This is a genomic window from Nocardioides sp. WG-D5 (genome assembly GCF_054031175.1).
Genome location: NZ_CM132928.1, coordinates 5360401 through 5588920, shown reverse-complemented (window position 1 = coordinate 5588920; position 228520 = coordinate 5360401). Strand labels below are relative to the sequence as shown.

207 protein-coding genes (2 of these 207 running past the window's edge) are annotated in these 228520 nt (G+C 68.8%); 94 read left to right on the top strand and 113 right to left on the bottom strand.

Annotated elements, in window-relative coordinates:
• Positions 1-813, bottom strand: partial view of an alkene reductase gene (locus tag ACWZJV_RS26940; RefSeq protein ID WP_457179551.1) — the 5' portion only. 297 nt of this gene lie to the left of the window's left edge; 813 of the gene's 1110 nt are visible here — the first part of the coding sequence; the start codon lies at positions 811-813; its stop codon lies beyond the left edge, outside the window.
• A 125-nt stretch (positions 814-938) separates the two neighbouring features.
• Here ACWZJV_RS26940 and ACWZJV_RS26935 point away from each other — a divergent pair, with 125 nt between their 5' ends.
• The 3 genes from ACWZJV_RS26935 to ACWZJV_RS26925 all read left to right on the top strand — a co-directional run bounded on the left by ACWZJV_RS26935 (position 939) and on the right by ACWZJV_RS26925 (position 3966).
• Entirely contained in the window at positions 939-1289 is a 351-nt protein-coding gene (locus ACWZJV_RS26935; protein ID WP_457179550.1) for an ArsR/SmtB family transcription factor, read from the top strand.
• Between the two features lie 248 nt (positions 1290-1537).
• Positions 1538-2830 (top strand): MFS transporter, encoded by a 1293-nt coding sequence (locus tag ACWZJV_RS26930; protein WP_457179549.1) that lies wholly within the window; start codon positions 1538-1540, stop codon positions 2828-2830.
• Positions 2831-2931: 101 nt separating this feature from the next.
• Positions 2932-3966 carry an alpha/beta hydrolase fold domain-containing protein gene (locus ACWZJV_RS26925; RefSeq protein WP_457181997.1) on the top strand — a complete coding sequence of 345 codons (1035 nt, stop codon included), beginning with the start codon at positions 2932-2934 and terminating at the stop codon, positions 3964-3966.
• 229 nt (positions 3967-4195) lie between these two features.
• Here the strand turns inward: ACWZJV_RS26925 and ACWZJV_RS26920 are convergent, their stop codons facing one another.
• Positions 4196-4699, bottom strand: a complete 504-nt coding sequence (locus tag ACWZJV_RS26920; RefSeq protein WP_457179548.1) for a hypothetical protein — start codon at positions 4697-4699, stop codon at positions 4196-4198.
• Between the two features lie 579 nt (positions 4700-5278).
• On the opposite strand from ACWZJV_RS26920, the gene ACWZJV_RS26915 reads away from it, so the two are divergent.
• Entirely contained in the window at positions 5279-6001 is a 723-nt protein-coding gene (locus tag ACWZJV_RS26915) for an SDR family NAD(P)-dependent oxidoreductase (RefSeq protein ID WP_457179547.1), read from the top strand.
• Between the two features lie 38 nt (positions 6002-6039).
• Here ACWZJV_RS26915 and ACWZJV_RS26910 read toward each other — a convergent pair whose 3' ends face one another.
• Entirely contained in the window at positions 6040-6375 is a 336-nt protein-coding gene (locus tag ACWZJV_RS26910; protein ID WP_457179546.1) for a hypothetical protein, read from the bottom strand.
• A 19-nt stretch (positions 6376-6394) separates the two neighbouring features.
• Complete coding sequence (locus ACWZJV_RS26905) at positions 6395-7057, bottom strand: pyridoxamine 5'-phosphate oxidase family protein (RefSeq protein ID WP_457179545.1); 663 nt, start codon at positions 7055-7057, stop codon at positions 6395-6397.
• A 124-nt stretch (positions 7058-7181) separates the two neighbouring features.
• On the opposite strand from ACWZJV_RS26905, the gene pdxR reads away from it, so the two are divergent.
• Entirely contained in the window at positions 7182-8636 is a 1455-nt protein-coding gene (gene pdxR / locus ACWZJV_RS26900) for a MocR-like pyridoxine biosynthesis transcription factor PdxR (RefSeq protein ID WP_457179544.1), read from the top strand.
• A gap of 144 nt (positions 8637-8780) precedes the next feature.
• On the opposite strand, the gene ACWZJV_RS26895 is transcribed toward pdxR, so the two are convergent.
• The 7 genes from ACWZJV_RS26895 to ACWZJV_RS26865 all read right to left on the bottom strand — a co-directional run bounded on the left by ACWZJV_RS26895 (position 8781) and on the right by ACWZJV_RS26865 (position 17391).
• Positions 8781-9029, bottom strand: coding sequence for an amidase family protein (locus ACWZJV_RS26895; RefSeq protein ID WP_457179543.1), 249 nt, complete (start codon positions 9027-9029; stop codon positions 8781-8783).
• A gap of 20 nt (positions 9030-9049) precedes the next feature.
• Positions 9050-10192 (bottom strand): amidase, encoded by a 1143-nt coding sequence (locus ACWZJV_RS26890; protein WP_457179542.1) that lies wholly within the window; start codon positions 10190-10192, stop codon positions 9050-9052.
• A 26-nt stretch (positions 10193-10218) separates the two neighbouring features.
• The gene (locus ACWZJV_RS26885; RefSeq protein WP_457179541.1) at positions 10219-11430 is read right to left on the bottom strand and encodes an ABC transporter substrate-binding protein; all 1212 of its coding nucleotides are present in this window, start codon (positions 11428-11430) and stop codon (positions 10219-10221) included.
• A 209-nt stretch (positions 11431-11639) separates the two neighbouring features.
• Positions 11640-12515, bottom strand: coding sequence for a carbohydrate ABC transporter permease (locus ACWZJV_RS26880; RefSeq protein ID WP_457179540.1), 876 nt, complete (start codon positions 12513-12515; stop codon positions 11640-11642).
• 43 nt (positions 12516-12558) lie between these two features.
• Positions 12559-13419 carry a carbohydrate ABC transporter permease gene (locus ACWZJV_RS26875; RefSeq protein WP_457179539.1) on the bottom strand — a complete coding sequence of 287 codons (861 nt, stop codon included), beginning with the start codon at positions 13417-13419 and terminating at the stop codon, positions 12559-12561.
• Positions 13419-14783 carry an amidase gene (locus ACWZJV_RS26870; RefSeq protein WP_457179538.1) on the bottom strand — a complete coding sequence of 455 codons (1365 nt, stop codon included), beginning with the start codon at positions 14781-14783 and terminating at the stop codon, positions 13419-13421. Before ACWZJV_RS26870 ends, ACWZJV_RS26875 begins: the two co-directional genes overlap by 1 nt.
• A gap of 295 nt (positions 14784-15078) precedes the next feature.
• Positions 15079-17391: a hypothetical protein gene (locus tag ACWZJV_RS26865; protein WP_457179537.1), complete on the bottom strand. Its 2313-nt coding sequence runs from the start codon at positions 17389-17391 to the stop codon at positions 15079-15081.
• Between the two features lie 307 nt (positions 17392-17698).
• On the opposite strand from ACWZJV_RS26865, the gene ACWZJV_RS26860 reads away from it, so the two are divergent.
• The 3 genes from ACWZJV_RS26860 to ACWZJV_RS26850 are packed head-to-tail and all read left to right on the top strand — an operon-like array spanning position 17699 to position 22099.
• Entirely contained in the window at positions 17699-18838 is a 1140-nt protein-coding gene (locus ACWZJV_RS26860) for a serine hydrolase domain-containing protein (RefSeq protein ID WP_457179536.1), read from the top strand.
• On the top strand, positions 18835-19689 hold the full coding sequence (locus tag ACWZJV_RS26855) for a 3-hydroxyacyl-CoA dehydrogenase family protein (RefSeq protein WP_457179535.1): 855 nt from the start codon (positions 18835-18837) through the stop codon (positions 19687-19689). Before ACWZJV_RS26860 ends, ACWZJV_RS26855 begins: the two co-directional genes overlap by 4 nt.
• A gap of 1 nt (position 19690) precedes the next feature.
• Positions 19691-22099 (top strand): glycoside hydrolase family 3 N-terminal domain-containing protein, encoded by a 2409-nt coding sequence (locus tag ACWZJV_RS26850; protein WP_457179534.1) that lies wholly within the window; start codon positions 19691-19693, stop codon positions 22097-22099.
• A gap of 211 nt (positions 22100-22310) precedes the next feature.
• On the opposite strand, the gene ACWZJV_RS26845 is transcribed toward ACWZJV_RS26850, so the two are convergent.
• The 4 genes from ACWZJV_RS26845 to ACWZJV_RS26830 form a co-directional block, all read right to left on the bottom strand.
• Complete coding sequence (locus tag ACWZJV_RS26845) at positions 22311-24314, bottom strand: beta-galactosidase (RefSeq protein WP_457179533.1); 2004 nt, start codon at positions 24312-24314, stop codon at positions 22311-22313.
• 354 nt (positions 24315-24668) lie between these two features.
• Positions 24669-25943, bottom strand: coding sequence for an ABC transporter substrate-binding protein (locus ACWZJV_RS26840; RefSeq protein ID WP_457179532.1), 1275 nt, complete (start codon positions 25941-25943; stop codon positions 24669-24671).
• Between the two features lie 65 nt (positions 25944-26008).
• Positions 26009-26833 (bottom strand): carbohydrate ABC transporter permease, encoded by an 825-nt coding sequence (locus tag ACWZJV_RS26835; protein WP_457179531.1) that lies wholly within the window; start codon positions 26831-26833, stop codon positions 26009-26011.
• A complete protein-coding gene (locus ACWZJV_RS26830) occupies positions 26830-27777 on the bottom strand; it encodes a carbohydrate ABC transporter permease (protein WP_457179530.1) in 948 nt (315 codons plus the stop codon). The genes ACWZJV_RS26835 and ACWZJV_RS26830 overlap by 4 nt, the downstream gene beginning before the upstream one ends.
• A 606-nt stretch (positions 27778-28383) precedes the next feature.
• On the opposite strand from ACWZJV_RS26830, the gene ACWZJV_RS26825 reads away from it, so the two are divergent.
• Complete coding sequence (locus ACWZJV_RS26825) at positions 28384-28740, top strand: alpha/beta hydrolase-fold protein (protein ID WP_457179529.1); 357 nt, start codon at positions 28384-28386, stop codon at positions 28738-28740.
• Positions 28741-28987: 247 nt separating this feature from the next.
• Here ACWZJV_RS26825 and ACWZJV_RS26820 read toward each other — a convergent pair whose 3' ends face one another.
• Together ACWZJV_RS26820 and ACWZJV_RS26815 are read right to left on the bottom strand one after the other, a co-directional pair.
• On the bottom strand, positions 28988-29770 hold the full coding sequence (locus tag ACWZJV_RS26820; RefSeq protein WP_457179528.1) for an IclR family transcriptional regulator: 783 nt from the start codon (positions 29768-29770) through the stop codon (positions 28988-28990).
• The gene (locus ACWZJV_RS26815) at positions 29767-30912 is read right to left on the bottom strand and encodes a glycoside hydrolase family 43 protein (RefSeq protein ID WP_457179527.1); all 1146 of its coding nucleotides are present in this window, start codon (positions 30910-30912) and stop codon (positions 29767-29769) included. Before ACWZJV_RS26815 ends, ACWZJV_RS26820 begins: the two co-directional genes overlap by 4 nt.
• A gap of 106 nt (positions 30913-31018) precedes the next feature.
• Between ACWZJV_RS26815 and ACWZJV_RS26810 the strand changes: the two genes are divergently transcribed.
• Positions 31019-33976: a family 78 glycoside hydrolase catalytic domain gene (locus tag ACWZJV_RS26810; protein WP_457179526.1), complete on the top strand. Its 2958-nt coding sequence runs from the start codon at positions 31019-31021 to the stop codon at positions 33974-33976.
• Positions 33977-34125: 149 nt separating this feature from the next.
• Here ACWZJV_RS26810 and ACWZJV_RS26805 read toward each other — a convergent pair whose 3' ends face one another.
• On the bottom strand, positions 34126-35049 hold the full coding sequence (locus tag ACWZJV_RS26805) for a helix-turn-helix domain-containing protein (RefSeq protein ID WP_457179525.1): 924 nt from the start codon (positions 35047-35049) through the stop codon (positions 34126-34128).
• A gap of 221 nt (positions 35050-35270) precedes the next feature.
• On the opposite strand from ACWZJV_RS26805, the gene ACWZJV_RS26800 reads away from it, so the two are divergent.
• The gene (locus ACWZJV_RS26800; RefSeq protein ID WP_457179524.1) at positions 35271-36617 is read left to right on the top strand and encodes an aldehyde dehydrogenase family protein; all 1347 of its coding nucleotides are present in this window, start codon (positions 35271-35273) and stop codon (positions 36615-36617) included.
• Between the two features lie 79 nt (positions 36618-36696).
• On the opposite strand, the gene ACWZJV_RS26795 is transcribed toward ACWZJV_RS26800, so the two are convergent.
• The 5 genes from ACWZJV_RS26795 to ACWZJV_RS26775 all read right to left on the bottom strand — a co-directional run bounded on the left by ACWZJV_RS26795 (position 36697) and on the right by ACWZJV_RS26775 (position 46550).
• Complete coding sequence (locus ACWZJV_RS26795) at positions 36697-38442, bottom strand: DUF5605 domain-containing protein (RefSeq protein WP_457179523.1); 1746 nt, start codon at positions 38440-38442, stop codon at positions 36697-36699.
• 152 nt (positions 38443-38594) lie between these two features.
• Positions 38595-40670, bottom strand: a complete 2076-nt coding sequence (locus ACWZJV_RS26790) for a hypothetical protein (protein ID WP_457179522.1) — start codon at positions 40668-40670, stop codon at positions 38595-38597.
• 223 nt (positions 40671-40893) lie between these two features.
• Complete coding sequence (locus ACWZJV_RS26785; RefSeq protein WP_457179521.1) at positions 40894-41799, bottom strand: SMP-30/gluconolactonase/LRE family protein; 906 nt, start codon at positions 41797-41799, stop codon at positions 40894-40896.
• Between the two features lie 163 nt (positions 41800-41962).
• The gene (locus ACWZJV_RS26780) at positions 41963-44845 is read right to left on the bottom strand and encodes an FAD-binding and (Fe-S)-binding domain-containing protein (protein ID WP_457179520.1); all 2883 of its coding nucleotides are present in this window, start codon (positions 44843-44845) and stop codon (positions 41963-41965) included.
• Entirely contained in the window at positions 44832-46550 is a 1719-nt protein-coding gene (locus tag ACWZJV_RS26775; RefSeq protein WP_457179519.1) for an IlvD/Edd family dehydratase, read from the bottom strand. Before ACWZJV_RS26775 ends, ACWZJV_RS26780 begins: the two co-directional genes overlap by 14 nt.
• Positions 46551-46713: 163 nt before the next feature.
• Here ACWZJV_RS26775 and ACWZJV_RS26770 point away from each other — a divergent pair, with 163 nt between their 5' ends.
• Positions 46714-47529, top strand: coding sequence for a fumarylacetoacetate hydrolase family protein (locus ACWZJV_RS26770; RefSeq protein ID WP_457179518.1), 816 nt, complete (start codon positions 46714-46716; stop codon positions 47527-47529).
• Positions 47526-48548 carry a zinc-dependent alcohol dehydrogenase gene (locus ACWZJV_RS26765; protein WP_457181996.1) on the top strand — a complete coding sequence of 341 codons (1023 nt, stop codon included), beginning with the start codon at positions 47526-47528 and terminating at the stop codon, positions 48546-48548. The genes ACWZJV_RS26770 and ACWZJV_RS26765 overlap by 4 nt, the downstream gene beginning before the upstream one ends.
• A 112-nt stretch (positions 48549-48660) precedes the next feature.
• Here ACWZJV_RS26765 and ACWZJV_RS26760 read toward each other — a convergent pair whose 3' ends face one another.
• Positions 48661-49686: a LacI family DNA-binding transcriptional regulator gene (locus ACWZJV_RS26760; protein WP_457179517.1), complete on the bottom strand. Its 1026-nt coding sequence runs from the start codon at positions 49684-49686 to the stop codon at positions 48661-48663.
• Between the two features lie 590 nt (positions 49687-50276).
• Between ACWZJV_RS26760 and ACWZJV_RS26755 the strand changes: the two genes are divergently transcribed.
• The 5 genes from ACWZJV_RS26755 to ACWZJV_RS26735 all read left to right on the top strand — a co-directional run bounded on the left by ACWZJV_RS26755 (position 50277) and on the right by ACWZJV_RS26735 (position 60670).
• Positions 50277-51515: an IS256 family transposase gene (locus ACWZJV_RS26755; protein ID WP_457181995.1), complete on the top strand. Its 1239-nt coding sequence runs from the start codon at positions 50277-50279 to the stop codon at positions 51513-51515.
• 464 nt (positions 51516-51979) lie between these two features.
• Positions 51980-53386: a PD-(D/E)XK nuclease family protein gene (locus ACWZJV_RS26750; RefSeq protein ID WP_457179516.1), complete on the top strand. Its 1407-nt coding sequence runs from the start codon at positions 51980-51982 to the stop codon at positions 53384-53386.
• Complete coding sequence (locus tag ACWZJV_RS26745) at positions 53379-54488, top strand: restriction endonuclease-related protein (protein WP_457179515.1); 1110 nt, start codon at positions 53379-53381, stop codon at positions 54486-54488. The genes ACWZJV_RS26750 and ACWZJV_RS26745 overlap by 8 nt, the downstream gene beginning before the upstream one ends.
• On the top strand, positions 54481-57846 hold the full coding sequence (locus tag ACWZJV_RS26740; protein ID WP_457179514.1) for a pPIWI_RE_Z domain-containing protein: 3366 nt from the start codon (positions 54481-54483) through the stop codon (positions 57844-57846). The genes ACWZJV_RS26745 and ACWZJV_RS26740 overlap by 8 nt, the downstream gene beginning before the upstream one ends.
• Before the next feature lies 1 nt (position 57847).
• A complete protein-coding gene (locus ACWZJV_RS26735) occupies positions 57848-60670 on the top strand; it encodes a pPIWI_RE module domain-containing protein (protein ID WP_457179513.1) in 2823 nt (940 codons plus the stop codon).
• Between the two features lie 47 nt (positions 60671-60717).
• Here the strand turns inward: ACWZJV_RS26735 and ACWZJV_RS26730 are convergent, their stop codons facing one another.
• Both ACWZJV_RS26730 and ACWZJV_RS26725 read right to left on the bottom strand, forming a co-directional pair.
• The gene (locus ACWZJV_RS26730; protein WP_457179512.1) at positions 60718-61437 is read right to left on the bottom strand and encodes a M48 family metallopeptidase; all 720 of its coding nucleotides are present in this window, start codon (positions 61435-61437) and stop codon (positions 60718-60720) included.
• A complete protein-coding gene (locus ACWZJV_RS26725; protein WP_457179511.1) occupies positions 61424-62572 on the bottom strand; it encodes a hypothetical protein in 1149 nt (382 codons plus the stop codon). The genes ACWZJV_RS26730 and ACWZJV_RS26725 overlap by 14 nt, the downstream gene beginning before the upstream one ends.
• Positions 62573-62793: 221 nt before the next feature.
• On the opposite strand from ACWZJV_RS26725, the gene ACWZJV_RS26720 reads away from it, so the two are divergent.
• A complete protein-coding gene (locus tag ACWZJV_RS26720; RefSeq protein WP_457179510.1) occupies positions 62794-63117 on the top strand; it encodes a hypothetical protein in 324 nt (107 codons plus the stop codon).
• 311 nt (positions 63118-63428) lie between these two features.
• Complete coding sequence (locus tag ACWZJV_RS26715) at positions 63429-64427, top strand: hypothetical protein (RefSeq protein ID WP_457179509.1); 999 nt, start codon at positions 63429-63431, stop codon at positions 64425-64427.
• Between the two features lie 42 nt (positions 64428-64469).
• Here the strand turns inward: ACWZJV_RS26715 and ACWZJV_RS26710 are convergent, their stop codons facing one another.
• From ACWZJV_RS26710 to ACWZJV_RS26700, 3 genes are all read right to left on the bottom strand, one after another.
• On the bottom strand, positions 64470-64859 hold the full coding sequence (locus ACWZJV_RS26710; protein ID WP_457179508.1) for a hypothetical protein: 390 nt from the start codon (positions 64857-64859) through the stop codon (positions 64470-64472).
• 156 nt (positions 64860-65015) lie between these two features.
• Positions 65016-65618 (bottom strand): hypothetical protein, encoded by a 603-nt coding sequence (locus tag ACWZJV_RS26705; protein WP_457179507.1) that lies wholly within the window; start codon positions 65616-65618, stop codon positions 65016-65018.
• Between the two features lie 76 nt (positions 65619-65694).
• A complete protein-coding gene (locus tag ACWZJV_RS26700) occupies positions 65695-66744 on the bottom strand; it encodes a serine/threonine-protein kinase (RefSeq protein ID WP_457179506.1) in 1050 nt (349 codons plus the stop codon).
• Positions 66745-66768: 24 nt separating this feature from the next.
• On the opposite strand from ACWZJV_RS26700, the gene ACWZJV_RS26695 reads away from it, so the two are divergent.
• Entirely contained in the window at positions 66769-67227 is a 459-nt protein-coding gene (locus tag ACWZJV_RS26695; RefSeq protein WP_457179505.1) for a hypothetical protein, read from the top strand.
• Between the two features lie 373 nt (positions 67228-67600).
• Positions 67601-68125 (top strand): cysteine hydrolase family protein, encoded by a 525-nt coding sequence (locus tag ACWZJV_RS26690; RefSeq protein WP_457179504.1) that lies wholly within the window; start codon positions 67601-67603, stop codon positions 68123-68125.
• A gap of 99 nt (positions 68126-68224) precedes the next feature.
• Here the strand turns inward: ACWZJV_RS26690 and ACWZJV_RS26685 are convergent, their stop codons facing one another.
• Entirely contained in the window at positions 68225-69541 is a 1317-nt protein-coding gene (locus ACWZJV_RS26685; RefSeq protein WP_457179503.1) for a hypothetical protein, read from the bottom strand.
• A 413-nt stretch (positions 69542-69954) separates the two neighbouring features.
• On the opposite strand from ACWZJV_RS26685, the gene ACWZJV_RS26680 reads away from it, so the two are divergent.
• Complete coding sequence (locus ACWZJV_RS26680) at positions 69955-70263, top strand: hypothetical protein (protein ID WP_457179502.1); 309 nt, start codon at positions 69955-69957, stop codon at positions 70261-70263.
• Positions 70264-70444: 181 nt separating this feature from the next.
• On the top strand, positions 70445-70720 hold the full coding sequence (locus ACWZJV_RS26675; protein WP_457179501.1) for a helix-turn-helix domain-containing protein: 276 nt from the start codon (positions 70445-70447) through the stop codon (positions 70718-70720).
• Between the two features lie 7 nt (positions 70721-70727).
• On the opposite strand, the gene ACWZJV_RS26670 is transcribed toward ACWZJV_RS26675, so the two are convergent.
• Both ACWZJV_RS26670 and ACWZJV_RS26665 read right to left on the bottom strand, forming a co-directional pair.
• Positions 70728-72023 (bottom strand): tyrosine-type recombinase/integrase, encoded by a 1296-nt coding sequence (locus ACWZJV_RS26670; RefSeq protein WP_457179500.1) that lies wholly within the window; start codon positions 72021-72023, stop codon positions 70728-70730.
• A gap of 488 nt (positions 72024-72511) precedes the next feature.
• Positions 72512-72739 (bottom strand): hypothetical protein, encoded by a 228-nt coding sequence (locus ACWZJV_RS26665; RefSeq protein WP_457179499.1) that lies wholly within the window; start codon positions 72737-72739, stop codon positions 72512-72514.
• On the opposite strand from ACWZJV_RS26665, the gene ACWZJV_RS26660 reads away from it, so the two are divergent.
• The 4 genes from ACWZJV_RS26660 to ACWZJV_RS26645 all read left to right on the top strand — a co-directional run bounded on the left by ACWZJV_RS26660 (position 72738) and on the right by ACWZJV_RS26645 (position 78267).
• On the top strand, positions 72738-73412 hold the full coding sequence (locus tag ACWZJV_RS26660; protein WP_457179498.1) for a hypothetical protein: 675 nt from the start codon (positions 72738-72740) through the stop codon (positions 73410-73412). The two genes, ACWZJV_RS26665 and ACWZJV_RS26660, sit on opposite strands and share 2 nt — an antisense overlap.
• 168 nt (positions 73413-73580) lie before the next feature.
• Positions 73581-74240 (top strand): DUF6615 family protein, encoded by a 660-nt coding sequence (locus ACWZJV_RS26655; protein WP_457179497.1) that lies wholly within the window; start codon positions 73581-73583, stop codon positions 74238-74240.
• Between the two features lie 326 nt (positions 74241-74566).
• A complete protein-coding gene (locus ACWZJV_RS26650; RefSeq protein WP_457179496.1) occupies positions 74567-76597 on the top strand; it encodes an ATP-dependent nuclease in 2031 nt (676 codons plus the stop codon).
• Entirely contained in the window at positions 76594-78267 is a 1674-nt protein-coding gene (locus ACWZJV_RS26645) for a UvrD-helicase domain-containing protein (RefSeq protein ID WP_457179495.1), read from the top strand. The genes ACWZJV_RS26650 and ACWZJV_RS26645 overlap by 4 nt, the downstream gene beginning before the upstream one ends.
• Positions 78268-78558: 291 nt before the next feature.
• On the opposite strand, the gene adhP is transcribed toward ACWZJV_RS26645, so the two are convergent.
• Positions 78559-79575: an alcohol dehydrogenase AdhP gene (gene adhP / locus ACWZJV_RS26640; RefSeq protein WP_457179494.1), complete on the bottom strand. Its 1017-nt coding sequence runs from the start codon at positions 79573-79575 to the stop codon at positions 78559-78561.
• Between the two features lie 327 nt (positions 79576-79902).
• Here adhP and ACWZJV_RS26635 point away from each other — a divergent pair, with 327 nt between their 5' ends.
• Entirely contained in the window at positions 79903-80553 is a 651-nt protein-coding gene (locus ACWZJV_RS26635) for a TetR/AcrR family transcriptional regulator (protein WP_457179493.1), read from the top strand.
• Here ACWZJV_RS26635 and ACWZJV_RS26630 read toward each other — a convergent pair.
• A complete protein-coding gene (locus ACWZJV_RS26630; RefSeq protein WP_457179492.1) occupies positions 80550-81770 on the bottom strand; it encodes a sensor histidine kinase in 1221 nt (406 codons plus the stop codon). The two genes, ACWZJV_RS26635 and ACWZJV_RS26630, sit on opposite strands and share 4 nt — an antisense overlap.
• Positions 81767-82423: a response regulator transcription factor gene (locus ACWZJV_RS26625; protein ID WP_457179491.1), complete on the bottom strand. Its 657-nt coding sequence runs from the start codon at positions 82421-82423 to the stop codon at positions 81767-81769. Before ACWZJV_RS26625 ends, ACWZJV_RS26630 begins: the two co-directional genes overlap by 4 nt.
• 207 nt (positions 82424-82630) lie before the next feature.
• Between ACWZJV_RS26625 and ACWZJV_RS26620 the strand changes: the two genes are divergently transcribed.
• The 4 genes from ACWZJV_RS26620 to ACWZJV_RS26605 are packed head-to-tail and all read left to right on the top strand — an operon-like array spanning position 82631 to position 86238.
• Positions 82631-83185 carry a hypothetical protein gene (locus ACWZJV_RS26620; RefSeq protein WP_457179490.1) on the top strand — a complete coding sequence of 185 codons (555 nt, stop codon included), beginning with the start codon at positions 82631-82633 and terminating at the stop codon, positions 83183-83185.
• The gene (locus tag ACWZJV_RS26615; RefSeq protein ID WP_457179489.1) at positions 83182-84348 is read left to right on the top strand and encodes a peptidoglycan-binding protein; all 1167 of its coding nucleotides are present in this window, start codon (positions 83182-83184) and stop codon (positions 84346-84348) included. The genes ACWZJV_RS26620 and ACWZJV_RS26615 overlap by 4 nt, the downstream gene beginning before the upstream one ends.
• Before the next feature lie 4 nt (positions 84349-84352).
• On the top strand, positions 84353-85042 hold the full coding sequence (locus tag ACWZJV_RS26610; RefSeq protein WP_457181993.1) for an ABC transporter ATP-binding protein: 690 nt from the start codon (positions 84353-84355) through the stop codon (positions 85040-85042).
• On the top strand, positions 85039-86238 hold the full coding sequence (locus ACWZJV_RS26605; protein WP_457179488.1) for an ABC transporter permease: 1200 nt from the start codon (positions 85039-85041) through the stop codon (positions 86236-86238). Before ACWZJV_RS26610 ends, ACWZJV_RS26605 begins: the two co-directional genes overlap by 4 nt.
• A gap of 79 nt (positions 86239-86317) precedes the next feature.
• Here the strand turns inward: ACWZJV_RS26605 and ACWZJV_RS26600 are convergent, their stop codons facing one another.
• Positions 86318-87490 carry an acyl-CoA dehydrogenase family protein gene (locus ACWZJV_RS26600; protein WP_457179487.1) on the bottom strand — a complete coding sequence of 391 codons (1173 nt, stop codon included), beginning with the start codon at positions 87488-87490 and terminating at the stop codon, positions 86318-86320.
• Positions 87491-87515: 25 nt separating this feature from the next.
• On the bottom strand, positions 87516-88364 hold the full coding sequence (locus tag ACWZJV_RS26595) for a 3-hydroxybutyryl-CoA dehydrogenase (protein ID WP_008361310.1): 849 nt from the start codon (positions 88362-88364) through the stop codon (positions 87516-87518).
• A 106-nt stretch (positions 88365-88470) separates the two neighbouring features.
• Here ACWZJV_RS26595 and icmF point away from each other — a divergent pair, with 106 nt between their 5' ends.
• Positions 88471-91689, top strand: coding sequence for a fused isobutyryl-CoA mutase/GTPase IcmF (gene icmF / locus ACWZJV_RS26590; protein WP_457179486.1), 3219 nt, complete (start codon positions 88471-88473; stop codon positions 91687-91689).
• A 27-nt stretch (positions 91690-91716) separates the two neighbouring features.
• Here the strand turns inward: icmF and ACWZJV_RS26585 are convergent, their stop codons facing one another.
• The 8 genes from ACWZJV_RS26585 to ACWZJV_RS26550 form a co-directional block, all read right to left on the bottom strand.
• Entirely contained in the window at positions 91717-93408 is a 1692-nt protein-coding gene (locus ACWZJV_RS26585; protein WP_457179485.1) for an L-lactate permease, read from the bottom strand.
• Positions 93409-93477: 69 nt separating this feature from the next.
• On the bottom strand, positions 93478-94806 hold the full coding sequence (locus ACWZJV_RS26580; protein WP_457179484.1) for a (Fe-S)-binding protein: 1329 nt from the start codon (positions 94804-94806) through the stop codon (positions 93478-93480).
• A 4-nt stretch (positions 94807-94810) separates the two neighbouring features.
• A complete protein-coding gene (locus ACWZJV_RS26575) occupies positions 94811-95977 on the bottom strand; it encodes an FAD-binding oxidoreductase (RefSeq protein WP_457179483.1) in 1167 nt (388 codons plus the stop codon).
• A complete protein-coding gene (locus ACWZJV_RS26570) occupies positions 95977-97443 on the bottom strand; it encodes an FAD-linked oxidase C-terminal domain-containing protein (protein WP_457179482.1) in 1467 nt (488 codons plus the stop codon). The genes ACWZJV_RS26575 and ACWZJV_RS26570 overlap by 1 nt, the downstream gene beginning before the upstream one ends.
• 90 nt (positions 97444-97533) lie before the next feature.
• Entirely contained in the window at positions 97534-98967 is a 1434-nt protein-coding gene (gene aspA, locus ACWZJV_RS26565) for an aspartate ammonia-lyase (RefSeq protein WP_457179481.1), read from the bottom strand.
• Positions 98964-99968 carry an asparaginase gene (locus ACWZJV_RS26560; protein WP_457179480.1) on the bottom strand — a complete coding sequence of 335 codons (1005 nt, stop codon included), beginning with the start codon at positions 99966-99968 and terminating at the stop codon, positions 98964-98966. The genes aspA and ACWZJV_RS26560 overlap by 4 nt, the downstream gene beginning before the upstream one ends.
• The gene (locus tag ACWZJV_RS26555) at positions 99968-101395 is read right to left on the bottom strand and encodes an amino acid permease (protein WP_457179479.1); all 1428 of its coding nucleotides are present in this window, start codon (positions 101393-101395) and stop codon (positions 99968-99970) included. Before ACWZJV_RS26555 ends, ACWZJV_RS26560 begins: the two co-directional genes overlap by 1 nt.
• Complete coding sequence (locus tag ACWZJV_RS26550) at positions 101392-102114, bottom strand: FadR/GntR family transcriptional regulator (protein ID WP_457179478.1); 723 nt, start codon at positions 102112-102114, stop codon at positions 101392-101394. The genes ACWZJV_RS26555 and ACWZJV_RS26550 overlap by 4 nt, the downstream gene beginning before the upstream one ends.
• A 276-nt stretch (positions 102115-102390) precedes the next feature.
• On the opposite strand from ACWZJV_RS26550, the gene ACWZJV_RS26545 reads away from it, so the two are divergent.
• On the top strand, positions 102391-104019 hold the full coding sequence (locus ACWZJV_RS26545; RefSeq protein WP_457179477.1) for an ABC-F family ATP-binding cassette domain-containing protein: 1629 nt from the start codon (positions 102391-102393) through the stop codon (positions 104017-104019).
• Here the strand turns inward: ACWZJV_RS26545 and ACWZJV_RS26540 are convergent.
• From ACWZJV_RS26540 to ACWZJV_RS26485, 12 genes are all read right to left on the bottom strand, one after another.
• Positions 104008-105114, bottom strand: coding sequence for an MSMEG_0565 family glycosyltransferase (locus ACWZJV_RS26540; protein ID WP_457179476.1), 1107 nt, complete (start codon positions 105112-105114; stop codon positions 104008-104010). The genes ACWZJV_RS26545 and ACWZJV_RS26540 overlap by 12 nt on opposite strands.
• Positions 105111-105965: a carbon-nitrogen hydrolase family protein gene (locus ACWZJV_RS26535; protein ID WP_008361334.1), complete on the bottom strand. Its 855-nt coding sequence runs from the start codon at positions 105963-105965 to the stop codon at positions 105111-105113. Before ACWZJV_RS26535 ends, ACWZJV_RS26540 begins: the two co-directional genes overlap by 4 nt.
• A gap of 45 nt (positions 105966-106010) precedes the next feature.
• Positions 106011-107336, bottom strand: coding sequence for an MSMEG_0569 family flavin-dependent oxidoreductase (locus ACWZJV_RS26530; protein ID WP_457179475.1), 1326 nt, complete (start codon positions 107334-107336; stop codon positions 106011-106013).
• Entirely contained in the window at positions 107333-107650 is a 318-nt protein-coding gene (locus tag ACWZJV_RS26525) for an MSMEG_0570 family nitrogen starvation response protein (RefSeq protein ID WP_457179474.1), read from the bottom strand. The genes ACWZJV_RS26530 and ACWZJV_RS26525 overlap by 4 nt, the downstream gene beginning before the upstream one ends.
• Positions 107643-108557, bottom strand: coding sequence for a carbon-nitrogen hydrolase family protein (locus ACWZJV_RS26520; protein ID WP_457179473.1), 915 nt, complete (start codon positions 108555-108557; stop codon positions 107643-107645). Before ACWZJV_RS26520 ends, ACWZJV_RS26525 begins: the two co-directional genes overlap by 8 nt.
• Entirely contained in the window at positions 108554-109972 is a 1419-nt protein-coding gene (locus ACWZJV_RS26515; RefSeq protein WP_457179472.1) for an MSMEG_0567/sll0787 family protein, read from the bottom strand. The genes ACWZJV_RS26520 and ACWZJV_RS26515 overlap by 4 nt, the downstream gene beginning before the upstream one ends.
• Positions 109969-111048 carry an MSMEG_0568 family radical SAM protein gene (locus ACWZJV_RS26510; protein ID WP_196874375.1) on the bottom strand — a complete coding sequence of 360 codons (1080 nt, stop codon included), beginning with the start codon at positions 111046-111048 and terminating at the stop codon, positions 109969-109971. The genes ACWZJV_RS26515 and ACWZJV_RS26510 overlap by 4 nt, the downstream gene beginning before the upstream one ends.
• 10 nt (positions 111049-111058) lie before the next feature.
• Complete coding sequence (locus ACWZJV_RS26505) at positions 111059-111595, bottom strand: MSMEG_0572/Sll0783 family nitrogen starvation response protein (protein ID WP_008361338.1); 537 nt, start codon at positions 111593-111595, stop codon at positions 111059-111061.
• A gap of 88 nt (positions 111596-111683) precedes the next feature.
• On the bottom strand, positions 111684-112508 hold the full coding sequence (locus ACWZJV_RS26500; RefSeq protein WP_457179471.1) for an amidohydrolase family protein: 825 nt from the start codon (positions 112506-112508) through the stop codon (positions 111684-111686).
• Between the two features lie 103 nt (positions 112509-112611).
• Positions 112612-113271 (bottom strand): enoyl-CoA hydratase-related protein, encoded by a 660-nt coding sequence (locus tag ACWZJV_RS26495; RefSeq protein WP_457179470.1) that lies wholly within the window; start codon positions 113269-113271, stop codon positions 112612-112614.
• Between the two features lie 17 nt (positions 113272-113288).
• Positions 113289-114524, bottom strand: a complete 1236-nt coding sequence (locus ACWZJV_RS26490) for an NADH:flavin oxidoreductase/NADH oxidase family protein (protein WP_457179469.1) — start codon at positions 114522-114524, stop codon at positions 113289-113291.
• The gene (locus ACWZJV_RS26485; protein ID WP_457179468.1) at positions 114521-115180 is read right to left on the bottom strand and encodes a TetR/AcrR family transcriptional regulator; all 660 of its coding nucleotides are present in this window, start codon (positions 115178-115180) and stop codon (positions 114521-114523) included. Before ACWZJV_RS26485 ends, ACWZJV_RS26490 begins: the two co-directional genes overlap by 4 nt.
• Positions 115181-115298: 118 nt before the next feature.
• On the opposite strand from ACWZJV_RS26485, the gene ACWZJV_RS26480 reads away from it, so the two are divergent.
• Positions 115299-116039 carry a nucleotidyltransferase domain-containing protein gene (locus tag ACWZJV_RS26480; RefSeq protein ID WP_457179467.1) on the top strand — a complete coding sequence of 247 codons (741 nt, stop codon included), beginning with the start codon at positions 115299-115301 and terminating at the stop codon, positions 116037-116039.
• A gap of 3 nt (positions 116040-116042) precedes the next feature.
• Here the strand turns inward: ACWZJV_RS26480 and ACWZJV_RS26475 are convergent, their stop codons facing one another.
• Together ACWZJV_RS26475 and ACWZJV_RS26470 are read right to left on the bottom strand one after the other, a co-directional pair.
• Positions 116043-116585, bottom strand: coding sequence for a class E sortase (locus ACWZJV_RS26475; RefSeq protein WP_457179466.1), 543 nt, complete (start codon positions 116583-116585; stop codon positions 116043-116045).
• A 237-nt stretch (positions 116586-116822) separates the two neighbouring features.
• Positions 116823-117896 carry a class I SAM-dependent methyltransferase gene (locus ACWZJV_RS26470; protein ID WP_457179465.1) on the bottom strand — a complete coding sequence of 358 codons (1074 nt, stop codon included), beginning with the start codon at positions 117894-117896 and terminating at the stop codon, positions 116823-116825.
• A gap of 234 nt (positions 117897-118130) precedes the next feature.
• Between ACWZJV_RS26470 and ACWZJV_RS26465 the strand changes: the two genes are divergently transcribed.
• The gene (locus ACWZJV_RS26465; protein ID WP_457179464.1) at positions 118131-118268 is read left to right on the top strand and encodes a lariocidin/triculamin family lasso peptide core domain; all 138 of its coding nucleotides are present in this window, start codon (positions 118131-118133) and stop codon (positions 118266-118268) included.
• 302 nt (positions 118269-118570) lie between these two features.
• Positions 118571-119677, top strand: coding sequence for an asparagine synthase-related protein (locus ACWZJV_RS26460; RefSeq protein WP_457179463.1), 1107 nt, complete (start codon positions 118571-118573; stop codon positions 119675-119677).
• Here ACWZJV_RS26460 and ACWZJV_RS26455 read toward each other — a convergent pair.
• Together ACWZJV_RS26455 and ACWZJV_RS26450 are read right to left on the bottom strand one after the other, a co-directional pair.
• Entirely contained in the window at positions 119656-120522 is an 867-nt protein-coding gene (locus ACWZJV_RS26455; RefSeq protein WP_457181991.1) for a GNAT family N-acetyltransferase, read from the bottom strand. The genes ACWZJV_RS26460 and ACWZJV_RS26455 overlap by 22 nt on opposite strands.
• Positions 120523-120609: 87 nt before the next feature.
• Positions 120610-120822: a dodecin gene (locus ACWZJV_RS26450; RefSeq protein ID WP_008361354.1), complete on the bottom strand. Its 213-nt coding sequence runs from the start codon at positions 120820-120822 to the stop codon at positions 120610-120612.
• A 111-nt stretch (positions 120823-120933) separates the two neighbouring features.
• Between ACWZJV_RS26450 and zwf the strand changes: the two genes are divergently transcribed.
• Together zwf and ACWZJV_RS26440 are read left to right on the top strand one after the other, a co-directional pair.
• Positions 120934-122370, top strand: a complete 1437-nt coding sequence (zwf, locus tag ACWZJV_RS26445; RefSeq protein ID WP_457179462.1) for a glucose-6-phosphate dehydrogenase — start codon at positions 120934-120936, stop codon at positions 122368-122370.
• On the top strand, positions 122367-123359 hold the full coding sequence (locus tag ACWZJV_RS26440; protein WP_457179461.1) for a 5'-3' exonuclease: 993 nt from the start codon (positions 122367-122369) through the stop codon (positions 123357-123359). The genes zwf and ACWZJV_RS26440 overlap by 4 nt, the downstream gene beginning before the upstream one ends.
• Here the strand turns inward: ACWZJV_RS26440 and ACWZJV_RS26435 are convergent.
• The 3 genes from ACWZJV_RS26435 to ACWZJV_RS26425 all read right to left on the bottom strand — a co-directional run bounded on the left by ACWZJV_RS26435 (position 123356) and on the right by ACWZJV_RS26425 (position 126945).
• The gene (locus tag ACWZJV_RS26435; RefSeq protein WP_457179460.1) at positions 123356-124807 is read right to left on the bottom strand and encodes a hypothetical protein; all 1452 of its coding nucleotides are present in this window, start codon (positions 124805-124807) and stop codon (positions 123356-123358) included. The genes ACWZJV_RS26440 and ACWZJV_RS26435 overlap by 4 nt on opposite strands.
• Before the next feature lie 69 nt (positions 124808-124876).
• Positions 124877-125587, bottom strand: a complete 711-nt coding sequence (locus ACWZJV_RS26430; RefSeq protein WP_457179459.1) for a hypothetical protein — start codon at positions 125585-125587, stop codon at positions 124877-124879.
• Positions 125588-125709: 122 nt separating this feature from the next.
• A complete protein-coding gene (locus tag ACWZJV_RS26425; protein WP_457179458.1) occupies positions 125710-126945 on the bottom strand; it encodes a trans-sulfuration enzyme family protein in 1236 nt (411 codons plus the stop codon).
• Positions 126946-127050: 105 nt separating this feature from the next.
• Between ACWZJV_RS26425 and ACWZJV_RS26420 the strand changes: the two genes are divergently transcribed.
• Complete coding sequence (locus tag ACWZJV_RS26420) at positions 127051-127542, top strand: Lrp/AsnC family transcriptional regulator (protein ID WP_457179457.1); 492 nt, start codon at positions 127051-127053, stop codon at positions 127540-127542.
• Between the two features lie 11 nt (positions 127543-127553).
• Here ACWZJV_RS26420 and ACWZJV_RS26415 read toward each other — a convergent pair whose 3' ends face one another.
• Positions 127554-128354, bottom strand: a complete 801-nt coding sequence (locus ACWZJV_RS26415; protein WP_457179456.1) for an alpha/beta fold hydrolase — start codon at positions 128352-128354, stop codon at positions 127554-127556.
• A gap of 76 nt (positions 128355-128430) precedes the next feature.
• Between ACWZJV_RS26415 and ACWZJV_RS26410 the strand changes: the two genes are divergently transcribed.
• Positions 128431-129342 carry a helix-turn-helix domain-containing protein gene (locus tag ACWZJV_RS26410; RefSeq protein WP_457179455.1) on the top strand — a complete coding sequence of 304 codons (912 nt, stop codon included), beginning with the start codon at positions 128431-128433 and terminating at the stop codon, positions 129340-129342.
• Here ACWZJV_RS26410 and ACWZJV_RS26405 read toward each other — a convergent pair.
• Positions 129287-129685: a hypothetical protein gene (locus tag ACWZJV_RS26405; protein ID WP_457179454.1), complete on the bottom strand. Its 399-nt coding sequence runs from the start codon at positions 129683-129685 to the stop codon at positions 129287-129289. The genes ACWZJV_RS26410 and ACWZJV_RS26405 overlap by 56 nt on opposite strands.
• A gap of 141 nt (positions 129686-129826) precedes the next feature.
• Entirely contained in the window at positions 129827-130396 is a 570-nt protein-coding gene (locus ACWZJV_RS26400; RefSeq protein WP_457179453.1) for a hypothetical protein, read from the bottom strand.
• Positions 130397-130488: 92 nt separating this feature from the next.
• On the opposite strand from ACWZJV_RS26400, the gene ACWZJV_RS26395 reads away from it, so the two are divergent.
• The 3 genes from ACWZJV_RS26395 (at position 130489) to ACWZJV_RS26385 (ending at position 133032) form a co-directional block, all read left to right on the top strand.
• Positions 130489-131907, top strand: coding sequence for an MFS transporter (locus ACWZJV_RS26395; RefSeq protein WP_457179452.1), 1419 nt, complete (start codon positions 130489-130491; stop codon positions 131905-131907).
• Positions 131904-132389, top strand: a complete 486-nt coding sequence (locus ACWZJV_RS26390) for a hypothetical protein (RefSeq protein ID WP_457179451.1) — start codon at positions 131904-131906, stop codon at positions 132387-132389. The genes ACWZJV_RS26395 and ACWZJV_RS26390 overlap by 4 nt, the downstream gene beginning before the upstream one ends.
• A gap of 61 nt (positions 132390-132450) precedes the next feature.
• Positions 132451-133032 carry a TetR/AcrR family transcriptional regulator gene (locus tag ACWZJV_RS26385; RefSeq protein WP_457179450.1) on the top strand — a complete coding sequence of 194 codons (582 nt, stop codon included), beginning with the start codon at positions 132451-132453 and terminating at the stop codon, positions 133030-133032.
• 6 nt (positions 133033-133038) lie between these two features.
• On the opposite strand, the gene ACWZJV_RS26380 is transcribed toward ACWZJV_RS26385, so the two are convergent.
• Positions 133039-134307 carry an oxygenase MpaB family protein gene (locus tag ACWZJV_RS26380; RefSeq protein WP_457179449.1) on the bottom strand — a complete coding sequence of 423 codons (1269 nt, stop codon included), beginning with the start codon at positions 134305-134307 and terminating at the stop codon, positions 133039-133041.
• Between the two features lie 61 nt (positions 134308-134368).
• Here ACWZJV_RS26380 and ACWZJV_RS26375 point away from each other — a divergent pair, with 61 nt between their 5' ends.
• Positions 134369-134980 carry a TetR/AcrR family transcriptional regulator gene (locus ACWZJV_RS26375; protein ID WP_457179448.1) on the top strand — a complete coding sequence of 204 codons (612 nt, stop codon included), beginning with the start codon at positions 134369-134371 and terminating at the stop codon, positions 134978-134980.
• Here the strand turns inward: ACWZJV_RS26375 and ACWZJV_RS26370 are convergent.
• The 4 genes from ACWZJV_RS26370 to ACWZJV_RS26355 form a co-directional block, all read right to left on the bottom strand.
• Positions 134964-135239 carry a DUF1905 domain-containing protein gene (locus ACWZJV_RS26370; RefSeq protein WP_008361382.1) on the bottom strand — a complete coding sequence of 92 codons (276 nt, stop codon included), beginning with the start codon at positions 135237-135239 and terminating at the stop codon, positions 134964-134966. The two genes, ACWZJV_RS26375 and ACWZJV_RS26370, sit on opposite strands and share 17 nt — an antisense overlap.
• Positions 135236-135604, bottom strand: coding sequence for a VOC family protein (locus ACWZJV_RS26365; RefSeq protein WP_457179447.1), 369 nt, complete (start codon positions 135602-135604; stop codon positions 135236-135238). The genes ACWZJV_RS26370 and ACWZJV_RS26365 overlap by 4 nt, the downstream gene beginning before the upstream one ends.
• Positions 135605-135639: 35 nt before the next feature.
• The gene (locus ACWZJV_RS26360; RefSeq protein WP_457179446.1) at positions 135640-136398 is read right to left on the bottom strand and encodes an ArsR/SmtB family transcription factor; all 759 of its coding nucleotides are present in this window, start codon (positions 136396-136398) and stop codon (positions 135640-135642) included.
• 73 nt (positions 136399-136471) lie between these two features.
• Positions 136472-136963: a MarR family winged helix-turn-helix transcriptional regulator gene (locus tag ACWZJV_RS26355; protein WP_196874399.1), complete on the bottom strand. Its 492-nt coding sequence runs from the start codon at positions 136961-136963 to the stop codon at positions 136472-136474.
• 107 nt (positions 136964-137070) lie between these two features.
• On the opposite strand from ACWZJV_RS26355, the gene ACWZJV_RS26350 reads away from it, so the two are divergent.
• Genes ACWZJV_RS26350 through ACWZJV_RS26335 form a run of 4 tightly spaced genes read left to right on the top strand, consistent with a single transcriptional unit; the run spans position 137071 to position 139274 of the window.
• A complete protein-coding gene (locus ACWZJV_RS26350; RefSeq protein WP_457179445.1) occupies positions 137071-137646 on the top strand; it encodes an NADPH-dependent F420 reductase in 576 nt (191 codons plus the stop codon).
• A 25-nt stretch (positions 137647-137671) separates the two neighbouring features.
• A complete protein-coding gene (locus tag ACWZJV_RS26345) occupies positions 137672-138181 on the top strand; it encodes a VOC family protein (protein WP_196874401.1) in 510 nt (169 codons plus the stop codon).
• Positions 138178-138804, top strand: coding sequence for an alpha/beta hydrolase (locus tag ACWZJV_RS26340; RefSeq protein WP_457179444.1), 627 nt, complete (start codon positions 138178-138180; stop codon positions 138802-138804). The genes ACWZJV_RS26345 and ACWZJV_RS26340 overlap by 4 nt, the downstream gene beginning before the upstream one ends.
• 32 nt (positions 138805-138836) lie before the next feature.
• Positions 138837-139274 carry a DoxX family protein gene (locus ACWZJV_RS26335; RefSeq protein ID WP_196874402.1) on the top strand — a complete coding sequence of 146 codons (438 nt, stop codon included), beginning with the start codon at positions 138837-138839 and terminating at the stop codon, positions 139272-139274.
• Between the two features lie 114 nt (positions 139275-139388).
• Here ACWZJV_RS26335 and ACWZJV_RS26330 read toward each other — a convergent pair whose 3' ends face one another.
• Positions 139389-140348 (bottom strand): zinc-binding dehydrogenase, encoded by a 960-nt coding sequence (locus tag ACWZJV_RS26330; RefSeq protein ID WP_457179443.1) that lies wholly within the window; start codon positions 140346-140348, stop codon positions 139389-139391.
• Between the two features lie 81 nt (positions 140349-140429).
• Between ACWZJV_RS26330 and ACWZJV_RS26325 the strand changes: the two genes are divergently transcribed.
• The 6 genes from ACWZJV_RS26325 (at position 140430) to ACWZJV_RS26300 (ending at position 145861) form a co-directional block, all read left to right on the top strand.
• The gene (locus ACWZJV_RS26325) at positions 140430-141068 is read left to right on the top strand and encodes a TetR/AcrR family transcriptional regulator (RefSeq protein ID WP_457179442.1); all 639 of its coding nucleotides are present in this window, start codon (positions 140430-140432) and stop codon (positions 141066-141068) included.
• A 73-nt stretch (positions 141069-141141) separates the two neighbouring features.
• Positions 141142-141657: a GNAT family N-acetyltransferase gene (locus ACWZJV_RS26320; RefSeq protein WP_457179441.1), complete on the top strand. Its 516-nt coding sequence runs from the start codon at positions 141142-141144 to the stop codon at positions 141655-141657.
• A 76-nt stretch (positions 141658-141733) separates the two neighbouring features.
• Positions 141734-142963: a PucR family transcriptional regulator gene (locus tag ACWZJV_RS26315; protein ID WP_457179440.1), complete on the top strand. Its 1230-nt coding sequence runs from the start codon at positions 141734-141736 to the stop codon at positions 142961-142963.
• Positions 142964-143049: 86 nt separating this feature from the next.
• On the top strand, positions 143050-144465 hold the full coding sequence (locus tag ACWZJV_RS26310; RefSeq protein WP_457179439.1) for a fatty acid desaturase: 1416 nt from the start codon (positions 143050-143052) through the stop codon (positions 144463-144465).
• A complete protein-coding gene (locus ACWZJV_RS26305) occupies positions 144462-144656 on the top strand; it encodes a ferredoxin (RefSeq protein WP_008361402.1) in 195 nt (64 codons plus the stop codon). Before ACWZJV_RS26310 ends, ACWZJV_RS26305 begins: the two co-directional genes overlap by 4 nt.
• A 2-nt stretch (positions 144657-144658) precedes the next feature.
• Positions 144659-145861: an NAD(P)/FAD-dependent oxidoreductase gene (locus tag ACWZJV_RS26300; protein WP_457179438.1), complete on the top strand. Its 1203-nt coding sequence runs from the start codon at positions 144659-144661 to the stop codon at positions 145859-145861.
• On the opposite strand, the gene ACWZJV_RS26295 is transcribed toward ACWZJV_RS26300, so the two are convergent.
• The 8 genes from ACWZJV_RS26295 to ACWZJV_RS26260 form a co-directional block, all read right to left on the bottom strand.
• Positions 145813-146706 (bottom strand): universal stress protein, encoded by an 894-nt coding sequence (locus ACWZJV_RS26295; protein WP_457179437.1) that lies wholly within the window; start codon positions 146704-146706, stop codon positions 145813-145815. The two genes, ACWZJV_RS26300 and ACWZJV_RS26295, sit on opposite strands and share 49 nt — an antisense overlap.
• 38 nt (positions 146707-146744) lie before the next feature.
• Positions 146745-147161: a pyridoxamine 5'-phosphate oxidase family protein gene (locus tag ACWZJV_RS26290; protein ID WP_457179436.1), complete on the bottom strand. Its 417-nt coding sequence runs from the start codon at positions 147159-147161 to the stop codon at positions 146745-146747.
• A 14-nt stretch (positions 147162-147175) separates the two neighbouring features.
• Positions 147176-148150 carry a universal stress protein gene (locus tag ACWZJV_RS26285; RefSeq protein WP_457179435.1) on the bottom strand — a complete coding sequence of 325 codons (975 nt, stop codon included), beginning with the start codon at positions 148148-148150 and terminating at the stop codon, positions 147176-147178.
• Between the two features lie 74 nt (positions 148151-148224).
• The gene (gene ppsA / locus ACWZJV_RS26280) at positions 148225-150594 is read right to left on the bottom strand and encodes a phosphoenolpyruvate synthase (RefSeq protein WP_457179434.1); all 2370 of its coding nucleotides are present in this window, start codon (positions 150592-150594) and stop codon (positions 148225-148227) included.
• Positions 150595-150604: 10 nt separating this feature from the next.
• A complete protein-coding gene (locus tag ACWZJV_RS26275; protein WP_457179433.1) occupies positions 150605-151192 on the bottom strand; it encodes a hypothetical protein in 588 nt (195 codons plus the stop codon).
• 142 nt (positions 151193-151334) lie between these two features.
• Complete coding sequence (locus ACWZJV_RS26270; RefSeq protein WP_457179432.1) at positions 151335-152279, bottom strand: universal stress protein; 945 nt, start codon at positions 152277-152279, stop codon at positions 151335-151337.
• Positions 152280-152679: 400 nt separating this feature from the next.
• On the bottom strand, positions 152680-153531 hold the full coding sequence (locus tag ACWZJV_RS26265; protein WP_457179431.1) for a universal stress protein: 852 nt from the start codon (positions 153529-153531) through the stop codon (positions 152680-152682).
• 135 nt (positions 153532-153666) lie between these two features.
• Complete coding sequence (locus ACWZJV_RS26260) at positions 153667-154356, bottom strand: hypothetical protein (protein ID WP_457179430.1); 690 nt, start codon at positions 154354-154356, stop codon at positions 153667-153669.
• 149 nt (positions 154357-154505) lie between these two features.
• On the opposite strand from ACWZJV_RS26260, the gene ACWZJV_RS26255 reads away from it, so the two are divergent.
• Positions 154506-154781 carry an SHOCT domain-containing protein gene (locus tag ACWZJV_RS26255; protein ID WP_196874417.1) on the top strand — a complete coding sequence of 92 codons (276 nt, stop codon included), beginning with the start codon at positions 154506-154508 and terminating at the stop codon, positions 154779-154781.
• Between the two features lie 50 nt (positions 154782-154831).
• Complete coding sequence (locus tag ACWZJV_RS26250; protein WP_457179429.1) at positions 154832-155647, top strand: SDR family NAD(P)-dependent oxidoreductase; 816 nt, start codon at positions 154832-154834, stop codon at positions 155645-155647.
• Positions 155648-155659: 12 nt separating this feature from the next.
• Here ACWZJV_RS26250 and ACWZJV_RS26245 read toward each other — a convergent pair whose 3' ends face one another.
• The 6 genes from ACWZJV_RS26245 to ACWZJV_RS26220 form a co-directional block, all read right to left on the bottom strand.
• Positions 155660-156271, bottom strand: a complete 612-nt coding sequence (locus ACWZJV_RS26245; protein WP_457179428.1) for a hypothetical protein — start codon at positions 156269-156271, stop codon at positions 155660-155662.
• A 32-nt stretch (positions 156272-156303) separates the two neighbouring features.
• A complete protein-coding gene (locus ACWZJV_RS26240; RefSeq protein WP_457179427.1) occupies positions 156304-157254 on the bottom strand; it encodes a universal stress protein in 951 nt (316 codons plus the stop codon).
• A gap of 115 nt (positions 157255-157369) precedes the next feature.
• Positions 157370-159031: a SulP family inorganic anion transporter gene (locus ACWZJV_RS26235; protein WP_457179426.1), complete on the bottom strand. Its 1662-nt coding sequence runs from the start codon at positions 159029-159031 to the stop codon at positions 157370-157372.
• Between the two features lie 42 nt (positions 159032-159073).
• Positions 159074-160828, bottom strand: coding sequence for a GAF domain-containing sensor histidine kinase (locus ACWZJV_RS26230; RefSeq protein WP_008361415.1), 1755 nt, complete (start codon positions 160826-160828; stop codon positions 159074-159076).
• Between the two features lie 43 nt (positions 160829-160871).
• Entirely contained in the window at positions 160872-161540 is a 669-nt protein-coding gene (locus tag ACWZJV_RS26225; RefSeq protein ID WP_008361416.1) for a response regulator, read from the bottom strand.
• Positions 161541-161634: 94 nt separating this feature from the next.
• Positions 161635-162387 (bottom strand): DUF4389 domain-containing protein, encoded by a 753-nt coding sequence (locus tag ACWZJV_RS26220; RefSeq protein ID WP_457179425.1) that lies wholly within the window; start codon positions 162385-162387, stop codon positions 161635-161637.
• 152 nt (positions 162388-162539) lie between these two features.
• Here ACWZJV_RS26220 and ACWZJV_RS26215 point away from each other — a divergent pair, with 152 nt between their 5' ends.
• From ACWZJV_RS26215 to ACWZJV_RS26205, 3 genes are read left to right on the top strand one after another with little or no spacing between them, the layout of a single operon-like run.
• On the top strand, positions 162540-163067 hold the full coding sequence (locus ACWZJV_RS26215; RefSeq protein ID WP_231381211.1) for a flavodoxin domain-containing protein: 528 nt from the start codon (positions 162540-162542) through the stop codon (positions 163065-163067).
• A 1-nt stretch (position 163068) separates the two neighbouring features.
• On the top strand, positions 163069-164052 hold the full coding sequence (locus ACWZJV_RS26210; RefSeq protein ID WP_196874425.1) for an Acg family FMN-binding oxidoreductase: 984 nt from the start codon (positions 163069-163071) through the stop codon (positions 164050-164052).
• Between the two features lie 53 nt (positions 164053-164105).
• The gene (locus ACWZJV_RS26205; protein ID WP_457179424.1) at positions 164106-165077 is read left to right on the top strand and encodes a 1-phosphofructokinase family hexose kinase; all 972 of its coding nucleotides are present in this window, start codon (positions 164106-164108) and stop codon (positions 165075-165077) included.
• A 46-nt stretch (positions 165078-165123) separates the two neighbouring features.
• Here ACWZJV_RS26205 and ACWZJV_RS26200 read toward each other — a convergent pair whose 3' ends face one another.
• Genes ACWZJV_RS26200 through ACWZJV_RS26190 form a run of 3 tightly spaced genes read right to left on the bottom strand, consistent with a single transcriptional unit; the run spans position 165124 to position 169227 of the window.
• Entirely contained in the window at positions 165124-166119 is a 996-nt protein-coding gene (locus ACWZJV_RS26200) for a zinc-dependent alcohol dehydrogenase family protein (RefSeq protein ID WP_457179423.1), read from the bottom strand.
• Positions 166119-168323 carry an acetate--CoA ligase family protein gene (locus ACWZJV_RS26195; RefSeq protein WP_457179422.1) on the bottom strand — a complete coding sequence of 735 codons (2205 nt, stop codon included), beginning with the start codon at positions 168321-168323 and terminating at the stop codon, positions 166119-166121. The genes ACWZJV_RS26200 and ACWZJV_RS26195 overlap by 1 nt, the downstream gene beginning before the upstream one ends.
• A gap of 4 nt (positions 168324-168327) precedes the next feature.
• A complete protein-coding gene (locus ACWZJV_RS26190; RefSeq protein WP_457179421.1) occupies positions 168328-169227 on the bottom strand; it encodes a universal stress protein in 900 nt (299 codons plus the stop codon).
• A gap of 245 nt (positions 169228-169472) precedes the next feature.
• Here ACWZJV_RS26190 and ACWZJV_RS26185 point away from each other — a divergent pair, with 245 nt between their 5' ends.
• From ACWZJV_RS26185 to ACWZJV_RS26175, 3 genes are read left to right on the top strand one after another with little or no spacing between them, the layout of a single operon-like run.
• Positions 169473-170102, top strand: a complete 630-nt coding sequence (locus ACWZJV_RS26185) for a CBS domain-containing protein (protein ID WP_457179420.1) — start codon at positions 169473-169475, stop codon at positions 170100-170102.
• Complete coding sequence (locus ACWZJV_RS26180; RefSeq protein WP_457179419.1) at positions 170099-170302, top strand: hypothetical protein; 204 nt, start codon at positions 170099-170101, stop codon at positions 170300-170302. Before ACWZJV_RS26185 ends, ACWZJV_RS26180 begins: the two co-directional genes overlap by 4 nt.
• Positions 170299-171216 (top strand): universal stress protein, encoded by a 918-nt coding sequence (locus ACWZJV_RS26175; RefSeq protein WP_457179418.1) that lies wholly within the window; start codon positions 170299-170301, stop codon positions 171214-171216. Before ACWZJV_RS26180 ends, ACWZJV_RS26175 begins: the two co-directional genes overlap by 4 nt.
• Positions 171217-171228: 12 nt before the next feature.
• Here ACWZJV_RS26175 and ACWZJV_RS26170 read toward each other — a convergent pair whose 3' ends face one another.
• The 5 genes from ACWZJV_RS26170 to ACWZJV_RS26150 all read right to left on the bottom strand — a co-directional run bounded on the left by ACWZJV_RS26170 (position 171229) and on the right by ACWZJV_RS26150 (position 177280).
• Positions 171229-172098 carry a carbohydrate ABC transporter permease gene (locus ACWZJV_RS26170; protein ID WP_008361436.1) on the bottom strand — a complete coding sequence of 290 codons (870 nt, stop codon included), beginning with the start codon at positions 172096-172098 and terminating at the stop codon, positions 171229-171231.
• Positions 172098-173063, bottom strand: a complete 966-nt coding sequence (locus tag ACWZJV_RS26165; protein WP_457179417.1) for a carbohydrate ABC transporter permease — start codon at positions 173061-173063, stop codon at positions 172098-172100. Before ACWZJV_RS26165 ends, ACWZJV_RS26170 begins: the two co-directional genes overlap by 1 nt.
• Before the next feature lie 2 nt (positions 173064-173065).
• Positions 173066-174433: an ABC transporter substrate-binding protein gene (locus tag ACWZJV_RS26160; RefSeq protein WP_457179416.1), complete on the bottom strand. Its 1368-nt coding sequence runs from the start codon at positions 174431-174433 to the stop codon at positions 173066-173068.
• A gap of 31 nt (positions 174434-174464) precedes the next feature.
• The gene (locus ACWZJV_RS26155) at positions 174465-176144 is read right to left on the bottom strand and encodes a glycoside hydrolase family 13 protein (protein ID WP_457179415.1); all 1680 of its coding nucleotides are present in this window, start codon (positions 176142-176144) and stop codon (positions 174465-174467) included.
• Between the two features lie 116 nt (positions 176145-176260).
• Positions 176261-177280 (bottom strand): LacI family DNA-binding transcriptional regulator, encoded by a 1020-nt coding sequence (locus tag ACWZJV_RS26150; protein WP_196874456.1) that lies wholly within the window; start codon positions 177278-177280, stop codon positions 176261-176263.
• Between the two features lie 89 nt (positions 177281-177369).
• Between ACWZJV_RS26150 and ACWZJV_RS26145 the strand changes: the two genes are divergently transcribed.
• From ACWZJV_RS26145 to ACWZJV_RS26130, 4 genes are all read left to right on the top strand, one after another.
• Entirely contained in the window at positions 177370-178059 is a 690-nt protein-coding gene (locus tag ACWZJV_RS26145) for a FadR/GntR family transcriptional regulator (RefSeq protein WP_196874457.1), read from the top strand.
• The gene (locus tag ACWZJV_RS26140) at positions 178056-178817 is read left to right on the top strand and encodes a creatininase family protein (protein WP_196874458.1); all 762 of its coding nucleotides are present in this window, start codon (positions 178056-178058) and stop codon (positions 178815-178817) included. Before ACWZJV_RS26145 ends, ACWZJV_RS26140 begins: the two co-directional genes overlap by 4 nt.
• Before the next feature lie 106 nt (positions 178818-178923).
• Entirely contained in the window at positions 178924-179898 is a 975-nt protein-coding gene (locus ACWZJV_RS26135; RefSeq protein WP_457179414.1) for an alpha/beta hydrolase family esterase, read from the top strand.
• A gap of 5 nt (positions 179899-179903) precedes the next feature.
• Positions 179904-181445, top strand: coding sequence for an AbgT family transporter (locus ACWZJV_RS26130; protein ID WP_457179413.1), 1542 nt, complete (start codon positions 179904-179906; stop codon positions 181443-181445).
• A gap of 64 nt (positions 181446-181509) precedes the next feature.
• Here ACWZJV_RS26130 and ACWZJV_RS26125 read toward each other — a convergent pair whose 3' ends face one another.
• Positions 181510-182205, bottom strand: a complete 696-nt coding sequence (locus tag ACWZJV_RS26125; protein WP_457179412.1) for a type 1 glutamine amidotransferase domain-containing protein — start codon at positions 182203-182205, stop codon at positions 181510-181512.
• 94 nt (positions 182206-182299) lie between these two features.
• Between ACWZJV_RS26125 and ACWZJV_RS26120 the strand changes: the two genes are divergently transcribed.
• A complete protein-coding gene (locus tag ACWZJV_RS26120; protein ID WP_457179411.1) occupies positions 182300-183193 on the top strand; it encodes a LysR family transcriptional regulator in 894 nt (297 codons plus the stop codon).
• Between the two features lie 6 nt (positions 183194-183199).
• Here ACWZJV_RS26120 and ACWZJV_RS26115 read toward each other — a convergent pair whose 3' ends face one another.
• Entirely contained in the window at positions 183200-184558 is a 1359-nt protein-coding gene (locus ACWZJV_RS26115) for an FAD-binding oxidoreductase (protein ID WP_457179410.1), read from the bottom strand.
• On the bottom strand, positions 184555-185289 hold the full coding sequence (locus ACWZJV_RS26110) for an alpha/beta hydrolase (RefSeq protein WP_457179409.1): 735 nt from the start codon (positions 185287-185289) through the stop codon (positions 184555-184557). The genes ACWZJV_RS26115 and ACWZJV_RS26110 overlap by 4 nt, the downstream gene beginning before the upstream one ends.
• A 127-nt stretch (positions 185290-185416) precedes the next feature.
• Between ACWZJV_RS26110 and ACWZJV_RS26105 the strand changes: the two genes are divergently transcribed.
• The 10 genes from ACWZJV_RS26105 to ACWZJV_RS26060 all read left to right on the top strand — a co-directional run bounded on the left by ACWZJV_RS26105 (position 185417) and on the right by ACWZJV_RS26060 (position 198171).
• Positions 185417-186289, top strand: a complete 873-nt coding sequence (locus ACWZJV_RS26105; RefSeq protein WP_457179408.1) for a LysR family transcriptional regulator — start codon at positions 185417-185419, stop codon at positions 186287-186289.
• A 122-nt stretch (positions 186290-186411) separates the two neighbouring features.
• Complete coding sequence (locus ACWZJV_RS26100) at positions 186412-187656, top strand: LLM class flavin-dependent oxidoreductase (protein WP_457179407.1); 1245 nt, start codon at positions 186412-186414, stop codon at positions 187654-187656.
• Positions 187653-188852, top strand: coding sequence for an acyl-CoA dehydrogenase family protein (locus ACWZJV_RS26095; RefSeq protein ID WP_457179406.1), 1200 nt, complete (start codon positions 187653-187655; stop codon positions 188850-188852). The genes ACWZJV_RS26100 and ACWZJV_RS26095 overlap by 4 nt, the downstream gene beginning before the upstream one ends.
• Positions 188853-188887: 35 nt before the next feature.
• Complete coding sequence (locus ACWZJV_RS26090) at positions 188888-190531, top strand: ABC transporter substrate-binding protein (RefSeq protein WP_457179405.1); 1644 nt, start codon at positions 188888-188890, stop codon at positions 190529-190531.
• A 5-nt stretch (positions 190532-190536) separates the two neighbouring features.
• Positions 190537-191571, top strand: a complete 1035-nt coding sequence (locus tag ACWZJV_RS26085) for an ABC transporter permease (protein ID WP_457179404.1) — start codon at positions 190537-190539, stop codon at positions 191569-191571.
• Between the two features lie 2 nt (positions 191572-191573).
• A complete protein-coding gene (locus ACWZJV_RS26080) occupies positions 191574-192419 on the top strand; it encodes an ABC transporter permease (RefSeq protein ID WP_457179403.1) in 846 nt (281 codons plus the stop codon).
• A gap of 13 nt (positions 192420-192432) precedes the next feature.
• Positions 192433-194085, top strand: a complete 1653-nt coding sequence (locus tag ACWZJV_RS26075) for a dipeptide ABC transporter ATP-binding protein (RefSeq protein ID WP_457179402.1) — start codon at positions 192433-192435, stop codon at positions 194083-194085.
• On the top strand, positions 194082-196373 hold the full coding sequence (locus tag ACWZJV_RS26070) for a molybdopterin-dependent oxidoreductase (protein WP_457179401.1): 2292 nt from the start codon (positions 194082-194084) through the stop codon (positions 196371-196373). The genes ACWZJV_RS26075 and ACWZJV_RS26070 overlap by 4 nt, the downstream gene beginning before the upstream one ends.
• A 12-nt stretch (positions 196374-196385) precedes the next feature.
• On the top strand, positions 196386-197204 hold the full coding sequence (locus ACWZJV_RS26065; RefSeq protein ID WP_457179400.1) for a sulfurtransferase: 819 nt from the start codon (positions 196386-196388) through the stop codon (positions 197202-197204).
• Between the two features lie 85 nt (positions 197205-197289).
• Positions 197290-198171 carry an NAD(P)-dependent oxidoreductase gene (locus ACWZJV_RS26060; protein WP_457179399.1) on the top strand — a complete coding sequence of 294 codons (882 nt, stop codon included), beginning with the start codon at positions 197290-197292 and terminating at the stop codon, positions 198169-198171.
• Here the strand turns inward: ACWZJV_RS26060 and ACWZJV_RS26055 are convergent.
• Together ACWZJV_RS26055 and ACWZJV_RS26050 are read right to left on the bottom strand one after the other, a co-directional pair.
• Positions 198160-198576, bottom strand: coding sequence for a VOC family protein (locus ACWZJV_RS26055; protein ID WP_457179398.1), 417 nt, complete (start codon positions 198574-198576; stop codon positions 198160-198162). The two genes, ACWZJV_RS26060 and ACWZJV_RS26055, sit on opposite strands and share 12 nt — an antisense overlap.
• Positions 198577-198625: 49 nt before the next feature.
• Entirely contained in the window at positions 198626-199339 is a 714-nt protein-coding gene (locus ACWZJV_RS26050; RefSeq protein WP_231380300.1) for a TetR/AcrR family transcriptional regulator, read from the bottom strand.
• A gap of 355 nt (positions 199340-199694) precedes the next feature.
• Between ACWZJV_RS26050 and ACWZJV_RS26045 the strand changes: the two genes are divergently transcribed.
• From ACWZJV_RS26045 to nhaA, 4 genes are all read left to right on the top strand, one after another.
• The gene (locus tag ACWZJV_RS26045) at positions 199695-201107 is read left to right on the top strand and encodes a hypothetical protein (protein WP_457179397.1); all 1413 of its coding nucleotides are present in this window, start codon (positions 199695-199697) and stop codon (positions 201105-201107) included.
• Positions 201108-201337: 230 nt separating this feature from the next.
• Positions 201338-203593: an adenylate/guanylate cyclase domain-containing protein gene (locus tag ACWZJV_RS26040; RefSeq protein ID WP_457179396.1), complete on the top strand. Its 2256-nt coding sequence runs from the start codon at positions 201338-201340 to the stop codon at positions 203591-203593.
• Complete coding sequence (locus ACWZJV_RS26035; protein WP_457179395.1) at positions 203590-204999, top strand: mechanosensitive ion channel family protein; 1410 nt, start codon at positions 203590-203592, stop codon at positions 204997-204999. Before ACWZJV_RS26040 ends, ACWZJV_RS26035 begins: the two co-directional genes overlap by 4 nt.
• A 9-nt stretch (positions 205000-205008) precedes the next feature.
• Positions 205009-206892 (top strand): Na+/H+ antiporter NhaA, encoded by a 1884-nt coding sequence (gene nhaA, locus ACWZJV_RS26030; RefSeq protein WP_457179394.1) that lies wholly within the window; start codon positions 205009-205011, stop codon positions 206890-206892.
• On the opposite strand, the gene ACWZJV_RS26025 is transcribed toward nhaA, so the two are convergent.
• The gene (locus ACWZJV_RS26025; RefSeq protein ID WP_008361486.1) at positions 206889-207428 is read right to left on the bottom strand and encodes a DoxX family protein; all 540 of its coding nucleotides are present in this window, start codon (positions 207426-207428) and stop codon (positions 206889-206891) included. The two genes, nhaA and ACWZJV_RS26025, sit on opposite strands and share 4 nt — an antisense overlap.
• Before the next feature lie 91 nt (positions 207429-207519).
• Here ACWZJV_RS26025 and ACWZJV_RS26020 point away from each other — a divergent pair, with 91 nt between their 5' ends.
• A complete protein-coding gene (locus tag ACWZJV_RS26020; protein WP_457179393.1) occupies positions 207520-208386 on the top strand; it encodes a hypothetical protein in 867 nt (288 codons plus the stop codon).
• Here the strand turns inward: ACWZJV_RS26020 and ACWZJV_RS26015 are convergent.
• Positions 208370-208645: a hypothetical protein gene (locus tag ACWZJV_RS26015; RefSeq protein WP_457179392.1), complete on the bottom strand. Its 276-nt coding sequence runs from the start codon at positions 208643-208645 to the stop codon at positions 208370-208372. The two genes, ACWZJV_RS26020 and ACWZJV_RS26015, sit on opposite strands and share 17 nt — an antisense overlap.
• Complete coding sequence (locus tag ACWZJV_RS26010; RefSeq protein ID WP_457179391.1) at positions 208642-209286, bottom strand: TetR/AcrR family transcriptional regulator; 645 nt, start codon at positions 209284-209286, stop codon at positions 208642-208644. The genes ACWZJV_RS26015 and ACWZJV_RS26010 overlap by 4 nt, the downstream gene beginning before the upstream one ends.
• Positions 209287-209435: 149 nt before the next feature.
• Here ACWZJV_RS26010 and ACWZJV_RS26005 point away from each other — a divergent pair, with 149 nt between their 5' ends.
• Genes ACWZJV_RS26005 through ACWZJV_RS25995 form a run of 3 tightly spaced genes read left to right on the top strand, consistent with a single transcriptional unit; the run spans position 209436 to position 212903 of the window.
• Positions 209436-210218, top strand: coding sequence for an SDR family NAD(P)-dependent oxidoreductase (locus ACWZJV_RS26005; protein WP_457179390.1), 783 nt, complete (start codon positions 209436-209438; stop codon positions 210216-210218).
• 2 nt (positions 210219-210220) lie between these two features.
• A complete protein-coding gene (locus tag ACWZJV_RS26000) occupies positions 210221-211354 on the top strand; it encodes a DUF5938 domain-containing protein (RefSeq protein WP_008361492.1) in 1134 nt (377 codons plus the stop codon).
• A 10-nt stretch (positions 211355-211364) separates the two neighbouring features.
• On the top strand, positions 211365-212903 hold the full coding sequence (locus ACWZJV_RS25995; RefSeq protein WP_457179389.1) for an acyl-CoA synthetase: 1539 nt from the start codon (positions 211365-211367) through the stop codon (positions 212901-212903).
• A gap of 3 nt (positions 212904-212906) precedes the next feature.
• Here the strand turns inward: ACWZJV_RS25995 and ACWZJV_RS25990 are convergent, their stop codons facing one another.
• Genes ACWZJV_RS25990 through ACWZJV_RS25975 form a run of 4 tightly spaced genes read right to left on the bottom strand, consistent with a single transcriptional unit; the run spans position 212907 to position 216250 of the window.
• Entirely contained in the window at positions 212907-213416 is a 510-nt protein-coding gene (locus ACWZJV_RS25990) for a pyridoxamine 5'-phosphate oxidase family protein (protein WP_196874475.1), read from the bottom strand.
• Positions 213417-213465: 49 nt separating this feature from the next.
• A complete protein-coding gene (locus ACWZJV_RS25985; protein ID WP_457179388.1) occupies positions 213466-213855 on the bottom strand; it encodes an acyl-CoA thioesterase in 390 nt (129 codons plus the stop codon).
• Positions 213852-215054 carry a fumarylacetoacetase gene (gene fahA / locus ACWZJV_RS25980; RefSeq protein WP_457179387.1) on the bottom strand — a complete coding sequence of 401 codons (1203 nt, stop codon included), beginning with the start codon at positions 215052-215054 and terminating at the stop codon, positions 213852-213854. Before fahA ends, ACWZJV_RS25985 begins: the two co-directional genes overlap by 4 nt.
• Positions 215051-216250, bottom strand: coding sequence for a cupin domain-containing protein (locus tag ACWZJV_RS25975; protein ID WP_457179386.1), 1200 nt, complete (start codon positions 216248-216250; stop codon positions 215051-215053). Before ACWZJV_RS25975 ends, fahA begins: the two co-directional genes overlap by 4 nt.
• A gap of 106 nt (positions 216251-216356) precedes the next feature.
• On the opposite strand from ACWZJV_RS25975, the gene ACWZJV_RS25970 reads away from it, so the two are divergent.
• Positions 216357-216752, top strand: coding sequence for a hypothetical protein (locus tag ACWZJV_RS25970; RefSeq protein ID WP_196874477.1), 396 nt, complete (start codon positions 216357-216359; stop codon positions 216750-216752).
• 4 nt (positions 216753-216756) lie between these two features.
• Here the strand turns inward: ACWZJV_RS25970 and ACWZJV_RS25965 are convergent, their stop codons facing one another.
• Positions 216757-217110, bottom strand: a complete 354-nt coding sequence (locus ACWZJV_RS25965) for a type II toxin-antitoxin system PemK/MazF family toxin (protein WP_457179385.1) — start codon at positions 217108-217110, stop codon at positions 216757-216759.
• 101 nt (positions 217111-217211) lie between these two features.
• On the opposite strand from ACWZJV_RS25965, the gene ACWZJV_RS25960 reads away from it, so the two are divergent.
• The 4 genes from ACWZJV_RS25960 (at position 217212) to ACWZJV_RS25945 (ending at position 221048) form a co-directional block, all read left to right on the top strand.
• Positions 217212-217781 (top strand): Uma2 family endonuclease, encoded by a 570-nt coding sequence (locus tag ACWZJV_RS25960; protein WP_008361500.1) that lies wholly within the window; start codon positions 217212-217214, stop codon positions 217779-217781.
• Between the two features lie 84 nt (positions 217782-217865).
• The gene (locus ACWZJV_RS25955; protein ID WP_457179384.1) at positions 217866-219059 is read left to right on the top strand and encodes an NAD(P)/FAD-dependent oxidoreductase; all 1194 of its coding nucleotides are present in this window, start codon (positions 217866-217868) and stop codon (positions 219057-219059) included.
• 105 nt (positions 219060-219164) lie between these two features.
• Positions 219165-220022: a phosphatidylinositol-specific phospholipase C/glycerophosphodiester phosphodiesterase family protein gene (locus tag ACWZJV_RS25950; protein ID WP_457179383.1), complete on the top strand. Its 858-nt coding sequence runs from the start codon at positions 219165-219167 to the stop codon at positions 220020-220022.
• Positions 220023-220100: 78 nt separating this feature from the next.
• Positions 220101-221048: an RNA polymerase sigma-70 factor gene (locus ACWZJV_RS25945; protein WP_457179382.1), complete on the top strand. Its 948-nt coding sequence runs from the start codon at positions 220101-220103 to the stop codon at positions 221046-221048.
• Between the two features lie 145 nt (positions 221049-221193).
• Here ACWZJV_RS25945 and ACWZJV_RS25940 read toward each other — a convergent pair whose 3' ends face one another.
• From ACWZJV_RS25940 to ACWZJV_RS25930, 3 genes are all read right to left on the bottom strand, one after another.
• Positions 221194-222534 (bottom strand): MFS transporter, encoded by a 1341-nt coding sequence (locus ACWZJV_RS25940; protein ID WP_457179381.1) that lies wholly within the window; start codon positions 222532-222534, stop codon positions 221194-221196.
• Positions 222535-222608: 74 nt separating this feature from the next.
• Positions 222609-223469, bottom strand: coding sequence for a shikimate dehydrogenase (locus tag ACWZJV_RS25935; RefSeq protein ID WP_457179380.1), 861 nt, complete (start codon positions 223467-223469; stop codon positions 222609-222611).
• 132 nt (positions 223470-223601) lie between these two features.
• Complete coding sequence (locus ACWZJV_RS25930) at positions 223602-224225, bottom strand: TetR/AcrR family transcriptional regulator (protein WP_008361507.1); 624 nt, start codon at positions 224223-224225, stop codon at positions 223602-223604.
• 82 nt (positions 224226-224307) lie between these two features.
• On the opposite strand from ACWZJV_RS25930, the gene ACWZJV_RS25925 reads away from it, so the two are divergent.
• Positions 224308-226086 (top strand): bifunctional sugar phosphate isomerase/epimerase/4-hydroxyphenylpyruvate dioxygenase family protein, encoded by a 1779-nt coding sequence (locus ACWZJV_RS25925; protein WP_457179379.1) that lies wholly within the window; start codon positions 224308-224310, stop codon positions 226084-226086.
• 69 nt (positions 226087-226155) lie between these two features.
• On the opposite strand, the gene hppD is transcribed toward ACWZJV_RS25925, so the two are convergent.
• Positions 226156-227361 carry a 4-hydroxyphenylpyruvate dioxygenase gene (hppD, locus tag ACWZJV_RS25920; protein ID WP_008361511.1) on the bottom strand — a complete coding sequence of 402 codons (1206 nt, stop codon included), beginning with the start codon at positions 227359-227361 and terminating at the stop codon, positions 226156-226158.
• Between the two features lie 119 nt (positions 227362-227480).
• Here hppD and ACWZJV_RS25915 point away from each other — a divergent pair, with 119 nt between their 5' ends.
• Positions 227481-227951, top strand: coding sequence for an Lrp/AsnC family transcriptional regulator (locus tag ACWZJV_RS25915; protein WP_457179378.1), 471 nt, complete (start codon positions 227481-227483; stop codon positions 227949-227951).
• Positions 227952-227967: 16 nt separating this feature from the next.
• Here the strand turns inward: ACWZJV_RS25915 and ACWZJV_RS25910 are convergent, their stop codons facing one another.
• Positions 227968-228520, bottom strand: the 3' portion of a protein-coding gene (locus ACWZJV_RS25910) for a sensor histidine kinase (protein WP_457179377.1). The gene runs 533 nt beyond the window's last position; 553 of the gene's 1086 nt are visible here — the last part of the coding sequence; its start codon lies off the right edge, out of view; it ends in the stop codon at positions 227968-227970.

Genomic DNA, 228520 nt, shown 5'->3' with positions numbered 1-228520 from the left:
GTACGCCAGGCCCAACGGGCGCAGCTGGTCGACCAGGGTGCCATAGGTGGCCAAGACGTCCTCGCGGTCTGTCTCGAAGACGTCCCCGATACTGACCTCTGGCGAGATCCGCAGCCCGACCCGCTCCGCGCCGATGGCCCGGGCGACCGCCGTGACGACCTCGATGACGAAACGTGCGCGATTCTGCGGCGAGCCGCCGTATTCATCGGTGCGCTGGTTGGCCGCCGGGGAGAGGAACTCCTGGAGCAGGTAGCCGTTGGCGCCATGGAGCTCCACGCCATCCGCTCCCGCCTCGATGGCCCGGCAGGCGGCGGCGACGAAGTCCTCCAGGGTTGCCCGGATCTCTGCGGTGGTCATCGCTTCCGGTACGGGGTAGGGCTGCTCGCCCTTCTCAGTGAACGTCTTGTTGTCGATGGCGATCGCACTGGGGGCGAGGATACGGCGGCGGCCATTGATGTCAGGGTGGGTGGCGCGGCCGGCGTGCATGATCTGCAGGACGATGCGGCCACCCTCGGCGTGCACCGCCTCGAACACGCGCTCCCAGCCGGCCGCCTGCTCGTCCGTGGCGATGCCTGGTTCACCGACGTATCCCTGCGACGCGTGGTCGGGGTAGGTGCCCTCGGTGACGATCAGCCCGACGCTTGCTCGCTGCCGGTAGTACTCGACCATCAGGTCGCCGGGAATGCCGGCGGCACCGGCGCGGACCCTGGTCAGGGGTGCCATGACAATGCGGTTGGCGAGCTCGATTTTCCCGAGCGTGACTGGGGAGAAGAGGGGCTGGTCGGACGAGAGATCTGAAGTGTTGACGGGCATTGGTTTCCTTCGCAAAGCGGTCGTGGTCAAGAAGTCGTCAGTGACAGGACGAACTTCTTCCGGCCACTGACTCTAACGCATGTACGCATAAACGCGAACATACGGAGGGCGCGTACCATTCCCTCATGGCCAGTCGAACCTCGTCCCCGCTCATCCACCCCGACGCAGACGACTTCGACCTCTTCAAGATCATGAGCGCTCTGACAGACGAGACTCGGCTCACCATCGTTGTCACCCTCGCCGCCTCACCCGGCCTCGCCTGCGGTGGCTTCAACCGAGAAGTCACCGCGTCCGTACTCACCCGCCACTTTCGCGTCCTACGCGAAGCCGGCATCATCCGACAGCACGACGTCGGTACGCGCCGCACAAACACCCTTCGCAAGGAAGAACTGGACCAGCGATTCCCCGGCCTGATGGACCTCGTTCTCAAGGAGAGCATCGGCCGCGTGGAGCCGTACACGAACGTCGACAGCTGAGCGGTCCCCGCGCGCGACGAGAAGCGGGGGCGTCCGCGCGAGACCACGTCACTGGCGTCGAGCGCCCGCGCGACCTCGTCCTCGGCGATCTCCTGCGGACCCTTGAGCGCCGACGCAGTTCCATGAGATTGAGCAGGGTCGCAGACTTCGTGTAACGTTTCACGCCGAGCAGCGGTCCTGTCCCCCCGGGCCGATCGATCGACTCCGTCGACTGCCCTCCAGCAGGGGTATCAATTCCAGGGCCCCGCATGCGCCTCCTCCGCCGTAGCTTTTGGAACTCGCGTCAAACCCGTCCAGACCAGGATTCCGATGGTTCCGGCTATCGTCTTCCGTGGTCGACGCTCTTGGTTCTTGCCGCCGCGATGTTCGTATCCCAGACGATCGAGTACCTACCGGGCGGACTTCTACCGAATGTCGCAGACGACCTGGGCCAGCCCGTCGCCGCAGTCGGCCAGCTGGTGACCGCCTTCGCCGCAGCGGTCGTCCTCACCACGGCCCCGATGTCTGCACTCACCCGTCGGCTGCCTCGACGAGGACTCTTGCTGGGTTCGCTCGTCGCGATCACCCTGGCGACCCTGGCGACGGCCGCCGCCCCCACCTTTCCGCTGCTCGTGCTGGCGCGGGTCGCCGCCGGCGTCGCACACGGCACCTTTTGGACTGTGGCCGGCGCGTACGCCGCGTACCTCGTGCCACACCATCTACTCGGGCGCGCAATGGCCATCACGGGATTGGGGGGCTCTCTCGCCGGAATCCTAGGGGTCCCACTTGGAAACGCCCTCGGGCAATGGATGGGGTGGCGCACGGCGTGCGGGGCCGTGGCAGGACTGGGAGCGATCATTACGCTGGCTACCTGGCGTCTTCTGCCGCCCGTCAAACAGCCGGCAGCCGAACGCCCGGCACGTGGCACATGGAACGGCACCATGCCAGCGGTGATGCTGGCATGCGTCGTGCTACTCCTGGTCGTGCTCGGCCCTGCGATCTTCAGCACCTATTCCGTCCCTTGGCTCGAGGACGTCGCCGATCTGCCCCGCGGCGCCGTGCCGATCTACCTTCTGCTCGGTGGAGCAGCAGGCACGATCGGACTGATCGTGACCGGCGCATTGTTCGACCGACACCCACGGACGTCGTTCGCGGTCGCCGGTACCGTTTCTGTCGCCGCGATAGCCGGGATGGCGTTGGCCGGTGCGCTCGGTGCCCCGCTCGCGGTGATCGGCGTCTCGACGGTGTGGGCCGCAGCATATTCGTGCCTTCCTGCGATGCTGATGACCCGCGTCATGAAGGAAGCCGCTCCGAGTGCCCGGCCTCTCGCTGCCGCATTGCAGACCACCGCGATCAATGTCGCCCTTGCAGGCGGTGCCGCGACAGGCGGTGCGGCCCTCGGCGTCGTCGACTTGGCGGCGCTGCCGTGGGTCGCGGCGGTGGTTCTCGCCGTCGGCGTCGCCGTCCTTGTGATCGTCGACCTGATGCGGCGTCGCCGTGAATCGGCACCGCAGGCCTCCAGCGAACCGCCAGCAGCGACCTTGACGACGCCCCCCTTGTGATCGAAAGAGCTCCCAGACCAGCCGCATACTGGGGTGGCGCACCGAGGAGCGTGTTTCCAATGGTCGGAAGCTCATGCTGATATTTGGGAATCTGGCAGGATGTGTGTGGACCACCGCCAAGAGAGTCCCCGGCTCACCAGAGTCACATCGCGTGGCCGGGGGAATGCCCGAGGAGACTCCAAGTGCCGCTTGACCCCTTTCTCGCCGGGAAGGTACGCCTCCTCGACGATGTCGCACGGTCCTCGCAGGAGGGAGAGGCGTTGGACCGATTCCAGGAGTACTCCCGTGACCCAGCACCGTGGTCGACGCCCCATGGTGTGCGAGTCGAGCATGGCGAGGTCTCGGGCCCTCACGGTCCGGTGCCGTGTCGGATATATCTGCCCGCGACTACGACCGGCATCGGATTGGTGTGGGTCCATGGCGGTGGCTTCAGCTCGGGTGACCTCGACATGCCGGAGGCTCATGTGGTCTCCGCGGAACTGGCCGCTCGAGCGCGCGCCGTCGTCGTGAGCGTCGGCTACCGGCTCGCCACGGAGGGCGTCCGTTACCCGGTACCGATCGACGACGTAGCAGCCGCCTGGACCAGCGTCGCACACGGGAAGGAGCTCGCCTGCACGGACGGGATCGAGCGTCTTTGTCTCGGCGGGGCGAGCGCTGGCGCAGCCCTGGCACTGTCCACCGCGATGCGCGTGCGCGACGCCGGCGGATCCCTGCCCTCGGCATTGCTCCTGGCCTATCCCTTCGCACACTTTCCGAACCCGGCTCCGGAGCCCGCGCTCAGCGCGGAGCTCGCCGTTCTTCCGGAGTTGTTGCGCTTCTTCCCGACCCACGTGGAAGACATGGTTCTCAACTACGTCGGTCGGCTGACGGATCTTCCACCCGACGCTCTACCCGGCACGGCTCCGCTGCATGGCCTGCCACCCGTGCACATGGTGGCCTCGGAGTACGACGACCTGCGAAGTTCGGCCGAGCTGTTGCGCCGCCAGCTGGAGGAGGTCGACGTCGAGGTCGCGTCGTATCTCTCTCGCGGGATGCCCCACGGCCACCTCAACCGCACCCCGTCGATTCCAGAGGTGGACAGGTCGCTCGACTTCTTCGCCGCCGCCCTCCGCGCCGCCGGTCGACGCACGCATTGACGTGAGACGCCGCCGGCACGCGTGGCGAAGCCGATCCAGCGACCGCCACCGACATCGCGCCCTATAGACGACTGCCTCCAGCGCCAGTTGTGCTCCGACTCCCCCATCCGGCACCAGGACCGCCAGCGGCCGGCAGAAGGAAAGGTCGCGTACGCAGCCTTCTCGGACGTCCACGGACAGGTCATGGCCAAGAAGACGTACGACTTGTCTGCGACGTGCGGTAAGAAACTCAGCTGAGGAGCTCGAGTCGCAGCGTCGCCGACAGACGCGCGGCTGGTTCCAAACGGAGCGGCCCGCTCCCGTCAGCAGGCGGCCCAGAGGGGTGGGAGGCCGGTTCGATCCCGAAGCCATCGACATCGAGAAACCAGGGGAACCCCGAGGCCGCCCGACGCTCCTGCCAGACGTATGCATGCGGAAGGAGCTGCCGATCCCAGGAGAGGCGAAGCCGGCCTTCGAGCGAAGGGATGTTGAACTCGCTGACACCAATGCCCACCGCGACGTCGTCGAAGCCAGCCGATCCCTCCGGCACCAAAGGGATCGTCGCCGAGTCGACATCGATGCGCCCCGTCTCCCCCAGCAGCGTCGCGTCGAACACCGGGTGCTCGACCCAGCTGAACGACTCGGTCCGACGGCCCACGTTGGTGATCTCCTGCTTCACGACGATCCGGCGCGATTCAACGGACACGGTGCGCTTCAGCTCGAGACATGCAGTGCCCAGGCGCAGCGACGCCATGCACGATCGTCCGGTGCTCGACATGCTCCAGCGCCGACGCGCGGCTTCTCCGTGATATGGATGGCTCACACCTCCGACTACGCGAGCGTCCCCTGCGTGGGGAATCAAGACGTTCCAGCCATCGGCGAAACGGCGGCGCCAAGGAAGCTCCGACGCTTCCGCTTCTGGCAGAGGCGGCTCCGGGCTCCAGCGGGTCCGGAGGAGGAGGTCGCGACCCGAGGGCCGATGCACCACGGATCGGATCCTTGCGCCTACGTCCTCGATCTCGGCGCCAAGGACATCGCCGTCGATACGGTGAACCCAGCTCTTCATCGCTGACCCCATGCCAGACCCGCACGCGCAACAACGTCACCACCACCGAGCATGGCGGCCTGTTGTCGGCGAGCATTCGTAAGCGCCAGCCCAACGGCCTCGGCACTCGCGGCCGCCGCGTACGTCCTGCTCCTCATCGCATGGGCCATCGCGTCAAGGCGCCCATTGCAACGGGCGAGCACGCGCGGCGGGATCGTCCCACGATGCCAAGCCACGTCTCGGAGAGGGCCTCTTCATTTTCCATACTTCGGAAATATAGTCGAATCGTTGGAATACCGCTACCATGGCGGCACACCTCGACTTCAGGAGAACCACATGAAACGTGCCCTCGTGACTGGCGCCGCCAGCGGGCTGGGTGCCGCGACGGTGACCCGGCTGCGCGACGGCGGGGTCGACGTCGTCACTGTTGACCGGACCGGCACGGTCGACGAGCAGCTGGACGTCACCGATCACGAGGGCATCGCTGCCCTTCGCGCACGTATCGGCGTCGTCGATATCCTCATCAATTCGGCCGGGATCGTGGGCCCGAATGCCCCCCTCATCGATACCGATCTCGAGGAGTGGCGGAGAACGCTCGAGGTCAATGTCTTGGGCACCGTCGCAATGATGCGCGCGTTCGTCCCCGGAATGGTGGAGAAGGGATGGGGCCGAGTCGTCAATTTCGCCAGCATGGCAGGGAAGGACGGCAATCCGAACCTCAGCGCCTATTCCGCCTCGAAGGCGGCCGTCATCGCGCTCACGAAGTCCGCGGGCAAGGAACTGGCGACAACGGGGGTCATCGTCAACGCCATCGCCCCGGCAGTCATCTCGACACCGATGAACGAATCGACAGCCCCCGATGTCCTCGCGCACATCACCAGTCTCATTCCCATGCGCCGCACTGGCGCGCCCGGGGAAGTGGCCGAACTTGTCGCCTGGCTCGCCTCCGACAAGGTCTCCTTCTCCACCGGCGCCGTGTACGACATCAGCGGCGGTCGCGCGACGTACTGATCGATTCACGTTCCCAGGCGCAAGAGCCCCTGGTCCTGCTACGAGCCGACGTAGCGTTTACGGATGCTGAGTGCGTCGACGGTGTACAGCCGTCCTGAGGCATCCTCGACGACGATGACCGTGCCGGACGTCTCACTGCGGATCTCGGCGATCGTGACGCCCTCGTCGTCGACCTCGAAACGCTGGCTCCGGGGATCGTAGGAGCCGACATCGACCACGTCCCCAACGCCGTACGCCTTGGTAAAGTAGGAAGCGTCGACCTTGATCACCATCGCTCCGAGGCTCCCAGGCATCGTTGTTGCGTGCGGCCCGGACAGCGCCTGAAGCAGATCCACGACCATGAGGTCCTCGATAGGTCCGACCATGCCGATCACCAGACCCGATCGCAGCGGATCATGATCCGTTCAGGAGACGCAGCACCGACGGCGAGAGCGGTGTGTCTTCGGCGAGGCCGTCAGCCGGCTCGGGTTCGCCGTATGCCGAGTAGATGGGAACGACGCCGCGCCATAGGTTCGGGTCGAAGTCCTCACCCGGCTCGGGAGGGGTCGGGCCGCCATCGCGAACCTTGACCGTCCACCCGTCCTCCTCGATGTCCATCACCATCGCCTTGGTCGCGGCGAGGTGCTTGCGGGTGTGGTCAGGCACCTCAGCCGGCCGGCCAGGTGTGGTGACCTCTGTGAAGAGCGTCAGCGCGTCAGCGGCTTCGTCGGCCGGGAGGTCCCGCAGGTGCCCACGAACCACGGCCGACCGGAAGCGGGCGCTGGCGTTGAACATCGTGTGGGCGTAGATCCATCCGTCCATGTGGAAGACCGAGAGCGCCGCCGGTGCTCCTTCCGAGACGTGGCGCAACGCTCCGGCGCCGGTCGAGCCGTGCATCAGGAGGCGATCACCGTCCCGCGCGTACAACATAGGCACCACCCATGGCCAGCCGTCCACGACCGTCGACAGTGTGCCGACGTGGTGGCCTGCGTCGAGGATGGCGTCAAGGGCCTCTCGGGAGTCGAGTGCCCGCTCGGGAAGTCGATGGATGCGTCGGAGTGGATCTTCTCTTGTCACCCGTTCAATCTACGAAGATTCTGGCACATCTCTCAGACCAGAATGCGGTCAAACCGGCAATCCAGTTAGAGCTAGGTGGCGGTACGCTGCGCAGATCCCATCCTTTCCATACAGGAGGTGATCGGTGTCACGTCAATCGATAGCCAACGAGCTGGTTCTAGAGCTCGATGAACGCGAGCCCACTCTCACCCGGCGTCTGTCGAGCGCGCTCGTCGCGGCGATCGCCGACGGACGGCTCGCTGACGGCGACCCCCTTCCGTCGACCCGCGTCCTCGCTGCGGACCTAGGCCTTTCGCGGGCCGTTGTCGTCGCGTCGTACGAGGAACTGGTCGCGTCCGGCTTCCTGGTCGCACGCCATGGCTCCGCGACCAGGGTCGAAGCAGGTGCGCAGCGAGCGGCCTTGGCTGGAGCGTTCGCTACTCCGTCCGCAGAGACTCCTCGGAGCGAGCGGCAACCGATCACCCCTCCTCGGTTCGACGCCCTGCCTGGATATCCAGACACAACTCTCATCGACCAACGCGACTGGAGCCGTGCATGCCGGGCGGCGGCTGCCCGGGTCCGCTCGTGGGCCGATGACATGGCGGAGATCGACCGTGGCCGGACCCACCACTTCAATCCAGCCCTGCGGGCTGAGCTGGCCGACCATCTACGACGCCATCGGGGAATTCTCTGCGACCCCGAGGCGATCTTCATCTTCCCGGGTGTCAATGCGGCGCTGCGTCTCCTCACCGGCGTATTGATGCCTGATGGGGCGCGGATAGCATTCGAGGAGCCTGGATACGCCTCAGCGCGGAGGGCGCTGGTCGCCGCAGGTGCACGACCCGTTCCAGTCCCCGTGGACCGTGACGGCTTCATGCTGGAGCAGCTACCCGACGCGGCAGGGGCTTATGTCACGCCAGCCCACCAGTTCCCCTTGGGCGCGCGGCTCTCGGTCTCTCGGCGAGCGGACCTCTTAGCCTGGGCGAAAGCTCGTGACGCGCTCATCTTCGAAGACGACTACGACGGCGAGTTCCGCTACGACGTACCACCCATGGCTGCGCTGCGAGCCATGACCGATGCACCGGAACACGTCGTCTATCTGGGGACCGCGTCCAAGACGATCGCACGCGACTTGCGCCTTGCCTGGGCAATCGTCCCGGAACGGTTCATCGGCGTTGTCCGCGCGCATCTCTTCGACCAGGGCGACTCGGCGAGCGTGTTCTCCGCTGGGATCCTCGCGGAGTTCATGAGATCGGGTGGTCTTCGCCGTCAGATCACGTCGATCCAGCGCGTCTACGCCGATCGCCGACGAGCACTGAGCCAGGCGTGCGAGCGGCTGCGACCCGAGTTCGAAGTCATGGGTATCAACGCCGGCCTCCACCTCGTGCTCGCCGCCCGCTCGGAAACGTTTGACGACATGGCGGCGACCGAAGCACTCGCGGCCAGTGGTCTGGCCTGCGCTCCCCTGAGCTACTACTACGCGAGCCCGGCAGAGCCCGGTCAGCGGCGAGGCTTGGTCTGCGGATACTCCCGGCTCCTCCCTGCGCAAGCGCACCAGGCAGTGGACTTGATCGAGGAAGTCCTCGCGGACGGTGTGTGAGCACGACTCGGATCTGCCCAGCGATACGTAACGGCAGGGCCAAGTGCGTCACCCGACGATCGGCAGCTCCAGACGGCCGAGGATGTCCTCCGATGCCATCCGTCATTGCGATGTCCTCTCGTTCTTGGCTGCCGCAGGAAGCCGTCACAGCGCAGGCCGTATCCGGCCGGCTCCGATGGCGGTCTCAACACGGTGGCCGATGCTCAGCAGTTCAAAGTCCGAGCGCATCGGTCCGATGATCTGGAGCCCTACGGGCAGACCCTCACCCGTGAACGCTGCTGGAACGGACATCGCAGGGCAGCCGGTGGCGGAGATCATGGTGCACGAGCGCATCCACTCCAGATAGTCGGACATCGGATCGCCGTCCACGGTGTGGGGATAGGTCCAGTCCACGCTGAACGGGGGCACCTGGCTCACCGCTCCGACCAGGAGACGTCATGGGTCTCGAAGAAGGCTCGCATGCGGTGGAACAGCACCGTACGCAAGCGTTCAGCTCTCCCCACCTCCGTCCCGGTGAGTCGTCGCCCCTCCTCGATATTCCGCAGCGCGTCTTCGTTGAACGCGCTCGGATCCTTTTCCGCGATCTCCCCGTAGGACGCCGCCAGAATGACCCCGCGCATCACACGGAACACCTCATCGGCTTCACGGAGGTCCGGGGCCTCGTCCTGGACCTCAGCACCTAAGTCAATGAGCACTTGACGCACCGGTGCAAGCGCTGACCTCACCCGTGGGTCGAGCGGAACTTGCCCACCGAAGTCCGGGGCCCAGGCGATGCGTTTCCCTCGCAGGTCGCCGTTCAACCCGCCGAGGAAGGTCGACGGTGGCAACTCGTGGACCAGTGGACTCCGCCGGTCGGGACCACTGACCACGGACAGGACGTACGCGAGATCCTCCGTGGTGCGAGCCATGGGACCCTTGACGGACAGGGGGGACCATGCGTACGGGTCGGGCCACGAGGGCACCATCCCTGGGCTGGGCCGAAGCGCCACGACGTTGCAGAAAGACGCAGGATTGCGCAGCGATCCCCCGGTGTCGCTGCCGTCGGCAAGCGGCACGAGCCCGGCAGCCAGCGCCGCCGCCGATCCGCCGCTGCTGCCGCCCGCGCTCCTTGTGAGGTCGTAGGGGTTGCGTGTAGCACCGAACAAGGGGTTGTAGGTGTGGGAGCCGAGTCCCAGCTCGGGAAGGTTCGTCTTGCCGATGCTGATCGCCCCGGCGGCCCGAACGCGTTCGACAATCACGTGGTTCTGCTCCGGCACGTTGTCCGCGAACAGGGGGCTCCCCTGGGTCGTTCTCATCCCAGCGGTGGGGATGTTGTCCTTGTGTGCGATCGGTAGACCGTGAAGAGGGCCGACCTTCTGGCCGGCCGCCAGCCGCTCGTCCGCCATGCCTGCTTGCTCCATGGCCTGCTCCGCGGCCAGGGTCACGATCGCGTTCACCGCCGGGTTGACCTTCTCGATGCGGGACAGATGAGCAGCCATCACCTCTCTGGCCGACGTCTCGCGCGAGCGGAGCATCTCGGCGAGCTCGACGGCCGTCATTTCGATCAGGTCGTTCATTCGTTGTTGTCCACACTGTGCATTGGTCAGGAAGACGCGATGGCGCGGAGTTGCTCGGCAGCCTTGTGGACGGCGGCTTTGGAGGTCTCTCCGCCGATCGTGACCATCTGGAACATGTTCGGGATGATGTTCTCGCTGAACATGGCTTCCTTCTTCACGCCGTCCAGCGGCGGCTGAACCCACAGTCCGCCGGCGCGGTAGCCGTCGCCGAGCGCCATCTTGTCCAGGGTCTTGCGCGCCTCCGGATACTTCTTGAAGACCTTGGCGCCAACCCATGCTGGATCTTCGTAGATGGACTTCAGCGGAGGCTGCATGTTGAACGGTCCGGTGAGGAGGTAGCCGATGAACTCCTTCTTCACGAGCCAGCTGAGGAAGTCCATCGCCAGTTCGGCGCTTTCGGCGCTCTTCGGGATGAGCCAGTAGTTGACGTCGTACCCGCTGGCGGGGGTCATTCCTGCCTCCGGTGTGGGGAATGCCTCGAACACGAACTTGTCGGAGAGCTCCTGGGCGTCGTACTCGATGGTGTCAATGATGCGACCGGAGTAGGGCGCCATGCTCGTGGTGCCGGTGATGAAGGACTTGACGATGTCGCCGTAGTCGACGCTCTCCATGCCCTTGACGAAGTACGGCTGCAGCTCTTTCAGGAAGTCGAGGCAGTCGATGCACTTGGCCATCATCTCCGAGTCCTCGAGGATGACGTTCTCATCCTCGTCGAAGAACTCGACCCCGTTCGACCAGAGCAGCTCTGCTCCGACATCCGACGTGGCCGCTGTCGCGGAGATGGGCTGGGTGATGCCGGGCATCCCGGCGCCGTCTAGCTTGACGAGCAGGGTCTTGAGGTCGTCCCACGTCTTCGGGACGGCAACCCCGACTTCGGCCAGTCGGTCGCTGCGGTAGTACATACCGATGTTGTTGATGTTGTAGGGGAAGCCGTAGTAGTGGCCGTCGTCGAGGATCAGGCTCGACTCCATGAAGTTATCGATGCCACCCGCGGCGTCTTCCATCATGCTGTCGAACTGGGTGAGGAGGTCTGGTCCCAGATAGGTGACGTCCGAGTACGAGGCGGTCGACAGATCGAACGCGTCTCCGGCCTGTACCGACGAGAACAGTTGCCGGAGGTCGCCGATGGCTTTCTGCGACAGGGACACCGAGACTCCGGTCTGCTTCTTGTATCGCTCCACCGCGCCCTTGATGAAGTTCAGGATCGGCGGATCCGTCTCCTCGTTGAGGAACGTCATCGCGTTGGCGCCGGACCCGGAGCTGGATCCGCCGCATGCGGTCGTCATGGCCAAGCTCATTGCAGCGGTACTACCGAGAAATGCTCGCCGCGTGAGAGTAATGTTCTTCATCGATTTCCTCCGCGAAGTGTGTGAACAAGTTCCCAGACGCCTGTGGCCGGGCCGAGACTGAATCGTGTTACCGGGACGGCACGGTGGCTCTATGTGCTCTATCCCTTCGTGGCCCCCAGCGTGAGACCGCTGATGAAGTACCGGGTCGTCAAGGCGACCACGATCATGGCCGGGAGGCTGACGAGGACAGCGCCGGCCATGATCTCGCTCCACGAGGCATCGAACTTCCCGTACAACGACGAGAGCCCGACCGGCAGGGTCTTCAGGTTTTCCGAGCGGATGGCCGTCAGTGGAAGGACGTAGTCGGTCCAGGCGCTGATGAACGTGAAGATGGCGACGGTGAGGATGCCCGGCCGCGACATCGGCAGGACGATGTGCCAGAAGACCTTGATCCACGAGGCGCCGTCCATGCGTGCCGCTTCCTCGAGAGAAGGCGGGATACCTGACATGAATCCGGTCATGAGCCACAGGGCCAGGGGCATGGTCAGCGACAGCAGACCCAGCACCAGTCCGGCCAGGGAGTCGTCCAGGTTGAGCCGGACCAGGATGATGAAGATGGGGATGACCAGCAGCACCTCGGGAACCATGTAACCCAGGAGGGTCGAGAAGCTGGCGAGCCGACCGGCGCGACCGCCCATCTTGGACAGCGCGTAGGCGACCGGGGTGACGATGGCGATCGTCAGCACCGTGACCGAGACCGACACGATCAGACTGTTCGTCAGGTACGTCGGAAACGGCGTCGAACTCAGAAGGTTCGCGAAGCCTTCCCAGGTGAACGGCCCTGGGAGTACGCGGGTGGTGAGCACGTCGTCGGGTCCCCGAAGCGCCGACACCACCATCCAGTAGAACGGGAACAGCGTGAACACGATCATCACGACGGTCCAGAAGTACTGGAGCGCGCGCAGCCCCGGGCTCTTCCTGATCGGACTGTTCCTCCGCCGAGCGGCCTTGCGAGGTGCGTGAGGAGAGATCACGTCGACTGGCTGGGAGCTGGGCTTGTGAACTGCCACGTCTGTATCAGGCATTGGTCCACCTCCTGGTGACCCTGAGGAAGACGGTGACGACAATCACCAGGAAGAGGAAGTTCAGCCCGGAGATCGCCGCTCCTTCACCGAGCTGGAACTGCTCGAACGCCCGGCGATAAGCGAGAATGGGAAGGTGTTCCGTGCCATTGAGCGGCCCGCCGCCGGTGGTCAGCGCGATGATGTCGAACTTGTTGAACATCCAGATCCCGCGCAGCAGCACGATCGTGATCAGGATGGGGCGGATTTGAGGAAGCACCACGTGCCAGAAGCGCTGTAGCGCATTCGTCCCGTCCATTCGGGCCGCTTCCTCCAGCTCGGGTGACACGGTTTGCAGCGCGGCCAGCACTGTGATCGTGACGAATGGAGTCCACAGCCAGACGCTGATCAGGACGACCGTCGTCATCGCCCAGCCAGGGGTCGCCAACCATGGGATGTCGGCGCCGAGCGCGGAGAACATGCTGTTGATCACGCCGCCATTGGGGTCGATCATCCAGCGCCACACCAGTACACCGACGACGGTCGGCACGACGTACGGGAAGATCACAGCGCCACGGAGGAAGGTCACGCCCCTGAACGACTCTCTCAGGACCAGCGCGAACGAGACGCCGAGGACGAGCTGCAGCACGATCGCGAAGATCGAGTAGACGATTCCGTTGACGAATGCATTCCAGAACTCGGGGTCCTGCAATGATTTCGTGAAGTTGGAGAGACCAGCGAAGGTCGGGGTCCCGATCACGGTGTCGAGGTCGAAGAACCCAAGGCCCAGGGACGTGACCACCGGGACGTAGATGAGCAGGAAGACGACTGCCGCACCAGGTAGGCAAAGCAGTAGGAAGTTCCCCAACTTGGGCATCAGGTAGCCTCCGCGTCTTCCCGACGGCGTGCCGACTCATCGTCCCGCTGCGGGCGCTCGGGCAGCGCCAATCGACCGAGACGCCGCTCGACCTGATGGGCAATCCGCAGCAAGAACTCGTCCTTGTCCAGGGCAGTCACGAGCTGCACACCGATGGGCAGCCCGGCGGCCGATAGGCCGGCGGGCAGGCTGATCGCGGGGTTCCCTGTCAGATTGAATGGATAGGTCCAAGGGGCCCACTTCTGGAATCCGTCGAGCTCGGTGCCGGGTGGGTACTCGTGCTCGACCTCGAACGCCAAACACTCCGCCACGGGGCTCACCACGATGTCGACCTCGTAAAGGAGTCGCTCCACCGTGTCTCGCAGTTGTTGCCGCAGGAAGTCCCCTTCGACCAGGTCCTGCGGAGACAGGGATCGGCCTCGCTCCGCGAGAGCCATGAGGACCGGATCCATGGGAGCGTCCGACGGCAGATCTGAGATCGCCTGGGCCGCTTCGTGACTGAAGGCGACCTCGAATGCCCGTTGGGCCATCGACAGGTTGGCTTCCCAGGGCACCTGGACCGCACCGTGGCTGGTCAAAAGACTGGCGGTGCGATCGACCGCCTCGACGATGGCCGGGTCGGTCCCCACCGAGTCGGACCAGACGGTGAACCTGAGGCCGTCAAGCTCGTCATCAGGCGTTCCGTACGCGCTCCAGGCTTCGCCGTCGCTCTTGATCACGTCGAACAGGGCCGCCACGTCCTCGACCCCGGCGCCCAAGGGGCCCTGGTGTCCGATGGAGCCGAACGCGCCGTTCGTTACCACCGGAACCCGGCCGAAGCTTGGCTTGAGGCCCACGATGCCGGTGAAGGCCGCGGGAATGCGAATCGAACCGCCGCCGTCGGATCCGAGGGCCACCCGAGTCAGACCCGCGGCAACTGAGGCTGCCGCGCCACCACTGGATCCCCCGGGTGTCAGCGCCGGGTTCCACGGGTTGCGCGTCGTCCCGTGCAGGCCCCCGTGCGTGACGCCCTTGCACCCGTGGTCCGGCATGGTGGTGCGTCCTACGACGATCATGCCGGCGGCGAGCATCTTGGCCATGGCAGGCGCATCCTCGACCACCGGAACGGCGGAGCGGGCGGCCGAGCCGAGCCGGCACGGCTCCCCTGCTCGCGCAATGTTGTCCTTCACCGATACGAGCACTCCATCGAGCGCGCTCAGTGGTCGCCCTGATCGCCAGCGCTCTGTCGAGTCAAAGGCCTGGCGACGGATCGTCTTCTCCGGGGCGAGCGAGGAGAACACGTTCAGCTCATCGTTCACGGGCCCGACGTGCTCGAGGAATCGGCTCACCGCCGAGACGGCGTCAGGCGGGTCTGGCTGTGCCATGTTGTTCAGCTCCTCTGATCTCAAGGTGCTGAGAGGCTAGCCCGATACTGGCTCATCCCTTCAGACCAGAAAGGGACAGTTTCGGCACACCAGTATTCAGCTGAGCAGATTTTTACCGAGCCACGTCAAACAGTCGCCGGAAGAGCTTTCGGAACGCGCATTACGACACCGAAATGCGTGGTAGTGCGCACGTACATCCGCACGATCAAGGCCGCGACAACGCAGCGACGCGGACCGGACGGCTCGAGCGCCCTACCGGGGCGGGGACGGGCGGATCCAGCCCGTCCCCGCCCACTCAGCGAACGACGATCCGCACGCGATCCAGATTCTCCAGCGGCGTACTCGTGCCCGCCCTTCCGTTGCGGTCACCGACCGCACTGAGCGTGATGATGTAGTCGCCCGGAGCCGGGAACGTCAGCGGCCTGCTCAGCTCAACCGAGCCCTCGGGAGTGGCAAGCCGCTTCGCGGGTTCCTCTACAGCCGGCACCCCCTGTCGCTTGATAGTCCACGCGTATTCGACGATGGCACCTGTCGTTGGAGGCATGTCGATCGTCGCAGAAAGGTCGACTGACTGAAGGACTCCCACCTCGGCGCGATCGCCGCCGTTCGCTGCGAGGTGGACGACTGGCTGGAGGCCCAGCCTGTCGGTTGCGTCGTGTGGCTGGACGACCTGGGTCATCTCGTCGAGACTGTGAACCGATGAAGGCTTCGGAGGAACGCCGCGCTCGGCCCAAGCGATCAGATCGAGCACCATCTGGTTGAAGATTCCCTGGACGAGGCCGCCGTTCGAGTGCCCCGCGTGCTCCTGGTAATAGACACGGAACATGTCGTCTGCGCTCCGCTTTCCGATCGCGTCCTCGACAAGGCCCTGGTAGAAGCCGGCCACATAGGGGAAGGAGTTCGCGTCCTCCAAGTTCTCCATGACCATCACCTTGGTCTTGATGTCTCCCGTCTCCCGGATCCCTCCCATGGCTCCGAAGTTGCTCATCGGCGCGATCTGAACCTCGCGCTGTGGGTAGCGAGGTTTCCCCCGCGAGTCGATGTACTGGTCATAACCAGGGTTGCCGGGGAGGACGGAATGGCGGGGGTAGTACACCTGCGCGAGGAAGAAGCGATTGTTGATCCGGATCTTGTCACCGACCGCAAGCGCGTCGAGAAGGACAGGACTGTTTGGCGTCGTAGCCGCGAGCGGATTCGAGTTGACGGCGAGCGTCAGCGTGCTGGTGGCAGTCTCCAGTGTCCCCGTGAGTGAGAAGACAGGCTTGGCCGGATCCGTCCTGTCGATCGTCCGCGTCGTCCCCTCGGCGTCGTAGACGTAATAGTCGAGGTTTCTAGCCCCGATGGAACCGAGGGAAGGCATCGTCTCGGGATCGAATCTCAGCGCGACAGGCACGCCCTCCGGGTCCCGCACGATCTCTGTCACTGTCGCGAATCCATCCACCTTCGCGGCAGCGAGGTACCGCGGTGGGTTCGCTCCCGCATATCCAGGCTTCGACCAGAAGTCGTCCTCGTAGCTCGGGTCGAGCGCGCGGATCGTCGCCGCACCGGGCCCGTAGACGAGGCTCGGGCCAGCTACTCCCGGGAAGGGCCCGACGATCGAGCCGACCGTCGCGTCGCCGATCGGAATCTCACCGCCGGTCACGAGATCCTGAGTGAGAGCCGTGCCCAGCCCCAGACGGGGGAAGCCGGACCGGAGTAGTTCGTCGAGGACAGCGCGTTGCTCGGGGTCGAGCCCCTCGTAGATGCTGCGACCGCTGCCGACCTCTGCCGCCTGCCGGACATCAGATCTCTGTTCAAGGGGGACGGCCAACGCGTAAAGTGCCTGCCACTGGAACGAGTGCATGACCAATGCAGTGGTCGCGATCACTGCCGGGATCACCCCCGCCCACACCCCGGTCGTCCCTTCCGCCGCGCCGAATGCCTGCACCGAGCCGCCGCTCTGGCCCCAGAGGTAGCTATTGATCGGCGCAGCGTTTCCGTAGAGCCGGTTCGCGTAAGCCTTTGCGAGCTTCGTCGCAGCCGCGTTCACGCGGTATCCGCCGCTCGGGTTCCCAGGAGCGACCTTCACGGTGAACGCGCCGTTCGCGAAGGCGAATCCTAGATCGACGTCATTCAGGTCGAGCGGGCCCGTGCCGCCGATCGGGTACGTCTGCTGGAACGACCGGTTAGCCCACACTTCCTTTGCGGGGAACCGCCACACGATGTCATGACGATCGAGGGTAGGACTTCGGTACACGCCGGGCGGGAGGTCCGTGCGCGACTTCGTCGCGGGGAAATGCCCCCGGACCTCGGTGTACGGGATCGATCGACCGCTCGCATCCACATGGGCAAGCTGCTGCGTGCTGTCTATGACCAGGGTGCTCTCGTTGTAGTCGGGGTCTACGCAGGCACCATCCACGATGAGCGGGGGCTCGACGCCGCTACCGGGAGCAGGAGCCTCGTCCCGAAACTGACAGAAGGCCGCCGGGGCGGCCGAGGCCGACGGGGCGAGCAGTCCGCCTCCAAGCGCCGCCAAGACGACGGCCGCGACGACCCGGCGCCGCTGAAACGGAGAGCCACGGCGCTGACACAAGGGACGCCGGGCAGCAATACGTTCTATCTGACGCATTCCGATACACCTCTCTGTGTAGTTGCGGCGGCACGGCCTTCGCGGCGGGAGCCAGGGCCGCGGTTTTCCATCCTCTGGAAAGCAGTGACAGTCACCGACAACACACGCCAATCTCGCATCGCGCACCGGGTTGTGCAACACTCAGCCGGACATTTTTGCCGTCTATCGGAACTAGTGTCGAACTAACGGAATATAGTGGAGCCAGCCCGTCGTCGGCGACTCGCCCGCCGCGAGCGCGTGATGACGCCGGCTCACCCGCGACGCCCGCTCCTCCGGCGGCAACGCCGCCAAACCCCCAGGAGAGACAGTGAACGACAGCCCGCCCCTCACCCCCACACCGCCGAACATCGTCCGACCCGGATTCGAAGAAGTCGCCGCCGCTTTCTTCGCCACGGTCCCAAACGGACGGCACAGCGGCGCAGCCGTCTCGGTCTGGGTGGACGGCGAAGAAGCCGTGCGGCTCGCCTCCGGGACAGCGGACCCATCCACCGGCGCGCCATTCACCGACCAGACTCTCGTGCCGTTGGCGTCAGTCACCAAAGGACTCGCATCCCTGCTTGTCGCGCGTCTCGTCGCACGTGGAGATCTCCCGTCCTACGAGACGCCGATCGCAGAGATCTGGCCCGAGTTCGGCGCCCATGGGAAAGGCCAGGTCTCGATCGGCGACGTCCTCGCGCATCGAGCCGGAGTCTCGGCCCCTCGCCGTGGCCTCACCGATGATGAGATCTGGGACCCACTCGCGATGGCGGATGTTCTCGCCGAGCAAGAGCCCCTCTGGTCGCCGGGACGGGGTCACCAATACCACGCGGTCACGCACGGCGCCATCACGGCGAAGCTGGTCTCGGTCGCGACGGGTCGCACACTCGGGGCAGTTCTCGCTGACGAGGTGGCTCGTCCTCTCGGGGCCGAAGCATGGGTAGGACTGCCTGCGGGCCAGGATGCGCGAGTCGTGACCATCCCCATACCGCCAGCTCCTACGCCACCCCCGGGATCCGAGTGGATCGAGCGCGCCCTCGACCTCGGGGCCGGCAAGGACATCCTGGCACTGGTCCAGACTGACCAGGGACGTCGAGCCGAGCTACCTGGCGCCAACGGGATCGGCACCGCGTCAGCGGTCGCGAAGATCTGGTCGGCCGCCGTCGTCGAGACGAACGGAGTGCGCCTGATCGATGAGCAGACGGCGGCCCTCTTGCGCGCTCCTCGCAGCACCGGTGCGCCGGTGTTCGCCGACCCTCCCCCCTACCAACACTTTGGTGCCGGGGTGATGATCCCCTCGAACTGGGAGTGGTATCTCACGAACGAGTCATTCGGGCACGACGGGGCACACGGCCAGGTTGCCTTCGCAGACCCGTACTACAAGGTCGGGTTCGCCTACCTCACCAGCCTCAGCGGTGACTGGGTGCGAGGCCAGTCGGTCGTGAACGCCCTCGGCCGGGCGCTCTCATGACCGCCGTCGGAATCGTAGGCCTGGGAACCATGGGCCTCGCGCTTGCTCGGTTGTTCACCTCGCAGGGCTTCGACGTCCGCGGCTTCGATACCCGGAACAATGCAGTTTCACGCGAGACACACCCCTGGTCGAGCCGGGACAACTTCACCGTGTCGTCGAGCATCGCGGAGTGCGTGCGGGACGCGGACCTCGTGATCGAGGCGGTAGCGGAGACTCTCGAGGCGAAGAGATCCGTGTTGGCTGAGATCTCGTCCCACACCGACGGCATCATCGCCTCTAACACCTCGACGTTCATCCCCAGCGTCCTTGCACAGTGGGTGAGGACCCCCGAGCGTTTCCTCATCGCGCACTTCTTCAACCCGCCGCAACTTGTCCCGCTGGTGGAGATCGTGCCTGGACCTGAAACGATTCCGTCCGTCACGGACAAGGTCCACACCCTGCTGGGCAGCATGGGTCGCCACCCCGTCCTCCTCGAGGCTGAGTGTCCGGGGTTCGTCGCGAACCGGCTCCAGGCGGCACTCCTTCGCGAAGCTCTCGCACTTGTGGACGCGGGAATCGCATCGCCTCGCGCCATCGATGATGTCGTCGAAACCGGCCTGGCGCCGCGCTGGGCGGCAGCGGGACCGATCGGCGTGGCAGATCTGGGCGGGCTCGACATCTTCGAGAGGGTGTGTGCCGAGCTCTTCCCGGTGCTGAGCAATTCCGCCGAGCCCAGTCCTCGACTCAGGTCCCTTGTCCGCTCCGGCGACCTCGGGGCGAAGACAGGCCAAGGTTTCTACGAGCACCACCCAGAGCAGGATGCACAGACCTTCGGCACCATGCAGCGCCATTTCGAACTTCGAGGAACGTGACATGAATGCGAACGCGAACGCACCTTGGATGGACGATGCGCTGACGGCTGGCGATCGGGCCGACCTTCTGTTGGATCGGCTGAGTCTTGACCAGAAGATGGCGCAGGTGTCCTGCTACTTCCCCACCGATATCGCGCAGACAGCCGACTTCGTCGAGCAGTTTCCTCACGGGATAGGCGTAGTGTCCACGCTCGAGACCCGGTCGGCACGCACGCTCGACGAGGTGACGGACTTCCAGCGCCGGATCCAGTCCGAGGCGATGGAACGTTCCGCGCACGGCATCCCCGCCATCTTCCACATGGAAGGAGTCTGCGGCGCGTTTCTGCCCGGCGCGACGAGCTTCCCCTCCGGCCTTGGTCGCGCTGCGAGCTGGGACGTCGAGCTCGAGCGCCGGGTGGGCGAGATCGTCGGCAGGCAAGAGCGCGCCCTGGGCATCACCCACACCCTCGCACCCGTGCTGGATGTGTCGCGCGATCCTCGCATGGGTAGGCACGGGGAGAGCTACGGCGAGGACCCCACCCTTGCTGCCGCGCTCGGCGTCGCGTTCACCCGTGGCGTACAGGCACAGGACGCGGACGGCCGGCGCACCGAGGCGGTCGCCAAGCACTTCATCGGCTCACATCACACCGAGGGAGGCATCCACGGCGCGCACTGCAATATCCCCGACCGCCTTCTCGTCGAGGTCTACGGCAAGCCGTTCCAAGCGGCGATCACCGAGGCGGGCCTGCGCGGAGTGATGCCGTCCTACAACTCGATCTCCGGTGAACCGGCGTCTGGGTCGGCGAGGCTGCTGACCACCCTGCTGCGCGGGCAAATGGGCTTCGATGGCCTGATCGTCTCGGACTACGGCGCGATCGCGAATCTGCAGACCGTGCAGCGCGTCGCCGAGTCCCCCGCTCATGCGGGCTTGGCGGCGCTGCGCGCCGGCATGGACGTCGAGCAGCACGTCTCGCACGGGTTCGGCAGCGACCTGCGGGAGTGGTTCGCGCAGGGACGGGCCGACGTCGCGCTCCTGGACCGTGCTGTCCGCGCTGTCTTAACCGCGAAGTTCCGCATGGGGCTGTTTGACGCCCCCCTCGCTCCCGAAGCGAGCGACCGGGACGCCGTGTTCCTGACTGACACGGACCGAGAGGTGGCCCTCGACTCCGCTCGGGAGTCCCTGGTCCTGTTGCACAACGACGGTGCGCTTCCGCTACGGCCGGACGTGGGGACGATTGCGGTGATCGGCTGCCATGCAGCGAGTGCACGATTCTTCTTCGGCGGGTACACGCATTACTCCATGGCGGAGGGCAAGCTCGCCGCGAACTCCTCCATGGCAGGGCTGACAACCCACAGTGACGACCTGCAGACTGTCACCGACAACGTCCCCGGCACAACCATCGAAGCGTCGGATCGGGCGTCTTTCGAGGAGTTGCTCGAGAGCCAGAAGCCTGGCATCCGAAGTCTTCTCGAGGAACTCCGCATCCAGATGCCTGACGCTCAGGTGACCTGGGCGCGTGGCTACCCGTTTGCCGGCGATGACGACTCCGGACACAACGAGGCGGTCGCGCTTGCTGCCGGCGCCGACGTCATCCTGCTGACACTCGGTGGGAAACACGGTACAGCGTCGATCGCCTCCATGGGTGAGGGCATCGACGCGACGGACATCAACCTGCCGCCCTGCCAGGAGCAATTGATCGTCAAGCTCGCCGCTCTCGGTACGCCGATGATTGGCATCCACCTCGACGGCCGCCCGGTGTCCAGCGACGCGGCCGACGCACACTTGGCTGCGCTCTTGGAGGCGTGGAGCCCGGCCGAGGGTGGTGCGGAGGCGATCGTCGACGTGCTGACCGGTGCCCACGAGCCGAGCGGACGGATGCCGGTCACAGTCGCTCGAAACGCCGGCCAGATCCCGGTCTACTACAACCACCCGCACGGCTCAGCTTGGCACCAGGGCCACAGCGTCGGCTTCGCCGAATACGTCGACTCCCCGCACACTCCGCGATACTCGTTCGGCCATGGCCTGTCCTACACCAGCTTCGACTACACAGGGTTGAGACTGTCCAGCCACGACGTGTGCGCCGACGACACCCTCGACATCACGCTGAGTATCACGAACACAGGGAATCGACCCGGATCTGAGGTCGTCCAGCTGTACGTCAGCGACAGGTGCGCGTCCGTCTCCCGGCCCGTCCTGGAACTCGCCGGCTTCCGCCGAGTCGAGCTCGAGCCTGGCAAGACGACCGAGGTCTCCTTCCGTCTCGATATCAGTCAGCTGGCCTTCCTGGACAGCGAGATGCGTTGGCGCGTCGAGGCCGGCGAGGTAGACGTCATGATCGGCGCTTCCTCAAACGACCTGCGCCTGATCGACAAGGTCACGATCCGGTCCGACGCTCACCTCGGCGGCGCAACCCGAGGGTTCTACGCCTGACGACGATGTAATGGGCGCTGCTAGTCGCCTATCAGGACCGGACAGTTGCGATCGAGGCGACGGGGTCGGCTCAGTTGAGCAGGTGGCCACCCCGAGCGCTCGGCTGGACAGTCAGGCCAAGGCACTGGGCGAGGGTTGCTCTCCCAGAACGTTCGGGGTGCCGCTCTCGCCGATCAACAGGTTCTGACCCTTCCCGGCCGTCCCATCAACGTCACTCGTCGACGTTCGAGACCCCGTCCGCGTTCGGGAGCATCTGCCATTCGTACGGCCCGAGTTCGACGGATCTTAGCGAGCGCGATGCGTCGGACACCATGATCCTGGCCCGAATGCTCTCGTCACTGTGGTTGATGAGTGCAAGCCACGATCCGCGCTGGAAGGCCTCTACGCGAGAATCGAGTCCGGGGTACGGAACCGGAATCGCGGCCCTCTTCAGCAGCCAATCCGTGACGCTGCTGGCGTCTGTCGGGAGCGTCGCAAGGTAGTAAGCGCATCCCTTACCCAGGTTGTGGGAGGTGAGAGCCGGCGCGCCGCGACGCCTTCCCCCGACGAAACGCGCGTGGACGTCGACACCCGAGGCGAGTATGTCGATCTCCTCCGCGAGATAGCGTCCCTCGAACGACGCCACTTCGGGGCCGGACACGGGCGCCACCGATTCCCCTGGCCCTTCACAGCCTGCCACCCCGGGAGAAGGCACCATCGCGCCGAAGTCCAGCGTCGTCACTCCAGTGGCCTCTCGGAGGAGAGTCTGGAATCCGCCTCGCCGGAATCCCCCGGCCTCATCGACGATATCCGAGTACGCGGTCACCAGGAGATGTCCGCCACCTCGCACGAAGTCAACAATGTTCGCAGCTCCGGTGCGCGTCAACAGAAAGGCCGCGGGGGCGATCACCATCCGATATCCCGAAAGACGGGACATCGGGTTTACGAAGTCGACAGCGACGTGACGTTCATGGAGCGCGTTGTACCAGCTCTGGATGATGCTCGGGTAATCCACGGCGACAGGGAGCTCTGCGCCCTCGAGCGCCCACCAGCTTTCCCATTCGAACAGCAGAGCTACGTCGGCGGGTCCAGGCGGCGGCATGGCAGGAAACGCGTGCAGCCGGCTACCCAGTTGTGTGACTTCTTTCCATGTGCGAGTCCGGGTCCCGGCGTGCGGCACCATCGCGGAGAAGAACTGCTCTGCGCCGCGCTCGGACTGGCGCCACTGGAAGAACAGGATTCCGTTGGCTCCTCGTGCGACTGCCTGTGCGCTGAGCGCGGACATCTGCCCTGGCGACTTCGGCGCATTCGTCTGGCGCCAATTCACCGCGTCGGTTGACTGCTCCATCAGCAGCCATGGGGTGTCGGGCTTCAGCGATCTCATGAGGTCGCGCGCCAGCGCAGACTCGCGGAACGAGTCCGGCACGTTTGGATCGGGATAGTTGTCGTCTGAGACGACATCCAGTTCCGGCGCCCACTTCCAGTAGTTCGCCCCCGCGAATGCGCCCATGAAGTTCGTGGTGATGGGTTGTGTCACCTCGTGGGCTCGGAGGATGTCTCGCTCCATGGTGAGCAGCTCGAGCATCGCGTCACTGCTGAACCTGCGGAAATCCAGGAGCAGGCCGGGGTTCCGGCTATACGGAGCGCGCCTCGGCGGAAGGACCTCGGTGAAGTCGCCGTAGATGTGCGACCAGAACGTCGTCCCCCAGGCCTCGTTGAGCTCGTCGATGTCGCCATAGCGCGCGCGCAGCCAATCCTGAAAGGCGACGGTTGCGCTCTCGGAGTAGTCACGCGCCACGTGGCAGCCGAACTCATTGTTCACATGCCACATGCGCACAGCCGGATGGTTCGCGTATCGCTCGGCCAAGGCGTGGACGAGCTCCGACGCCAGCCGGCGGTAACTGCGTGACGATGGCGCATAGTGTTGGCGACTTCCAGGGTAAAGCGTCACACCGTCTTCATTTACAGGCAGCATGTCGGGGAATTTCGCAATCGCCCATGGCGGGGGCGACGCCGTAGCTGTCGCCAGGTCAACGCCGATTCCCCCTTCGTGAAGCATAGCCAGAATCTGGTCCAACCACGCCCAGTCATACACGCCTTCCCGCCGCTGAATGCGGGACCAGGAGAAGACGCCCACCGTCACCAGGTTGACCCCTGCCTCACGCATGAGCGTGATGTCTTCCTTCCAAACCTCGGGCGGGAACTGTTCCGGGTTGTAGTCGCCTCCGTAATACATGACGTCCTCCGTTCGACCTTCTTGCTTCATTGAGTAGGCGCGAGAACGCGCCGATGCCTGATCGTCCGCGTTTCCGATCGCCGATCTCATTGATCAGGTACCGGGCTTCCCGCGGGTGCCATCGCGTGAGTGCGTGAGGCGAACGCGATCCAACGGACCACGCGGCGGGCGTCTTCCGTCGGTATGTCCGCGTGCGGACGTGCATCTCGTAACCCTGCTGCCAGAGTCGAGGATCGCGCAGGCGAGACGCTCGGCTGGATACCCCAGCCGAGCGTCCGCTGGACTCGCACAACCATCGTGGTGTTGCGACGGCCTCTTGAATCCGCCTTCACGGCGGCCCATCCATTCGTCCGACTACTTCTTTTCGTACGCCACCTGCATGCTCTCCGCCACGCCCTCCGGAGTCGTGTCACCGAGAAGCATCGCCTGGAGTTGCTGATTGAGGGTCGACTGCACCTCGGCCTGGACCGTGCCAAGCGGCACGATGGTGCCGGCGTCGACGGCGGCTGCGAACTCGGCCAGTTCGGCAGGAGCTGAATACTCGTCGTTCGGAAGAACCGGCACGGATTGGAAGCCCTCGGCGTAGATCGCCGAGATCTCAGGCTCTCCGAGGAATTCGAGGAACGCCTGCGCCGTGGCGGGGTTTTTCGCCTTCGCATTCACAGTCGTCACGAACCCGGGAAGCGCGACCATGAGGGTCTCGCCGTCATTCGACGCCGGCATCGGCGCGATCAGATACTCATTGTCCGGGCCACTGGCCTTGATCCCGGGTAGAGCACCTCCCACGTGGACGATCCCGAGCGAGTTGCCGGCGGCGACCTCGGACTGAGCCTGTTCAGCGGCACGCCCCAAAGCGCCGTCACCGAAGCAGCCCGCGTCGCTCATCTGTTGGTAGATCTCGAACTGGTCGACCCAGGCCGAGTCCGGGTAGGTGGTCTTGCCGGACTTGAGTTTTGCGTCGAAGTCCGGGTCGGGCCCGTAGACGAGACTTCCGACCTGCGCGTACGTGAGCATCTGAGGACCAGCGACTGCGTCGCCGAGCGGCTGGCTATACGCATACACCCCGGCTTCGGTCGCATCGGCGCACAGCTGGAGCACCTCGTCCAGGGTCTCAGGAGCAGACAGACCGAGCTCATCGAGCTTCGTCTTGTTGTAGATGGAGGTCAGTGGCTGGAGGGCACCGGGATAGGCGAAGGTCTGACCGTCGTGGGCGAAGTCGCGCTCCCAGCCGTCCGGGATCTGGTCCGCCCACGACACGTCGAGCGGCGCGATGTGCCCCTGCGCCGCGAGTGGTGCGACGGTGTCGGCGTTGTCCTTGGGATCTCCCCCCGGGAACGACGTGAGAATGTCCGGCGCCGTCCCGCCTTGGAGTTGCGTCATCACCAGTTGCCCGATATCGCCGCCCTGGTAGTCGAAGTCAACCTTCACCTCGGGGTACTTCTTCTCAAAGTCTGCCGCGATCTTCACGTAGGTGTCCTTGAACGCCGCGGGGAAGATGCCCGTCAGAGTTCCACCGATCTCGCCGTCGGAGGACGGCGCTTCGGTCCCTCCACCACCCACGCAACCAGTGAGCACGAGAGCGCTCGCTGCGACAGCGGAAACTACTGCCGCGTATCTCTTGGTCTTCATCGATCTGTCCTATCTGTGATTTGCAATTGCACTCATTGGGATCCAGCTGTCGTCGTGGGCACCTGTCAGCCCTTGAGGCCCCCCGCGAAGCCACGAATGACGTAGCGCTGGAACACGAGGTAGACCGCGAGGATCGGAATCATCGAGATGATCAGCGACGCGAATATCAGTGGCCAGTTCGCCGTGTACTGGCCGACGAACTCATAGATCGCCATCGGGATCGTGACCTTCTCACTTCCCGCCAGATAGATGAGCGGCGTGAAGAAGTCGTTCCAGATGCCGACGCTGTTGAGGATGAGGCACGTCCCGAGTGCAGGCCTGAGCAGCGGTGTGACCACATGCCAGAACGTCCGGAGAGGGCCACACCCGTCGATCTGAGCCGCCTCCTCGAATTCCACCGGAACGCTCGAGCGAATGAACGTCGTCAGAAGGAAGACCGTGAAAGGCATCTGCACGCCGGTGTACACGAGGACGAGCGAAAAGAGCGAACCCAGCAGTCCGAGGTCACGCATCTGGATATAGAGCGGGATCACTGCAAGCTGGAACGGAAGCAGAAGCCCCATCATGAAGATGAAGAACGTCACCGTCGACAGACGCGCCGTCGAGCGCGCAAGCGGGTACGCCGCCATCGTGCCGAGCCCCAGTACCACGGCGCACGAGATCACGGTCACGGTCAGACTCGTGCCGATGGCGGCGGCGAGCGAGGAGGAGTTCCACGCGCCGATGAAGTTGTCGAAAGTCGGGTTCGCGCTCGGAACGATCGCGGGGGTGAGGTCGCCCTCTGGACGGATGGCGAGATTGACCAGGATGTAGACAGGGAACAGGAACAGTGCCGTCGCCGCATACGAGGCGGCGTTCGCGCTGATCTGCCCACCACGCGAGGACTTCATGACTTACCCTCCTGACGCCGAAGCACGGTGAACTGGATCGAGGCGAGGAAGCCGATGGCTATCGCTAGGACGACCGCCATCGCGGCAGCGCGGCCGTACTCGCCGAACTGCGTGAACACCTGATAGAGCAGCGTCGAGATCGTCTGCGTCTTGTTGCCGGGGCCACCCGCAGTGATGGAAAAGATCTGGTCGAACAGTTTGAGCCCGCCAATGAGGCCGATCATGAGATTGAGCGTGATAGCCGGCGCAAGAAGGGGGCGCGTGACGTACCAGAACCGCTTCCAGTAGCCGGCCCCATCGAGCGCGGCAGCCTCATCGAGTTCCTGCGGCACACCCTGTAGGCCGGCGAGGTAGATCACCATGGTCGCCCCAGTGACCTGCCATACGACGGTGGTGATGATGATCCACAGAGCACTTGAAGGGTTGCCCAGGAAGTCGACCTCCGGTCGTCCGAATGCGGCGAGGACCGCGTTCGCCGCACCGACGCCCGGCGGACCGAAGATGTACTTGAACAGGTAGCCGACCACCAGCGGCGAGACCACCATGGGCGCGAAGATGATCGTCCTGAGTACGTTGCGGCCGAACACCTTGCCGTGGAGCAAGAGCGCCAGCCCGAGGCCAAGGAGGTTCTGCGCGACGACCGCAACGAAGGCGATCCAGAGGGTGCGAAGCGCGGCAGGTGCCGCGTCCCCCTGGAACACGCGCGCGTAGTTGTCCCACCCGACGAACTCCGGTTCTGGGCGAGTGAAGGACCAGTCCGTGAACGAGGTCGCGATGCCCTGGGCCGACGGGACGATGACCACGTACGCGTAGACCGCGAGCGCGGGGAGAACGAACCACCACAGCTGTCCGCCGACAGAACGGGGGCGTCGACGCGCGCGCGGCGACGTCAAGGTATCCCCATCGCGGGCCGCAACGGGCGAGGGAAGGCGTGTGATCGTCACCCTTCACCTTCTTTTCTAATAGTCGGAATGCCTTTGCAGTTAATAGGGATACGGTAACCAGTTGTGGCGTAGAACACAACCACTCTCATCGCCCAGAACGCCGAATCACCCGACCGACCGACGCAGGCCGATCCGGCACCAACGTCCTCAGGTCCGGGCGGAGTCGCAGGGGGCGTCAGGGCCTTCCGCCGCGCAAGGTTCCCGGAGGTCGTGCAACTGCTCAGGGGTAGTCCTCGACGCGCCACCCGTCCCGCCAATCCAGGTAGGCGCGATCGCCTTCGAACCGGAAGGGCAGCCAGACGTAGTCCGAGATTGAAGGCCCCGTCGACCTCCAGGATCGATCCGCCGCGGGCATGGGTCCTGTTTCCTGCAGTGTCGAGCCAGACCCGGCCTGGCTTGATGGACGTCTGGGTCATGGATCTCATGTCTCCCCGAGCTCTTCACGACCACCGAGACGCAGCGCGCGACAGCGGGACGGCTACTGGTCGAAGCAGGTGGGCATTGACGACTCTCCGGGTACGATATACGGTCCCTGGGTACCGATTGACGGTTTGGTCTGGATGGACGACCGCTTGGGCGGCATTCGACCTATCAAAGGAGATATGCGTGCCCAAGACGCCAATTGCCCTGTCAATCCAGCCGACAAGATTTATTCGCGCGAGGTCGCACGACTTCGGCCATGACCATGAGGTGCAGATCGCGCTGCCGGCCTCGTACGCATCGAGCGATCAGGCGTACCCGGTTCTCTGGGTCACCGACGGGGCCGCCTACTTCGAGCTGGCCGCCTCCACCGCCAACGTGCTGGCGCTCGGCAGCCAGTGCCCCGAGTTCATCGTTGTCGCCGTGAGGATGACTTCGACGCTACCCGTCCCTGGAACTGTCCTGCGAGGTACTCAGCGGGGAGAACCACGTCACGGTCAATCTCGAGTTGATCAAGAACGGACTCCAGCGGGTGTGGAGTAAGACTGGGCGCGCACACATCAACCCGGTTCACACGCTTGCGGACATCGCGGAAGTCGACGTTTGCAGCTAGTGGCGCAGACTTGAAGTTGTTGGACGGTTGGCCTTCTTGAGGATCTCGTTCGCGGCGGACGGCTTGGCGTTCGGCGATGCTGAATCAGCACTCACCCAGGATCGCGCGCACCAGACTGTCCACCCACAGGCCGGAATTGGCGCGCATCAAACGGGGCGACCCAACGGTCGCCCCGTGTCATGCGCTGATCTCGGGGTCGACTCGGTACTCAGAGATCACCGAGCGAATCTCATCGACACGGGCAACAAGATCCGCGAGAGGCGTACGGAAGGCGAGGGCACTCACGCTGACCGCGCCGATCGGCGGCGCCCCCTCGGCGAGCCGCACCGGCACGGCGATGCAGTTCACGCCAACCTCGCTCTCCTGGTCATCGACACCATAACCACACTCACGCGTGCGCACGAGCTCCTGCCAGAGTTCCCGGCTCGTTGCAATGGTCTTCGGCGTACGTCGCACGAGCTCGTAACCCAGGAGCGCACGTAGCTCTTCTTCCGAGTTGATGGTTTCAGCTAGGAGGACCTTCCCGACCCCGGTGACATGCGCCGGGTTGCGGCCGCCTACGACGGATGTCAGCCGGATCGCGCCGACTGGCGGGTCCACCTTCGCTCGGTAGACGATATCCGTGCCGTCCAGACCCGCGAAGTGGACGGTCTCGCCGAATCGTCGTGCCAGTTCCTCGAGGGCAGGTTTGATCAGCGCACCCTCGGGACGAGCGGCATAGCTCCGAAAGGCCAGCGCATAGAACTCGTCTCCGAGGATGTAGAGACCTCGACCGATCTGCGTGACGAGGCCAGCCCGGCGGAGTGTCGCCAGCCCGCGATGGACGGTCGACTTCGTCGCGCCGACAGTGTGAGCCACCTCATCGAGCGTCGCGCCGGCAGGATGGTCAGCGAGTGCGATCATGACTGCGAGAACGCGATCGGCACCTACCAGACGTTCATCGTCGCCTACCGTCGTCATGCCTCTTCTCCTCCACCGCAAGAGTCGCCTGGTCTCGCATCGTCTCGCTCAGCGTACCCGCCGGCCTTCGGGACTGCGGATCGGCGCGGATCAGGGTCGTAGACCCCTGTCCAGTCCGCCTGATGATCATTGGAACTCAGGCCAGCACGCACCATATACCGAGTCATGCCCTTGGTCGCTCCCATACGAGGTGCACTCTCTTCGTGAACCGCAGACGAATGATCGTCGGCAATCAGGATCGTGCTCTCGGTCTCCTGCAGAGGACAGAACTTCGCTCGCTCCGAAGGAGTGACGTTCGGCTGATGGAGAGCGAGCAACAGCGTCCCGTCGAGTGCGCGAACGATCATCCCGTGGCCTCCGTCGCGGCGCCAGAGAGGCTCCGGCTGATGCACCCATGGTCCGGTCACATGCCCACTCGCCGAGCGGGCGACACCCATGGCATAGCCATCCTCCCCAAAGCTCGACCAGAGCATGATCAGCTGCCCCGAGCGCAGTCGATGCAGAAATGGACCGTCGGTCACGTATCCCTCCGCATTTCCAGTCATCCACGGGTGCCGGGTCGGGCGCACCCATGGCGCGTCGGTGGCGCGGAAGAGGAGTTGCGGTTCGCCGACGACGCGGTCAAGGTCCGGGGCGAGTCGCTGCGCGAGGATCTCTCCATCCGTGACCTGGAGCCACTCGTGGCAGAAAACGATCCATGGGTCGCCAGCAGCATCCAGGTGCAGCGTCCCGTCGAGACAGTCCCAGTCCGACGGAGTTACGGGCCCGTCACTCCATGGCTCGTACGGACCGACCGGATCATCCGACACAAGGATCTGAGTGCCGCGACGTCGCTCAGCACCCTTGAAGGACGCAAACATATAGAAGCGCGCCCCTCTCTGATACACCTCCGGAGCCCAGAAGTGCCGGTCAGCCCAGAAACCCGCCGGAGGGCGAAACGCCGGGAAGGGGCCTCGCCAGCGGTCAATGTCGTTGCTGCGATAGCAGTCGAAGCCGACGCCCCGGTCGCTCCATACGTCGTCGTCCGTGCTCCCGAAGAGGAAGTACTCCTCACGGTCCGCGGATGCCATCAGGAACGGATCGCGGATGTGGATGTCGTCGAGCATCACATCCTGCGCGCACGTGTCTTCGTCGACCCTCATCGGGCCCTCCCCCTCATATTGGCGCTGGCCTCACCGCTTCGCCACGAGTAGCCTTGCGTTCAGTCTAAAGGAATAGCGTACCAACTATCAGCAAATGGAGGCCCCTGTGGATGCCACCGCCCCGGTGCAGAATCTGCTCACGAACGGAGAGGCCCTCCCCCTCGCAGTGGAGGGCCGGCCGCTGCTGTCCTGGGCCGCCGACCCGCGCCAGCGGCTCATAGAGATAGAGGTTGCGGACGAGAGCGGAGCGTGCATCTGGCGATCTGAACGAATCGCATCACGGCTACCCGAGGCGCGGGCAGACTGCCCGCTCGCGAGCCGGTCGGCGTATACCTGGCGAGTGAGGGTCAGTTCCGACGGCTCGACCTGGTCGGACTGGAGCGAGCGCGCACGTTGGGAGACAGGACAGCTCAAAGACGACGACTGGGAGGCCGATTGGATCTCGCTCCCCGTCGCAGCGGCGAATCGGAACCTCGTGACCAAAGGTCGGATCTCCGTGGAGTGGACGACGCAGGACTGTCTGAGCCAGATGTTCACGAGCCCGGGTCCTTTCGTAGCGGTGCACGCGGACTTGACGGGCGAGAACATGGTGGATGTCGCTTTCGATCTTGAGGTCGTCGACAGTGCAGGCCGCGTCGTGGCGACCCGTACGGTGGACGGACCGCAGCATCTGTGGGATCGGTTCATGCACTTCGTCGCTCTCCCCCATCCCGCACCCGCCGGCACCTACGAACTGAAGTTGCGGCCCCTTCGTGGGAAGGTCGGATGGTTCCTGGCAGATGAGCGCTTCGACCAGGAGGACGACGGCATCACCCCGCTCGCGCTCGTCGGCCCCGCGCTCACCAATGGCGAGCGGCGCCCCGGCGTTCGTGCCGCAGCAGTCGAAACCGTTCCGGCACCGAACCCGGTCTTCAAGGCTTCCTTCCGCGTGGACGGACGCGTCGCATCAGCACGCCTTTCCGCGGTCGCTCTCGGCAACGGCATTGTCACAATCAACGGTGCCGTGGTGGGCGACGCCATTCTCGACCCTGCGCCGACGGACTACTCGGCACGTGTTCTTTACAGACGCTGGGACGTGACGGATCACCTGCATTCCGGAGACAACGAGATCGAGATCCATGCCGGGCGTGGCACGTTCGCCGCGCGAGGCGCGAACGTCTGGGGCTGGAACCTCGCCCCCTGGCACCAGGAGCCCATTGCCCGGGCAAGGCTCGACTGGTCTCTGCACTCAGGGCAGCACGGCGTGCTCACCACGAGTGGCGGATGGCAGGCGAAGGCCGGATCCACGGTCTCGGAGCTTCTTTTCGGCGGCGAGACGTCGACCTCGGAGGAAAACGTCCACGGGAGCTGGGTGGAGGCGACCGCGACCTCGGGGCCGACCGGCGTCGTATGCGCGGCTCGGCTGCCACCGATGCGCGAGATCGAGATCCTCCGCCCTGTCTCGGAAACAGCGCTCGGCAAGGGACGTACGCTCTACGACTTCGGCACGCTGATCACAGGCTGGCCCCGGATGTCCATCCGAGGCTCCGCTGGATCCGCAGTGCGGATCGCCAGCGGAGAGGCGCTCTCCCCCGACGGGCGCGTCGAGACGCACAACTTCCTCGTCGCCGGGCCGTCGCAAGTGGATGTCCATCGTTTCGAGGTCGAGGACGAGATCGCCGGCTGGGGGCCGCGGTTCGGCTATAGAGGATTCCGCTGGGTCGAAGTGTCCACACAAGGAGATGCGAGCGTCTCCGAGATCACTGGCGTTCTCGCTCATACTGACATCGCACCCGCCAGCGACTTCGACACCGACGAACCTGTCCTCACCTGGGCCGACGCTGCGTTCCGGCGCACTTTCCTCAACAACATGCAAGGCATCCCCACCGATACGCCGATCTACGAGAAGAACGGCTGGACCGCCGACGCCATGCTCGCGACCGAGGCGATCATGCATCACGTAGACGTGCGTGCGACTTTCGGCAAGTGGATGCAGGACCACGCCGATTCTCAGGGCTCCGACGGCGTCGTGCCGCAGATCGTGCCCTCCCCCGGCTTTGGCCGGGCCGCAGATCCGGGTTGGAGCGGATCCACTGTGATCATCCCTTGGCAGCTCTACTGGGAGTACGGCGACCTCGATCAGCTGGCTGCGAGCGCCCCAACCATCGAGAGATACTGCGATGCTCTGCTCTCGATCTCGCGCGGTCGCCTCTGGCCCATCCGCAGCTGGGGTGACTGGCTTGCTCCCGGGTTCGAACTGGCGCCGGAGGGTGCCGCGCCCGCGGCCACCATGATGATGACGTCGGTGCTCCAGCATGCGGCGCGGATCATGTCCGTGATCGGGCAGCCCCACGTCGCGCGCGATCTCTCAGTTGCCGCGGAGGAGTCTGCACGGGCGTATCACGTCGCATATTTCGATGAAAAGGCGGGGACATACCGCGTGCCGGGCGTGTCCTACCGCCAAAGCATGAGCATTCTTCCCCTCGCCTTCGGAACCGTACCCCCCGAGTTGCGGCCGTCAGTCGCCTCGAGCTTGATCGAGGACATCGAGGGACGGACAAAGGGACATCTGGACGCGGGAGCGATCGGCGCACGCCACCTGCTGCATGTGTTGAGCGACCTGGGCCGAGACGACCTCGCTCTGACAGTCGCGACACAGCGCACGCGCCCGGGGTGGGGAATCTGGTTCGAGGACGGCGAGACAACACTCATGGAGTCATGGGATGCAGATGCGCGCTCCCGGAACCACTATTTCCTTGGCGCTGCCCTCAGCTGGGTGCATCAGCGGGTAGGCGGTCTCCGAGCCGCAGCACCCGGATGGGAGCACATCGAGATCCGCCCGATCGACGACCCGCGCATCACGAGGGGCATGCTCACCCATCGCACCGTGCGTGGCGAGGCCGCCCTCAGCTGGAGGCGGCTGGAGGACCGTTATGACCTCGACGTGACCATCCCACCTGGCGCGACCGGACTCGTCCAGCTGCCGTCCGGTCCGGTCGATCTCGTGGAAGGGCACCACCGTCTACAGGTCGCATCCGGCTCCGTCAGCGAAGCGAACTCGCTCTCGTTCCGACCGTTGGCCTAGGAATCGGTCGCCTGCTGGGTGCCCACGACACGACGAGGCCTCCCGGTTCGAGTCGGCCACAGCGCATTGCCTCAGCCAGGTTCAGGTGAAGTGCAGTTGCACGTGAGGGGTTCGCCCAGCCCAGGTCTCGAGGGCCAATGGGAGTTTCATCAATTCGTACGTCCCGGCGACACCCTTGCTCCCGCGCTTGTCGCGTCGGTGCCCCAGCTGGCCAGCAGTCGTAATGCCTCTGCTGACGGGGAATTGGGTTCGGCGTGGTAGGTCACCAGCATCTGTTCATGGTCATCGGCCAAGCGGAAGGACTCGATGCGGAGGTCAAGCTCGCCCACGAGCGGGTGGCGCAGGCGCTGGACGCCGTGGCACCTCTCCCTGACGTCATGGGTGGCCCACAGACGTCGGAACTCCTCACTCTTCACTGAGAGTTCGCCCACCAGGGCAGACAGCCGGGGGTCGTCCGGATGAGAGCCGGCGTCCATTCGCAACTGAGCGACGACGTCGTTCGCCTTGCGCTCCCAGTCTACAAACAGGTCGCGGTGCTCAGCCCTCAGGAACACCAGCCGTGCCCAGTTCTGATCCTGCTTGGGCAACTCTGCCCAGTCGCCGAAGACCGCCGAGGCTATCCGGTTCCAGGCCAGGATGTCCGAGCGTCGTCCCACAACCATCGCCGGGACGCCTTCCATGGTGTCCAGAAGCGTCCTCAGGGTGACGCGCACCTGCTGGGCGCGGACGGCAGGCTTCTTCTTCTGCCGCTTCGGCTTGGCCAGGCTCGTGAGGTGAGCGTGCTCGGCCTCGCTCAGCCTGAGCGCCCGGGCGACGGCGTCGAGGACCTCCGCCGACACGTTCCGTCCGTTGCCCTGTTCCAGCCGCGTGTAGTACGCCACTGACACGCCGGCCAACTGCGCGACCTCCTCGCGGCGCAGCCCTGGCACCCGACGGTGTCGTCCGAAGCCCCGCAGCCCCACGTCATCGGGCTTCAGGCGTGCTCGCCTGGAGGACAGGAACTCGCTGAGCTCAGCACGCGCGCCCCCGGCGCTGGCGTCGGCCTCGTGCGCTTGTTCTGGGAAAACCTCCATGCCTCGAGTATCCCCGCTCGGACACGCAACATCCTGACCCCACCAGTGGTAGGCACAGCGGACGTACGCGAAGCCGTGGCCTGGGTGGATGCGAGCCACTCCGAGATGCTGGCACCGTGCTCGACCGGAGGGCAGTCGGGCACGAAGACCTCACATCATCTGCACGACGTCAGTCCAACGCCCTCGACGGCGTGGCGTGCATCAAGAACGGAGTAGATCCCATGACCGCTACAACAAGCAACGAGTCGAGGACGCACCAGAGTGAAACGGCCGCGGAGGTGGTGGACCGCCTTCGTGCGACGTTCAACACCGGCGTCACCCGCGGACTGGACTGGCGCGTCAACCAGTTGCAGCGGCTGCGGTCCCTGCTGGTCGAGAACGAGCAGGAACTGATCGAAGCCCTCTGGGCGGACCTGAGGAAGAACGCCGCCGAGGCCAAGACGCAGGAAATCGACTTCACAGTCGCCGACATCGACGAGGCATTGGCGAACCTCGAGAGCTGGCTTCGGCCTCGCCCGGTGGAGGTTCCCGCCCACTTCGGTCCCACGACAACGGCCTACACGACGTACGACCCGCTCGGGGTCGTCCTGGTGATCGCTCCGTGGAACTTCCCCCTACACCTCCTCATCGACCCCATCATCGGCGCACTGGCCGCCGGCAACACCGTGGTGGCCAAGCCGAGCGAGATCTCGGTGCACACATCAGCACTGGCTTCACGCCTCCTGCGCCAGTACTTCGACGACGACGTCCTCACCGTGGTCGAGGGCGGCGCCGAGGAGACCACGGCCCTCTTGGAGCAGCGTTTCGACCAGATCTTCTACACCGGCAATGGCACAGTCGGCCGGATCGTCATGGCCGCAGCAGCGAAGAACCTCACCCCTGTCACGCTTGAGCTCGGGGGCAAGTCCCCCGTCTTCGTGGCACCTGACGCCGACATCGACGAAACCGCAAAGCGGCTGGTCGGCGCCAAGTTCGGCAACGCGGGGCAGCAGTGCATCGCCCCCGACTATGTCCTCGCAGATCCTGCCACTGCCGCAGCACTGGTTCCGGCCCTCGGCGCTGCCGTCGAAGCTCAGTTCGGCGCCACTCCACAGACCGCAGCCGACTTCGGCCGGATCATCAACGAGCGGCACTTCGACCGCCTCGCTCGCCTGCTGGACTCCGGCCAAGCCGCGGTAGGAGGCCAGCACGACCGTGACGACCTGTTCATCGCACCGACAGTGCTCACCGATGTCGACCCCGCATCACCAGTCATGCAGGAGGAGATCTTCGGTCCGATCCTCGCCGTCGTCGAAGTCGAAGACCTCGACGCCGCCATCGCCTTCATCAACGAACGCGAAAAGCCACTCGCGCTCTACGCCTTCACCACGTCCGAGGCCACCAAGTCGCGCCTCCTGAACGAGACGTCCTCCGGTGGCGTCGCGTGGGGCCAGCCGGTGATGCAGCTGCTCATGCCCGGCCTGCCTTTCGGTGGTGTCGGTGAAAGCGGCATGGGCCGGTACCACGGCCGGTACTCCCTCGAGGCCTTCAGCCACCTCAAGGCCGTCGCGGACGTCCCGCTCAACTGATAGGTAGCGACCAGTGCCTACGGGCACACCAGGCGCCCTCTCCGGTTTGACCGGAGCGGGCGCTTGCGGCTGTCCGCACTTACACGGACTCGTGTGTCCGTTGGAGCCTGATCGTGATGTAGGGCTTGGCGGGCAGTTCGACCCGGACGGTCCCAGTGTGGTTGCCCGCCACGGGGGTGACCGTCATATCCCACGTGTCGATCACGTCGATCTGCGCAACCATGCCCTGGGGGATGGACACGTGCCGGAATCGCGGGCGGGAGGCACCGAAGTAGATCAGCACGTACTCCCCGTCGACACCACCTCGAATGTCGTCAAAGCTCGAGGTGAGCGGATCGATGCGTGCGACCGGGCTGGCCGCAACGATCTCGCGCAGGAAAGCGATCCGGGCAGGGCTGTCGCCGTGCAGGGCCCCACCCTTGGACCACCAGATGAGGTCCTTCTCCTCGTAGTAGGTCTCCCCATGCGTCAGGTATCCGCCGCGGAGAGTCCCCTCCCAGAACCGACGCACGACCTCTTGGGCAAGGAGGTTGCCCCACCCGTATTCGAGATCCCCCTCATATCCGAACTCGTCGATGAGCACAGGCTTGCGCCACGCCTTTCGCCAAGCGTCGATCTCCTTGCCGATGCCGTAGTCACCTCGTTGAAGGCTGGCGTGACTGGTCCAGCGTGTCGTGTAGTCGAAGATCTGCACCCAATTGTGGATCGAGATCAGGTGTCCAACATGGTCTTCGCGTTGGACCAGCTCCGCGAGCCGGTCCCAGTCCTCGAGGCTCTTCGCCAGAAGTTCGTACTCGTTGGCCATGGACCACCACACATGCGGGTATGCCGCTAACCGACGCACAATGTAGGTCAGGTACCGCTCATCGGCGGCGTTGGAGAGTGTGGAGAAGCCCCATCGGTCGTACGGGTGGAAAAGGATGAGGTCTGCCTGGATAGACAGTTCCTCGAGCTGCTCAAGACGACGCTCAAGGTTGGCGAAGAAGTCGAGGTCGAATCGAGTTGTGTCCCACTCGCCGTCGGCAGCACGCTCGAAGACGAAGTGGTCCGGCTCGTTGGTGTTGTAGAGGTAATCCTTGGGAAACAGGCACATTCGGAGCTTGTTGAACGGTGCCTGTCTGAGCTGCGCAACGGTCGCGTCCTGGAGCTCGTCGTTCTGATGGATCCATGCGTACGCCGTAGTCCCGAAGGGTACGTACGGCGAGCCGTCTACGTGTGCGAAGTGGTACGTGTCGGCGACCCGTACAGGTCCTGGAGCGTTGCTCGGCGCGACGCTCAGTGCGCCGTGCAGTCCATCGAGGGACCGGGCGTTTGATGTGGTCGTGAACGTCCATTCACCGGCGACGGGAGGCAGGAAGCGGATGCGGTAGCGGCCGGCTCCGTCGTAGAAGCCGCCGACAGCGAAGGTCTGCTCGCCCCGGCTGAATGTCGCACCGAGCTCTACGTCGACGAAGGGGTTTCCGTGCGCGGGCCCCGAGATCACCAGCTCAGCACGCTGGTTCTGCTTCGACCCTGTCGGCACCGTGACGATCGCAGACGCCTTCGGCACCGCGGCGTCCTCGTAGTCCGGTCGCGGAAGGACAGGGTCCTCCTGCGCTGCCTGGGGGGTGGTGTCCGCGAACCGCGCCAGGCGATCGAGGAGCCCGGTGCTGCGGGGGTCCTTCTCGCCCAAGACGAGAGTCAGGAAAGGTCCGGTCGGGGCAGCGCTCAGGGGCTCCAACAGGGGCGAGTCCAAGACTTCCGGTGCGAGCTCCTTGACGACGGTGACCGCTTCAGCGTTTGCGAGCACCGCGGTGAACGGTGTCTGGCTCGTGATCGTACGCATCTCCAACCTTCCATAGGCGGTGGGCGTTCCGCCGAACCGGCGCGGCCGGGGCGGCGCGCGTCAGCTTGGCGGAACCCAATCCCACTCCTAGTCCGATGAACAACGTTCCTACCTGGAAGCGCAACGCCTTCCAGGCACTTCTTGGCTCCTGCCTAGCGGACGACGATGCGAACTGCCCCGAGGTTCTGCACCCGTGCGAACTGTGCGCTCGGGTCACCTTCACGGCTCGCCGTGACGCGCAGCGACGCGATGTAGACGCCAGGTTCGTCGTAGGAGAAGGTGTTCCGAACCTTCACTCGGCCGCGCACCGGACCGAAGGGCGCTGCGGTGAACGTGCCACTGCCGTTCGGATCCCATTCGGTGGAGATGACCTGGCCGGCGCCTGGTGGGACCTGAATGTCAGCGCTGAGGGTGACATCCTGTCCTGCCTCGATTTCGATTCGACGATGGCCGTTGACCGTCAGGTCGATGGTCGGCTGGATACCCCGGCGCCGTACCGCTGTCGCCGGCACATGGATCTGGCTGTCACTCACGGTGTAACGCGTCGACGCAGGGGGCGCCACGTCCCGCTCCGCCCAGGCGCTGACGTCGCGCAGCGCCTGCTCGACGGTTCCCTCGTAGTCGAACAGACCGGGCGCATGTGCACCGATGTGGTCGGCGTTGTCGTTGTAGTAGACCCGGAAATTTTCGTCTGCAGACGAGCCGAGAGCTGCCTTTACCTGGCTCGCGTAGAAATCCGCGTGCCACGGGAACGCGTCGACATCCAACAGATTGCTGACTGCGATGACCTTGCCGTTGATCTCTCCAGTGAACGTACCGCCGCCGGCGGCACCCTTGGAGATGGTGGGGCCGACCTCGACGCTTCGCTGGGGGTAGATCGGCTGTCCCGATGCGTCTCGGAACTGGTCCCAGGCATAGAGCCCAGAGCGCTTCGGAACCTGGTAGCGGTGGTACGCAGTCAGAGCCAGGGTCCAGCGGTTGTCGACCCGAATCTTGCTGCCCTCGGTAAGCGCGTCGAGCACAGCGGACGACGTGCCGCTACCAATGGCGAGGGTCTTGGTTTCCGCGTCGAGCGAGCCGGTGACTGCGCCGATCTTGGTGGTTCCGTCCGGGCCATAGGCGGTGAAGTCGAATGGAGTGATGTGAGGGTTCGACGGCGCGTTCTCGAGCACAAGGCTGGTCGGCTGACCCTGGGAATTGCGGTTCACCGTGGTCACTGCAGGCATCCGGTCAACCAGCGAAGCTCGGAAGATGTCGCCCAACGGTGACTGCTCGGTTCCCAGGTATCCGCGTTCACCCCAGAAGTCGTCAGCGTAGGTGGGGTCCAAGTTGCGTACAGCGCCGGCGAACGCGAGTAGGCCCTGCGCGTCATCGAGCCCAAGCAGGTATCGGTAGTTCTTCCAGGCGCGCAGCGGAACGCCCATCCGGGTCACTTCGTCCAGGATCGCCTTCTGTGGGCTCGTCAACCCGACGTAGGGGTCTCCCGAACCACCGACCTGGACGGCGTCGCCGATCTGCGGAGCCTTGTCCTCGAGGACGATGCGGGCGAAGGCGCGGACGAAGAAGTTGTTCGGGATGGACGTCGGCGCCGCGGGAATCCACGGCACGGCACCATCCCATACGCCAGTTGTGTTCTCGATCGCACCGATCGTCTGGAAAGACCCGCCGCTGCCGCCATAGATGTAGCCGTGGATCTGTCGCGAGGTTCCGTAGTAGTCGGCCGCGACGGTTTTCGCGAACTTAGCTGCGGCAGCATCGACTCGGTATCCAGAAGTGCCGTTGGTCTGTACACGATAGGCGCCGCTGTCGAAAGCAAGAGCGATGTCGCGAGGCGAAGCGTTCTCACTCTGCAGGGGATAGACGATCTGGTAGAAGCGGCCCTCCCACTGGCCCACCGGCGGGAGGTAGATGTTGAAACGGGAACTGGTCCCCGCGAAGTGGCCGGTGACCTGATGGTGCGGCGTGTCGCCTGCGACGTCCCGCTGGCTGTCGATGACCGGCTTTCCATAGGTTGGGTCGACACAGTCCGCGGTCACCCACATGGGTTGGCCGGCGGCCTTCGGGGCGCACGCTTCCGACGCGGCTGCCGCACCTCCTCCGGTTGGCAACAGCGCGAGGCCTACTGACATTGCCGCGCCGACTGACGACGCAACGGCGAGTCGCCAGCGCTTACCGGTGCCCGCTCCGCGCTCTGCTGTGTTCTGCCGTGCTTCCGCTCGTGAGTCCATCTGTCCTTCGCTTTCAGGCCAATGATCGGAGTGAGTCACCAAGCATCGGCTCAATTGTTCCAATTATTGGAATATCGCTCAGAGATATGAAACTCCGCATAGCGTAGTGCAACACCTACTACTGCGCCACGGGCCGAACGCGATTCGATTCAGACGGCGACCCGAGGGTTGGCGTGGGCATGATGGCCACTGAGTCGTCACCAGTCGGCCGACCAGAAGGGGTCTAGGTTGCCCAGGTCGCCGTAGCGGTCCATACCGGTAGCCCCCGAGTTCGTACCCTCAGGGTGAGTATGGAGCCGGACAGCGGCCAAGCGGCGAGTTGACCGTCGCTGAGTTCGGCTCGGGCGGTGGTGATCACCAGTGTCCTCAGGTCGGATCCGGCAAAGGCGACGCACGACGTGTGAGGCGCCGGAACTCGAACCCGTTGGACCAGCTCGCCGGTCGGGTCGTATCGGTGCACCGCTCCGCCTCCCCAGATCGCTACCCAGAGATGATCGTCGGCGTCGACGGCGATTCCGTCCGGAAAACCGTGCTCGAGCTCGAGGTGCACACGCCGCGTACCGGCGGTTCCCGAGTCCGCGTCGTAGTCCCGGACATACACGCAACGCCTCAACGTATCGACGGAGAACAGGCGGTCGCCAGCCGATGACCAGGCCAGGCCGTTCGACAACGTGAGGTCGTCATCGAGCGTTCGCACGGACCCGTCGGTGTCGACTTGGAACAGACATTCGGTCGCCGACGGGCCATCCATACGAAGTGAGCCCACGAGCAACCGCCCGCATGGATCGGTCGTGGCGTCGTTGAGACGGCGCCCTGCCCCGGGTTGCAGCAGGCTCGGGCCTTCGGTGATCGATCCGTCACGGCGGATCGCGAGCAGGCGGTCCTCGGCGGCGAGGATCATCGTTCCGTCGAGCGTGGTCGAGACTGCGCTCACCATGTGGTCGAACGCTCGTGCCCGGACGTCGAACAATGCGCCGTCGAGCAACTGCCCTCCCAAGAGTGATCGGCCGAGGATGTCGACCCACAGAAGCCGTTGTCGCCGCTGATCCCACCACGGGCCTTCTGACAAGGCCCAGGTGTCTGCATGCGCCCGAACCAAGTCAGGCGCATAGGTTCCGCTCGGCTCCATAGGAGGCTGTTGAGGGCTCATATCAGCCTCGAGGCGGGGCGCTGGATCTTCCGAACGTCGCTGCCTGATGCGAGCCGGCGGACTCCCGTACGCCGGGCGCTCCAGTGCGCGGCGGCCCGCTTCGGCCACTGCCGGCCCACCACGAGGGTCAGCCATGGTGTCTTCATCCGGATTCATCCCCTACCGTCGGCTTCGCAGTTGATGCGTAGCGCTCGGCGAGCAGCTCGAGCACATGGCGGTAGGGGCGTCCCGTCGCTCGGGTGAGCCCGAGCTCGCAGGTGCGGTTGCTCGAGATGTAGCCCTCAGCGTCAAGGCGCGAAACCGCTTGTGCTTCGTCCCTCGTTGCCGATGCGGTCAGCTCGGGGTGAAGCAGGCCCCGGTCGCCCGCGAAGCCACAGCATCCCCACTCCGACGGCACAACCACTTCTTCGCCGACCTGGGCAGCAACGCGGGTAAGTACGTCGTTCATACCCAAGTGTGTCGATGAGCAGGTCGGATGGACGACGACCCGCTTCAGCATCGCCTGGCCACTCGGCAGATCGGGCAGCCGCGGGATCAACACCTCGTCAGCGAATGCGACTGCGTCGATGACGGTCAAGTCTTGGCCCTGCGATCGGGCGATGTCGGTCAGGAGTCGCAGTCCTTCGGTACACGAAGATGCATCGCAAACAACGGGCAGGGCGCCGTGATCGCTGGCCTCCCAAAGTGCCGGAACGACCAGCTTTCGCATGTGTTCGTAGCCCTCGGTCAAACCCTTCGACTTCCACGGTGTTCCACAGCACCAGGACGCGATCCCGTCAGGAATCCGCATGCCGGCGCCGACACGTTCACACAGCTCGAGAAGAGCGTCTCGCACGCCTCGTTGACCGACGGCAGGTCCGAACATCGTGGTCACACAGGATGGGAAGTAGACGGCGCTCGGGCCGCCAGACGCCCGAGCCTGACGGCGTGCCCCTCCCCGCGGAAGTTCGGTGGACCACTCGGGGACGCGTTGCGCCCCGAGTACCGCGCGGCCGGCCTCGGTGACGGTTCGAGTGAGGGACGGCGCGGTCTTGGCCGCGGTCATGCCCAGCGATGCAGCGTGCGTTGTGCCATCCCAGTGACGCGCGGCGGTGCGCCAGGCCGCCTGCTCGATCCTCCCGGCGCTATCGGTCCGAAGGCGGCGTACGAGGTCACCGGTGTTGATGAGGACTGGGCATGCGGTCTGGCACATGCCATCAACGGCGCACGTTTCGATGCCGTCGTACTCGTATTCTTCCTGCAATTGGCGAACCGTGTCGGTGTCGCCAGCATGTCGCGCGCGCTCCATCTCTCGGCGGAGGACGATGCGCTGGCGTGGCGTGGTCGTGAGGTCACGGCTCGGGCAGACGGGTTCGCAGTACCCGCACTCCACACATCGGTCGACTTCATCTTCGACGGAAGGCGAGATCTTGAGGTCGACAATGTGACCCATCGGGTCCTCGTCGAGGAGGACACCGGGGTTGAGACGATTTCCGGGATCAAGGAGGGTCTTGATTCCGCGCATCACATCGTAGAGCTCGTCACCGTACTGGCGTCGGACGTATGGCGCCATGACCCGGCCGGTCCCGTGCTCGGCCTTGAGGGTGCCTTCGTTGTCCAGGACGAGCGTGACCAACTCCTCGGTGAAGTCGTGGTACCGACCGATCATCTCGGGTTCGCCGAAACGCTCGTTCAGGAGGAAGTGGATGTTTCCGTCCTTCGCATGCCCGAAGATCACGCTCTCCTCGTAGCCATACCGATCGAACATGCCAACGAGTGCAGCGCACGTGGGGAGTAGATTGTCGACGGGGACAGCGATGTCTTCCAACAGCGCCGTCGTGCCTGACGGCCGTGCTCCCGCCACCGCGGCGTACAAGCCTTTCCGAGTGCGCCACAAGCCCGCGCGCCGAGCGGAATCCGTACTCAGTTCGGCAGGCTTGACCAGGGGCAGACTTGCTGCCAGGTCGCCCGTGGCCGAGACGAGGTCCATCAGCTCTTCGTGACTCCCACGCTGATGCTCGACCAGCAGGGCGGCGTGCTGGTCGACATCGACCGTGCGCAGGAGTGCGTCTGCGCCGGAGTCGCGTTGCGCCACCCGCAGGCTCCTTGCATCGAGCAGTTCGACCGTCGCCAGGCCGGAGTCGACGACGGCCGGCAGTGATGCTGTCGCGGCCTCCAGCGTGGGAAACACGAGCAGCCCGGTCGCAGCGTGAGCGTGCGCGTCAACGGTCCGGAACGTGGCCTCGGCGACGAAAGCCAAGGTGCCTTCGCTACCGACCACGAGGTGAGCGAGGATGTCGATCGGACGATCGAAGTCGACGAGTGCGTTGACGCCGTAACCCATCGTGTTCTTGATCGAGTAGAGCCGCTTGATCGTGGCGAGGGAAGCCTGGTTGCCGACGACTTGCGCCCGAAGCTCGAGGAGTCCGTCGTAGATGTCGGGCGCTGATCGACGGAGGCGCTGATCGGCATCGACGTCGGCCGTATCGATGACCGTGCCATGTGCCAGCACGAGGATCACCGATTCCAGTGTGCGGTAAGCGTTGGCGTGCACGCCACAGGCCATCCCGCTGGAGTTGTTCGCGATCACTCCACCGACAGTGCATGCCACTTCACTTGCCGGGTCCGGACCTAATCGGCGGCCGTACTGCGCGAGTCGCGCATTGACCGCCCGGATGGTCGCGCCGGGTTCGACGCGCACTCGCGCCCCATTGTCGAGGACGTCGATCCGGCGGAAATGTCGCCGCGTGTCGACCAGGACGCCGCTGGTTGAGGCCTGACCGCTCAGGCTCGTGCCACCCGAGCGAAACGTCAGATGGAACTGGTCCCGTGCGGCTGCGCGAAGCAGGTCCGCGACCTCGCTCGCGCTCCGAGGCGCGACTACAGCCTGGGGCACCTTGAGGTAGTGCGATGCGTCATGGGCGTAGGCGAGCCGGTCGGTCAGCCGGGCCGCGACGCCGCCGGGAACAGCGGCGTCCAAAGCGGAAAGAAGTCCGCCAGGCAAAGACGACCCAACGTTGTCGCGCGACCCCTCAATGAGACTCACGCGCGACCTCAGAGCCGGTCGATCCCACGAGGAAGTCGAGGTCCGCGCCGGTGTGAGCCTGCTGAACGTGATCAACATACAGTTTCGTCCAGCCCCGCGTGGGCGCGGCGTAGGCAGCCGCTGCGGCGGAGCTTGCCTCGCGAGCAGCGAGCTCTTCTTCAGGGACGTCTACCTGGAGCAGGCCTTCGGACACATCAAGCTCGATCACGTCACCGGTACGCACCTTCGCCAAAGGCCCTCCGGCTGCTGCCTCGGGACTGACGTGAAGTACGACCGTGCCGTACGCGGTTCCGCTCATGCGTCCGTCACAGATCCGGACCATGTCACGCACGCCTTGCTCCAGCAGCTTCACTGGTAGCGGCATATTGGCCACCTCGGGCATTCCCGGATAGCCCTTGGGGCCGCAACCCCGAAGGACGAGGACAGATGATGCGTCGACCTCCAGGTCCGGGTCGTCGATGCGGGCGCGGAAGTCTTCGATGCTGTCGAAGACGACCGCGGCTCCCCGGTGATGTAGCAGTTCTGGCGAGGCGGCGGAGTGCTTGATGATGGCACCCTCCGGTGCGAGGTTGCCGCGCAGGACCGTAATACCGGCGTGGTCCTGCAGCGGCTGCTGGCGTGGTCGGATGACCTCGCGATCCCACGCCTGTGCATCGACAAGGTGCTCGACGAGGGGCTTTCCTGTGACCGTGAAGGCAGTTGGGTCGAGCAGGTCCTCGACCTCACGTAGCACCGCGAGAAGCCCACCCGCTCTGAACAGGTCATCCATGAGGAAACGACCGGAGGGCTGCAGGTCGACGAGGAGAGGAACGTCGGCACCGATCGTGTCGAAATCCTCCAGGCTGAGGGTGATGCCAAGCCGTCCGGCAAGAGCCAGCAGGTGCACGACGGCATTTGTCGAACCACCGATGGCCGCGAGAGCGACGATGGCGTTGTGGAATGAGGCGCGGGTGATGACGCTGCTCGGCCGCCGGCCAGAAGCAATGAGTTCCACGGCGAGGCGGCCGGTGGCGTGAGCACCCTCGAGAAGTCGGCTGTCAGGAGCCGGTGTTCCGGCAAGGCCCGGCATCACCATGCCGAGCGCTTCGGCGACAAACGCCATGGTGGAGGCGGTGCCCATCGTGTTGCAGTGGCCACGGCTGCGAATCATTGAGGACTCTGAGCGTGTGAACTCCTCAACCGAGAGGGTTCCGCTTCGCACCTCTTCGCTCAGACGCCAGACATCCGTGCCACACCCGAGTGGGGTCCCTCTGAAGGTCCCGGTCAGCATGGGACCGCCCGGAACCACAACAGCAGGCAGATCAACCGATGCGGCAGCCATGAGCAGAGCGGGGATCGTCTTGTCACATCCGCCGAGGAGTACGACGCCGTCGATGGGATTGGCTCGGAACATCTCCTCGGCCGCCATGGCGGCCATGTTGCGCCACAGCATCGCGGTCGGCTTCACCTGGGTTTCCCCGAGCGAGACAACGGGTAGCTCGAGAGGGATTCCGCCTGCCTCGAAGACGCCGTCGCGCACCGAACGGGCGACTTCTGACAGATGGGCGTTGCAGGGAGTGAGGTCCGAGGCTGTGTTTGCTACGGCGATCTGTGGTCGCTGACCGTCGAACGCATCGGCGGGCGCACCCCGACGCATCCACGCGCGGTGGATGTAGGCGTTGCGGTCGGATCCGGCGTACCACCCTGCACTGCGCAAGTCACTCACGGCATATTTCACTTTCTGGAATGGCGGCCTACTATTTGGAACAAACAATACTCTAGGTCATCCGAGGGCCCATCGGGCTTGACGCCCGCCGACGGGCCATAACTTCCAGGAGTGAACGACTTTGCAGTTGATGCGCATTGGAGCGCCCGGAGCAGAGCGACCCGTGGCACGCGTCGGGGAGGATGCTTACGTCGACCTGAGCGATGTGACCGCCGACTTCGACGAGACCTTCTTCGGGTCTGGTGGTCTCGACCGTATCCGCCCCATCGTCGCCGAGCGGCTCACCCAGGGCCTGACGTCCAGGTTCGACGATTCGCGGATCGGCGCCCCGATAGCACGCCCGCACCAGATCATCTGCGTCGGCCTCAACTACAGCGACCACGCCGCTGAGACAGGCCAGGCGTTGCCCGAGGAACCCATCCTCTTCACCAAGTCCCCCAACACGCTTGTCGGCCCGAACGACGATGTCCGCCTTCCACGTGGCGCTACCAAGCCTGATTGGGAGGTTGAGCTTGGCATCGTGATCGGGCGCCGCACGAGCTACCTGGACTCAGTCGAGGAGGCCAAGGCTGCTGTGGCAGGCTTTCTCGTTGTGAATGACGTCAGCGAGCGTGCGTTCCAGCTCGAGCGCAGCGGGCAATGGCTCAAAGGAAAGTCGTCGGAGACCTTCAACCCTGCAGGCCCCTGGCTGGCCACGCCCGACGAGGTCGACGTCCTCGCCCTGGATATGTGGCTCGACGTCAACGGAACGCGGCGCCAGGACGGCTCTACGTCGACCATGATTTTCGATCCGTGGTTCATCGTGCACTACATCAGCCAGTTCATGGTTCTCGAGCCCGGCGACCTCATCAACACCGGCACACCGCCAGGTGTAGGGATGGGCTTCCAGCCGCAGATCTGGCTCCAGGAGGGCGACGTCATGGAGCTCGGCATCACCGGGCTGGGCACCCAGCGTCAGCGTGTCATCGGGTGTCGATGACGACCATGCGCGCCCTGGTCGTGCCCGCCCCGGGTGTTGCCGAGGTTCGTGATGTTCCGACGCCGGAGGCGGCAGAGGGCGAGGTCGTCGTCGCCGTTGAGCGTGTCGGCGTCTGTGGAACCGACATGGAACTCTTCGCCGGCACGATGGCCTACCTCGAAGAAGGACACACGACATTCCCTCTTCGGCTCGGCCACGAATGGACAGGCTCGGTGGTTGACGTAGGCAGGCGCGTGAATCCGACCTGGACCGGTCGACGGGTTACTGGCGACACCATGATTGGCTGCGGCAAGTGCCGCCGCTGCCAGCGTGGTCACCATCACGTGTGCGGGGCACGCCAGGAGGTTGGTGTCCGCGACGGGCGGCCAGGGGCGCTCGCCGAATATGTCGCGATTCCTGCGGTGGCGTTGCGAGCATTGCCGGATGCCGTGGATCCGACGTTGGGCGCGCTGATCGAGCCGGGCGGGAACGCGTTCAGAGCAGCGCAAGCGGCTTCGTCCAATGGGGAGGAACGAGTGCTCGTGATGGGTCCGGGCACGATCGGGCTGCTCACCGCCATGTTCCTGCGGGCTGCGGGCGTCGAGGTGCATGTGCTTGGTGCTGAATCCGCGTCTCTCGACTTCGTGCGGAGTCTTGGGTTCACGAATGCGTGGGATGCGGACGGCCTGCCGCGGCTGCCGTTCGACGCGGTCGTCGACGCGAGCAACGCGCCGCGCCTGCCTGCACTTGCGATCGAACTCGTCGAGCCCGCCGGCCGCCTGGTGTACATCGGGCTGGCCGGAGAGCCCAGTCTCGTCGACACCCGTGACCTGGTCTTGGGCGACATCACGGCTGTGGGGATCCTAAGTGCTTCGCCTGGGCTCGACTCGGCCATTCACTCCTTCGCAACTGGAGCAGTCGACCCACGGCCGCTCGTTGCCGCGACCCTTGGACTTGGCGACATCGGCCCAGTACTGGCCGGGCGCCCGCCGGGCGGCGCGGGACCAGGTCCAAAGATCCACGTCGACCCGCGGTTGTAGGGGCGCCCACCTTCGCTTCCCCCGTATCGACCAACTGGCTAAGAACGCCTACGCGCCGCCGGTCGAGTGCATCTGGGACCGGAGCCTGATCCTCGACCGTCAGCCATTTCGGTCATTGAGTGGAGTCTCGCACGATCAGTTCCGGAGTGAACTTGATCTGTGCGTGCACATGGTCGGGGTTTCTGGATTCATCCAACGCGAGCTCTGCGGCGGCGCGACCTATCTCAACGTTCGGTTGACGGACCGATGTGAGGGGCACCGCAGCGGCTGACGCGAACTGGATGTCGTCATATCCGACGATTGCGAGGTCGGTCGGAACGTTGATGCCATGGCCGATGGCGCTCTGGAGAAGTCCCAAGGCGACCAAGTCGTTTGCGCAGAAGGCGGCGGTCGGCCGTTCCGCGCGTGGTAGGCGACCCATGCACCCAACGGCGAGGCGACCGCTACCGACATCCATCTTGTCGGAGGAGATAACCGACAGTGCACTGCTGGGCCGACCGGCATCTGCCCAGGCCGCACGCGCGCCGGCAAGGCGGTCCTGTACTTGGCCGAGCGACATCGGGCCGCCAACGAACGCGATCCGGTCGTGCCCTCGCTCAAGGAGATGTTCGATCGCCAACGCGCCCCCGCGGAAGTCGTCGACAGCGACGGAGCACAGTGAGGAGTCTGATCGGGTGCGGTCGACGACGACGAGCGGGGTCCCACGGAGCTGAATCTCCAACAGGCCGGGTGCGTCAGGGTTCACCGGGGTGATGAGGATTCCTTGAACTCGTTGCTGCTCGAGAAATTCCAGATGCACATTCTCTCGTGCCGGTCGCTGCCCGCTGTTACATAACAAGAGCGCCAGGTCCGCCGCCTCGGCCGCCTCTTCCATGCCCTGCGCGACGTCAGCGAAGAACGGGTTCCCAGCGTCCAGCATCACGTATCCCAGCGTCCTGCTCGACCCCGCGCGGAGTTGACGGGCTGACTCGTTGCGGACGAACCCGAGGTCGCGCATCGCGGCCTCAACCAGTGCGCGTGTTTTTGCGCTGACCAGAGTTGGCCGATTGAGCACGTTGGAGACCGTGCCCAATGACACACCGGCGGCCCCCGCGACATCTTTGACCGACACAGAGTGGCGCGACTCACCAGACGCCATCCAAACCCTCCCCGGACAAGCCGAACGCCATCCATGCCTTCGACAGTCGACTCGGTGGGCCCCAGCTCATCACGCGAGAACAGACGCCTTGATTTGCCGCGTTGCCCGGAAGGTAGGACATGGGATTCTCCTGTTGCGCCGCTTGAGCCATCGCGTTCGACACCACGCGCTTGTCCGGGGTCGGCACCACAGGAATTAGATGCCAGTGGGTGCTGTGCATCGTGGACGACGCTCTGTTTGGGCCGGCCTCGGTTGTTCGTGGACCTCGTCATTGGTAGTGCGATTCCAACCAAGGAAGTTGCTCGATGGCAATACAACATCCAGCACGAGGTCGCAGCGCTCGCGTCTCCCAAGGTATGTCATTTCGACATTTGGAACTTAATTTCGATAACTGGACCAGGATCTTAGGCTTCGTCCACAAGTGGTGTCAATGAGCAAAGCGTCGGTCACGCCAACCGCCGCCGGCGCGCATGACCGCGTGCAGCCCACTCGGGAGATCACCCGGCAAAGCATGTTGAAGATCAGCAGGTGCCGCTGGCCCGACCTCCGCCGGACGGCCCACTCACCTGATATTCATAGGGAGCAATGGCCTGACCTGCGTAAATGCTCGTTGCTCCGCCGCGTTTCACCTGGGGGTGGCCAGCCCGGACCTGTTGCGTGAGCTGATGGGCGGCTTCATCAACACCCTGCTTTCGGCCGACGCCGACAGTGTCTGCGGAGCCTCCTACGGCACCCGCGACCCAGAGCGGGCCAACCGCCGCAATGGGTACCGTCACCGCGACCTCGACACCCGGATCGGGACCCTGGACGTCGCGATCCCAAAACTGCGGGAGGGCTCCTACTTCCCCGAGTGGCTTCTCGAGCGACGCCGCCGCGCCGAAGCCGCGCTCACCTCGGTGGTCGCGACCTGCTACTTACTCGGCGTCAGCACCCGGCGGATGGACCGGCTGGTGCAGTCACTGGGCATCACCGGCCTGTCGAAGTCCCAAGTCAGCGTGATGGCCCGTGATCTCGATGAGCTCGTGCGTGACTTCCGCGAACGACCGCTGGACGCCGGCCCATACACGTTCGTGGCTGCCGACGCGTTGACGATGAAGGTCCGCGAAGGCGGCCGGGTCATCAAGATCGCGGTCATGGTCGCCACCGGCGTCAACGCCGACGGCTACCGGGAGATCCTCGGAATCGCGACCAGCACTGCCGAGTCCGGCGCCGGATGGAACACCTTCTTCAAAGACCTCGTCGCCCGCGGCCTGAACGGTGTCGCGCTGGTCACCAGTGACGCCCACGCGGGGCTGGTCGACGCGATCGGCGCGGCACTGCCCGGTGCGTCGTGGCAGCGGTGCCGCACCCACTACACCGCGAACCTGATGTCGATCTGCCCCAAGCACGCCTGGGGCGGGGTCAAGGCGATGCTGCACTCGGTCTTCGACCAGATCGACGCCGACGCCGTGCAGCACCAGTACGAGAAGCTCCTCGACCAGATCGAGAAGACCCTGCCCGAGGTCCACGCGCACCTCGACGAGCACCGCGCCGACGTCTTGGCGTTCACCGCGTTCCCCAAGGCCGTGTGGCGCCAGATCTGGTCCAACAACCCCAACGAACGCCTCAACCGCGAGATCCGCAGGCGCACCGACGTCGTCGGGATCTTTCCCGACCGAGGCTCGATCATCCGCCTCGTCGGCGCGGTCCTGGCTGAGCAGAACGACGAATGGGCCGACGGGCGCCGATACCTCGGACTCGACGTCTTGGCCAAGAGCAGGCTCACCCTGATCACCACCACCGACGACCCCGAGGAGGACACCGACACCGCCGGCGCAATCAGCGCCTGAACACCATCAACGACGAATCACCGTCGTACACCACCACACGGGACTTGACCAAGGCCCCGTCGCCGGTTGTGTAGGCAAATGGACCCAACAGCGACCATCAAAATGGGGGATCTGGCCGCACCCCGACGCGTTCACGAGCAATACTGTCGGTGCCTACCGATATGTTCCATGGCCGTGATTCAACCCACACATCTCGGGACCATCGTGTACGGCGAGGTCAATACCTTCGTCAGTAGCAGCCCTCGCGCATCTCGGTGCCAATTGTGACAATCTCCCAAGCATCTGCGGGCTCGCGGGCCCTTCGCTCTTTGCCGATCGTCCGTGTCGGCGCGAGCCTCGCGGCCGAGTCGTGGTGCCCACACGGACGGTCCGCGAAGACTCGCGTCTCGGATCCGTACCCGCGGCGGCCGTTCCGGTCTAAGGCCAAGGACTCTGAGTTCCTGCTCGAGCCTCTGTTTGGCGCTGTGCACGCTTTCGAGGTCGAGGGGCTGTCTCGTGAGGAGGCGATCGATCGTCTGAAGGCGATCGACTCGATCGGAGTTGCCGAGCGTGCATGGCTAAGCCACGCGATCTCGGTCTATCCCGACTTCGAGGCACAGGGTCTCAAGCCCGTTCAAGGCCTGTGGACCGTTCAGGGCGTGACAGCGGACTCGCGCCGGGAGTTGTACGCCTGGGGTCGTGGATACAGCAACTCTGACGGAAGCCGACGTGTCCATGTGCTGCCAACCAATACGGGGCGACGCCCTGATGCGGTCAAGGTCGCGGTTGCTGCATTCACCGCGGCCTTTGGGCGGCTGGCCACCTGGCCTTCGCCGTGGTCGAATCCTTTCGCTCTTGTCGCTGGTTCCGACAACACCGCACCCGCCGAGGTCATCGTTCGCGCGCTGTCTCTCTACGACGGTTCGTTCGAGGACGTATTTGCCGGTTCCCGCGAGGAAGCGAGAGAGTTCTACGACGACGTCGGACGACCTGCGGCCTCAAGCGCTATCGAGGACGGCGCCGAGGTGCCGAGCAGCAAGTGTGCGCCGTGCAAGTTCCTGGATGGATGCGAGACAGTGCCGCGCGCGTCGGGCCTGCTCGGGCTCAACAACCCGAAGGCTCCGTTGCGCTCCGTGTCGGCAACGACGCTTCGCTATCACTCGCAATGTCCCCGGCAGATGTCCCTCCGGGCGCTGAACGTTCCGCCGCAGCGCAGGGAGAGCGACAGCGTCCGCGTCGGCAGGATCGTCGACGCCACCCTGGACTCCCTGCATAAGGAGCCAGAGGTTCGTCCATGCACGTCGGCCAGGATCACCGAATTGCTCGCCGAGCGCGGTGACATCGACGCAAGTGACCGAGAACGAGCGGCCCACCTCCTGGCGCAGCACGTGTGCATCTGTCCGTGGATCGCCGGAGCCAGCTCGCATCCGCTCCCCCACCCTGAGGTCGTTGCGTTCGACGACAAGGCGTCTGCTCTCGTGGTGGCCGAGCCAGATCTCCTCTACTCGGAGAGTGGCGAGCTGGTGTGGCGCGAGACGACCACGAGCAAGTACGCACCACGGGGCACGGCCCACTTGTTCGCCACGCGCAAGCACATTCAACTGGCCCTGGCAGTCCTGCTCTGCGCCGCGGAAGCAGTCTCCAAGACAAAACGCGTCGCACGCATAGAGGTCGAGTACCTCACGGACAGTGGCGCCGACGTACGGATTCTTGACCCCCACGATCTCCAGACACAGGCGGGAGCCCGCGAGGTTATCAACGGTGTTGCCCCTGATTGGTTCACCGACAGCCAGTTCCCAGCGCGACCCGGTGATGCGTGCAGATTCTGCGCATACACCGAGTGGTGCCCCGATGTGATCGAGAGCGAGACCCAAGCTGATGCCGATGATTGATGAGGAAGACTTCCTGGCTGGCATGGCAAACGCCATAATCCAGCTCTCAGAGTCCGAGACTCCCTCGAAGACGGCGTACGACCCGGTGGTCCAGCGCGTCTACAACCAGTTCGTGCTCCGAACGCTGAGCAACGATGCACATCGGACGCCAGGCAGCGTGCCGGAGATGATCGACATCATCGCCGGCCGCCCGATCAGGGAGTGGCTGCCCGGCTCTGAATCCACAGATGTGCTGGTCCACGCAGACACGCGGACACCCACCGGAACGTGCCTGGAGATGCGGTACCGAAATGCCGATCCGATCGGTGAAAGCTTCGAGAACCGGATCATCTCGCAGGTGTTCTCGGCTTGTCGGGAGGCGGAGTCTCCTCAGACGTACGAGGCGTTTCGTCGTCTTCTCATCGAGAAGCCGGCAATGTTGCGCTCGACGATGGACCGCGAACTCAGCGAGCTCATTCTGGTTCCGGTCAGCGACATTCTCCGCAAGTGCTACCGCCAGGCGCCAGCCACCTTGCGTCGCGGCAACCAGTATGCGCTGTGCGCTGGCTGCAGGTCCCTGCTCGTTCCTTTGGATGGCGATGGCCGGTGGCGCTGCGTAATGGACAGGTGTCACTACATGGACGCCAACCGGGTCGGAGAACTCCTTGAGGCGAACGAGCCTGTGTTCGAGTTGAAGCTCCCGCTCCGGGCGTACATCACGGGACCCGGTCTCTTCGAGATTCAGCTCGAGAAGCTGATGAAGGACCTTGGCCTCCCGGTGGAGATGTGGCCTCACTACGACGCTGTGGACCTACTGATCACCTTTCCCGACAACGTGAGGTGGGCCGTGGACGTCAAGGACTACGCCCACCCGGGGGTGCTGGGACACCGCTTCACGCGGATCCCATCGAAGCCGTCCCACGACCGGGGCTTCCTCGTCGTCCCCGAGTACCGGTTCAAGGCTGACGACAGTTACGCCCGGCGGTTTGGTCATGCGCGAGAGCTAGCGGGCGGTGGCAAGGACATCGTGCCCATCCGCGACAGCAGCTTTGTCAAAGACGTCAAAGCGAAGCTCGCCGAATGCATCGGTTCAACAGAGAAGGCGGGAGTTCAGCATGCGTAGCACGCGAGGGTGGAGCAAGGATCTACTCAGAGAACTCGGGCCCTGTTGGCCCGAGGACGCCCGCCTGTCAGCCGCTCAGGTCGGCGAGATCGAGCTCGGCCTCCACCTGCTCCAGAGCATCGACAAGAGTGCCCCCGCCATGGACCTCTGGCCGCTGCTGAGCGGGTATCCCTACGCACAAGCCTCGGTCCCCGATCTGACCGCTGAGGCACAAGAGCGCATCGACCACGCTCGCTACTACCTGTCTGGCTTGCGGCGCCGGCACGTCTGGGAGACCCTTCTCACGGCATACGTGAACCTCCCACAACAATTTCGCGGGTTCGATCTCATCAGCATCGATTCGGTGCCGGAAAGGCGCGAGCCGTCGATCGGCGCGTGCCGCTTCGACACCTACGAAGCCGCACTCGCAAGCGTCGCCGCGACACCAGGTAAGCGACTTCCGATGGCCGGAGCGGGAGAGTACCGCTTCAGCGCCAACCGAACTGCCCACGCAGTCACCGTGCCACCAGAACTGGTCGATGCTGTGGAACCTGCACGCATGCCGATTCGTGCAGGCAAGGCCGGTGAGGGAGCACCCATCGTCGTCACCCGCAGCGACCTACTGCGAGCCGCAGAAGCCATGGACGCCGCAGCAAGGACGCACGACCCGACGACACGGAACCGGTGGACCGACAGTTTCGGCGAGGTCGAGATGGCCGTCGCGACCATGACGGACTTCAGCGAGACCCCCGACTGGGAGCTAACAATCGGTGGACTCTTCCACCTGGTCGGGATGGTCGGCGCCGGCAAGAGCACCATCATGCACCTCCTCACCTACCACTGCGTCGTGCAACTCGGCCTGAAAGTGACAGTCGTCGTCGGCGATGTCGCCGAGAGCCTGAGAATCGCCACGACCTTCAACGAACTCGAAAGCGACCAGATCTGGGCAGCTCCAATCGTGGGTCGTTCGACCCGCGAACGACACATTCAACGACTGCACATGCGCAAGCACTCGGCGGGAGCAGTCTCGATGCTTGCCCACTCAGACCCCGCGTTCAACTACCTCTCCAGCGCTTGTCCGCTCGACGGCCTCCGCGGATTCGAGGACAAGGAACCTCTTCGAATCAACGACGCACCGTGCGAGCGCCTCCTTCCGGTGCCGACCGTTGCGATCGATCCCTATACAGACCCTGACGACAACTCGTCGGCGCCGACGAGGCGCGCGGCAGAGCCCGTTCCGCACGGCTGTCCGCTCTGGAACCGCTGCCCCCGGCACCGGGCCGCACGAGAATTGGTGGACGCGCCAGTCTGGGTGGCGACGATGCCCAGTCTCCTTCATGCACGTCTGCCGAAGCACCAGTGCGACGAGACCATCCGCTACCTCGAGGCTGCCGCCGACCGCAGCGACCTCATCATCATCGATGAAGCCGACCGGGTCCAGACACAGCTCGACTCAGCCTTCGCGCCGGCCGAGACTCTCATCGGAAGCGGTGACGAGTCATGGATCGACTTGCTCCAGCAACACGCGATCCGGCTGGTGTCCGCAGACGGCCGCAAGAAGCTCACCAATCCCCGGGTCAGCGAGTGGATCAAGGCGCTGGACCTCGTCCACAGCGCCGCCGACAGCATCTACATCATGCTGAACGCCAGCAAGGACCTCCGAGACTGGGTCGGCACGAAGTACTTCAGCACGATGACCCTGCATCAAGAGCTCTACAACGACTGGGTCATCGACGACCAGGATGCGACGGTCGACCGTGACTTCTTCGAGAGTGTCCTCAATCAGTTCCGCGACCGGCCCGTGCAGCACGGCGCAGACAGAGATACTGAAGATGGCCGGCTCGTTGCCGACCTGGTCGACCTCACGAACATGCTCCTCAGCTACGAGTCCGACCCGACCCGGCTGGACGCCGCGCTCGCCAAACTGACCTGCGGAGCATCCACACTCGCCCAAGATCAGGACCGCAACCGCACGCGATTCACCTTCACCCTCCTCGTGGCGGCTCTCGACAACCGGCTCAACTTCGTCACGAGCACCTGGCCCACCGTGGAAGCCGAGCTCGAACTCGAGAACACCGCCAACTCATTGACCCGCCGCCCACCCCGTGACTACGAGCCGGTGATGGCCGAGTCACCCATGGGAAACGTCCTCGGCTACCAATTCACCCAAGAAGTCCCCGGACCTCCACCTCACAGCGGCTCCCTGAGGTTCTTCCACTGCAACGGCGTTGGCCGCGACCTCCTGCGTCGCCTCCCCGACATCGGACTGACTGACGACAGCGTCGGACCCCACGTCCTGCTCATGTCCGGCACCAGCTGGGCAGGAACATCCACGCGCTATCACCTCAACATCCCCGTCAGCGCAATCCTCAAACCCAAGAAGAAGCACGTCGACGCGATCCGCCAAACAGCCTTCAAGCGCGAGCCCGTTCTCGATCGCGCAGGAGAACCCATCCGCATCTCAGGCAACCGCCACCGCGAAGCCGCACTCAAGGAGATGCTGGACCAGCTGGCGATTCCAGATGAGAACTTTCCCGGCGCAACCAGCACCCTTGCAGAGGAACTCGAGGCCCTACCCGACGGCCGCAAGAAGATCCTGCTCCTGACCGGCTCCTATGCCGAAGCCAACACCGTCGCCAACTACCTCCACGAGTCGCCCGCTTGGAAGGGCAACGTCACCCAACTCATCCCAGATGACGCTGAGCGCGACGACGTCTGGCGATCACTTCGCCGTGGGGACGTCGCGAGCTACGCGTCGATGACCAGCCAGATCCTGGTCGCGCCACTTCTCGCAGTCGAACGTGGCCACAACATCGTCCTCGACGACGGGACCGCCGCCATCGGATCGGTCTACTTTCTCGTCCGACCTCACGACCGCCCCGACGACATCAACCTAGCCATCCATGCGATCAACGACTGGGCCATCCGGTTCACCGCAAACCCCAACGGACCCTTCTACGACCTCGTCAACCAGCACGCCACACTCAACCAAGCAGCTGACGACTTCCGACGCCAGGCGCGATTGAAGGCGCGCCACTACCTGACGAGGAGCGTCGCACGCAGCGCGCTCACCGACGCCGAACGCCGGTCGTTCGACTGGGACCAGATGGTCACGATGTGGCAGGTCATCGGTCGCCTCGTACGCGGCGGTGTGGCAGCCCGCGTGAAGTTCTGCGACGCAGCCTTCTTCCCACAGGCCGCCGCTGGTTCAGGCATTCCGGACACCGCACGCATCTCACTGCTCAGCGGCTTCGAGCAACTCCTGAAGCCCTACTTCGATCCAACTGCAACTCACATCGCCGCTGCGGACAAGTCCGTAGCGACCGCACTCTTCCAGCCCTTCTGGGACGCCCTCATCCACCTCGACGAGAGAGAATGACATGGCATACGAATTTGTCGACACTGCCTCCTACCGACTCCGGCTGCCGGCAGACCTCGACCGCCTGCTCGGATCGTTCCATGCGTTTACGATGCCCGAGGACTGGCCCGCGATCATTCGCGAGGTGTACGCCGCCAAGCGCGGCAAAGACGCCGTCGACGAGTCCTGGGCGCTGCCGATCGGCCGGGTCAATAAGACCCTCCGAGCACTGTGCCCCGACGTGCTCTACGCCGGCTCTCAAGTCACACCGTCATCCACGACGCCGTGGCTCTACGCCCGACGTCCCGTAGACGCCGAGACGCTCAAACGGATCATGCAGGCGTACCTCCAGGACGACCTGTCCGATGAGAAGGACTTCCCCGCACTTCTGCGCGCCGTTGATGCGCTCGATGTCTCTGCACACTCCGATGACTGGCACCTCGCATCCTTCCAGTCGGCCCAGATCGACAAGTCGAAGGCTGGAACCGCGGTGCTCGACCAGTTCCTCTATCGCCTGATCCCTGAGGTCATCGCCGAGCGCATCCTGGCGCTCGACCCGATCGCCAACGATCTGCGCTTCCACCAGGTCGCCACGCCAGACGGGGCCGAGTTGATGTCGTGGCCGCCGCTTCAGCACACGACGGTCAACCGCAACGGCGAATCGCGAGTCGCACACTACTCGGCAGTGCTCGGGATCCAGATGCGTACGCGGCCCTTCGATCCGTCGCCGCGATTGCATCTCGGCGTCAGCATCCGCCGATGGGTCACTGACAAGCTCTACATCCCCGACAAGTCGGTCTCGACCTACATCAAACCGCATCTCGACCCATTGCGAGGGCGGACCCGATTCGCGGTTGCGCCGCTGCGATACATGGGCGGAGACCAACCGCCGGCCTGGGGCATGAACGGCAACGCCCGCATGCTCAACCGACTTCTCGTTGGCGCCGATTTCCCCGACCCAGCCGTAATGAGTACCGACGCGGGCGCCTACCTGAGCCCCACCGCCGACATCCAAGCAGGCACCAACCACCACACCCAGATGGGTTGGCACGATGTCGAGACAGGCGTCATGCCCGACGAACGCAGGCACATCCTCACCTGGGCCTCACAGGCTTTGCCCGAAGACTTCGAGCCTGCAATCGCGCTCGAGCAGACCCCGCTTGGCCGCCTGAACCTCGAGCCCCAGATCCTTGCAAGGAAGAAAGTTCCGACCGAGCCTAGGAAGCCGAAGGCAAAACGCGCCCCCGACGATTCGGCAGCGACTCAGGCACATCTGGAGAAAGTCGCGAAGTACGAAGAGGCACTGCGCGCCCATCCCGAACGACGAGACCTTGCCATCTCGGAAAACGAGCGCATCGATGCCCACAACTCCGCCCGACACCGTCACATCCTCGCCCGCGGAATGGAGGGCGAGGAACTGCGCGTGCACGTGCTCACACAGACAGACGACGTACGCGACGCGTTGGTCGCAGCAGCAGCCCACTGGCTCGGACTCGCACCCGAGGTCGTCCATGACCACCCGGGACATATCCTGTTCCAGGACGACGAGCTCAAGGTTCGGGTCATCTGTGAACCAGCAGGTCAACTGGCATCCGCGTTGGGCGGAGGAGCCGTACCCGCGCGGGGCGAAGCCCATCAGAAGGCGATCAACGAGCGTGCGGAACTCGTACGGAAGCACTTCGAGGACCAAGAGTTCATGAGCGAGGCGGCGATCGTAGAGATCCAGCCACGCAGTGCGTTCAAGAAGCGCCGCACCGATCCCAAGTGGGCGATCCGCCAAGGCGCGGCGCGAGCGAAGCGGGTCACCCAGTTCATCACCACGCCGGGCGATACGAAGGACGCCGACAGGCTCCCGTTCAAGGCGCTTGCGTCTTGGGAGGACACGATCCGGTCGCAGGGTATCGGCCTTGTGCCCGAACGGCACCCGGACATCAACATTCCAGACGACCTCGACCAAGCAGCGATCTGGCTCGTGCGCCGCAACGTCAGCAAGACCAACGGCTCATCGATCTTCATGCCCATCGCTGTACTCCTCAACCCGAACAACCCCCGAGTGCTGGCGCGGACCGCCGAGGAGACCGACTGGCTCCCCTACAACGAAGTCCTCTGCCGACTCGCGGCCTCACCGCCAAAGACCGAGGAACAACGATCCGAAGCGGTACAGCGAGACGAACTCGGCCGGTTCATCCGAACCTCCATGCAGCGCCTCAAAGGAAGACCAGCACTACTCCTTACCGACGCAAGCAACGTGCGGTCACTTTGGAAGTGGGCCACCGACAAGGACATCGAGATCGACCGCTTCAGCCCCAACGAGACGGCATCCACGCCGTTGGCAGCGTTCAATCAGAAGCTACGTGTCGTGCGGGTACGGACCGAATCCGACCGCCTCGAAACGCCACAGTGGTGGGCCCGCCCGTCCGCGAAAGAGGACGCTGAGCCTGGACCGGCCGGGTTCACTTATGGACTTTGGCAGGAGTGCGAGGCCACGCCCGATAACCGGGTGTTCTTTAGCCTGGCGCCGAAGAACCCGAAACTTCAGACGCACCACCGCGGCCTCCGAAAGTTCATCCGCATCGGCGCCGACGGACTGCACCCAGACGCCGCAGCCCCCGTTCCGAGAATCCTCGAGATCGCGGTTGCCGGCCTCGCCAAGGGCGACGAACCCGAAACCGCCGCACACTGGGCGATGTTCGTCCACCACCAGCGGTTCACCGCAAGCTACCCCGACGGCCTCGAATACCCGTACGCCCTCAGCCTGTGCCAGCGCGCGGCCTCATTCGCCTTCCCCAACGCGGAGGTCACCAACGAGCCCGACCCGGAGGATGATCAACTAGCGCTCTTCTGACCCGCTCCCACGGCCCCGCGGAGACGTTCGCTGAGGCGAAGGCACGCCTATAGCATCTCGTCGGCAAGTGGGGCCGCGTTGAGCTCATCTCGTCTACTGCGCCAGTCAGGCATAACCTGGTCCATCGCTCTGGCAAAGCGTTCGCCGTGGTTGCGCTCCCGATAATGAGTCATCTCGTGCACGACGATGTACTCCAGACACCTGGGCGACTTCTTCGCGAGCTCGAGGTTGAACCAGAGGTGATGGGTCTCCCGGTTGCAGGAGCCCCACTTGGTCTTCATCCGGCGAATGCTCCAACGCGGAACGGATACGCCAAGGCGTTCCTCCCACTCGGCTATCACGGCCGATAGAGCCGTACGAAGCAGGGCACGATACCAACGGTCCAGAGCGGCGCGCTTGGACTCGGTGTCGACATCGGCAGGGGTGTAGAGGACGAGCCGGTCGCCGTCAATCTCGAAGTGGATCCGACCGGGACGCTCGACAATCTTGAGCCGGCGGCGTACGCCCCAGACGTAGTGCGACTCCCCCGCAACCAGCTCTCTCTCGCTCAGACGCGGCGCTGCCTCCAACTCGGCGCGCTGCTTGCGTATCCAAGGGAGCCGCTTGATGACCGCGAGTCGCACCTGGTCGTCGTCGAGGCGCGACGGTGCTGCTACCCGTACGCGGCCGGCGGGCGGGTAGACGCCGATGTGGAGGTTCTTGATGTCTTGGTAGAGGACGTCGACTTCCAGATCGCGGATGGTGAGCTGGGTGCTAGTGGTACTCATAGTGACGCTTCACCATATCCATCAGCTCCTCGAACTTGACCTCCTGCCACCCCTCCGGAAGCACCCGCTTCACTGCCGTGCGGACCCGCTTCTCCTTGAGGGGGTGGCCGATCCAGTCGGCTCGCTTGCTGCCACGAACCGCTTCATCCACAGCGAGCGCCACCTCGACGCCATCGTTGAAGCCGATCTCGTTCCGGAAGTAAGTCACCAAGGCCCGCTTTCCTGGGGTCTCAGCCCAGTCCGGAAACTCTGCAGACTGGTCCTCACCGGCACCGACCAGGCGTGCTGCCACAAGCAATCGCTTCAAGTACTCCTCGTAGTCGATGGCCGCCTGTCGGCGGTCGTCGAGGATGTCGTCGAGGAGCTTGCTCATCTTGTCGTAGAAGACCGGGTTGAGCGCGCGCTCATCGATGATCACTTTGCGCATGTTATTAACGACGACCTCAGCCACCGCGTCACGGTCACCGCGGATGCCGCCCGGCAGATGACCGAGTGCCTCGGGACCGATCTTGCCGATCAGGTCGATGAGGCCCTGGTCATCGAAGTCGGTGACCTTGCGGGACGGGTCGGCAACGACGTACTTGTCGAGCAGGGCCCGCATGTCGGCTTCGTACGCCTTGAAGTCGACGTTTTCACCCGCGCCGATCTTCACCTCATCGCGTACGTCTGAGTAGTGCTGGATCTCCGCACGGATGGCCGCCGTCTCCTCAGCCGTGTAGCCGGCCTCGGTCATGTCGTTTGCCAGGTTGGCGAACGCGCGGACCACGGTGGAGACGGCCTTGTAGAGGTCGACCCGCTTGGGCTCGTTGGTCTTGAGTTGCTCCGCGTCACCAGGGTCGACGGCGCAGAAGTAGCGCTGGTACTGCAGGGTCGCCTTGGGCGGGAGCACCGGTTCGACGATCGCGCGGATCTGCTCCAGTGCCTCGTCGAGCGCTTCACGCCCCTTCGCTACCCGGTCCTTGAGAAGGCCTTCGACATCAGACTTGTCGTAGTCCTCCAACGCGCCCGAGGTGTAGTCGGTGACTGCGGTCTCCAGAGCCTTGAAAAGGTCCTTATAGTCGACGAGGCCATGACTCTCAGCGTGGTCCCGGATAGCAGACAGCAGTGCGCCGCCGGCACCGTTCTTGCGGTGCAAACGGCGCGGACCGCGCTCGGTGACCGTTCTGTGGCGTGACCGGTGCCGGCATGGTCCGCTGTGGGGTGAACAGCGGCAGTTGGCTCGGGTCGGGCGGCTCGATGTTGCTGGTGGGCGGGCGGTGGTCGTTCATCGAGTCACCTCCTCGACCAATTGGGAACGGCTGCGGGCGATGGCCGCCTGAATGACCTCAGCCAGCGCCACCAGGGAACGGACGTACGTTGCTCGCACACGCCGTCACCCTTGCCGAAGCACGCTCCTACCTTGCCGCGCTCGCCGACAACGCCCGCACCGTCGAGGGCTCAATCGCCTACGAACGCGTACTCCTCCAACTCGACCTGGTCCACGGCGACCAGTCCCCGGCCCACGAGGAGATTCTCCCCGGTCTGCTGCCCCCAGATCAGCTCTACCGCCTCGCGGTCAAGACCATCGAAGATCTCGTACGGCACGGAGTCGACGCCCTCCAGATCGAACTCGTGCTCGCAGCTCTCCTCGAGGCCCGCGAGACCGACACTGCGGTGAACGGCAGCACCGGGCGGTCGTGATGTACGGCGAGAACGGCGGTGAACTCCGCAACGCCCTCGTCACTTTGCTCGGCCAGTACCGAGTCAACTACCGCCTGCTTCTCGGGATCAGCCGAACGCACTCGCCGCATGCCACCCGGGCCCTACAGATCGAGTTCGCCGGGCAGATCCTCCGCTACCGGCGGACCATTCTGACGTGGTGCCATCAGGCACTTGAGCAGGCCAACCCGAATCCGAAGGCCGAGCGGAGCCCGGAGCTCTATGAGCCACCGGACTGGCTGTGCAGAGCGCTGAACCGACTGCGGCACCGCAATCCTGGCCCGCTGCCATCCTTGAGAGAGCTCGCCACTCCTCAAGACATCGGGATTATCGAAGAATGGCGCCGAGCGGCCAAGGCAGCAGCCCTTGCCGAGCACGACCTCGACGGCGGCCTCGGCGGCGGAATCCTCACCCACCGCGAGTGGCTCACCCTCGTCGGCGATATCGCCGACATCACCAAAGCACTGCGCGTCCTCGACCACCGCTACCGCAACCTCCCGGGCTGGGAGCGCCTCAAGGGTGTACGCGGCCTCGACCAGCACATCGACGACTGCTCCACCCGCAGCCAGGCGCGCTACGGCATCCCCGACTACAACATCGACTGGCGCGGATGGCACGCACCGCATCCGGAGATATCCCCGGATGCCGACACGATCACCCGTGTCATCGCCGCCGAGCACCGCCTCCTCAGCTCCCTCAAAACCGTCCCCTCAATGGCCAACCTCCGCCACCTGCTCCACTCCCAGCGCGAACTCTCCAATCTCGCCGCCCTCCGCGCCCGAGACATCGCACCTGAACAGGCGGCACAGTTCCGCAGACGCGAGCAGAACCTCGCCAAGGTGTCGAAAACTGCCCGAACCGCCGGCGGCCTGGCCGGTACCGGCGCCAGCGCCACTCAGCGCAGCGCCGACGCCGTACGCCTACTCGCCACCATCCCCATCGGCGAGATGATCGATGTCGACGCGCTCCGCAACCTCGACAAACTCTTCCGCCACATCGACAACGCCCTTCACCGAGCCATCGAGTACGGCTTCAACACCCGCATCTACCTCGTACGCAACACCCTCCCGCGCATCGACCCCACCGACGGCCTCCAACCTCACCGAGCACGGCAGATCTTCGAACCCCTCCAACACGAGGGACGTACGCCGCTGGTCGCCGTCGCCCGCCGGTACCTCCGCACAGCCCCGGTCCAGATAGCCCCACCCGGGGTCGCTGCGATAAACCGTGCCGACTTCGACAACGCGATCAACCGCCGCCGAAGCTCGGGCCGCGGCCGAGCCTCCCTCTAGACTCGGATCCGAGACCGCAACTTCAAAGCCCACTCGAGATGCTCACTGCCGCCACCACTCCACAACACTGTCCCGGTAAGCCTCAGCGATCCTCCGCGCCGCATCCTCCAACCACCTGACCCCGTCAACGACCCACAGTCGAGCCATCGCGATCGCGACGATCCCGTCCAGGTCCTCGGTCTCCTCCCGGAGCCGATCAAGCAGGTCAGGGACCGTCGGAATCCCCCGGGTAAGACTCACCAGCCTCTCCACAGAAACCGACTCGGCCGAGGGCACGCGCCACGGCCCCAGGACCAGTTCCGCGCGAGCAGTCATCAGGCACACCGCCAGGTCCTCCAGCCCGGCCTCGTCGGCGTGGTCCGAGAGCCCCACGAGAAGAGAGCTCACCCGCCGGCAGATGGTCATTGCCTCATACGTGTTGATGTCATCCATGTCCCAAAGGAGGCCCCCGACTAGGTGAGTCTGTGACGATGACGGTCCGAACGTGTCCACAGTTGTCCCCAAGTCCGCACGACGTCTCCTGACAGGTCAGTTTGGGCCAGACCGTTGGCACCCCGATGAACTCGGCTGCCACAGAGGGCCAGGCGCTCAGGCTCCTTCCGGGTCGGCGCAGATCTCGCACGCTTCGAGATGGCACTCATCGAGCATGTCCGCTGCATCGACCAGATCACGGACCAGGCGGCGAACCGCCACGGCAATCGTCCTGGACGGCGCTTCGTAGGCGACCTCTGTCGCCTCGTCGTTCGCGTCGCGCTCGATTACGACGACACTCACCAGGTGGCCCTCGGGACCGCCTCCGCTCGACGCCGAGATCCGGATACCCTCATGCTCCAACTCCAATGGGTCCCCTTTGCGCCGTCTGCCCTTGCGCTGTGCGTCACCAGTGCCTCTGACATAGTCCTCGTAATGTTCGAACCGGTCACGAAGATCCTTAAGCGCGGGGTGCTCTTCGCTGAAGCGCTGGATGATCTCGCTGTCCTTGCCGACTGCCAACTCGCTTCCGCGGACGACGTTGCGCACCGCGTCAACGAGCACCATCGTCATTGCGTCGCGGCGACCGATCTCTGTCGCGGGCGACTCTGGCATGGAAATGGACTCGATGGTCTGGTAGGTCTGGGACGCGGCGGCGGCCCACATGTGGGCCCACCTGACTAGGCGGCGGTCGACGCTCCAAGGGGAATTCTCTGCCATGGCGGAATCATGGCATCGCCGACCGCGCCGATCAGAACCGTCGGAGTCGCGACGCGCAAGACAGCCACCTCAAACCTCAGAGGCTCGCCGTCAGCTGCTGCAGGGTCACGATGATCTTTCCCGGGGTGACGCGGATGTCCGGCTTGCCGCGAACCTGACGTCCGCTGCCCGCAAGTCGGGCGCTAACCTCGATCGAGCGCTGGTCGACCTGCGTACAGCAGACCTGGACCTCTTTTTGCGCACCATGCCGCGCACCAAAGACGCAGTACAGGTGTCCGTCATGGCTCACGCGGTGCCAGTCCCTGCTGCCCTGGACTGCACCGACTAGGGCATTGCCAAAATCGGTAGCGCTCGCATGACGCTTCGTCGGGTCACCGCTCAGCGACTTCCGCACCACCGCACCGACTGCTCGAGACACGTGCGGCGCGATGCTGCGGAGCTCTCTCGTCGAGCCTGCCAGGAGCTGATCGCGCTGCTCCTGCCTTGAGGCTAGGTGGGTGATCGGGTATTCGCCGCTCAGGAGATAAAACGCTGTCGCCGCGAGCGAGTAGACGTCGGTTGCCTGCGAGCACTTGCCGCCTTCACGGATCACCTCGGGGGCCACGGTGCAATAAGTCCCGTTGGGCGGCGCCGTTCCATCGTCCGCGAGGAGGTGGCAGAAGCCCAGGTCGCCCAAAACTGCATCGACGCCTCCAACCAAAACGTTGCCCGGCTTGACGTCCCGGTGAATCATTCCGGCCCGGTGGATGCGATCAAGCCCTGAGGCAATCTGTTGCACCAGGTGAGCCGCCCTCGACGCAGCTATGCCGTACGGCTGGGCGAGATCTTCGAGGTCGCCTCCGCTCATGATGGGAGTGACGATGAATCGGATGTCGCTGTTGATCACGACATCGGCGTTCACCACCCGCAGCAGGAATCTCGACTTGAGCTGCTCAAGCCGCTGGGCCTCATGCCAGGGGCCCGCCGCGCCTTCCTCCAACGGGTTGAGCAACTTCACCGCGACGCGGGAGTCGAGGTGTCGGTCGTGCGCCTCGTAGACCGAGCCACCAGCCCCGCCGCCAAGTTTGCCGGCCAGCACATAGCGGTCGTTGACGGTAGTTCCGGGGGGAAATTCCGACAGGTCCACAGGTAGAAGGCTAAGGTTTCGCGCATGCGCGCGCTGGGAATCTCCGTGGACCCTGCGGCCGGAAGCCCGAAGGTCCACGTTGCGACCGTAGAACAGCGGCCGTCCGGCCCGCCCTCGGTTGAGACATTCACCATCAAGACGACTGAGACGGATCCTGGGGCACAGGCAGTCAGCCTCGCTCGACTGCTCCAAGGACGGCTCCCTGGGCTGTCATTCGACGCAGCTGCGATCAAGACCGCAGGCGCCTCGCCCGTCGCGCGCCGTAACCGCGCGACGTTCCAGCGAGCTCACGCCGAGGGCGCTCTCCTGTTCGTGTTGCATGAGGTCGCCGACATTCGCGTTGAAGCCAAGGACGCCCATGGGCTCGCGACATCTGCGGGGAAGAAGAAGACTGACCTAGAAATCGCCGCAGATACTGCCGCAGAAGGGCTGCCGGGCAAGTACCGAGACGCGGTCTACGCCGCCCTCGCACTGCTGCCCTAGCGAATCCTGCTTAAGCTCGACGCGGACGTGGTCAAGCTCAGGGACACTAATCTCACCAGCGGATTCGACTAGCGGGTTGAGCACGATCCCGACCAGCGCTGACTCGTTGCCACCATCGCGCAGACGTCGAGCAGCGCGGGCAAGCAGGGTTCCGCTCGCATAGTTCAAGTCGAAGACAATCGCCGGGCCGCAAGCGTCGCCGTGCATAGTTGGGGCAAGCATCATCGCGGCCCCGAGCACACGCTCCGCTTGGGGACTAGCGGCTACCACACCGAAGCCCTCGTACACGGAAGTCGCCCGCACAAGAGACTCAGCACAGCGCCGCAGATGGTCGGCGGCGTCATTCGCTCGGACGACCGCTGAGCCGTGATTCATGATGCTCACCAGGTCCACAACCGCTTCTCCTCTCCGCCCTTCTCCCCCGAACGAGAGTATCGCGTCACCCATTGGGTGTCCTCGAAGTGGCGACATCCGTCCAGTCGTACCCCGGTGCGGCCGCGAGACCGGCAGGGCGACCTGGTGGTCTGGGTGCTGCCCGCAAACCCGGCTCCGCCGGCGTCTTCGACCCAGCCAACCGCTACGTCCGGCTGATGATTGCCTCAAGCCGAGCCCGGAGGAACCCGTGGTCACGAAGGTCCCCCACAATGCCTCAACCACCACGAATCTGCAGCAGGTCCTCGCCCAGAATGGCGTCACCGAGGTGGTGATCAGCGGCATACGCACCGAGCACTGCTGCAAGACGACCACACGGATACCTCCGACCTCGGGTACAACATCGTGTTCGTCAGCGATGCGACCGCAATCCACTCCCCTGCCTCATTGGACATTGCCCGTCGATGCGTCCCTGGAACAGATACTGTCCGATCCGCAAACTCTCAGCCCCCGAGGTCGCGACTGAGCTGACCGAGCATGCTCTGGCACGCCGGTTCGCCACCATCCGGAACCTCGACGAGCCGGCCGCAGACTCCAAAACTGCACCTGCTGGATCTGGCCGGGGTCAGGAGCCGATGCGGATGTCGCAGAAAGGATCCCGTCGCCACAGCTCGGGCAGCGTCGAGCCCTCGGACGCCGGGATCCGCTGCGGTGGATCAGCGGCGGCGATGAGCATCGCGGCCAGTCGGGCGCTTCCTTGCTTGACCTGATCCGGGATGGGGTCCGCGGAGAGCGCCTCGTCGATCCGCTTGCCGACTCGCGTCTTGACCGAGTTATCGAGACGACCTTGGTAGTCGCCCATCTTGTCGTTGAAGGACTGCCAGCGCACCGGGGCCAGCTGGTTCGCGGCGTCGCGGAGGACGTCTTCGCCGAACATGAACTCCATTGAGACCGCTCGGCCGTTGACGTTTCCGACGCTGGGCCCCTCGGGCCCCAGGGTCGGGTACCTGTTCGCGTAGCGCACTTCCGGGAGGCAGACGGTCGCGACCTGGGCTGGCAGCTTGAGCTTCGAAAGCTGCGCAGCGGCCTCGCGCCCAGCTGTGTCATTGTCGAGCACGGCGACGATGCGGTTCATGACGCCCGCCGCAGCCATCCCCTTGGTGAGAGACACGACGCGGTCGCTTCCGCCGGGAGGGCGCAGGTCGACGTCCAGGAACGTGAAGAAGTGGGCCACCTCGGGCACAGCGACCTCCAGAGAGCGGCGCAGCCGCTGCGCGTCGCTCGAACCCTCGGTGATGACGATGACGGGCCCGTTCGCCGCTACTGCGGCGGACATCCGCAGACGAGCCTCTTCGTGGGGGTTCTGATCTGTGGTGAGCCAGCCTCCCAGCACGAGGTCCGTGAGGTCGAGTTTCACCTCGGTCGAGGCTCGTGTGCGACAAAGCGAGAGTGCGAGCGCGAACCTCGGGTCGTCGAAGGCCTCCCGCAGCAGCTGCCATTGCTCGTACAGGAAGTACGCCTCGGGTTGTTCTCGCATGTCCGGATCGACCCCTGCGCCGGAGGCACGCCCCGAGCGGGTGGTCAGCGCGGCTGTGATCGCAGCACCGTTCGGGTACTGCGCTATGTCCTCCTGGTCGTCGAAGAAGGCGGCGCTCAGTCGGCAGACCCAGTCAGAGGAGAAACCTTGAAGCTCCAGCCGCCGTCTCAGTGCACCCGCTGTGGACGAGTAGCCCATCAGGTCTGCGTGCCAGACTGCGAGCGACCCGTTCCATTTCGGCGCGTCGTCGGCTCGGCTCTCGTGCTCGGCATACGCGGCGAGCTTGGCAGCGTCCAGGAAGCGGTCTTCGCCGGCGAAGAGCAGCATCAGGTCGTCGGGCACATAGCTCTTGCCCCACACAGGGACGGCGTGCCCTCCGACCTCCATGTGCCACCATGATCCCATCTGCTGAACCCTAGTGGTCAGGTCGGATGCGACGGTGCAGAACGCCTCAGTCGGCGCTGCCGTGAGCCACACACATACCTCACAACATTCGTGACCAATACCCACCTCCCACGACCTGCAACGAGATCCACCACCTCTTCAACGCCGTCCTCACGCAGCCGCTCGGGATCGCGCACCGACTCGAATGGTCGAGATGGCGACGCAGGCATCAACACCGAGCACGAACCAGCCACTACAACCGCCGCGGCCACACGCCACCGCCGTGACGATCACGAAGTCCGGCTGCCGTACTAGGCGCGACGCTGCTCAGCGGATCGACCGCCTTTCAGGAGCAGATCGCAACACAGGCGAAGGTCTTGTTGGATAATCCTCATCCGGGACGCAGTCGACAGGTCGCCGTTCCCGTCACCCAGATGACGAACGCTGATGACGGCTGGTTTCTCGTCTGGTCGACGCATCCGACTGGCACCGATCTGGCAATGACGATCTCAGACCAGGAACGGTACCTCCGGGTAAAGAAGCACCAACTTGGCCTGCCCCGTGGCGCCCTGTTCCTATTCGACCAACGGAGCCGCGATCTGGTGCACATCTCCTACGACGGTCACATCGGGGAACTCCCCGACGATCTCAAGCCGCTGTTGGAACTGCTGCGTCCACCCGAAGCGATGCAGCACCGGCCGCCACCGACCAAGAAGCGCTCAAGCAAGAAGAAGCGGCGCTGACTCTGCGTCTGTTCGTAGCGCGCCCTTCTGGGCTACTAGAGCCGGTGTGCCTCAACGGGGCATGCTTCCTACCGGGATGGGCCCACACCACAATGGGCGGCGGCGCGCGGCTCAGCCAAGCGTGGTGGGTGCAGGGCACCTTGGACGCGAAGGCACAACAATCGCTTCCAAGGAGTCGAGCATGGCCGCCCAACCTACAGAGGCCCCGGAACAAGCTTCCACGATCCACCTGCTCAGCATCGAGGAGGCAGCGACGTACCTGAACGTGCCCCAGCGCTGGGTTGCCGACGCGGTGCGCCAGCGCCGGATCCGATGCAGCAGGATCGGAAAGCACGTCAGGTTCCGCCTCGAGCACCTCGACGAGTTCATCAGCGCCTGCGAGCAGCCGCTGACAGCGCCCAGCGACACGAAGGCCCTCCACCTGGGCCCCAAGGCGTCGGGCCGTTCGCGTCTCTGACCGTCACTCAGGCGACCGCGTCATCCGCACCCCCACGCAACAAGTGGAGCGGCGGCCGGATCTGCTTGCCGTTCATCACGGCGTCGACGATGTCAGAGATCAACTCGTCGCCGGCGGGCAGCAAGTGGCCGTAGGTGTCGATTGTCGTGGTGATGGACTCATGCCCCAATCGCGCCTGGATGTGCGGTAGCGGGGCGCCTCCGGCGATGAGCCACGACACGTGGGTGTGCCGCAGGTCGTGGAACCGGAACGAGGCGATCCCGTCCTCGATCAGCTCATCCATCAACGGCCGCCAGGCCCGCGTGTAGAAGTCCGAGTTGTGCACCGGCAAGCCCGTCGGCGAGACGAACACGAAGTCGTTCGCGGACTTACCCTCGATCAGCTTCTCCAGGATCGACGCCATGCGCGAGGAGATCGAGACCGTACGCCTCGACTTCGGTGTCTTGGGGTTGCCGAGGTAGTGCTCGCGCATCGTGTGCTTGTCGCGGATCTGCTTCTTCAGCCACGACGGGACCTCGGTCTCACCGTTCTCCCCCACGCGCTTCCACGCCTTGTTCACCCGGAGCGTCCGGTTTCGCAGGTCGATGTCACTGACCCAGAGCGCGGTGACCTCGCCGAATCGAAGGCCAGTTCCGGCGGTGACCCGCATCAGGTCAGCGGCGGCGTACGAGTAGCCGTCAGCCTTGGCCACGACGGCTGCGAACTCGTCCTCTGACAGGAACCGCAGCTCCGCCTGAGACTGCTTGACGCGTCGGCGCTTGGGCGCCGTCCGAGCACACGGATTGGCCGTAAGGAAGCCCTGCTCAACTGCGTAGTTGAAGATCCCGTACATCAGGCCGTGGTAGTTGGCCTTCGTCTTCAGAGCACGGTCCCAGTCGATCAGCCATGCCTTGATGTCCTGTTCCCCGATCGCGGCCACCGACCGCGCGAACGGCGAAGCCCCGCGGATCTCGGTCCTCGCCAGCGTCCGGACCTGCGACAGGTACTTCTTGCGCTGCCCCGGCGTGATATCGACGATCTGCCGCACGTACTCCTCCCCCATCACAGGGAACCCCGGTGGTTCCTCGAGTGGGTCACCACCGCCTGGACGCACGAACCCCTCGCCCTTCACCCAGCCGTCCGGCCAACGCTCTCCCGCCGCCTCGACCATCTTCTTGAAACCCTCGGCGCGAGCCACGTTCTGCTCATCGCTCCCCGCACTGAACGTCTCGGTCTGCCGGTCCCCACTGCCGCCGCCGAGCCTCCAGGCGACGTACGCCGAGACTCCTCCCCCGCTGCGCTTCCGCGTTTCGATCCATGCCATGCCAGACACCTCCACCAGATAGGTGCAGGTCTGTGCCCGACCATCGGGCAGATCCCCGTAAGCAACGGGATGTAACGGTGTGCAACCGCCCCACGATTCACGCTCAGAGAGTAAAATACAGCTTCTGACCTCGTGGTTTAGACCGGTTCAAGTCCCCCCTCGCGCACGCATTGGATTGTGGCCCTGCCTGAGGAAACTCAGGCAGGGCCACTATTCGTTCGGGCACCTTGAATGGCACGGGCGCACTTTGAACTGCCGCGATCACTTCTCAGATTGGCGGTCGACTCCCACCAGTTCGGCGGTATCGGCTGATCGACGGCATCCACCCGTCTGTCCGTTGCACTGCCGACATCGGATCGAGGTCCTGCACTCCACATCGCTGAGCCGTCAGAGACGCGCTCACCACCGTCCCCCATTGCAGATTCTTGCTCTGACCCGACAAAGCGCCGAAGGTAGAAGCCGCCTCGGGGCCGTGCATCTACAGGAAGTCATACCGTTTCTTCGATCGTCGAAGATGTCCCGGTTGAGGTCGCCGCGAAGCTGCCGTCGAGCCGCTCATCGCGCAGGTCGCGCACCTGGTCGCCCGAATCATCCCGTTCCCGGCCAGATGCGAGTAGCCTCGTGGCGCCGTCACCCGAGGGCGAGGCCGGCCACATCGAGCCCTCGTCGCCGAGGCCTTCGCGGCCGGCAGCGTGGTCAGGGTCGACGGCTCGCATGTCCACTACGCCTTGGGCACCGTCTCGGGCGAAAAGGCGCATTGCACCCGAGACGAAGGGGGACGTCATCAACTCGAAGGTTGAGCTTTCCGGATGGGCGGACTTTCAACGCCTGGCCAGAGCTGATCGGATCTCGTGGGACTGGGACACCAACTCTGACGGGGCCACGCAGTACGACGTCCTCGGTAGGTCGGCAGCACGCTGGCACCTCGCCGCCAATCTTCAGGGCGTCCAGGTGACCGGAGCGGACTCACGGACCGAGAAGGGCTACCACGCTGGACTCATAGTTGTCCTCGCATACAGCGCACTCGAGCACCTGGAGGACCAGGCGATTCACAAACGGAAGGGTGCCATCAACAACGTCACCATCCCCGATCCGAGCCTCGCGGATCGGCTTCGATCCGGCACGAAGACCCACAAGCTACTAACCAGCGAGACCATCGTTGACCCGCGGCTCCGAGCGAAGCTTCGAAATTGGGAGGCCGGGCACGACTCAGACGTGTTGGTTGTCGCGAAAGCTCTTCGTCACATGTTCGCCCATGGCGCTTTCACGCCCTACGGTCTCGACATCACCAAGACGGCCGCGCGCAACGCCTTGACCGATCTCGCCGAGGCGGTGCGCGTCACCGCCCAAGACCGCTTCATCACCTGGCTTGCAGGGCATCGTCGGTAAGATGCCCCTTGCTGCTCGCCGTAACACGATCTCCTTAGATTGCGGCCGAAAGATCCAGCGCTCTCATGGCCGTTGATCCTATGCTCGTTCGGTGCGTCGAGCGTCCGAACCTGTACATGCGATCCTCGCGCGATCTGCGCTCAACATACGCGCGAAGATGCTTATCTCGTGGCGCGACCTCGCCCGCGACGCTCCGGAGATCGGCTTGACGCATACTTCCTCCTTGAGCTCTCCCGCAAGGGCGGTGAACACATCAGGGTCGCCTACCCGGCCGGGCCAGAATCGAGGCATGGAGCCGACCTTGAGCTCTGGGTCCGAGCGGGCGCACTGCGCATCGGGTTCCGCCTTCAGGCCAAAGCGCTCCAGCCCAGAAAATCCCGCGTGCTTGGCGTCTACGACGAACTCGATCACGTCATCCGAGGCACGGCGTTACGCCAGGTTGACGTTCTCATCGGGGCGACACCGTCGCTGTTCAACGCTGGCTACGTGTTTTACAACGGTCTTGCTGAGAAGCCGGACTTCGACTCTGGATGCTGCCGCAACGACGATTGGCTAACGCGTAACGGACGCCTCGGGATCACTATCACGACTCCGCAGCACGTACGTGCGATCCTTGATGGTCGTCTGCGCTACCCCAAACGGCTTCAAGCCGTTCTTCCCCGGTCAGTTCCGCTGTCATGCATTGGAACCTGCCTCGCAGGCCCACATCCACGACTCGGCCGACGGCTCGACACGCTTAGTACCGACCACGCCGCACGGATGCCCGGGGGCACTGGAGGCACTCCGGTTGAGTCAGCCGCTTCTCGTTGTGACGGACGGATCTCCTAGTGCATCGAGAGACCTGACCCAGCTCCACGAGCTGGGATGTAGCCATCACCCCAGTCGGCGGTGGGAGAACCGGTTATGTCGACTACGTCGGTACACCAGAGTGGGCGAAATGGGCAGTAAGAGCATTCAACATGGAAGACGGTCTGCCGATTGTCGTCATCAACCTAGACGAACCGCAGTGATCCTCCTTCCGCATCACCAGACTTTGGTTGGTACCTAATCTTGAGGATCCAAGCCCCGACATAGAAAGTCGGCTGTATGTTCGACTTCGCTTGCTGCCAGCATGGGTTCCTTGGCTTGACGATCAGTCGAGTCGATGTCCTTGGATGGGGGATCCCTTGTATCTGTGCCGTCTACGCCTGAGGAACTTCCAGTCGTTCGGGTCCACACCCATCACTGTTGAGCTCGATAAGAAGACGACCTTCCTCCTCGGTGCCAACGGCTCCGGGAAGACGTCGGCGATGGTGGCGTTGGCGCGCATGTTCGCGGCCGACCCGGCGCTCCGGCGAGTGCAGTTGTCGGACTTCCATGTCTCGCTCGATGGAACCCGCAGTGATGACCTCTGGATCGAGGCCGACTTCGTCGCCGCGCCACCGCATACCCCTCAGGCCAGCGACGACGGTGCGCAGCCAGCCGATGCCGGTGACGGCGCTGACGGCGAGTCCGAGATGAACGGGGCGACGGTGCCTGCGTTCTTTGATGACATGCGACTCTTCGATGAGGAGGACGACCATCCCCGGGTCCGGATCCGACTGACGGCCAGGATCGATGAGGCTGAGGAGGTCGAGGAGCACCTCGACTACGTGACTGAGATAGACAAGGCGGACGAGCCGGTCGGCACCTCCAGGGTCAGCACCTACGACCGTCGCTCAGTCCAGGTTCACTATCTGCCTGCGCGGCGTGACCCTCGCCAGCATCTGGAGCACAGCGCGAACAACCTCTTGGGCAGGTTGCTTCGATCTATCGACTGGGAGGATGATCGCGAGACCATCGCCGATCTCAGTCAAAAGGTCAGCGATGCCATCGGCAGCAACGACGTTATGAGCACCCTCGCTGGCGAACTCGACGCGGTCTGGAAGACGGTGCACAGCGGCACGTACTTCCAGTCACCTGCGATCGCATTCGCAGCTGCCGACTTGACCGCGCTCTTGCGCCACCTGACCGTTGCCTTCGCTCCCGCACCGGGGAAGCAAAGGGTCGAGTGGACGCGGTTGAGCGATGGCGAACAGTCTGCGTTCTACCTGGCGCTGGTCCTCGCGCTGCACGCGATCGGCAAAGAGGCCATTATCAATGGTATCGACGGCGTGGACGCTGAGCGCCTGCGTGCTCCGAGCTACACGATCCTCGCCGTCGAGGAACCAGAGAATAGCCTGTCACCACACCACCTCGGTCGGATCATGCGACGCCTCGACAAATTCGCGGCCGACTCGACTGCGCAGATCCTGATGAGCAGTCACTCCCCCGCTGTCGTCCATCGGACGTCGCCCGACTCGATCCGGCATCTTCGCCTGGACGACGCTCGGACCACCCGGGTCTCGGCGGTAGCTCTACCAGAGACAAGCGACGAGGCATATAAGTTTGTGACCCAGGCTGTGCAGGCCTACCCCGAGCTTTACTTCGCCCGCTTGGTCATCCTCGGGGAAGGTGACAGTGAGCGGGCGGTTCTCCCCCGACTCATCGAGGCACACGACTTGGAAGCCGACACGAGCGGCATCTCAGTCGTGCCTCTCGGTGGCCGTCATGTCAATCACTTTTGGCGACTGCTCGACGGCCTGCAGATCCCGTACATCACACTGCTTGACATGGACCTCGGCCGCTACGGCGGAGGTTGGGGTCGCGTACGCACCGCGCTGATGTACCTCCAGCAGTTCCCAGGTACGTCAGGCCTCAAGCCCCCGAGCACGGAGCAGATCGAGAAGGTGCCAGCTTGGGATGACGTAGAACGATTCCGCGATCACGCCCTTCGCGACAAGGTCACGACCTACATGGAGAAGGCCAACATCTTTTTCTCCTACCCACTGGATCTCGATTACGCAATGATCCGAGCGTTCCCCACGGCGTACAAGCTGGCGGACGGCGACCTGGAAGAGCCGGACAACAACGTTCTGGCATCGGTGCTCGGCAAGTCCGTCATCGAGCAGGGTGAGCCCGTTGCTGCGCGAGTCGCGCAGTACACGGATGAGGAACGCACCTACTTCGCCACCTACCACGAGCTGTTCAAGCTGGGCAGCAAGCCGGTGAAGCATCTGGAGGCACTCACGACCATCTCGGACGCCAATCTTCGCGAGCACGCGCCTACGTCGCTGCGCCGGCTTGCTGAGGCCGCCACCGCGCGTCTCAAGGAGCTCCCAGAGTGAAGGTCGCAGACTGGAGACCGGCGGACGGCTTCGAACTCGAGCCGAACGCCGAGGCCGCCTGCCGCGAGGTCACGACGAACGTCGCCGTCATTGCTGGGCCCGGCTCGGGCAAGACCGAGCTGCTGGCTCAGCGTGGCGACTTCCTTCTGCGAACGAACATCTGTCCCTACCCGCGGCGCATCCTGGCGATCTCGTTCAAGGTCGACGCCGCACGGAACCTGGAGAAGCGGGTACGCGACCGATGCGGCCCAGACCTTGCCGCACGACTCGACAGCTACACGTTTGACGCGTTCGCTCTCGGATTGGTCCGTCGATTCCGTCTGGCAATTCCTGACGCTCAGCGTCCGCCAGCTGACTTCACGCCCGCGAAGGAGGGAAACGGCCATAACGTCATCGCCTTCAAGCGCCTGGTTCCGCTCGCACTCGAAATCCTCGACCATCCAGACGTGATCCGGGAGTTGAGGGCTGCGTACTCGCATCTCTTCCTCGACGAGTTCCAAGATTGTACCGACCCCCAATACCAGCTTGTGAAGAAGGCCTTCCACGACACCGAGACCCTGGTGACCGCCGTTGGCGACACCAAACAGCGGATCATGGGATGGGTCCCGGGTGCGCTTGAGGATGCATTTGGCACCTATGGGCCCGACTTTCAAGTTGTCGATCCGCTCAACCTCTATGAAAACTTCCGCTCCTTGCCAGTGCTCCGGCGGATGCAGAACCGGATGATCGCCGTTATGGATCACTCAGGCGCCCGGGACCCGAGCGAACTGAATGGGGACGAGGGAACCATCGAGACCCTCTCGACATCCACTGACGACGAAGAGGCCGCCGCTGTCATCGCCTGGATCAAGGGCAGGCTGGCCGACGGGGTTGCTCCCGAAGACATCGCACTTCTTATGCCCCGCACCCCAGAGGCGTACACCTGGAAGATCCGGGCCTCGTTGGAAGCAGCTGACGTGCCGCTCGACCCGGGCGACGCGGAGCAATCGCTGCGCTCGGAGCCGCTCGCCCAGTTGATCGTGGACCACTTGCGGTTGGCGAGCGGATCACCTGCTCCAGATGCGTACGCCCGGCTCACAGGCAGCGCATTGTTCTTCGCCGAGACGGAAACTGCTTCAGACCGGCTACGTACCGGGTGGAACAAGCTCCGACATCGATTGCGCAGGCACCTCGGCCCAGAAGCATCGCGGCTGCGCTCACGCCTGAATCTGCTGACGGCGATCGGCGAGTTTGTTGCGCTGTTCCCCGACGAAAGCCTCACAGCGCTGCACCCCACGTACACCGCGCCGGGTCGAATCGGCGAGGTACAGGTCCACCTGGCGAACCACCTTGTGCACCTGCTCTCTGGGTCCGAGGAGGTGTCCGCCCTCCTGCGTCGGTTCGGGAAGGCAGAGGGCGTACAGATCATGACGACCTACAAGAGCAAGGGCCTTGAGTTCGACTCGGTCGTGCTCCTCGGCGTCGAGCGCGAGACTTACTGGGGCACGCCGCATGAAGAGGAAGCCCTGTTCTTCGTTGGAATCTCACGAGCGAAGGCGAATCTTCTGCTCACCCACACTTCCCGGCGACCACGACCGGATGGGTACTACGGCAGGTGGCACGTCGGACGGCGCGCGCACAACGAGTTCCTTGGCTACGCCATCGAGCCGTTAACGGCACCCTCGCCATGAGTCTCTCCTCCGCACCTCCATGCACCGGGCGCGAACCCGCACCCTGACAACGGGCACGACACGGGCCAGAACAGGACGCAACGGGAGGTAGCGGAACACCGCTCCACGCCTGGGACGACCAAAGCCAGGCCCAACCTCAGGGTTTAGCATCAGTTCAAGTCCCCCTCGCGCACAGAGAGAAACCCCAGGGAGACCTGGGGTTTCTCGCATTTCCGGGTCACACCGAGACGCTCTGGGAGAACCAGTGGTCGAAGACCCGGAGACGGCTTTGATCGAGCGCGAGAAGCGGTCTCAGAGCTCGAAGACGAGCCGTGCCGAGGTACGCGCATGGAGTACGTCGTCGATCGACTCGTTGACCTCCTCGAGCTTGCGCGGCTCCGCGATGACACGGGTGCGCCCCAGCGCATGGAGCCGGAAGACCTCGGCGAGATCCTCTCGGGTGCCGACGATCGAGCCGATGACGCTGATCCCGAACAGCACGGTCTGGAAGATCGGCAGGTGCATCGGGCCCTCGCTCTCCGGCGGAAGCCCGACACAGACCAGCCGGCCCCCGCGGCGCAACGACGCGAACGCCTGCTCGAACGCCTTGGGGGTGACCGCGAGCGCGACGGCGACATCAGCACCTCCGAGGTCCGCGATCGCCTGCACGGGGTCGGTGGTGGCGGCGTTGACGGTGTGGTCCGCGCCCAGCTCGCGAGCGAGGTCGAGCTTCTCGTCGGTGAGGTCGACCGCGATGACCTCGGCACCGACCAGTCGGGCGTACTGAACCGCGAGGTGGCCCAGACCGCCGATCCCGAAGACGGCGACCCTCTCCCCCGGAGTCACCTGGGCGACCTTGATCGCCTTGTACGTCGTGACCCCGGCGCAGGTCAGCGGCGCCGCGTCGAACGAGGAGACTCCTTCAGGGACGGTCACGACGTAGTTCGCGTCGGCGACCGCGTACTCGGCGAAGGCGCCGTCGACCGAGTAGCCACTGTTCCGCTGCTCCTCGCAGAGCGTCTCCCAGCCGCTGACGCAGTAGCCACAGCGGCCGCACGCGTGGCCGAGCCAGGCGATCGCGACACGGTCACCGACCGCACGGTGCGCGACTCCCTCGCCCAGGGCGGTGACGACGCCGACCCCTTCGTGACCGGGGACGAACGGCGGAGTTGGCTTCACTGGCCAGTCGCCGTGGGCGGCGTGGATGTCGGTGTGACAGAGCCCGCACGTCTCGATCTGCACGAGCACCTGGCCAGGGCCGGGTTCGGGGACAGGACGGTCCTGGATCTCCAGGGGCCGGTCGAAGCCGGTGACGACTGCTGCTCTCATGTCAGTTCTCCTTCGGGTGGACGTCTGGCATCCACTGCACCTCACCCGCCGATCCGGGATGAGTGCCGAATGTCCTGGGCCCTCAGGCACTTGGTCGAGGCGTCAGGTGCTCCGGGTCACGCGATCCGGTCCCGGACGAACCTCGCGGGGCAACGTACGATCACCGCGGCACTTCGCTATCGCGGCGTTGTGCCGACACACGCCAGCCGACGGCTCGTCGACACGTATACCGTCCCTGCTGCCAGGGCCGGTCCCGTGTCTACGGCAGCAGGCTCGCGTGCCTTCCCCCCGAACCAGCGCGTCGACACGTGCCAAGGAGTGACGCTCGTGACCAACCTCCACCCGATGCCCGTACCTGCGGGGCAGATGCGGGCAGCCATGATCGAGGCGGCTCGACGGCTGTTGGAGGATTCCCCCATTCGCAACGTCTCGATCAGAGAGGTGTGCGAAGCCGTGGGTGTGGGAAAGTCCGTGCTGTACCGACACTTCGGCGACAAGAACGGACTCCTCAGCGCGGTGATCGACGAGGCGTTCAACCGCTACATCGAACGCAAACGCTCCCGCGAACACACGGCCGACCCGGTGACAGACCTTCATGCCTGCTGGGACGACTACCTCGACTTCGCGGCCGCCAACCCGGCGCTCTACCGCCTGATGTTCTCCCCCGCCATGCCCAAGGTGCCGGACGCAGCAGGGAGGATCTTCGTCCTCCTCACCGAGGCGCTCGACCGTTGCGCCGTCGCCGGCGCCCTCCGCATCCCGAGCCGGGAAGCCGCACAGATGATCCTCTCGGCGAACACCGGGGTCGCGCTGAGCCTCCTCTCCCAGCCCGACCGGTTCGGCGATCCGGAACTGTCGGCGCGCGTTCGCGATGCCGTCTTCGCCATCTGCCTCACCAGCGGTACGAACCGGCCGGAGGCCGCGGGCACGCAGGCGCTCGACGACGGCTTCGAGATCGGCGGCCAGTACCACCGCTAGCCCGGCACACGTACCTGCACGACGAGGCCGCCGCCCTCGCGTGGCTGGGCGGTGACGGAGCCGTGGTGCGCTCGCGCGATCGCCTCGACGATCGAGAGGCCCAGACCCACGCCCCGGTCCACGACGATCCGGTCGCGGTCCAGGCGACGGAACGGCTGGAACAGCTCCGCGACCTCGTACGCCGGCACCTCCGGGCCGGTGTTGGTGACGACGACCTCGGCGTGCTCGTCGACGGACCGGCATCGCGCCTCGACCCACCCACCGGCGACGTTGTGACGGATGCCGTTCTCCACCAGGTTGGCGACGAGTCGCTCGAGCAGGACGGCGTCGCCCGAGGTGGGCGTCTCCCCCACGTCCGTGCGGACCTCGACACCCGCCGACTCGGCCTCAGGGCCGGTGAGGTCGGCGACGTGCTCGACGATGTCGGCGAGGTCGACGGGCCGGCGGTCGATCGGCCCGTTCTCGGCGCCGGCGAGGTCGAGCAGGCCGGAGATGAGCGCCTCGTGCCGGGCGTTGAGAGCCAGCAGGTCGGCACCGAGCGTACGCAGGTCCACCGAGGCGTCGGGCCGGTGCATCGCCAGCTCCACCATCGCCCGACCGACCGTGAGCGGCGTACGCAGCTCGTGGGACGCGTTGGCCACGAACCGGCGCTGCCCGGCGAAGGAGCGGTCGAGCCGGCCGACCATCGCGTCGAAGGCGTCGGCCAGCTCCTTGACCTCGTCGTCGGGACCCTTCAGCTCGATCCGCTCCCCCAGACCCATGTCGGCGGCCGGAGCCGCGGAGATCCGGTGAGCCGTGGCGGTGACGGTGTGGAGCGGGGCGAGCACCCGACCCGAGATGAACCAGCCGAGCACGCAGGCGATGATCAGCACGACCACCAGGGCGATCGCCCCCTGGATCAGCAGCGACTCCGCTGCCGCGCTCTGCAGCTCCTGCCGCTGGGCGAGCAGCCAGTCCCGCGCCTGCGGACCCGTGAGGACGTCGCCCTTCTGCGTCTCCACGTAGGTGGTGTCGAGCAGCTGCTGGAGCGCGTCCGGGTCGTCGCCGGGGCCGGGCAGCCGGGTCGCCTTCACGATCATCGACCCGCCCGAATCGAGCTGGTTGACGAAGAGGCCATAGGTCACCGCGAGCAGCAGCCCGCCGGCGAGCAGGAAGAGACCCACGTAGGTGAGCGTGAGCCGCGCTCGCAGGCCCAGTCGGTTGGGCAGGATCCTCATCGCAGGCGGTACCCCACACCGGTGACCGTCTCCACCAAAGGTGGATCACCCAGCTTGCGGCGCAGCTTGTGCAGGGTCACCCGCACGGCGTTGGTGAACGGGTCGGCGTGCTCGTCCCACACCTTCTCCAGCAGGTGCTCCGCCGAGACCGGCGCACCGTCGGCCATCATCAGCTCCGCCAGCACTCCGAACTCCTTGCGGGCGAGCGGGACGTAGCGACCGCCCCGGAACACCTCCCGGCGGCTGGGATCGAGGGTCAGGTCTCCGTGGCGCAGCACCGGCGGCACCGCCTGGCGCGAGCGCCGCCCGAGGGCCAGCACCCGGGCGGCGAGCTCGGGGAACGCGAACGGCTTGGTGAGGTAGTCGTCGGCGCCGAGGGCGAGCCCGGAGACCCGCTGGGTGACGTCGGCCGCGGCCGTCAGCATCAGCACCCGCGCGCCGGACTCGGACCCCACGATCTGGTGGCAGACCTGGTCGCCGTGGACGACGGGCAGGTCGCGGTCGAGGACGACCACGTCGTACTCGTTGACGCCGACCCGCTCCAACGCCTGCCCACCGTCGAGGGCGACGTCGACGGCATGGCTCTGCTGCCGCAGCCATTCGGCGACGGACTCCGCCAGCTGCGGCTCGTCCTCGACCACCAGCACCCGCATCGCCTCACTCCTTCTCGACCCATGACTCGACTCATGACCCGGCTCATGACCGGTCCCTCCGGACCGGTCAGCCTGCCGCGTACGGCATTTCCTCGACGTTAACCCGTGCCAGATCACCGGGAAACGCATTCCCGAGTTGGCTGGGGCCGCCGGCCCGGACGCCACCCAGCCCGGGCCGGCGCCATCACCCCGACTCGAGGAGAATCCATGTTCACCCGAACACTCACCGCCGCGGCGTTGGTCGCGCTCGGCCTGACCCTGACCGCCTGCGGCGGGGACGACACCGGCGGGATCGCGTCGGCCGGCGGGGACAGCACCGCCGACGCCGATGCGAGCGCGGTCGCCGGCGACGAAGGCGGCGACCGCGAGCAGATGCTGAAGTTCACCAAGTGCCTGCGCGAGCACGGCCTCGAGGTCGAGGACCCGCCGCCGGGTGAGGGGCTGAAGCTCCAGTTCGGTGGCGGCGGTGGTCAGCATGTCGACCGCGAGACGGTGCAGAAGGCGATGGAGGCCTGCCAGGAGTACGCCCCACAGGGGCAGATGGGCGCCGACAACCCCGAGATGCGCGAGGCGATGCTGGAGATGGCCGAGTGCATGCGGGAGAACGGGGTCGAGGACTTCCCCGACCCGGAGCCGGGCCAGATGGGCATGCAGATCACTCCCGAGATCGGCGAGGACCCGCAGTTCGAGGCAGCGCAGGAAGCCTGCCGCGACATCCTGGAGGACGTTCGCTCCCAGGCGCAGGAGGGGCAGAGCTCGTGACCGACATCGATGACGTACCCGTCCGCACGGAGCCGGCGGCGAGCTCGGTGCCCGGCGAGGCGCTGACGCCACCCGGCCGTCCGCGGCGCACCGCCAAGATCGCAGGCGTCGGCCTCGCCGCCCTCGCGGTCGCCGGCACAGCAGCCGCCGCTTATGCCTACGCCGACCGCGACGGCAGCTCCGCCACGCAGGACGCGCTCCCCCCGGCGACGGCCGAGGTCACCCGCGGCACGCTCACCGACGAGGTCACCGAGGGCGGCACCCTCGGCTACGGAACCCTCGTCCCGATCAGCTCCCGCAGGCCCGGCACCGTCACGGCCCTCCCCGACGAAGGAGAGGTCGTACGCCGCGGCGAACCGCTCTTCGAGGTCGACGCCACCCCCGTGCCCCTGCTCTACGGCACCGTCCCCGCGTGGCGAGACCTCGCCCACGGTGTCGACGGCAAGGACGTGAAGCAGCTCGAGAAGAACCTCTGGGCGCTGGGCTATCGGGGCTTCGACGTCGACGAGGACTACACCTACGCGACCGCGGACGCCGTCGCGGAGTGGCAGGAGGACCTCGGCGTCGAGGAGACCGGGAAGATCCGGACCGGCGACATCGTCGTCCAGCCCGCCGCGGTCAGGATCGGCAGCCTCTCCGCGAGCCTGGGCGACCAGGCAGGAAACGGCGGTCCGGTGCTGTCCGTGACCGACACCGTCCCCTCGGTGACCGTCACCCTCGACCCCGCCGACCGGCGGATGGCCTCGGTCGGCGCTGCCGTCGAGGTCACCCTTCCCGACGGCACCCGGGCGGCGGGCAAGGTCACCGACTCCGCCACGAAGGTGTCCGAGGAGTCCGGCGGGGGCGGCGGGGACGACGGTGAGTCCACCACCACGCTCGAGGTGGTCGCCGTGCTGACGGAGAAGAAGGGCCGCGAGGCCGCCGCTGCCTACGACGCCGCAGCCGTCGACGTCGCCTTCACCGCGGGCGAGCGCAAGAATGTGCTCACCGTCCCGGTCGCTGCGCTGGTCGCCCTCGCCGAGGGCGGCTTCGGCGTCGAGGTCGTCGAGGGCAGCACCACCGAGTACGTCCCGGTCGAGGCCGGCCTCTTCTCGGGCGGTCGGGTCGAGATCTCCGGCGACGGCATCACCGAGGGCGCCGTCGTGGGGGTGCCGGGTGAGTGAGCCGATGATCGAGCTGACCGACGTGCACAAGTCGTACGCCGGCGGAGTGCACGCCCTCGATGGTGCCAGCGTCCGCATCGATGCCGGCGAGCTGGTCGGCATCGTCGGCCCCTCCGGATCGGGCAAGTCGACGATGCTGCACATCCTCGGCACCCTGGACCGACCGACCTCAGGCCAGGTGAGGATCGCCGGGCACGACGTGCGCACGCTCGACGACGCCCAGCTCTCCGCTCTGCGGGCGAGCCGGATCGGCTTCGTCTTCCAGCAGTTCCACCTCGCCCCCGGGACGACCGCCCTCGACAACGTCGCCGACGGGCTGCTCTACAGCGGCCGGCGACGTACGGAACGCCGAGAGCTGGCCGCCCAGGCGCTGACCCGGGTCGGCCTCGGCCACCGGCTGACCCACCGGCCGCACGAGCTCTCCGGCGGCGAGAAACAGCGGGTGGCGATCGCCCGGGCGGTCGCCGGTGGGCCCGCGCTCCTGCTCGCCGACGAGCCGACCGGCGCCCTGGACTCGGCGTCCGGGTCCGGGGTGATGGAGCTCCTCGGGGACCTCCACCGCGACGGCACGACCGTCGTGATCATCACCCACGACCACGACATCGCCCGATCGCTGCCGCGACAGATCGGGATCCGCGACGGCCGGATCGTCTCCGACAGCTCCTCGGTGTCCCTGGTGGGTGGTCGCCGATGAGCACGCTGACACCCAGCCGGCTCAGTGCCGGCGACCGGCTGCGGGTCGGAGCCGCCGGGCTGCGGACCCGGCCGATGCGGGTCTTCCTCTCCTCGCTGGGGATCGCGATCGGGATCGCGGCGATGATCGCGGTCGTCGGCATCTCCACCTCCTCCCGCGCCGACCTCGACGCCCAGCTCGACGCGCTCGGCACCAACCTGCTGAGCGCGCAGAACGGCACGACCATGATGGGCGCGCAGGCGGTGCTGCCGCTGTCCGCGGAGGCGATGGTCGGCCGGATCGGCCCGGTCACCGACTTCTCCGCCATCGGCGTCGTCCCCGACGCCCGGGTCTACCGCTCCGACAAGATCCCTGCGGCCGAGACCAAGGGGATCGCGGCGTACGCAGCCCGGACGGACCTTCTGGAGACCACCTCCACCGAGCTCGCCGCCGGGACCTGGCTGAACGACTCGACCGCGCAGTACCCGGCCGTGGTGCTCGGCTCGGCGGCCGCGGAGCGGCTGGGTGTGAGCTCGCCGAGCCCCGACGCACAGATCCTCGTCGGGGGACGGTGGTTCACCGTCGTCGGGATCCTGGAACCCTCCCCGCTGGTGCCCGAGATCGACTCCGGGGCGTTGATCGGCTGGCCGGTCGCCCAGGAGGTGCTCGGCTTCGACGGGCATCCGACCACCCTCTACGCCCGAGCCGCGCCGGACCAGGTGGAATCGGTCCAGGAGGTGCTCGGCGCCACCGCCAATCCGGAGGCCCCCGGTGAGGTCGACGTCGCCCAGCCCTCCGACGCACTCGAGGCGCAGCAGGCGGCCGACCAGGCCTTCACCGCCCTGCTGCTCGGCATCGGCGCGGTCGCGCTGGTGGTCGGCGGCGTCGGCGTGGCCAACACGATGGTGATCTCGGTGCTGGAGCGGCGTGCCGAGATCGGTCTGCGCCGCTCGCTGGGTGCGACCCGCGGCCAGATCCGCGCCCAGTTCCTGACCGAGTCGCTGCTGCTCTCGCTGCTCGGCGGACTCGCGGGGGTCGCCATCGGCGGGGCCGTCACCCTGGCGTACGCCCTGACGCAGGGGTGGACCCCGGTGGTCCCGCCCTGGGCGCTGGGCGGTGGCCTCGGCGCCACCTTGCTGGTCGGCTGCGTCGCAGGTCTCTACCCGGCGGCACGGGCGGCGCGACTCTCGCCGACGGAGGCGCTCGCGACCCCGTGACGACCGAGGCGTCCAACGCGCCGTCCCACCGGTGAACGTACTGGTGGGACGGCATCGGACCTTCCGCCGCCCGCGTAGGTCACAGGGTCGACTGGATGCCGGCGAGGAGCTGGCGAGCCATCACGATCCGCTGGACCTGGTTGGTGCCCTCATAGATCTGGGTGATCTTGGCATCACGCATCATCCGCTCCACCGGATAGTCACGCGTGAACCCATACCCACCCAACAGCTGGACCGCATCCGTGGTCACCTGCATCGCCACATCAGACGCGAACGCCTTCGCGGCCGCACCGAAGAACGTCAGATCCTTGTCACCACGCTCGGACCGACCCGCGGCGGCATAGGTCAGCTGGCGGGCGGCCTCGATCTTCATCCCCATGTCCGCGACCATGAACTCCACCCCCTGGAACTCCGCGATCGGCTTACCGAACTGCTTGCGCTCCTTGATGTAACCCAACGCATAGTCCAACGCACCCTGGGCCACACCCACCGCCTGGGCGGCGATGGTGATCCGGGTGTGGTCCAGGGTCTGCATCGCATAGGTGAACCCCTTGCCCTCCTCACCGATCAGCCGGTCCGCGGGGATGCGCACGTTGTCGAAGTACACCTCACGGGTCGGGGATCCCTTGATCCCCAGTTTCTTCTCCGGGGCACCGAAGGAGACCCCCTCATCCGACTTCTCCACCACGAACGCCGAGATCCCCTTCGACCGCATCGAAGGGTCGGTCACCGCGAGGACGGTGTAGTACTCCGAGACCCCGGCGTTGGTGATCCACCGCTTGACGCCGTTGAGCACCCAGAAGTCGCCGTCGCGCACCGCCCGGGTCTTCTGGTTGGCGGCGTCCGAGCCGGCGTCGGGCTCGGAGAGACAGTAGGAGAAGTTGCCCTGACCCGCGGCCAGCGCACCCAGATACTTCTTCTTCAGCTCCTCCGACCCACCGATCTGCACCGGCAACGAACCCAGCTTGTTCACCGCCGGGATCAACGAGGCCGACACATCCGCCCGCGCGATCTCCTCGATCACCAACACCGTCGCCAACGCGTCGGCACCCACACCCCCGTACGCCTCGGGCACATGCGGCGCGAAGAACTCGGTCTCCACCAGCGCATCGTGCGCCTCCTGCGGATAACGAGCCTCCTCATCGACCGCAGCCGCGGCCGGCGCGATCTTCGCATCACAGATCTCACGGATGGCCTTGCGGATCTCCTGGTGCTCCTCGGAGAGGGCGAACAGGGGGTACTGGTCGGACATTCGGACTCCACTCACGTGTGCGGGCTCAGTACGCGTAGAAGCCCTGGCCGGACTTCTTGCCGAGGAGACCGGCGTCGACCATGCGGTCCAGCAGCGGCGGCGGCGAGTAGAGCGGCTCCTTGAACTCCTCGTACATCGAGATGCCGATCGCCCGGACGGTGTCCAGCCCGATCAGATCCGACAGCGCCAGCGGGCCCATCGGGTGGCCGCAGCCGAGGACCATCCCGTTGTCGATGTCGGCCGCGGAGGCGTAGCCCGCCTCGTACATCCTGACCGCGCTGAGCAGGTAGGGCACCAACAGGCTGTTGACCACGAAGCCCGCTCGGTCGGTCGCCTCGATCGGCTGCTTGCCGAGCGTCTTCGCGACGAAGGTCTGCATCCGCTCCAGCGTCTCCGGCGACGTGGTCAGGCTCGGGATCAGCTCGACCAGCTGCATCACCGGCGCCGGGTTGAAGAAGTGCACACCCATCACGTTCGCGGCCCGCCCGGAGACCGCACCGAGCTTCACGATCGGGATGGAGGAGGTGTTGGAGGCGAGGATCGCGTCGTCCTTCTCCAGCAGCGCACCGACGGTCCGGAACAGCTCGAGCTTGACGTCCTCCTTCTCCGAGGCCGCCTCGACCACGAGGTCGCGGTCGCTCAACCGGCCGAGATCGGTCGTGAAGGTGATGCGGTCCAGCACGCCCGCGAGGTCCTCCTCGCTGAGCTTGCCGCGGCTCACCGCGCGCTCCAGACTCCCCCGCACCTTCGCCTCGGCGGCTCGCACCGCCTCCTGGCTGATCTCGACCGTGACGGTGTCCAGCCCGGAACGAGCACACACCTCGGTGATCCCCGAGCCCATCAGCCCGCCACCGATCACGCCAATCCGATCCATCCCCAAGCTCCTTGTCCACAGGTCGGTCACGGGTTCCTCAAAATTACTTGGACACCATAGTATCGAATTACTTGGACATCAAAGTATCACCCTTGAGGAGCCTCCGATGACCGAACTGCACAAGCCCGCGAACCCGGTCCGACTGATCACGGCGAGCAGTCTGTTCGACGGGCACGACGCCTCGATCAACATCATGCGGCGGATCTTCCAGAGCCAGGGGTGCGAGGTCATCCACCTCGGCCACAACCGGTCGGTCGGCGAGGTTGCCGAGGCCGCGATCGAGGAGGACGTCAACGGCATCGCGGTCTCGTCCTACCAGGGCGGGCACGTGGAGTACTTCGAGTACCTCGTGCAGCTGCTGCGCGAGCGCGGCGCCGGCCACGTCCAGGTCGTCGGCGGAGGTGGCGGCGTCATCGTGGCCGACGAGATCGCCCGTCTGCGTCAGGCGGGGGTCACCATCTTCTCCCCCGAGGACGGTCAGCGCATGGGGCTGGCCGGCATGATCAATTCGGTCGTCGCCTCTCTCGACACCGACCTGTACGCAGCCCGCGGCTGTGACGTCGAGGGCGTGCTCTCCGGGGACCGAGCGCAGCTCGCCCGGGCGATCACCGGTGCCGAGCAGGGACGTCTGTCGCCGCAGGTGCTGGACGCCCTGCGCTCGACCGGCCGGGACGTACCCGTGGTCGGCATCACCGGAACCGGTGGGTCGGGCAAGTCCTCGCTGACCGACGAGCTGGTACGCCGCCTGCGCACCGACCAGCAGGACAAGCTGAGCGTCGCCGTGATCGCCATCGACCCGACCAGGCTGCGCGGCGGTGGCGCGCTGCTCGGTGACCGGATCCGGATGAACGCGATCGACGGGGACCGGGTCTACTACCGGTCCCTGGCCACGCGGGGCAGGCACGAGCTGCCGGAGCACCTCGATGACGTACTCACCGTCGTGAAGGCGGGCGGCTTCGACCTGGTGATCGTGGAGACCCCGGGCATCGGTCAGGGCGATGCGGGGATCGTGCCGTTCGTCGACCTGGCGATGTACGTGATGACGCCCGAGTTCGGCGCCGCGAGCCAGCTGGAGAAGATCGACATGCTCGACTTCGCCAACATCGTGGCGATCAACAAGTTCGAGCGCCGCGGCGCGGAGGACGCGCTGCGCGACGTCGCTCGTCAGCTGGTGCGCAACCGGGAGGCGTTCGGCTCGCAACCGTCGGACATGCCGGTCTTCGGCACCTCGGCGGCGACGTTCAACGACGACGGCGTGACCGCCCTCTACCAAGAGCTCGTCCGGCTCCTGCGTCCCCTCGGGGTGCCGTTCCAGGAAGGGCGGATCGCACCGGTCTCCGTCCGCCGCTCGAGCGGTACGCAGCAGCCGGTTCCTCTGCGCAGGGTGCGCTACCTGGCCGAGATCTCCGAGACGGTCCGTGGCTACCACTCCGAGACGGAGGAGCTGGTCGAGTCGGCTCGCCGGGTCGATCGTCTCGACCGCGTCCGGCAGGAGCTCGGCGACGGTGCCGGCGCCGAGGCGGTCGACGCACTGCTCGACAGCGCTCGAGGCGACCTCCCTCAGGCGCTGGCCGAGCAGATCGAGCAGTGGCCCGAGGTCGCCGCCTCCTACTCCGGCGACGAGCAGGTCGTCACGGTGCGCGACAAGGAGATCGTCACCAAGCTGACCAAGGAGTCGCTGGCCGGCACTCGGGTCCCCCGGGTGGCGCTCCCGCCGGACGACGAGGTCGGCAGCCTGGTCCGGTTCTGGCGCAAGGAGAACCTGCCCGGCCGCTACCCGTTCACCGCCGGGGTGTTCCCGTTCAAGCGCGACAACGAGGACCCGGCCCGGATGTTCGCCGGTGAGGGCGACCCGTTCCGCACCAACCGGCGCTTCAAGCTGCTCTCCGAGGGCCAGCCCGCGACCCGGCTCTCGACCGCGTTCGACTCGGTGACGCTCTACGGCCGCGACCCGGGCGAGCGGCCCGACATCTACGGCAAGGTCGGCACGTCCGGGGTGTCGGTGGCGACGCTGGACGACATGAAGGCGCTCTACGACGGCTTCGACCTGACCGCGCCGTCCACGAGCGTCTCGATGACGATCAACGGCCCCGCACCCACCGTGCTTGCCTTCTTCCTCAACACCGCCATCGACCAGGAGGTCGACAAGTTCCGCTCGAAGGAGGGCCGCGAGCCCTCCGCGGCCGAGAGGGACCAGCTGGCTGCGTACGCCGTCTCGACGGTGCGTGGCACGGTGCAGGCCGACATCCTCAAGGAGGACCAGGGCCAGAACACCTGCCTGTTCTCCACCGAGTTCTCCCTGCGCTGCATGGCCGACATCCAGGAATGGTTCATCCAGAACAGCGTCCGCAACTTCTACTCGGTGAGCATCTCGGGCTACCACATCGCCGAGGCCGGGGCGAACCCCATCTCCCAGCTCGCCTTCACCCTGGCCAACGGGTTCACCTACGTGGAGTCCTACCTCGCCCGCGGCATGTCGATCGACGACTTCGCCCCCAACCTGTCCTTCTTCTTCTCCAACGGCATGGACCCCGAATACTCCGTCATCGGCCGCGTCGCCCGCCGGATCTGGGCCATCGCCATGCGGGAGCGCTACGGCGCCTCGGAGCGCAGCCAGAAGCTGAAGTACCACATCCAGACCTCCGGCCGGTCCCTGCACGCCCAGGAGATGGACTTCAACGACATCCGCACCACCCTCCAAGCGCTCATCGCGATCTACGACAACGCCCAGTCACTGCACACCAACGCCTTCGACGAAGCCGTCACCACCCCGTCGGAAGAATCCGTGCGCCGGGCGCTGGCGATCCAGCTGATCATCAACCGCGAATGGGGACTCGCGTTCAACGAGAACCCGCTGCAGGGCTCCTTCATCATCGACGAGCTCACCGACCTCGTCGAAGAAGCCGTCCTGAAGGAGTTCGACCGGATCTCCGAACGCGGCGGCGTCCTCGGCGCCATGGAGACCGGCTACCAGCGCGGCAAGATCCAAGACGAGTCCATGCTCTACGAGCACCGCAAGCACGACGGCACCCTGCCCATCGTCGGCGTCAACACCTTCGTCCGCGACACCAACGGCACCCCCGCCGGCCCCGTCGAGCTCGCCCGCGCCACCGAGACCGAGAAGAAGTCCCAGCTCGACCGCGTCCACGCCTTCCGCGACACGCACAGCGACGACGCGGCCGCCGCGCTGGAGCGGCTCAAGGAGGTCGCCACGTCCGACGGAAACGTCTTCGCGGCGCTCATGGACGCTGCCCGGGTCTGCTCGCTCGGTCAGATCACGGACGCCTTCTTCGAGGTCGGGGGCGCCTACCGCCGCCACGTCTAGCCACCCGACACGCCTGGAAAACGCATGTCAGGGGACCATCCAGCCGAGGAGAGGGGTCGACTGGAGGGCGACGAGGACGCACATGAAGGCCAGCATCGCGATGCTCCAGCCGAACACCTTGCGGAAGATCTCGCCCTCCTTGCCGGCCATGCCGACGGCCGCCGCCGCGATGGCCAGGTTCTGCGGACTGACCATCTTGCCGAGCACACCGCCCGAGGAGTTGGCGGAGGCCATCAGCACCTGGTCGAGGCCGGCCTCCTTCGCGGTGGTCACCTGGAGGAGGCCGAAGAGGGCGTTGGAGGAGGTGTCCGAGCCGGTCACCGCCACCCCGAGCCAGCCGAGGATCGGCGAGAGGATCGCGAACGCGCTGCCGGTGCCCGCCAGCCAGGCGCCGATCGAGCCGGTCTGGCCCGAGAAGTTCATGACGTACGCCAGGCCGAGCACCGCCATCACGGTGACGATGGCGGGAGCGAGCTGCCGGTAGGTGTCGCGGTAGGTCGTCGCGACCGCCCCGGGCCGGATCCTCAGACAGACCGCGGTGATGATGCCCGAGAGGAGCAGCATCGTGCCGGCCGCGGGGAACCAGTCGAACTTGAACCCGCCCTGGGCGCCGGCGACGTCGCCGAGCCCCGGGAAGACCACCGTCGGGGTGTGGTCGGTCCCGGAGAGCGTGAACGGCCGGTGGGCCAGGGCCTCCTTGATCGCCGGGATGCTGACGATCACGAAGATCACGATGATGATCGCGTACGGCAGGAAGGCCTTGAAGACCTCCCTGGTGCTGTCCCGCTCCTCGCCGCCGTCGCCGGCTGTGGCATCTGATGCGGTGCCGGAACCCGTGCCGGAACCGGTGCCGGTGGACCCACCGACGGTGGCGCCGACCAGCGACTCGGCGGGGACCTTCTCCCGCGGCTGCCAGACCCGCAGCAGACCGACGACCACGACGACCGAGAAGAGCGAGGCGACGATGTCGGCCAGCGGGACGGAGATGTAGTTCGAGGCCACGAACTGGGCGAGGCCGAAGCCGAGGCCGCACAGCAGCGCCGGGATCCACGTCTGCCGGAGACCACGCCGGCCGTCGACCACGTAGACCAGGATGAGCGGCACCACGACCGCCAGGACCGGGGTCTGACGGCCCACCATCGCGCCGAGCGTGTCGACGCTGAAGCCCGTCTGGTCCGAGAGCGCGTTGATCGGCGAGGCCATCGCGCCGTACGCCACCGGGGCGGTGTTGGCGATCAGCGCGACCGCAGCGGCCTTGACCGGCTTGAAGCCCATCGCCATCAGCATCACCACGGTGATCGCGACCGGCGTACCGAAGCCGGCCAGGGCCTCCAGCAGTGCGCCGAAGGAGAAGGCGATGATCAGCGCCTGGATCCGCTGGTCGTCGCTGACCTTGCCGAACGCCCGGCGCAGCACGTCGAAGTGGCCGGTGTGGACGGTCAGGTTGTAGACGAAGACCGCGTTGATGACGATCCACATGATCGGGAAGAAGCCCGAGAACAGGGCGCCCTGGGCGGCCGAGAGGATCGCGTCGTCGGCCGGCATCTCGAAGAGGGCGACGGCGACGACCAGGGCGACGGCCAGCGAGATGAGGCCGGCCTGCCAGGCCTTCATCTTCAGCCCGCCGAGAAGGACGAACATGGTGATCAGCGGCAGGGCGCCGCACAGGGCGCTCAGGACGAGCGAACCGCCGACCTGGTCCGGTACCGGCTCAAACATGGCGACTCCGAGGGTCGTTGGTGTGGGAGATGAGCCCCCGAGACGTGGGGGTGTTCAGTTGTCGGAGAATCAGATGGTGCGACTGCGCAGCACCTCGGGCGAGGAGCCGCTGATCGAGGCGTCGAGCACCTCGACGAGATGGGCCATGCCGACCCGGTGTCCCTGCGCGGTGATCGCCGAGGCGACCTGGAGCAGACAGCCCGGATTGGCGGTGACGAGCACCTCGGCGCCGGTGGCGACGATGTTGCGCGCCTTGCGCTCGCCCAGCTCGCGGGCGGGCTCGGGGTTGAGGATGTTGTAGATGCCGGCCGAGCCGCAGCAGATCGACCCTTCGGCGATCTCGCGCAGCTCGACGCCGGGGATGCCTCGCAGCAGCGCCCGCGGCTGGGTGCGTACGCCCTGGGCGTGGGCGAGGTGGCAGGCGTCGTGGTAGGCGATGGTGAGGTCGAGCGGGTGACGCTCGGCGACCGGGCCGAGCTCGTCGAGGATCTCGGCGATGTCCCGGACCTTGGCCTCGAAGGCCGCGGCCCTGGTGGCGTACGCGGGGTCGTCGGCGAGCAGCCGGGCGTAGTCCTTGAGCGTCGAGCCGCAGCCGGCGGCGTTGATGACGATGTGCTCGACCCCGGCGTCCTCGAAGGTGTCGATGATCCGGCGGGCGTACGCCTGGGCCTCGCGCTCACGGCCGTTGTGCACCGAGAGCGCACCGCAGCAACCCTGGCCCGCCGGGATGACCACGTCGCAGCCCTCCGCCGCGAGCACCCGCGCGGTCGCGGCGTTGACGCCCGGGAAGAAGGCACCCTGTACGCAGCCGGTGAGCATGCCGACCACCGCCCGCCGCTCCCCCACCGCGGGCACACGCTCGGGCAGCGGCGCGGCCTCGGTGATGGTCGGGGTCAGCCGCTCCATCGCGGCCAGGTGCGGCGCCATCCGGTCGAGCAGCCCGGTCCGGCGCAGGCGACGGTCCAGGCCGGTGCGCTGCAGCAGCTTCAGCGGACCGCGCATCGCGTGCAGCCGCCTGGGGTGCGGGAAGATCGCGAAGATCAGGCTCCGCAGCGCCTTCTCCTTCGGCGTACGCGTGTGGTTGCGCTCGACCTGGGCGCGGGTCTGCTCGATGAGGGTGTCGTAGCGGACGCCGGAGGGGCAGGCGGTCACGCACGACATGCAGCCCAGGCAGTTGTCCCAGTGCTGCACCATCGAGTCCGACATCGGCTCGCCTTCGAGGCCCTCCTTCATCAGGTAGAGCCGCCCGCGCGGGGAGTCCATCTCCTCGCCCCACAGCAGGTAGGTGGGGCAGGTCGGCAGGCAGAAGCCGCAGTGCACGCAGTCGTCGAGCAGGTGCTGGTCGGGAGGGTGCTCCTCGTCGAAGGCGCCGAGGTTTCGGATGTCCATGTCGGTCATGGGGCTAGATCCCTCCTACGAAGCGGCCCGGGCTGAGCCGGTGGTCGGGGTCGAACTCGTCCTTGACCCGGCGCATCAGCTCCAGCGCCGGCACCGGCCCCCACAGGTCCAGCTGCTCCTTGATCGCCTGCGGGGCGTCGAGCACCACGGTGCTGCCGCCGTGACGAACGGTGGTCTCGCGCAGCCGTGCGAGGACCGCACGGATCTCGGTGATGTCCCGGTCGGCGGGGACGGCGACGTACGCGACGCCGACACCGGCCGAGCCGCGCAGCCCGAGCCCGCCGGCGGCCTCGATGACGTCGGCCAGACCTGAGAGCCGGAAGGTCACCTTGATGCCGACGTGCCTGTCGCTGGTGTCGCCCCACGGGTAGCGGCCCCATCCGGCGGGAGGCCGGTCGCTGATCTCGGCGTCCGGGAGCAGCTGCGTCAGGACGGCCGTACGTCCCGCTACACCCTCCGGGCGTCCCTCGACCAGAACGTCGACCCGCAGCCCGTCGGCGGTGGCGTCCACCTCCAGGCCGGATGGCACCGTCTGGGAGTGCAGGACCGCCTGGGTGAGCTCGGCGGCGTGCGCGGCGTCGCGCGCGGCGACGCCGACCCAGCGTCGGCTCCGCGGGACCGGGTGGAGCCGGAAGGTCGCCTCGGTGACCACCGCGAGCGTGCCCATCGAGCCGACCAGGAGCTTGCCGACGTCGTAACCGGCGACGTTCTTGACGACCTTGCCACCGGCCTTGGCGACCACGCCGTCGGCGCGCACCATCGTCACCCCGATGAGCAGGTCGCGCATCGTGCCGGCGAGCATCCGCAGCGGACCGCTGGTGTTGGCCGCCAGGGTGCCGCCGACGGTCGCGCCGGCCAGCGTCTCGTCCAGCGCGAGACGCTGGTCGGCGGTGGCGACCTGCTCGTTCAGCCGGGCGAGGGGCGTGCCTGCTCCGACGGTGGCGATCAGGTCGCCGGAGGCGTGCTCGATCACCTGGTCCAGCGCGGAGAGGTCGAGCAGGATGTCGACCGAGGTCGGCGGGTTGCCCCAGCGCAGCTTGGTGCCGGCTCCGGTCGGGACCACGGACTCCCCCGCCGACGCCGCGGCTCGCATGATCTCGGCGACCTCGGCGGTGCTCGCCGGGCGCTCGATGCGGCCGGGGGTGACTCCGGAGACGGTGATGTCGGACATCAGAAGACCTCCGCGACGCCGGCCTGCTGCAGCGGGTGCGCTCCCTGACGCCGGCCCGGGCGCTCTCCGCACAGGCGTGGGGTCGGGAAGATCTTGCCCGGGTTGGAGATCCGGTCCGGGTCGAAGGCGCACCGGACGAGCTGCATGGTGTCGAGGTCGTCGGCGGCGTACATCTTCGGCATGTGGCCCGCCTTGTCGGCGCCGACGCCGTGCTCGCCGGTGATCGAGCCGCCGTGCTGCAGGCAGAGGTCGAGGATCCCGCAACTGACCTCCTCGGCGGCGTCCCCGGCGCCGGGGACGGCGTCGTCGAAGAGCACCAGCGGATGCAGGTTGCCGTCGCCTGCATGGAAGACGTTGGCGACGCGTACACCGGAGCGCTCGGAGAGCTCCGCGATCGCCCGCAGCACCTCGGGCAGGGCGGTCCGTGGGATGACGCCGTCCTGCACGATGTAGTCGGGGCTGATCCGGCCGACGGCGGCGAAGGCCGACTTGCGGCCCTTCCAGATCAGGAACCGCTCCTCGGCGGTCTTCGCGGTGCGGATCTCGAAAGCGCCGGTCTCCTCGCAGAACCGGACCACGTCGGCGTACTCCGCGTCCACCTCGGCGGCCGGACCGTCCAGCTCGATGACCAGCACCGCGCCCGCGCCGTCGGGATAGTTGCAGTGCACCGCGGCCTCGGCGGCCTCGATCGCGAGCGCGTCCATCATCTCGATCGCCGCCGGTACGATGCCGGCCGCGATGATCGCGGACACCGCGGCACCGGCCCGGTCCGTGGAGTCGAAGCCCACCAGCAGGGTGACAACCTTCTCCGGCAGCCGGACCAGCCGCACCGTCACCTCGGTGACGATCCCGAGGGTGCCCTCCGAGCCGACGACGGCGCCGAGCAGGTCGTAGCCGGGGCTGTCGGGAGCATCCCCGCCGAGGCGTACGCGGTCGCCGTCGGCGGCCACGAACTCGGCGGCGAGCACGTGGTTGGTCGTGAAGCCGTACTTGAGGCAGTGGGCGCCGCCGGAGTTCTCCGCGACGTTGCCACCGATCGAGCAGACCTGCTGACTGGAGGGGTCCGGCGCGTAGTAGTAGCCCTCCGGGGTCGCCGCCCGGGTGACGTCGAGGTTGATGACGCCGGGCTCGACGACGGCTCGCTGGTCCTCGCGACGGACCTCCTTGATGGCCCGCAGCCGCGAGGTGACCACCAGGACACCCTCGGCATGCGGCAGGCTGCCGCCGGAGAGCCCCGTGCCGGAGCCGCGGGCGACGTACGGGATCTGCAGCTCGGCACAGCACCGGACGATCGCGGCGAGCTGCTCGGCGGTCTCCGGGATCACCACGAGCGCCGGGGTGACCCGGTAGTGGGCCAGCCCGTCGCACTCGTACGTCCGCAGCCTGGCGTGGTCGGTGATCACGCCGTCCTCGGGGAGGAGCGCCCGCGCCCGCCGGATCAGAGTCTCCAGTGGTGTCAGGCCCATCGTTCCCTCGATTTCGTATCGCGGAATCTTCCTTCTGCCCCCTGGAACGTTAGGGCACAGAGGGCGGTGAGGGCAATGGTTTGTTGTGACTCACGTCACCAGCTGTCCCGGGTCGGCCGCGTCGACCGTGCCGGGCTGGGCGAGCTGCTCCGGCCGGAGCAGGTGAGAGAGCCGCTCCGGCGAGATCAGGTTGCGCTCGAGGATCAGCTCGGCGACGCCACGACCGCTGCGGAGCGCCTCGCGGGCGATCTCGGTCGCGGCGACGTACCCGATCTCCGGGTTGAGTGCGGTGACGAGCCCGATGGAGCGCTCGACCTGGGCACGGGTCAGCTCTGCGTTGACCGTGATGCCACGTACGCAGCGCTCAGCGAGCACGCGGCACGCGGCGGCCAGGTGGGTGATGCTGGCGACCAGGGAGTGCAGGATGACCGGCTCGAAGGCGTTGAGCTGCAGCTGGCCCGCCTCGGCGGCCATGGTGACGGTGACGTCGTTGCCGATCACCTCGAACGCGACCTGGTTGACGACCTCCGGGATGACCGGGTTGACCTTGCCCGGCATGATCGAGGACCCCGCCTGGACCGGCGGCAGGTTGATCTCACCGAGCCCGGCTCGCGGCCCCGAGGAGAGCAGCCGCAGGTCGTTGCAGGTCTTGGACACCTTGACCGCGACCCGCTTGAGCACGCCGGAGAGGTGGACGAACGCCCCGCAGTCCTGGGTCGCCTCGATCAGGTCCGGCGCGGTGATCAGCGGCAGGCCGGTGATCTCGGCGAGGTGACGACGGGCGATCTCGGCATAGCCCGCGGGCGCGTTGAGCCCGGTGCCGATCGCGGTCGCGCCCAGGTTGATCTCGTGCAGCAGGGTGACGGCCTCCTGCAGCCGGAGCCGGTCCTCCCCCAGCATCACCGCGTAGGTGCGGAACTCCTGGCCGACGGTCATCGGCACGGCATCCTGGAGCTGCGTACGTCCCATCTTGAGGATGCCGGCGAACTCCTCGGCCTTCGCGGCAAAGGCGTCCTCGAGGACGCGCATGGCGTCGGCGAGCGCGCCGACCGCGACGATGGTCGCGATGTTGACGGCGGTGGGATAGGCGTCGTTGGTCGACTGGCTGAGGTTGACGTGCTCGTTGGGGTGAAGGTGGCCGTAGCTGCCCTTCTCGTGGCCGAGCAGCTCGAGGGCCCGGTTGGCGATGACCTCGTTGGCGTTCATGTTGGTCGAGGTGCCAGCGCCACCCTGGATGACGTCGACGACGAACTGGTCGTGCAGCTTCCCGGTGCGGATCTCCTGGCACGCGGACGCGATCGCCCCGGCACGTTCGGGGTCGAGGAGGCCGAGCTCGAGGTTGGCGAGCGCGGCGGCCTCCTTGACGGCGCTGAGCGCGTTCACCAGGTGCGGGTAGGTGCCGATCGTGGTGCCGGTGATGGGGAAGTTCGCGCGGGCGCGGGCGGTGTGGACGCCCCAGTACGCCTCCGCGGGGACGTCGAGATCGCCGAGCAGGTCGTGCTCGCGGCGGGTCGGTGGGGTCATGGCTTCTCCGTCGGGTCGAGAGCGGTCGGGGTGAGCGCTGCGGCCGGGCGCAGCGCGGCGGGCGCGAACGGGGCGAGCGCGTCGGGGTCGACGCCGCCCGCGGCCAGCAGGGCGAGCAGCGCCGGCAGGCGGGCCCGATCGGCGCCGTCGGCGACCTTGAGCGCAAGGCTGGTGCCGTCGGGCAGGGCGGCGATCTGGACGCCTTCGAAGCCGTCCTTGGCCAGCAGGCCGGGCACGGCCTGCATCAGGGCGGTGACGTCGCGGCGGTGGCCCGCGACCATCTCGGGGTGGCGGCGCATCGCCGCGGCGACCCGGTGCTCCGCGCTGCCCTCCGGGGCGAGCACGAGGCTCCGGGCGGCGCGCGCGAGGCCGAGCAGCGAGATCCCGAACAGCGGGGTGCCGCAGCCGTCGGCGGTCACCGTCGCGACCCGCTGCCCGGTGAGCTCCTCCACGGTGGCGCGGACGACCTCCTGGAGCGGGTGCGCGGGATCGAGGTAGCGATCGTGCGCCCACCCCGCGGCGGCGCAGGTCGCGACCATCGCGGCGTGCTTGCCCGAGCAGTTGTGCGCGAGCCGGCTGCGCTGCCCGTCGGCGCGCAGCCACGCCTCTCGCTCGACCGGGTCGTAGGGCAGGTCCGGCGGGTTCTGCAGGGCGTCCTCGCCGAGGCCGGCGGAGGCGAGCAGCCGGCGGGCACCGGCCTGGTGGACCACCTCGCCGGAGTGGCTGGCCGCGGCGAGCGCGAGCAGGTCGTCGCCGACGTCGAGCCCGGCGCGCACCATCGCCACCGCCTGCATCGGCTTGGCCGCCGAGCGCGGGTAGAACGCGGACTCGATGTCACCGACGGCCAGGCGTACCCGGCCCTCGGGGTCGAGGAGGACGGCCGAGCCGTGGTGCACGCCTTCGACCATCTCGCCGCGCCAGACCTCGACCAGAGGCTGGTGGGCCGGCACCCGCATCGGAGCCGCGTCGGCGACCGGTGTCACGAGGTGGGACAGGCTCATCACACCTCCATCGCGGAGGTGTCGATGCGGTCGCGGACGAGGAACCAGCCGCCGACCAGCGCGACCAGCAGCACCGGCATCGCGAGCAGGGTGATCCGGCCGACGTGGTCGAAGAACATCAGGATCAGGACGAGGGCGAGGAACGCCAGCGCGATGAGCTGCGGCACCGGCGACCGCGGCACCCGGAACGCCGGACGCTCGAGCTCTCCGGCGCGACTGCGGCGGACGAAGATCGTGTGGCTGATCAGGATGATCGCCCAGGTCGCGATGATGCCGACCGAGGCCAGGTTGAGGACGATCTCGAACGCCTGAGCGGGCACGACGTAGTTGAGCCCGACACCGAGGACGCAGACCGCAGCGGTCATCAGGATCCCGCCGTACGGCACCTTGTGACGGTTCATCGAGGCGGCGAATCGGGGCGCGGTGCCGGCGGCGGCGAGCGAGCGCAGGATCCGGCCGGTGGAGTAGAGACCGGAGTTGAGGCTCGACATCGCGGCGGTGAGGACCACCAGGTTCATCACGTCGCCCGCACCGGGCACGCCGACCCGCGACAGCACGGTCACGAACGGGCTCTCGTCGGCCGAGTAGGCCGACCACGGCAGCAGCATCGCGAGCAGCACGACCGAGCCGACGTAGAAGATCCCGATGCGCCAGATGATGGTGTTGATGGCCCGGGGCATGACGCGGCGCGGGTCCGCGGTCTCGCCGGCGGCGACGCCGACCAGCTCGATGGAGGCGTAGGCGAAGATGACGCCCTGGATGACCAGGACCATCGGGAGCACGCCGGAGGGGAACATGCCGCCGTGGTCGAGGATCAGCTGCGGTCCGGGGGTGGTGCCGTCGATCGGGTGCCGGGTCACGATGAGCACGATCGCGATCGCCATGAAGACCACCAGGGTGGCCACCTTGACGAGTGCGAACCAGAACTCCATCTCCCCGAACAGGCGGACCGAGAGCAGGTTGAGGGTCAGCACGATCACCAGGGCGCCCAGGGCGAGCACCCATTGCGGGACCGGCGCGAAGAACGACCAGTAGTGGGCGTAGAGCGCGATCGCGGTGATGTCGGCGATGCCGGTGGTCGACCAGTTCAGGAAGTACATCCAGCCGGCGGTGTAGGCGCCCTTCTCGCCGAGGAACTCGCGGGCGTAGGAGACGAAGGCTCCCGAGGAGGGGCGGTAGAGGATCAGCTCACCGAGGCAGCGCACCACGATGAACGCGACGAGCCCGCACGCGGCGTACGCGATGGCGAGGGAGGGACCTGCGCTGGCCAGCCGCCCGCCTGCGCCGAGGAACAGGCCGGTGCCGATGGCACCACCGATCGCGATCATCGTGATGTGGCGCGGCGTCAGCGACTTGCCGTAGCCGTCGTCGCCGGCGTCGGTGATCTGGGGTGTTGCTTCGGTGCCAGTGGAGGATGGCAGTGTCATCGGTCGGTGTTCCTGTCGGTGGTGGGGTCGCGGACGATGTCTCCGAGCGCGCCGTCGACGTGCTCGAGGTGGGCACGCATGGCCGCCTCGGCGGTCTCCGAGGAGCCGGAGGCGATGGCGTCGACGATCAGGCGGTGCTCGGCGTCGGAGGCCGTACGCCGCGTGTCGTCGAGCTTGTTGAGCAGCGCGGACTGGGTGGCGAGGGCCTCGCGGATCTCCTCGATCACCTTTCCGAAGACGGGGTTGGCCGACGCGCGGGCGATGGCGATGTGGAACAGCGAGTCGAGGGCGACCCAGACCGCACCGTCCTCCTCGCGCTCCATCCGCTCGAGCAGGCTGCGCATCTCGTCGAGGTCGTCGCCGCTGTGCCGGGCCGCGGCGTAGCCGGCCGCCGGGACCTCGACATGTCGGCGTGCCTCGACCAGGTCACGTGCGGAGTAGCTGCCGAACGTCGGGTTGTCGGCGGCCCGGTCGGAGACGACGAACGTTCCTCGCCCCGACTGGGACTCCGTCATGCCGAGCGCCTGCAGCGCTCGTAGGGCCTCCCGGACGACCGGGCGGCTGACCCCGAAATCGCGGACCAGGGTCGCCTCGGACGGCAGCCGGGTGCCCACCGGGAAGGTGCCGGACTCGATCTCCGAGCGCAGCTCGGCGAGGACGAGGTCCAAGGCGCTGGCACGCCGGATCGGTTTGACTGTTTGCCTGTCAGACAGGTTCATGGCGATGAGTGTGAGGGGCGTCACCGTCGCCTGTCAACCCGGCCTGGCCTGATAGCGTTGGCGCCGTGGGACTGATCGAGGTGGACAAGTTCTAGCCACCGCACTGCCGGTGGCTCTCGCCTGACGCGCTCGCGTCGGCATGCCGGCACGTCCGCCTCCGCGGACGCGCGATCACGACCCCTCGGTCGACCTCGCGGTGCATTCGCCATCGACTTGTCACCGATTCCCGTCGCGCCCTCGTGGCGCTCGACGGATGAGAAAGAGAACCCACCGCGAATGTCCACCCCATCAGCCATCACCCTGCGCGACCTCACGTTCGAGTGGCCCGACGGCACCGTCGCGCTCGACCACGTCAACGGCACCTTCGGCACCGACCGGACCGGCCTGATCGGTCGCAACGGCGCCGGCAAGTCCACCCTGCTCCGCCTCATCGCCGGCGAGCTGTCGCCGACCTCGGGGCAGATCGACACCGGCGGCGAGGTCGGCTACCTGCCGCAGACGCTCACCCTCCGGCGGGAGACCACGATCGCCGAGCTGCTCGGCATCGACGCCACCCTGGCCGCGATCCGGGCCATCGAGTCCGGCGAGGTCGATCAGCGCCACTTCGACACGATCGGCGACGACTGGGACATCGAGTCCCGCGCCGACGAGGCCCTGGACCAGATCGGCTTCTCCGCCACTGATCTCGACCGCCGCGTCGCCGAGATCTCCGGCGGGGAGGGCATGCTGATCGCGATCACCGGCCTGCGGATCCGTCGCACCCCGATCACGCTGCTCGACGAGCCCACGAACAACCTGGACCGGGCCACCCGCGCCAGGCTCGCCGAGTTCGTCGACCAGTGGCCGGGGACGCTCGTGGTCGTCAGCCACGACCTCGAGCTGCTCGAGCACATGGACAGCACGACCGAGCTGTACGCCGGGACGCTGAGCACGTTCGGCGGACCCTACAGCGCGTGGAAGGAGCACCAGGAGCAGGAGCAGGCGGCCGCTCTCCAGACCGCTCGGTCAGCGCAGCAGGCGCTCAAGGTCGAGAAGCGGCAGCGGATCGAGGCGGAGACGAAGCTCGCCCGCCGTGAGCGGACCGCGAAGAAGACCCAGAAGGACGGCGGGATCCCGAAGATCCTCGCCGGCAACCGGGCCAGCAAGGCCCAGGCGTCCGCAGGCTCTCTACGCTCGACGCTGGACGACAAGGTCAAGGCCGCTCAGGCCGCCGTGGAGGCAGCCGGTGCGCGCGTACGCAGCGAGGAGCACATCCACCTCACCCTCCCCGACCCCGGTGTGCCCCGCGGCCGGCGGATCGCGGAGCTCGAGGACGAGGGCCGGACGGTCGTGGTCCAGGGGCCGGAGCGGGTGGCACTGGTCGGCGCGAACGGCTCCGGCAAGTCGACCCTGCTCACTCATCTCGTGCAGGGATCCGATCCGGTGGCCGGACGGCCGCACGGTCGTCTCCTCACCGACCAGGTGGGCCTCCTCCCCCAGCGCCTCGACGGTCTCGACGAGGAGGCCAGCGCGATGGAGAACGTCCGCGCCGTCGCACCGGAGACGCCTTCGGGCACCATCCGCAACCAGCTCGCCCGCCTGCTCCTGCGCGGTGACAGCGTGGACCGCCCGGTGCGTACACTCTCGGGCGGCGAGCGCTTCCGCGTCTCCCTCGCCCGCCTGCTCCTGGCCGACCCGCCCGCCCAGCTGCTGATCCTCGACGAGCCGACGAACAACCTCGACATCACCAGCGTCGAGCAGCTCGCCGAGGCACTCGACGCCTACCGCGGCGCGTTGCTCGTGGTCAGCCACGACTTCGGGTTCCTGGAGCGGATCAGCATCGACACGGTCGTCGAGCTCGACGCGGAGGGTCGCATGCACCAGCGCCGGGGGCTGGACCAAGCCGGGCCGACCTCACCCGCCTGACATGGTGCGGAGAGTGTGCCCGTAGAAGATCTGGTGGGCCCGCGCGGCGCGCTCCCAGGTGTAGCCGGCGGCGAGCTCGCGCCCCGCCGCCGGCTCGGGCGGCGTGTCCAGCACCTTGCCCAGCGCGACGGCGATCTCCGCCGGCGAGGTGGCATAGGCGACGGTCTCGGCGAAGACCTCCCGGAGCACCGGCAGGTCGCGGGCCACGACGGGTACGCCGGCGGCGAGCGCCTCCAGGGCGGCGAGCCCGAAGCCCTCCTTGGTCGAGACCATCGCCAGTGCGCGGGCCTCGGCCACCAGGGCAGGCAGCTCGTCCTCGGCGACCACCCCGGTGACGACGACCGGCACCCCCAGCTCACGGGCCCGGGCGTCGAACGCGGCCCGGTAGTCGCGGTAGTCGAAGAGGGTCTCACCGCCACCGAAGACCAGTGTGAGGTCCTGGTGGCGGGGGTCGGAGGCGCGCAGCGCGGCGTACGCCTCGAGCAGATCGAGCGACCCCTTGCGCGGCTCGATCCCGCCGAGCGCGAGGACGTAGCCGCCGAGGCGGTCCCGCCACACCGCACGCCCGGCGTGGTCGGCGGCTCCGGCCGCGAACCGGGCCGCGTCGACGCCGTTGGGGATGACCTCCGGGGTGAACCCCCATCCCGCGGCGACCTCGTCGGCCACCGACCGGGACACGCAGATCCGGGCGTACGGCTCGACGACGGCCTTCTCGTGGCAGGCGGCGAGCTGCGGGGTGGTGAAGTGGTCGAGATGGTGGATCGTGCGGACGCACGGAAGCGCGGCGTTGGCGCTGATGCAGTCCTGGGCGTGCACGATGTCGTAGCCGTCCCGCTCCTGCTCGAACGCGGTCCGCAGCACGGCGATGGAGCGCACGATCCGCTCCCCCACCGACTCCTCCTCACGTGCCTCGAACGGGACGGCGTGGACGGTGACGGCCAGATCGACCGGGCGGAAGAACTCCGTGTCGCCGTGGCGGCCGAGGGTCCACACGTGGACGTCCTCGCCGAGCGCGGCCAGCGCCTCGGCGAGCGCCAGCGTGTGCACGACGCCGCCGCGCGGCCGGGTGGAGTAGGTGAGCAGCGCGATCCTCACTGCGGGGATCCCGGGAGCTGGTAGGCCGTCGGGGTCAGCTCCTTGAGGTGGTGGAGGACCCGGCGGGACCGGGCGATCTCCGCCTCGACGTCGATCTCCGCGACGGCGAGGCCGCCCTTGGAGGTGGTGCGGGCGAGGATCTCGCCACCGGGACCGACGACCTTGGCCTGTCCGAGGAACCGCAGCCCGCCCATCACCCCGGTCTGGTTGGAGGAGACCCAGACCACCTGGTTCTCGGCCGCTCGGGCCTGGTCGTAGAGGTCGAAGAGCCGGGACTGGCGGTCCTGCGGGAGCCGCGAGGCGCGGTCGGTGACCGACGCCGGCCAGGCCGAGAGGCACGCGATCACCGAGGCGCCGTCGAGCGCGAGGGTGCGGGCCGCCTCCGGGAAGGTCTTGTCGTAGTCGATGAGCATCCCGAGCCGCCCGACCGGGGTGTCGAAGGCCGCGAAGCTCTCCCCCGCCGCGTACACCAGCGACTCGCCGGCGGGCTGGTGCACCTTGCGGTGGCGTCCGAGGATCCCGTCGCCGCTGAGGCAGACGGCGGAGTTGTAGAGCCGCGCCTGACCGTCGGCGACGACCTCCTCGGCGTAGCCGAGGCAGACGACCATCTCGCCGGCCATCGCGATCACCCGGGCCAGCTCGAAGGAGTCCTCGGTGAGTGCGGGCGGGAGCGCGAGCGGGTCGGGATGACGCAGGTCGGAGAGGTAGCCGCCGAGGGTCGCGTCCGGGAGGACCAGCAGGCCGACCCCGTTGCGGCGGGCGTCCTCGACGATCCCTTCGAGCTTGGCGACCGCGCGGGTCAGGTCGCGCCCGAAGTGGGCCGCAACCGCCCCGATACGCACGTTCGACATGGTTCTCAACCTATCCGTCGTCATCGTTCCGGCCCGGGATCTCCCTCAGGCCACCGCCGAGGCGTCCAACGGCGCCGGGGACCGCCGCCGCGCCAGGTCGGCGGCGGGCTCGGTGGCCGGACCGGTCCGGCCCGTTCGACCGGTGATCTCACCGGTGACGTATTCCGCATCCGCGGCGACGCCGAGGAAGCGGCCGGAGCCCCAGGTGTGCAGCCAGGGCAGACCGAGGAAGTAGAGCCCGGCGACGCCGGTCACGCCCCGGGTGTGGGTCGGCCGCCCGCTCCCGTCGAAGACACCGGCTCGGACCCAGCGGTAGTCGGGCCGGTAGCCGATCGCCCAGATCACCGTCGTGATGCCCGCCTCGGCGAGGTCGAGACGGGTCGGTTCGGCCTCCGGCTCCCAGACCGGCCGGTACGCCTCGGCCGGCGCGACGTCGAGACCCTGCGTCTCGATGTAGGCGTCGATGTCGCGGCAGATCGAGCGGTAGACGTCGTCGGCGGAGTCGAGGGCGCCGCGCAGCGTCGGCGCGATCGCGAGATCGGTGCCCGCCCCGGACTCGAGCCGCCCGTAGAGCCGCATGCCCTCGGTGGCGAACTGGCGCAGGTCGATGTCCCTGCCGCCGTCGCGGCCGGTGACGTAGTGGTTGGTCTTCTCGCGAGCGGCCGGCCCGCCCGGGTAGCTGGCGACCGGGGTGTCGTAGAGCCCCATCTCGGCGAGCCAGGTCATGCAGTCACGCCCGCGGTGGAACCGGGCGACCCGGGGCGCGTCGCCGATCGCGAGGTGCACCTGGCGTCCCTCCAGGTGCAGGTCTTCGGCGATCTGCGCGCCGGACTGCCCCGAGCCGACCACCAGGACGCCGCCGGGGCGAAGCCGTGAGGCGCTCTTGTAGTCGGCCGAGTGCAGCTGGTCGACGGCGGGGTCGAGCGCGGGCGCCCAGGCCGGCACGACCGGTACGTGGTAGCCGCCGGTCGCGACCACGACGTGCTCGACCTCCCAGGCCTCGGCGCCCTCGGGTCCCTCGGCCTCGACCAGGAACCCGCCGTCGGCGCGCTGGGTCAGGGAGGTCACCCGGGTGTGCTCGCGCAGCGGCGGGCCGAAGCTCGGCGCGTAGCCGGCGAGCCACCTCGCCACCTCGTCGCGGGTCATGAAGCCGTCAGGGTCGGGCCCGGCGTACTCGTAGCCGGGCAGGCGGCAGTGCCAGTTGGGCGTCACCAGGGTGAAGTTGTCCCAGCGGGTGTCGGCCCACTCGTGGCCGGCGGTGCCCGCCTCGAGGACGACGTGGTCCACGCCGTCGCGGACGAGGAACCAGCTGGCGGCCAGGCCTGCCTGCCCGCCGCCGACGATCGCGACGGTGGTGCGGTGGGTGGTCATCGGAGCTCCCGGGGTGTCGAGGTGGCGGGCAGGGGCGGGTGCATCGCGAGGACGGTGACGTACTGGCCGAACTCGTACGCAGCGGCCGAGGCGCGCAGCTGATCGGCCGTCGCCATCGCGCTGGTGCAGGCGAAGCCGAACTTCGCGCGGACCCGCTCGGAGGCGGTCGCCAGGGCCGTGAGGCTGCGGTCGAGGAAGTCGTCGACGGCGTACGTCCCTCCGACCGCGAGGTGGTCGTGCATCACCAGCGAGGGTGAGTAGCAGTCCTCGACCCGTCCGTCGGGCCAGCGCACGGTGAAGGTCATCTCAGGCATGCCCGTCACCCACCGGGCTGAACGGCTCGGCGGTCGCCAGCGCGGACGGGTACGCCTCGGGCCGGCGGTCCCGCAGGTGGAACATCGCCCGGCGCGCGGTTGCCAGGGCGCTGGGCACGTCCAGCTCGGCCACGGCCATGCCGGCGTCGACGCCGGTGGTCGCCAGGACGTCGCCGCCCGGACCGACCACCTTCGCGTTGGCGACGAAGCGGAGCTTGCCGAAGGTCCCGTGCTGGTTGGAGGCGAGCCAGACGACCTGGTTCTCGAGCGCCCTGGCGGCGTCGAAGAGGTTGAACCGCTTCGTCCAGCGGTCGTCCTCGATCGAGGCGCTGGTGGCGGTGCGGGACGCCGGCCAGGCCGAGATGCAGGCGATGATCTCGGCGCCGTCGACGGCGAGCGCCCGGGCTCCCTCGGGGAACGCCTTGTCGTAGCAGATCAGGGTGCCGATCCGGCCCGCCGGCGTGTCCACGCAGCCGAACCCGTCGCCGGCCGCGTAGTAGAGGTTCTCCCCCAGCGGCTGGTGCACCTTGCGGTGGGCACCCAGCACGCCGTCGCCGGTGACGACGGCGGCCGTGTTGTACCGGTCGGCGCCGTCGGACTCGCACAGGCCGACGACCACGGTCATGTCTCCGGCCAGCGCGGCGACCCGCGCGAGCTCGGGCCCGTCGATGTCCATCACGGGCGGGAGGTCGTCGGGCGCCTCGTCGTGGTTGCCGTCGCGCCCGGCGCCGAGGACGGAGAGGTATCCGCCGAGACAGGCCTCGGGAAGGGCGAGCAGGCCGACGCCTGCCTGGCGGGCGTCGTCGATGAGGGCGCCGATCTGGGCGAGGTTCTCGTCCACGTCGCGGCCGAAGCCGGCGCAGACGGCCGCGACGGCGCTGCCGCGGTGGGTGTCGGTGGTGGTCATGTGGCAGGTCCTAGTCCGGTGACGGTGTGGTCGATGGCGTCGGTGACGGTCCCGTCCGGCCAGCGCAGGCCGACGCCGGTGCCCGCGACGAGCTCGCCGCAGACGGCGGAGGAGACGAAGCCGGGCAGGCCGGCCGGTGTCGCGGCGCGGCCGGGTTCCTCGGCCGTGAGCATCGCGAAGCCCGGGAAGCAGGTGAACCAGTCCGCGGTCGCGGCTGCCTCCGGGGTGGGGACGGCGGCGACGTCGATGATCGCGCGACAGCCGCTGGCCTCGGCCAGCATGCCGGCGGTGCCGACCAGGCCGGCCATGCTGACGTCCTTGGCGGCCGTCGGGGCCAGTGCGGGCACGACTCCGGACAGCGCCCGCAGCTCGGCCGAGGTGCGGTGCGAGGACGAGTCCCACTGCCGACCCTGGTAGCCGGGCCGCCACCCTCCGCCGAGGTCCGCGCTCAGGCGCAGCCGGTGGCCGGGTGCTCCCCCGCCGCCCGGAACCGGGCGTTCCGCGCGCCCGAGGGCGGTGACCGAGAGCGCGGCCGGGACGCCGAGCTGGGTGTGCCCACCGAGGACGGGTACGCCCCACGCCTGCGCCGCCTCGGCCAGCCCGCGCACGATCCGGCGGGCGAAGGAGGCGTCCCGGGCGCCGATGGCGTCGAGCAGCCCGACCGGCTCCGCGCCCATCGCGGAGAGGTCGTTGACGTTGACGAGGACCGCGCACCAGCCGGCCCACTCGGGGTCGCGTTCGACCATCGAGGGCAGGATCGCGTCGCAGGCGGCGACCAGGTCGCTGCCGGGCACGGGAGCTCCGTCGTCGCCCCGGAACCCGGGGGTCGAGCGCCCGACCAGCGCGCCGATCAGGTCGCCGAGGGGTGACTTGGTGGCCTCGGACAGCTGCCGGATGCGCTCCATCGGCCACTCCATGACCACATGGGTCATGTCGTGCAGGTGGATCCGTTCGCGCGGGACCCAGCCCAGCCGCCGGAAGAGTCCCTCGTTGCGGGCCTGGACCGTCGCGTCGAAGCGGAGCGCACCGGCCTGCTCGGCCGCCGCGCAGGCCGCCCGGACCAGCGCCGCGCCGACGCCGAGCAGCTGGCGGGCGTCGGCCTTGACCGCCAGCCGGCTCCCGCGCCACCAACCCACGTCAGGTGCGTCCGGCTGCGCCGGGTGGAGGCGTACGCCGCCCAGGACCTCGCCGTCGTCGGCCCGGGCGAGCAGCACGATCCGGCGCGGGTCCTCGTCGACGTCGTCGAGGTCGGAGCCCGCGAAGAGGCCCTGCTCGGTGACGAAGACCTCGCGACGCAGGCGGAGGTAGGCCTCCAGATCGGCCGCGGTCTCGGCGCGGACCACGCGGTAGCCCTCCAGGCTCGGCGCCCGGCGCACCCCACCGGCCAGGATGACGTCGTCGAGCAACTCGGTCATGCCGACTCCTCCCCGCAGGCTCCCAGTGCCGAGCAGGCACCGCACGACGCGCAGCCGGCGGCCTGGTCGGCGCCGGCCATCCCGGCCCGGCGCAGGAGCGCGGCGACGCGCGAGGTGACCCGGTAGACGTCGGCGTGCGGTGGCGCGGGGACGGCGTCGACGTCCTTGGCGAGGGTGCCGTCCAGCGGGCGGTAGGGCACCACGAACGGGTAGACGCCCATCGCGATGAGCTCCTCGCAGCCCGCGACCAGCTCGTCGGGATCCTCGCCGAGGCCGACCAAGATATAGGTCGAGACCTGGTTCCAGCCGAAGACGCGGACCGCCTCCGCCCACGCAGCGCGATACTCACTCATGGGCACCGAGCCCTTGCCCGGCATCCAGCGCAGGCGGGCCGCGTCGTCGAGCGACTCGACGTGGATGCCGATCGAGCGGGCGCCGGCGTCGTAGAGCTCCTGGATCGAGGCGAGGTCACCCGGCGGCTCGCACTGCACCTGGATGGGCAGGTCGGGCACCGCCTCGTGCACCGCGCGTACGCAGCGCGCCAGATGGGTCGCCCCGCGGTCACGTCCCCGGGAGGTGCCCGTGGTCATCACCATCTGGGTGACCCCGTCGAGCTCGACGGCCGCCTTGGCGACCTCGGCGAGCTGGGCGGGCTGCTTGACCGCGACCGTGGAACCCTGGCGCAGCGACTCCTCGATCGCGCAGAACCGGCACCGCTCCTCCTCCGCATAGCGGGCGCAGGTCTGCACGACGGTCGTGGCGAGCACGTTGGCCGAGTGCAGGCGCGCGATCTTGTCGTAGCCGACGCCGTCGGCGGTGGTCAGGTCGTAGAAGCGGGGCCGGGCGACGGCCTCGACCCCGAGACCGGTGTCGGCGCCGTCGAGGAGCAGCTTGCCGCCGCGTACGGAATAGGGGCTGCGGGGGTTGAGCGGGATGGCCGCGCCGACCCCGTCCAGGAGGACGTGGCCGTCGTCGCTCGGTCCGGCGCCCGAGCGGCGGGCGACGGGGGCGTCGAGCAGGCGGATCCCCTGGATGGCGACGTCGACGCGGGTGCTGGACGAGATCGGCGAGGTCATGGCCGGTCCCTCAGAGGTTGTAGGTCGAGTTGATGATGGCGCCCTTGCGGGCGTAGTGGATCAGCGCGTCCTGCACGTCGAGCGGGTGCGAGGGCACGACGCCCTCGATCAGGTCCTCCTCGCGCAGGCCGTGGAGGCCCATCCCGAAGCGGCAGCAGAAGACCGTGCCGCCCTCCTTGATGAACGTCTCGATGGCGCCGTTGGTGTTGAGCTCGCCGGGGAAGCCGGCGTCACCCATCGTCGGGAAGCCACGCGAGGCCATGCAGGCGAGCGTGCCCGGGCCGTAGAAGTAGATGGCCGACTCGAAGCCCTTGCGCAGCGCGCGCGTGGCCTGCAGGACGGCGACGAAGCTGACCGAGGACTCGTGCGGGATGCCGTGGACGAGGGTGAAGTAGGTCTCCCCCTCCTCGGCCTGGTAGTCGGGGAAGATCTTCGTCGAGCCGTAGATGTTGGTGCCCGGCTGCGACGAGGGGTGCGGGATCTCGCCGAGCGACTTGGCCATGTTCTCGGCGATCTGGGCGTCGATGTCAGCGGTGTCAGTGGTCACGAGGGTCTCCAGAGAGGTCGGATGAGCGGTGCGGGATGGGAGCGGGCTCGTCGTCCTTGACGAGTGGCCGGCGGTGGAGCCGCCGGTCTCAGCCGTAGAGGGCTGAGAAGTTGTGGTGGAAGAAGGCGTCGGCGAGCTCGCCGTCGCCGGCCGCGGCGGAGAGGCGGGCATGCTCGCCGGCGAAATCGCCCCACGGGGCGTCGGTGGCGAAGAGGATGCGGTCGTGCCCGACGCCGCGGCGCTCGATCTCCTGGACCAGCCAGGTCGGCGCGAAGCCGATCGCCCAGCTGGTGTCGGTGTAGACCTGCATCCCGGCCTCGATCCAGTCGAAGAGCCGGCCGCCGATGAGCTTCATGTGACCGCTCATCCCGCCGCCGAGATGCACGAGATGGAGGCGTACGTCGCGGGCGTAGCGCTCCACGAGCGTGCCGATCTGGTCGACGTCGGAGGCGGCGCCGGGCGAGGTGTGCACATGCACGGTCAGGTCGTGCTCGCGCGCGGTGGCGAAGACCTTGTCGAGCTGCTCGAGGCAATCCGGGTCGGCGGGGTGGCCGCCGAGCAGGAAGCTGGTCTTGAGCGCGGCCACGCCGTCCTCGCAGGCGAGGGCGAGGGCGGCGTCGTTGCGGGCGGAGTCGGTCGGCTTCGGCGAGACCCACAGGCCGCACCGGATCCGGTCGTCGCTCTGGGCGGCCTCGATGGCCAGGTGGTTGAGGTCGAAGGCGATGTCGGGGTCGGGCACGCCGTAGTTCGGCAGCACCAGCGCGCGCTCGATCCGGTCGGCGTCGAGGTCGGCGACCAGCTCCTTCACGGTGTCGCGCGCGGTCACGTCGGCGTTGATCGCGGGACCCCCGTAGAAGGGGTACGCCGGCAGCCGGCCGATGTGGCGGTGCGCATCGCGAAGGGGCTTGGTCATGGCATCAAGCCTTCGGCCCGGGTGTTTCGGGCTGGTTACCCCTGGAATACGGAGTGAGCGTCAGCTCGTAAGTTCGAGGTAACGCGGATTGCGGGGCCGCCCCTCAGGCGCCCTCGGTCGTGAGAGCGGCGACCGCGGTGGCGTACATCGTCGACTTGATCGTGCCGAGCGTCTCGGCCGGCTTGCCGGCGAGCGGGGCGACGCGGGCGATGGCCTGCTCGAGGAGCTCGGTCTCGGGTGCGGTGCCGTCGACGATGCCGGCGGCGAGCGCGTCGGGGCCGGGGAACCGGCGGCCGGTGGTCATCGAGTCGGTCGCCGCCCGCGGGGTGAGCTTGGCCTGGATCAGGGCGGCCATGCCGGGCGTGAACGGGATCTGGATGTCGACCTCGGGGAAGCAGAAGAAGCCGCGGTCCTCGCGCATGACCCGCCAGTCGAGAGTCATCGCGAGCATCGCGCCGGCGCCGAAGGCGTGGCCGTTGATCGCCGTGGCCGTCGGCACCGGGAGGACCAGGAGGCGGGCGAGGAGTGCCTGGACCCGGGCGACGTACGGCTCGAACTGGTCGGCGTTCTGGCCGAGCCAGTCGAGGTCGAGGCCGTTGGAGTAGAACTTGCCGGTCGCGGTCAGGACCAGCGGCGCCGGCGCGGCCACGACCTTGTCGACGGCGTCGTTCACCGACGTCATCCAGTCGGGGCTGAACCGGTTCTCGGTGTCGCCGATGTCGAGGACGTACACGCCGTCCGTCTGGGTCAGGGTCGTCGTCATGGTCGTTCCTTCCGGGGTCAGCCGCGCGGGGAGCGCAGGCTCTCGAGGCCGTTGTTGAGGAGGTACTGGGTCACGTTGAGGGCGGCGTGCCGGTCGGGTGCCGGCTCCTTGCCCTTGGCCATCCGCCACATCTGGACGCTGTAGTAGGTCAGCTCGGTGAGGCTGTCGAGCATCCGGATCCCGCTGCGGCGCGGGTTGACGACGCTCTCGTCGGCGCGGCCGGCGAGCAGCTCGGCCGGGAAGTCGGGCTGCACGGTGAGCGGCCGTCCCAGGCCGACCAGGTCGACCGCGCCGGACTCGACCGCGTCGACCATCCCGCCGGCCGTACGGAACCCGCCGGTGAGCATCAGTGGCAGCGTCGGGAGCTCGGCACGGACCCGCTCGGCGTACGCGAGGAAGTAGGCCTCCCGCCGCCGGGTGCTCGCCTTCAGCGACGGGTCCACGCCGAGCATGGCCGCCGAGGTGTAGGTGCCGCCGGAGATCTCGAGCAGGTCCAGGCCCTCCTCGGCGAGCGCGTGGACGACTTCCAGGGACTCCTCCTCGCCGAAGCCGCCCTTCTGGAAGTCGGCGGAGTTGAGCTTGATCGCGACCGGGATGTCTGCCCCGACCTCGGCGCGGATGGCGCGGAGCACCTCGAGCACGAAGCGGCGCCGTTTCTCGGGTGTTCCACCCCAGGCGTCGGTGCGCTGGTTGGACAGCGGCGAGAGGAACTGGCTGATCAGATAACCGTGCGCGCCATGGATCTGTACGCCGTCGAAGCCCGCTCCGGTCACGATCCTCGCGGTCCTGGCGAAGCGGCGGATCAGGTCCTCGATCTCTGCTGCGGTCAGCGCGCGGGGCTCCGCGAAGAGCCCGCCCGTGCCGGGCACGGCGACGGCCGAGGGTGCCACCGGATGGGCGGTGAGGGTGCGCGGCGTCTGCCGGCCCGGGTGGTTGATCTGCACCCACACCTTCGAGCCGCCTGCCTTGGCGATCTGCGCCCACTCGGCGAGATCGTCGGCGTGGCGATCGTCCTCGACCACGACGTTGCCCGGCTCGCCGATCGCGGTGCGGTCGACCATCACGTTGCCAGTGATCGAGAGCCCGACACCGCTGCTCGCCCAGCGCCGGTAGAGGTTCTTGATGCGGCTTCCCGGGGTGAAGTCGCGACGCCCGAGGCCCTCGCTGAGAGCGGCCTTGGCGAGCCGGTTCGGGATCACGAACCCGTTCGGCAGCTCGAGCGGCTGGGCCAGGATCGAGTGGTCTCGGGTCACGGGTTGCTCCTCGGTGTGGACGGTTCTGTAGGTGAAGCCTTGGCTGGCCGTGGCTCGAGCGGGACGGCGAGGATGGCGCGGACGGCGGCCTCCAGGCGGGCGGCGGTCGCCGCGTCGGCCTCACGGTCCTCGAGGAGGCAGCGGCGCAGGATGCCGCCGGGCAGGTCGACGACACACACTGCGATCGCCTCGACCGCGATCCGGTCGCCGCGTTCCCACACCCCGCGCGCCAGCGTGATCAGCACCTCGACGAACTTCTCCTGCACGGAGCTCAGCTCGGTCTCGATCTCGGGCGGAAGGTCGGCGGAGAAGAGCTGGTCGCGGCGCTGGGCGAAGAACAGCCGAGCGCTGGCCGGGAAGCGGCGTACGAACTCGACGGGGGTCAGTGCCACCGCCACGACGGCGTCCTCGCCGGAGGTCTCGGCTCGCTCCCCCATCGCCTCCGCCATCAGGTCGCCCAGCCGGCACCAGGACCGCAGCCACAGCCGGGCGAGCAGCACGTCCTTCGAGCCGAACGCGTGGTAGATCGTCCCGTTCGACGCCCCCGCCGCGGCCGCCAGCGACCGCAGCGTCAGCCCGGAGGGGTCACCGCTCGTCACGATCTGCTCGGCGACGTCGAGGAGGTCATCGAGCGTGTGCAGCCGCTGTCGGGACATGCTGAGACTCTAAATAGAGCGAATGCTCTAGATCAACGGTTCTTCGCTGTGTCTGGGGTCACATTCTGGGGTGATAACGGGATGACTCCGTGCCCGTCGAACCGGCACGCTCTACCCCATGAATTCGCCGAACCGCCCGGATCCTGTCGTGGCTGCGCGGGACCTGGTCCTCGCCCGCTTCCCGGATGCGGAGCAGGCCTGGCTCGGAGGTTCGGTGGTTCTGGGCGGAGCGACGCCGATGTCGGACCTCGACATCACCGTGCTCGACCCGACCGCGGCAGCCCACCGCGAGTCCCTGCGTCATCTGGGCTGGCCGGTCGAGCTCTTCGTCCACACCGACGCGAGCATCCGCCACTTCGTCGCCCAGAACCTGGCCGAGCGCAAGCCCACGATGGCGCGGCTCGTCGCGCGAGGCGTACCTCTTCTTCCTGGCGACGGCGGAGCGGCCGTACGCCGCTACTGCGAGGACGTCCTCCAAGCCGGCCCCGCTCCGCTCCCGGCTTCGGCCCTGGCGGGCGCGAGGTACGCGCTGAGCGATCTCGTCGACGACCTGCAAGGCGCCGGTACGGGGCCGGAGGGCACCGCGATCGCGGTCGAGACCTGGCGGCGTACGGCCGAGCTGGTCCTCGACGTCAACGGCTGCTGGTGCGGTGGCGGCAAGTGGCTGATGCGCGAGCTCATCGCCCTCGACGCCGCGGCCGGGACGACCTGGGCACCCCGTCTCGACGCCGGTCTGGCCGCCGCCCTCGCCGGCGACACGGTCCTGCTCCGGGAGACCGCCGAGGACTGCCTCGCCCTGGCCGGTGGTCGACTCTGGGAGGGGTTCCACCAGGCGGCCCCGCTCGCCGCGCGTCGCTGACCGTCACCGGATGGCGACGAGAACGCCGATCTTGTCGATGCGGTGCTCGGGGTTGTCGAACTCGTCGGACCAGTAGTTGCCGGCGGCGTGGTCCTCGGGCGTGGCGCAGGTCGACAGCGTGATCATCGCGCGGGTGGGCTCCTCACCGGGCCTGCCGGGAACCGGCGCCCGCTGCGCCCGCAGCGACGCCTCCGACCGGAACGACGTCTCCCGGGTGGCGGTGATGCGATAGACGTACGTCGCCTCCTCGGTGCGCACGGAGACCCGGTCGCCTCGCCTCAGCTCGGGCAGCCTGAGGAACGCCTGCGTGGACGAGAGCCGGTGCGCGGTCACCTGGTAGTTGCCGATCCCACCCGGCCCGGTGCCGCCGCGAGACCCGAACGGGCTGGCCGCGACGCCGCCGTTCTGGATCTCTGTCCCGGGAGCGTCGTCGGTCCAGCCCCGGTACGGAACGACCTCCAGGTCGTTGACGCCGATCTTCGGGATGGACAGCTCGCCACGCAACGGCCTTCCGTCGGAGGACAACGGCGCCGTCTCGGTGGGCATAGGTGACGTAGTGGAGGTCGGGGATGCCGTCGCGGTCGGGGCTGCGGTCGTCGACGGCGCCGCTGATGGCGTGCCGGTCGCAGCACGGGGCTGTGCGCCGCACCCGCCGGCCGCGAGTGTCCCGAGGACCGCGAGGACGGCCCCGGATGACGTGAACTTCATGGCGCCGCCTCGGGCAAGCTGCCGGACGGAGATCCACGGTACGTCGCGGCGACAAGGCTGCTCCGACGATTTTGGTCAGGAGAGCCGGTAGAAGCGCCAGAACCCGAACTCCTCGATCGGCAGAACCTCGAACCCGCCGAAGCCCGCCGCCTCGCCGTACCCCTTCAGGGTCGACGGCCGCATCACCGTCCCGGTCCCGACGCTCGGCGGCGACGAGAGCCCGTCCGGCAGACACACCAGCAGACTGAACCCGTACATGATCTGCTCCAGCTCATCACCGTCCGGAGCGAAGCTGTCCGCCACGGCCTCGTCCATCACCACCATGGATCCCCCAGGCGCCAGCGTCTTCCTGACTGCACTGAGAACGTCGACCGGCCGCGGCATGTCGTGCACGCACTCGAACGCGAACGCCATATCCACCGTCCCCTCCTGAACCGTCGCTGCGTCCTGGCACAGGAACCGCACCCGATCCTCGACCCCTGCCTCCCGCACGTTCGCCACCGCCATGTCGACCGAAGGCTGGTCGATGTCGATGCCGAGCACGGTGGCCTCGGGGTAGGCACGAGCCAAGGCGATGCTTGACCATCCCCCACCGCAGCCCACGTCGAGAATCCGGCACCCCGGCGCGGAGAGAGCGTCGTGGACGACGGGAACACCGGCCAGCGCCGGCCCGAGCTGCTTCACGTACCACGGCCGATTGGCATCCGCCTGCGACTGCCGAGCGTCATCGCCGAGGTCGTCCCAGCTCACCCCACCACCCTTCCGGTAAGCCTCCATCAGCCGAGGCAGCACCGGCCCCACCGCCCCGAACATCCGCGCGATGGGCACCAGATAGGCCAGGCTCGTCGCATCGGTCATCACCTCCGCCGTACTGGCCGGAATCGCGAACCGCCGCTCATCGGGGCTGCCGTCAGCCTCGACCACCAACAGCCCACTCACCGCCTGCTGCTCGAGCCACTCCCGTGCGTACCGAACCTGCGTCCCCGTACGCTCCGCCAGCTCGGCCGCACTCGCCGGCCCGTCATCCGCCAGCGACCGATACCAACCGAGCCGGTCCCCGATGAATACCGAGACGATCTCCACCGTGCCGAGGAGTGACCCGAAGAGCCGCTCGGCAACCTCATCCGCCGTCTGCTGCGATGCATCCATCGATCCACTTTGGGTCGATCGACACACACTCACGCAGTCAGGTTCCGGCGATACTTGGTTTGAGGTACGGGCGCAGAACAGGCCCGACGCAACTCCCCTCGTTAAAGCATTGACGGCTTGACTCCCCCAAGGCATGTTGGAATTGCCTGACCACAGACGCGCGTCAGGTGGCGCATGTCATGACAATCTCGGGCTGTGGATATCCGCTGCCCTCGGCGGAAGGCAGGTGAAGCCATGGCAGCGAAGTCCAGGCCGGGCGACGGTCAGCACGCACGAGGCCGTAAGGGCGGCAGCCGCCTCGGGCCAGAGGTCCATGTCGGCGGGCTGTTCAAGAGCGTGGTGCTCTTGGTCAAGGGCATCGTCACTCGGTGACGGGACCACCGTTCACAAGAACCGAGGAACAGGTCAACCGCGGCATTCGTCAGCACGTCAAAGATGTGCTTCGGCCAAGACGCGGCCCGCGGACAGCAACGTGGCATGTCGATCCCGTAGGCCGCCGGCACGTAGTGCCTCGGATTCAGGCCGGCAGTCGGTTCGACCTCAGCCATCTTGCGCTCTATCTGTCGCCGCCAGCGCTGTTCGGCGAGTTCAGACCCGCCTCGCCGTGGAGGGGCTGGACCCTGCAACGAGAGACAACGTCGCCCGTGAAATCGACGAGCTCTCGGCTCCGGTCGGTGTTCGATCGCACGGTCGAAGAGCTGGTTGCCGGTCATGGCGCGGTTGCGGTGAGGGTGTCGGGCGGCATGGACAGCGCAGCAGTGCTGTCGTCGCTGGCTCGCGTCGCTTCATCGGACGTCCAGGTGACGGCGCTCGTCACCGAGGCAATCGCTGACTCTGGCGAGCGGGCGTCGGAACAGGCGTCGAGGATCGTCAGGAGCATCTTTCAGGATGAGGCGCGAGCCAAGATAGTTGTGCTGCCGAGGTCCAAGATTGCTACACCCGCTTGGAGCGCGGTGGGCCCTCGGTTGGAGGCCGCTCCCGCACGGAACGCAGCAGCCGTCACCGCTGCTGCCGAGGTCGGGGCGACATTGATCCTGAGCGGTGACGGCGCGGACGAACTTCTCACCACACCAGCCTTCTTGGGACGTCGCATTGCGCGCGCGGGCGCAGCGTCCAGCTTGTTGCGCTACCTCGGAGACCACCGGCCCGCGGACCTGGTTGCTACGGCGGTCGCCTCGGCATCTGAGCTCCTGCTGAGCAGACGGACTGAGCAAGCGGCCCGCGTCTATGGCGCTCTGATCGGCGATCCTGTCGGAGAAGGGGATGCAGCCCTCGAACCCGCCTTCGCAGCATTCGTTCGCGAATGGTCGTCGGAGTACGACCGCGCGCTGCAAGAACTGCTTTCGGATCTGCTCGCGGACGGATGGGCTCATACTGAGGCACATCTGGCGATCTGGCCTCAGGATCAGCTTCACGTCGGATCGGAGATACCAATCCGGTCTCCGTTTCTCGAGCAACCATTCATAAGTCACGCGCTCGGCTTGCCGCTACAGGAACGTTGGGACGCCAGGCTGCCAACTCCCTACCTCCGCCGCAAGGCGGCGGTGGCGCTCCTCCTCGATCCTGGTGTCGCGACAGCACTTCCTCGTCACAAGGAAGGGTTTTCCACCGACCTGGCCCGCTCGCTCTTCACCGACCACGACACCCCGACGTTGCTCGATCTCGGGCTGGTGCGGCCTCACACACTGATAAGAGACACCGCGACCGTGATGACGTTACGCGCGCTGGAAGACTGGGTGATCGGTGCTCTCGACCGTGGCTACCTGCCGGTGCGCTCGTAGCTGTGCAGGTGATCCACGACCTCGAACCCCGCCGCGTCGTACAGCGCCAAGGCGGCGGTGCGATCCCGATCGGTGCCGGGAGCATCGTGATCAACATAGAGGATCACCTCGGTAGCACCCAGCGATACAAGATGACGCAGTCCGACGCTGAGAACGGCTCTGCCCAGGCCGCGACCGCGATGCGCGTCGTCGACGTGAAGCCACTCAACGATGCCTGTGCCGGAAGGCAGCAGTCCTACCTCGACAACTCCCTCGTCCGGCCCGGCCTCCGAGGTGATCCTCCACGTCTGAGGATCTTCGCCCTCAGCGACAGTGAACGCAGCGGCAAGACCATCGTCGGCGAGCAGTGGGTCCGACGGCGTGAGGTCTCGGCGCATGTAGACCCACATGTCCTCGTCGGCGAAACCACGGGAGAGAAGTGCTTGGTGGACGTCAGCTCGCAGGTGGACGGGCAGACCCTCCATACCCTCGTCGAGCGCGGTGGCGAAGTAGAACGCGCGCTGCGCTTTCGTGCCCTGTAACGCCTTCAGGGCTGCATCCACCAACGTACCGACGGTGCCATGGTCATCGGCCGCCAGCCACAGCAGATAACCAGCGCCGTCCGCCTTCGATGTGCCGACTGCTACCGCTCCGGCCAACCCTTCCTCACCAGGGACAACCAGGTGTCGAAGGCTTCTGAGCTCCGCCCACCAACCGCCGTCGATGGGGCTGGTGCCTTCAAGCGCTGCCTGGACCATCTGAGCCGACACCCGCGGCTGGCCCGGAATCGGGTCCCGCTGCCTCAGCAGTTGGACAAGTTGGTCGAAGTCCGACTCGGCATACGGCCGCACCGTGGAGGTTTGCATGGCCACCGTGACCAACTCCTCTCGCTATCCACGATGCTACGGCAACGGCGAACAACGATACGTCGGACGCGGAGCTATCGCGGGCGCTCAGTCGTCCTCCATCCGGAAGCCGACCTTGAGCCCGACCTGGAAGTGCTGGATCTCGCCCTCTTCGAGGTGGCCGCGGATCTGGGTGACCTCGAACCAGTCCAGGTGACGCAGGGTCTGGGTGGCGCGACCGAGGCCGCTGCGGATGGCGTCCTCGAGTCCGACCTCGGAGGTTCCGACGATCTCGGTGACGCGGTAGGTGTGCGCAGACATGGCGTGCCTCTCGTGTTGGTGGATGTATCCACCATGGATCCGAGGTCGACCCCGTGCAAGGGGTCCGGCGCGCTGACCTGCCGGTGTGACCCCGAGTGGGAGACTGAGCACGTGTCCTCCAAACCAGCCCCGCACGTACTCGTTCTCTTCGGCGCGACCGGCGACCTGGCCGCGCGCAAGCTGTTCCCCGGGCTGTATCGGCTCGCCCTCGCCAAACGGCTCCCCGACCAGTTCGCGGTCATCGGCAGCGGGCGGCGCTCGCCGGGCACCGACGACGAGTTCCGCGACCAGGTTCGCCAGGCGCTGAAGGAGTTCGTCGGCGACGTCGACGAGTCTGTCGCGGGGCCGCTGCTGGAGCGGATCCGCTTCGTCGCCTCCTCCGCCGACGACGGCGCCGCGCTGGCCGAGGCGGTGCACGAGGCCGAGGACCGGCTCGCGCTGGACAGCGGGCAGACGGTGGGCGACGTACAGCGCCTTCTCTATCTCTCTGTGCCGCCGCAGGCGGTGGAGCCGATGGTCGGGATGCTCGACCGTGAGGGGCTGAATCTGCGCAGCCGGCTGGTCGCGGAGAAGCCGTTCGGCACCGACCTCGCCTCGGCACGCGAGCTCGACGCCGTGCTCAGCGAGGCCTTCGACGAGCCGCAGATCTTCCGGATCGACCACTTCATCGGGAAGGAGGCCGTGCAGAACTTGCTGGCGCTGCGTTTCGCCAACGGCCTCTTCGAGCCCGCGTGGAACCGGCACAGCATCGAGTCGGTGCAGATCGACGTACCGGAGAAGCTCACCGTCAAGGGGCGCGGCAGCTTCTACGAGGGAACCGGCTGCCTGCGCGACATGGTCACCACCCACCTGTGCCAGCTGCTCGGGTTCGTGGCGATGGAGGACCCGCACGCCTTCCGCGAGGGCGCGATCCGCGCGGCGAAGGCCGCCGCCTTCGCGGCAGTCCGGCCGCTGGACCCCGAGCGCGTGGTCCTCGGGCAGTACGACGGCTATCGCGAGGAGCCCGACGTCGCCGCCGACTCCGAGGTGGAGACGTACGTCGCGATCGAGGCGTGGATCGACAACGACCGCTGGCGCGGGGTGCCGTTCTACCTGCGCACCGGCAAAGCGCTCGCGGCCGGGCGGCGGACGATCACGATCCGGTTCACCGACCCGCGGCACCGCTGGCTGCAGCCGGCCGATCCTGGCTCGGCCCAGCCCAACGAGCTGGTGATCGAGCTCAGCGACGACGCGCATATCGAGATCGAGGTACGCGCCAAGCGCCCCGGTCCCGGCATGGCGCTGACCGAGGGGGTGTTCCGCCTCGACCTCGCCTGCGACGCACCGGACGCCGGACCGCTGGAGGCGTACGAGCGGCTCCTGCTCGACGTCATGAACGGCGACCGCACCCTGTTCACCAGCGCGCGCGAGGTGGAGCGGCTGTGGGAGATCTGCCAGCCGGTCCTCGAGCACCGGCCCGCCGTGCACAGCTACCCGCAGGGATCCTGGGGGCCGGAATCGGCGCTCGAGCTGCCAGAAGGCGGCTGGAGGCTGGGAAGGAACCAGTGAGCAGCGCGCCCCGCCGCCTCCTGCTCGTCGTCGACGCGCCGTCCCTGCTCCACCGCAACCATCACGCGCGGGCGCACACCCGCATGGTCGACCGTGCCGGCCGGCCCGCCTGGGCGCTGCACGGGATGCTGCGGCAGATCCTTGACTCGATCGACGCCTTCGCCCCGGACGCGGTGCTCTTCGGTCTCGACGACCGCACCGCGTCCGTACGCCGCGACGCCTATCCCGACTACAAGGCCGGGCGCGCTGAGAAGGACCCGATGCTGGTCGAGCAGCTCGGCCGCGCCGGCGCGATGCTCGACGCCCTCGGACTCGCGACCCTCACTCCCCCGGGCCTCGAGGCCGACGACGTCAACGCCTCCGCCGCGGCGTGGGCGGTCCGCAACGGCTGGAACTGCGTCGTCATCACCTCCGACCGCGACGCGTTCGCGCTGATCAGCGAGCACACCCAGGTCCTACGGCTGATCAACGGCGGTATCAACGGCTCTCCCCTCCTCAACCCCGCCCGGCTCTATTCGATGTACGGCGTTCCCGCCACTCGCTACCTCGAGTACGCCGCGCTCCGCGGTGACGCCAGCGACAACCTGCCCGGGGTGAGCGGCATCGGCGAGAAGACCGCCGCCGCGCTCCTCGACCAGTTCGGCCCCATGGACGGCGTCTGGGCCGACATCTCCGACAACGACGGGCAGAAGGTGACCGAGGTCCTCGACGCGTGGGCGGTCGACACCGGCGTACGCCGCATCGGCTCGCGCGTCGTCCGCGCCCTGTCCGCGCCCGGCGCGCGGGAGCGCTACGACTTCAACCTGCGGATGATGACCTGCCACGACGACCTCGACCTCCGCCTCACCCCGGACATCCCCGGCACCCCCGGCCTGCTCCCGCTCGACATCGACCGGGTCACCCGGGTCGTGGGCTTCCTCGGTGTCGAGGCGACCACGGCCGTGGCGCAGCGGGTGCTGAGCACGAACCCCGCCTCGACCTCGTTCTAGACGGTCGAGTTCCAAGCCTCGGTCGCCGTCTTCTCGGCCTCCGGCCTGGCCGCGTCGATCTGCTCCGCGCACGCGACGCCATGTCTGGAGAAGTCTGTCTTCTCCACAACGCCCCGACCCGTCGCGGTCGACCGTATCCACGCCACGATCGTGCCGGTCTCATCCTCGCCGCCGCAGTCGTACGGCGCCGAGACGAGACCGACCAGCCTCGTGTCCTGCCAACCGACTCCACGCAGCAGCGTCATCACCTTCCGCAGCTCGTCAGGCCGGAAGGATCCTTCTGGCTTGGGATAGGCCAGGACGTACGGCCTTCGCTTGTCGACCCCGACCAAGTCAGGTCCCCAGAGGATGACGTAGCCGAGCTTCGCTATCTCTGCCAGCCTCGGCGCAACCCGGGCCACCTCGGAAGGCCGGTCCACGATATGTGCTGGGCCTGCGCTGTCGCCGTACCACTCGACCGGCTCCGGCCAGGTCACGGCGAGCTCGAGCTGGGGATCGATCTCGACCGCCGCCGCTCCGACGGCACCGACATCGCTCAGTGTCGCGGTCTCGGCGGTGATCTCGGTGAGACCCATGTCGACCTCGATCACGGCCGTCGCCCCGGCACCACGGAGACTCCGGGCGGCCGCCAGAGCAGGCTCGATCCGCTGACCTTTGGCACCCGAGTACGTGACGGCTTCAGTGTCCTCACCGACCTCGATCCGAGCGACCTCGCCCTTCTCGAGGATGCTCTCGACGGCACTCCAGACCGCAGGCGCCTCTCGCTCGTCGCCGACCGAAGTGCGAAGGTCGGAGATCCGACCGTCTCGACCCACCTCCAGCGTCACCGGCATCCGGAGGGCCTCGGCCAGCCGGCCCAACCTGGTAGCTGTCTTGTCGGGATCGTCCAACGGAGAACGCCGGACCCAGACCGCATCTCCGCCCGCCGAGTCCGCGCCGCCGCCGTGGACGAGGATCTCCCACGACCTCCTGGCCAGGCTCTGATCGGCAGCGACCAGAGCGAACAACTTCTGCGCGATCCCGACCCGCGCGCTCGCATCGGCAACCGTCACGCGCGCCTGCAGCTGCAAGGATCGGTCCCGGAGCTCGATCCGCTCCACCTCGGCTTCACGCAGTGCCCCGTACGTGACCAGCGCGGCCGCAGTATCGCGGCTGCCGGGAAGCGCCTCGACCTCGGCGACGCCAAGGCGAGCCACCCACCGACCGCGCGCCGGCCCAGCGTTCAAGCGCCCGAGGACCTTCTTCGCCTGCTCCACCGTGATCCCGTCGGCCAGCACGACTCGCTTCTCGTCGACGTCGACGTCGCGTACGCCAGGCATCTGCGCGACCTCGCCCTGCAACCGCCGTTCGACCTGCCCGTCCGAACCCCACCACCGCACACCGCCGGCAACAGCGCCCGCGATCAGCACAGCCACAGCAACCACCGCGAACCAACGCCCCCGAGTCATGGCCTGATGCTCGCACACCACGGTTGAGATGGGTCACGAGTCCCGGCTCGTCGATCTCCTGGACCCGGCTCACGCCCACCGCTCTTGGAGGTCGGCGACCAGCTTCTCGGCTTCGCTGGTGTCGGGCGCGCGTACGGCATCGAGGCTGGACTGCGGCAGCACCACGTATCGCCCGCCGCCGTTTCGGCCGAGCTCGCTCAGCGCGTCGAGCACGCCGCTCTCGGACAGGTCCAGGACCTGGATGTCCTCGCCGATCCGGTCGAGGACATCTCGGCCGGAGCCGGCCTTCACCTGGTCGATCTGGGCGGCGAGCTGCGTGACGGCGGCACGCGCGTCATGGGCGGCGAGCTCTGCGACCTTCATGTTGTTCTCGGCCGCCTGCATGTTCTGCATGGCTGCGACGTGCTGCTTCTCTGCTTCCTTCTTGTTCTGGTCGGCGGCGTTGGCGGCGCTCTTTGCAGCGGCGCCGGTCACCGAGACCCCGAGGAGCGCGCCGAGAACGAAGAGCGCGATGTTCTGGACCCGGTCGATGATGCCGAGCAGCTGCTCCCAGTCAGCACGCTCCTGTGCCTCGTTGTGCTGGACGATGTAGGCCCAGCCGAGCGCCAGGACCAGCAGCACCGCGATCAGAGCCACCGCGGCGATGGCCGCCGACACCTGCCATGGCCACTTGCCGACCGCCGGCGGGTTCTGCACGTCCGGGCTTTCCTCGACCGGCTCCGGCTCCTGGAGCTCGGTCGGGGCACCTGCCTCGCCATCGACGTTCGCGTTCTGCGTCATCGCGTCTCCCCTTGGCTGTAGACGAAGTGGCGCCGACGTTCCTCCCCGGCGAACACCCGAGGCGAGAACCGCGAGGGTGGGTACCGAGTTTTCGGCACCGCGAAACAGCGGCTCCCTGGGGATCAGGCGAACTCGGGCGACAGAACCCCGCGGCCCTCGGAGTCTGCGGTGCGGGCGGTGGGGACGGGCACGTCTGAGAGGGCGGCGTCGAGGTCGGCCATCAAGTCCTCCGGGGACTCCAGACCGATCGAGAGTCGTACGAGGTTCGCCGACGGCTTGGCGTGGGCGGCGACGGGGCGGTGGGTGAGGCCGGCGGGGTGCTGGATGAGGGAGTCGACGCCACCGAGGGAGACGGCGTGGGTGAAGAGCCGGACCGACGAGGTGACACGGGCAGCGGCCTCGTACCCACCGCGCAGCGCGATCGTGACCATCGCGCCGGGGCCGCTGATCTGCTTCCCGACCAGGCCGCGGTCGTCATCGAGACCCGGGAAGTAGACGTGCTCGACCGCCCGGTGGGATCGCAGCCACGCCGCGATCGAGACCGCGCCGGCCTGCTGGGCGCGGATGCGCGTGGGCAGGGTGGCCAGGCCGCGGTGCAGGAGGTACGCACCCAGCGGATGCAGCAGGCCACCGGTGACGGCGCGGACCTGACGCAACCGTGCGGCGGTCTCCTCGTCACAGGCGATCACGCCGCCGACGACGTCGCCGTGGCCGCCGATGTACTTGGTGGCGCTGTGGAGCGACATCGCCGCTCCCAGCGTGAGCGGGTTCTGCAGGACCGGGGTCGCGAAGGTGTTGTCCACGAGCACCGGTACGTCCCCCGCGGCCGCGACGACACCTGCGATGTCGACGAGGTCGAGGGTCGGGTTCGCCGGGGTCTCCAGGACCACCAACGCGGTGTCGACTCGGAGCGCGCCGGCGACCTCGTGCTCGGCACAGAACGTCACCTCCACACCCAGCAGACCGGAGGCGAGCAGGTGGTCGGTCCCGCCGTACAGCGGCCGGACCGCGACGACGTGCCGCTTCCCGCTGAAGGACGTGCTGGCGATGATCGCCGCGGTCATCGCCGCCATGCCGGAGGCGTACGCGACCGACGTCTCGGCCCGCTCGAGCTTCGCCAGCGCCGACTCGAACCGGGCGACCGTCGGGTTCCACAGCCGCTGGTAGACGTACCCACCCTCGGGGCTCGGGTGACCGCCGGTCGCCATCGCCTCGTAGGACTCGCCGCCGCGCTCGATGTCGGGCAGCGGGTTGGTCGACGACAGGTCGAGTGGGAGGGCGTGGACGCCGAGCATCGCCAAGTCCTCCCGACCGGCGTGGACGGCGAGTGAGTCGAGGTGAGGGTTCTGAAGCGGCATGCCAAGATGGTGGCGAGAATCACAAGTTCCGACCACATCGATTGCTGAAGATCCCGGCGAACCCGCGATCTTGCCGCTTTCGAGCAATGCGACCCATGATCAAGGGTGACCCAGTTGGCGAAAGCGCAACCGTCCCTCGACTCCGTCGACCGCCGCATCCTGAGCGAGCTCGGCGACAACCCCGAGCTGACCAACAAGGCCCTCGCGGCGCGCCTCGGCATCGCCGAGTCGACCTGCGCCTACCGGCTGCGAGCCCTGCGCGACAGCGGCGTCATCACCGGCCGTCGCCTCGACGTCGACGTCCGCTCCCTCGGCTACCCGCTGCAGGCCGTGATCAAGGTCCGCCTCGGCAGCCACAGCAAGGAGCACGTCGAGAAGCTCTACGACGACCTGGCCACCACGCCCGGCGTGATCCAGGCCTTCCACGTCGCCGGGGCCGACGACTTCCATCTCCACGTCGCCGTCGAGGACGCCGAGGCGCTGCGCGACTTCGTGCTGCAGCACGTGACCGTCCATCGCGTCGTACGGCAGACCGAGACGCAGCTCGTCTTCGAGCTCCGCGAGGGCCCGGGAGTGCTGCCGCGCGACAGCGCGTAGAGCCCGCCGGCTCAGTCGAGGAAGTCGAGCAGCAGCTGCGCCGTCTCGGCCGGTGCCTCCAGCATGGCAACGTGCCCGACGCCCGCGAGGTACGCGACGCGGCCGCCCGACGCGACGTCGTACGCGTGCGCGGACGCAGGATCCCAGCGCGGGTCCGCGTCCCCGAAGATCACGAGCGGCCGCCGCCCGATCCGGGTCAGCCGCTCGGGGATGCTCTGCTCGGCGAGGTAGTCACGGTTCGCCCGCATGATCGCCCTGAAGGTCTTGAAGGATGTGCGCCTCAGGTCGTCGACGGCCTCGTCGCTGATCGTCACCGGCCGCGCAGCGGTGGCGGCGATGCCCTTCCGGAGCAACGCGTCGGTGCGTAGCGGCCAGATCACGGCACCGAGCACGGCCCCGGTGAGCAGCTTGACCAGTGCCGGCTCCGGGCGCAGCGCCTCCATGCTCGGTCCGGTGCTGAGCAGCGCCAGCTGCCCCACCAGGTCTGGTCGTCGCTCGGCCAACGCGGTGGCGACGTACCCGCCGCTGGAATGGCCGACGACCGCCACCTTCTCGAGAGCGAGATCATCCAGCACGGCGGCGACCCGATCGGCCTGATCGGGGACGGCATAGGTCGTCGCCGTGCTCGACCTGCCGCAGCCCGGCAGGTCGATCCGGAGCACCCGGAACCGCTCCGCGAGGTCCGGAACCATCGGCTCCCACGTCGAGCCACTGGCTCCCGAACCATGGATGAGGAGCAGCGGTGGTGCGGTCTCCGGTCCGTCGTGGACGAGGTGGACACCATCGACGGTCGGAGTCTCGTACGCAGTCATGGTCCGACGATCTCCCACGGATCGACGGGTCGTCTTGAACGATTGTCGGCCTTGCCCGCGGCCCTAGCCTGAAGCCATGGACTGGTCGCAGGTGGACGTCACGATTCCCGATCGGTCAGGCATCGCCAGGTCCATCCCGGGCGTCCACATGGCCGGGTTCCGCCACGAGGGGACCGACCCCATCGACATCGCGATGGTCGCCCACCCGGCGGTCACTCTGCTCTTCGACCTCGGCGACCACGACTGGGCCGTCCACGACCGGTCAGGAACGCGTACGCCGGGCGGCGCCGCGATCGGGCTGCTCCCCGGCCGCGTGAGTTTCTCCGGCTCAGCCGCCGGCGAGTGCCTCCAGGTGCGACTGTCGCCGGTTCTCGCCGCCCAGGTCCTTGACACCTCCGCGCTCGTCGGCAACGTCACCGAGCTCGGCGACGTCCTCGGGCCCGCGGCGAGGCGGCTCGGCGCCGACCTACGAGACACCACCGCGTGGGAGGAGCGATTCGCTCTGGTCCTCCGCTTCCTTGGTGGCCGACTCGACACCCGTCGCACGGTCGATCCCGAGGTTGCGTACGTCTGGCAGCAGATCCACCTCCGACACGGCCGGTCCGGCGTTCATGCCCTCGCCGAGGAGACGGGTTGGTCCCGCCAGCGGCTGTGGTCCCGCTTCCGAGCCCAGATCGGGCTCTCCCCCAAGCATGCCGCCCGACTCGTCCGCTTCGACCGGGCCGCGAGGCTTCTCGCCATGGGCGTCCCGCCCGCCGAGGCGGCGGCTCAGGCGGGCTATGCCGACCAGCCACATCTCAACCGTGAGATGCGCTCGATCGTGAACAGGACGCCTCTGGACGTCGCCACCACGCCCTGGCTCGCGGTCGATCAGGAGGCGTGGCCGACTCTCATGCGCCGAGCCGCGGGCGGCCCCTCACCGGCTGGGGGTCTCACCGCCCCCGGCCGAGCGAGGCCCGGGCGAGCTGCGCCACGCGTACGTTGCTGATGCCCGTCTCGGCCGCGATCCGCCCGAACGACCAGCCGCGACGGCGCAGCAGCCGAACGGCCTGCGCACTCTCCTCGTGCAGGTCCTCGAGGCGCTTGTCGACCGTGCAGCGCAGGCGCTCGAGGTCGCGGAGGGCAGCCACCGGGTCGTCGACGCCGGCAACCACCGGCAGCTCTGCCTCCAGCCTGCGCGTCGGGGACGCCCCCACGGCCAGCGCGGCCGGCGGGTTGAACGCCCACAGCGTGTAGTCGTCCGCCCAGCGGATGAATCGTGCCATGCGGGTCTCGCGGTGCACGGTGGACGGGACGTCGGTGTTCCCGGCGGGTCGTGTTTCGACTGCCATCTTCGCCTCCTTCACTTGAACTGCAGGGTCGGAAGGATCCTCGGTATCCAGCATGACCGGCAGCGATGACTGCGCCGTTGAGCGCCGGTAACGGGAAGGTAAGGACTCGATCGCTCAGCGTGCCGAACGCCACTCAGGGCGTCATCCGATGATCGCCAGCGTGATGGCGGACGCACCGAAGACGACGTCCAGGGCGATGCAGAACTCGGCCATCGACCGCGGGACCACCGCGTCGCGGCGCCAGTGGACGTAGTCCCACGACGCATGGCTGGCGAGCGCGACACCTGCCAGAGCCAGGCCGAGGCGAGGCGAGATCGACGCGGCCGCGACCGCGAGGCCGCCGAAACCGATCATCGCGAGCCCTTCGGCGGAGAGCGGTCGGACGGGAGTTCGGCGCAGCAGCCCGACCACGACGAGAATCGCGGCGAAGACCGCGAGCCCGAGCCACCACGGAGCGCCGGCCAGCTCGCTCAGGATGGCCACGATCGAGCCGACGAGGATGTTCGCCCAGGCGATCCAGCGCAGGCCGAGGGCCGCCGCGGCCAGGTAGCAGCTCGCGGCGACAGTGACGGTGAGGGCGACCGCGTCGGTCGCCACTCCAGTCACGATCTGGAACGTCGCCGCTGCCAGCCCGAGCGCGGCCGGCCAGTGCCCCCAGACCGGACGCTTCAGGTACGCCGGCGCAGCAAGAGCGGTCGTTGTCGAGTTCATGAGTCTCCTGCCGTCGTGATCTCGGTTGTCGAACAGTGCTGTTCGAGATAATCTCGAACAGCACTGTTCATGTTAGCGGAGGAGAGAGCCCCATGACCGAAACCACGCACGATCCCGCCACGGAGCAGCCCGCGGACCCTCGTCGATGGCGGCTGCTCGGGCTGCTGGGCCTGGCCCAGTTCATGCTCATCCTCGACGTCACGGTGGTGGCGATCGCGCTGCCGCACATGGGCGCCGACCTCGGGCTGGGGCGCGATGCGCTGACCTGGGTGGTGAGTGCCTACACGCTCGCGTTCGGCGGTTTGATGCTGCTCGGAGGCCGGTCCGCCGACTTGTTCGGACCGAAGCCGGTGGTGCTGACCGGGCTGACCGTCTTCACCGTGGCCTCCCTGGCCACCGGCCTCGCCACCAGCGCGGAGCTCGCGATCGGCGGCCGGGTCGCCCAGGGCGTCGGGGCGGCGATGCTCTCCCCCGCCGCACTCTCGACCGTGGTCCGGCTCTTCGACGGCGACGAGCGCAACCGCGCGCTCGGGATCTGGTCGGCGCTGGGCGCCGGCGGCGCGGCGATCGGCGTCCTTCTCGGCGGAGCCCTGACCGCCGGCCCGGGCTGGGAGTGGGTGTTCCTGATCAACGTGCCCGTCGGCGTGGTCGTCGCGGTCCTGCTGGCCCGGCTGCTCCCGCCGCTGCCCGCATGGGGAGGCGACGTACGTCTCGACCTCGTCGGCGCCCTGATCGTCACCGTCGCCACCGGGCTCCTGATCCTCGGCTTCGTCGAGGCCGGCGACGGCGGCTGGACCTCACCCAGCACGGCCGGGCTCGTCCTCGCCGGCATCGTCGGTTACCTCCTGCTGGCCGGCTGGCTGCGGCGTACGCGACACCCGCTGATCGACCCGGCACTGGTCTCGCGGCGACCGGTGCTGTCCGGCACGTTCGTGCTCTTCATCGCGACCGCACTGATGGTCGCGGTCTTCTTCCTCGGCACGTTCTACCTGCAGAGCTCCGCCGGGCACGGACCGCTCACGACCGGGCTGCTGTTCCTGCCCGTCGCCGCGGCGACCATGGTCGGCGCACAGCTGGCCGGCAGGTTCATCGGTCGCGTCGGCGCCCGCACCCTCGGCGTCGTAGGGCTGCTCATCGCCGGCGCCGGGCTCGTCGTACCCGCGATCAGCATGAGCACGCTCACGACCGTGGTCGCGGTCAGCATCGGCTCGGCCGGCCTGGGCGTCCTCTTCGTGGTCGCCTCGGCGACCGCGCTGAGCCAGGTCGAGCCTCATCTCGCCGGCGTCGCTTCCGGCATCCTGAGCACCTTCCACGAGCTCGGCGCCTCGCTCGGCGCGGCGGTGATGTCCGGCGTCGCCGCGGCCAGCCTCGTCGAGGGCACCACCACCGGCTTCGAGAGGGCCTACCTGGTCGCGGCGGTGATCGCAGCGCTCGCGGCCGTCCTCGCCGGAGCACTCATCCCCGGCCGGCCTTCGGCAACCCTCGAGACCCACCAGGAGACCGCGTCATGACGAAGACCCGCCGCCCGAGATCGCGGGCACTCACGTTCGCGCTCCACTACCTGCAGATGATCATCGCGATGGTCGTCGGGATGATGGTGCTCTATCCGCTCTGGATGCTCGCCACCGCCGGCCTGCCCGCGGACGGATGGACGCATCGCGCCGACGTCGAGTCGCTGGTCATGGCCACCACGATGGTGATCCCGATGGCCGTCTGGATGCGCTTCCGCGGCCACGGCCGGCGGCCGGTCGTGGAGATGTCGGCAGCGATGTACGCAGGCTTCGTGGTCCTCTTCCCGCTCCTGTGGCTCGGGGTGATCAGCACCGATGGCCTGATGCTGCTCGGCCACGTACTGATGCTGCTCCTCATGCTCGCCGCCATGCTCGCGCGCCCCGGCGAGTACTCCGGGAGCCACGGCCACCACGCCCATGCCCAGATCCGGACTTCATCAGTCACCGACCAGGAGCCACGCCCGACGCAGCAGCGGGCGTGAGCCGATCCAGCGAACCTAACCTGTACTCTGATGTTCATCATCTCGTGGGAGGTTCTGGCCGATGACGACCCTGAAGCGCGCCGACGCTCGCAAGAACATCGAGTCGATCATGGACGCGGCGACGGCCTGCCTCGCCCGCGATCCCGACGTCAGCGTGGCCGAGATCGCCAAGGCGGCCGGCGTCGGCCGGGTCACCCTCTACGGCCACTTCGAGTCCCGAGACACGCTGGTCACCCGGGTCGTCGAGCGCGCGATCCAGCAGTCCGACGAGGCGCTCGGCGCGGTCGATCTCGACGGCGACCCCCGCGCGGCGCTGACCCGGCTCCTCGAGGCGTCCTGGCAGCTGACGCAGCAGTACGGCGCGCTGATCGTCGCCGCCGAGCAGAGCATGCCCCACGAGCGGTTCCAGGAGGTCCACGTCGGGCTGCTCGACCGCTGGAAACCGCTCATGGAGCGGGGTCGTCGCGACGGCAGCTTCCGCGACGACCAACCGCTCGAGTGGCAGCTGACCTTGCTCCAGAGCGTCCTCCACGCCGCCTCCGGCGCCGTCTACCGCGGCGAGATCAAGGCCGCGGACGCCGCCGACCTGATCGACGGCACGATCCAGGCGGCCCTCACGGCTCCCGTCGCCGCCCGCGACTGACCGAGCTCACTCCGGGAGGTTGCCCACCGACGCGTGCTCCGGGCCGAAGTAGCCGGCCAGCAGCGAGTCGGCATTGCGGTCGCCCCGCCTTTCCAGCCGGGCCCGACCCCGCGCGGATCGGCCGAGGACCCGATATCTGACCAGGTTCATCGGCACCACGTACGCGTGTGCCCAGGGCGGCCTGGTCGGCAGGCCGAGCTCGCGCATCGACCTGGGCCCGAGGAAGACGGTCAGCATCGAGAGGAGCCGCTCGGCCTCGTACCAGCCACGCACCCGGCGCAACGGTCCCGGCCAGCCCGGGTACTGGCGCTCCCGCTGGGCCTCGACCGCGGCCTGTGCCAGCTGCGGCCCGGCCTCGGAGATCTCCGCCTGGGCGAGCAGCACGTGATAGTTGATCCGGTGCCGCTCCCACTCGTCATCGACGAGGAAGTCCTCGTCGACGCCCATGAGCCAGCCGACGTACTTCCACAGATGCATCAGCGCCCGCGCGTCCCGCCGGGAGATCGGCACGCCCAGCGCCCGGCACCCGATGATGAGTACGCCGTCGAACAAACCCAGCGTGGCCGCCTGGTCGGCCTGGTTGATCGGCAGGCCCCACCGGGCGGTGTCCCACCGCTGCTCGAACCCGGCGTTGACCAGCGCATGCATGGCCCGTACGTGGACGGTCAGCCGCCACGCCTCCCCCGAGCTCGAACCCGAGCCCGAACCCGGTGGTCGTAGCGCACCCGGCCGGCGCAGGCTCACCGCCCAGTGCTGGGTCTCGGCCAGACGCCGCCGGGCGGTGCTGCCGGTCAGACCGCCGGTGGCCACGAGCAGATCCGGAGGGCCGCCGAATCGGTAGCCGCTGATGAGCGAGAGCTGCAGGAGCACGTCGGCCGCGTTCTGGCCGAGTCTGGTGAACACGCGGCCGCCCTCGTCGACGAGGTCCCAGTCGACCCACTCCGGCGTGGCCTCGACCTGCGCGAAGAACTCGGCGAGCGCCGGAGGCGGCGACTCCACCGCCGCGACCCCGTGCTCCAGAGCCGTACGCAGCTGGCCCATCGTGACCTTGCCCGAGGTCCCGGCTCGCATCCGGATCGCCTCCGCGAGCCGTGCGCCGGCCTCGTCCCGCTCACCGAAGGCACGCCCGATCCGCTCCAGCAGCTCCTCGTCGATCTCCTCGACACGCCCCAGGAGGCGCAACGGTCGGCCAAGACGCCGGCCGCGCGCCTCGCCTTCGCGGAAACGTGTGGGGAATCCGGTGGGTTCGGTGCCCTGCTGCGCGAGTGTGGTCATGCCTCCAGCCTGATGCGAGCAGGAGCTCGCTTTCAATTCGCGTTCCACCTAGTCTGAGCCCGTGCGCAAGACACCCACCCAGGCCCGCTCGAAGGCGACGGTCGAGCTCATCCTGGCGGCCGGGCGGCAGGTGCTGGTCGACGACGGCTACGAGTCGTTCTCGACCAACCGGGTCGCGGCCGCCGCGGGGATCAGCCCCGGATCGCTCTACCAGTACTTCTCCGACAAGGCCTCGATCCTCGACATCGTGATCAGCCGCTACTGGGACGACGTCTCCGAGCGCACCGCCTCGGCGCTGGCGCTGCAGACGAACACCACCGGCACGGCGGCGATCCGTTCGGTCGCCGACGCGCTGCTCGCCGGGCTGGAGCAGGATCCGACCCTCCTGCGCGTCCTGACCGAAGAGCTCCCCGCCTCCCGCAACCGGGACCGGCACGCGGCACTCGTCACCCGCGTACGCGATCTCACCGCCGCCTATCTGCACGCCGGGGCGGTCGCGAGGACCCGCCCCGACGCGCAGCTCACCGCGTGGGTGCTGGTGGTGGCCATGGAGAACATCGCGCTGCGCTGGGTGCTCGACCGACCGCCCTACCCGCGCGAGGCCGTGCTGGAGGAGATGGTCGCGCTCACCGCGAGCTACCTGAGCCAGGCCGATCTCAGCGGCGTTCGGTGAGATGGATGGTGACGGGGTCGCCGGCGGACTTGCCGAGCGCCTCGCGGAGCTCGGCCTTGAGCGGCAGCTTGTGGGTGCCGTCGCCGAGGGCCATGAAGGAGGCCTCGAAGGGGTGGGCGTCGATCGTCCCGGCGACCCTGACGAGGCCGCGGGTGCCGAAGAACTCCGCGGTCCAATCAGTGACCACGTAGGTCCAGCCGCCCTTCGCCTCGCTCCGGGTCAGCGTCGCGGTGAAGGTCTTGTCGATCGGGGTGCTCATGACGCCTGCTCGATGATCACGAAGCGGTTCCCGTCGGGGTCATCGAAGGTGAACATCGGCGGTACGCCCGGCCACCTCAGCAGCTCCCCGACGCTCACCCCGCCAGAGCTGAGCGCGTCCCGCTCGGCGGCCGCGTCGGGGACGGTGAAGCGGATCCCGGTCTCGCTGATCTCCCCCGCCGAGCGGTCCCCGGCCTCGAGGGCGAGCGAGACACCGCCACCGGGCGGAGCGACCTCGATCCAGCGGGTCGGTCCGTCGACGTCGAGTCGTACGTCGAAGCCCAGGGTGTCACGGTAGAAGGCGATGGCCTTGTCCTGGTCGGCGGTGGTGATGCCGACGGTGCGGATATCGGTGATGGTGCTCATCAGGGTTCCTCTCGGTCGATGACGTCGACGGGGCGTCAGCTGGGTCCGTACATCTGTGATCCCGGGGTGGTCAGGGTCTCCCCCGTCTCCAGCCACGTCTTGAGGCCCGACAGGATCATCGGCCAGCCGCCGTAGAGCTCCGGGGGCGCGTCGCCGCGCAGCTGGTCATGGGTCACGGTGAGGCGGCAGGAGTCGCCGACGGGCTCGATCTCCCAGGTCACCCGCGTGGTGCCCTGCTCCTCGGCGGCGTCGGACCAGAGCGTGCGCATCGACTGCACGAGTCGCCTCGGCGGCTCGACAACGACGTTCTCGCCCTCCGCGAGCGGCCGCTCGGAGCCGGGGTGCACCATGGTGAAGCCCGACCCCGGCGTCCAGTCGGAGTGGACGCCGGCCCCGAAGTGATACTTCCCGCGGATCTGCGGGTCGGTGATCGCCTCCCACAGTCGCTCCGGGGTGGTGCGGATGTAGATCTCGAAGACTTTCTCCATCGTGCGCTCCAGGTCTCGTTTCAGGTCGGCGAGGCCGCTCGCCCAGGTCTCGGTGTATTTCGTCACCCAGCGGTCATGGATCTCGCGGATCGGCACCACGTTGAGGAAGTGGTGCTTCTCGCGTCCCCTGCGGGCGACGACGACCAGGCCCGCCTCCTCGAGGATCGCCAGATGCTTGGCGACTGCCGGGCGAGTCATGGAATGGCGGCTCACCAGCGAGGACAGCGTCTGCCCGTCCTCCAGCAGCAGGGCGTCGAGCAGTGCCCGCCGAGTCGGGTCACCAAGAGCTCGAAACACCTGTTCCACAGCTCCACAATAGGAAACCATTTGGTTTCCTGTCAAGGAAAACGGAGACCCCGAGCGCACAGAGACACAGCGCCTACGGCGCCTCGGGCCGATACAGGGCCGTCATCTTGCCCTTCGGGTCGAGGCGCGCGAGCAGGGCGTCGCCGACCTCCGTCAGCTGCCGGACCTGCTCCGCGGTCAGCCCGTCGAGCACATGGCTGCGTACGTTGGCGACATGGCCGGGCGCAGCCGCGACCACCGCGTCCCAGCCGGCGGCGGTGAGCCGGGCGTTGGTCGCGCGCGCATCCTCCGGGCACGGGAACCGCTCCACGAGGCCCCGCTCCTCGAGCCGGCGCACCACATGGGAGAGGCGCGCCAGGGTCGCGTTGGTGCGATGAGCCAGGGCGGTCATCCGCAGCGTCCGGTCGTCGGCCTCGGAGAGCACCGCCAGGACGAAGTACTCGAAGTGAGTCAGGCCGGCATCTCGGCGCAGCTGGGAGTCGAGCACGCCGGGGAGCAGCTCCACGATCGCGATCAGCCGCAGCCAGGCGGCCATCTCGTCATCATCCAGCCAGACATCGTCCACAGGTCCATGGTAGCCCGCCAGCTTGTCGCTACAACCAAAAACTTGACGCTACAACCATTCCGTGAGAGTTTTGTTGTAGCAACAACCTTCCATCTGAGGAGTGCGACATGACAGACATCTCGATCATCGGCACCGGCAACATGGGTCAGGCCATCGCGACGGTCGCCGCACGCGGCGGCCACCCGACCCAGCTGCTCGGCAAGGCGGACGCCGCCACCCCCGCGACCGGCGACATCGTCGTCCTCGCCGTCCCCTACCCCGCCCTCGGTGAGGTCCTCGCCCAGCGTGGCGCCGAGCTGGCCGGCAAGATCGTCGTCGACATCACCAACCCGGTGGACTTCGAGACCTTCGACTCCCTCACCGTCCCCGCCGACAGCTCCGCCGCCGCCGAGCTCGCGGCGGCGCTGCCGGACTCCCGCGTCCTGAAGGCGTTCAACACGACCTTCGCCGCCACCCTGGCCGAGGGCACGGTCGGTGACCTGGCGACGGCCGTCCAGATCGCCGGCGACGACGCCGACGCCAAGGCGGCGCTGTCCGAGGTCGTCACCTCCGCGGGCCTGCGGGCCGTCGACGCCGGCGCGCTCAAGCGGGCCCGCGAGCTCGAGGCGCTCGGCTTCCTGCAGATCTCCCTGGCCGCCGCCGAGCAGATCCCCTGGACCGGCGGCTTCGGCGTCGTCGCCTGATCACCCCTCACCCGAGGAGTCCACGATGACCGTCAACCCGGTACGTCTCAACCACGCCGTCCTGTTCGTCGCCGATCTCGAGCGCAGCATCGCCTTCTACGAGGCTGCGTTCGGGATGACGGTCATGGCTCGCGAGCCGCGTGCCAACGCCGCGTTCCTGCGGCTGCGCCGGTCCGGCAACCACCACGACCTCGGACTGTTCGGTGTCGGCGCCCAGCCGCCGCGACCGCGCGGCTCGCTCGGTCTCTACCACCTCGCCTGGCAGGTCGACACGATCGACGAGCTCGAGCAGGCACGGATGACGCTGGCCGAGCTCGGCGCGTTCACCGGAGAGTCCAGCCACGGCGCCACCAAGAGCGTCTACGGCGCCGACCCCGACGGCAACGAGTTCGAGGTGATGTGGATGCTGCCGCGGGCCGAGTGGGGCGACTTCGAGAACGCCGCTCCCGTCGACCGGCTCGACCTGGCCAAGGACGTCGCCCGCTGGAGCGGGGTCCGCACGGCCGCCGAGCTGAACCGGACGGAGGACCGATGAGCACCTCGGTGCACACCGCGACCCACGGCAGCGCCGATCCCGAGGCTCCCCTGGTCGTCCTGCTGCACGGCCGGGGCTCGCACGAGCGCGAGATCATCGGGCTGGCCGAGCACCTTCCCGACGGTCCGGCCTATGTGGCCGTGCGGGCGCCGATCGCGGAGGGCGGCGGGTACGCCTGGTTCGCCAACCGCGGGATCGGCCGCCCGGTCGCCACCTCGCTCGCGGAGACGACGAGCTGGTTCCGGGAGTGGCTCGACGGCATCGCGCCGGAGGGCCGCCCGGTCGTCCTCGTCGGCTTCAGCGGCGGCGCCGCCTTCGCCGGCGGGCTCGCGCTCCAGGAGCCCGGACGCTTCGCCGGCGTCGCCGTCCTCTACGGCACGCTTCCCTTCGACGCCGGCGTACCCGTCGAGGCCGGTCGCCTCGCGGACCTGCCGGTCATGGTCGCCCAGGGCGACTCCGACCAGGTCATCCCCCGCGAGCTGCTGGACCGCACCTGGCACTACCTGCTCGAGAAGTCCGGCGCACCGACCGTGGCGCACCGGGACCCCGGCGGACACGGCATCACCCCGGCCGCGCTCCACGAGCTCGCATCGTGGGTCGCCGCCCGCGTACCTCACGCCTGAACCAACCCCCGCACAACGAGAGAAGGAACCCCATGAAACTCGGACAGTCGCTCCCTGCTCCCGCCACCGACCTGGGTCTGCTCGCAGCCCGGCTCCTCGTCGGAACCGTCCTCATCGCCCATGGCTGGCAGAAGTTCGCCACCTACACGCTCGACGGGACCGCGCAGTCCTTCGAGGCGATGGGTGTCCCGGCCGCCCAGGCGGCCGCGACCTTCGCCGCCCTCGTCGAGCTGGCCGGGGGTGCGCTGCTCCTGCTGGGTCTCCTCACGCCGGTCGCCGCCGCCCTCGTCGTGATCGACATGATCGGCGCCTTCTGGTTCGCCCACCGCAGCTCCGGCGTGTTCGTCGACCAGGGCGGCTGGGAGCTGGTCGCGGTCGTCTCGGCCATCGCGATCGCCCTCGCCGTGGCCGGTCCGGGCCGCGCCAGCATCGACCACGCCATCGGCGGGCGGGTCCGGGCCGAGGCCTGAGGATCACCGGCTGACCATCGCCGCCGTGCCTCCGTCGTGCGCGCGCCCGTCGCGCCGCGGAGGCACGGCGGTTCCGTGACCGTTCCCTGACCCGGAACACGCTCGGCAACCGGGTCAGGGAACCAGCACGATCCGCCCGAACACCGTGCCGTCGTCCATCTGCCGGTGCGCCTCGGCGGCCTTCTCGAGGGGCAGTACGTCATGGACGACCGCATGCAGGTCGCCTCGGCCGAGCGCGGCGAACTGCTCGGTGCGGACGACGTCGCGGGCCGGGACCGGGATGGTGTCGAGGCTGAACGTGGCGAAGCTGCGGGACTGCTGGAAGGCGCCGATCAGGCGAGCGGAGACGTCCGTGGGCGGCATCCCCGCGACCGCCCCGACGACCACGAACCGGCCGTTGGGCGCGAGCCGATCCACGAAGTCAGGCGTCGCCGGACCTCCGACGATGTCGACGATCACGTCATGGGCGGCGGGTGCGTCCTGGCCGCCGTGGCCGGAGCGGTCGAGCACGTGGGTCGCACCGAGCCCACGCAGCCGCTCGCCCCGTTCGGGCGAGGAGGTGGTCACCGCGACAGCGCTCGCACCGCGACCCGCGGCGATCTCGACAGCGGCGATGCCGATGCTCCCGGCCGCGCCGCGTACGAGCACGGACTCTCCCGGCGCGAAGTGGGCGTGGGCGAGCGCGAAGTGAGCCACCGGCCCGGAGCTGCCGATCGTCACCGCGTCGACCGGGGTGACGTTCTCGGGTAGGGGGCTGACGTGCTCGGCCCGGGCGAGGGCATGCTCGGCGTAGCCGCCGAGCAGCGTGAACGCCCAGACCCGGCGTCCCACCCACGACGCGTCCACGCCGGCGCCGACCGCCGTCACCGTGCCGGCGACCTCGCTGCCGGGGATCAGCCCCGGCTCGAACCCCATGCCCGCGATGGTGCCCCGTCGGATGACGGCATCGACCCCGCCGACGCCGATCGCCTCGGTGGCGATCACCACCTGGTCGGGCCCCGGCGTCGGCACGTCGACCTCGGTCACCACCATCCCGCCCGGATCCCCGAACCGCTCAACCCGCACTGCTCTCATCGTCATCTCCGTCTGGCTCGTGTGAGGCGTACGCTGGCGAAGCTAACGGACGCCCGCGTCCACTTCCAGAAAGTGAGAGACATGTCCGAGACGTTGCCTCACAAGCTCCGCTCCGACGCCCGGGACAACCGCGACAGGATCCTCGCGGCGGCCAGGTCGCTCTACGCCGAGCGCGGGCTGGAGGTGACCATGCGCGACGTCGCGCGGCGCGCCGGAGTCGGCCCGGCGACGCTCTACCGCCGCTTCCCTTCTCGGCAGGCGCTCCTCGACGCCGTCTTCGCCGACGAGCTGCACGCATGCGAAAGGATCGTGGACGACGGCTGCGCCGATCCCGACCCGTGGCGTGGCTTCACCTCGGTCATCGAGCGGATCAGCGTGCTCAACGTCGGGAACCAGGGGTTCGTCGACGCGTTCATGGCGGAGAAGCCGCTCGACTCGTTCACCCAACATCGCACCGCGGCGCTCGCGAAGCTCGCCGATCTCTCCCGGCGCGCCAAGGCCGACGGCAGGCTTCGGCGCGACTTCGTCATCGACGACCTCGTCCTCGTGCTCCTCGCCGGCCGCGGCCTCGCTGCCAGCCCCGCCGCCCGTAGCGTCCCGGCGGCGCGCCGCTTCGCCGCTCTGGCCATCGATGCGTTCCGGTCCTCCGAGGCGAACGACCCGCTGCCGAACGGCGCCGTGGTTCCTTCCTATCTGGCTTCGCGCCGCGTCGGCGGATGACCACGAGTTCCTCGGGCCCGCGACACGCCTGAAAGCGTTCGACAGCCGAACCCGGTCGTGACAGGTTCCGTCCATGCACCTCAGAGACGGGTCCGTCAGCGACCTCCCCGCCGCCATGAGCCTCCTCGACGCCGCCGTCGCCTGGCTCGCCTCGCAGGGTCGCACCGGGCAGTGGGGTGAGGAGCCGTTCTCCGCGGTCGAGGCCCGGGTGGTGCAGATCCGGCAGATGCTCTCCGAGCGCATCGCCCGGATCGCTGAGGAGGACGGGGAGGTCGTCGGGCTCTGCGTCGTGGCCGACGAGCCGCTGCCGTACGTCGAGCCCGCACCGGTCCCCGAGCTCTACCTGCAGCTCCTCGTCACCGACCGGGAGCGCAGCGGCTCAGGGATCGGCCGGGTGCTGGTCGACGACGCCGTCGAGATCGCCCGGCAGCGGGGTGTGGAGCAGATGAGGCTCGACTGCTACGCCGGTGACGACGAGGCGCTGATCGGCGTCTACGAGCGGTTCGGGTTCACGCTCGAGCGACGGTTCACCGTCGACACCGGGCAGGCCGAGCCGTGGCCCGGCGCGGTTCTCCGCAGAGACATCTGAGCGTCCTCTCCCAGCCACGGCCCCGGGATCGGCCTTTGTAAACTGCCCGGAACCGAGGCGGCGAAGGGGGTGGGCGATGACCGAGATCAGTGCCTGGTTGGCGGCATTCGCCGAGGACCAGCGCCGGCCCGAGGAGGTGGCCCGCTGGGCCGCGTCGACCGCTGACGCGATCCTCGCCGACGGCGAGGTCGACGTCGCCGATCTCAGACCGCTGATCCTGCAGGCCGTCGAGCAGCACTGGTACGCCTTCCTCGACCGCATCACCCTGCCGGAGGCTCCGTTCGAGCTGGTCCCGTCGGCGCAGGCCGTGGCCCTCGAGGCCGCCCGCCGCCATATCGGCCTCCCGCTGCTGCTCAAGGTCTATCAGCGAGCGCAGGAGGCGAGCTGGGACTTCGCGGTGCAGGTCGTCCAGCAGGCACCCGACGACCTCGATCACGAGGCCCTGTTGGTCTGGTTCTGGACGAAGGCCAACGCCTGGTTCGGCTCCTCGGTCGAGCAGTCCGTGCTGATCCACCAGGCCGAGACGAACCGGATCCGGCAGCGTGGGGACGCCCGTCGCTTCGAGATCGTCTCGGAGGCGCTGGACACCCGGAGCGTCTCCCCCGCCGAGCTGTCCGCCGCGCTCGCCGGCCATCCGGTCAACATCCCCGGTCACGTCGCTCTGGTCGCGCACGCGCTCACCGCCGACTCCATCGAGCAGCTCGAGCCGGCCCTCACCGCCGTGACCCGCCGGGCGGGGCACGTCCGGTCGGTCCTGGTCCGTCCCGGCGGCAGGGACGTCTGGGCCTGGCTGGCGCTGGGCGAGCTGCCGGACGCCGTGACCGACACCGAGATCGACGCCGGCATCGACCCCGCCGCCGTCCGCGTGACGATCGGCGTCGGTGGAAGCGGCCTCGACGGTTTCGTCGCAGCTCATCTGGACGCCCAGGCGGCCCAGCGGGTCGCACTGGCGCCAGGGCGCCACGAACCGGTGACGGCCTACGACGACGTGGCCGCCCTGGTCCTCGTCTCGCACGACCCCGACGCCGCCGAGCGGTTCACCCGGACCACGCTGCGCGGGCTGGCCGACCCGTCCCAGAGCCGGCTCCGCGAGACCGTACGCGAGGTGCTCACCTCCGCGGAGACGGCGGACCGGATCGCCGAGCGGCTCGGCGTCCACAAGAACACCATCCGCTACCGCGTGGCCCAGGCCGAGCGGCTCCTCGGGCGCCCGTTGCGCGAACGGGCCGGCGACCTGCTCCTGGCGCTCGACTATCACGACACCTTCCTCGTAAGCACGACTGTGAAAATGCACAGGAATTCGTGATCGATTCGGCCTGATCGACCAAAGACTCCTGCGGCCACTACGTCCATTCTGACAAGGGACGTAACCGGCATCACAGGAGGAAGCAGATGACACTCGACGCCAGCGGCACTGTCGACCGGGGCTCCACCGAGAGGTGGCGCGACAGGAAGCGCTATCTGTGGCTCCTCGGCCTCGTGGTCCCGTCGTTCGCCTTCATCGCCGTGGGTGGCTACGTCCTGACCGGGTGGGGCGCGTTCCTGTGGACGGGGCCGATCGTCGTCCTCCTCATCGTCCCGGCCATCGACTTCGCGGCGGGCCTGGACCGCTCCAACCCGCCCGACGACATCATCGAGGAACTCGAGGAGGACCGGTACTACCGCTACATCACCTTCGCGTTCCTCCCGATCCAGTACGCCGGGTTCGCCTTCGCGATGTACCTGATCGCGACCCAGGACTGGCCGTTGGCGCACAAGATCGGCCTGGCCCTCACCATCGGCTTCATCGGCGGCATCGGCATCAACACCGCCCACGAGCTCGGCCACAAGAAGGAGAGCCACGAGCGGTGGCTGTCCAAGATCGCGCTCGCGCAGAGCTTCTACGGACACTTCTACATCGAGCACAACCGTGGCCACCACGTACGGGTCGCGACGCCCGAGGACCCGGCCTCCTCCCGGATGGGTGAGAACCTCTACGGCTTCTGGTTCCGCACCGTGTCGGGGTCGCTCAAGAGCGCCTGGGGCCTGGAGGCGAAGCGCTACCGGCGCAAGGGCACCCACCCGTTCCACCTCGGCAACGACGTCCTCAACGCCTGGCTGATGAGCGTGGCGCTGTGGACCGCCATGACGCTCTGGCTGGGCGTCGGGATCCTGCCCTACCTGATCCTCCAGGCCGTCATCGGCTTCTCCCTGCTGGAGATCGTCAACTACCTGGAGCACTACGGGATGCTGCGGCAGAAGACCACCTCCGGGCGCTACGAACGGGTGCTGCCGATGCACTCGTGGAACTCCAACAACATCGCCACCAACGTGCTCCTCTACCACCTGCAGCGGCACAGCGACCACCACGCCAACCCGACCCGGCGCTACCAGACCCTGCGTGACTACCGGGAGTCCCCGGCCCTGCCGACCGGCTACGCCGGGATGATCGTCCTGGCCCTGATCCCGCCGCTGTGGCGCCGGGTGATGGACAAGCGCGTGGTCGCGCACTTCGACGGCGACGTCCGGCTGGCCAACGTACGCCCCGGCCGGCTCGACACGCTGCTCGCGAAGTTCCCGCCTCCCGCCGACCTTGCTCACGAGGAGATCGGGGCGATCGACGACGTCACCCGGCAGATCTTCGACGACGAGGTCGCCGCGGGCCGGTGCCCCGGCTGCGGCTACGTCTACGAGGTCGCGGTCGGCAACGAGCTGGAGGGCTTCGCGGCCGGCACCGCCTGGCGAGACATCCCCGACGACTGGTGCTGCCCCGACTGCGGCGTACGCGAGAAGGTCGACTTCATCCCGCTGAAGGAGTCAATGCTGTGAGCGCCATCGAAGCGGACAAGACGGTGTGCGAGGGCATCGGCATGTGCGAGGCCCAGGCCGACACCTACTTCCAGATCGGCGACGACGGCCTCGTCGAGGTGCTCAGCGACGAGGTGCCCGACCCGGACCGCGCGTACGTCAAGGCCGCCGTCGACTCCTGCCCGGTCTCCGCCCTCCGCCTGAAGGGATGAGCATGTCCTCCGACCACGACCGTCACCTCCTGGTCGTCGGCGCAGGCCTGGCCGGGCTCCGCGCGGTCGAGGGCGCACGTGCTGCCGGCTGGTCCGGACCGATCACGATCGTCGGCGACGAGCGGCACCCGCCCTACGACCGGCCACCGCTGTCCAAGGCGGCGCTCTCCGGCGAGGAGCAGCCGGCCGTGCCGGTGCTGCGGTCCAGCGAGGTGATCGAGGAGCTGCGGGTCCGGCATCTCGCCGGGGTGCGGGTCCACGGTCTCGACACCGAACGCCGCACGGTCGCCACCAGCGCCGGGGAGCTCGACTACGACGCGCTCGTCATCGCCACCGGCAGCACGGCGACGACCCTGCCCGGGCTGACCGGCCTCCCCGGTGTGCACGTGCTCCGGCGCTACGACGACGCGCTCGACGTACGCGACTCCCTGGCCCGCTCACGACGGATGATGATCGTCGGGGCCGGGTTCATCGGCTCCGAGATCGCCTCGGCGGCCCGCGCCCGTAGCATCGAGGTCACCATCCTCGAGGCGGGCAGCCGCCCGCTGGAGCGCGCGGTCGGTCCGCACGCGGCCGGGCGGCTGATGGAGCTGCACGCCGAGGCCGGCGTCCGGCTGCTCACCCGGACCACCGTGTCCGGCGTACGCACCTCCGACCGTGGCGTCGACGCGGTCGAGCTGAGCACCGGTGAGACCCTGACGGCCGACGCCGTCGTCCTGGGCATCGGCGCCCGCCCGGCGACGGCATGGCTCGCCGGCAGCAACGTCGCCCTGGACGTACGCACCGGCGGGGTCCTCTGCGACCGCAGGCTGGCCACCAGCGCTCCCGGGGTCTGGGCCGCGGGCGACGTGGCGTGCGTCGACGGCGAGCGCGGCGAGCACTGGACCACCGCCGGCGAGCAGGGCCGGGTCGCCGGCGCGAACGCCGCCGGGGCGGACGAGGTCTTCGCCTCCGTCCCGTTCGCCTGGTCGACCTGGCACGGTCGCCGGATCCAGGTCGTCGGGGAGACCACGGCGGCCGACGAGGAGGAGCGCGAGCCCGGGTTCATCGTCTACCGGCGCGGCGGAGACGAGGTGGGGGCGGTCGGCATCGACAGCCCCGGTCCCGTCGCCCGGCTGCGCCGCGCCCTCGCCGCGCAGGCTCCGGACCGACGCGCTCAGACGGCGGTGGCCGGGGGCGTGTCGGCGCGCGAGTCGCGGGAGTAGGCGGACGGCACGACCGCGACCACGCTGTGCGCATGGTCCAGGAGGTGGCCGGCCACCCCACCGGGACCGCCGGTCACGACCATGTGCATGGTCCGGGACTGCTCGGCGAGGACGTGGGCGAGGCTTCCGGAGTGGATCCGGAGGCGTGGGTTCAGGTCCGGGTAGCGTTCCCGGAGCCCGGCGACGCACTCGGCGACCAGGGCCCGGTCGTCGTCGGTGCTGTCCGGGCCGCCGGCGCGGTAGCAGTACAGCACCGTGACCGGCAGGTTGCGCTGGGCGGCCTGATCGAAGGCGAACTCGAGGGCCGGGATCGAGTCACCCGTCCCGTCGATGCCGACGAGCACACCCCGGCCCACTCCCCCGCCGCCGGGGCGCAGCACGACCACCGGGCAGCGCGCGTCCTTGACGGTCGACCGGCTGACCGAGCCGAGGATCCGGCTCCGGATCGGGCCTCTGCCCCGCGACCCGAGCACCAGCAACGACGCGTGGGCGGAGGCGGCGTCCAGCACGCGTGCTACGGACCCGGCCTCCAGCTCCACGCTCACCTCCGGGCGCCGGTGGCCGGCGAACCCGGGAGCCCTGGAGAGCTCCTCGAGGCGGCGGTCGGCATAGCGGCGGGCGCTGGCCAGCACGGTCGCCCCGTAGTCCTGCTCGGGCTCCGAGGGCGCACCTGCCCGGAATCCGGGCGGGGTGTCCAGGGTCGAGGCGGAGACCACGTGGAACAGGCACATGTCCCGCCCGTCCCGGAACGCCTGCTCCGCCGCCCACGACACGCTCTCGGTCGCATCCGGCCAGTTCTCGACACCGACCAGGACGGCACCCTCGGGGATCGCTGCGTACGTCATCTCGACTCCTTCGCCTCTTCTCGTCTGCCACGTACTGCTCAGGTCGGCACGACGCGCCGGCCGGTGATATCGGTCGGCGTGATGCACACGAACAAGGTCCTTCGGCCGTTGGCCCAGGGCTCCGGCTCGAGGTCATGAGCCTTGAGCCAGACGCCGTCGACGAACTCCGCGGTCCCACGAGCCAGCACGCTCCAGCCCGAGGAGGTGTAGGTGTCGAACTCGTCGATCTGGTACGACACCGGCCCGATGCCGACATGGTTGGAGATCGCGGTGCGCGGGGCGGTGCGGAAGACGATCCGGTCACCCACCATGACGTGGTTGACCGGCAGGACCAGCGGCCCGTCCGGGTCGCCGAAGGCGACGCGGCCGACCTCATAGCGGTCCAGCAGCTCCAGGCACTCCGTGCGGTCCATCTCGGTCAGGTGACCGGGGAACCATCGTGCTGCGAGGTACATCGTCGTCTCCTTCGTCACCGGCGTCCGGCTCCGGCCGACCGGTTGTTCGCTGTGGTGGGGCCGACCGTCGCCCCGGCGTCCCCCTCGAACGCCGGGGCCACGTGCGGGTCGATCTCGACCGGGCAGCTGCTCTCGCGGAGGACCGCCCGGGCGGTGCCGCCGAGGTGTCCGAAGCCGAGGAACTGACGGGCGCGGCCGAGGATCAGCAGCTCGGCCCGGCGCGACGCCTCCACCAGCGCGTACGCCGTCTGGGCGTGCACCACCTCGATGCGGGCATCGACGGCTGCGGCGTCCGGGCCGCACTCGGTACGAGCCGTCTCGAGGGCCACGCTGAGCTCCCGCTCGGCCCGCTCCGTCCAGGCCCGCTCCTCGCTGCCGACGGTGAGGTAGTCCTGGTACGCCCCGAAGGTGTGCCACGCGTGCAGGAGGCGCAGCCTCGCACCGCGCGCGGCCGCCACCTCCAGCCCACGGCGTACGAGGGCGATGGACGCGGCCGGGTCGTGGACCCCCACGACGATCTCGTGGGGCGAGCCCTCCCGCGGCCATGCCGCCGGGACGACGACCATGGGCACCGGCGAGTGGGCCGCGACCGGGCCGATGATCGAGGAGGTGATGATCCGGTCGAACCGGGCTCGTGGCTGGTCACCGAGCACGAGGAGGCGGGCTCTGGCTGCCTCCTGGGCCAGCACCGCCGACGGCTTCCCCAGCAGCAGGTACGTGCTCACGACCGCGCCGCTGTTCGCCACCGCTTCCTCCGCCTCGGCGAGGATCGCGCGGCCGAGCTTGCCCATCCTCGAGTCGGGGTCGGTGTGGGCCGGCGGCCAGGTCGGCAGCGGCGGCGCGTACGGGTCGACCACGTAGACCAGGTGCAACGCGGAGCTCGACCGGACCGCCTCCGCGGCGGCGTAGCGGGCGGCGGCGATCCCGGCCTCGGTGCCGTCGACTCCTGCCAGGACGAGGTTCCTGGTTCCCTTGATTACTTCAGCCATGGCTCCAGCGTCGCTCTGCGGGGCCCTCCCACGACAGGGACCGTCGGCCCCGGCCAAGGGCCTTTGGTCGCTCATCACGACTCCTCCTCGGCCGCGAGCACCGTCTGCGTCACGGCGACCACCGAGTCCGGGGTGACACTGATGGAGTCGATCCCGAGTCCGACCAGGACACGGACGACCTCCGGATGGTCGGAGGGCGCCTGGCCGCAGATGCCGGAGTGGATGCCGTTGCGCCGGCAGCCCTCGACGGCGAGGCCGATCATCCGCTGCACCGCCGGGTCGCGCTCGTCGTAGTCGAAGGCGACCAGCTCGCTGTCGCGGTCGACGCCGAGGGTGAGCTGGGTCAGGTCGTTGCTGCCGATGGAGAAGCCGTCGAACCGCTCGGCGAACTCGTCGACCAGGATGACGTTCGAGGGGATCTCGCACATGGCGTAGACCTTCAGCCCGTGCTCGCCGCGCCGCAGGCCGAGCTCGGCCATCCGCGCCAGCACGCGATCGGCCTCGTCGAGGCGGCGCACGAACGGCACCATCACGACGACGTTGTCCAGACCCATCTGCTCCCGGACCCGGCGCAACGCGGCGCACTCGAGGGCGAATCCCTCGGTGTAGGCGGGGTGCGCGTAGCGGGCGGCGCCGCGGAAGCCGAGCATCGGGTTGGCCTCGCCCGGCTCGAAGGCCGCGCCGCCGAGGAGGGTGGCGTACTCGTTGGTCTTGAAGTCGGAGAGCCGCACGACGACGGGCTTGGGATGGAAGGCGGCGGCGATGGTGCCGATGCCCTCGGCCAGCCTCTCGACGACGTACGCCGCACCGTCGTAGCCGACGAGACGCTCGACCTCGGCGCGCTGCCCGGCGTCGGTGATGCGCTCGGGGTGGAGCGCGGCGAGCGGGTGCACGCGCACGTGCTCGGCGAGGATGAACTCCATCCGAGCCAGCCCGACCCCGTCGTTGGGCAGGAAGGACGACTCGAACGCGATCCCGGGGTTGCCGAGGTTGAGCATGACGTGCGTCCGCGGTCGCGCCGTCAGCGCGGTGGCGACGTCGTTCGCGTGGAAGTCGGCCAGGCCGCGATAGACATGGCCCTCGTCGCCCTCGGCGCAGGAGACGGTGATCTCCTCGCCCTCGGTGATCGTGCTGGTCGCGTCACCGGTGCCGACCACGGCCGGGATGCCCAGCTCACGGGCGACGATGGCGGCGTGGCAGGTGCGGCCGCCGTGCTCGGTGACCACCGCGGAGGCGATCTTCATCAGCGGTTCCCAGTCGGGGCTGGTGCTGGGCGCGACCAGCACGTCGCCGGAGGCGAAGCCGTCGTCGTCCCCGATCCCGCGGACGATCCGGGCACGGCCCGCCGCGACCCTCGCACCGACGGCGCGGCCGGTGGTGATCAGGTCGCCGTGGGCCTCGACCACGTACCGGGTCGTCGCGGTCGGCCGTCTCCGGGCAGCGACCGTCTCGGGGCGTGCCTGGACGACGTAGAGCAGGCCGTCGGTGCCGTCCTTGGCCCACTCGATGTCCATCGGCTTGTCGTAGTGGCGCTCGATGGTCATCGCCGCGCCGGCCAGCTCGAGCACCTCCTCGTCGGTGAGGCAGAAGCGGTCGCGGTCCTCGGGCGGCGTGGGCTCGTTCCGTACCGGCTCCTCCAGCGCCGTCTCCCCCAGCACCATCCGCACCGCCTTGCTCCCCAGGCGGCGGCTCAGCACGGCACGGTGGCCGGCTGCGTACGTCGGTTTGTGCACGTAGAACTCGTCGGGCTCGACCAGCCCCTGGACGACGTTCTCGCCGAGGCCGTAGGAGCCGGTCACGAAGACGACGTCGCGGAGCCCCGACTCGGTGTCGAGCGTGAAGGAGACCCCGGAGCAGGCGAGGTCGGAGCGCGCCATCTTCATCACCCCGACCGACAGCGCCACGGACAGCTGGTCGTAGCCGTGCCGGGCGCGGTAGTCGACGGCCCGGTCGGTGAAGATCGAGGCGAAGCAGCGGCGTACGGCGTCGAGCAGTGCCTCCTCGCCCTGGACGTCGAGGAACGTCTCGTGCTGCCCGGCGAAGCTCGCGTCCGGCAGGTCCTCGGCCGTGGCCGAGGACCTGACCGCGAGCGCGACGTCGCTGCCGTACTCCTCGCGAAGGGCCTGGTAGCCCTCCCGGATCTCCGCGGCCAGGTCCAGTGGCAGCTCCGCGGAGAGCAGCAGCCTGCGTGCCCGGGCAGCGTGCTCGGCGAGGTTCTCGCGGTCGTCGACGTCGAGGTCGGCGAAGACGGTCGCGAGGGCCGAGTCGATGCCCGCGGCACTCAGGAAGCGGCGATAGCCGTCGGCCGTGACGGCGAACCCGTCGGGCACGCGGATGTCGCGGTCGTGGAGGCGGCGATACATCTCACCGAGAGAGGCGTTCTTCCCGCCGACCAGGGGCACGTCGTCGATGCCGATCTCGCCGAAGGTGCGTAGGTAGCTCATGACCCTGCCGTCACCGCAGCCACGGGTGGTGCATGACGACCGGCATCCGTGCCCACTGCTTGCCGAAGCCCCAGGTGTCACCGGCGTACGTCATGGCCAGGACGCCCACGGTGAGCGCACCGAGCAGGTGGTCGTCGATGATCGGGTTGTTGTCGAGCGGGAAGCTCGCGAACCACATCAGCACGTACATCGCCGCGCCGGCGATGGCGCCGACCCGCATCCCGATGCCGAACGTGAGGGTGAGCCCGACGCCGAGCAGGCCGAGCATGAACAGCCCGTCGACCCACCACTGACCGGCCATGTCGTTCCACATGCCCTGCAGCCAGTTGTTCTCGGGCACGTTGGACAGGAAGCCGTCGGTGGGGCTGCCGCCGTTGACCCAGGCCGCATCCTTGGCGAGGAAGTCGATGCCCGTGCGGGTCCCGGCCTCGTTGGTGATCGCACCGGTGTGGAAGCCCAGCGCGAGCAGCTTGTCGAAGAAGGCCCACAGGAACGTGAGCCCGAAGGCGATCCGCAGCACCGCGAGCAGCCGCGCGGCGGGCATCGGGTAGTGCCCGGGCAGCGTCGTCGTGGAACCGGGTGTGGAGATTGAGGTCATGATTCCCTCCATCGGTCTCGCCGGCCCGTCTTGGCCGGACACCTTCAGCCAACCGCCGACGACGCCGTCGCGGCGAGGGAACGGGGTCCGCGCGAAGCGGGCCCTTCGTCCCCGCGGCGTCAGGACGGTCGACCGTCAGGCCTCACGAGCCGGACATCTCCGCCGGCCGCGACACCGACAGCTCCTCCGCCTCGACGATGTCGAGCACCGGAGGCAGCACCTCGACAGGACAGCGGCTCACTCGCAGCAGCGCCCGGCCGGTGCTCCCGAGGCGACCCGCAGGGAAAGCGTGCCGGCGGCGGCCGATGACCAGCAGGTCGGACTCCGCCGCCGCGGCGGCGATCAGCTGCGCCGGCTGCCCCTGGCGCACCTCGATGCGTACCTCGACCAGCCCCGCAGGCGCAGACCGATGACGTCGGGCCCGTTCGAGCGTGTCCTCGAGCTCGTGCCGCAGCGCGGCATCCCACTCGGCCAGGTCGCGCTGCGAGAGCGACAGGCCGTCGTACGGGGTGGGCACCTGCCAGACGTGCAGGATGACCAGCTCGGCGCCGCGGTCGGCCGCTTCGCTCATCGCGCGGGCGACCAGCCCGGCAGCGTCGTCGCAGTCCTTGACCGCGACGACGACACGGTCGGCGCCGGCGCCCGCGGGCCACGGCTCCGGGACGACGGCGACCGCCACCGGGGCGTACCCGGCGACCCGGTTGACCACGGAGCCCGTGAAGATCCGCTCCAGGGCGGAGTGGTGGTGGCCGCCCAGCACGACGAGCCGCGTCGCGGCCGCCATCTGCACGAGCCCGTCGGCGGCGTCACCCCGCACGAGCGTCGAGGTGACGCGGTCGGCCGGCGCCAGCGTCATCGCCTCCTTCACCGCCCTCTCCAGCAGCCCTGCCCCGAGCTCACGGTCGTGGCCGACGGGCGTCGGCGCGATGTACGGGTAGACGACGCCGGGGACGGTCGGAGGCGGCGCTACGTGGACCAGCCACAGCTCGTCTCCGCTGCGTTCGGCCTCGGCCGCCGCGTATCTGAGCGCCGCCCGACCACCCTCCCCACCGTCGATACCGACCAGGATCCGTGCTGTCTCGGACATGTCCTCCTCCTTCGGCACGGACACCCCTGGCCCGGCCCGCTCCGACTCTCACCGGGACGGCGGGGCCGAGGACAGGGGCATCGGTGCCGACGTCCGGGACCTTGGTCCACGCCGGCCGAGCTCGGAGACCCGGAAGCCGACCCGACCCGAGCAGGTGCCGTCCGCTCGATCAACGAACTGCCTGGTGGGAGCTGATGCGTGATCCTCCCCCACCAGGCGTCTTCCCCGGCGCCCGCCCACCCCCATGTGGCGGGCCCCCGGAGGCTCTTCGCAGCCCGGCGGTCGAGTCCGACCTCCTCCGGATCACGCTCTCGGACCTCTCCAGCCAACCTTTCACCGGCCGTTCCCCCGGAGAGGCCATGGTCCGGAGATGTCGGGATCAAGGTCCATGACCACGCCCTCAACGGTCGCGGCCGGTGGGCGCGGCGGGACAGGGCACCACGGCGACCGGCACCTCGGCCTGGTGGATCACCTCGCGCGCGACCGGTCCGAGACCCCAGGTGCCTCGCCCGTCGTGACGCCTTCCGAGCACGATCAGCTGCGCGCCGATGGACCTCGCCAAGATGATGCCGGCGGCACGGCCCCGGTCTCGTTCGATGGTGACCCGAACCTCCGGATACTCCTCACGCAACGGCTTGATCACGGACTCCAGGTCCATGCTGCTGCGCTCCTGACCGTCGCGCACCAGTGGTGCGTTGACGGTCGGGTCCCAGATGAGCACCGGACGAAGGTTGACCGTGTGCAGCACCACCAGCTCGACCCGGTCGCGCCGGGCCCGTTCGAAAGCCGCGCGCAGCACCGGCTCGTAGTGGCTGTCCGGGTCGACACCGACGACGACCGGCTCCTCCACGTGCTCCGCGGGACGCCACCCCGGTGGTACGACCACCACCGTCCCGAGCGAACGTCCGGCGACCCTCATCGCCGTCGACCCGACCAGCAGCCGGCGACCACCCCCGAGGCCGCGTTTGCCGACGACGAGCAGATCCTCCACGTCGGCGTACCCGAGCAACGCCGGCACGGGGTGGTCGAACTCGATGAGCGACACGGTCCTCATGCCGGGGTGCTCGGCCTCCACCTGCCGCTCGATCTCGCCCAGCACGGACCAGTGACGCCCGTCCAGGGCGTCCTCCTCGTGTCGCACCAGATGCTGAACGGCACCGACCGGTACGAGCGGCCGGCCTGCGGCGGCCGCTTCGGCGATGGCATAGGCCACCGCGGCCCGGTTGGGCTCGGAGCCGTCCACGCCGACCACGACCCGAGGTTCGAGCGGCGGTATCGGGCGGGTCGGTCGGTCCATGGGCTCTTGGCCCGCCACGGTTGGCGAGCCAGGACTCGAGGTTGCGGTCATGTCCCCTCCATCACGAGATCGGGTCGTCGCTCCAGCGGCTCAGTGCGCGCCTCGACGCTCTTGGGGCGGTACGCCCCTGAGGTAGCGATCCGGCCAGCCTGCCGCGCGGGCACCCGAGCGGAACCACGCCTCCAGCCCCGGTGCGTCGCGGCGCCCGAGCTCGTCGAGGAGCACCTCTCTGATCTGCACGGCCCGCAGCTTCTCGCTCGGGTCGGCAGCCCGGTCGAGGGCGACGTAGCTCGACCGCCAGGCCATGCACAGGTCCGAGTCGGTCACCTCGTCGGTGACCTCCAGGACGGCCTCGGCCGGATCCACGATCCACGGGCCGATCACTGCTGTCGACGAGACGCTGCTACCGGCCCGGGCGCGCCCCCCGAACCGACGTGTGGTCCGCCCCGGCTGCTTCTCCCGGATACGTCGGTCGAGCCATCCCGCCTCCCAGGCCGCGGCCAGCCCCGTCGCCGTGACCAGCAGGCCGGTCACGAATCCGAGCGCCAGGACGAGTCCCCCGGCGGCCAGCGGGACCGTCGGCCACGGCAGGCTCCTCAGGAGCACCACACGCCACTGGATCGGATGCTTCTCCGGCCACTGACACACCCACAGCGCCACCGCGACCAGCCAGCCCGCCAGCCACCAGGCGACCGTCGCCGCCACCGACCACGACATGAGCGCGACCAGACCACAAACGCCGACCATGCCGGCCACCACGCACCAGATCCAACGTCTCATGAGAGCCACTCTCCACAGCGGCGCGATCCGCGCGAAGGGGCGACGATCCCCTCGGCGTGGGACCAAGGCCCCGACTCCCCCAGCCGTTGGCCACTCGCCGCACCGGACGGCTCGGGCGCACTGTCGAGGCGTACACACAGCCATGCTCCGTGGAGGTCACGATGATGTACTGGTACGGCTCGGGAATGAACGGCTGGGGCTACGCCCTGATGACCATCAGCATGGTCCTGTTCTGGGGACTGGTCATCACGACCGCGGTCGTGCTCGGGCGCAGGCTGCTCCGCGAGGACCGGCCGATCGGCGGAGGCCCGATCACCCCGGAGGACGTCCTCGCCATGCGGCTGGCTCGCGGCGAGATCGATGAGGACGACTACGAGCGGCGGATGACGGTGCTGCGGACACGCGAGATCACCGGACCGCGCTGACCACGCTGACCACGCAGAGAGCTGATCGATACCCACAGAGGGAGTGCACGATGAAGCAGGAGCTGCGACCGATCGACGACCTGATCGCCCTGACGGGCAAGACCGCCATCGTCACCGGTGGTGCGATGGGGATCGGCCTCGGGATCGCCTACCGGCTCGCCGAGGCGGGCGCACGGGTGGCGGTGGCGGACATCGAGGAGGAAGCCGCCGCGTCGGCTGCGAAACAGCTGGTCGCCGACGGCTTCGAGGCCATGCCCGTGGCTGTCGACGTCTCCGACGAGACGAGCGTCCGGCAGATGGTCGACACCGTGGTCGAGGCCTACGATGCGATCGACATCCTCATCAACAACGCCGGGATCTATCCCAACATCCTGGTCATGAACATGACGCCCGACGACTTCCGGCGGGTGCTCGACATCAACCTGAACGGCGTGTTCCTGTGCACGAAGCTGGTGGCCGAGCGGATGATCGAGCGCGGGCAGGGCGGCCGGATCATCAACGTCACCTCCATCGACGCCCTGCACCCGTCCTCCGCCGGACTCGCCCACTACGACGCCTCGAAGCACGGCGAGTGGGGCTTCACGAAGAACGTCGCTCTCGAGCTCGCCCCCCACGGCATCTGGGTGAACGCGATCGCTCCCGGCGGTATCACCACCCCCGGCGTCAGGCATGCGCAGGAGGGCGCGCAGCTGCCCACAGGCGTCGACATGGCGGAGCTGATCGAGCGGTTCACCGCCCGGATCCCGATGGGTCGCTTCGGAGAGCCGGACGACATCGGACGCGCCGCGCTCTTCCTCGCCTCCGACCTGTCCTCCTACATGACCGGCACGCAGATCGTGGTGGACGGCGGCGTACTCCTGTCCTGACGGGCCGATGGCTCACTGTCGAGCCGCCTCCACGGACCAGGACAACAGCCGGACCAGCCACCATCCCGTCAGCACTGCCTGGACGAACGCCATCACGAGTCCGGCGCCGACCCCGATCAGGACGGTGACCCAGGGCCGCTGCCCCTCGTGCCACAGCGGGGTGGCGATGGCGAGGAACGCGCCGAGCGCCAGGAGCCATGCGACCGCGGTCGCCGGAGCCCAGCTGGCGGCGTGCGGCACGTGGTGGCGCAGCTCGAGCCACTGCGCGGCGCCGATCGAGAGCACGAGGAGCAGCCCGCAGAGGATCGGTAGGACCATCTGCATCCAGCCCGACGTGGTCGCGGTGAGTGCACTGGCCATGCCGAGCAGGTACGCCACCACGGCTGCGCCCGAGGTGAGCATCACCCAGCGGTGCCCGCGCACGCCGGGCAGCACGCCCCGGAGCACGACCGACTGCGCCCAGCCGAGGACGGCGCCCTCGACCGCGCCGGCGCCGAGCAACGCCGGCAGGCCGACGTACCAGGGCCGGTCCACCATCGTGGTGCCGACGGCGACGGGAACGAGGAAGCCCACGCCCTCCGACATCGTGACCGCGGTCGTCCAACGGACGAGCAAGGTCGCCATCGCCGGCTCCGTCGCCCTCCGGTCCCCGGATCTCAGAATGCGTGCGTCTCCTCGGCCTTCTCGATCCGGCCCTCGTGCTCGAGGACGAGGTCCTCGACGGTGATGACGTCAGGAACGGGAGGGTGTATCTCGACCGGGCAGCGGCTCTCGCGGAGCAGCGCACGACCCGTGCTGCCCAGGCGACCCAGCGGGAAGGAGTGGCGACGGCGGCCGATGACCAGGAGATCGGCGTTCGCTGCCTCGTCGACGATCACCCGAGCAGGCTGGCCGTGGCGGATGTCGATGCGTACGTCCACCCCGGACGCGCGCGGCACGCGCCGGCGGGCTCGGCCGAGTCCCTCGTCGAGGGCGCGCCGGGCTGCCTTCTCCCAGCCGGTCACGTCCAGGTGCGACAGCGTCATGTCGTCATAGACCGTGTCCAGCTGCCAGGCGTGGATCACGACCAGCTCCGCGTCGCGGTCGGCCGCGTGCCTGAGGCCCTGAGCGATCAGTCCGGCCGAGCTCTCGCAGTCCTTGACCGCGACCACGACGCGGCGAGCGGGTTCCTCCCCCGACCAGTCGCTCGGAACCACGACGACCGGGACCGGCGCGTGGCCCGCGACCCGGTGGGTGATCGAGCCCGTCACGATGTGTTCCAGGCGGTGTCCGCGGTCGTCGCCGAGCACCACCAGGCGTGCCTTCGCGGCGGCGTGGACGAGTCCGGGGACGGTCCTCCCCTCCAGGAGGGTCCCGCTGACATGATCGGCCCCCACGTAGGCGCCGGCCTCGTCCGCTGCCTTCCGCAACACCTGCATCCCGGAGTTTCGGCTGTCCTGCGAGAGCCACGGGTAGGGATGGACCACGTCGGCGGGCTCGCTCAGGGTCACGTGCATGAGCCAGAGGTCGGCGTCGTCGAGACCGGCCTCGGCCGCGGCGTAGGCGATCGCCGCCCGTTCGCCCTCTCCCCCGTCGATCCCGACCAGGATCCGGTTGTTCTCGGACATGTCGTCTCCTCCTGGGCGCGGCACGTCCGGCCGCTCCCAGGGTCCACTCTCATCCGCCGGAACGCGGGAGGGCAGGGACGTCGGGGCCCCACCCCGAGGACCTTGGTCCGTCAGGTCACCGCTCGCGACGGCGGTACGCCTCCACGGCTGTCGGAAGGGTGGGGAAGAGACGCTCCTCGCCGATCCTGTCCAGGATCCCGGAGGGTGCCAGTGAGTCGCGCAGGTCCTGCTTGATCCGGGCGATCGCGAGGACGACGCCGCGTTCGGCCAACGCGCGGCGCAGCGACTCGAGCGCGTCGACCGCGGTGATGTCCACCTCGACGTTGGCCTCGACGTTGAGCAGGAACCACTCCACCGGCCACTCGGCTGCGTCGACCGCAGCGAGCGCGCGGGTGCGGAAGTCCTCCGCGTTGGCGAAGAAGAGGGGCGAGTCGTAGCGGTAGACGAGCAGTCCCGGCACCTCCTCGGCGTCGGGGTAGTCGTCGACGTCGTGCATGCCGGCCAGACCGGGGACGAGCCCCAGGACCGCATCGTGCGGGTGCGCGACCCGGCGCAGCAGGTCGAGCACCGAGAGCCCGACCGCGATCAGCACGCCCCACATCACCCCGGCGGCGAGCACCGCCAACGTCGCGACCAGCGCCAGCACGAGCTCGCTGCGCCGGAACCGGGCGAACCGGCGCAGCTCGCCCACCTCGACCAGCTTGGTGGCCGCATAGACGACGACCGCGCCGAGCGCGGCCTCGGGAAAGGCCTCCAGGACCGGCGCCAGGAACAACACCGCCGCCACGGTCGTGGCTGCGGTGACGTACGAGGTCAGCTGCGTGCGCCCGCCGACGGCATGACCGATGGCCGTACGGCTGCCGCTGCTGCTCACCGGGAACCCGTGCAGGAGCGCGGACCCCACGTTGGCCCCGCCCAGCGCCAGCAGCTCCCGGCGCGCGTCGACCCGCTCGTCGCGGCCCGCGAAGGCACGCCCGGTGAGGATGTTGTCGGTGTAGCCGACGAAGGCGACCCCGAGCGCCGGCGCGAGCATCGCGACGACGCTGCCCAGCTCCAGATCCGGCAACCCGGGCGCCGGCGGCCGGATCGAGATCTCGCCGACGAGACGCAGCCCGTGCCCCTCGCCGAGCAGTGCGACGAGTCCGGTGGCGGCGAGCATGCCGAGCAGCGCGACCGGCGCCCGTGGAGCGAGCACGGAGCCGAGGATCATCGCGGCGGCGGCTCCGACACCGAGCAGCAAGGTCGGCAGATGCACCTGGTCGAGGTTGCGTACGAAGCTGGCGAGCTCGGTCAGCACGTCATCGCCCTCGATCCGCACGCCGGTGAGGTTATCGAGCTGGGAGACGACCATCAGCGCCGCGATGCCGGCCATATAGCCGACCAGCACCGGCCGGGAGAAGAGCTCCGCCAGCACCGAGACCCGGGCGAGCCAGCCCGCGAAGCAGATCGCCGCCACCACCAGCGCCAGCGTCGCCGCGAACCCGGCCGGATCGCGTGCCGCGCCGGGGGTGGCCCCGATCGCGGCCGCGGTCATCAGCGCCGTGGTCGACTCCGGGCCGACCGAGAGCAGCCGGGACGTACCCAGCAGCCCGTAGACCAGCATCGCCCCGACGCAGGCCCACAGCCCGGTCTCCGGCGGCAGACCGGCCAGCTCGGCGTACGCCATCACCTGCGGCACCAGGTAGGCGGTGATCGTCACGCCGGCGAGGAGATCGGGCCACAGCCAGCTCCGCTGGTAGCCGCGGCTCCACGACGGCATCACCTGGCGTACGTCCATGGCAGCACCTTGGCACGAGACGCCCAGGAGGGGTACGACCGGTCAGCTCAGCGGCACCGACCACTCCACCACGGTCCCCTTGGGCTTCGCCGTCTCGACGGTGCACCGACCGCCGTGGGCCTCGGCACGGTGACGCATGTTGGCCACTCCGCTCTCCACCGCGTCGTCGGGGATCCCGACCCCGTCGTCGCTCACCCGGAGCACCAGCTCGTCGCCGGCGGTCAAGGACACCTGCACCTCGCTGGCGCGCGCATGGCGAGCCGTGTTCGAGAGCGCCTCGCCGAGGACCGCGACCACGTCCTTGGCCACCTCAGGAGGCGTCCGCAGGCGGATCGGACCGTCGAAGGCGAGCCTGGGGCGGAACTTGAGCGACGCCGCCGCGCGGTTGACCAGCTCGGTGACCTGCGACTGGATGTCGCCGCTGTGGTCGGGGGCGCCGAGCTCGAAGACCGCCCGGCGAAGGTCGCGAATCGTGTCGTCGATGTCCTCGACAGCCTGGTCCAAGCGGCCGCGAAGCTTGGGGTTGTCGGCCAGGTTGAGGCCGCCCTGCAGACGCAGACCGATGACGAAGAGTCGCTGGATCACGATGTCGTGCAGGTCGCGGCCGATCCGGTCCCGATCGTCGTAGACGGCCAGGCGCTGGCGTTCTTCTCGGTTCTGCGCCAGCCGGATGGCAAGCGCGACCTGCTCCGCGAACGCGGTGGCGACCGTCAGGTCGACGCCCTGCGCCTCCTCGGCGTTGTCCCGCCGCCAGGCCAGGGCCAGCACGCCGACCGCGTTCATCTCCTCGGACGGGTCCGTACGTCCCAGCGGCACCAGCACCCCGGGCCCGATGTCGCTGAGATCGATGACCGCGGCCACGCTCCCTCCCCCGGTCGCGCTCGCGATGTCCTCCACCACCATCGGCACGCCGTCGCTGATCGCCTGGCTGGCTACCGACTCGCGCACCGGAGCACGCTTCAGCACGTCGGGGTCGACCTCGGCGCCGGAGACGACCTCCACCCTCAGCCGCTCGGCCGACGGTCCCGTCACGATCCAGGCCACATCGGCACGGGCGATCTCGCGGGCCCGATCGGCGACGAGCTGGAGGGCCGCGCTCCGGTCGATGTCGCCCATCAGAGTGCTGGTGATCTCGGCCCGGGCATCCAGCCAGCGCCCGCGCCGCTCGGCCTCCTCGGCCAGGAGGGCGTTCTCGACCGCGACGCCGGCTGCGGCGGCGAGGGCGACGACGATGCGCTCGTCCTGGTCGGTGAACTCGACCCCGTCGATCTTCTCGGTCAGATAGAGGTTGCCGAAGACCTTCTCCCCGATGCGTACGGGAACTCCGAGGAACGAACCCATCGGCGGGTGGTTCGGCGGGAAGCCGTAGGAGGCCGGGTGGGCGGCGATGTCGCGCAGCCGGACCGGCTCGGGGTGGTCGATCAGCAGGCCGAGCACACCATGTCCGCTGGGCAGATCCCCGATGAGGATCTGCTCCTCCACGGTGAGTCCCTGGGTGAGGAAGAGTCGCAGCCGGCGTTCGCCGGCGCTGGCGAGGACGCCGAGCGCCGCATACCTGGCCCCCGCCAAGGTCTTGGCGACCTCGACGATCCGGTTCAGCAGGTCGTCGATCGAGAGGCCCGCACCCATCGTGACGATGGCGTCGAGCAGCAGCCGCCAGCGCACCTGCTCGTCTCGCGCGTCGGTGAACCGGTCGAGGACCTCGGTCAGCAGCTCGTCGAGCGGTGTGCTGCGCAGTGTTGTTGTCTCGGCCGTGTCAGCAGGTGCACGGCGCTGTCGGGGTGGCGTACGTCCCACGTCGACCCCCTCCGTCGCAGGGGTGGTACATCCCCCGAATCTATCAACCCTGCAGCGTCTTGGTCACCAGAATCGCAGCCTGGGTCCTGCTCTCCAGGCCCAGCTTGGCGAGGAGGGAGGAGACGTAGTTCTTCACCGTCTTCTCCGCCAGATGCATCTCCTTGCCGATCTGCCGATTGGTCAGGCCCTCGCCGATGAGCTCCAGGATCCGGCGCTCATGGTTGGTGAGGTTCTCGAAGACCGAGTTGGTCTTGGGCCCGCTGCGGATACGCTCCAGCACCTGCGCGGTGACCGCCGGGTCCAGCATCGACTTGCCCGCGGCGACCTGGCGCACGGTCTCGACGAGGTCGGCGCTGCGGATCTGCTTGAGGAGATAGCCGGCGGCGCCGGCCATGATCGCGGAGAACAGCGCGTCGTCGTCGTCGAAGGACGTCAGGATCAGGGCGGCGATGCTCGGGTCCACGGAGCGTACGTCGCGGCACACGTCGATGCCGGACCCGTCGGGGAGCCGGCCGTCCAAGATCGCGACATGAGGGCGCAGGGCGGGGATCCGCCGGCGTGCCTCCTCGGCCAGGCCGGACTCGCCGACGACGACGATGTCGTCCTCGTCCTCGAGGAGGTCCTTGATCCCGCGGCGGATCACCTCGTGGTCGTCGAGCAGGAAGACCCGGATGGGCTCGGTGGCGCCCTCGGGCGCTGCGGATTCGGTCACCTGATCAACCTACGACCATGGACGACGCCCGCCAATGCACGTCTTACCCGTGCGCCGAGGACCAAAGTCCCTCGACGCACGCGTGACACCCCGCTCACGGCCGTCCGGTTCCCACCGGGTCTGCCGGAACCGGCGGGGTCGCCGCCGCGCCGGCCGGGGCCGACGGTTCCGGAGCCACGGGACGGGCCGGGTCGCTCCCACCCTGGTCGAGCCGGAAGGGCGGGTAGGTGTCGGTCATCAGGAAGACGTACGCCGCCACTCGTGCGGCCCACCTGTCCATCCCGAGCACCAGGTCGAAGATCCCTCGCGGGTAGCCGCGTCCGAACAGCATCGCGACGCCGGCGAAGAGGACGAGGAGCCCGACGATCCCGCTCCCCCAGGTCCAGGTCTCCGGGTCGTTGCCGGTCTGCGTGACGTACAGCCCGCCACCCACGAAGAAGCTCAGGACCAGCAGGTGCGGGATCGCCAGCAGCCAGGACTTCACCAGCACCAGCCCGCGTGAGAGCCGCTCGGGATAAGCGATGTGGAGGCGGGCCGGGTAGTCGGCCACGTCGTCGAGGGTGAACGGCGGGTAGGCGTCGGTGCCGAGCGCGGCGTAGCCGTAGAAGTCCACCCGCCAGGTCCAGCGCAGCACACCGAGGTTGAAGTCGAAGATCGCCCGCGGGTAGCGGCCGGTGAACAGGATCGCGAACCAGGCGACCACGCTGAGCACGGCGAAGGCGACCCAGAGGAACAGCAGGATGATGTAGTGCGGGATCAGCAGCAGCCACTTGACCAGCCACAGGGCTCGACTGACCCGGGTGTCGAGATGCCCCTCGAGCACCACCGGGGATTCGGTTGAGTTCATGGCTTCAGCCTCTGCGCCCCGTCGGCCGGCCGCATCGGACCTAGGTCCTCGGGTCCGGGACGTGCGCCACTGCCCGGTCCCCTCCGTTCGGCCGAGGGTGGTGCCATCGGCACCACGCAGGGGGCGTGGCGCGCAGAAAGGACGTGAACCAGATGCGAGCAGCCGTCGTCTACGAGTCGATGTTCGGCAACACCGCCACCATCGCGACCTCGGTCGCCAACGCTCTTCGGCGCACCGGGATGGAGGTCAAGGTGATCCCGGTGGCGCTCGCCGGCGCCGACGTGCTCCGCACGAACGACCTGGTGGTGATCGGGGCCCCGACCCATGCGCTCGGCATGAGCAGGCCGAGCACGCGAGCTGACGCGGTGCTGCGGGGTGCTCCGGCGGAGGTCGAGGCCCGTGGCGTCCGCGAGTGGCTCGAGGAGCTGGACGACCTCGAGGACCCGGGGTCGGTGCGCATCGCCGCCTTCGACACCCGGTCCCGGGCGATGCGCCATCTGCCCGGCTCTGCCGCCAAGCACGCGGCCCACCTGCTGCGGCGCCGCGGCTACGACGTCGCCCCGTCGGTGAGCTTCTACGTCGGCGGCCTGGAAGGTCCCCTCGGCCCCGACGAGGAGGCCCGCGCCGGCGACTGGGCCGCCGATCTCGGCCGCCAGCTGATGCGACGGGTGGTGGTCTGAGATGTCGACCCTTCCCGACGAGCCGACCCTGCGGGCGATCCTGGGTCTGGCATCGCGCGCGCCGTCGGTCCACAACACCCAGCCGTGGGCGTGGGCCGTACGCGACCAGATGCTGCTGCTCCGGGCCGACCCGCACCGCAAGCTCCTCCACGCGGACCCCAACGAGCGTGACCTGGTGATGAGCTGCGGCGCCGCGCTCCACGAGCTCGTCGTGGCCGCCGCCGGCACCGGGTGGGCGTGCACGGTGCACCGCACTCCCGAAGGCGGCCGCACCGATCTGCTCGCGGTCGTGACGTTCACGCCGCGTGAACCCGACACGGCCGACCTCGGCAGGCTCGCCGCCATCGAGCAGCGCCACACCGACCGGCGCCTGGTCTCGTCCTGGCCGGTCCCGCGCGAACGCCTCGACCACCTCGCCGAGCTGGTCCGTGACCACGCCGTCGTGGCCACCACGGTCCCCGACCACCTCCGTCCGGTCGTGCTGTCGGCACTGGAGACCGCTCGCGCCCACCAGTCGACCGACGAGGCCTACCTCGCCGAGCTCTACTCCTGGACCCGCGGAGGAACCGAGGACGGCATCCCGGAGTCCAGCCTGCTCGCTGCCGGCAGCGACCCCTCGTCCTACTCCCGGTTCCCGGGCGGGACGCTCGCCGACGACTACGGCGACACCGGCGGGTCCGCCGAGGAATGGCTCGTCCTGGCGACCGCCTCGGACGACCCGCTCTCCTGGCTTCGCGCCGGTGAGGCGCTGGACGCCATCTGGCTCTCGTGCACCACCTCGGGCCTGGCCCTGGTGCCCTACACGCAGCCGATCGAGATCGGGTCCACCCGGCGTACGCTGCAGCACGACCTGCTCGGAGACAACTCCTGCCCGCAGGTGCTCGTACGGATCGGCTGGCCGCAGCGCCACCAGGCTCTCCTGCCGCCGACCCCGCGGCGCGCCGTCGACGACATCCTGCACCACGAGAGCGCCGCGTCCTCGTGACCCTGCCGAGCGACCCTCGTGGGCAGACCGGACGACGGCAGGAAGGGCCGCTGATGCTGACCTCACCCGACGTCGTGACCATCACCCTGAACCCGGCGCTGGACGACTCCTTCTCCGTGCCTCGGCTCGTGCCGAGAAGCAAGATGCGGTGCAGCGCCCCTCGGATCGACCCCGGCGGCGGTGGGATCAACGTGGCGCGCGTGCTGCACGTGCTCGGCGTTCCCACGCTGGCGGTCTTCCCCGTGGCGGGTCACATCGGGAGTGCCCTCACCGAGCTGCTGGGGATCGAACAGCTGCCGTTCGAGGCGATCGACGTGCGGGGCGAGACCCGGCTGAGCCATCACGTGACCGAGCTGGACACCGGACTCGAGTACCGCTTCGTGCTGCCCGGAACGCCACTGTCCGGCGACGACCTGGACCGCTGTCTCGAGGCGGTGGAGCATGCGGCGCGCCACGCGGCGTACGTCGTGCTCAGCGGGAGCCTGCCGCCGGGCGTCTCCGCCGACATCGTCCCTCGGGTGCAGCGCCTGAGCGACGCCGCCGGCGCCCGGCTCGTCGTGGACGTCTCCGGTGTCGCCCTCGCGCAGGCGCACGGCGCCTACCTGATCAAGCCGAGCGTGCGCGAGCTGGAGGAGCACCTGGGCCGGGAGCTGGCGACGACCTCGGAACAGCTCGAGGGGGCCCGGCAGCTGCTGGGGTCCACGCGCGCAGGCGTCGTCGTGCTCTCCCGCGGCCACCTGGGCATCGCCCTCATCACCCCGAGGCGTACGCAGCTGCTCCCCGCCGTCTCCGGCGACCTGGTCAGCGGCGTGGGCGCCGGTGACGCCCTCGTCGCCGGGATCGTCGCCGGGCTGACCCAGGGCTGGGACCTGCCCCGGGCGGCACGGCTGGGCCTGGCCTGCAGTGCGGCGATGATCGCGACGGCGGGCACCTCGGTGTTCACCCGCGACGGTCTCGCCGAGCTCACCTCGGACCTTCCCGTGGGGCACTCCGAAGGCGGACCGCTCTCGGCGGCGCTCGGGTGACCCTGGCGAAGGGGCGCTGGTCGTGGCCCGAGGCGCCCTTCTCGGGTCATCTGGTCATGTCGAGGACCGCGACGCCACGCACCCGGTCCTCGGCGAGGTCGGCGAGCGCCCGGTCGGCATCACGCATGGCGTACGGCGTGACCTCGGCGTGGATGTCCAGGCGTCCGGCGAGGCGGAAGAGCTCGGCCCCGTCGGCGCGGGTGTTGGACGTGACGGTGGTGAGGGTGCGCTCGCGGAAGAGGTGTCGCTGGTAGTCGAGCGGTGGGACCTCGGAGACGTGGATGCCCGCGACGGCGCAGGTGCCGGCGGCGCCGAGGTCGGCGAGTGCCTCGCGTACGACCTCTCCGGCCGGTGCGAACACGATCGCCGAGTCGAGTGGCGGGACGGCAGCGCCGGGCTCGACCGCGGACGCCACACCGAGCTCGAGCGCGAGCCGGCGAGCCTCGCCGCCACGGCTGACGACATGGACCTCGGCTCCCTGGCGGATCGCGATCTGGGCGGTCAGGTGTGCGCTCGCTCCGAACCCGTAGAGGCCGAGCCGTCCTCCCGGCGGGAGCGCCGAGCGCCGCAGCGCGCGGTACCCGATGATGCCCGCGCACAGCAGCGGCGCGGCCTGGAGCGGTTCGAGCGAGTCCGGGATCCGGTAGGTGTAGGCCGCCGGCGCGACGACGTACTCGGCGTAGCCCCCGTCGTCGTCCCATCCCGTGTAGCGCGACTGCTCGCACAGGTTCTCGGCACCGGCCCGGCACCAGCGGCAGCGACCGCAGGTCGAGCGCAGCCACGGCGCCCCGACCCGCGTCCCGACGCTCGGACCGTGGTCGTGGTCGAAGCGGGCCAGCACCCGGCCCACGACCTGGTGCCCGGGCACGACCGGGACGCGGTGCGGAGGCAGGTCGCCGTCGACGACATGGAGGTCCGTGCGGCACACACCGCACGCCTCCACACCGACGAGGACCTCTCCCTGGGACGGCTCCGGCACCTCCAGGTCGCCGATCGAGAGCCGGCCCCTACCCAAGGTCCGCCACCCTCGCATCGTCGCCATCAGGTGCCCTCTCTCGCGCCGAGCGGCGGACGCATGCTCCTCAGGTCCGGGTCGGGCGCCTGCGCGGCCGGGTGCAGCCGAACCTTCGCGTCGACGACCGAGACGCCGCGCTCGTGCACGATCACGGGATTGAGGTCGATCTCGGCGACCTCCGGAAGATCGTCGGCAAGACGGCCGAGACAGACCAGGAGGTGCTCGACGGCGGCGGCGTCGGCCGCCGGCGCGCCGCGGTAGCCGGTGAGCAGCGGCGCGGTGCGCAGGTCCGCGATCGCAGCGGCCGCGTCGGCACGGTTGAGCGGCGTCAGGAGGAAGCTCCGGTCCTCGATCAGCTCGGTGTACACACCGCCGTACCCCACCATCACCAGCGGCCCGAAGACCTTGTCCTGGGTGACGCCGGCGATCAGCTCGACGCCGGCGGGGACCTGACGCTGGACGAGCAGGCCCGGACGCTCGGCCGCGATGCCGAGGAGCTCGTGCGCGGCGCGACGCACCTCGTCGGGACTCCTCAGACCGAGGCGCACGCCGCCGACGTCGGTGCGATGCGCGACCGGGTCGGCGACCTTGACCACCACGGGATACCCCACCCACTCCGCGGCGTCGACCGCCTCCTCCGCACCGTCGGCCAGGACGCTCGGCAGCACCCCGATCCCGTACGCAGCGAGCAGCTGCCGAGCGTCCGGCTCGGGGAGCCGGCACCCCTCGGGGGCCACCCGCAGTGTGCGGGCGACCACCTCTCGGGCGGTCGCCCGGCTCCCGGCAGGCGCCTCGGAGACCGGGGTGTGGGGCTCGGCGCGCCACTCGGCGTAGCGGGCGATCGGGCCGAGGGCACGGGCGGCGTCCTCGGGGAACGAGAACACGGGCACACGATGGTCACCGGCGCTGATCGGGCGGCTCGGGCCGTGCGGGTCGAGCATCACCGCGATGGTCGTGACCGGGGGTGCGTCCTCGTCCGAGCCGGCTCGCAACGCGGTGCGCAGCGCACGGGTGAAGGATGCGTAGGAGAGGCCGGGCAGCGGGGTGCGTAGCGCGATCAGCATGTCGATCTCACCGCTGCGGGCGATGGTCGAGACCACCTCGGCGTAGGCCTCCCAGCCGACGTCGGAGCCGAGATCGACCGGCATCTGCACGGACGAGGCGTCCGGCACGATCTCCCGGATCGCAGCCATAGTCTCGGCACTCAGCGTCGTGAGTCGCAGCCCCTCGCTCGCGCAGGCGTCGGCGGCCAGGATCCCCGGCCCACCGGCGTTGCTGACGATCCCGACCCGGTGACCGCCGGGCAGGGGCTGGTTCACGAGCACGCTGGTGGTCTGCAGCAGCTGCTCGAGTCCGTCCACGCCGATCACCCCGCACTGCCGGAAGAGCGCGTCCACCGCGTCCGCGGACGTCACCGCCGACGCGGTGTGGCCGAGCGCTCCCTGTCGGCCCGCCTGGCTGCTGCCGCCCACCAGGGCGACGACCGGCTTGTGTGCGCCCAGCCGCCTGGCCAGACGGGAGAACTTGCGCGGGTTGCCGAACGACTCCAGGTAGAGCGCGACCACGTCGGTCGCGTGGTCCTCGGCTGCGTACATGAGGAGGTCGTTGCAGCTGACGTCGGCCTTGTTGCCGGAGGAGATGAACGCTGACAGGCCCACGCCGAGCTCTTCGGCCCGCTGCAGCGCCGCGATCCCCACCGCGCCGGACTGGGTCATCATCGCCACCCGTCCGCGTCCTGCGCTCATGGGCGAGAAGGTGGCGTCCAGGCGGACGTCGGGATCGGTGTTGGCGACACCGAGGCAGTTGGGACCCACCACACGCATCCCCGATCCGCGGGCGATCGCCAGGACCTCGTCCTGCAGGCGCTGCCCCTCCGGGCTCGCCTCGGCGAAGCCGCTGGAGAGGATCACCACGTCGCGTACGCCGCCCTGGGCGCACTCCCGTACAACCTTCGCCACCTCGGCTGCGGGCACCGCGAGGACCGCCAGATCGACCGGTGCGACATCGAGTATCGAAGAGTGGCAACGCATCCCCAGCAGGTAGTCGCAGTGGGGGTTGACCGGATGGACGGTGCCGGTGAACCGCGCCCGCAGCAGGTTGCGCACGACCTGGTGGCCCGGATGGGACTCGCGCCGGCTCGCACCGATCACGGCCACCGAGCGTGGCCGCAGCAACGTCCGGATGGAGTCGACGTCCACCGTCTCCGTGCCCACTTCCGACCGTCCGATCATCCTGCTACCCCTCGCTGTGCTCTGCGACCGGCGGAACCACCTCGACCGGGCAGCCGGACTCGCGCAGCAGCGCATGGCCCGTGCCACCCAGACGACGCAGCGGGAACGCGTGCCCTCGTCTGCCGATGATCAGCAGGGCCGCCTCCTTCGCCGCCTCCTTGATCACCCGGGCCGGCTGACCCCGGCGCACCTCGACCCATGCGTCGACCTGGGCGGAGTTCGGGACGAGCTTTCGTGCTCGTGCGAGGGTCTCCATCAACCGATGACGCGCGTCCGCCGCCAAGCCGGCCGCGTCCAGCTGGCCCAGCGTCGACTCGTAGTAGACGGCGGGGACGTCCCAGGCGTGGACGAGAACCAGACCGCCGTCACGGTCCACCGCCTCCCCGAGGGCACGGGCGACGAGCTCGGTGGAGGCGTCGCAGTCGGCGACGGCGACGACCACCAGCCGGGTGTCCCGGTCGCCGGCCCAGGCGGTCGGCACGACCACCACGGGCACCGGTGCCCGAGACGCGACCCGGCCGGTCACCGAGCCGGTCACGACCCGGGCCAGGCTGTGATGGCGTTCGTCCCCCAGCACCACCAGCGCGCAGTCGCCCGCCGCGTGGGCCAGCTCGGCCACCACCGCACCGTCGCGAAGCGTCGTCGAGACGCGGTCGGCACCGATGAGATCGGCGGCCTCCTTCTCCGCGCGGGCCAGAGCGGTCAGCCCGGCCTCGCGTATCTGGTTCGCCAGGCCGGAGTAGCCGTACGGGTAGAAGACCCCGGTCGCGACGGCCAGGTCGATCACGTGGACGAGCCACAGGTCGGCCCCGCTTCGGCGGGCCGCGTCCGCGGCATAGCCGATCGCGGCTCGACCGCCCTCTCCCCCGTCGACACCGACCAGGATCCGGTGGTGCTCAGCCATCTGTCCTCCTGTGAGATCGGCGCGCCCGTCAGGGGCCGGCCTCTCCACTGTCGCCGGAGGTGCTCCCAGGGAGTCAGGGCCATCGGTGCCGTGGCCGGAGGACCTAGGTCCATGCGGCGCCGTTTCCCGTACCTCGACGGCGGGCCGAAGGTCTCACCGCGGCAGGACCTTGCGCTCATGAGCCACGGCCTCCGGCTGGAGGAGGCTCACCTCATGACGAACGAACACTCCTGGTGGTGATGGTCATGCTTGTCCGAGAGATCATGACCACGTCGCCGGTCACCGCACGGAGGCGCACGCGCGCCAGGGACGCCCTCGCGATGCTCCATGACCACCACATCACCGCCCTGCCGGTGGTGAGCTCGGCCGGCCGGCTCTGCGGCGTGGTCGCCGAGATCGACCTGATCCGCAACCGGGTCCTCCCGGACCCGCGCGCCCACCTGCGCCCGGCGCCTCCCGTGACCGACCGGCCACCGGCGTACGTGGAGGACGTGATGAGCCCGGTGGCGGTCGCCGTGCGCGACAGCGCGGAGGTGTCCGTCGCGGTCGACATCATGGCCGAACGGGGGCTGAAGAGCCTGCCCGTCCTCGACGCCGACGACCTTCTGGTCGGCGTCATCAGCCGGAGCGACGTGGCCGGCGCCCTCGCCCGCGACGACGACATCCTGGACAAGGAGCTCAGCGCGCTCCTGGCCAACCTCGGTCATCGCGACTGGCGCGTCGTGGTCGCCGACGGGAGCGTGACGATCACCGGTCCGGCGACGCCGAAGGACCGCGCCCTGGCCGAGAGCGCCGCGGCGACGGTCGCCGGGGTCAACCGGGTGCGGGTCGCCCAGCCAGAACCTTCCACCCATCGAGGAGTGACATCATCATGAAGCGCATCCTGATTCCTGCCGTGGCGGCCGTGGCGGCCGTCGCTCTCGCCCCGTCCTCCGCCTCGGCCGGTGACGGACGAGACTTCGGACGTCACGTCGTCCACTGCGCCCAGAGCGTCGGCTTCGACGGAGCACACAACCCCGGCATGCACCAGGGTTTCAGCGGCTTCGCCACCGATCACATGTGCGTGATGGCATGAGTACGCCGTCCGCCTCCAGCGCGCCGATCGTCGTCGGGATCCAGGACCCGGACACGGAGGGTGCCCTGCTCGGCTACGCGGGGCGCCTGGCTGCGAGCAGCGGCCACCCGCTGCGACTGGTCCACATCTTCCAGGCCAACGTCCTCCTCGGCGACCCGATCCTCGGTCTCCCGGGCGCGATGCAACCACGGTCGATGATCATCGACGACTCCGCGGTCGGCCGGCTCGCCGAGCAGCGGCTCTACGAGGCCAAGGCACGTGCCCGGGAGGTCGTCGACGGCGCGGTCGAGGTCACCGGGGAGCTGCTGCGCGGCCATGCCGCCCACGTCCTGATCAAGGAGTCCGAGCAGGCGCACCGCGTCGTGATCCAGCGTCGCCGGCTCTCCCGCGTGCGCCGGGTGTTCACCGGCTCCGTCTCCTCCCGGGTCGCCGGGCACGCGCACTGCCCCGTCACCGTGATCCCCGAGGACTGGTCGGCCGCGGGACGCACCGGCGTCGTCGTCGGTGTCGGCGGCGACAAGACCGACGACCAGGTGCTCGGACACGCCCTGGAGGAGGCGAGCCGTCTGAACGAGCCGGTCACCGTCCTCCACGGCCTCGACCTGATGGCGCTTGAAGGTGAGCTGGCCGATCACGCCACGACCCACGACTGGACGATCCGCGGCGAAGGCTACGTGGACGAGCTCATCCAACGGGCCCGAGAACAGGCCCCCGAGGCCGCCCGACCGCCGCTGGTGGGCCGGGTCCTCGCGGAGGCTCCCGCGGACGCGCTGGTCGAGGCAGCCGACACCGCCGCCCTCGTCGTGGTGGGACGGGCATCGCACCTGAACGCCTTCCCGCACCTGGGCGGCGTCACCCGGGCGCTGCTGCGCGAGGCGGCCTGCCCGGTGGAGGTCCTGCCGCTGCCCGCCTGAGCCCGGCGGCCTTCATCCTTTCACCGCACCCTCCAGGCCCTCGCTGCGCAGGAAGAGCCGCTGGAAGAGGAGGAAGAAGACGATCGGGAGCGCGGCCGAGATCGCCATCGCGGCGAGCAGGACGGAGAGGTCCGTGGCCGGCGCGATCGACGGCAGCCGCACGGCGATGGGCTGCTTGGCCGGGTCCGGCAGGACGATCAGCGGCCAGATGAAGTCCTTCCACGCGGCGAGCACCGCGAAGACCGAGACCACGCCGAGCACCGGCCGTGACATCGGCAGGACGACCGACCAGAAGAGCCGGTACGGCCCGGCCCCGTCGATCCGGGCGGCGTCCAGGATCTCGCGGGGAAGGCTGTCGAAGAAGCGCTTCATGATCACCACGTTGAAGGCCGAGGCGCCCGCGGGCAGGAAGGCACCGGCGTACGTCCCGACCAGCGACCAGTGCACGACCGGCAGGCTCAGCACGGTGAGGTAGAGCGGGACGAGCAGCAGCACGATCGGCACGAACATGGTGGCGAGCACCGCGCCGTAGAGAACCCGGCCCAGCCGCGGGCGCAGCACCGAGAGCGCGTAGCCCGCGGTCGTGGCGACCAGCACCTGGACGGCCCAGGAGCCGGCCGCGATGATCACCGTGTTGACCAGGTAGGACGACAGGCCCAGCTCCGTCCACGCCTGCGACAGGATCGAGAGGTCGGGGCCGTTCGGCCACAGCGCGATCGGCGAGCGCAGGGTGTCCTGGGTGGGTGTGACGGCCGACTTCGCCAGCCACAGCAGCGGCCCGAGGCAGACCACCACCAGCACCAGGAGCGTCCCGAGCTGGACACCGCGGACACCCCAGCGCACCGACGTACGTCGCCGGTCGAGGAAGGAGACGAAGCTCATCAGTCGCTCCATCCGCGCGTCAGCCGGAAGTAGATCCACGACAGCAGTGCCAGGCCGACCGCCATCATCAGGCTCAGCGCGGTCGCCGGGCCGTAGGCGCCACCGCCGGTGGTGCTGCCGAAGGCGTACTCGTAGATCAGCAGAAGCAGCGTCAGCGAGGCGTGCGAGGGGCCGCCGCCGGTGAACAGGTAGGGCTCGAGGAAGACCTGGGCGGTGCCGATGATCTGCAGGATCAGGGTGATCAGCAGCACCGGGCGCAGGTGCGGCAGGGTGACGTGCCAGATCTTGCCGAGAACGCCCGCGCCGTCGGCCGAAGCGGCGTCATAGAGCTCCTGCGGCACCGTGGTCAGCGCGGCGAGGTAGATGATCACCGTGCCGCCCGCAGCGGCCCAGGTCGCCTCCATCACCAGCGAGGGCAGCACCCAGGAGGCCGACTCCAGCCATGGCACCGGCCCGAGCCCGACCCATCCCAGCACGGTGTTGAAGACACCACCCTCCGAGGCGTCGTAGAAGGTCTTCCACAGCAGCACCGCCACCGCGGGCGGCACCACGACGGGCAGATAGGCCAGGCCCGCATAGAGTCCGCGCAGCCTGCGCAGCGAGCTGAAGACTACCGCCATGACCAGCGGGATCGGATACCCGACGACGAACGCGATGCCCGCGAAGACCGCCGTGTTGCGCAACGCCACCGGCAGCAGCGGGTCGGCGAGCACCGTGCGGAAGTTGTCCAGGCCCACCCACTCCGCGGGCCCGACGAGGTTGGAGTCCTGCACGCTCATCACCACGGTCCGCACGATCGGCCACCACGAGAACAGCCCGAAGACGAGGAGCATCGGCAGCAGGAAGACCAGGGTCGCCGCGCCGCCGCGCCACCACCTCGCGAGCACGGTGACGGATGACGTACGCCGGCGAGCCGGCCCTCGCACGAGGGCCGGCCCACCCACCCGGGACATGTCGGCGGTCACGCTCAGCCCTTGTCCAGGATCTGCTGGACCGAGGCGTCGGCGTCCTTGAGCAGCGCGGCGATGTCGGCGTCCTCGTCGCTGAGCACCTTCTGCACGACCGGGTCCAGCGCGCCGTACACGGCCTGGGTCTGTGCGGGCGGCTCGGGGATCAGCGAGAGGTCGAACATCCGCGAGGTGTAGCCGGTCATCTGCTCCAGCGGCACGTTGACGTAGTCCTTCACCCAGCCCTGGTAGGTGGTGTACGAGGCCTCGTCGAAGATCGGGAAGGTCGGCGTCCCGACGGGCTGGTCGGCCGCGGTCTGGGTCTTGGCGTCGGCGACGGCTGCCGACTCGTCGGTGTACCTGCGGACCCGGAAGAAGTCGGCCCAGGCCACTGCCGCCTCGGCCTCCGCGTCGCTGGCCTTGGCGCTGACCACGTTGACCGACCCGCCGCCGAGCACGCCGGCGTCGGCCGAGTCCCCCAGCGGGACCGCGGTCAGTCCGTACGTCTCCGGGTCGATCGCCGAGGTGGTGACGAGGGAGTTGTAGACGTCGGAGCCGCTGATGAACATCCCGACCTTCCCGGCCGCGAACGCCTGGTTGATGCTGTTCCAGTCGTAGGCGGTGTTGCCGGAGAACGACTCGTCGCTCCAGCGCATGTCGTGCAGCAGCTGCAGCGCCTGCTCGGTCTGCGGGTTGTCGACGGTGGCGGTGAACGTGTCGCCGTCCTGCGTCTCCATCCGGCCGCCGAGGGCGTAGGTGAGCGTGGTGAGGATCCAGCCGCCGGTGTTGGAGGTGGTCATCTCGGCGTACCCGGTGGCACCGGTGCGGTCGTGGATCTGCTTGGCGGCGGCGCGCAGCTCCTCCCACGTCGTCGGCGGCTTATCGGGGTCGAGGCCCGCCTTTGTGAACAGGTCGCGGTTGTAGTGGAGCGCGTTGGCATAGACGTCCGAGGGCAGGCCGTAGACCTTGCCGTCGGTGCCCTGCGCGGCGGCGAGCACGTTCGGGTTGAGCTCGTCGAAGTAGGGCAGCTCGCGGATCTCGGCGTCCACGTCGGCGACCTGGCCACGCTCGACCAGGCCCTTGGTGTCGGTGAACGGCACCCGGAAGGAGATCGGCAGCGTGCCACCGGCGAGCTGCGCGGGGAACGTCTGCGCGTTCCACTGCCACTCCACCGGCTTCACGGTGATGTCGGGATGCTCCTTGTTGAAGGCCGCGGCCTGCGCCTTGACGGCGTCGATGGTGGCCTGCTTGTCGCCGGGCCGCCAGCCCTCGACGGTGATAATGACGCCGTCGCCGTCGTCCGACGTCTCGCCGCAGGCGGCGAGCGAGCCGAACGCGAGAGCCGCGACCGCGGTGAGCGCGACGGTGCGCAACCGAGTGGATCTCATGGGTCTGTCTCCTGGATGTTGTGGTGGGGTCTCAGGTCGTGGGCCGCAGCCAGACCGCGGCATCGGGGGCGAGCCGGCCGGCCTCGAGAGGCGAGCTGGCCAGCCAGACGTGGTCGCTGTGCGGCAGCTCCACCGGCGCGTCGGTCAGGTTGACCACGCAGGCGAAGTGCGCACCGCGACGGAAGGCGAGGATCCCGGGAGCCGTGTCGATCCAGCGGAAGTCGCCGGTGGCGAGGTCGGGATGCGTACGCCGGATCAGCAACGCCATCCGGTGCAGGGACAGCATCGAGCGCGGGTCCGCGGACTGCGCCTGCGCCGTCAGCCGCGCCCAGCCCTCGGGCTGCGGCAGCCACGTGGTGGTGCCGGGCGCGCTGAAACCGTACGGAGGCCGGTCCCCGCTCCACGGCAGCGGCACCCGGCAGCCGTCCCGGCCGGGGTCGACGCCACCGCTGCGGAAGTGCATCGGGTCCTGCACCCGCTCCGGCGGGATGTCGGCCTCGTCGAGGCCGAGCTCCTCGCCCTGGTAGAGGTAGTAGGCCCCGGGCAGACCCATCGCGAGCATCGCGGCCGCCCGGGCCCGCCGCTCACCGAGAGCGCGATCGGTCGGGGTGCCGAAGCGCTTGGTCTCGAACGCGAACGCGGTGTCGGCGCGGCCGTAGCGCGTCACCAGCCGGGTGACGTCGTGGTTGGAGAGCACCCAGGTCGCCGGGGCCCCGACCTCGCCGTGCACGCGCAGCGTGGTCTCGATGGAGGTACGCAGCGCCGCGGCGTCCCACGGCGCCGTCATGAAGTCGAAGTTGAACGCCGCGTGCAGGACACCGGGCCCCAGGTAGCGGATGAACCGAGAGGTGTCGGGAAGCCAGACCTCGCCGATGAGGGCCCGGTCGGGTCCGTACTCCTGGGCGATCCGCCGCCAGCCACGGTAGATCTCTTGGAGCTCCTCACGGTCGACGTAGGGATGCTCGCCCGGCCGCGGATCGACCGGGACTTCGGGAAGGGCCGGGTCCTTGGCGAGCAGCGCGGCGGAGTCGATCCGGATCCCGGCCACCGCCCGGTCGAACCAGAACCGGAGGATCTCCTCGTGCTCGCGGCGTACGTCCTCGTGCTGCCAGTTGAGGTCGGGCTGCTCGGCGGAGAAGAGGTGCAGGTACCACTGCTCGGGGACGCCGTCGGGTCCGGTCAGGCGGGTCCAGGCGGGGCCGCCGAACTCCGAGGCCCAGTCGTTGGGCGGTTGCTCGCCCCCGGGGCCACGGCCGTCCCGGAACCAGAACCGGTCCCGCTCGGGCGCTCCGGGGCCCGCCTCGACCGCGGCCCGGAACCATCGGTGCTGGTCGGAGACGTGGTTCGGGACGACGTCGATGATCGTGCGGATGCCGAGCTCGAGGGCGTCCTGGATGAGTGCCTCGGCCTCGGCGAGGTCGCCGAAGACGGGGTCGATCGCGCGGTAGTCGGTCACGTCGTAGCCGCCGTCGGCCATCGGCGAGGGGAACCACGGCGTGAACCAGATCGCGTCCACCCCGAGGTCCCGCAGGTAGGTCAGGTGCGCCCGCACGCCGGCCAGGTCGCCGGTGCCGTCGCCGTTGGCGTCGGCGAAGCTGCGGGGATAGATCTGGTAGATCGCCGCGGAGCGCCACCAGTCGGCGGGGCGCTCCGTGAAGACCGGAAGCGCGGCCGGTGCCGGCTCGCTCTGTCGAGGTTCCGTGGCGGTCACGGGCCCTCCCTTCTCAGCAGCTCACAGTCATGTGACGGCCGTCACCGTGACGGCGTGCTGAGACCGTAGAGCCAGCATCAGAAGCGACGCAAGAACTTGACAGAACGTAATTAATTTCAGGACTTTGCGCGGTGGCTTGCAGGTCCGGTCGACCGCCGGACCACCAGCTCACCCTCGAAGAGCAGCTCGTCGACCGGTCCGAGCGTGCCGTCGATCTGGCTCACCAGGAAGTCGACCGCCGCGCGGCCCATCGCCTCGATCGGCTGCCGGATCGTGGTGAGGGGCGGGTCGGCGCAGGCCATGAAGGCGGAGTCGTCGTAGCCGATCACGGACACGTCCGCCGGGGTCGACAGCCGGGCCCGGCGGACCGCCCTGACCGCTCCCAGCGCGAGCGGGTCGCTGGCGCACACGATCCCGGTCACGCCCGCCTCGATCAGCCGCGCCGCGGAGGCCTGCCCGCTCTGGAGGGAGTAGAGGCTGCGTACGACCAGGTCCTCGTCGAACGGCACGCCGGCCCGGTCGCAGACCGCCCGGAAAGCGGCGAGCTTGCGCTCGGAGGGAACGTGGTCGCGCGGGCCCAGCACCAGCCCGATCCGCTCGTGACCCAGGGCCAGCAGGTGCTCGGCTGCCTGCTCCATGGCGTCGGCGTCGTCGCAGACGACCCGTGGGAACGGCAGATCGTCGATGGCCGCGTTGATCAGCACGACTGGAAGGTTGCGCCCGGCCAGCCGGTCGTAGTGGGCATGGTCGGCGTCGCGCTGGGCGTAGGTCCCGCCGGCGAAGACCACGCCGGCCACCTGCTGCTCGAGGAGCAGGTCGACGTACTCCGACTCGGTCACGCCGCCGGCGGTCTGCGTGCACAGCACGGGGGTCAGGCCCTGTTGCGCCAGGTTGGCGCCGAGGACCTCGGCGAGCGCCGGGAAGATCGGGTTCTGCAGCTCCGGGAGCACGAGACCGACGAGCCTCGCCCGCTCGCCGCGCAGCTTCACCGGTCGCTCGTAGCCGAGGACGTCGAGCGCGGTCAGCACCCGCTCACGGGTCGCCTCGGAGACTCCCGGCTTGCCGTTGAGCACGCGGCTCACCGTCGCCTCGGAGACCTTGGCGCGGGCGGCTGCGTCGGCAAGACGTCTACTCATGAACGCAAGAATATAACTGCTTTACGCAAGCTGTCTGCAAGCGCCGCCGATCTTGACCGGCAATTAGATAAGTGATTTAGTCACTTCCTGTGACCAGCAACACACCATCGCTCTCTGAACGCATCGCCGACGGGATCGTCGCCATGATCGAGGCCGCGGGCCTGGAGCCGGGCGACGCCCTGGCCTCCTCGCGCGAGCTGGCCAAGCGGTTCGAGGTGACCACACCGACGATCCGGGAGGCGCTGCGCCGTCTCGAAGCCACGGACGTGATCCGCTTCCGGCACGGCTCGGGCACCTACGTCAGCGGCGGGGTGAACCGGCGGCTGCTGGTCAACCCCCATGTCTCCGAGTCCCGCAGCGAGTCGGTGCTCGAGCTCCTCGACGCCAGGATCGTGCTGGAGCCCCCGGTCGCGGCGGCGGCCGCCGCGGCGCGTACCGACGACGACCTCGCCGCGCTGACGCTCTCGGCCGACAACTCGCTCAAGCCGCAGTACGCCGACGAGCGCCCCGAGCTGCACTTCCACGTCGCGCTCGCCGGCGCCTCCGGCAACCTCCTGCTGCGCGAGACGATCGAGGCGCTGCTGCAGGTGCGGGCCCGCGACCAGATCGAGATCCGCCACCGCTACACCGACCGCGACCGCGACCACGCCGACCACCTCCGCATCGTCGAGGCCGTACGCGACGGCGACCCCGACGCCGCGGCCGCCCTGACCCGCGAGCACCTGCTCGCGATCCGCGACGCGATCGCCGCCACCCTCGGCACGGAGCAGTCCCGATGACCGCGAGGCTCGCGGAGATGACCACCCACGAGGCCGCTCGATCGGCCGAGGCCGGGACAGTCGTGGTGATCCCCGTCGGCGCGTTCGAGCAGCACGGCGCAGGGCTCCCGCTGGCCACCGACCAGATCCGCGCCGAGGCGCTCGCCGAGGCCGTCGCCGAGGCGCTCCCGGGCAAGGTGGTCATCGGACCCGGCGTACCCGTCGGCGTCTCGCCCCACCACCAGGCCTTCGCCGGCACCGTGAGCCTGCGGCCGACGCTCTTCGCCGCCGTCGTGCGGGAGTATGTCGAGTCGCTGGCCGCCCACGGGTGGCGGCGCTTCCTGGTGATCACCGGCCACGGCGGCAACAACGCCACGCTCGGCACCCTGGCCCAGGAGCTGCTGCGCGACCGCCCCGACCTGGAGCTGGCCTGGACGCCGGTGACGACGCTGGCCAAGGACGCCGTCGCGACCATGGAGCTGAGCCCGGTCTCCGGTCACAGCGGTGAGGCCGAGACGGCCCAGATGCTGCACGTCGCGCCCCACCTCGTACGCCACGACCTGCTCGCCCCGGGCACGACCACGCCCGACGAGCTCGATCCGCTCGCCCGGCTGGCCCGCTCGGTGAGCCAGCCCGCCTTGGCCCTCCCCTACGACCGCCTCTCCCCCACCGGCGTGCTCGGCGACCCGCGCCGCGCCACGGCCGAGGACGGCCGCGCCATCCTCGCCGAGGCCACCGACCGCATCGTCGGCTTCATCAAGGAGTGGCTCGACACCTAGGCCACCCGCCCACCCCATCAGCTCGGGACCCCGACCGGGACGCACACCGCGTCGCCGGGCGATCCAGCACACCCGAAAACGCACCGATCCGCCCCAAGGAGCACCCATGTCCCCACGACAATCCCGCCTCCTGGCCCCGGCCGTCGCGGTCGCGGCCGGGGCCGCGCTGTCCCTGGCGCCGACCGCCACCTCCGCTCTGACCCGCGGCTCCGTCCAGAACCAGGCAGCTGGCGAGACCACGCCCTGCGCCAAGCCCACCGACCAGGAGTCCGACAGCAGCCAGAAGTACGAGCTGACCAGCGGCGACCTCGAGCGCAGCTATGTTCTCCGCCTCCCGGAGGGCTATCAGAAGCGCGCCGACTGGCCGCTGATCGTCGCCTACCACGGCCGTGGCAGCACCGGCGTCGAGGTCGAGGGCTACTCCGAGCTCTCCGACCTCCCGGCGGTGGTCGCCTATCCCGACGGTGCCATCGGCACCGGCTCGGGCTACCGCAAGGCCTGGCAGGGCGCTCCGTACGAGGCGCCGGGCGTCGACGACGTCGCCTTCACCCGCGACCTGCTCACCGCGATCGAGGCCGATCACTGCATCGACACCTCCCGGGTCTACGCCACCGGCAAGTCCAACGGCGCCGGCCTCACGGCCCTCCTCGCCTGTCAGCTGCCGAACACGTTCGCGGCCGTCGCCCCGGTCGCGCCGGCGCTCTACCCGGGCGCCCGGGTCGGCTGCGAGGAGGCTCCGCCGACACCGGTCCTGGAGATCCACGGGGTCGCCGACGCGACCATCCCCTACGCGGGCGACCCCGACCGCGACCTGCCCGCGATCCCCGAGTGGGTCCAGGGCTGGGCCGACCACAACGGCTGCACCGCCTCCACCACGCGCACCAACCGCGACATCGAGACCACCCGCTGGACCGGGTGCGACCAGGGCGCCGAGGTCCGGCACGTCGCCGTCGACGGCGGTGGCCACGTCTGGCCGGGCGGCGACATCTACTCCGGTGGCGGCCACGTCACCCACACCATCGAGTCCGCGACGGTGATCTGGGACTTCTTCTCCCGCCACCGCCTCACCAGCGAAGGGTGACTCCCATGACCAGCACCGCAACCCCGACCGGCAGCGAGAGACTGCCGTGGATCATCCGCGCCATGGGCGTGGTCGAGCGCGTCGGCAACGCCCTGCCGCACCCGTTCTGGCTGTTCTGGATCCTCGCCGGGATCCTCGCCGTGATCAGCGCGATCTGCGCCGCCGCGGGCGTCTCGGTCATCTCGCCCGGTGACGGCGAGAGGGTCGTCGTCCAGAGCCTGCTCAGCGGCGAGGGCCTGGCGATGGCCACCTCCACGATGGTCTCCAACTTCGCCGAGTTCCCGCCGATGGCGACCATCGTCGTGGTCATCATGGGCGTCGCCGTCGCCGAGCGCACCGGCTTCCTCACCGCCGCGATGAAGACCGGCATCTCGCGCGTGCCGGTCGGCTGGGTCGTCTTCGCCGTCGCGTTCACCGGCACCGTCGCCCACGTCGCCTCGGCGGCTGCGTACATCATCCTGGTGCCGCTCGGCGGGCTCGCCTTCCGCGCCGTCGGCCGCTCTCCGATCCTCGGGATCGTGGTCGCCTACACCGCGATCGCGAGCGGGTACGACGCCAGCCCGATCCCGACTCCAAACGACGCGATCTTCGCCGGCATCACCACCGCCGCGGCCCAGATCGTCGACGAGAGCGCGTACGTCTCCCCCGTCAGCAACTGGTTCTTCAACATCGCCTCCTCGGTGCTGCTGGCCGCGGTGATCACCCTGATGACCAAGTTCGTGCTCTCCAAGCGGCCCGACCTGGACGCGGACGAGGATGTCGACGACGGCGACTTCGGATCGCTCGAGCTCGACGGCCGTGAGCGCAGGGCGCTGCGCTGGTCGCTCCTCGCCCTGCTGGCCGCGATCGTGGTGATCGCCGCCGTCGTGATCCCCGGCGGATCGCCGCTGCGCGGCGAGGACGGGTCGCTGACCGAGTCGCCGTTCCTCACCGGCATCGCCGCCGTCGTCGCGGTGCTCTTCGGCCTCGCCGGCATCGTGTACGGCACGCTGTCGGGCTCGATCACCAAGGCCGGCGACGTGCCGGCGCTGATGGGCCAGGGGATCAAGCAGATGGCGCCGGTGCTGGTGCTGTTCTTCGCGATCGCCCAGTTCCTGGCGTACTTCGAGTGGTCCCACCTCGGCGACGTCCTCGCGGTCAACTCCGCCGAGGCGCTGGAGACCAGCAACATCCCGGTCTGGGTGGTCTTCCTGCTCGTGCTGGCGCTGCTCAGCGTCGTCAACATCATGGTCACCAGCGGCTCGGCGATGTGGTCGATCGCCGCGCCCGTCCTGGTGCCCATGCTGATGCTGCTCTCGGTGCCGCCGGAGACCACCCAAGCGCTCTTCCGGATCGCCGACTCCGGCTCCACCGCGATCACCCCGATGAGCCCCTACTTCGTGATGGCCCTCGGCTTCCTGCAGCGCTACCGCAAGGACGCCGGCATCGGCACCCTGGCCTCCTACACGCTGCCCCTGGCGATCGCGATGAGCCTCGCCTGGACCGCGCTGTTCTTCCTGTGGTGGGCGCTGGGCATCCCGCTCGGCCCGGGTGCTCCGGTCCGCTGACCCCCTGCGACGAGGCCCGGCGACCTGTGGAGGTCGCCGGGCCCTGTCACGCCTTCGGGGTGGATCAGGCCAGCCGCTCCAGGAGCGTCTTCGCGGTCGAGACGCTGGACTGCGGGTTCTGCCCGGTGATCAGGGTGCCGTCGACGACGACGGTGTCGCTCCACGGCTCACCGGTCTCGACGATGCCGCCGGCAGCGTGCATCCGCTGCTCCACGGAGAACGGGATGCTGTCGCCGTAGCCGCCCTGCTGCTCCTCGGTGTCGGTGAAGCCGGTCATCCGGCGCCCGCCGAAGAGCCAGCCGCCCTCATCGGTGGCGGCCAGGAGACCGGCGACGCCGTGGCACAGCGCCACGACCGGGCGGCCGGCGGAGTCGGTGGCGGTCAGGATCGCGGCGAGCGCAGGGTCCTCGACCAGGTCCGCCATCGGGGCGTGGCCGCCGGGGACGTAGACGGCGTCGTACGCCGCCGGGTCGATGTCGGCGAGCGCGAGCGGGTTCGCCAACTGGTCCTCGAGGGTGGCGAGGTAGGCACGGAAGCGCTCGGCGTCCTCGGGCTGGACGCCGCCCTGCTCGCTGAGCGAGAGCGCGTCGACGGTGGGCTTGCGGCCGCCCGGAGTGGCGATGTCGATCTCGACGCCGGCTCCGGCGAGCGTCTCGTGGGAGGCGGCGACCTCCTCGGCCCAGTAGCCGGTCGGGTGCTCGCTGCCGTCGGCGAGGACGAGGGTGTCGGCCGCCGAGACGACCATCAGTACGCGTGTCACGAGTTGTTCCTCCAAGTTGTGGTTCGGTGATGACGTAACGACGGCCTTCCGCCGCTTCACTCCCGTACCGCCTCCACAGGTCATAATGATTTCTATGACCTCGCTCGACCTCTGGGAAGCGTTCGCACACGCCTACCGGGAGCGCTCGATCAGCGCCGCGGCGCGTCGGCTCGACCTCTCCCAGCCGGCGGTGACCGCCCGGATCCGCAAGCTCGAGCACGAGCTCGGCGCGACCCTGTTCGAGCGCTCCCGGACCGGGCTGGTGCCGACCGAGCGCGCCGACGCTCTCGCCGCCCGGATCACCCCGCTGGTCGACCAGCTCCGCGGCGCCGTCGGCACCGAGCCCTCGATCGGCCCCGCGAGCGTCCGCATCGGCGGCGCGGCCGACGTGATGGCCGCCCGGATCGTGCCCGCCCTGGCGCCCCTGGTGCGCGAAGGGCTCGACGTGTCGGTGGCCACCGGCCTCGCCCAGGATCTCCTCGACGACCTCGCCGGCGAACGTCTCGACCTCGTCGTCTCCTCCGTACGCCCCGGCGACGAGCGACTGCGGTCGACCGCGCTGGTCGACGAGGAGTTCCTCCTCGTCGCGGCCCCGGCGGTCGCGGCACGGGTCGATCCCGCCGAGCTCGCCCAGGACCCGGTGCGCGCACTCGCGAGCGTGCCGCTGGCGGCCTACTCCCACGACCTCCCGATCATCCGGCGCTACTGGCTCACCGAGTTCGACGAGCGACCCACCAACCGCACCGCGCTCGTCCTCCCCGACCTACGCGGCCTCCTCCGTGCCGTCGTCGCCGGCATCGGCGCCTCGGTCCTGCCCCGCTACCTGGTCGACGCCGCCCTCGCCGACGGCACCGTCGTACGTCTCCACGAACCCCGGCTCGGTCCGCTCAACACCCTCTGGCTCGTCACCGGGGCCAGCCCGTCACCGGCGGTCGCCCACGTCTGCCGACACCTGGGCGCCGAAGCCGCCGGCTGGGCGAGCACCTGACGCCGCTCAGTAGGCCTTCCCCGGGTTGAGGATCCCGCGCGGATCGAGGGCGGTCTTGATGGCTCGGTGCACACCGAGCGCGTCCGGGCCGACCTCGCGGGCGAGCCAGGAGCGCTTGAGCAGGCCGATGCCGTGCTCGGCGGTGACGGTCCCGCCGAGGTCGAGCGCGATACCGAAGATGTCGTCGCCGGCGGCGAGAACCTCCGGGGGCACCGGCCCGGACGGGTAGCCGATCAGCGGGTGCAGGTTGCCGTCGCCGGCGTGGGCGAAGGAGTAGATGCGTACGCCGCGGCGGCGGGCGACCTCCTCGACGCGGGCGAACGCCTCGGCCAACCGGGAGCGGGGCACGCAGATGTCCTCGATCAGCACCGAGCCCTTCGTCTCGATGGAGGGCAGCGCGAGGCGGCGGGCCTCGACCAGCCGGGCCGACGTCTCCTCGTCGACACCCTGCTCGATCCAGGTCGCCTCCTTGCCGAGCACGTCGGCGATGGCCTCGATCTCGGACTCCGCGGCGGGGCCGTCGGCCTGGGCGATGACCAGCGCTCCGCCCCGCGCGGCGTACGCGGTCCCCTGGGCGTCGTCGACGACCTGCAGGGTGGCCTGGTCGAGCAGTTCGAGCATCGCCGGCTCTCGTCGGTCCTGGGCCAACGCCGCGCAGGCCCGCGCGGCAGCGTCCACCCCCGCGTAAGCCGCGGCCACGGTCAAGGTCCGCTCGGGGAGGGGACGCAGTCGCAGGGTCGCGCCGACGACCACACCGAGGGTGCCCTCGGAGCCGACGAAGAGACCGGTGAGGTCGAGGCCGGCAACGCCCTTCAGGGTCGACCGGCCGGTGCTGATCAGGGTGCCGTCCGCGAGCACGACCTCGAGGCCGAGCACCGAGTCGCGGGTGACGCCGTACTTCACGCAGCGGAGCCCGCCCGCGTTGGTCGCGATGTTGCCGCCGATCGTGGAGATCGCGGCCGAGGCCGGATCGGGCGCATAGCGCAGTCCGTGCTCGCCCGCGGCCCGGTCGAGGTGGGCGGTGATGACGCCGGGCTCGACATGGGCGGTCTGGTCGACCGGGTCGAGCGAGACGATCCGGTCGAGCCCGCTCACGTCGAGCACGAGCGCACCCGGCGCCGCCACGGCCCCGCCGGCCAGACCGGTGCCGGCGCCACGAGGCACGACGGGTACGCCGTGCTCGAAGGCCAGCCGGAGCGTGGACCGGACCTCTCCGACCGAGGTCGCGTGGACCACCACGTCGGGTATCCCCTCGGCCACGATCCCGGAACGGTCGACGGCGGCCGCGGCACGGTCGGCCGCGCCGGTCGAGACGCCCGGCACCGCGGCGGCGAGCTCGGCGAGGAACCCCTCGGGAAGGGTCACCGGCCGACCCGCCGAACGATCACCGGGAGGTCGGCGCCCAGCTTGAGGCGCTCGAGGAAGAGGATCACCGTGGCCGCGACCGAGCGGTGGGTGACGTCGTTGAGGATGTCGTGGCGGCCACCCTCGACGACATGCTGCTCGACGGTCGAGGCACCCACCCACGGCTTCAGCGCCTCGCCGACCGGGGTGAGCTGGTCGTCGCGGCCGTGGACGACCAGCAGCGGCACCTCCGGCACGCTCAGCGAGATCTCGTCCCACGGCAGCGGAGCCGTCAGGGCGCCGCGCGCGAAGCCGTCGTCGGCGGAGATGGTCCCACGGTAGGTCGGGCAGGCGCTGCGTACCTCGAGCTCGTCCTCCCACCCGGCATCCGCTTCCCCGGAAGCCGTGCCGGGCAGCGCGAGACCGGCGATGACGGCAGCGTCGACCGGCAGCTCGCCGACCAGCAGCGCGGCGAGGGTGGCACCGGTGTCGGAGCCGACCAGCACCTTCGGACCGGGGAGGTCTTCATCGGCCGCCAGCGCGGAGACGGCCGCCCGCGTGGCGTCGAGGTCGTCGAGGTCCACCTCGACGACCCGCACCTTGTAGGCATCGGCGGAGATCCGGCGGCCGAAACGGGCGTACGTCGCGGCCGTCTCGCCCCTCCCGGTGAGCAGGATCAGGGTGCCGCGAGGAGCGACGCCCTCGGGCTCGTCCCAGGTGTGGGGCAGGTCGGTCACGGCGATGGCAGTCATGCCCACCATGCTCGCGGCGGGTGGACGGTGGCGTCCAAGACCAATCTGCTCACCTGATCCATCGCCGATCGTGATCGGTATCTGAGAGGGCACGACATGAATCCCGCGGAGGCCCCACACTGGATATATGAGTATTTCGCTGGACATTGAGCACCTGCGTACGCTCGTGGCGATCGCCGAGAGCGGTGGGTTCACCAAGGCGGCGGCGGTGAGACATATCAGCCAGCCCGCACTGAGCCAGCACGTACGACTCCTCGAGCGCACCCTGAAGCGCCGCCTCTTCGAGAAGGACGGCCGCACCATGCGGTTCACACCCGACGGCGAGCGGGTGCTGGTCGAGGCGCGCAAGATCCTGGCCACCCACGACGCCTCGCTCGCACTCCTCGAGGTCGCCAACCCGACCACGATCACCGTCGGCTGCGTCGAGCACGCCGTCGAGCAGATGCTCCCCGAGCTCCTGCGCACCCTGACCCAGGCCTTCCCAGAGACGGGCACCCGGTTCGAGATCGGCCGCTCGACCCAGCTCTACGACTCGGTCGCCAAGGGCTCGGTCGACCTCGCCTTCGTCCTCGACCCGAGCGGCCAGGCCGCCGGCCACGAGGTCGGCCTCCTCCCCCTCCACTGGTACGCCGCACCCCGCGAGCCGGCCGCCGAGGAGACCTTCAGCCTGGTCGCGTTCGAGGAGCCGTGCGGGCTGCGCGAACGGGCGCTGGCCCTGCTCGCCGAGGCCGGCCACCAGGTCGAGGTCACCGCGACCTCGACGACCCTGGAAGGAGTCCTGGCCGGCGTACGCGCCGGCCTCGGCACCGCCCTGCTCCCCGGCATCGGCGGCAGTCCGCACGGCATCCAGGAGCGCCCCGGCCTCCCGGCGGCCGGCACCGCCCACCTCCGGATGATCGCCCGCCGGGGACTCGACCCCGAGATCGAGGAGACCGCCCTGCTCGCCGGCCGCGACTTCCTGGCCGGAACCCCGAACCTGCGCCTGATCAGCAACGCATAAGCCAGGGCGAAGGATTCACATCCCACATTCCTGTTGGACGCCAAGGCCCCCACCCACCAGCATTGATGACTAAGTCAGTGGACTTTGTCGACTGATCCCGTGCGCCCCGGAAGGAACCCCTCGTGACCACCCCAGTCTTCGACGCCCAGATCCCGGCGACAGCATCACCCAAGGTCGAGTTCATCAGCCTCTCGCACCTGAACCCGTCCACCGAGCTGAACCCGGTCAAGGTCCCCCACGGCATCGACCTGGACTACTTCAAGCGCTACGTGGCCACCCTGGAGGAGCAGGAGTTCGACTACACCCTGCTCCCCTACGGCTCGAACTCGGCCGACTCCTTCATCACCGCGGCGGCCGTCGGTACGCTCACCGAGCGGATCCGGCCGATCGTCGCGCTGCGCCCCAACACCACGTTCCCGCTGGTCGCGGCCCAGAAGCTGGCCACCCTCGACCAGCTCACCCAGGGGCGTGCGGTCGTCCACCTGATCTCCGGCGGGTCCGACGACGAGCAGCACCGCCAGGGCGACTACGAGCCCAAGCCGCGGCGCTACGCCCGGACCGGCGAGTACATCGACCTGCTGCGCCGCGCCTGGACCGAGAAGGAGCCGTTCAGCCACGAGGGCGAGTTCTACCGGTTCGACGACTTCGGCCCCGGCTTCGCCACCTACTCCGGCGACCCGATCCCGATCTCCATCGGCGGGCAGTCGCAGGAGGCCTTCGACATCGGCGGCACCCAGGCCGACATCTTCTCCTTCTGGGGCGAGCCGCTGCCCGAGCTGCGCACGGAGATCGACCGGGTCAACGCGATCGCGGCGGCGGCCGGGCGGCCCGACCCGCGCATCTGGGTCACCTTCCGGCCGATCGTCGCCGCCACCGACGCGGAGGCCTGGGAGAAGGCCTACGACTACATCGGCAAGATCGGCGCGACCTACGAGAAGGCCGCCTACTTCACCCGCCGTCATCAGTCGAAGGCCACCAACATCGGCTCGGTACGCGCCCTCGAGTTCGCCGGCGCCTCCGAGCGCTACGACCGCGCACTGTGGACCCGCACCGCCGCCGCGACCGGCGGCCAGGGCGCCTCCACCGCGCTGGTCGGCAGCCCCGAGACCGTCGCCGCCGCGATCCTCGACTACGTCGACGCCGGCGCCGACCTGGTCTCCATCCGCGGCTACGACACGCTCGCCGACGCCACCGACTACGGCAAGCACGTCCTCCCGCTGGTGCGCCAGGAGATCGCCCACCGCGAGGCGACCGGGCGCCGCGGCAGCCTCCAGTCCGAGCACCTCGGCTACTACAGCGACGACTTCGTCGCCGCCGCGGACAGCGCTGCGGACAGGGCCGCGGCCCTCGAGAGCGCCGGCGCATGACCGCGACCGACGGCACCGGCAAGAGGACGTACGACCTCCCGGTCCCGGACCTCTCCGAGGCCGCGCTCGCGCAGGTCACCGCGGAGATCGCCGAGCACGCCGCCGACTACGACCGCTCCCGCGAGGTGCCGGCCAAGGGCCTCGAGGCCGCGTGGCGGGCGGGGCTGGTGACGGCGACGGTCGGCGAGCGGTACGGCGGAGCCGAGGTCGGCACCATCGACTCGCTGCGCATCGTCCAGGCCATCGGCGAGGGCGACCCGTCGGTGGCGCTGATCGTGGCCAACACGCTCTCCGCCCATGCCGCTCAGGCCGAGCTCGGTGGCTGGCACGACGCGCACTACGACGACCTGCTGGACCGCTCGACGAGGGAGCCGGCCTTCGTCAACGCCATCCGCGCCGAGCCCGAGCTGGGTGCCCCGGCCCGCGGCGGTATCCCGAAGACCACGATCACCCGCACCGAGAACGGCTGGCGCATCGACGGCCACAAGGCGTACGCCACCGGCGGGGCTGCCCTGACCTACCACAGCGTCTGGGTCACCGCCGACGAGCCGGACACCCCCTCGCACCGGCCGCGGGTCGGACATGTCACCGTCCCCGGCGACGCCGAGGGCATCACCTGGGTCGAGACCTGGGACCACCTGGGCCTGCGTGCCTCCAACACCCACGACGTCGTCTACGACGGGGTCGAGGTGCCGTACGAGGCGTTCCGGGAGATCCCGCGACAGCCGGACGGCTCCTACCGCGACCCGGCGGCGACCGCCGGCCCGGGCAGCTTCGCGCACCCCGCGCTCTACATCGGCGTCGCCCGCGCGGCGCGCTCGGCCTTCGCCGAGTTCGCCCGCACCCGGGTGCCCAGCGCCCTGGGGAGGCCGATCGCCGAGACCGAGCGGATCCAGGCGGTCGCCGGGGAGATCGACCTGCAGATCGCGAGCGCCGAGGCGCTGGCGTACGGGACCCTGCGCCGGCTCGAGGCCGGCGACGACTCGGTCCTCCCCCAGCTCTCGGTGATCAAGGTCGCGATCGCCCGGGCCGTCGTCACCGCGGCCCAGACCGCCGTCGCCGCGCTCGGCAACCCGGGTCTGAGCCGCAACAACCGTCTCGAACGCCACCTGCGCGACGCCCTCTGCATCCGGGTGCACCCGCCGCAGGAGGACTTCGCCCTCGTCCAGGCCGGCCGGCGCGTTCTCGGCGCGTGAGTCACCCACCCCCCGCACATCACCGAAGGAACCCCATGAAGATCGCTCGACCCGTCACCCGTCTCGGCACCTGGCGCCGCAAGGCGGCCCTCGCCGTCGCCGCGGCCACCGCAGCGGCCTCGCTGACCGCCTGCGGCAGCGCCTCGTCCGGAGCCTCGGGTGAGGGCCAGGTCACCTTCCTGCTCGACTCCCTCGGCAACTCCTGGGTGCCCAACACCTCCTCGATCTCCAGCTTCCAGGGCAACGTCTACAGCCAGATCTACGACAAGCTGGTCTACGTCGACGACCAGGGCAAGATCTCGCCCTGGATCGCCGAGAAGTGGGAGAACAACAAGGACTACACCTCCTTCACCCTGCACCTGAAGAAGGGCGTGACCTTCTCCAACGGCGACCCGCTCGACGCCGCCGCCGTGGTCGCCAACCTCGACTACTGGGCCAAGGGCCAGCCCGACCAGGGCATCGCCCCGATCAGCCTGTTCCCCAAGACGTACGCAGGGGCGAAGGCCGTCGACGAGACGACCGTCCAGGTGAGCTTCTCGGCGCCGACGCTCGGGTTCATCCCCACCCTCGGCTACGCCGCCAGCGCCCTGTTCGCGCCCAAGGCCATCGCCGGCACCGCCGAGGAGCAGGCCGAGCTCTCCACCAACTACGGCTCCGGGCCGTACGTCGTGAAGTCCTGGAAGGCCGACGACAACGTCGTCCTGGAGAAGCGCGACGACTACGAGTGGGGTCCCGAGGCGCTCGGCAACACCGGCCCCGCGAAGATCGAGCAGATCACCTACAAGGTCAGTCCGGACGCCGCCGTCCGCACCGCCGCGGTGCAGTCGGGCCAGGCGCAGGTCGCCTACAACCCGACGCCGCAGCAGATCTCCGACCTCAAGGGCCAGGGCTTCAGCGTGCACACGCCGGTCTATCTCGGCTTCGCCTTCGGTTGGGCGCTCAACACCAAGACCGCGGTGTTCAAGGACCTGAAGGTGCGCCAGGCGGTCCAGCACGGCATCGACCGCGACGAGATCATCGACACCGTCTACACCTCCGACTGGAAGCCGGCGAGCTCGTTCTTCAACGACACCGTGCCCGGCGTCTCCGACCAGTCCACGGAGTTCGGCTACGACCCCGACGCGGCCGCGAGGCTGCTGGCCGAGGCGGGCTACCGGAAGGGGTCCGACGGCGTCCTGGCCAAGGGCGGAAACCGGCTGGAGTTCACGCTCTACTCCAACCCCTACCTGCCGACCTCCAAGCAGGTCGACCAGCTGATCGCCACCCAGCTGGGCAAGCTCGGCTTCAAGGTGAGCGTGCAGACGTACGACGTGATCACCTACGGCGAGAAGATCACCGTCGGGGCGCCGAACGTGGCCGCCTACGAGGTCACCCGCTCGATCGGTGACGCCTCCACCGCGGCCAACGTGTTCACCGACGCCGACAGCGGGGAGAACTGGTTCGGCATCGGCGAGTCGGACACCACCATCAACAAGCTGCGCGACTCGATCCGGGCCGCGACCGATCCCGCCCAGCGTGACGCCGACCTGGCCGAGCTCCAGCGCCACGTGCTCGAGCAGGCCTACTACGTGCCGATCACCCAGATCGTGCAGCGGCCGCTGCTCGCCAGCCCCGACCTGAAGGGCGTCCGGACCGACAGCACGGCGTTCGCCAAGTTCGCCGCCGCCACCATCGAGTGACAGCCATGCGCAACTCCTACCCCGTCTTCGTGCTCCGGCGCATCGGGCAGGCGATCGTGGTCATCCTGCTGGCCTACATCGCCACCTTCCTGGTGATCAGCGTGCTGCCCGGCGACCCGGTCTCGGGCATGCTGAACAACCCGGAGAACGGGTTCTCGCCCGAGCAGGTCGACCAGATCGTCTCCTACTACAAGCTCGACCAGCCCGTGCTGGTGCAGCTGTGGGAGTCGCTGTCCCGCTTCCTCACCGGCGATCTCGGGGTCTCGCTGCGCACCAACCTGCCTGTCGCTCCGATGATCGGGCAGGTCGCCGCCTCGACGTTCTCGCTGGCCGGGGCAGCGCTCGGGCTCGCGCTCGTCCTGGCCTTCGCGGTCGGCTACGGTGCCCACGCGCTGCCCCGCTGGGCGGGCCGGGACCTGCTGCGGGCGTTCCCGTCGCTGTTCCTGTCGGTGCCCAACTACGTGGTCGGGCTGCTGGTGCTGATCTTCTTCTCCTTCCAGCTGCACCTGTTCTCGGTGATCGACTCCGAGACGCCCGTCGGCACCTTCTTCGCGGCGCTCACCCTCGCGATCCCGGTCTCGGCGCAGCTGGCCGAGGTGATCATCGCCAACCTCGACCACGAGTCCACCCAGGAGTACGCCACGGTGGCCCGCTCGCGCGGCCTGACCCAGGCGAGCCTTTTCGTGCGGCACCTGCTCAAGCCGGCCTCGCTTCCGGTGGTCACGGTCATCGCGCTCATCGTCGGCGAGCTGCTCGGCGGGGCGGTGCTGACCGAGCAGATCTTCGGCCGCAACGGGCTCGGCAGCCTCGTCCAGCAGTCGGTGACCACCCAGGACACCCCGGTGCTCCAGGCCGTGGTCTCGCTCTCTGCGGTCGTCTTCGTCGTGGTCAACCTGGTGGCCGATCTCGTCTACCCGCTCCTCGACCCACGCGTACGCCTCACCGAGACGCGCGCCCGGGCGACGGTCCCCGTCCCCGCCCCCGGCCGCGCCCCGGGCCCGTTCGCTCCCTCGGGACTCTCCACGCGGAAGGCAGGCTGAGGATGACCGTCGCAACACTCTCCAAGCCCTCGCTTGACGAGCCCCGCGCCGCCGGGCTGAGGCGGGTCCCGCCGACCGTCGCCGTCTCGCTGCTGTGGCTCGCGGTGATCGTCGCCTGGTCGTTGGCCCCGGGGCTGTTCACGAGCCATGACCCGGCCGCCGGCGTACCCACCGACAAGCTCCTCGGCCCCGGCGCCGCCCACTGGTTCGGCACCGACGACCTGGGCCGCGACCTCTTCGCCAGGGTCGTGCACGGCTCGGCCTCCTCGGTCAGCTCCGCGCTGATCTCGGTGGCCATCGGGGTCGTCGCGGGCAGCCTGATCGGGCTGCTCGCCGGGTTCCTGGAGGGCTGGGTCGACACCGTGCTCGCCCGGTTCGTCGACGTCCTGCTGGCGATCCCCGGCTTCCTCTTCGCCGTCGTCATCGTCTCCGCGCTCGGGTTCAGGACCGTCAATGCGGCGATCGCGACCGGAGTGGTCGCGGTGGCGGTCTTCGCGCGGGTGATGCGCGCGGAGGTGATCAAGGTGCGCCAGGCGACGTTCGTGGAGGCGTCCTACCTGCAAGGCGGCTCCCGCCTGCAGATCCTGCTCACCCACATCCTGCCCAACGCCTCGCGCTCGATCGTCCCGCTGGCGGTGCTGCAGTTCGGCGTCGCGATCCTGGTCATCGCCGGGCTCGCGTTCCTCGGCTACGGCGACCCGCCACCCGCCTCGGACTGGGGCCGTCTCGTCGCCGACGGCGAGAAGTTCCCGTTCGCCCCGTGGCTGATCTACGCCCCCGCCGCGGTCATCGTCGCCACGGTCCTCGCCCTCAACCGGATCAGCCGATGGCTGCGCCGGCCCGCCTGACCTCGGAGCACCCATGACGAACACTCCTCACCCACTCTCCGCCCCGCTGCTCGCCGCCGAGTCGCTCTCGGTCTCCTACGGACGTGCGCAGGTCGTGACCGACGTCAGCTTCGCGCTCTCCGCGGGTTCCAGCCTGGCCCTGATCGGCGAGTCCGGGTCCGGCAAGTCCACGATCGCCCGCTCGGTGCTGCGGCTGCTCCCTCGCGACCTGGGCCGCGCCAGCGGGTCGGTGCGCCTGTCCGGCCAGGAGATCCTCGACCTGCCCGAGCGGCGCTTCCGGCCGCTGCGCGGCCGCGAGCTCGGCTTCATCCCGCAGGACCCGACCAGCTCGCTCAACCAGGTGCGTACCGTCGGCTCGCAGGCGCTGGAGGCCACCCGGCTCCTCTCCGGCGAGCACAGCAGGGCGGAGCGGCGCGAGCTGGTGCTGGACACGTTCGCGCGGGTCGGTCTCGACGACCCGCGACGGGTCTTCGACTCCTATCCCCACCAGCTCTCCGGCGGCATGCTGCAGCGGGTGCTGATCGGGCTGACGATCATCCCCGAGCCCCAGCTGATCATCGCCGACGAACCCACCTCGGCGCTGGACGTGACGATCCAGAAGCGGATCCTCGACCTCCTCTCCGGGCTGCGTGAGGAGCGCGGCATCAGCCTGCTGCTGATCACCCACGACCTGGCCATCGCCGCCGACCGCACCGACGAGATCGTGGTCCTCAAGGACGGCACCGTCCAGGAGGCCGGACCCACTCGACAGGTCTTCGCGGCCCCGGCCTCCGACTACGCCCGCAAGCTGCACGGCGACGTACCCGCCCTCAACCCCGACCGCTACGCCGCCCTCCGCGACCGCGAGGTCCCGCCCGCCCCGAGGCCGAAGATCGAGTTCCGCGAGGTCGGCAAGACGTTCACCGTGGAGGGCAACGAGCTGCACGCCGTCTCGGAGGCCTCCTTCGCCGTCGCCCCGGGCACCACGCACGCGCTCGTCGGCGAGTCCGGCTCCGGCAAGACCACCGCCGTACGTCTCCTGCTCGGTCTCGAGCAGCCCACCACCGGCGAGGTGCTGGTCGACGGGGAGACCGTCAGCCACCGCACCCACGCGGACCTGCGCGGCGTACGCCGTCACCTCCAGCTCGTCTACCAGAACCCGTTCACCTCGCTCGACGCCACCTGGCGGATCCGGCACATCGTCCGCGAGCCGCTGGACCGCTACCGGGTCGGGACCAGGCGGGAGCGGGACGAGCGGGTCCGGGAGGCGCTGTCGGCGGTCGGGCTCGACGAGGGGCTGCTCGACCGGCGCCCCACCAACCTCTCCGGCGGGCAGCGGCAGCGCGTCGCGATCGCCCGATCCCTGGTGCTGCGGCCGGACGTGATCGTCCTCGACGAGCCGACCTCGGCGCTCGACGTCAGCGTCCAGGCCGACATCCTCGAGGTGCTCCTCGGTCTGCAGGCCGAGCTCGGGCTGACCTACGTCTTCGTCTCCCACGACCTGGCGATCGTGCGGCAGATCGCCCACACTGTCACCGTGATGAACCGCGGCCGGATCGTCGAGCAGGGCCCGGTCGACCGCGTCCTGTCGCACCCGTTCACCGACTACACCCGGGAGCTGGTCGCGGCGGTCCCCGGCCGGGAGCTCGCCGACCACGCCGACAGGATCGCCGAGCGCACCGCATGACGCTCTCCTCCAGCGCCCACTGGGGCACCTTCGAGGTCGAGCTCGGTCCGGGCGGGGAGCTCGTCGGGGCCCGGCCGCACGCCGACGACCCCGACGCCTCCCCCGCGATCGGCAACGTGGTGGCCGGCCACCGCCATCGCAGCCGGGTCCTCCGCCCGGCGGTCCGCCGCGGCTGGCTCGAGGGCGGCCCCGGGGCCAGCGAGCGGCGCGGCTCCCCCGAGGAGACGTACGTCCAGGTCGGCTGGGACACCGCGCTCGATCTGCTCGCGGGCGAGCTGCGCCGGGTCGTGGACGAGTTCGGGAACAGCGCGATCTTCGGCGGCTCCTACGGCTGGAGCAGTGCCGGACGCCTCCATCACGCCCAGGGGCAGCTGCACCGGTTCCTCAACCGGATCGGCGGCTACACCCGCTCGGTGAGCGACTACAGCCGCGGCGCCAGCCTGGTGCTGCTTCCGCACCTGATCGGGCAGCCCGCGACGGCCGAGCTCCGCTCGCGGCCGGTCTCGTGGTCGCAGATCGCCGAGCACACCGACCTGCTGGTGACCTTCGGCGGGCTGCGGCGCTCCAACACCTGGGTCGTCCCTGGAGGGCACGACCGGCACATCGGCACCGCGGCGGCGACGCGGGTCGGCGACACCACGCGGGTCGTCTCGCTGACCGCACAGCGCGACGACGCCTACGACGGCCTGGATGCCGAGTGGGTCGGGGTGATGCCGGGCACCGACACCGCGGTGATCCTGGCGCTGATCCATGTGCTCGTCGCCGACGGTCTGGCCGACGACGCGTTCCTCGGCACCTACACGGTCGGCGCCGAGCGGGTCCGCGCCGACGTCCTCGGCGAGTCCGACGGCATCGCGAAGACGCCCGAGTGGGCCGCGGCGATCTCCCGGACGTCGGCGGAGCGGATCCGGCGGCTGGCGCACGAGATGGCCGCGGGACGCACCCTCGTCAACGTCGCCTACGCCCTGCAGCGGGGCGAGCGCGGCGAGCAGCCGGTCTGGGCGGCGCTCACCCTAGCCGCGTTCCTGGGACAGATCGGTCTGCCGGGCGGCGGGTTCGCGCACGGCTACGGCTCCATGGGCGACTACGGGGTCGGCGTCGCTCCCGTGCCGCTGCCGACCTTCCCGCAGGGGACCAACCCGGTCGCCGACCTGATCCCGTGCGCCCGGATCGCCGACCTGCTGCTCCATCCCGGTGAGCCGTTCGCCTTCGACGGCCGGGTCCTGACCTACCCCGAGATCCGGCTCGCCTACTGGGCCGGCGGCAACCCGTTCCACCATCATCAGGACCTCGGTCGGCTGCGCACCGCCTTCGCCCGGCTGGACACCTTCGTCGTCCACGAGACGCACTGGACCCCGACCGCCCGGCACGCCGACATCGTCCTCCCGGTCGCCTCGGCCCTGGAGCGGTCGGACCTGGCCGCCGGGGCGGGCGACCGCCGACTGCGGACCATGCCGAAGGTCGCCGAGCCTGCCGGCGAGGCGCGCGAGGAGCTGTGGATCTACGGCGAGCTCGGCCGCCGCCTGGGCGCCGATGTCGACGAAGGGCTGACCTCCGGGCAGTGGTTGCGCCGGATCTACGAGGAGTGGCGCGAGCTGCCGACGACACCGGCCGACGCGCCGGCCTTCGACGAGTTCTGGGCCGCCGGCGGCGTCGAGCTGCCGCAGGATCCCTACCAGGACGCCGTGTTCTCGAGCTTCCGCCACAACCCGCGCAAGCACCCGCTCCGGACCCCCAGCGGCAAGATCGAGCTCTGGTCGGAGACGATCGACGGCTTCGGTCTCGACGACCTCGCCGGACACGCTCAGTGGCGCGAGCCCGACCAGTGGTGGGGGTCTGCGTCGGCGGTGACGTACGACCTGCATCTGCTGGCCAACCAGCCCTCCCACCGGCTGCACAGCCAGCTCGACATGGGCGAGGCCAGCCAGGCGACCAAGGTCGCCGGCCGCGAGCCGATCCGGCTCCACCCCGACGACGCCGCCGCGAGGGGCCTCGCCGACGGCGACCTGGCGCTCGTCCGCAGCGCCCAGGGCAGCCTGCTGGCCGGCGTACGCATCACCGACGCCCTGCTTCCCGGCGTCGCGCAGATGCACACCGGTGCCTGGTTCGACCCCAGCGCACCGGAGATCGCCGACTGCGTCAACGGCAACGTCAACGTGCTCACCCGCGACCTACCCACCTCGTCGCTGACCCAGTCCAACACCGGCGCCCACGTGCTGGTCTCGGTCACCCGCCACGACGGCCCGACACCCCCCGTACATGCCTATGAGCCGCCCACCTTCTCCTGAAAGACTTCACCTGTGAACGTACTCATCAGCGCCGACGAGCTCGCGGCCGAGCTCGCCTCCGACCGACCCCCGGTCCTCCTCGACGTACGCTGGCAGCTCGGCGGCCCGCCCGGACACGAGTCCTACCTCGAGGGCCACATCCCCGGCGCCGTCTACGTCGACCTCGACACCGAGCTGGCCCGCCACGGCAAGCCCACCGACGGACGCCACCCGCTGCCGGAGCTCGCCGACCTGCAGGCGGCCGCTCGCCGCTGGGGCATCTCCGAGGGTGACGCCGTCGTCGCCTACGACGCCGTCGGCAACACCTCGGCCGCCCGCGCCTGGTGGCTGCTGCGCTGGGCAGGCATCGCCGACGTACGTCTCCTCGACGGCGCGCTCGGCGCCTGGACCTCCGCGGGCCACCCGCTGACCACAGCCGACGTGGTGCCCGATCCCGGCACGGTGACGCTCACCCCCGGTCACCTGCCCGTGCTGCCGTTCGAGCACGTCGAGGCCTACCAAGGTGTTCTGCTCGACGCCCGCGCCGCCGAGCGCTACCGCGGCGAGGTCGAGCCGGTCGACCCGAAGGCCGGGCACATCCCCGGCGCGGTCTCGGCCCCTACCGGCGACAACCTCGCCGCCGACGGTCGCTTCCTGCCCGCCAAGGAGCTCCGGGCACGCTTCGACGCGCTCGGTGTCGAGGCCGGCTCCCCCGTGGCCGCCTACTGCGGCTCCGGCGTCACCGCCGCCCACGAGGTCGCCGCGCTGACGATCGCCGGCTACGACGCCGCGCTCTTCCCGGGCTCCTGGAGCCAGTGGAGCAACCACGACCTGCCGGTCGCGACCGGCTGATCCGCGCCTGACGCTTCGCGCTTGACCTCAAGTCGGCTTCATCTTCGAGCATGAAGGAACACCGACGAGAGAGGGAGCTGGGACCATGACGGAGCACAACGACCGACCCGCCGTCACCGTGATCGGGATCGGCAACATGGGATCGGCGGTCGCGCGGGCATATCTCGAGCGCGGCTACCGGACCACGGTCTGGAACCGGACGGCCGACAAGGCCGAGGCACTGGCCGACGCCGGCGCCGCGGTCGCGTCCACCGCGGCGAAGGCGGTGGCGGCCAGCCCGGTGACGGTGCTCAGCCTGCTGGACAACACCGCGGTCGAGGACGTCCTGCACTCCGTCGGCGCCGCCGCGGCTGGCCGCACCCTGGTCAGCCTCACCAGCGGCTCACCGGCACAGGCGCGGGCGAACGAGGCCTGGGCGGCCGAGCACGGGGCTGCGTACGTCGACGGGAAGGTCATGGGGGACCCGCCCGACGTCGGCACGTCCAGGATCTCGCTGGCCTTCAGCGGTGACCGCGCGGCGTTCGATGCCGTCGAGCCGATGCTCGCCGAGCTCGGCTCCCTCACCTATCACGGGCCCGACGCCGGGTTCGCGGCCGTCGAGTTCAACGCCCAGGTCGCGGTCGGCTACGAGTTCCTGATCGGATTCCTGCACACGCTCAGCCTGGTCGAGGCCGAGGGGATGGACCTGGAGGCGTTCACCGAACGGGTCGCGGCGTCCCTGAACGGCTACGCCGGTCTGCTGCGGATGATGACGGGCGCGATCAAGAGCGGGACGTACGGCCCCGACCTCGGCTCCCTCGACGTGCAGGCCGCGCTGATGGACGACCTGATCGGGCACCGGGAGTCGACCGGCGTCGAGGCGGTGCGGATGCGGGAGGTGAAGTCGCTGATGGACCGCCGGATCGCCCAGGGCCACGGCGGCCAGGGGTTCTCCAGCATGTTCGAGCTGCTGCGGCTACGAGCCTGACGCCTGGGCTTCCTGGGCCGCCACCTCGGCCTCGGAGCGCAGCACGCAGAACTGGTTGCCCTCGGGATCGGCGAAGATCACCCAGCCGGTCCCGGGACCATATTTGCCGCGGTGGTCGGCGACCTGTGTCGCCCCCAGGCCGAGGACGCGCTCGACCTCGTCGTCGCGGGTGCCGGTGCGCGGGCGCAGGTCGAGGTGGATGCGCTTGGCGGGCAGATCCTCGTCGGGCACCTCGATGAACAGCAACCGGTGGCCGGTTTCCGGGTCGAGGATCATGCACTCCTCGTGACCGGGGAGGTTCGGGTCGCCCTCCACGTCGACATAGCCGAGCAGTTCCTTCCACCACTCCGAGAGCGCGTACGCGTCGTGGCAGTCGATGGTCATGTGCGAGACGAAGAGGGCCATGCCCACATCGAAGCCCAGGTGTGCACCCGAGTCCACCGGTTTCGGTGCCTCAGACCGGCTCGGCGACCTTCTCGTCGATGAACTGCGGGAGCAGGTCGATGGCGATCGGTGCGGCCGCGTCGATCTTCTCCTGCGGCACGTCGCAGATCCGCAGGCAGGTCGCGGCGATGGCCCACGCCTCGCGGCACGGGATCTTGCGGTCCGGGTCCTCGGTGCGCATGTTGATCACGCCCTCGACCTGCTGGATGAGCAGGTCACCCAGCTGCTTGCGGCTGACCGTCGAGCGCACGGTCTTCGAGGCGACCTCGCTGGCCAGGTCCGCGTAGTGGGCGGCCAGCTCGGCGTGCTCGTTGCGGAACTCGTCGTAGACCTCGCACTTGGCCACATCGGGCAGCTGGTAGAGCATGCCGACGTTGTGCGGCACGTCGGCGAGGGTGCGTACGTCGACGAGGACCAGCAGGTAGAGCGCGGTCTCGTAGTCGAGCGGTGGCACGCGGTTGAGGATCTTCTCCACCTTGTCCGTGGTCGGACGGACCGACCGGCGGAGCAGCTCGCCGAGGATCTCGTCCTTCCCCGCGAAGTGGTAGTAGAGCGATGCCTGGCGGATGCCGACCATGTCGGCGATCTCGCGAGTAGACGTCGCCGCGAAACCCTGGGAGACGAACAGCCGCGATGCGGCATCCAGGATCTGGTCGCGCGGTGAGGTCGTACCTGAGTCGGGAACATGCCTAGGGCGGCCGGGCCGAGAACGCCTAGTTGTCATGTTGCCCATCTAACTCCCGTCCGGACTTTCAAGGAAGACTTGAAAGGACTTTATCCTCTACAAAATATGAGTCATAGGACCTATTGGGCATAGCTCGATCGGGCTATGCCCTCGATGTGCGTGTTTGCGTCCGTCAACACCCGGACGGCTACACCGGAAGCCCCCATGTACGGCTGAGCACCGGGTCGCGCCACTTGCATCTGCGCTGTCATCCGGCTGTTACCCGCCGTCACAGTGGCTAACGACGATGTGGGTGACAGGTCACGCATCTGTTGGACATTCGTGGGCTGTCTGTGGCGACCGCCACATGATCTCCGACTGATCCGCTCGACTTACTCGTGCTTAGATCCTCGACATGACCCGCCGGACCGCCCCCACCACCGTCCTTCTGGCCTTCGTCGCCTTCGTCGCTCTCGTCGCCCTCCTGGCCGGACCGACGGTCGGCCCGGCGTCCGGCGCGACGATGCCACCGAACCCGTACGCCGGTCCGGACGGCACCTGGAACATGCACGGCGACGCCGGAGCGTCCGACACGACGCCGTTCGCGGGGCCAGGAGCCGACCCCTCCCCCGCCCAGCCGGTGCCCTTGCCGGCGGTGTGCCCGACGATCCTCAGCGGCGCCGACGGGATGGTGCAGGCGCTGTGCACCGAGTACCTCGACCGGGCGCCCAGCCTCTACCTCCTCGACCCGACCACCCTGCTCCCGGTCGCCCGGCGCCATCTCGCGGCCGGATCGCTGCTCGGCGGCGTCTACGCCTACGTCGACCACGAGGCGAGGCTCGTCACCGTCGACGGCTCCGGATCGCTGCTCTGGCTGGCGCACTCGAGGTCATGGCGCGGCTGGTCGATCGAGGTGGAGCGCGAGGTGCCGGTGACCCTGCCGGAGGGCGATGCGGTCACCACCGTCGGACCGGGCTACGACGCCAACGTCTGGTTCGCCACCGCCCAGGGCCGCGCCGGCTACGTCACGCCCGGCGGAGACGTCGTCACCACGATCCTCGGCGCCGGTGACGAGAAGGTCGCCAACTCCATCTCCAGCGCTCCGAGCGGGGTCGCGGTGACGACCGACCACGCGACGTACCTGCTCCGCGCCGATCGCGACTCCGACGCGGTCCGGACGATCTGGCGCCAGCCCTACGACCGCGGGGAGGCCCGCAAGCCGGGCCAGCTCAGCCACGGCAGCGGCTCGACGCCGACGTTCTTCGGGGAGCGTACGGGGGCCGAGCTCGTGGTGATCACCGACAACGCCTCCCCGCGCGAGAACCTCCTCGTCTACCGGGCGCGCGACGGTCGTGAGGTCTGCCGGCTCCCGATCCTCACCGAGGAGAGCAGCGGCACCGAGAACTCCCCCGTCGCCTGGGGAGGCTCGGTCTACATCGCCAGCACCTACGGCTATCCGTACCCCGCGCAGGCGACCGAGGACGCCGGCGAGTCCGTCCCGGCGACGGCCGACTTCACGGGCGGCATGGAGCGCATCGACGTCGACGAGAGGTCCGGCACCTGCGAGTCGGTCTGGCGCAACGAGGTGCCCTCCGCCGCGGTCCCCCGGCTCTCCCGCGAGGAGGACGTCCTCTACACCGTCACCCGTCGAGGTGTCGGCCCGACCTGGCGCCTGGCCCGGATCGACCCCGCCGACGGCCGAGTTCTCTCCGAGACGTTCCTCGGGCTCGGACCGCTGGCCAACACCCTGCAGATGGTCGGCACGATCCTTCCCGACGGCACCCTGCTCCAGGGCACGCTGGCGGGTCTGGTCGCCGTTCGACGCTGAGCGAGCCACATCCTGACCGGATGTTTCGCGATGCCCCCGGATGAGATCATCTGGCCCGGATCGCTGCGCGTTGGCTCCGTTCATGGGTACGCTCGCACGGGCGGCACGGCGGATCGTGTCCGCCCGCTGCACCATCTCCCCCACGACCGACAAGTGAAATCTCACGGTGCCTGGAGCACTCGTCTCGGGATCCCCCGCCACGGGTGCGCATCGCCAAGGGGGAAGAGCACATGGGCCAGAGCGACGCAGCCGTCCAGCGGGTGGGCGGCCACGCGAGACCGACACAGACACAGCCGCCGGCCGCAGCCGGCCGGACCGAGCCCGCGCTCGGCGGGGACGACGGGACCGGCGGCCCGGACGAACCGCTGGCGACCCGGCGGCGTGGCAGCCGCGGAGGCTTCGGGAGCATCCAGTCGAAGCTGCTGCTGATGTTGGTGCTGACCAGCGTGCTCTCCTCGATCGTGGTGGGCTACTTCGGCTACCGCAGCGGTACGCAGGCACTCGAGGACTCCACCCGCAGCCGCCTCCAGGACGTGCTCGACGAGCGCGCCTCCCGGGTCTCGGCGATGATCAACAACGTCTCCGGTGGTGTCATCCTCGACAGCCAGGGCGTCGGGCCGGAGTCGATGGCCGACTTCAGCGCGGCGTACGGCGAGCTCGCGCGCGGCACGGTCGACCCCGCCGACACGGCGGCGCTGACCCGCTACTACAACGGCTACTACGGACCGCACCTGCAGGAGAACGTCGGCGGCGAGATCAACGCCGAGGCCTTCATCCCGACGTCCCCGGCGCGGACCTACCTGCAGGCGCGCTACACCGTCAAGGCGACCACCGAGACCGACACCTCGCGTCCGGTCTCCGACGTCGACGACGCCGGCGACGGCTCGGCCTGGACAGCGGCCAACAAGAAGTGGAACCCCTACTGGCGGGCCGTACGCGACTCCCTCGGTCTCGATGACGTGATGATGATCGACACCGAGGGACGCATCGTCTACACCGCCGACAAGGGCTCCGACCTCGGCAGCGACGTCGACACCGGCGAGCTGCGCGACGGTGCGCTGGAGTCGCTGTGGCGGGAGGCGTTGCGGTCCAACAACCGCGACTACGTCGCGATCTCCGACTACGAGAGCTATCAGCCGGCGTTCGGCCGCCCGCGGATGTTCGTCGCCTCCCCGATCGGCACCGGCGGCGACGCCACCGGCGTGCTGGTCTACGAGATCTCCTCCAACGCGATCACCTCGCTCACCACGGGCTCCGGCACCGCCGAGAAGGTGACCGGCCTCGGCGAGACGGGCGAGTCCTACATCGTCGGCACCGACGGCCTGCTGCGCACCAACTCCCGCGAGCTGCTCGCCGATCCGAAGGCCTTCGCCGAGCGGATGCGCGACAACGGCACGAGCGAGGAGACCGTCGACGAGATGCTCCGGATGAAGCTCGCGGTCGGCCTCCTCTCCGCGGGACCGGACGTCTCCGAGGTGGCCAAGCAGGGCGACACCGGTGTCGGCGAGATGACCGACTATGCCGGTCACGAGGTGCTGGCGGCGTACGAGCCACTCGATGTGGAAGGGCTCGACTGGTCGCTGGTCGCGACCATCGAGACCGAGGAGGCGCTCGCTCCCGTGCAGGGGTTCGCCCGCAACGTACTCCTGGCGACGGCGGCGGTGATCCTGCTCGTCTGCGCCATCTCCATCCTCCTGGCGCGGGTCTTCACCCGGCCGGTGGGGCGGCTGATGAAGGGGGTCCGCGCGGTGGCCGGCGGTGACCTGGGTGCTCAGGTCGACGCCGGGTCGCGCGACGAGTTCGGCGACCTGGCGACGGCGTTCAACGACCTGAGCTCGAGCCTGGCGGCGAAGCAGGAGCTGGTCGACGCGCAGCAGGCCGAGAACTCCCGCATCCTGCGCTCGCTGATGCCGGAGGCGATCGCCGACCGCTACCAGGGCGGCGAGACGACGATCTCCACCGAGCACCAGAACGCCTCGGTCGTCTACACCGAGATCGACGGCTTCGACTCGTTCGCCGGCAAGCGGCCCGCCGAGGAGTCCCTCGCCATGCTCAAGGAGCTCTCCGCGGGCTTCGACGCGGCCGCCCACCGCGCCGGGATCGAGAAGGTCCGCAGCGTCGGCACCGGCTACATCGGCAGCAGCGGCCTCATCGTCCAGCGTGTCGACCACGTCCGCCGGGTCGCGGACTTCGCCGTCGACGTGGCTCGGATGGTCGAGCGGTTCAACGTCACCAACGGCGCCCAGCTGGTCCTGCGCGCCGGCGTCCACACCGGTGACGTACGCGGCGGCCTGGTCGGCCAGGGCGACATGGTCTACAACCTGTGGGGCGATGCGGTCGACCTGGCCTACCGGGTCCGCACCGTCGCCGGCGAGGCCGGGATCTACGTGACCGACGAGGTCAAGGAGCAGCTCGCGGCGGCGTACGACTTCGAGCAGGTCGGCACCATCGAGGACAGCCCGGTGTGGCGGGTGGTGCTGTCGTGACGCACATCATCGACATCGGCGGCACGCCCTGGTTCGGGTGGGCGATGGCGCTCATCGTCGGGCTCCCGATCGTGCTGCTGGTCCTCTCCGAGGTCCACCTGCACCTGGTGCGCCGGGGCAGCAGCCTGGCCGCACCGGTCAACCGGTTGCGGCTGTGGCTGCTGCCCGGCGCCGCGCTGCTCGTGCTCCTCACCCAGGTCGGCAACCTCTCGGCCGACAACAACGGCGTACGCATCGTGGCGACCGTCGTCGGCGTGCTGGCGGTGAGCATCGCCCTGGGTGCGCTCAACGCGCTGCTCTTCGGCAACGCCGTGCGCGGGAGCTGGCGCGAGCGGCTGCCCGGGATCTTCATCGACCTGGCCCGGCTCATCCTGGTCGTGGCCGGGGCCGCGTTCGTCGCCTCGATGGTGTGGGGCTTCGACGTCGGCGGGCTGTGGGCGACGCTCGGCGTCGGGTCGATCGTCATCGGTCTGGCGCTGCAGAACGCCATCGGCAGCGTGGTCTCCGGGCTGCTGCTGCTCTTCGAGCAGCCCTTCCGGCTCGGCGACACCCTCGACGTCGGCGGCGTCAGCGGCCGGGTCGTGGAGATGAACTGGCGCTCGACCCACCTCGACACCGGCAGCGGGGTCCAGATCATCCCCAACTCCTCGCTCGCCGCGGCCTCGTTCACCAACGACAGCCGTCCGACCCGCGCCCACGACCACATGCTCAGCCTGGCGTTCGGGCCGGTCGACCCGCCACATGAGGTCGTGGAGACCGTGACCACGACCGCGGCGGCCCTGCCGTTCCTGCGGCCGGGGGCCGCCGCGACGGTGCGCACCACCGGTGGCGGTGCCTACGACGTGACCCTTCCGCTGGCCACCGCCTCCGACGCCGGCGTGGCGAGCTCGACCCTGCGCACCCGGCTCTGGTACGCGGCCCGCCGAGCCGGCCTCACCCTCGACGGCGTCGCGGCCGAGCCTCGCCCGACGGCCGACGTGGAGGCGGCACTCCGGTCCGTCGCGACCACGCTCGAGCTCACCGAGGAGGAGATCGAGGCGCTGGCGCCGCAGTGCCGCCTGAGCACGTTCGGTGCCGGCGAGCACATCGTCCGCCCGGGGCGGGTGCCGACGGCGTACGGCTTCGTCGCCAGCGGCGTGGTCGAGGTGACCGCGCCGGCCGGATCCGCGGGCGGGTCGGGCGGTGCCGTCGTCGTGGCACGCCTCGACCGTGGCCAGGTCGTCACCGCGGACGCGCTCCTGCGCGAGAGCGGCACGCTGACCGCGACGGCGGTGACGCTGACCGATGTCCTGGAGCTGCCGCTCGCGGTCATCGACCAGCTCGTCGTCGCCAAGGCCGGTGTCGCCCGACGGCTCAGCGAGGTCGCTGAGACACGGCGCGCCGACGCCCTGGAGGGTCAGCACTAGGATCTTCCCGTGGGGAAACAGCAGACCAAGTGCCGGCGTGACGACGATCTGACCGGACAGCTCGGCACCACGCTGCGGCACTTCATGCATCTGGAGTCGACGAGCGCCACACTGTTGGTGATCGCCTCCCTGCTCGCGCTGGCCTGGGCCAACTCGCCGTGGTCGCACGGCTACGAGCATCTGTGGGAGACGGTCGTCTCGGTGCGGTTCGGCGACGTCGGGCTCTCGATGGACCTGCACCACTGGGTCAACGACGGCCTGATGGTGGTCTTCTTCTTCGTCGTCGGCCTGGAGGTACGCCGCGAGCTCGCCGTCGGCGAGCTCACCGACCGCCGCCGCATGGTGGTGCCGCTGATCGCCGGGGCGGGCGGGCTGGCCCTGCCCGCGCTGATCTACCTGCTGCTCAACCCTTCCGGTGAGGGGGCTCGCGGGTGGGGCATCGTGATCGGCACCGACACCGCGTTCCTGCTCGGGATGCTCGCGCTCGTCGGGCCGGCGGTCTCGACGCAGCTGCGCATCTTCCTGCTCACCCTCACCGTCATCGACGACATCGTCGCGGTGAGCGTCATCGGGGTCGCCTACACCGAGCACCTCTCCGTCGGCCCGCTGGTCGTGGCCGGGCTGGCCCTGGTCGGGATCTTCGTGCTCGACCGGGTGAAGGTGTGGCGCGCCGGGCCCTACGTACTGCTCGTGCTGATCGCCTGGGTGGCCACCCTCGGAGCCGGCCTGCACGCCTCCATCGCCGGGATGCTGGCCGGGCTGCTGGTGCCGGCCGCGGAGCCGACCCGGGCCCAGATGGAGGTCGCTACCTCGCGGTTCCGGGCGTTCCGGCAGTCGCCGCTGCCGACGCTGCAGCGCGAGACCCGCGACGAGCTGACCCGCACGATCTCGGTCAACGAGCGGCTCCAGGAGACGCTGCACGTGCCGACGAGCTATCTCATCGTGCCGGTCTTCGCCCTCGCCAACGCCGGCGTCGACCTGCGCGACGGCGTGCTCGGTGAGGCGCTGAGGTCGCCGGTGACCTGGGGTGTCGTCGCCGGCCTGGTCCTCGGCAAGACCCTCGGCATCGGTGGCGGCGCGCTCGTGGCCACGCGGCTGCGGCTCGGGCGGCTGCCCCAGGGCGTCGGCGGCGGTCACGTCCTCGGCGGCGCGGCGCTGTCGGGCATCGGCTTCACCGTCGCGCTGCTGATCACCACGCTCGCCTTCGACTCCGAGACGCTGCAGCGCGACGCGATCGTCGGCGTGCTCCTCTCCGTGGTGATCGCCTCCGCCCTCGGGTGGCTGATCTTCCAGCTCTCCGCGCGCTTCCTCGGCCAGCGCGACGCGGCCCTGCCGAAGGTGCTCGCGACCCCGGTCGACCCGGCGCGCGACCACATCTACGGCGACGTGGACGCCGAGGTCACCCTGCTCGAGTACCTCGACTACGAGTGCCCCTTCTGCGCCCGCGCCACAGGCACCGCCAACGAGGTCCGCAACTACTTCGGGTCGCGGATCCGCTACGTCGTACGCCACCTCCCCCTCCCCCAGCACCCGCACGCCGAGCTGGCCGCGGTCGCCGCGGAGGCCGCCGCGCGGCAGGGGCGGTTCTGGGAGATGCACAAGCACCTCTTCGACCATCAGAACGAGCTCGAGCACAAGGACCTGGCCGGCTACGCCGGTGTCCTCGGGCTCGACGTGGAGCAGTTCCTCCGCGACCTGGAGGACCCCGCGCTGGCCGAGCACGTCCGTGAGGACATGGCCTCGGCCAACGACAGCGGCGCCCGCGGCACCCCGACGTTCTTCGTCGGCTCGCACCGCCACGAGGGCCGCTACGACGCGCGCACGCTCATCGCCGAGCTCGAGCGCGCGGCCACCGGGGAGACCGCTCGGCTCGGGATGCGCTCGCGCCGCTAGGCCTGGGTGTCCTCAGCAGGCTCAGCAGCCTCGGCCGGCTCGTCGGGGCGTCCCGGCCGGTAGGTGGCGGCGAGGAGGAGGGCGGTGCCGAGCACACCGGCACCGAGCGCCACCGCGCCGCCGATCCAGCCGTCGTAGACGATGCCGAGGGCGGAGTCGAGCGAGATCGTCCCGGGCCCGGTGACACCGAGCACGACCGCGACGACGGCCAGGATCATGACGTACTCCCAGCCCTCCTTGAAGACGAAGAACCCGTTGGGCCGGTGCGCGAGCAGGGCGGCGACCAGCATCACCCCGACCACGCCGGCCGCGGCCAGGGGCGTGATCAGCCCCAGGATCAGCAGCACGCCCGCGCCGATCTCGGTCACCACGCTGGCCCACGCCTGAAGCGTGCCGTGGCGCAGGCCCAGACTCTCGAACCAGCCGGCGGTGCCGGCGATCTTGCCGCCACCGCGCCAGTGGTTGACGCCGTGGGCGATCATCGTGCCGCCCACCGCCAGACGGAGCAGCATCAGGGCCAGATCGACGGGGTCCATCACAAGGTTCCTCGCTGTTATGGGGAGTGGTCGGCCCAGCCTAGGAGGAGGCCGGGCACGATGCACGGAGGGACGCCGTAGGCTCTCCCGAATGCTGCTGCTCGGAGTCACCCTCGCGCTGGGCTCGGCGGTCGCCCACGCCGCCTGGAACACGGCGTCGAAGACCATCGCTCCGGCGGGACGGCCGGCGCTGTGGGCGGTCGCGATCGTGGAGAGCTGCCTGGTCGTCACGGTCACCGCGGTGGTGATGATCGTGCGCGGCCACGGCATCGCGGTGACCTGGGAGCTCCTGCTGCTCTCCCTCGGCAGCACCGCGATGCACGCGCTGACCATGGGCCTGGTCCAGGTGGCCTACCAGGACTTCGACGTCAGCCAGATCTACCCGCTCTCCCGCGGTCTCGCGCCGGTGGTCGTGGCGATCACCGGCATGGTGGTGCTCGGGCAGTGGCTGAGCTGGGCGCAGTGGGGCGGCGTACTCCTGATGGCGGCGGCGGTCGGGGCACTGCTCTTCGAGACCGTCCGCACTAAGGGCTCGCTGCAGGCGAAACCGCTGCTGTGGTCGGCGTGCATCGCCGCCTCGATCGCCGGCTACACGACCTACGACGGCTGGGTGGTCGTCGAGCGCGGCCTCGACCCGATCGCCTACTACGCCGTCGGCACGGTGGTCCAGGTGGTGCTCTGGAGCGTGGTCGTGCGGGGCAGGTACGCCGAGGGGCTGCGCCAGCTCCGGATCCACGCGCGGACCGTGGCCGTGCTCGCTGTCCTGGTCCCCACCTCGTACGTCCTCAGCCTCTACGCCACGCTGCACGCCCCGGTCTCGCTGGTCGCCGCGGTGCGCAGCTCGAGCCTGATCTGGGTCGCGCTCTCGGCGGCGCTGATCCTGCGCGAGCCGATCGGGAGGGTACGCGTCGCCGCGACGATCCTCGCCGCGGCGGCCGTGGTCACGATGGTGGTGTGAGGCTCGGCTGCGCGCGGAGCGCGGGGCGGGCGATGGCGACGTAGAGGAGCGCCCCCAGCCAGCCGAGGAAGATCATCAGCAGCACGTAGAGGATCTTGCTCTGGCCGGCCGCCGACCAGACGCTGTCGGGGGTCCGGAGGGCCTGGACCAGCATCAGCAGCCACCACACGGTGACCGCGAGCCAGACCAGCAGCAGCGCGGCGCCTCCGATCAGGGAGGCCCATTCGGCTCCGGTGGGTAGTCCGATCATCGGTGTCATCGCGTCGCTCCTGGTTGCGTGGTGAGCAGCATCGGCATCAGCCCGATCACCTGCGCCCGCAGGTCCGCCAGGGCGCCGTCGCGACCGTTGAGGTAGCCCAGCAGTGCCTGCTGGAAGATGCCGTCGAACATCCCGTAGGCCACCGGCGCGGCGATCGCGGGCTCGGCGCCGGCGAGCGAGGCGTAGCGGTCCACGATCCGCGCGATCATGTCCTCCAGGCTCTGGTCGATCTGGGTGACCGCCTCGCGCAGGCTCTCCTCGAACATCGATTGCGAGCGCAGGTCGTACCAGAGCCGGTGCATCGCGGCCTCCTCGACGATCGTCTCGACGAGCTTGTCGCCGAACCGCTCGGCGAGGTCGTCGGGCGAGGTCGCCTCGGCCACCACGCCGTCGTAGCGGTGGACGCAGGTCTCCTTGTAGTAGCGCACGCAGTAGACGATCAGCTCGAGCTTGTCGTTGAAGTAGTAGTGCACGACGCCGTGGCTGAACTCGGAGTTGTTGGCGATCTCGCGCAGGCTGGCCCGCGCGTAGCCCAGCTCCCCCAACGTACGCAGCGCAGACTCGGCGAGCGCCTTGCGGCGTTCGTCGTGCTTGTCGGCGGGCGTGCGGCGCGACGCCTTCGGAGCGGCGACCTGGGTCATGGGCCGCAACGATACCCCCTCTCGCACGCCTCCTGCTGCCGTCCGGACCATTTTCTGGTCAATCGTCAAGAAAACTCTTGACACTCGTCAAGATTCGCGATTGCCTGTGATCCCGATCACAGCGCATCACAGCGACGAAGGAGTCACAGATGACCGATCTGAGCGGACGCACAGCACTCGTCACCGGCGGAGCCCAAGGCCTGGGCGAGGGGATGGCCCGCGCGCTGGCCGCCGCCGGTGCCAAGGTCGCCGTCGCAGACGTGAAGGACGACCAGGGCGCGAAGGTGGCCGAGTCCATCGGCGGCACCTTCGTGCGCCTCGACGTCACCGACGACGCCTCCTGGGAGGCGGGCGTCGCCGCAGCCGTCGACGGCCTCGGCGGGCTCGACATCCTGGTCAACAACGCGGGCGTGGAGATCACCAGCCTCGTCACCGAGCTCGACCCCGCCGACATCAAGAAGATGCTCGAGGTCAACGTGCTCGGCACGGCCCTCGGCCTCAAGCACGGCCTGCGGACGATGCGGCCCGACGGCGCTGCCGGCAACGGCGGCGTGATCGTCAACGTCGCCTCGGTCGCCGCGACGATCGCCTTCCCCGGCATCTCGGTCTACTCGGCCACCAAGAGCGCCGTCGACCGGCTGACCCGGGTGGCCGCGATGGAGAGCGGCAAGCTCGGCTACGGCGTACGTGTCAACTGCATCTACCCCGGCCTCGTCCCCACCGAGATGGGCGCCGGGCTGGCCAACGACGTCGCGCAGCTCGGCCTCTTCGAGTCGCCCGACGCAGCCGTCGCCGGCGTCGTCGAGCTGACCCCGTCGGGCCGGCTCGGCACGGTCGAGGACATGGCCGACGCGGTCGTCTTCCTCGCCTCCGACCAGGCGAGGTTCATCAACGGAGTCGGCCTGCCGGTCGACGGTGGAATGGGGATGTGACCATGAGTGACAACAAGCCCGTCGTCGTCTACGGCGCCTCCGGCTACACCGGCCGGCTGGTCTGTGAATACCTGCGCGAGCTCGGCGTGCCGTTCGTGGCCGCCGGCCGCTCGAAGGACAAGCTGGTCGACTCGATGACCTCCCATGTCCCCGGCGTCGAGACCGCCGACTACGAGATCGCCGAGGTCGAGCACACCGTCGAGGCGCTCACCGAGCTGCTCACCGGCGCGCGCGTCGTCCTCAACACCGTCGGCCCGTTCTCCCAGTACGGCCCCGAGGTCGTCGAGGCCGCCCTGGCCGCCGGTGTCCACTACACCGACACCACCGGCGAGCAGGACTGGCTGATCACCTGCGACGAGAAGTACGGCGCCGACTACGCGGAGAAGGGGCTGCTGCTCGCGCCGGGCATCGCGCAGATGTACACCACCGGCGAGATCGCCGCCGAGATCTGCCTCGAGCAGCCCGGCCTCGACACCCTCGACATCGCGGTCTTCTGGGGCGGCTCTCCCACGATCGCCTCGACCCGCACGATCCTGGTCAACGCGGCCACCTCGAAGGCGCACTACCTGGAGCAGAACGCGTACGTCGAGTTCGACCCGACCGCAGGCCTGGTCCCGCTCGTGGTGCCGGGCCAGCACGAGCTCGCGCTCTCGCTGCCGTGGGGCGGCACCTCGCACCCGGTCTGGTACCGGCGCGACCCGAAGGTGGCCAACTGCAAGGCGCAGGGCGGGGTCTTCAACGCCGCCCTGATGAACGGGGTACCGCAGATCGTCGCGGGCGCACTGGAGGCGACCAAGGACATGGACCCCGAGCAGCGCGACGAGGCGCTGACCGCCACCGCGGCCCAGGTCATGAACCAGATGCCGCCGCGCGAGAACCCGCGGCTCAACAAGTCGCTCGACTCGGTGCACGCCTCCGGCCCGCTCGGCCGCGCGCACTGCGTCATTCACGGCAACCAGAACTACAAGCAGACCGGGCTGCTGCAGGCGTACGTCGCCTACTCGCTGCTGCAGCAGCCGCCTCGACGGGTCGGGTTCGCCTCCGGCTGCCAGGCGTTCGGCCACCGCGAGCTCCTCGGCCAGCTGCAGGCCTTCGGGCTGGTCTCGGAGCCGGTCGTGACCCGGCAGCGCGGCTGAAGGGGCGTCGATGCGGCTCGTCGACTACCTGGACAAGGGTGCCTCGCTGGGAGGCGACGCGCCCTGTCTCGTCTGCGGCGAGGACACCTGGACGTACGCCGAGGTCGTCGATCTCTCGGTACGTGTCGCCGCGGGCCTGCAGGCCCGCGGCGTCGCGCCCGGGGCGAAGGTCGCCATCCTCTCGGCCAACGACCCGGTCGCCTTCGCCTCCGTCTTCGGGATCAGCCGCGCCGGGGGCGTCTGGTGCCCGATCAACCCGCGCAGCGAGGCGGCGGAGAACCGCGAGCTCCTCGACCTGTTCGGCTGCTCGGTCCTGATCTTCCAGTCGGCCTTCGCCGGCCTCGTCGACCAGATCCGTGACGACCTCCCCGAGCTGACCACCCTGGTCTGCCTCGACGCGACCCACGACTGGGCGATCGGCTGGGACGACTTCCTCGGCTCCCCCGACGCGTTCGAGCCCGTCGAGGTCGAGGACGACCTGGCCATGGTCGTCGGCACCGGCGGGACCACGGGGCGACCCAAGGGCGTCATGCTCACCGGCACCAACCTGGAGACGATGACGGCGATCACTCTGATGGCCTACCCGTGGCCGGCGGCGCCGACGCGGCCGACCTATCTCGCGCTCGCACCGCTCACCCACGCCGCCGGGGTGCTCTGCTTCCCGGTGCTGTGCCTGGGCGGGACGATCGTGGTGATGCGTACGCCGGACGTGGGCGCGTTCCTCGAGCACATCGAGCGTCACCACGTCACCCACACGTTCCTGCCACCGACGCTGATCTACCTGGTGCTGGACCATCCGGCGCTGGCCTCGACCGACCTGAGGTCGCTGCGCTGCTTCTGGTACGGGGCGGCGCCGATGTCCGCGACCCGTCTGGAGGAGGCGCTGACCCGGATCGGACCGGTGATGGCGCAGCTGTTCGGGCAGACCGAGGCGCCGATGATGATCGCGACCATGTCGCCCGCCGACCACTTCCACGCCGACGGGACGGTCGCCACCGAGCGCCTCTCCTCGGCCGGTCGTCCGGCACCGCTGGTGACCGTGTCGATCATGGGCGAGCGCGGCACGCTGCTCGGCTCCGGCGAACGGGGCGAGATCGTCGTACGCAGCTCCCTGGTCATGCGCGGCTACCTCGACAACCCCGAGGCCACCGCCGAGGCGAGCGCGCACGGCTGGCACCACACCGGCGACATCGGGTTCCTCGACGAGGACGGCTTCCTGCACATCGTCGACCGCGCCAAGGACATGGTGATCACCGGCGGCTTCAACGTCTACTCCACCGAGGTCGAGCAGGCGCTGATGACGCATCCCGCCATTGCCGACTGTGCGGTGGTCGGGCTGCCCGACGAGAAGTGGGGCGAGCGCGTCACCGCCGTCGTCCTCCCTCGGCCCGGCGCCGAGGTCGACGTCGCCGAGCTGAAGGCGTACGTCAAGGAGCGCATCGGCGCGGTCAAGACCCCCAAGCAGATCGAGGTCTGGCCGGACCTGCCGCGCTCGAAGGTCGGCAAGGTGCTCAAGACCGAGATCAAGAAGAGCCTGACTCGGCCGTGAATCTCAGGCCTCCGGGAACGCGCCGGGATCCGCGGCGTACGCCACCATCCAGGTCGGCTCGATGGTGGCGTAGACGACGCCGGGTCCCTCCCAGGTCTGCGGGTCGGAGCCGTAGTACTCGGTGAAGTAGGTGTTGTGGGCCTCGAACTCGGGTCCCTCGGAGACCACGTGCGCCTGTCCATGGGTGAAGACGCCGATGCGCTCGCCGTCGACGTGGGTGGCGCTGACCGCCGGCCGGGCGAGCATGTGCTTGGCCTTGACCGCGGTGGGCGAGGTCCCGAACAGCCAGCGCCCGTGGACGAAGTGGCCGTCGACGCAGCTCGTCCGTGGTTCTCCGCGGGCGGTCACGGTGGCCAGCACCAGCACCTTCATGCCCGTCAGCTCGGTGACGAGCTGACGGGCGTTCAGGCGCTGCTTGTCGGTGACGATGCCGGTCAGGTGGCCGCTCGCGCGGCCGATCGAGGCGTCCAGGAGGCGTTGCAGGTCGGCGATCTCTTCATCTGTCTCGTGCACACGAGGAGTCTCACACCGAGCGCCCCGGGACCGCTTGACCGTTCTTGCGCTAGCTGATCGCGGTGACGATCTCGGGCGGGATGGCGGTGGTGCCCGAGCCGTCGGTCGCGACGATCACGTAGACGACCGACACGGCGCAGGCGACCTCCTCGCCCCGGCGGAACTCGAACTCGAGCGTGAAGCTCTTGGTGCCGACCCGGGTGGTCCGCACCGGCACCTGGACCCGGTCGCCGAAGCCGATCCCGACCTTCCAGTCGAGGTCGGCGTGGGCGAGGTGGGCGTCGACCCCCAGCTCCTTCCAGCGGGAGTAGGGCACCCCGCGGGCGTCGATGAAATGGTTCATCGCCTCGTCGACGTAGCCGAGGTACCAGCTGTTGAACATCACCCCCTGCATGTCGACCTCGAAGTAGCGGGGCGTGAACTCGTAGACCGTCGTCACCGGCGCTCCCTCGCGGGCAGGATCCGGCCGGTGACCTCGCCGAGGGCGATCCGGCCACCGCCGGCCGCCGGCGCGGTGGCGGTGATGGTGACCTCGTCGCCGTCCTCCAGGAACGTACGCACCGACCCGTCGTCGAGCTTGAACGGCTCGGCCCCCGACCAGCTGAGCTCGAGGAACGAGCCGCGCTGGCCCGGCTCCGGCCCGCTGATCGTGCCGCTGGCGAACAGGTCGCCGACGCGCAGCGAGGCGCCGTTGGCGGTCATGTGCGCGAGCATCTGCGGGGCGGTCCAGTACATCGCGGCGTAGGGCGGCTCGGCGACCAGCGTCCCGTTGAGCCGCACCTCGAGGGCGAGGTCGAGGCCCCAGGGGTCCAGCGTCGAGTCGTCCAGGTAGCCGGTCAGCGGAACGTCCCGTGCCGGCGGGCTCACCCGGGCCGCCTCGAGTGCTGCCAGCGGGAGCACCCACGGCGAGATCGAGGTCGCGAACGACTTGCCGAGGAACGGGCCCAGCGGGACGTACTCCCAGGCCTGGATGTCGCGCGCCGACCAGTCGTTGAGGAGCGTGATCCCGAAGATGTGGCCGGCGGCCTCGCGGAGCGGGACCGGGGTGCCCCGGTCGGAGCCCACGCCCACCACGAACCCCAGCTCGGCCTCGATGTCGAGCCGGATCGAAGGGCCGTCGACGATCCCGTCGGGGGTCTTGCGCAGCCCGGTCGGCCGGACGACGTCGGTGCCGGAGACGACCACGGTGCCGGAGCGGCCGTGGTAGCCGATCGGCAGGTGCTTCCAGTTGGGGGTCAGCGGCTCGGAGTCGGGGCGGAACATCTTCCCGACGTTCGACGCGTGGTGCTCGGAGGCGTAGAAGTCGACGTAGTCGGCGACCGTGAACGGCAGCAGCAGGTCGGCCTCCTCGATCGGCACGAGATGCGGGCGCACCACGGCCTCGCTCCCCGGGTCGCTGAGCAGCCGGGTCACCTCCGCACGCACCCGCACCCATGCCTCCGGGCCGGCCGCGAGCAGGCCGTCGAGCCCGCCCGCGCACACGTCGGCGAGACCCTCGGCCGACGCCGCGACGTCGAGCACGAGGTCACCGATCCGCACCCCGAGTCGCGGGGTCGGATCCGCGGCGGTGCGGAAGGTGGCGTACGGAAGCGCCTCGAGGCCGAACAGACTGTCACCGATGTCCAGCCACGACGTCACTGGCGGCCCCCCGCCCAGGTCCAGGCGTACTTGCCGTCGTCGACCGCGGCGCCGGCCTCACCGACCTCGAGCGGCCGGAAGGTGTCGACCATGACCGCGAGCTCGTCGAAGAACTCCGCGCCCAGGCTGCGCTCCATCGCGCCCGGCTGGGGGCCGTGGGCGTGGCCGCCGGGGTGGAGCGTGATCGAGCCGATGCCGATCCCGGAGCCCTTGCGGGCCTCGTAGTCGCCGCCGACGTAGAACATGACCTCGTCGGAGTCGACGTTGGAGTGGTAATACGGCACCGGCACCGCGAGCTCGTGGTAGTCCACCTTGCGCGGCACGAAGTTGCAGATCACGAAGTTGTTGCCCTCGAAGACCTGGTGCGCGGGCGGCGGCTGGTGCACCTTGCCGGTGAGCGGCATGTAGTCGGCGATGTTGAAGACGTAGGGGTAGAGGCAGCCGTCCCAGCCGACGACGTCGAACGGGTGGTGCGGGGTGACGTGGACCGAGCCGGCGATGCCGCCTGCGCCCGGGCCGCGGTGCTTGATGTAGACCTCCGCCTCGGTCGCGTCCACCGTCTGCGGGTCGGTCGGGAGCCGGAGGTCGCGCTCGCAGTAGGGAGCGTGCTCGAGGAACTGGCCGAACCGCGAGAGGTAGCGCTTCGGCGGGGCGATGTGGGAGTTGGCCTCGATCGCGTAGACCCGCAGCGGAGCGTCTCCGCTCGGCACCCAGCGGTGGGTGGTGGCACGCGGGATCACCACGTAGTCGCCCTCACCGACCTCCAGATCGCCGAAGACCGTCTCGACGACACCGCTGCCGGACTCGACGTAGACACACTCGTCGCCGATCGCGTTGCGGTAGAGCGGCGAGGTCTCCCCCGCCACCGCGTAGTGCAGGCGTACGTCGCCGTTGCCGAGCACCAGCCGGCGGCCGGTCACCGCGTCGTGACGCTTCCAGTCCTCACCCGGGAAGAGATCGTGCAGCCCGAGGTGCATCGGGCGCAGGGGGTGGTTGGGGGTGGTGCCGTGGTCGGGCAGCTCCCAGATGCGTACGTCCTTCAACGCCGAGGGGATGTGGCGGTGGTAGAGCAGGGAGGAGTCCGAGGAGAACCCTTCCTCGCCCATGAGCTCTTCGTAGTAGAGATTCCCTTCTCCGTCGCGGTGTTGGGTGTGCCGCTTGGGCGGGATGTGCCCGCGCTGTTGGTAATGCGCCATACCCCGGATCGTACGTGACATGCACCACACCGATCACGGGGGCCGAACGTCCTGAATTCGTCCGGGTACCTCCCGGGGCATAGCCCCGCTCCCCTAGGCTCCTTGGATGCCCTCCGAGACCCCCGAGACCCTTTTCGTGGCGCACGCGACGGGTCGTCTCCTGCACGTCCGGGCGTGCCCTCAGCTCCTCGGCCTCGACGCCCCGATCGTCGCCACTCCGGAGCAGATCGACTCCTTGGGCACATGCGTCTGGTGCGCCAAGGAGCTCGCCGAGGACGGCCGTAGATACTTCGACTCCGTCGAGCAGGCCGTACGCACCCTCGATCCCTCCGACGAGGCCGTCAGAGCCACCGAGGCGGCTCTCGGTGACGTCGACTACGAGCTCGTCTGGGTTCCGCCCAGCTACTCCTACATCGCCGTGGGGTTCAAGGAGCGGGCTGTCGCGTGGATCGGGCGAGGGTGTGTCATGCATGTGGACGGCCGGCTCATCGACTTCGGTTGAGCCCTTACCGCGTGTTGCAGTCTGCATTCTCGGGGTCGGCCAGACGGAGGGCGTCATCGACCTCGCTGAGCTTCGCGGAGGACAGGGCGCCGGCCCGCTCGATCAGGTCGTCCGGGGACAGGGTGGTCAGCCAGGTGCACGGGGTGAAGCCGGGGCGCGGGAGCGCGAACCGAAGCACGCCTTCGAAGGGCAGTCCCTCCTCGGCGCCCAGTGCCACCTCGACGGCCAGACCGGCGATGTCGACGCCTGCCGGAGCCACCACCTGCATCACCTGGATCCCGGACGGGTCCTCTCCCGACAGCAGTACTACGGGCCGGCGCTCGTCGAACTCCACCCACCAGACTTCGCCACGTTGCACGTCTTCTCCTGACTCACGACGGCAGGCCGATGCCCGCGCGACCCCACGAAAGTACCGTCGCTTGCGGAAATTCAGCCCAAAACAGGCGCTATCCTCGAAGCATGACCGCGTTGCCCGACTGGATGCATCCTCCCCGTGAGGAGGGTTGGTTCTCCGAAGACCTCGACATGCTCGTCGAGGCGCCGCGTCATACCGAACTCATCGACGGAGCCCTGGTCTTCAACATGTCACCGCAGCGCCGCTGGCACAGTCGGCTCGTCACGGCCCTGACCAACGCGCTGACGGCGCAGGCACCCGACGGGTTCGAGGTGGACCGGGAGCTGACGGTGGTGCTGGACCGGCGCAACCGCCCGGAGCCGGACGTGCTGGTGAGCACGGCCCGGATCTCCGACCAGGCCTCGTTCTACGACGCAGACTCCGTGGTGCTCGTGGTCGAGGTGGTCTCGCCGGAGTCCGAGCATCGCGACCGGGCGGTGAAACCGCAGAAGTACGCCGAGGCGGGGATCTCCCACTACTGGCGCATCGAGAACGAGGACGGCGCGCCCGCCATCCACGTCTACGAGCGCGACGAGCTCACCAACGCCTACGTCGCGACCGGCATCTTCCGCGACCGGCTCGACGTCGCGGTCCCGTTCCCGGTCAAGATCGACCTCACCGATCTGCTCCGCTGACTCCTCCTCCACGAGGCTGCGCTGTCACAGCCGGCACACCGCCGGTGTCCTAGGGGTATGAACCTCGACAAGCAGGAGGAACCCATGCCCAAGCCCCACGTGATCGTCGTCGGCGGCGGGTACGCCGGTGTGATGGCCGCCAACCGGATCACCAAGCACGAGGACGTCGCGATCACCCTGGTCAACCCGCGCGACCAGTTCGTCGAGCGGATCCGGCTGCACCAGCTGGCCACCGGGTCCTCGGAGGCCGTGGTCGCCTATGCGGACGTGCTGAGCCCACGCGTGCGGCTGGTCACCGACACGGTGGCGTCCATCGACGCGGGTGCGCGCACCGTCGTGCTCGGGAGCGGGCAGCAGATGACGTACGACTACCTGGTCTACGCCGTCGGCAGCGCCGGCACGACCCGGGTCGCGGGTGCGGCGGAGCACGCCTACGGGATCTCGACCTACGAGGAGGCGACCCGGCTGAAGGCGGCGCTGGACGCGGCGCCGGCCGACGCTCCGGTGATCGTCGTCGGCGGCGGACCGACCGGCATCGAGGTCTCCTCCGAGCTCGCCGAGGCGGGCCGGAACGTGGCGCTGATCTGCGGCGACAGGCTCGGTCCGTGGCTGCACGAGAAGGGCCGGGCGGTGGCCGAGCGCGACCTGCGGCGCCTGGGCGTCGGCATCGTCGAGGGCGCTCGGGTGGCCGAGGTGCTGGACGGTCGGGTACGCCTCGACAACGGCCGCGAGCTGCCCAGCTCGGTGACCATCTGGACAGCCGGCTTCGCCGCACCCGACCTGGCCCGCGCGAGCGGGCTCGCCACCGACGAGCTCGGCCGGCTGATCACCGACGAGACCCTCACCAGCGTCGACGACGACCGGATCGTCGCGACCGGCGACGCCGCGGCGCCGTCGGGTCTGGCGTACCGGATGAGCTGCCAGGCCGCCAACCAGCTCGGGCCGCTGGCCGGGGAGACGGTGCTCGCCCGGCTGGCCGGGAAGACCCCGGAGCCGGTGAGCATCGGGTTCGTGGGCCAGTGCATCAGCATCGGCCGTGGCCTGGGACTGGTGAACCTCGCCCGCCGCGACGACTCCGCGGTCGCCGGACGCGTCCGTGGCGTACCTGCGGCGAAGATCAAGGAGCTGGTCTGCCGCAGCACGGTCTGGGCCCTGGGGATGGAGGCGCGCCACCCCGGATCGGCCTTCGGCCTCAAGGACCGGTCGCGCGCCGAGCGGGTCCGGGCGGCTGCGGCCACGCCCGCGTCGCTCGTGGACGAGCCGAGCCGTCGGGCCTGAGCGGCCGGCGGTTCGAGAGGAGTTCAGGCAGGAGACGGACGGCGGTCGTCACGGGATCACGCGGCCCGGCCAGATTGAGGGCCACCCCCACCGATGGAGATCTCGATGCGTACCTTCGTCCGCTCCCTGGCCGCGGCCCTCGCCGCGGCGGCCTTCCTCTCCCCCGCAGCCGCCCCGGCGAGCACCACCGACTCCGCGCGAACCACCGCCGAGCTCGGTACGCCGCACCCGCAGGCGCACGCGCACAACGACTACGAGCACGAGCGCCCGCTGCTCGACGCGCTGGAGCACGGCTTCACGAGCGTCGAGGCCGACGTGTGGCTGGTCGACGGCGAGCTCCTGGTGGCCCACGACGCGGAGGACCTCGACCCGGCGCGGACCCTGGAGGGCCTCTACCTCGCCCCGCTCAAGGAGCTCGTCAGCGGCAGGGGACGCGACGTCTACCCGGGATACGACGGCACCTTCCAGCTCCTGATCGACATCAAGAACACCGGTGAGGCGACGTACGCGGCGATCGAGAAGGAGCTCGCCGGCTACGAGGAGCTCTTCACCCGCTACGAGAACGGCACCGTCAAGGACGGCCCCGTCGAGGCCGTGATCAGCGGTGACCGGCCGCTGGAGACGATGCGGAGCGCGACCCGGCGGCTCACCTTCTACGACGGCCGGATGAGCGATCTCCACTCCGGGATGCCCGCGTCGCTGATGCCGCTGGTCAGCGACAACTGGACCAAGGTGTTCGTCTGGCAGGGCATCGGCCCGATGCCGGAGATCGAGCGCCGCAAGCTCCACGAGATCGTCGACCACGCCCACTCCAAGGGCTACCGCGTGCGCTTCTGGGCGACGCCGGACGCCGACGGCCCGGCACGTGAGGCCGTGTGGACCGAGCTGCTGGCAGCCGGCGTCGACCACATCAACACCGACGACCTCGAGGACCTGGACGCCTTCCTGACCGCCCACGGCTAGAAACTTTCCGGCGCGTGTCACAGTCCCGCGCGCCGTCTCGTCCCAGGGGTGGAAGATGTGACCCGAGGGAGGACGAACGTGACACCTGAGACCGAGATCGAGTTCGAGGAGCTGCGCCCGCTGCTGTTCTCGATCGCCTACCGGATCCTCGGCAGCGTGAGCGAGGCCGAGGACGCGGTGCAGGAGACCTGGATCCGGCTCGAAGGGGCCTCAACCGAGCCCGAGTCGCTCAAGGCCTACCTGTCGACCGTCGTCACCCGCATCTCCCTCGACGTGCTCCGCTCCGCGCGGGTGCGGCGGGAGACGTACGTCGGGCCGTGGTTCCCCGAGCCGCTGCCGACCGACTCCCACCTCGATGAGCGCGAGGACATCTACTCCAGCCCCGAGCGCGCGACCGAGCTGGCCGACTCGGTGTCGATGGCCGCGCTCCTGCTGCTCGAGCGGCTCAGCCCGCTCGAGCGGGCGGTCTTCGTGCTGCGGGAGGTGTTCCACTTCGGCTTCGCCGACATCGCGGCGGCGGTCGACCGCTCGGAGGCGGCCTGCCGCCAGCTCGCCTCGCGTGCCCGCCGGCACATGGACGAGGGCAAGCCGCGCTTCGAGGCCGACCGGCGCAAGCGGGCCGAGCTCTCCGACCGGTTCTTCGAGGCGCTGCGCGACGGCGACCTCGACCAGCTCCAGGCGCTGCTGGCCGCCGACGTCGAGACCGTCAACGACGGCGGCGGCGTCGCCGGTGGCGTCGGTGGCCGGTTCGGTGCGGAGAAGGCGGCACGCATCCTGATCGCGGCGGTGCCGCCGCTGCTCGCCATCGGTGCCCGCCTGGAGCAGCGCGAGCTCAACGGCGAGCCGGGCGCCATCCTGCGCGACGCCGACGGCGCCATCCTCGGCACCTGGACCCTCGACATCCTCGACGGCCAGATCCAGCGGATCCGCTCGGTCACCAACCCCGAGAAGCTGGGCCACCTGGGCCCGGTGGCGGACCTCAAGGACGTCGTACGCCGCCGCAACCGCCACCGCCGCGAGCACTGACGCTGCTCGCTGGTCGAGCCGCGAGGCCGCCTACGGCCGAGCGTGTCGAGACCAACACAGCCCATCGACGCTCGATGGGACCGTGTTGGTCTCGACACGGATTCGCTCGTTCCTCACGAATCCGGCTCGACCAGCGGAGAGACCCTCAGGCGACGGCGCCCTGCGGGGTCGGCGCCGGCCGCAGACCGAGGTCGGCGGTGCGTACGTCCTTGGTCTCGCGGGCGGTCAGGGCGGCGATCGTCGCGACGAGGCAGACGACCGCGGTGTAGCCGGCGGTGACGACCCAGCCGCCCTCCTTCACGCCACCCAGAGCGGTGACGATCGACGGCGTGAACCCGGCCAGCATGAAGCCGATCTGGGTGCCGATCGCGACGCCGGAGAAGCGCACCGGGGTCGAGAACATCTCGCCGTAGAACGAGGGCCAGGTGGCGTTGGCGGCCGCGTAGCCGAAGGAGAAGGTGACGATGGCGAGCGCGAAGACGAGCAGCTCGCTGCCCTGGCTCATCGAGAGCAGGTAGAACGGCATCATGACCGCGCTGGCCACGGCACCGTAGATGAACACGGGCTTGCGTCCGATCCGGTCGGCGAGCCGGCCGAACATGGGCTGGGTGAACAGTGCGACCAGGTTGGCCGCGACGACCAGCCACAGCGTGATCGAGTCGACCATGCCGACCGCGACGCCGTAGGCGATGGCCAGGTTGCCGAAGACCGTGGAGACGGCCGCGATGAAGGCGCAGCAGATGACGCGGAGCACGTCGGTCCAGTGGTCGCGCAGCAGCACCGCGAGGGGCAGCTTGGCGACCTCGTTGTTGGCCTTGGCCTCCTCGAACTCCGGGGTCTCGTTGAGGCGGCTGCGGATGAAGAACGCCACCACGACCACGATCGCGGAGAGCCAGAACGGGATGCGCCAGCCGATGCCGTACTTGATCTCGTCCGGCAGCGCGACCACCGGGATGAAGACGAGCGCAGCCAGGATCTGGCCGCCCTGGGTGCCGGTCAGCGTCCAGGAGGTGTAGAAGGAGCGCTTGTCGTCGGGGGCGTGCTCGAGGGTGAGCGAGCTGGCGCCGGCCTGCTCGCCGGCGGCCGAGAGCCCCTGGAGCAGGCGGCAGAACACCAGCAGTGCTGGCGCGATCCAGCCGGCCTGGTCGTACGACGGCAGGCAGCCGATCAGGAACGTGCCGCCACCCATCAGCAGGAGGGTGAACAGCAGCACCTTCCGGCGGCCGATCCGGTCACCGAAGTGACCGACGAAGACCGCGCCGACGGGCCGCGCGACATACGCGAAGGCGAAGGTCGCGAACGACATCACCAGTGCGGCGTCGCCGGTGCTGGGGAAGAAGACGTGCGGAAAGATCAGCGCTGCGGCAGAGCCGAAGACGAAGAAGTCGTAGTACTCGACGGCACTGCCCATGAAGCTGGCAAGCGCGGCCCGGACCGGGGTCTTGCCTTCCTGGTTCACGGTGCTGTCGGTGTCAGGTCCCGCCATCGGGTCCTCCTCGGGGTCTGTCCCGCGGTCCTGACCGCGGGGCTGTGGGGGGTGGTGGATGAGGTGTTCAGGGGTCAGCCGGCCGCGGCCAGCTCGCGCAGGTGGGCGAGCATCCGCTCGGCATCGGGGTCGATGCCGGTGATCAGCCGGAAGGCGTCGACGGCCTGGTAGACCGCCATGTGGCCTCCGTGGAGCGTCGGGCAGCCGACCTCACGCGCGGCCTGCAGCAGCGCGGTGTCCAGAGGTCGGTAGACGATGTCCGCCACCCACAGATCGGGGCGGAGGAGGCTGGTGTCCAGGGGCGTGCCGGGGTGGTCGGCCATGCCCATCGGGGTGCAGTTGACCAGTCCGTCGGCCTCGGGCACGAGCGCGGCCAGCTTGTCGACGTGGCTCGCCTCGACGGCGCTGTCCGGGTGGTGGCGCCGGATCTCCTCGACCCGCGCCTGAGCACGGTCGAGGTCCATGTCGGCGATGACCAGCCGGTCGACGCCCTGGCTCACGAGCGCGTGCGCGACGGCCGAGCCCGCCCCACCCGCGCCGATCTGCACCACGGTGCCGAGCGGGGCGTCCGGCATCCCGGTGCGCAGCGCACGGCCGAACCCGGTCGTGTCGGTGTTGTAGCCGACCGCGCCCTCCTCGGTGAAGACCACGGTGTTGACCGCACCGAGGCGGGCTGCGGCCTCGTCGAGCCGGTCGAGGTGCTCGATCACGAGCTCCTTGCACGGGTGGGTGATGTTGAGCGCGTCGAAGCCGAGACGCCGGGCCTCCCTCATCAGGTCGCCCACTCCCTCGGCCGGGATCCCCAGCTCGGTGATGTCGAGCGTCTTGTAGACGTACGACAACCCGTGCTCGAACCCTTCGCGCATGTGCAGCGCCGGACTCAGCGAGGGTCCGACGCCCGCGCCGATCAGGCCGACAAGAAACGAAGACTTCATCTGGGTGATCCTTAATGTACGAACTAGTACGTTACGAGAGTGAAGGGCATCACATTCCACCCCGACTCGTCAACCCCCACACGGCAAGAAGCCCGCCCCCGCGGCGCGGGGACGGGCTTCTTCGGCCGGAGGTCAGTGGGCGGTGAGCCAGCCGACGACGATGTCGCCGAGGATGCGGCGGTGGCGCTCGCGCACGTCGGGAGCGAGCATGTCCCGACCGAACAGGAAGCCGAAGGTGGCGCTGTTGGCGACCTGGAAGACGCAGTAGGCGCTGATCATCATGTGCACGTCGATGGCGTCGACGTCGGCCCGCAGCTCACCCGAGGCGCGACCGCGGGCGAGCACCTCGTCGAGGACGGACGCAGCCGGGGCGCCGAGCTCGCGCAACGACTCGACCTTCTCCAGATGCCGGCCACGGTGGATGTTCTCGACGGAGACGAGACGGATGAAGTCGGGGTGGTTGACGTGGTGGTCGAAGGTGAGCTCGGCGATACGACGGATGGCGTCCACCGGCTCGAGATCACCGGCGTGGAGGCTCTGCTCGAGGTCGCGGATCCGGCGATAGGCAGCCTCGAGCACGGCCAGGAACAGCCCCTCCTTGCCGCCGAAGTAGTAGTAGATCATCCGCTTCGTGGTGCGGGTGCGCTCGGCGATCTCGTCGACCCGGGCCCCCGAGTAGCCCTGCTCCGAGAACACCTCGGTCGCGACCTCGAGCAGCTCGGACCGGGTGCGTTCGGCATCACGCGACTGAACCATGCCCCGAGCCTAGAGCACGACCCACTTCCCAACCCGTAGCAATGAATGTACCGTTTCGTACATTAGTCACGAACGGAGAACCATGCGCACCTCGATCGCCACCGTCTGTCTCAGCGGCGGCCTGGTCCAGAAGATGTACGCCGCGGCCGAGGCCGGCTTCGACGCGATCGAGATCTTCGAGCCCGACCTCATCGCCGCACCTCAGTCCCCCGAGGAGATCCGGGCGCTGGCCGACCGGCTCGGGCTCACCCTCGACCTCTACCAGCCCTTCCGTGACGCCGAGGGCGTCGACGAGTCGGTCTTCGCCGACGTGCTGCACCGGGCCGAGGCGAAGTTCCGGCTGATGAGGCGGCTCGGGATCGACCTGATGCTGGTCTGCAGCAACGTCGCCACCGCGACCGTCGACGACGACGAGGTCTCCGCGGGACAGCTGCGGAGGCTGGGCGAGCTCGCCGCGACGAACGGCATCCGGCTGGCCTACGAGGCGCTGGCCTGGGGCCGGTACGTCGACGACTACCGGCGCTCGTGGCGGATCGTCGAGCTCGCCGACCACCCCAACGTCGGGATCTGCCTGGACAGCTTTCACATCCTCTCGCGCGGCCACGACCCCAAGCAGATCGAGGACATCCCGGCCGAGAAGATCTTCTTCCTGCAGCTCGCCGACGCTCCTGCGCTCAGCATGGACGTGCTCTCCTGGAGCCGCCACCACCGGCTCTTCCCCGGCGAGGGCAGCTTCGACCTGCCCGCCTTCCTCGGTCACGTGCTCCGCGCCGGCTACGCCGGTCCGCTCTCGCTGGAGGTCTTCAACGACACCTTCCGCCAGACCGACCCGGTGCGCACCGCCCGCCAGGCCCAGCGCTCGCTGCGCTGGCTCGCCGACCGCACCGCCGACCTGCTCGGCGAAGAGGCTGACAGCTCGCTCCCCCGGCTCCCCGAGGTGGCCGCGCCCGAGGCCTTCGACTTCGTCGAGATCAAGGCGGCGGACACCTCCGGGGTCGAGGTGCTGCTCGAGCAGCTCGGCTTCGACTTCGGCGGGCGCCACCGCAGCAAGCAGGTGCGCCTGTGGACCTGGGGCTCGGCTCGGATCGTCTGCAACGACCTGCCCAGCGCCTCCCCCGAGCCGCGGATCGCGGCCGTCGGCTTCGACGTCGCCGACTCCGACCCGGCCGCCGAGCGCGCCGCGCGGCTGATGGCGCCGCCGGTCCATCGCCGGACCTACGCCGGCGAGCAGGCGCTGCGCGCCTTCACCTCCCCTGACGGCACCGAGGTCTTCCTCTCCCATGCGGAGGACTGGATAGGCGAGTTCGACGGCGGTGTCTCACGCCCGTCCGGGCAGGGCGCCCGCATCGACCACGTCAACCTGGTCCAGCCCTGGCACAGCTTCGACGAGGCGGTCCTCTTCTACACCAGCGTGCTGTCGCTGACGCCCCAGCCGACCCAGGAGGTCGCCGGTCCCTCCGGCCTCGTGCGCAGCCAGGTGATGAGCTCGCCGGCCGGCGGCGTACGGCTGCCGCTCAACCTGCTCCCGACCGAGCAGCAGGGCCAGGCACAGCACATCGCGCTCGCCTGCCACGACATCATCGGTGTCGTCGCGGCCGCCCGGGAGCGTGGCCTGCGACCGCTCGAGGTGCCGGGCAACTACTACGACGACCTGGTCGCCCGCTTCGCCCTGCCCGAGGACCTCGTCGCCACCCTGCGCGACCTCGACCTGCTCTACGACCGCGACGCCGACGGCGAGTACCTGCACTGCTACACCGAGACCGTCGGCGAGGTCTTCTTCGAGCTCGTCGAGCGCCGCCAGCGCTACGACGGCTACGGCGCCGGCAACGCACCGGTCCGCCTGGTCAGCCAAGCCGGCTGACCCCCGCCGAAACCGTAGAAGTGGGCGACGAAACCACAGTTTCGTCGCCCACAACTACAGATTCGGCGATCAGAAGTTGCCGCGGCGCTCCTGCTCGCGCTCGATGGCCTCGAAGAGGGCCTTGAAGTTGCCCTTGCCGAAGCCGAGGGAGCCGTGGCGCTCGATCAGCTCGAAGAAGACCGTGGGGCGGTCGCCGATCGGCTTGGTGAAGATCTGCAGCAGGTAGCCGTCCTCGTCGCGGTCGACCAGGATGCCGCGCTTCTGCAGCTCCTCGATCGGCACGCGGACCTCACCGATCCGGGCACGCAGCTCGGGGTCCTCGTAGTAGGAGTCGGGGGTGTTGAGGAACTCGATACCGGCGTCACGCAGCGCGTCGACGGTGGAGAGGATGTCGCCGGTGGCCAGTGCGAGGTGCTGGGCGCCGGGCCCCTGGTAGAACTCCAGGTACTCGTCGATCTGCGACTTCTTCTTGGCGATCGCGGGCTCGTTGAGCGGGAACTTCACCCGGTGGTTGCCGTTGGCCACGACCTTCGACATCAGCGCGGAGTAGTCGGTGGCGATGTCGTCGCCGATGAACTCGGCCATGTTGGTGAAGCCCATGACGCGGCCGTAGAAGTCGACCCAGGCGTCCATCTTGCCGAGCTCGACGTTGCCGACGACGTGGTCGAGCGCCTGGAAGAGGCGCTTGGGCGCGCCCTCGGGCTTCTTCAGCGTCGAGGTGCGGGCGACGTAGCCGGGCAGGTAGGGGCCGTCGTAGCCGGAGCGGTCGACCAGGGTGTGGCGGGTCTCGCCGTAGGTGGCGATGGCGGCGATGCGTACGGTGCCGTGCTCGTCGGTCACGTCGTGCGGCTCCTGGAGCACAGTGGCACCTGCGGAGCGGGCGTGCGCGATGCAGCGGTCGACGTCGGGCACCTCGAGGGCGATGTCGATGACGCCGTCACCGTGGCGGGCGTGGTGGGCGATGATCTCGCTCTCGGGCGCGACGCCGCCCTTGATCACGAACCGCACTCCCCCGCTGCGCAGCACGTAGGAGTGGTGGTCGCGGTTGCCGGTCTCGGGGCCGGAGTAGGCGACGAGCTCCATGCCGAAGGCGCTCTGGAAGAAGTGGGCGGTCTGGGTGGCGTTGCCGACGGCCCACACGACCGCGTCCCAGCCGGTGACCGGGAACGGGTCAGAGCTGTCGTCGTAGGCCACCAGGCCGACGAGCTGCTCCAGCTCGGCGAGCCCGAGTCCGGCGAGCTTCTCTTGGTTGGTCAGGGTGTCTGCAAGCGTCATGCGGGCAAGTCAAGTGGGCCGGATCACACCAAACAAGTTGACCACCGAGCACTGGTCAATCTGTCAGATCGGACCAGCATTCACCGCTCGTGGCTAGACAATCTGACTACCATCGAGCCATGAACCTCGATGCCCTCGACGTCACCCTCCTGGAGACCCTGCACGCCCACCCGCGAGTCGGCGACCTCGAGCTCTCCCGGGTCGCCGGCGTCGCCCGCGCCACCGTGCAGAGCCGGCTGCGCAAGATGACCGAGGCCGGCGTGATCCGCGACTGGGCACCGACGATCGACCCGGGCGCGGCCGGCCACACCGTCCAGGCGTTCGTGACCCTCGAGATCTCCCAGGGTGCCCTGGAGGACGTACGCCGCGACCTCGCCGAGATCCCCGAGGTGCTGGAGGCGTACGTCACCACCGGCTCCTTCGACGTCTTCTGCAAGGTCGCGACCGGGTCGCACGCGAAGCTCCAGGAGGTGCTCGTGCGCATCGACCAGTCCCACGCCGTGGTCCGCTCGACCAGCGTGGTCACCCTCTCGACCCTGATCGAGCCGCGCACCCTCGACCTGCTGCGCACCGGGGCCGCACCCCGCTGACCGCTGCTCGCCGCCGCTAGGGCATCCGGGGCAGTTCGACCGAGACCCGGAGCCCGCCGCCGGGGCGGGCGAGGACGGCGAGGTTGCCGTCGTGGGCGCGGGTGATGCTCTTGACGATCGCCAGGCCCAGGCCGACGCCGGCGTGGTCGGCGTGGATCCGCTGGGTGCCGCGCTGGAAGGGCTCGGTGAGGGTGGCGACGAGCCCACGGGAGAGCTCCTCGCCGGTGTTCGCGACGGTGAGCACCACGCTCTTCTCGTTGGCGGTGATCGTGACCGACACCGAGCCGCCCTCGGGCAGGTTGTGGACGATCGCGTTGTGGATCAGGTTGGTCGCGACCTGCAGCAGCAGGGCGGGCGAGCCGCTGACCGTGGCCTGCTCGCCGGAGCTCTCGATCCGTACGTCGCGCTGCTCGGCGAGCGGCAGCAACGTCTCGACCGCCTCCTCGGCGACCAGCGACAGGTCGACCCGCTCCCGGACGAACGAGCGCTGGTCGGCCCGGCTGAGCACGAGCAGCGCCTCGGTGAGGTCGATCGCGCGGGAGTTGATCAGGCGGAGCCGGTCGACGAGC

Bases quoted from the DNA above. Each gene is read 5' to 3' on its own strand.
- ACWZJV_RS26045 (WP_457179397.1), top strand. From the start codon at position 199,695: ATGACCCGCCGGACCGCCCCCACCACCGTCCTTCTGGCCTTCGTCGCC.
- ACWZJV_RS26885 (WP_457179541.1), bottom strand. From the start codon at position 11,430: ATGACGTTCCTCAACGAGGAGACGGATCCGCCGATCCTGAACTTCATC.
- ACWZJV_RS26350 (WP_457179445.1), top strand. From the start codon at position 137,071: ATGACAGACATCTCGATCATCGGCACCGGCAACATGGGTCAGGCCATC.
- ACWZJV_RS26135 (WP_457179414.1), top strand. From the start codon at position 178,924: ATGTCCCCACGACAATCCCGCCTCCTGGCCCCGGCCGTCGCGGTCGCG.
- ACWZJV_RS26060 (WP_457179399.1), top strand. From the start codon at position 197,290: ATGACGGAGCACAACGACCGACCCGCCGTCACCGTGATCGGGATCGGC.
- ACWZJV_RS26630 (WP_457179492.1), bottom strand. From the start codon at position 81,770: ATGAGGATCCTGCCCAACCGACTGGGCCTGCGAGCGCGGCTCACGCTC.
- ACWZJV_RS25995 (WP_457179389.1), top strand. From the start codon at position 211,365: ATGCGGCTCGTCGACTACCTGGACAAGGGTGCCTCGCTGGGAGGCGAC.
- ACWZJV_RS26930 (WP_457179549.1), top strand. From the start codon at position 1,538: ATGCGCCTCCTCCGCCGTAGCTTTTGGAACTCGCGTCAAACCCGTCCA.
- ACWZJV_RS26285 (WP_457179435.1), bottom strand. From the start codon at position 148,150: ATGGCTGAAGTAATCAAGGGAACCAGGAACCTCGTCCTGGCAGGAGTC.
- ACWZJV_RS26500 (WP_457179471.1), bottom strand. From the start codon at position 112,508: ATGACCAAGCCCCTTCGCGATGCGCACCGCCACATCGGCCGGCTGCCG.
- ACWZJV_RS26815 (WP_457179527.1), bottom strand. From the start codon at position 30,912: ATGAGGGTCGACGAAGACACGTGCGCGCAGGATGTGATGCTCGACGAC.
- ACWZJV_RS26290 (WP_457179436.1), bottom strand. From the start codon at position 147,161: ATGTACCTCGCAGCACGATGGTTCCCCGGTCACCTGACCGAGATGGAC.
- ACWZJV_RS26510 (WP_196874375.1), bottom strand. From the start codon at position 111,048: ATGACCTCGCCGATCTCGTCCAGCACCCGCGTCGACGTCGCCATCCAG.
- ACWZJV_RS26670 (WP_457179500.1), bottom strand. From the start codon at position 72,023: ATGGCATGGATCGAAACGCGGAAGCGCAGCGGGGGAGGAGTCTCGGCG.
- ACWZJV_RS26415 (WP_457179456.1), bottom strand. From the start codon at position 128,354: ATGACTGCGTACGAGACTCCGACCGTCGATGGTGTCCACCTCGTCCAC.
- ACWZJV_RS26610 (WP_457181993.1), top strand. From the start codon at position 84,353: ATGATCGAGCTGACCGACGTGCACAAGTCGTACGCCGGCGGAGTGCAC.
- ACWZJV_RS26070 (WP_457179401.1), top strand. From the start codon at position 194,082: ATGACGCTCTCCTCCAGCGCCCACTGGGGCACCTTCGAGGTCGAGCTC.
- ACWZJV_RS25925 (WP_457179379.1), top strand. From the start codon at position 224,308: ATGCGCACCTCGATCGCCACCGTCTGTCTCAGCGGCGGCCTGGTCCAG.
- ACWZJV_RS26370 (WP_008361382.1), bottom strand. From the start codon at position 135,239: ATGAGCACCCCGATCGACAAGACCTTCACCGCGACGCTGACCCGGAGC.
- ACWZJV_RS26685 (WP_457179503.1), bottom strand. From the start codon at position 69,541: ATGGGATCATGGTGGCACATGGAGGTCGGAGGGCACGCCGTCCCTGTG.
- ACWZJV_RS26220 (WP_457179425.1), bottom strand. From the start codon at position 162,387: ATGAACTCAACCGAATCCCCGGTGGTGCTCGAGGGGCATCTCGACACC.
- ACWZJV_RS26465 (WP_457179464.1), top strand. From the start codon at position 118,131: ATGGCAGCGAAGTCCAGGCCGGGCGACGGTCAGCACGCACGAGGCCGT.
- ACWZJV_RS26195 (WP_457179422.1), bottom strand. From the start codon at position 168,323: ATGATCGGACGGTCGGAAGTGGGCACGGAGACGGTGGACGTCGACTCC.
- ACWZJV_RS25930 (WP_008361507.1), bottom strand. From the start codon at position 224,225: ATGGTTCAGTCGCGTGATGCCGAACGCACCCGGTCCGAGCTGCTCGAG.
- ACWZJV_RS26310 (WP_457179439.1), top strand. From the start codon at position 143,050: ATGACACTCGACGCCAGCGGCACTGTCGACCGGGGCTCCACCGAGAGG.
- ACWZJV_RS26820 (WP_457179528.1), bottom strand. From the start codon at position 29,770: ATGACGACGGTAGGCGACGATGAACGTCTGGTAGGTGCCGATCGCGTT.
- ACWZJV_RS26710 (WP_457179508.1), bottom strand. From the start codon at position 64,859: ATGGATGACATCAACACGTATGAGGCAATGACCATCTGCCGGCGGGTG.
- ACWZJV_RS26385 (WP_457179450.1), top strand. From the start codon at position 132,451: ATGACGACCCTGAAGCGCGCCGACGCTCGCAAGAACATCGAGTCGATC.
- ACWZJV_RS26085 (WP_457179404.1), top strand. From the start codon at position 190,537: ATGCGCAACTCCTACCCCGTCTTCGTGCTCCGGCGCATCGGGCAGGCG.
- ppsA (WP_457179434.1), bottom strand. From the start codon at position 150,594: ATGAGCTACCTACGCACCTTCGGCGAGATCGGCATCGACGACGTGCCC.
- ACWZJV_RS26410 (WP_457179455.1), top strand. From the start codon at position 128,431: ATGGACTGGTCGCAGGTGGACGTCACGATTCCCGATCGGTCAGGCATC.
- ACWZJV_RS26870 (WP_457179538.1), bottom strand. From the start codon at position 14,783: ATGGCACAGCCAGACCCGCCTGACGCCGTCTCGGCGGTGAGCCGATTC.
- ACWZJV_RS26525 (WP_457179474.1), bottom strand. From the start codon at position 107,650: ATGCCTGAGATGACCTTCACCGTGCGCTGGCCCGACGGACGGGTCGAG.
- ACWZJV_RS26555 (WP_457179479.1), bottom strand. From the start codon at position 101,395: ATGACACTGCCATCCTCCACTGGCACCGAAGCAACACCCCAGATCACC.
- ACWZJV_RS26090 (WP_457179405.1), top strand. From the start codon at position 188,888: ATGAAGATCGCTCGACCCGTCACCCGTCTCGGCACCTGGCGCCGCAAG.
- ACWZJV_RS26740 (WP_457179514.1), top strand. From the start codon at position 54,481: ATGCGTAGCACGCGAGGGTGGAGCAAGGATCTACTCAGAGAACTCGGG.
- ACWZJV_RS25955 (WP_457179384.1), top strand. From the start codon at position 217,866: ATGCCCAAGCCCCACGTGATCGTCGTCGGCGGCGGGTACGCCGGTGTG.
- ACWZJV_RS26340 (WP_457179444.1), top strand. From the start codon at position 138,178: ATGAGCACCTCGGTGCACACCGCGACCCACGGCAGCGCCGATCCCGAG.
- ACWZJV_RS26475 (WP_457179466.1), bottom strand. From the start codon at position 116,585: ATGCCCACCGAGACGGCGCCGTTGTCCTCCGACGGAAGGCCGTTGCGT.
- ACWZJV_RS26580 (WP_457179484.1), bottom strand. From the start codon at position 94,806: ATGACCGACATGGACATCCGAAACCTCGGCGCCTTCGACGAGGAGCAC.
- ACWZJV_RS26240 (WP_457179427.1), bottom strand. From the start codon at position 157,254: ATGTCCGAGAACAACCGGATCCTGGTCGGGATCGACGGGGGAGAGGGC.
- ACWZJV_RS26075 (WP_457179402.1), top strand. From the start codon at position 192,433: ATGACGAACACTCCTCACCCACTCTCCGCCCCGCTGCTCGCCGCCGAG.
- ACWZJV_RS26625 (WP_457179491.1), bottom strand. From the start codon at position 82,423: ATGCGGGTGCTGGTGGTCGAGGACGAGCCGCAGCTGGCGGAGTCCGTC.
- ACWZJV_RS26025 (WP_008361486.1), bottom strand. From the start codon at position 207,428: ATGGACCCCGTCGATCTGGCCCTGATGCTGCTCCGTCTGGCGGTGGGC.
- ACWZJV_RS26760 (WP_457179517.1), bottom strand. From the start codon at position 49,686: ATGGCGTCTGGTGAGTCGCGCCACTCTGTGTCGGTCAAAGATGTCGCG.
- ACWZJV_RS26600 (WP_457179487.1), bottom strand. From the start codon at position 87,490: ATGTCCGACCAGTACCCCCTGTTCGCCCTCTCCGAGGAGCACCAGGAG.
- ACWZJV_RS26570 (WP_457179482.1), bottom strand. From the start codon at position 97,443: ATGGGCCTGACACCACTGGAGACTCTGATCCGGCGGGCGCGGGCGCTC.
- ACWZJV_RS26275 (WP_457179433.1), bottom strand. From the start codon at position 151,192: ATGACCTCAATCTCCACACCCGGTTCCACGACGACGCTGCCCGGGCAC.
- ACWZJV_RS26095 (WP_457179406.1), top strand. From the start codon at position 187,653: ATGACCGCGACCGACGGCACCGGCAAGAGGACGTACGACCTCCCGGTC.
- ACWZJV_RS26205 (WP_457179424.1), top strand. From the start codon at position 164,106: ATGCTGACCTCACCCGACGTCGTGACCATCACCCTGAACCCGGCGCTG.
- ACWZJV_RS26260 (WP_457179430.1), bottom strand. From the start codon at position 154,356: ATGAGACGTTGGATCTGGTGCGTGGTGGCCGGCATGGTCGGCGTTTGT.
- ACWZJV_RS25970 (WP_196874477.1), top strand. From the start codon at position 216,357: ATGCCCTCCGAGACCCCCGAGACCCTTTTCGTGGCGCACGCGACGGGT.
- ACWZJV_RS26055 (WP_457179398.1), bottom strand. From the start codon at position 198,576: ATGGCCCTCTTCGTCTCGCACATGACCATCGACTGCCACGACGCGTAC.
- ACWZJV_RS26245 (WP_457179428.1), bottom strand. From the start codon at position 156,271: ATGGCGACCTTGCTCGTCCGTTGGACGACCGCGGTCACGATGTCGGAG.
- aspA (WP_457179481.1), bottom strand. From the start codon at position 98,967: ATGACCCCACCGACCCGCCGCGAGCACGACCTGCTCGGCGATCTCGAC.
- ACWZJV_RS26200 (WP_457179423.1), bottom strand. From the start codon at position 166,119: ATGGCGACGATGCGAGGGTGGCGGACCTTGGGTAGGGGCCGGCTCTCG.
- ACWZJV_RS26400 (WP_457179453.1), bottom strand. From the start codon at position 130,396: ATGAACTCGACAACGACCGCTCTTGCTGCGCCGGCGTACCTGAAGCGT.
- ACWZJV_RS26080 (WP_457179403.1), top strand. From the start codon at position 191,574: ATGACCGTCGCAACACTCTCCAAGCCCTCGCTTGACGAGCCCCGCGCC.
- ACWZJV_RS26270 (WP_457179432.1), bottom strand. From the start codon at position 152,279: ATGTCCGAGACAGCACGGATCCTGGTCGGTATCGACGGTGGGGAGGGT.
- ACWZJV_RS26150 (WP_196874456.1), bottom strand. From the start codon at position 177,280: ATGAGTAGACGTCTTGCCGACGCAGCCGCCCGCGCCAAGGTCTCCGAG.
- ACWZJV_RS26215 (WP_231381211.1), top strand. From the start codon at position 162,540: ATGCGAGCAGCCGTCGTCTACGAGTCGATGTTCGGCAACACCGCCACC.
- hppD (WP_008361511.1), bottom strand. From the start codon at position 227,361: ATGACGCTTGCAGACACCCTGACCAACCAAGAGAAGCTCGCCGGACTC.
- ACWZJV_RS26620 (WP_457179490.1), top strand. From the start codon at position 82,631: ATGTTCACCCGAACACTCACCGCCGCGGCGTTGGTCGCGCTCGGCCTG.
- ACWZJV_RS25950 (WP_457179383.1), top strand. From the start codon at position 219,165: ATGCGTACCTTCGTCCGCTCCCTGGCCGCGGCCCTCGCCGCGGCGGCC.
- ACWZJV_RS26345 (WP_196874401.1), top strand. From the start codon at position 137,672: ATGACCGTCAACCCGGTACGTCTCAACCACGCCGTCCTGTTCGTCGCC.
- ACWZJV_RS26185 (WP_457179420.1), top strand. From the start codon at position 169,473: ATGCTTGTCCGAGAGATCATGACCACGTCGCCGGTCACCGCACGGAGG.
- ACWZJV_RS26330 (WP_457179443.1), bottom strand. From the start codon at position 140,348: ATGAGAGCAGTGCGGGTTGAGCGGTTCGGGGATCCGGGCGGGATGGTG.
- ACWZJV_RS26875 (WP_457179539.1), bottom strand. From the start codon at position 13,419: ATGCCCAAGTTGGGGAACTTCCTACTGCTTTGCCTACCTGGTGCGGCA.
- ACWZJV_RS25940 (WP_457179381.1), bottom strand. From the start codon at position 222,534: ATGGCGGGACCTGACACCGACAGCACCGTGAACCAGGAAGGCAAGACC.
- ACWZJV_RS26295 (WP_457179437.1), bottom strand. From the start codon at position 146,706: ATGACGTACGCAGCGATCCCCGAGGGTGCCGTCCTGGTCGGTGTCGAG.
- ACWZJV_RS26105 (WP_457179408.1), top strand. From the start codon at position 185,417: ATGAGTATTTCGCTGGACATTGAGCACCTGCGTACGCTCGTGGCGATC.
- ACWZJV_RS26435 (WP_457179460.1), bottom strand. From the start codon at position 124,807: ATGACTCGGGGGCGTTGGTTCGCGGTGGTTGCTGTGGCTGTGCTGATC.
- ACWZJV_RS26320 (WP_457179441.1), top strand. From the start codon at position 141,142: ATGCACCTCAGAGACGGGTCCGTCAGCGACCTCCCCGCCGCCATGAGC.
- ACWZJV_RS26130 (WP_457179413.1), top strand. From the start codon at position 179,904: ATGACCAGCACCGCAACCCCGACCGGCAGCGAGAGACTGCCGTGGATC.
- ACWZJV_RS26120 (WP_457179411.1), top strand. From the start codon at position 182,300: ATGACCTCGCTCGACCTCTGGGAAGCGTTCGCACACGCCTACCGGGAG.
- ACWZJV_RS26325 (WP_457179442.1), top strand. From the start codon at position 140,430: ATGTCCGAGACGTTGCCTCACAAGCTCCGCTCCGACGCCCGGGACAAC.
- ACWZJV_RS26520 (WP_457179473.1), bottom strand. From the start codon at position 108,557: ATGACCACCACCGACACCCACCGCGGCAGCGCCGTCGCGGCCGTCTGC.
- ACWZJV_RS26515 (WP_457179472.1), bottom strand. From the start codon at position 109,972: ATGACCGAGTTGCTCGACGACGTCATCCTGGCCGGTGGGGTGCGCCGG.
- ACWZJV_RS26235 (WP_457179426.1), bottom strand. From the start codon at position 159,031: ATGGACGTACGCCAGGTGATGCCGTCGTGGAGCCGCGGCTACCAGCGG.
- ACWZJV_RS26575 (WP_457179483.1), bottom strand. From the start codon at position 95,977: ATGTCCGACATCACCGTCTCCGGAGTCACCCCCGGCCGCATCGAGCGC.
- ACWZJV_RS26210 (WP_196874425.1), top strand. From the start codon at position 163,069: ATGTCGACCCTTCCCGACGAGCCGACCCTGCGGGCGATCCTGGGTCTG.
- ACWZJV_RS26470 (WP_457179465.1), bottom strand. From the start codon at position 117,896: ATGGATGCATCGCAGCAGACGGCGGATGAGGTTGCCGAGCGGCTCTTC.
- ACWZJV_RS26390 (WP_457179451.1), top strand. From the start codon at position 131,904: ATGACGAAGACCCGCCGCCCGAGATCGCGGGCACTCACGTTCGCGCTC.
- ACWZJV_RS26855 (WP_457179535.1), top strand. From the start codon at position 18,835: ATGACCGCCGTCGGAATCGTAGGCCTGGGAACCATGGGCCTCGCGCTT.
- ACWZJV_RS26845 (WP_457179533.1), bottom strand. From the start codon at position 24,314: ATGTATTACGGAGGCGACTACAACCCGGAACAGTTCCCGCCCGAGGTT.
- ACWZJV_RS26535 (WP_008361334.1), bottom strand. From the start codon at position 105,965: ATGTCGAACGTGCGTATCGGGGCGGTTGCGGCCCACTTCGGGCGCGAC.
- ACWZJV_RS26730 (WP_457179512.1), bottom strand. From the start codon at position 61,437: ATGAGTACCACTAGCACCCAGCTCACCATCCGCGATCTGGAAGTCGAC.
- ACWZJV_RS26020 (WP_457179393.1), top strand. From the start codon at position 207,520: ATGCTGCTGCTCGGAGTCACCCTCGCGCTGGGCTCGGCGGTCGCCCAC.
- ACWZJV_RS26455 (WP_457181991.1), bottom strand. From the start codon at position 120,522: ATGCAAACCTCCACGGTGCGGCCGTATGCCGAGTCGGACTTCGACCAA.
- ACWZJV_RS26000 (WP_008361492.1), top strand. From the start codon at position 210,221: ATGAGTGACAACAAGCCCGTCGTCGTCTACGGCGCCTCCGGCTACACC.
- ACWZJV_RS26405 (WP_457179454.1), bottom strand. From the start codon at position 129,685: ATGGCAGTCGAAACACGACCCGCCGGGAACACCGACGTCCCGTCCACC.
- ACWZJV_RS26680 (WP_457179502.1), top strand. From the start codon at position 69,955: ATGACGAACGCTGATGACGGCTGGTTTCTCGTCTGGTCGACGCATCCG.
- ACWZJV_RS26665 (WP_457179499.1), bottom strand. From the start codon at position 72,739: ATGCGAGCCGTCGACCCTGACCACGCTGCCGGCCGCGAAGGCCTCGGC.
- ACWZJV_RS26735 (WP_457179513.1), top strand. From the start codon at position 57,848: ATGGCATACGAATTTGTCGACACTGCCTCCTACCGACTCCGGCTGCCG.
- ACWZJV_RS26675 (WP_457179501.1), top strand. From the start codon at position 70,445: ATGGCCGCCCAACCTACAGAGGCCCCGGAACAAGCTTCCACGATCCAC.
- ACWZJV_RS26530 (WP_457179475.1), bottom strand. From the start codon at position 107,336: ATGACCACCCACCGCACCACCGTCGCGATCGTCGGCGGCGGGCAGGCA.
- ACWZJV_RS26800 (WP_457179524.1), top strand. From the start codon at position 35,271: ATGACCGCTACAACAAGCAACGAGTCGAGGACGCACCAGAGTGAAACG.
- ACWZJV_RS26010 (WP_457179391.1), bottom strand. From the start codon at position 209,286: ATGACCCAGGTCGCCGCTCCGAAGGCGTCGCGCCGCACGCCCGCCGAC.
- ACWZJV_RS25915 (WP_457179378.1), top strand. From the start codon at position 227,481: ATGAACCTCGATGCCCTCGACGTCACCCTCCTGGAGACCCTGCACGCC.
- ACWZJV_RS26550 (WP_457179478.1), bottom strand. From the start codon at position 102,114: ATGAACCTGTCTGACAGGCAAACAGTCAAACCGATCCGGCGTGCCAGC.
- ACWZJV_RS26175 (WP_457179418.1), top strand. From the start codon at position 170,299: ATGAGTACGCCGTCCGCCTCCAGCGCGCCGATCGTCGTCGGGATCCAG.
- ACWZJV_RS26485 (WP_457179468.1), bottom strand. From the start codon at position 115,180: ATGTCCCGACAGCGGCTGCACACGCTCGATGACCTCCTCGACGTCGCC.
- ACWZJV_RS26850 (WP_457179534.1), top strand. From the start codon at position 19,691: ATGAATGCGAACGCGAACGCACCTTGGATGGACGATGCGCTGACGGCT.
- ACWZJV_RS26180 (WP_457179419.1), top strand. From the start codon at position 170,099: ATGAAGCGCATCCTGATTCCTGCCGTGGCGGCCGTGGCGGCCGTCGCT.
- ACWZJV_RS26690 (WP_457179504.1), top strand. From the start codon at position 67,601: ATGATGCTCACCAGGTCCACAACCGCTTCTCCTCTCCGCCCTTCTCCC.
- ACWZJV_RS26140 (WP_196874458.1), top strand. From the start codon at position 178,056: ATGACCGCGAGGCTCGCGGAGATGACCACCCACGAGGCCGCTCGATCG.
- icmF (WP_457179486.1), top strand. From the start codon at position 88,471: ATGACCGAACTGCACAAGCCCGCGAACCCGGTCCGACTGATCACGGCG.
- ACWZJV_RS26795 (WP_457179523.1), bottom strand. From the start codon at position 38,442: ATGCGTACGATCACGAGCCAGACACCGTTCACCGCGGTGCTCGCAAAC.
- ACWZJV_RS26160 (WP_457179416.1), bottom strand. From the start codon at position 174,433: ATGAGATCCACTCGGTTGCGCACCGTCGCGCTCACCGCGGTCGCGGCT.
- ACWZJV_RS26865 (WP_457179537.1), bottom strand. From the start codon at position 17,391: ATGCGTCAGATAGAACGTATTGCTGCCCGGCGTCCCTTGTGTCAGCGC.
- ACWZJV_RS26650 (WP_457179496.1), top strand. From the start codon at position 74,567: ATGGGGGATCCCTTGTATCTGTGCCGTCTACGCCTGAGGAACTTCCAG.
- ACWZJV_RS25960 (WP_008361500.1), top strand. From the start codon at position 217,212: ATGACCGCGTTGCCCGACTGGATGCATCCTCCCCGTGAGGAGGGTTGG.
- ACWZJV_RS26300 (WP_457179438.1), top strand. From the start codon at position 144,659: ATGTCCTCCGACCACGACCGTCACCTCCTGGTCGTCGGCGCAGGCCTG.
- ACWZJV_RS26545 (WP_457179477.1), top strand. From the start codon at position 102,391: ATGTCCACCCCATCAGCCATCACCCTGCGCGACCTCACGTTCGAGTGG.
- ACWZJV_RS26110 (WP_457179409.1), bottom strand. From the start codon at position 185,289: ATGACTGCCATCGCCGTGACCGACCTGCCCCACACCTGGGACGAGCCC.
- ACWZJV_RS26335 (WP_196874402.1), top strand. From the start codon at position 138,837: ATGAAACTCGGACAGTCGCTCCCTGCTCCCGCCACCGACCTGGGTCTG.
- ACWZJV_RS26805 (WP_457179525.1), bottom strand. From the start codon at position 35,049: ATGGAGGTTTTCCCAGAACAAGCGCACGAGGCCGACGCCAGCGCCGGG.
- ACWZJV_RS26695 (WP_457179505.1), top strand. From the start codon at position 66,769: ATGCGCGCGCTGGGAATCTCCGTGGACCCTGCGGCCGGAAGCCCGAAG.
- ACWZJV_RS25975 (WP_457179386.1), bottom strand. From the start codon at position 216,250: ATGGCGCATTACCAACAGCGCGGGCACATCCCGCCCAAGCGGCACACC.
- ACWZJV_RS26365 (WP_457179447.1), bottom strand. From the start codon at position 135,604: ATGAGCACCATCACCGATATCCGCACCGTCGGCATCACCACCGCCGAC.
- ACWZJV_RS26560 (WP_457179480.1), bottom strand. From the start codon at position 99,968: ATGAGCCTGTCCCACCTCGTGACACCGGTCGCCGACGCGGCTCCGATG.
- ACWZJV_RS26840 (WP_457179532.1), bottom strand. From the start codon at position 25,943: ATGAAGACCAAGAGATACGCGGCAGTAGTTTCCGCTGTCGCAGCGAGC.
- ACWZJV_RS26890 (WP_457179542.1), bottom strand. From the start codon at position 10,192: ATGAACGACCTGATCGAAATGACGGCCGTCGAGCTCGCCGAGATGCTC.
- ACWZJV_RS26190 (WP_457179421.1), bottom strand. From the start codon at position 169,227: ATGGCTGAGCACCACCGGATCCTGGTCGGTGTCGACGGGGGAGAGGGC.
- ACWZJV_RS26595 (WP_008361310.1), bottom strand. From the start codon at position 88,364: ATGGATCGGATTGGCGTGATCGGTGGCGGGCTGATGGGCTCGGGGATC.
- ACWZJV_RS26040 (WP_457179396.1), top strand. From the start codon at position 201,338: ATGGGCCAGAGCGACGCAGCCGTCCAGCGGGTGGGCGGCCACGCGAGA.
- ACWZJV_RS26835 (WP_457179531.1), bottom strand. From the start codon at position 26,833: ATGAAGTCCTCGCGTGGTGGGCAGATCAGCGCGAACGCCGCCTCGTAT.
- ACWZJV_RS26430 (WP_457179459.1), bottom strand. From the start codon at position 125,587: ATGACGCAGAACGCGAACGTCGATGGCGAGGCAGGTGCCCCGACCGAG.
- ACWZJV_RS26660 (WP_457179498.1), top strand. From the start codon at position 72,738: ATGTCCACTACGCCTTGGGCACCGTCTCGGGCGAAAAGGCGCATTGCA.
- ACWZJV_RS26395 (WP_457179452.1), top strand. From the start codon at position 130,489: ATGACCGAAACCACGCACGATCCCGCCACGGAGCAGCCCGCGGACCCT.
- ACWZJV_RS26605 (WP_457179488.1), top strand. From the start codon at position 85,039: ATGAGCACGCTGACACCCAGCCGGCTCAGTGCCGGCGACCGGCTGCGG.
- ACWZJV_RS26495 (WP_457179470.1), bottom strand. From the start codon at position 113,271: ATGACGACGACCCTGACCCAGACGGACGGCGTGTACGTCCTCGACATC.
- ACWZJV_RS26015 (WP_457179392.1), bottom strand. From the start codon at position 208,645: ATGACACCGATGATCGGACTACCCACCGGAGCCGAATGGGCCTCCCTG.
- ACWZJV_RS26315 (WP_457179440.1), top strand. From the start codon at position 141,734: ATGACCGAGATCAGTGCCTGGTTGGCGGCATTCGCCGAGGACCAGCGC.
- ACWZJV_RS26450 (WP_008361354.1), bottom strand. From the start codon at position 120,822: ATGTCTGCGCACACCTACCGCGTCACCGAGATCGTCGGAACCTCCGAG.
- ACWZJV_RS26170 (WP_008361436.1), bottom strand. From the start codon at position 172,098: ATGAGCTTCGTCTCCTTCCTCGACCGGCGACGTACGTCGGTGCGCTGG.
- ACWZJV_RS26790 (WP_457179522.1), bottom strand. From the start codon at position 40,670: ATGGACTCACGAGCGGAAGCACGGCAGAACACAGCAGAGCGCGGAGCG.
- ACWZJV_RS26250 (WP_457179429.1), top strand. From the start codon at position 154,832: ATGAAGCAGGAGCTGCGACCGATCGACGACCTGATCGCCCTGACGGGC.
- ACWZJV_RS26050 (WP_231380300.1), bottom strand. From the start codon at position 199,339: ATGACAACTAGGCGTTCTCGGCCCGGCCGCCCTAGGCATGTTCCCGAC.
- ACWZJV_RS26705 (WP_457179507.1), bottom strand. From the start codon at position 65,618: ATGGCAGAGAATTCCCCTTGGAGCGTCGACCGCCGCCTAGTCAGGTGG.
- ACWZJV_RS26480 (WP_457179467.1), top strand. From the start codon at position 115,299: ATGAATTCGCCGAACCGCCCGGATCCTGTCGTGGCTGCGCGGGACCTG.
- ACWZJV_RS26005 (WP_457179390.1), top strand. From the start codon at position 209,436: ATGACCGATCTGAGCGGACGCACAGCACTCGTCACCGGCGGAGCCCAA.
- ACWZJV_RS26765 (WP_457181996.1), top strand. From the start codon at position 47,526: ATGACGACCATGCGCGCCCTGGTCGTGCCCGCCCCGGGTGTTGCCGAG.
- ACWZJV_RS26785 (WP_457179521.1), bottom strand. From the start codon at position 41,799: ATGGAGCCGAGCGGAACCTATGCGCCTGACTTGGTTCGGGCGCATGCA.
- adhP (WP_457179494.1), bottom strand. From the start codon at position 79,575: ATGAGAGCAGCAGTCGTCACCGGCTTCGACCGGCCCCTGGAGATCCAG.
- ACWZJV_RS26745 (WP_457179515.1), top strand. From the start codon at position 53,379: ATGATTGATGAGGAAGACTTCCTGGCTGGCATGGCAAACGCCATAATC.
- ACWZJV_RS26425 (WP_457179458.1), bottom strand. From the start codon at position 126,945: ATGCCGCTTCAGAACCCTCACCTCGACTCACTCGCCGTCCACGCCGGT.
- ACWZJV_RS26935 (WP_457179550.1), top strand. From the start codon at position 939: ATGGCCAGTCGAACCTCGTCCCCGCTCATCCACCCCGACGCAGACGAC.
- ACWZJV_RS26920 (WP_457179548.1), bottom strand. From the start codon at position 4,699: ATGGCGTCGCTGCGCCTGGGCACTGCATGTCTCGAGCTGAAGCGCACC.
- ACWZJV_RS26585 (WP_457179485.1), bottom strand. From the start codon at position 93,408: ATGTTTGAGCCGGTACCGGACCAGGTCGGCGGTTCGCTCGTCCTGAGC.
- ACWZJV_RS25935 (WP_457179380.1), bottom strand. From the start codon at position 223,469: ATGAAGTCTTCGTTTCTTGTCGGCCTGATCGGCGCGGGCGTCGGACCC.
- ACWZJV_RS26380 (WP_457179449.1), bottom strand. From the start codon at position 134,307: ATGACCACACTCGCGCAGCAGGGCACCGAACCCACCGGATTCCCCACA.